The sequence below is a fragment of the Sinomicrobium oceani genome, assembly GCF_900119185.1.
Lineage (GTDB): Bacteria > Bacteroidota > Bacteroidia > Flavobacteriales > Flavobacteriaceae > Sinomicrobium > Sinomicrobium oceani.
In genome coordinates, this window is the sequence record NZ_FPJE01000014.1 from 1 (window position 1) to 171,995 (window position 171,995).

126 protein-coding genes, 2 tRNA genes, 1 other RNA gene and 1 pseudogene are annotated in these 171,995 nt (G+C 46.0%); 65 read left to right on the forward strand and 65 right to left on the reverse strand.

Translation table 11 applies throughout. The features are described from left to right. The 14 genes from BT112_RS13130 to BT112_RS13195 form a co-directional block, all read left to right on the forward strand. Positions 1–1,372 (forward strand): c-type cytochrome (locus tag BT112_RS13130; protein WP_139276190.1); only part of this gene is annotated, 1,372 nt, incomplete at its 5' end. Between the two features lie 108 nt (positions 1,373–1,480). Continuing rightward, positions 1,481–1,966, forward strand: a complete 486-nt coding sequence (locus BT112_RS13135; RefSeq protein ID WP_072317853.1) for a nuclear transport factor 2 family protein — start codon at positions 1,481–1,483, stop codon at positions 1,964–1,966. A gap of 4 nt (positions 1,967–1,970) precedes the next feature. Beyond that, complete coding sequence (locus BT112_RS13140) at positions 1,971–3,086, forward strand: bile acid:sodium symporter family protein (protein WP_072317854.1); 1,116 nt, start codon at positions 1,971–1,973, stop codon at positions 3,084–3,086. A 105-nt stretch (positions 3,087–3,191) separates the two neighbouring features. Next, positions 3,192–4,529 carry an MBL fold metallo-hydrolase gene (locus tag BT112_RS13145; protein ID WP_072317855.1) on the forward strand — a complete coding sequence of 446 codons (1,338 nt, stop codon included), beginning with the start codon at positions 3,192–3,194 and terminating at the stop codon, positions 4,527–4,529. Between the two features lie 153 nt (positions 4,530–4,682). Further along, positions 4,683–5,096, forward strand: coding sequence for a hypothetical protein (locus BT112_RS13150; RefSeq protein WP_072317856.1), 414 nt, complete (start codon positions 4,683–4,685; stop codon positions 5,094–5,096). Between the two features lie 110 nt (positions 5,097–5,206). After that, a complete protein-coding gene (locus tag BT112_RS13155) occupies positions 5,207–6,586 on the forward strand; it encodes a TolC family protein (protein ID WP_072317965.1) in 1,380 nt (459 codons plus the stop codon). A 9-nt stretch (positions 6,587–6,595) separates the two neighbouring features. Beyond that, complete coding sequence (locus BT112_RS13160) at positions 6,596–9,760, forward strand: efflux RND transporter permease subunit (RefSeq protein WP_072317857.1); 3,165 nt, start codon at positions 6,596–6,598, stop codon at positions 9,758–9,760. 12 nt (positions 9,761–9,772) lie between these two features. Next, positions 9,773–10,882 (forward strand): efflux RND transporter periplasmic adaptor subunit, encoded by a 1,110-nt coding sequence (locus tag BT112_RS13165; RefSeq protein ID WP_072317858.1) that lies wholly within the window; start codon positions 9,773–9,775, stop codon positions 10,880–10,882. A 39-nt stretch (positions 10,883–10,921) separates the two neighbouring features. Further along, the gene (locus BT112_RS13170; protein ID WP_072317859.1) at positions 10,922–11,440 is read left to right on the forward strand and encodes a TlpA family protein disulfide reductase; all 519 of its coding nucleotides are present in this window, start codon (positions 10,922–10,924) and stop codon (positions 11,438–11,440) included. Between the two features lie 182 nt (positions 11,441–11,622). Then, positions 11,623–13,041 (forward strand): cardiolipin synthase, encoded by a 1,419-nt coding sequence (cls, locus tag BT112_RS13175; RefSeq protein WP_072317860.1) that lies wholly within the window; start codon positions 11,623–11,625, stop codon positions 13,039–13,041. A gap of 97 nt (positions 13,042–13,138) precedes the next feature. Further along, positions 13,139–14,179: a zinc-dependent alcohol dehydrogenase family protein gene (locus BT112_RS13180; RefSeq protein WP_072317861.1), complete on the forward strand. Its 1,041-nt coding sequence runs from the start codon at positions 13,139–13,141 to the stop codon at positions 14,177–14,179. A gap of 301 nt (positions 14,180–14,480) precedes the next feature. Further along, the gene (locus tag BT112_RS13185) at positions 14,481–15,353 is read left to right on the forward strand and encodes a sugar phosphate isomerase/epimerase family protein (protein ID WP_072317862.1); all 873 of its coding nucleotides are present in this window, start codon (positions 14,481–14,483) and stop codon (positions 15,351–15,353) included. A 377-nt stretch (positions 15,354–15,730) separates the two neighbouring features. Continuing rightward, the gene (locus BT112_RS13190; protein ID WP_083564927.1) at positions 15,731–18,865 is read left to right on the forward strand and encodes a SusC/RagA family TonB-linked outer membrane protein; all 3,135 of its coding nucleotides are present in this window, start codon (positions 15,731–15,733) and stop codon (positions 18,863–18,865) included. Positions 18,866–18,933: 68 nt separating this feature from the next. Then, entirely contained in the window at positions 18,934–20,565 is a 1,632-nt protein-coding gene (locus BT112_RS13195; protein WP_072317863.1) for a RagB/SusD family nutrient uptake outer membrane protein, read from the forward strand. A 176-nt stretch (positions 20,566–20,741) separates the two neighbouring features. On the opposite strand, the gene BT112_RS13200 is transcribed toward BT112_RS13195, so the two are convergent. Continuing rightward, the gene (locus BT112_RS13200; protein ID WP_072317864.1) at positions 20,742–21,461 is read right to left on the reverse strand and encodes a FadR/GntR family transcriptional regulator; all 720 of its coding nucleotides are present in this window, start codon (positions 21,459–21,461) and stop codon (positions 20,742–20,744) included. A gap of 109 nt (positions 21,462–21,570) precedes the next feature. Between BT112_RS13200 and BT112_RS13205 the strand changes: the two genes are divergently transcribed. From BT112_RS13205 to BT112_RS13230, 6 genes are read left to right on the forward strand one after another with little or no spacing between them, the layout of a single operon-like run. Continuing rightward, positions 21,571–22,983, forward strand: coding sequence for a glycoside hydrolase family 28 protein (locus BT112_RS13205; RefSeq protein WP_083564928.1), 1,413 nt, complete (start codon positions 21,571–21,573; stop codon positions 22,981–22,983). Between the two features lie 6 nt (positions 22,984–22,989). Then, positions 22,990–25,149, forward strand: coding sequence for a sodium:solute symporter family protein (locus BT112_RS13210; protein ID WP_072317866.1), 2,160 nt, complete (start codon positions 22,990–22,992; stop codon positions 25,147–25,149). Positions 25,150–25,172: 23 nt separating this feature from the next. Continuing rightward, on the forward strand, positions 25,173–26,036 hold the full coding sequence (locus BT112_RS13215; protein WP_394333357.1) for an inositol oxygenase family protein: 864 nt from the start codon (positions 25,173–25,175) through the stop codon (positions 26,034–26,036). A 45-nt stretch (positions 26,037–26,081) separates the two neighbouring features. Beyond that, complete coding sequence (locus tag BT112_RS13220; protein WP_217652396.1) at positions 26,082–28,328, forward strand: alpha-N-acetylglucosaminidase; 2,247 nt, start codon at positions 26,082–26,084, stop codon at positions 28,326–28,328. A 15-nt stretch (positions 28,329–28,343) separates the two neighbouring features. Continuing rightward, positions 28,344–29,477 (forward strand): acyltransferase family protein, encoded by a 1,134-nt coding sequence (locus tag BT112_RS13225; RefSeq protein ID WP_072317868.1) that lies wholly within the window; start codon positions 28,344–28,346, stop codon positions 29,475–29,477. 43 nt (positions 29,478–29,520) lie between these two features. Further along, a complete protein-coding gene (locus BT112_RS13230; RefSeq protein WP_072317869.1) occupies positions 29,521–30,489 on the forward strand; it encodes a family 43 glycosylhydrolase in 969 nt (322 codons plus the stop codon). Positions 30,490–30,621: 132 nt separating this feature from the next. Here BT112_RS13230 and BT112_RS13235 read toward each other — a convergent pair whose 3' ends face one another. Then, positions 30,622–34,728, reverse strand: a complete 4,107-nt coding sequence (locus tag BT112_RS13235) for a hybrid sensor histidine kinase/response regulator transcription factor (protein WP_072317870.1) — start codon at positions 34,726–34,728, stop codon at positions 30,622–30,624. A 216-nt stretch (positions 34,729–34,944) separates the two neighbouring features. Here BT112_RS13235 and BT112_RS13240 point away from each other — a divergent pair, with 216 nt between their 5' ends. The 6 genes from BT112_RS13240 to BT112_RS13265 all read left to right on the forward strand — a co-directional run bounded on the left by BT112_RS13240 (position 34,945) and on the right by BT112_RS13265 (position 47,830). Continuing rightward, positions 34,945–38,103, forward strand: coding sequence for a SusC/RagA family TonB-linked outer membrane protein (locus BT112_RS13240; RefSeq protein WP_072317871.1), 3,159 nt, complete (start codon positions 34,945–34,947; stop codon positions 38,101–38,103). A 10-nt stretch (positions 38,104–38,113) separates the two neighbouring features. Then, positions 38,114–39,949, forward strand: coding sequence for a RagB/SusD family nutrient uptake outer membrane protein (locus BT112_RS13245; RefSeq protein ID WP_072317872.1), 1,836 nt, complete (start codon positions 38,114–38,116; stop codon positions 39,947–39,949). Positions 39,950–40,039: 90 nt separating this feature from the next. After that, a complete protein-coding gene (locus BT112_RS13250) occupies positions 40,040–40,717 on the forward strand; it encodes a DUF3823 domain-containing protein (protein ID WP_072317873.1) in 678 nt (225 codons plus the stop codon). 152 nt (positions 40,718–40,869) lie between these two features. Further along, the gene (locus tag BT112_RS13255; protein WP_072317874.1) at positions 40,870–42,450 is read left to right on the forward strand and encodes a glycoside hydrolase; all 1,581 of its coding nucleotides are present in this window, start codon (positions 40,870–40,872) and stop codon (positions 42,448–42,450) included. A gap of 7 nt (positions 42,451–42,457) precedes the next feature. Further along, positions 42,458–45,640, forward strand: a complete 3,183-nt coding sequence (locus BT112_RS13260) for a glycoside hydrolase family 2 TIM barrel-domain containing protein (protein ID WP_072317875.1) — start codon at positions 42,458–42,460, stop codon at positions 45,638–45,640. Between the two features lie 48 nt (positions 45,641–45,688). Then, positions 45,689–47,830: a glycoside hydrolase family 43 protein gene (locus BT112_RS13265; protein WP_072317876.1), complete on the forward strand. Its 2,142-nt coding sequence runs from the start codon at positions 45,689–45,691 to the stop codon at positions 47,828–47,830. Positions 47,831–48,015: 185 nt separating this feature from the next. Here the strand turns inward: BT112_RS13265 and BT112_RS13270 are convergent, their stop codons facing one another. The 9 genes from BT112_RS13270 to BT112_RS13310 all read right to left on the reverse strand — a co-directional run bounded on the left by BT112_RS13270 (position 48,016) and on the right by BT112_RS13310 (position 63,468). Next, positions 48,016–48,870, reverse strand: coding sequence for a mechanosensitive ion channel family protein (locus BT112_RS13270; RefSeq protein ID WP_072317877.1), 855 nt, complete (start codon positions 48,868–48,870; stop codon positions 48,016–48,018). 281 nt (positions 48,871–49,151) lie between these two features. Next, positions 49,152–50,642, reverse strand: a complete 1,491-nt coding sequence (locus BT112_RS13275) for a potassium/proton antiporter (RefSeq protein WP_072317878.1) — start codon at positions 50,640–50,642, stop codon at positions 49,152–49,154. A gap of 44 nt (positions 50,643–50,686) precedes the next feature. After that, positions 50,687–51,724, reverse strand: a complete 1,038-nt coding sequence (locus BT112_RS13280; protein ID WP_072317879.1) for a GMP reductase — start codon at positions 51,722–51,724, stop codon at positions 50,687–50,689. A gap of 143 nt (positions 51,725–51,867) precedes the next feature. Then, positions 51,868–54,276, reverse strand: coding sequence for an alpha-ketoacid dehydrogenase subunit alpha/beta (locus tag BT112_RS13285; protein WP_072317880.1), 2,409 nt, complete (start codon positions 54,274–54,276; stop codon positions 51,868–51,870). A 189-nt stretch (positions 54,277–54,465) separates the two neighbouring features. Beyond that, complete coding sequence (locus tag BT112_RS13290; protein WP_072317881.1) at positions 54,466–55,041, reverse strand: PhnA domain-containing protein; 576 nt, start codon at positions 55,039–55,041, stop codon at positions 54,466–54,468. A gap of 110 nt (positions 55,042–55,151) precedes the next feature. Next, complete coding sequence (locus tag BT112_RS13295; protein ID WP_245777041.1) at positions 55,152–58,043, reverse strand: gluzincin family metallopeptidase; 2,892 nt, start codon at positions 58,041–58,043, stop codon at positions 55,152–55,154. Between the two features lie 8 nt (positions 58,044–58,051). Continuing rightward, positions 58,052–58,741, reverse strand: coding sequence for an LOG family protein (locus tag BT112_RS13300; protein ID WP_072317882.1), 690 nt, complete (start codon positions 58,739–58,741; stop codon positions 58,052–58,054). Between the two features lie 254 nt (positions 58,742–58,995). Further along, positions 58,996–61,824 carry an excinuclease ABC subunit UvrA gene (gene uvrA / locus BT112_RS13305; RefSeq protein ID WP_072317883.1) on the reverse strand — a complete coding sequence of 943 codons (2,829 nt, stop codon included), beginning with the start codon at positions 61,822–61,824 and terminating at the stop codon, positions 58,996–58,998. Positions 61,825–61,911: 87 nt separating this feature from the next. After that, a complete protein-coding gene (locus tag BT112_RS13310) occupies positions 61,912–63,468 on the reverse strand; it encodes a hypothetical protein (RefSeq protein ID WP_072317884.1) in 1,557 nt (518 codons plus the stop codon). 233 nt (positions 63,469–63,701) lie between these two features. Here BT112_RS13310 and ychF point away from each other — a divergent pair, with 233 nt between their 5' ends. The 4 genes from ychF (at position 63,702) to mscL (ending at position 70,045) form a co-directional block, all read left to right on the forward strand. Next, entirely contained in the window at positions 63,702–64,793 is a 1,092-nt protein-coding gene (ychF, locus tag BT112_RS13315) for a redox-regulated ATPase YchF (protein ID WP_072317885.1), read from the forward strand. 199 nt (positions 64,794–64,992) lie between these two features. Beyond that, positions 64,993–66,849 (forward strand): DNA topoisomerase IV subunit B, encoded by a 1,857-nt coding sequence (locus BT112_RS13320; protein ID WP_072317886.1) that lies wholly within the window; start codon positions 64,993–64,995, stop codon positions 66,847–66,849. A gap of 86 nt (positions 66,850–66,935) precedes the next feature. Next, positions 66,936–69,545 (forward strand): DNA gyrase/topoisomerase IV subunit A, encoded by a 2,610-nt coding sequence (locus BT112_RS13325; protein ID WP_072317887.1) that lies wholly within the window; start codon positions 66,936–66,938, stop codon positions 69,543–69,545. A gap of 38 nt (positions 69,546–69,583) precedes the next feature. Then, positions 69,584–70,045: a large conductance mechanosensitive channel protein MscL gene (gene mscL, locus BT112_RS13330; protein WP_072317888.1), complete on the forward strand. Its 462-nt coding sequence runs from the start codon at positions 69,584–69,586 to the stop codon at positions 70,043–70,045. A gap of 27 nt (positions 70,046–70,072) precedes the next feature. On the opposite strand, the gene BT112_RS13335 is transcribed toward mscL, so the two are convergent. Further along, on the reverse strand, positions 70,073–70,393 hold the full coding sequence (locus tag BT112_RS13335) for a YegP family protein (RefSeq protein WP_072317889.1): 321 nt from the start codon (positions 70,391–70,393) through the stop codon (positions 70,073–70,075). A gap of 180 nt (positions 70,394–70,573) precedes the next feature. After that, the gene (locus BT112_RS13340) at positions 70,574–70,897 is read right to left on the reverse strand and encodes a YbaB/EbfC family nucleoid-associated protein (protein ID WP_072317890.1); all 324 of its coding nucleotides are present in this window, start codon (positions 70,895–70,897) and stop codon (positions 70,574–70,576) included. A gap of 80 nt (positions 70,898–70,977) precedes the next feature. Here BT112_RS13340 and BT112_RS13345 point away from each other — a divergent pair, with 80 nt between their 5' ends. The 4 genes from BT112_RS13345 to cmk all read left to right on the forward strand — a co-directional run bounded on the left by BT112_RS13345 (position 70,978) and on the right by cmk (position 76,662). Beyond that, a complete protein-coding gene (locus BT112_RS13345) occupies positions 70,978–73,110 on the forward strand; it encodes a S9 family peptidase (RefSeq protein ID WP_072317891.1) in 2,133 nt (710 codons plus the stop codon). A 75-nt stretch (positions 73,111–73,185) separates the two neighbouring features. Next, positions 73,186–74,238, forward strand: a complete 1,053-nt coding sequence (locus BT112_RS13350; protein WP_072317892.1) for a cysteate synthase — start codon at positions 73,186–73,188, stop codon at positions 74,236–74,238. Between the two features lie 157 nt (positions 74,239–74,395). Further along, the gene (locus tag BT112_RS13355) at positions 74,396–75,655 is read left to right on the forward strand and encodes a cysteate-C-fatty acyltransferase (RefSeq protein ID WP_072317893.1); all 1,260 of its coding nucleotides are present in this window, start codon (positions 74,396–74,398) and stop codon (positions 75,653–75,655) included. Positions 75,656–75,960: 305 nt separating this feature from the next. After that, a complete protein-coding gene (cmk, locus tag BT112_RS13360; protein ID WP_072317894.1) occupies positions 75,961–76,662 on the forward strand; it encodes a (d)CMP kinase in 702 nt (233 codons plus the stop codon). Between the two features lie 38 nt (positions 76,663–76,700). On the opposite strand, the gene BT112_RS13365 is transcribed toward cmk, so the two are convergent. Continuing rightward, positions 76,701–77,090, reverse strand: coding sequence for a LysM peptidoglycan-binding domain-containing protein (locus BT112_RS13365; RefSeq protein ID WP_072317895.1), 390 nt, complete (start codon positions 77,088–77,090; stop codon positions 76,701–76,703). 333 nt (positions 77,091–77,423) lie between these two features. On the opposite strand from BT112_RS13365, the gene BT112_RS13370 reads away from it, so the two are divergent. From BT112_RS13370 to BT112_RS13380, 3 genes are all read left to right on the forward strand, one after another. After that, positions 77,424–78,590, forward strand: coding sequence for a proline dehydrogenase family protein (locus BT112_RS13370; RefSeq protein WP_072317896.1), 1,167 nt, complete (start codon positions 77,424–77,426; stop codon positions 78,588–78,590). Between the two features lie 78 nt (positions 78,591–78,668). Then, positions 78,669–80,324, forward strand: coding sequence for a DNA repair protein RecN (recN, locus tag BT112_RS13375; protein ID WP_072317897.1), 1,656 nt, complete (start codon positions 78,669–78,671; stop codon positions 80,322–80,324). Positions 80,325–80,407: 83 nt separating this feature from the next. After that, positions 80,408–81,217, forward strand: coding sequence for an enoyl-ACP reductase FabI (locus tag BT112_RS13380; protein ID WP_072317898.1), 810 nt, complete (start codon positions 80,408–80,410; stop codon positions 81,215–81,217). 83 nt (positions 81,218–81,300) lie between these two features. On the opposite strand, the gene miaE is transcribed toward BT112_RS13380, so the two are convergent. The 10 genes from miaE to BT112_RS13425 form a co-directional block, all read right to left on the reverse strand. Beyond that, complete coding sequence (gene miaE, locus BT112_RS13385) at positions 81,301–81,882, reverse strand: MiaE family protein (protein WP_072317899.1); 582 nt, start codon at positions 81,880–81,882, stop codon at positions 81,301–81,303. Further along, a complete protein-coding gene (locus BT112_RS13390) occupies positions 81,876–82,430 on the reverse strand; it encodes a DUF1697 domain-containing protein (RefSeq protein ID WP_072317900.1) in 555 nt (184 codons plus the stop codon). The genes miaE and BT112_RS13390 overlap by 7 nt, the downstream gene beginning before the upstream one ends. Before the next feature lie 55 nt (positions 82,431–82,485). Then, positions 82,486–84,201: a sodium:solute symporter family protein gene (locus BT112_RS13395; protein ID WP_072317901.1), complete on the reverse strand. Its 1,716-nt coding sequence runs from the start codon at positions 84,199–84,201 to the stop codon at positions 82,486–82,488. A 3-nt stretch (positions 84,202–84,204) separates the two neighbouring features. After that, complete coding sequence (locus BT112_RS21880; protein ID WP_175545798.1) at positions 84,205–84,354, reverse strand: hypothetical protein; 150 nt, start codon at positions 84,352–84,354, stop codon at positions 84,205–84,207. Positions 84,355–84,388: 34 nt separating this feature from the next. After that, a complete protein-coding gene (locus tag BT112_RS13400; protein WP_072317902.1) occupies positions 84,389–86,890 on the reverse strand; it encodes a PIG-L family deacetylase in 2,502 nt (833 codons plus the stop codon). A 131-nt stretch (positions 86,891–87,021) separates the two neighbouring features. Continuing rightward, the gene (locus tag BT112_RS13405) at positions 87,022–87,558 is read right to left on the reverse strand and encodes a mechanosensitive ion channel domain-containing protein (protein WP_072317903.1); all 537 of its coding nucleotides are present in this window, start codon (positions 87,556–87,558) and stop codon (positions 87,022–87,024) included. A gap of 72 nt (positions 87,559–87,630) precedes the next feature. Then, positions 87,631–88,227 carry a Maf-like protein gene (locus BT112_RS13410; protein ID WP_072317904.1) on the reverse strand — a complete coding sequence of 199 codons (597 nt, stop codon included), beginning with the start codon at positions 88,225–88,227 and terminating at the stop codon, positions 87,631–87,633. Positions 88,228–88,257: 30 nt separating this feature from the next. Next, positions 88,258–89,355: an acyltransferase family protein gene (locus tag BT112_RS13415; protein ID WP_072317905.1), complete on the reverse strand. Its 1,098-nt coding sequence runs from the start codon at positions 89,353–89,355 to the stop codon at positions 88,258–88,260. 129 nt (positions 89,356–89,484) lie between these two features. Further along, positions 89,485–90,009 carry a KdsC family phosphatase gene (locus BT112_RS13420; protein ID WP_072317906.1) on the reverse strand — a complete coding sequence of 175 codons (525 nt, stop codon included), beginning with the start codon at positions 90,007–90,009 and terminating at the stop codon, positions 89,485–89,487. A gap of 64 nt (positions 90,010–90,073) precedes the next feature. Beyond that, positions 90,074–90,829 (reverse strand): Rossmann-like and DUF2520 domain-containing protein, encoded by a 756-nt coding sequence (locus BT112_RS13425; RefSeq protein WP_072317907.1) that lies wholly within the window; start codon positions 90,827–90,829, stop codon positions 90,074–90,076. A 231-nt stretch (positions 90,830–91,060) separates the two neighbouring features. On the opposite strand from BT112_RS13425, the gene ccsA reads away from it, so the two are divergent. Beyond that, positions 91,061–94,285: a cytochrome c biogenesis protein gene (ccsA, locus tag BT112_RS13430; RefSeq protein ID WP_072317908.1), complete on the forward strand. Its 3,225-nt coding sequence runs from the start codon at positions 91,061–91,063 to the stop codon at positions 94,283–94,285. Positions 94,286–94,388: 103 nt separating this feature from the next. On the opposite strand, the gene BT112_RS13435 is transcribed toward ccsA, so the two are convergent. Beyond that, the gene (locus tag BT112_RS13435) at positions 94,389–95,303 is read right to left on the reverse strand and encodes a bestrophin family protein (protein WP_072317909.1); all 915 of its coding nucleotides are present in this window, start codon (positions 95,301–95,303) and stop codon (positions 94,389–94,391) included. A 161-nt stretch (positions 95,304–95,464) separates the two neighbouring features. Further along, on the reverse strand, positions 95,465–96,616 hold the full coding sequence (locus BT112_RS13440) for an MFS transporter (protein ID WP_072317910.1): 1,152 nt from the start codon (positions 96,614–96,616) through the stop codon (positions 95,465–95,467). 314 nt (positions 96,617–96,930) lie between these two features. On the opposite strand from BT112_RS13440, the gene BT112_RS13445 reads away from it, so the two are divergent. Next, a complete protein-coding gene (locus BT112_RS13445; protein WP_072317911.1) occupies positions 96,931–98,340 on the forward strand; it encodes an MATE family efflux transporter in 1,410 nt (469 codons plus the stop codon). 220 nt (positions 98,341–98,560) lie between these two features. Beyond that, the gene (gene lpdA, locus BT112_RS13450; RefSeq protein ID WP_072317969.1) at positions 98,561–99,967 is read left to right on the forward strand and encodes a dihydrolipoyl dehydrogenase; all 1,407 of its coding nucleotides are present in this window, start codon (positions 98,561–98,563) and stop codon (positions 99,965–99,967) included. 187 nt (positions 99,968–100,154) lie between these two features. Here lpdA and BT112_RS13455 read toward each other — a convergent pair whose 3' ends face one another. Together BT112_RS13455 and BT112_RS13460 are read right to left on the reverse strand one after the other, a co-directional pair. Further along, positions 100,155–100,922 (reverse strand): DUF2189 domain-containing protein, encoded by a 768-nt coding sequence (locus BT112_RS13455; RefSeq protein ID WP_072317912.1) that lies wholly within the window; start codon positions 100,920–100,922, stop codon positions 100,155–100,157. A gap of 86 nt (positions 100,923–101,008) precedes the next feature. Next, entirely contained in the window at positions 101,009–102,145 is a 1,137-nt protein-coding gene (locus BT112_RS13460) for a heparan-alpha-glucosaminide N-acetyltransferase domain-containing protein (protein WP_072317913.1), read from the reverse strand. Between the two features lie 230 nt (positions 102,146–102,375). On the opposite strand from BT112_RS13460, the gene BT112_RS13465 reads away from it, so the two are divergent. After that, positions 102,376–102,912: an NADPH-dependent FMN reductase gene (locus tag BT112_RS13465; protein WP_072317914.1), complete on the forward strand. Its 537-nt coding sequence runs from the start codon at positions 102,376–102,378 to the stop codon at positions 102,910–102,912. Positions 102,913–103,110: 198 nt separating this feature from the next. Continuing rightward, complete coding sequence (locus BT112_RS13470; protein WP_072317915.1) at positions 103,111–103,527, forward strand: Dabb family protein; 417 nt, start codon at positions 103,111–103,113, stop codon at positions 103,525–103,527. Here the strand turns inward: BT112_RS13470 and BT112_RS22235 are convergent. Beyond that, positions 103,456–103,632: pseudogene (locus BT112_RS22235) on the reverse strand (hypothetical protein); the annotation flags it as partial. The gene BT112_RS13470 and the pseudogene BT112_RS22235 sit on opposite strands and share 72 nt — an antisense overlap. 95 nt (positions 103,633–103,727) lie before the next feature. Between BT112_RS22235 and BT112_RS13480 the strand changes: the two are divergent. Next, positions 103,728–105,335 (forward strand): Na+/H+ antiporter, encoded by a 1,608-nt coding sequence (locus tag BT112_RS13480; protein WP_072317916.1) that lies wholly within the window; start codon positions 103,728–103,730, stop codon positions 105,333–105,335. Between the two features lie 86 nt (positions 105,336–105,421). Continuing rightward, positions 105,422–106,444 carry an L-glyceraldehyde 3-phosphate reductase gene (gene mgrA / locus BT112_RS13485; protein WP_072317917.1) on the forward strand — a complete coding sequence of 341 codons (1,023 nt, stop codon included), beginning with the start codon at positions 105,422–105,424 and terminating at the stop codon, positions 106,442–106,444. Between the two features lie 220 nt (positions 106,445–106,664). On the opposite strand, the gene BT112_RS13490 is transcribed toward mgrA, so the two are convergent. The 15 genes from BT112_RS13490 to BT112_RS13560 all read right to left on the reverse strand — a co-directional run bounded on the left by BT112_RS13490 (position 106,665) and on the right by BT112_RS13560 (position 123,188). Beyond that, entirely contained in the window at positions 106,665–108,677 is a 2,013-nt protein-coding gene (locus BT112_RS13490) for a hypothetical protein (protein ID WP_139276192.1), read from the reverse strand. Between the two features lie 275 nt (positions 108,678–108,952). Continuing rightward, positions 108,953–110,464 carry an AsmA family protein gene (locus tag BT112_RS13495; RefSeq protein WP_072317919.1) on the reverse strand — a complete coding sequence of 504 codons (1,512 nt, stop codon included), beginning with the start codon at positions 110,462–110,464 and terminating at the stop codon, positions 108,953–108,955. Between the two features lie 66 nt (positions 110,465–110,530). Continuing rightward, positions 110,531–110,962 (reverse strand): PH domain-containing protein, encoded by a 432-nt coding sequence (locus BT112_RS13500; RefSeq protein ID WP_072317920.1) that lies wholly within the window; start codon positions 110,960–110,962, stop codon positions 110,531–110,533. Positions 110,963–111,075: 113 nt separating this feature from the next. Beyond that, positions 111,076–111,954, reverse strand: a complete 879-nt coding sequence (locus tag BT112_RS13505) for a DUF6438 domain-containing protein (RefSeq protein WP_072317921.1) — start codon at positions 111,952–111,954, stop codon at positions 111,076–111,078. 146 nt (positions 111,955–112,100) lie between these two features. Beyond that, positions 112,101–112,889 carry a M48 family metallopeptidase gene (locus tag BT112_RS13510; RefSeq protein ID WP_083564929.1) on the reverse strand — a complete coding sequence of 263 codons (789 nt, stop codon included), beginning with the start codon at positions 112,887–112,889 and terminating at the stop codon, positions 112,101–112,103. Positions 112,890–113,034: 145 nt separating this feature from the next. Beyond that, positions 113,035–114,315, reverse strand: coding sequence for an argininosuccinate lyase (gene argH, locus BT112_RS13515; protein ID WP_072317922.1), 1,281 nt, complete (start codon positions 114,313–114,315; stop codon positions 113,035–113,037). Between the two features lie 96 nt (positions 114,316–114,411). After that, on the reverse strand, positions 114,412–114,717 hold the full coding sequence (locus BT112_RS13520; protein ID WP_317039597.1) for a four helix bundle protein: 306 nt from the start codon (positions 114,715–114,717) through the stop codon (positions 114,412–114,414). A gap of 316 nt (positions 114,718–115,033) precedes the next feature. After that, positions 115,034–116,095 carry a M20 family metallo-hydrolase gene (locus BT112_RS13525; protein ID WP_072317923.1) on the reverse strand — a complete coding sequence of 354 codons (1,062 nt, stop codon included), beginning with the start codon at positions 116,093–116,095 and terminating at the stop codon, positions 115,034–115,036. Between the two features lie 103 nt (positions 116,096–116,198). After that, a complete protein-coding gene (argB, locus tag BT112_RS13530) occupies positions 116,199–116,978 on the reverse strand; it encodes an acetylglutamate kinase (RefSeq protein WP_072317924.1) in 780 nt (259 codons plus the stop codon). A gap of 88 nt (positions 116,979–117,066) precedes the next feature. Continuing rightward, positions 117,067–118,014, reverse strand: coding sequence for an N-acetylornithine carbamoyltransferase (locus BT112_RS13535; RefSeq protein WP_072317925.1), 948 nt, complete (start codon positions 118,012–118,014; stop codon positions 117,067–117,069). A 66-nt stretch (positions 118,015–118,080) separates the two neighbouring features. Beyond that, the gene (locus tag BT112_RS13540) at positions 118,081–119,214 is read right to left on the reverse strand and encodes an aspartate aminotransferase family protein (protein WP_072317926.1); all 1,134 of its coding nucleotides are present in this window, start codon (positions 119,212–119,214) and stop codon (positions 118,081–118,083) included. 81 nt (positions 119,215–119,295) lie between these two features. After that, positions 119,296–120,090, reverse strand: coding sequence for a pyrroline-5-carboxylate reductase (gene proC, locus BT112_RS13545; protein ID WP_072317927.1), 795 nt, complete (start codon positions 120,088–120,090; stop codon positions 119,296–119,298). 12 nt (positions 120,091–120,102) lie between these two features. Beyond that, the gene (gene argC / locus BT112_RS13550) at positions 120,103–121,080 is read right to left on the reverse strand and encodes an N-acetyl-gamma-glutamyl-phosphate reductase (protein ID WP_072317928.1); all 978 of its coding nucleotides are present in this window, start codon (positions 121,078–121,080) and stop codon (positions 120,103–120,105) included. 122 nt (positions 121,081–121,202) lie between these two features. Beyond that, a complete protein-coding gene (locus BT112_RS13555; protein WP_072317929.1) occupies positions 121,203–122,390 on the reverse strand; it encodes an argininosuccinate synthase in 1,188 nt (395 codons plus the stop codon). Positions 122,391–122,489: 99 nt separating this feature from the next. After that, positions 122,490–123,188 carry a GNAT family N-acetyltransferase gene (locus tag BT112_RS13560; RefSeq protein WP_083564930.1) on the reverse strand — a complete coding sequence of 233 codons (699 nt, stop codon included), beginning with the start codon at positions 123,186–123,188 and terminating at the stop codon, positions 122,490–122,492. Between the two features lie 352 nt (positions 123,189–123,540). On the opposite strand from BT112_RS13560, the gene BT112_RS13565 reads away from it, so the two are divergent. The 5 genes from BT112_RS13565 (at position 123,541) to BT112_RS13585 (ending at position 133,738) form a co-directional block, all read left to right on the forward strand. Further along, a complete protein-coding gene (locus BT112_RS13565; protein WP_072317930.1) occupies positions 123,541–124,839 on the forward strand; it encodes an anthranilate synthase component I family protein in 1,299 nt (432 codons plus the stop codon). 107 nt (positions 124,840–124,946) lie between these two features. Continuing rightward, the gene (tilS, locus tag BT112_RS13570) at positions 124,947–126,320 is read left to right on the forward strand and encodes a tRNA lysidine(34) synthetase TilS (protein WP_245777042.1); all 1,374 of its coding nucleotides are present in this window, start codon (positions 124,947–124,949) and stop codon (positions 126,318–126,320) included. Positions 126,321–126,382: 62 nt separating this feature from the next. Further along, entirely contained in the window at positions 126,383–128,341 is a 1,959-nt protein-coding gene (locus BT112_RS13575) for a protein-disulfide reductase DsbD family protein (RefSeq protein WP_072317931.1), read from the forward strand. 189 nt (positions 128,342–128,530) lie between these two features. Further along, entirely contained in the window at positions 128,531–130,375 is a 1,845-nt protein-coding gene (locus tag BT112_RS13580; RefSeq protein WP_072317932.1) for a CocE/NonD family hydrolase, read from the forward strand. Positions 130,376–130,477: 102 nt separating this feature from the next. After that, positions 130,478–133,738 (forward strand): S41 family peptidase, encoded by a 3,261-nt coding sequence (locus BT112_RS13585; RefSeq protein WP_072317933.1) that lies wholly within the window; start codon positions 130,478–130,480, stop codon positions 133,736–133,738. 72 nt (positions 133,739–133,810) lie between these two features. Here BT112_RS13585 and BT112_RS13590 read toward each other — a convergent pair whose 3' ends face one another. The 13 genes from BT112_RS13590 to BT112_RS13650 form a co-directional block, all read right to left on the reverse strand. Further along, on the reverse strand, positions 133,811–134,035 hold the full coding sequence (locus BT112_RS13590; RefSeq protein WP_245777043.1) for a DUF6095 family protein: 225 nt from the start codon (positions 134,033–134,035) through the stop codon (positions 133,811–133,813). 12 nt (positions 134,036–134,047) lie between these two features. Further along, positions 134,048–134,875 (reverse strand): N-acetylmuramic acid 6-phosphate etherase, encoded by an 828-nt coding sequence (murQ, locus tag BT112_RS13595; RefSeq protein ID WP_072317934.1) that lies wholly within the window; start codon positions 134,873–134,875, stop codon positions 134,048–134,050. A 30-nt stretch (positions 134,876–134,905) separates the two neighbouring features. Beyond that, the gene (locus BT112_RS13600) at positions 134,906–136,687 is read right to left on the reverse strand and encodes a DNA polymerase III subunit gamma/tau (RefSeq protein WP_072317935.1); all 1,782 of its coding nucleotides are present in this window, start codon (positions 136,685–136,687) and stop codon (positions 134,906–134,908) included. Between the two features lie 193 nt (positions 136,688–136,880). After that, positions 136,881–137,702 (reverse strand): prohibitin family protein, encoded by an 822-nt coding sequence (locus BT112_RS13605; protein ID WP_072317936.1) that lies wholly within the window; start codon positions 137,700–137,702, stop codon positions 136,881–136,883. A gap of 71 nt (positions 137,703–137,773) precedes the next feature. Further along, positions 137,774–139,795 (reverse strand): hypothetical protein, encoded by a 2,022-nt coding sequence (locus BT112_RS13610; protein WP_072317937.1) that lies wholly within the window; start codon positions 139,793–139,795, stop codon positions 137,774–137,776. Between the two features lie 52 nt (positions 139,796–139,847). Beyond that, positions 139,848–140,594, reverse strand: coding sequence for a 3-oxoacyl-[acyl-carrier-protein] reductase (gene fabG / locus BT112_RS13615; RefSeq protein WP_072317938.1), 747 nt, complete (start codon positions 140,592–140,594; stop codon positions 139,848–139,850). A 428-nt stretch (positions 140,595–141,022) separates the two neighbouring features. After that, on the reverse strand, positions 141,023–141,895 hold the full coding sequence (sucD, locus tag BT112_RS13620) for a succinate--CoA ligase subunit alpha (RefSeq protein ID WP_072317939.1): 873 nt from the start codon (positions 141,893–141,895) through the stop codon (positions 141,023–141,025). A 170-nt stretch (positions 141,896–142,065) separates the two neighbouring features. Then, positions 142,066–143,004 carry a UDP-3-O-(3-hydroxymyristoyl)glucosamine N-acyltransferase gene (locus tag BT112_RS13625; protein WP_072317940.1) on the reverse strand — a complete coding sequence of 313 codons (939 nt, stop codon included), beginning with the start codon at positions 143,002–143,004 and terminating at the stop codon, positions 142,066–142,068. Positions 143,005–143,021: 17 nt separating this feature from the next. After that, positions 143,022–143,588: an elongation factor P gene (gene efp / locus BT112_RS13630; RefSeq protein ID WP_072317941.1), complete on the reverse strand. Its 567-nt coding sequence runs from the start codon at positions 143,586–143,588 to the stop codon at positions 143,022–143,024. A gap of 58 nt (positions 143,589–143,646) precedes the next feature. Further along, a complete protein-coding gene (gene lpxA / locus BT112_RS13635) occupies positions 143,647–144,432 on the reverse strand; it encodes an acyl-ACP--UDP-N-acetylglucosamine O-acyltransferase (RefSeq protein WP_072317942.1) in 786 nt (261 codons plus the stop codon). 74 nt (positions 144,433–144,506) lie between these two features. Then, on the reverse strand, positions 144,507–145,916 hold the full coding sequence (locus tag BT112_RS13640; protein ID WP_072317943.1) for a bifunctional UDP-3-O-[3-hydroxymyristoyl] N-acetylglucosamine deacetylase/3-hydroxyacyl-ACP dehydratase: 1,410 nt from the start codon (positions 145,914–145,916) through the stop codon (positions 144,507–144,509). Then, on the reverse strand, positions 145,909–146,937 hold the full coding sequence (gene lpxD, locus BT112_RS13645) for a UDP-3-O-(3-hydroxymyristoyl)glucosamine N-acyltransferase (RefSeq protein WP_072317944.1): 1,029 nt from the start codon (positions 146,935–146,937) through the stop codon (positions 145,909–145,911). Before lpxD ends, BT112_RS13640 begins: the two co-directional genes overlap by 8 nt. A 184-nt stretch (positions 146,938–147,121) precedes the next feature. Beyond that, a complete protein-coding gene (locus tag BT112_RS13650) occupies positions 147,122–148,348 on the reverse strand; it encodes an HD domain-containing protein (RefSeq protein ID WP_072317945.1) in 1,227 nt (408 codons plus the stop codon). Between the two features lie 99 nt (positions 148,349–148,447). On the opposite strand from BT112_RS13650, the gene porX reads away from it, so the two are divergent. From porX to cysM, 3 genes are all read left to right on the forward strand, one after another. Further along, entirely contained in the window at positions 148,448–149,995 is a 1,548-nt protein-coding gene (porX, locus tag BT112_RS13655; RefSeq protein WP_072317946.1) for a T9SS response regulator signal transducer PorX, read from the forward strand. Between the two features lie 17 nt (positions 149,996–150,012). Beyond that, positions 150,013–150,438 carry a tRNA (adenosine(37)-N6)-threonylcarbamoyltransferase complex ATPase subunit type 1 TsaE gene (tsaE, locus tag BT112_RS13660; RefSeq protein ID WP_245777044.1) on the forward strand — a complete coding sequence of 142 codons (426 nt, stop codon included), beginning with the start codon at positions 150,013–150,015 and terminating at the stop codon, positions 150,436–150,438. A gap of 145 nt (positions 150,439–150,583) precedes the next feature. Continuing rightward, complete coding sequence (gene cysM, locus BT112_RS13665) at positions 150,584–151,468, forward strand: cysteine synthase CysM (RefSeq protein WP_072317947.1); 885 nt, start codon at positions 150,584–150,586, stop codon at positions 151,466–151,468. Positions 151,469–151,490: 22 nt separating this feature from the next. Here cysM and rnpB read toward each other — a convergent pair. From rnpB to BT112_RS13680, 3 genes are all read right to left on the reverse strand, one after another. Next, positions 151,491–151,837, reverse strand: an RNA gene (gene rnpB / locus BT112_RS13670) — RNase P RNA component class A. Between the two features lie 59 nt (positions 151,838–151,896). After that, positions 151,897–152,415, reverse strand: a complete 519-nt coding sequence (locus tag BT112_RS13675) for a DUF7935 family protein (RefSeq protein WP_072317948.1) — start codon at positions 152,413–152,415, stop codon at positions 151,897–151,899. A gap of 86 nt (positions 152,416–152,501) precedes the next feature. Continuing rightward, positions 152,502–153,305, reverse strand: coding sequence for a 5'-nucleotidase C-terminal domain-containing protein (locus tag BT112_RS13680; RefSeq protein WP_083564933.1), 804 nt, complete (start codon positions 153,303–153,305; stop codon positions 152,502–152,504). Between the two features lie 37 nt (positions 153,306–153,342). On the opposite strand from BT112_RS13680, the gene BT112_RS13685 reads away from it, so the two are divergent. From BT112_RS13685 to porD, 6 genes are all read left to right on the forward strand, one after another. Then, positions 153,343–153,867, forward strand: coding sequence for a DUF6913 domain-containing protein (locus tag BT112_RS13685; protein ID WP_072317949.1), 525 nt, complete (start codon positions 153,343–153,345; stop codon positions 153,865–153,867). A 1-nt stretch (position 153,868) separates the two neighbouring features. Next, positions 153,869–154,762, forward strand: a complete 894-nt coding sequence (gene dapA, locus BT112_RS13690) for a 4-hydroxy-tetrahydrodipicolinate synthase (protein ID WP_072317950.1) — start codon at positions 153,869–153,871, stop codon at positions 154,760–154,762. Between the two features lie 277 nt (positions 154,763–155,039). Continuing rightward, complete coding sequence (locus tag BT112_RS13700) at positions 155,040–155,834, forward strand: outer membrane protein assembly factor BamD (RefSeq protein ID WP_072317952.1); 795 nt, start codon at positions 155,040–155,042, stop codon at positions 155,832–155,834. A gap of 10 nt (positions 155,835–155,844) precedes the next feature. Continuing rightward, positions 155,845–156,171, forward strand: a complete 327-nt coding sequence (locus BT112_RS13705; RefSeq protein WP_072317953.1) for a DNA-directed RNA polymerase subunit omega — start codon at positions 155,845–155,847, stop codon at positions 156,169–156,171. Continuing rightward, positions 156,172–157,383 carry a bifunctional phosphopantothenoylcysteine decarboxylase/phosphopantothenate--cysteine ligase CoaBC gene (coaBC, locus tag BT112_RS13710; protein WP_072317954.1) on the forward strand — a complete coding sequence of 404 codons (1,212 nt, stop codon included), beginning with the start codon at positions 156,172–156,174 and terminating at the stop codon, positions 157,381–157,383. Between the two features lie 37 nt (positions 157,384–157,420). Continuing rightward, positions 157,421–158,317: a type IX secretion system protein PorD gene (porD, locus tag BT112_RS13715; RefSeq protein ID WP_072317955.1), complete on the forward strand. Its 897-nt coding sequence runs from the start codon at positions 157,421–157,423 to the stop codon at positions 158,315–158,317. Positions 158,318–158,341: 24 nt separating this feature from the next. Here porD and BT112_RS13720 read toward each other — a convergent pair whose 3' ends face one another. Next, positions 158,342–159,277, reverse strand: a complete 936-nt coding sequence (locus BT112_RS13720) for a lysophospholipid acyltransferase family protein (protein WP_317039596.1) — start codon at positions 159,275–159,277, stop codon at positions 158,342–158,344. A 22-nt stretch (positions 159,278–159,299) separates the two neighbouring features. Between BT112_RS13720 and BT112_RS13725 the strand changes: the two genes are divergently transcribed. Together BT112_RS13725 and BT112_RS13730 are read left to right on the forward strand one after the other, a co-directional pair. Continuing rightward, positions 159,300–159,950, forward strand: coding sequence for a rhomboid family intramembrane serine protease (locus tag BT112_RS13725; protein WP_072317957.1), 651 nt, complete (start codon positions 159,300–159,302; stop codon positions 159,948–159,950). A 178-nt stretch (positions 159,951–160,128) separates the two neighbouring features. Continuing rightward, complete coding sequence (locus BT112_RS13730; protein ID WP_072317958.1) at positions 160,129–160,824, forward strand: SIMPL domain-containing protein; 696 nt, start codon at positions 160,129–160,131, stop codon at positions 160,822–160,824. An 84-nt stretch (positions 160,825–160,908) separates the two neighbouring features. Here the strand turns inward: BT112_RS13730 and BT112_RS13735 are convergent, their stop codons facing one another. The 4 genes from BT112_RS13735 to BT112_RS13750 form a co-directional block, all read right to left on the reverse strand. Further along, positions 160,909–161,733 (reverse strand): DUF4249 domain-containing protein, encoded by an 825-nt coding sequence (locus BT112_RS13735; protein WP_072317959.1) that lies wholly within the window; start codon positions 161,731–161,733, stop codon positions 160,909–160,911. 4 nt (positions 161,734–161,737) lie between these two features. After that, entirely contained in the window at positions 161,738–164,119 is a 2,382-nt protein-coding gene (locus tag BT112_RS13740) for a TonB-dependent receptor (RefSeq protein ID WP_072317960.1), read from the reverse strand. A 213-nt stretch (positions 164,120–164,332) separates the two neighbouring features. Further along, a complete protein-coding gene (locus BT112_RS13745) occupies positions 164,333–165,901 on the reverse strand; it encodes an FMN-binding glutamate synthase family protein (protein ID WP_072317961.1) in 1,569 nt (522 codons plus the stop codon). 52 nt (positions 165,902–165,953) lie between these two features. Continuing rightward, positions 165,954–167,222: an amidohydrolase gene (locus tag BT112_RS13750; protein WP_072317962.1), complete on the reverse strand. Its 1,269-nt coding sequence runs from the start codon at positions 167,220–167,222 to the stop codon at positions 165,954–165,956. Positions 167,223–167,430: 208 nt separating this feature from the next. Here BT112_RS13750 and BT112_RS13755 point away from each other — a divergent pair, with 208 nt between their 5' ends. From BT112_RS13755 to BT112_RS13775, 5 genes are all read left to right on the forward strand, one after another. Beyond that, positions 167,431–169,455: an HD family phosphohydrolase gene (locus BT112_RS13755; RefSeq protein ID WP_072317963.1), complete on the forward strand. Its 2,025-nt coding sequence runs from the start codon at positions 167,431–167,433 to the stop codon at positions 169,453–169,455. Between the two features lie 140 nt (positions 169,456–169,595). After that, positions 169,596–169,679, forward strand: a tRNA-Ser gene (locus BT112_RS13760). A gap of 17 nt (positions 169,680–169,696) precedes the next feature. Further along, positions 169,697–169,771: transfer RNA gene (locus BT112_RS13765), tRNA-Pro, on the forward strand. Between the two features lie 247 nt (positions 169,772–170,018). Then, a complete protein-coding gene (locus tag BT112_RS13770; RefSeq protein WP_072317964.1) occupies positions 170,019–171,281 on the forward strand; it encodes a site-specific integrase in 1,263 nt (420 codons plus the stop codon). Positions 171,282–171,611: 330 nt separating this feature from the next. Continuing rightward, complete coding sequence (locus BT112_RS13775) at positions 171,612–171,944, forward strand: helix-turn-helix domain-containing protein (RefSeq protein WP_262507636.1); 333 nt, start codon at positions 171,612–171,614, stop codon at positions 171,942–171,944. Positions 171,945–171,995: the final 51 nt, after the last annotated feature.

A 171,995-nucleotide genomic window follows, 5' to 3' on the forward strand; every position in this document is an offset into this window, starting at 1 on the left:
CGATGAAAACCGGGGAACCGTATATTTCGGTACAGGCTCGCCTTCTTCCGATTTTTACGGGGGCAACCGGGAAGGAGAAAACCTGTATGCCAACTGTATCATGGCCCTTGATGCGGCTACCGGGACCCGGAAATGGCATTACCAGACCATTATGCACGACCTGTGGGACCGCGATATCTCCTGCCCGCCCAACCTCACCACGATCACTGTGGCAGGCAGGAAAACGGATGTGGTGGTACAGGCGACCAAGGACGGCCTGGTGTATGTACTGGACCGGGATACGGGCGAACCTGTATTTCCGGTAGAGGAGCGGCCTGTCCCCGTAAAAGGACTTCCCGGGGAACATCCCTGGCCGGTACAGAAATACCCGGTAAAACCTAAACCTTTTGTAAGACAAGTGATTACAGAGGAAGAGCTGACTGATATTTCTGAAAGTGCACACCAGGCCGTTAAGGCGGAGTTTGACACCCTGGAAAGTCGCCATAAGTTTTTACCTCCGAGTGAAAAAGGTACGCTATTAATAGGATATAGTGGCGGCGCGGAATGGGGAGGCAATGCCATAGATGACGAAGGTATTTTATATGTCAATGCCAACGAAGAGCCCTGGGTTGTAAAAATGATTGATGCTAACCGCTTTGATCATAAAAAGGGAATAAGCGAGGGCGAAAAACACTATCTGAAAAACTGTGCCATGTGTCATGGAGCAGACCGAAAGGGCGGAGCCCAGTTTCCGGAACTCTTGCAGCTAAAAGAGCGGATGAAGAAAGAACAGTTCTTGAAACTCGTGCGTAGCGGTTCCGGAAGAATGCCTGCTTTTCCTCATGTATCGGAAACGGAAGTCCGTCAACTTTTGGCATATATCTGGGGAGAAAAGGAAACTTTATCCGTGGAGGAAGCAGAGCATCTCGCACAGGATCGTCAGCAGCAGGATACGGTTTTCGGCTTTCGTCCGCGTTATCTGGTAGCCTCATGGAAGCAATTCAAAGACCCCGAAGGGTACCCGGGTATAAAACCACCCTGGGGGACGCTTACCGCCATCAATCTCCATACCGGGGATCATTTGTGGCAAGTGCCTTTGGGGACATATCCCGAGTTACGTGAGCGGAGTATAGCAACGACCGGAACAGATAATTACGGAGGTCCTGTAGTGACCGCAGGCGGCCTTGTTTTTATAGCTGCTACCAAAGACAGTAAAATAAGGGCTTTCGATAGTTCTGACGGAAAAATATTATGGGAATATGAACTTCCCGAGGCAGGTTTTGCAACACCTGTTACTTATACTGCAAAAGGAAAACAATATATGGTAATTGCAGCCGGAGGAGGGAGAAGAACACCATCGGGAGGGAAGTATATTGCTTTTTCTCTGGATTAAAATTTTAATTGGTTGTTAGGAGTGATACCGGGAGAAGACCATGAATATGCGATCCTTTTCCCGGTTTTCCGGAGAGCTATTAAAACAGAATAGATAACACAAAACAATATGAAAATACAACAGGTATTACCGCTGCTGATCATTTTTTCAATATGCACAACAGCTTGTACTACAACAGATAAAAAGAAGGGAGGAGATCATAATCTTTCGGATAGAGAACTCGTAATAAAAAACAGCAGCATGGCTGTTGAAGCTACGGTTAAACAATTTACCGTAGCCATGGAGAAGCGGGAGTCGTCAATTCTTGCCAAACTGACCTGTGAGGAACTGAGTTACGGACATTCGACCGGAAAAATACAGGACAAGGAACAATTTATAGAGGATCTCGTATATGGCCCCTTTGTGTTCAAGACAATAAAACTCGAAAAACAGACTATAACAGTAAAGGACAGTACGGCCATCGTAAGGCATGTTTTTGTGGCGGATGCCATGGATAATGATACACCGGTCAAAGTTCGTATAGGAAATATACTGGTACTGGTCCTTAGCAACGGGAAATGGATGTTACTGGCCAGACAGGCATATAAACTCTGATGATATGATAAAAACAAAAAAAATATACAATATAATACTGGTACTGTCCGGTTTATTCTTGTTGTCCTTTGTGGTGTGTCTTTTTACCGGGTATGTCGCAAAGGCAGGTCCTCTGCTGACTATTTTTTTTATACTTCTGGCTATAAGTTTTTATGGTTATATGCAGCTTCGCAGCTATGTCTATACCGTAATGATATTTGCTGCCGTTTCCCTGGCTATGTATTATCCGGAATATTTTCTTGAAGTGAATGGTTTCAAACTGACCGGATTGATCACTCCGCTCATACAGGTTATTATGTTTGGAATGGGAACATCTATGAGTGCCGGGGATTTTTTGGCTGTGGCCAAAGAACCTAAAGGGGTTTTTGTCGGAGTCACCGCACAATTTATTATTATGCCTTTATCGGGATATCTGCTGGCTCTGATAAGCGGATTTCCCGGAGAAATTGCGGCGGGAATAGTTCTTATAGGTTGTTCTCCGAGTGGCATGGCTTCTAATGTGATGGCATATCTTGCACGGGCAAATCTGGCATTATCACTGACCATAACCTCAATAGCTACGCTGGTGGCGCCTTTTCTGACACCTCTACTAATGAAGATGCTTGCAGGAGAATTTATAGCGATTGATGTATTAACTATGATGTGGGGTATCGTGAAAATGATTATTATCCCGATTGGCGCCGGACTTATTTTTAATAAGCTGATCCGGGGGAAGTCGACCTGGATAGATAAGGTGATGCCAATAGTTTCTATGGCAGGAATAGCGCTGATTATTGTTGTAATTACCGCAGCCGGAAGAGATAGTTTACTGGATATAGGACTCCTGCTTATATTGCTGGTACTTATTCACAACATTTTCGGGTATACCATGGGATATTGGTACGGTAGGTTTTTCCGTTTATCGGAAAAAGACTGTCGTACTATTGCCATAGAAGTAGGAATGCAGAATGGCGGGCTGGCTTCCGCGATTGCAAATAATCTCGGTAAAATTGCGACCATGGGGCTTGCCCCCGCAATTTTCGGACCGCTTATGAATGTTACCGGATCTGTCCTTGCTTCATTCTGGCATAAAAGGCCTATACCCGAAAAGAGCAGCGTTGAAGCACAAGGAAAAATATAGCGTATATCTTTACTACAGCTGGCAACCTCTTGCAATTAAACAATGTAACCTAAGTTACCCTGTACAAAATATTTATGCATTACTTTTATATTAAAATTAGAAGTGATGGAAATAAAACAATTTCAGGATAAACCCCTGGCTCATTATTCGTATGCCATTGTGAGCGATGGTAAGATGGCTCTGGTAGACCCCGCGCGCGATCCTAAGCCATACTACGAGTATGCCCGTGAGCGGGAGGCCAAAATAGTGGTAGTTTTCGAAACACATCCTCATGCCGATTTTATAAGCAGTCATTTGCAAATACATAAAGAGACCGGGGCTGCTATTTATACCAGCAAACTGGTGGGAGCCGGTTATCCGCATACGAATTTTGATGAGGGTGATACGCTTCAAATGGGAAAGATAAGATTCAGCGCGCTGAATACCCCCGGGCATTCCCCGGATAGTATCACTGTTATTGCAGAAGAAAGCGGGGAGTACGCTATGTTCTCCGGGGACACTTTGTTTATTGGAGATGTAGGACGTCCGGATCTGAGAGAACATGCGGGGAATATGAAGGCCAAGAGGGAAGCTTTGGCCAGAAATATGTATCATACCATACACGGTAAATTTAATGACCTTCCGGATGAAACCATCGTGTATCCTGCACACGGAGCCGGATCGTTATGTGGTAAAAACCTGAGTAGTGCGGCATCGAGTACACTGGGTAACGAAAGAATGGGAAACTGGGCTTTTAAAACAACGGAAGAAGATATTTTTGTAAAGACGATACTGAAAGATCAGCCCTTTATACCGGGATATTTCGGCTATGATGTGGAAATCAACAGGAACGGAGCAGATATTTCGGAAAGTGCTATTGCCGGTGTCCGCCGTTTCCTCGACCCCAGGATCACGGATGCTTTTACTTTTGTCGATGTACGGGATGAAAAAATATTCAAATCCGGGCATTTTCCCGGAAGTATCAATATTATGGCCCGAAACGGGGAAGATAAGTTCGAGACCTGGCTGGGGAGTATCATAAAACCCGGAGAACCCTTTTACCTTGTGCTTCCCGATGTAAACAGCCAGCAGCAGATTATGGAACGGGTTTCGAAAATAGGTTATGAGAAGCAAGTGGTCGCCGTCATCATCCCGGTGACCGAAAGCCTGCAGGCTTCCGGTAAGTTCGATTATGAAGCCTTCCGGGAAAATCCGTCGGACTATACCATAGTGGACATCCGGAACGTTTCGGAGTTCGAAGAGAACCGCTTCTTTTCACATGCCGTAAACATTCCGTTGCCCGAACTCCGCGGCCGCATCAAGGAAATTCCTGCCGGAAAGCCGGTAGTCGTACATTGTGCCGGAGGATACCGCAGTGCTGCCGGAAGCAGTATTGTCAACGAAAAAATGAAAGATACTCCGGTGTATGATCTGGGAGACCATATCGGGGATTTTAAAAAATAAAAAGGAAGAGGCGGTATTCCGGGAATTGGTATTCACGATTCCCGGAATTTGCTTTTACGATTTGTGATACCGATGATCATATACCGGGTTTTAACAAAGAGTTAAGTGTTACAGGGTTGTGATGAAAAATAAAAAGTATTACTATTGTAGACTATGAAAGCAAGACAACAACAGGATAAGTTAAATATGCGACAGTTCTTTTTTATTGCTGTGGCGTTGTGCTGTGTTGTCTTTTCTTCCTGCACGGTAAAATCCGGAATAAAAAATGTCCTGGGGTATGGTCATACTACGGAAAAAGTCAATATACCGGAAAGACCCAATAAGGTGTTTACCGGGGGTTTCACGGAAGCTTGTTCCCATCAGGCAGTCCCGGACTATTCGGTGACAGGGCAGGAGCAATCCGGACTTTCATTACATGCCGCAGCCGTATTTGTATGTTGCGCGTTGCTTACATTTCTTTTTGGAGAAAATCTTTTCGGGACACTTCAGGTACATCCCGGATATTCCACGCATCGTATAGCCGGTGCCACCCCCATCTTCATCAGGCACCGAAAACTGATCATATAGGATAATACAATTTCATTTTAGGCCTTTTCCTTCCGGGATAGGCGTTGTGTTATAGTATGTATAATCACGTACCGGATCTGTCGCTATCCGGTATCAATCCTGTTTTTAATATGATCAGATTACTTCTGTCGGTCGCGTATATTTCATGGCTGACACTGCTCGCACCGCAGCTTGGTGCACAATCCCGGCAACCAACGCTCGGGGAATTATGGTATGATGTGGAAAGGGGCTATTCCGGAATTGCCGCCAGTGAAGCTGCAATAACATCTGCATTATCAAATGAGCGTGCTGTAAAGAGTGAAGCCTTGCCGCAAGCCAGAATTCAGCTGCAAAATACTTTCAGTACTTACGATGGGCGCAACGGAGCCTTTTTTCCGCAGCCCGGGTTTTTTAACGTAAGTGGTAATATGCTGCATACCGGGGAAGCTTCGGTCATCGCAAATACATTTGCTTCTGCAACAATAGAATGGGAACTTTTTGCTTTTGGAAAACAACATAAGAGAAAACTGGCAGCTTCTGAAATGTCCGCCCGGTATAGCCTTGAAAAGGAAGCTTATGTACTCCGGTTAAAAAAAGAATTTTCTGTACGTTACATCAAATTATTATATACCGAATCAAAACGGATATGGGCAGCGAAAAATGCGCGGCGTCTTGGAGAGATCGGAGTTACTGCAGCAAGTCTTGCCCGCGCGGGAATAAAACCCGAAGCCGATAGTCTCCTTGCCCGTTCGTCTTATTTACAGGCCATGGCCGAACAGGATAAATGGCTTGGAAACCGTAACGCCTCACTGGAAAAATTTCGTGAATTTTATAGAAATGCCAAACCTGATTTGCTCTTTTCAGAACGTCGTTTTGCCCATCCTCCTCTGATGGAAAACGAAAGAGTGCGCATGGATAAAATGCATCCTTTCACCGAAGTATTACGCAAAAAGTCTTCTTACTATAAAATAAAAGGTACGGCGGAAACAAGGTCCGGACTGCCTTCCGTAAAATTTCTGGGAGGATTTGCATATCGCGGCTCGGGGATCGATGCGGATGGCAACGTATCCGGAAACTGGGCGGATGGTTTTTCCAATACTGCGGATAACTTCATAGTCGGTATAGGTATTACATGGGATCTTACCGGGATGCGAACCTACCGTGAGAAGGGCAGGATGTGGAATTACAAAGCCCGGGAACATCAAATGTTACAGCAACAGGCAGAGGAGGCCCTTCGTGCCGGATACGCCGCCACATTAAGTAAAAGAACCGAGCAGCAAAAGCAACTGCGGAAAACGGAACAGGCATTGAAAAATGCCGGACAGGCGTATGAAATGTATATGGCCCGGTACCGCAGCGGACTTATCAGCCTGACTGAGCTTTTACAGATCAGAATGCTTCTGGAACAGGCCGAAAACAGTCATATAGAAGCTGTACAGGAATACTGGATGCAGGTAGCGGAGCAAGCGGAACTCACCGCGGATTTTGATTTTTTGTTTAATTCCCTTTAAGTATCTGTTATGAATTTAATACGTTTTGCCCTGAGAAAACCTGTTGCGGTTATGGTGTTTGTAGCCGCTATCGGCTTTTTCTCCTATAACGCTATCCGGAATATTAATGTAGATATATTCCCGGAAGTTGAGTTGCCGGCCATATATATAGCCATGCCTTATGGGGGGCTTTCGCCTTCGCACATGGATGGCTTTATGGCCAACGAATTTCAGAAAGTCCTGCTGTTTGTCAGTGGAGTAAGAGATATAGATTTTAAAAGTGTACAGGGGCTTTCGCTCATGAAACTCACTTTCTATCCCGGTACGGATATGGCGCAGGCGGCGGGGGAAGTGTCTACCCAGGTTTCCCGGGCCATGGGTTTTTTACCACCCGGTGCCGTCCCTCCTATGGTAGTAAGGTTTGACGGTAGTTCGTTGCCTGTGGGACAGTTGGTCTTTGAAAGTCCGGAACGTTCCATAACCGAATTACAGAACCTGGCCGTAACAAGAGTCCGCCCGATGTTTGTCCGGATACCCGGTATAACTGCTCCTGCGCCTTTCGGAGGAAATGTCAGAACCATTGTCGTAAACATCGATCCGCACGCCATGCAGGCCAACGGGTTGAGCCCGGAAGAAATTACAAAGGCTGTAACGATGAACAGCTATCCTTCACCGGCCGGAAATATACGTATAGGAGAGGAAAACCTTATGGCTCCGGTAAATACGATAGCCAGAGATCCCGAAATGTTTTTGAACACGCCGGTAAAAACAAAAGACGGCCGGACCGTATATATAAGAGATGTAGCGCGTGTGGAAGATGCGGCCGATCAGACTGTCGGGTACGCGCTGGTCAACGGAAAGCGTTCGGTATATCTGCCTATCATCAAAAAAGCAGACGCCTCTACGCTGGAAGCCGTAAAGAACCTCAAGGCTTCCTTACCGATGCTGAAAGATCAACTGCCTGAAGATGTGGATATCCGTTACGAATTCGATCAATCAACCTACATCGAACGGTCGCTGTCCAACCTGGTGCATGAAGGGGGCCTTGGGGCTTTGTTTACAGGGATAATGATAGTGTTGTTTCTGGGAGATATTCGTGGCGCCCTGATAGTGGTGCTTACCATACCCATTGCCATACTGTCTGCCATATCTGTTTTGTATATGGCCGGATATACCATTAATATCATGACACTCAGTGGTCTTGCCCTTTCTATCGGAATCCTGGTCGATGAAGCTACGGTAACCATTGAGAACATCCATCAGCACATGGAAGAAGGGAAGAAAAAGCAAAGAGCCATACTCGATGCCCTGCTGGAAATATCCGTTCCGAAACTGCTTATCTTGTTGTGTATCCTTGCCGTACTTACTCCGGCTTTTATAATGACCGGAATTCCTAAGGATATGTTTCTGCCGTTATCCATGGCTGTGGCTTTTGCCATGGTAGCATCCTTTTTGGCATCCCAGACTTTTGTTCCTATTCTGGCCAACTGGCTGATGAAGCATAAATATGATCATGGACATAGAAAAAAGGAAAAAAAATCATTCGACAAATTCAGGATCAAATACAGATACCGTTTACGTCGCTGGTCGGGTAAGACAGTCCCGTTATTTGGCGTATATATTATTATTTCGGGAATTACGGTATTCATTCTTCTGCGGGTCGTAGGTACCGATGTCATGCCGGTTTCCAATAGCGGAGATTTTCAGATACGTATCGAAGCACCACAGGGCAGCAGACTGGAAAAAACAGAAAAGCTGGTAAAGGAGGTTATAAAAGATATCGCAGGCGAACTGCCTGAGCGGGCGATAACCATTACATCTGCTTTTGTAGGCATGCATCCGGCAGGGACGCCCATCAACCCTATATTCCTGTTTACCAATGCTTCACATGAAGCGGTATTGCAGGTTTCCGTAGATCAGGATATTTATGAGGGTAATATGGAAACATTAAAAGAAAGGGTCAGGGGAGTGGTTGCTACGCGTCATCCCGGGGTAAAGATCAACTTTGAGCCCATGGAACTTACCGAAAAAATTATGGGACAGGGAGCAATGACGCCTATTGAAGTAAAAGTAGGTGCCAAACAATTGAAAGTTGCCGAATCTCATGCAGCTAAAATAGCAGAGCATCTGAAAGATGTTGACTATCTGAGAGATATACGTATTGCAGAACCCCTGGATTATCCCACATTGCAGATCGATGTGGACCGGGACCTGGTGGCACAATTCGGGCTTACCATGAAAGATGTTACCGGAAGCCTGGTCACTGCAACTTCATCTACAAGATACACCGATAAAAACCTTTGGGTTGATCCCGGCTCGGGACTTGTTTTTCAGGTGCAGGTACAAATCCCCGAGAAGGTTATGACCACTGCGGAAATGTTGCGCTCTATTCCTCTGAAAAAAAACAGCCCGGTGCCCATACTTGAAGATGTGGCGTCAATACAACGTATAACCGCACCGGCGCAGGTGAACCGAAAAGGGCCCAACCGCTATGTGACCATAGTGGCAAATATTTATGACAAGGATCTGGGGACAGCATCGCGCGCCGTGAGTAAAGCTATCGAAGACGCCGGGGAACCTCCGAGAGGTACGGTCGTATGGACGGAAGGCACATTACAATTACTCGAAGAAACGTTGCATAGCCTCCTGGCCGGGTTGGCTGTAGCGGTCATGGCCATATTTCTAATGCTGTCTTCCTACTACCAGTCTTTTAAGGTGCCTCTGCTGATCCTATCGGTACTTCCGTCTGTTATTGCAGGGAGTCTCATCATCTTGTTCGTTTCCGGAAGTACGCTCAATTTACAGTCATATATGGGAATTATAATGTCTGTAGGGGTTTCTGTTTCCAATGCCGTATTGCTGGTTAACCAGGCGGAATATTACAGGAAAAAACTTCTGATTAAACCATGGCATGCAGCCGGAATGGCAGCTTCTTCCCGACTGAGGCCCGTATTGATGACGGCTGCAGCGATGCTGGCCGGAATGGCTCCTATGGCCGTAGGAATAGGGGACGGAGCAGAACAGGTAGCCCCGTTAGGGCAGGCAGTCATAGGGGGCTTACTGGCTTCCACATGTACAATATTAATACTGTTGCCCCACTTTTATGCTGCCGTGATGGCAAAGGCAACAACCGATAGCCCGTCTCTCGATCCTGATGACGAAGACAACAAACATTTTTCATTACATCATGTATAAATCAAAATAATCATGGTATTCAATTCAATATTAAGCCGTAAGGGCATAGGAAGTTTCTTGTTCGTAATCGTATTGGCAATTATTCTCGTCGCCTGTTCGTCTGAATCTCAGGTAAAAAAACCGGAAAAAAATTCCGGAAAAAGTGTTTTTTCCTATGAGACTACTCCTGTCCGGTTACTCAATCCGACATACACCTTAGCTGTTCCGGGAGCGTTAAGACCTTTTGAAGAAGTTGAAATATATGCAAGGGTACCGGGGTTCGTACAGAAAATAAATGTGGATCGCGGCACTTTTGTCGGGGAAAATCAGTTGATCGCTGTTCTTGAAGCCCCCGAAATGGAGCAACAGTATCTTTCAGACAGATCCGTACAGGATAAAATGTACAGCGATTTTCTGTTTGCACAGCAATCTTACGAAAGATTGAAAGAAGCAGCACAAACCGATGGAGCCGTAGCCCGTCTCGAACTGGACCGCGCAAAGAGTGCGATGCTTGGTGCCAGATCTGCATACGAATCGTCAAAAGCAGGCACGGCGGGAGCATCGCAGTTAAAAAAGTATCTCCGGATCAGGGCGCCTTTTGACGGGGTAGTGACGGCGAGGAACTTCTCACCCGGTGCATTGGTGGGGCCGGATAATGGGAAGCCGATGTTTACTATTGCTCAATACGACCGGTTACGGCTGACACTCTTTATACCCGAAAGTCATGCAGCATCCGTCAATGAGGATACAAAAGCTGCATTCACCGTGAGATCTTTACCGGGAAAAACATTTCATGCAGTGATGTCCCGCAATTCAGAGGTACTCAGTAACCAAAACAAATCTCTTGCCCTCGAATTTGATGTGGATAACAAAGACAGTATATTAAAGGCAGGAGCCTATGCCCGGGTACAACTATCGCTCCGAAGAAACTCTCCGTCTTTGTGGGTACCGGAGAAGAGTATTGTCAACGCCTCATCCGGAATGTTCGTTTTGAGGATGGCTGGCAAAAAAATAGAACGGGTGCCGGTAAGTCGGGGAACTCATCTGGACAGTATCGTTGAAGTTTTCGGGAATATTTCGGCGGAAGACATGATCTTGGCCCATCCGTCCGAGGAGATCCCGGAAGGAAAAATAAACGAGTAAACGATAATTAATTTTTAATGTTTTAAAAATATCAGGAATATGAAATCAGTAACGATTAAAAGAAACGCTGCAACAGGGGTATTTATAATAGCTGCAGTATTTGTAATAGCGGTGTTTTCCGTAAAAGGCAGAAATACGTACACCGAACAGGAAGAAGTAGCTTTTCTGGATGGAAACGGTACTAAAATCTTGCTGGATAACCTGAAAGGAAAGGTTGTTTTTATTAATTTCTGGGCTACCTGGTGCCCGCCCTGCAGGGAAGAAATGCCCTCAATCGATGAACTGAAACAGCAATTCGGAGGGGAGGATAGCATAGTGTTTTTAATGGTGGATGTAGACGGTAATTACGAAAGGGCCAAAGCTTTTATGGACAGCCATGAGTATAATCTTCCCGTATATATTCCCGATGGCAGATTGCCTTCCGGATTTATCCGTGGTGTGGTCCCCACTACGGTAATTCTTGACAAACAGGGAGAAATTGCCGGTCAGATCGAAGGAGGAATGGATTATGGAAATCCCGGTATGATCAACGCACTTAAAAAACTGATCGCGGAATAATTATACCTGATGAAGCCGGAATACTGAGCTTATCTGTGTCTTCAGGTTAGTTGAATATCCTCGTGATCATACCTGTCTAATGAAAAAGTATGGAAATATTCCTGTGGAGTTGATCTTTTTCCTTGACACAGGTTAAAAAAGAATTGTTAAATTGGTTATTCGAAACGAATTTCGGATAACCAATGACTACCATTTTATTTATCTTTTATATTCTTATAACACTGGCTTCCCTGGTAACCCTTATACTCTTCGGAACCAAGCCCTCCAAATCTTTTAGCTGGCTGCTGGTCATTGTAATGCTACCTTATATAGGGTGTATATTATATGCGCTTTTTGGGATCAACCGAAGGAAGATAAAATTTTTTAAGCTGAAGCGGATCGATGAAATGCGGGCTTACAACGTATTTCGCGGCAATGGTAACCACCATCCCGTAGTATTTTCGTCGGGAAAATCAGCAAAAATATCGGCATTGATCGAAGGAAGTATAGGGGTATTACCCAAAGGAGGAAACCGTGTTGCTATACTGAATAACGGGGTAAGGACCTTTACGTCTATTTTTGAAGCATTGGAAAAGGCCGAAAAATTCATTCATATACAGTTCTATATCTTTGAGGATGGCGAATTGATGGAAAAACTTTTCGAACTGTTCCGAAAGAAAATGGAAGAAGGGGTAGAAATCAGGGTAATTTATGATGCGATCGGTAGCTTTTCACTGCCCAAAAAGCATATCAGGCGTTTCAGAGCCATCGGGGTAAAGATCTTCTCCACAATGCCAATTCGGTTTGGTAGTATATTATTTACCATTAATTACAGGAACCACAGGAAGATCGTAGTAGTCGACGGAAATGTCGGTTTCACCGGGGGAGTCAATATTTCAGATAAATACATAAGACCTTCTAATTATCTTGGGATATGGGACGACATGCACCTTAGGCTCGAGGGGCCTGCCGTAAAGAGCCTGCACCGCGTTTTTGTAAAGGACTATTTTTTTGCCAGCGGGGGAGAAGACCTTTGGAAACCCGAATATTTTCCGGAAAATACGGAGACCGGGGATACTGTGGTACAAATCGTGTCCGGAGGACCCGATTCCGATTTTTCTTCGGTGATGTATCAGTATGCTTCGATGATCAACCAGGCGGAGCGATCGATCTGTATCGCCAATCCGTATTTTATTCCTAACGCTACCATTCTGGAAAGCCTGAAGATGGCCGCTTTGGGAGGAGTCCGGGTAAAATTGCTCGTGCCTAAGAAATCGGATACTTCAGTTGTTAAATACAGTATGCACTCGTATTTCGAAGAGTTACTTTCTGCAGGTATAGTGATCTACGAACACCCGGTGAAATTTTTGCACAGTAAGATTATTGTGATAGATGATGAGATGGTATCCGTAGGTTCCGGTAACTTTGACAACCGGAGTTTTGACCAGAATTTTGAAGTAAATGCCCTGGTCTTCGATGAAAGGGTGGCGCGGGATATCCGGGAGGGTTTTGATAGAGATTGCTCCGGAGCAGACCAACTCGATCTTGATACTTTTAAGAAAAGATCTTTTTTAAACAAAATTCTCGAAGGGATCGCCAGAATATTCAGTCCGTTGCTGTAACCCGTAATTTTTCGGTTAACATGATATATATCATATTCCTGTCCGGTATAAAGAGGTACTTTTAAATACTATTAATCATCTAAATACAGGTCAGAAAATGAAAGCTTTAGTATATCACGGAGAACACAGGATTGCCCTGGAGGATCGTCCGAAACCGGAGATACAAAAACCAACGGATGTTATTGTAAAGGTTTTGAAAACAACAATATGTGGTACCGACCTCGGAATCTACAAGGGCAAGAACCCCGAAGTGGAAGACGGTCGTATTCTCGGACATGAAGGAGTAGGTATCATCGAGGAAACGGGAAGTAGTGTTTCGCAATTCAAAAAAGGAGATAAAGTACTTATATCCTGCATCACATCCTGTGGGTCCTGCGAATACTGTAAGAAACAAATGTATGCACATTGCAAAGACGGCGGCTGGATACTCGGGTATCAGATCGATGGCGTACAAGCCGAATATGTACGGATACCGCATGCCGATAACAGTCTTCACCGGATACCGGATAGTATAGATGACGAAGTTGCCGTATTATTGAGTGATATACTGCCCACCGGTCATGAAATAGGAGTGCAGTACGGTAAGGTAAAACCCGGTGACGCCATCGCTATTGTCGGGGCCGGTCCGGTAGGGATGTCCGTATTGCTGACTTCCCGGTTTTATTCCCCTTCCATCATTATCGTCATCGATCTTGATGAAAACAGGTTGAAACTCGCCAAAGAGCTTGGCGCCACACATACCGTGAACTCGGGAAAGGAAAATCCGGAGGTCGCAGTAAAGCATATCGTGGGAGACGAAGGGGTGGATGTAGCCATAGAAGCCGTAGGGGTTCCGGCAACATGGGATATATGCCAGCGCATCGTAAAACCGGGAGGACACCTGGCTAACGTCGGTGTTCACGGCAAAAAAGTGGATTTCGAAATTCAGAAATTATGGATCAAAAACCTGACCATAACCACAGGCCTCGTCAATACCAATACCACACCGATGCTATTGAAAGCAGCCTCGACAAATCGCTTTGATCTGAAAAAAATGATAACTCATCATTTCACACTCGCAGAACTGGAACATGCCTATCAGGTATTTCTGAACGGGGCGGAAGAAAAAGCCCTGAAGATCATAATATCCAATGCATAAATTCATCGGGTGACAATCTGGTGGAAGGGAAAACCATGAGTTTACATAAATTCATGGTTTTTGTGTTTTTACATGCAGGAGACAGGAATTGAACTCGCGTATGATGTACGGAACAAAAAAGAGTAAATGTGTTTTTTCTTATGTTCTTCTAAAACGTTTTCGTTCGTTTGAAAAGAATGTGCTATGAAAACAAATTGATATTGATCCTCCCGAAAAGATGGAAAAAGTTGTATATTGGTGTGCATCTTGCTACAAAGATGATTTTTAAACACTTGATTTTCAAATACAATCTAAAAGTTCAATGAGACGACGAAACTTCATAAAGCAAACGGGGCTTCTCACTGCCGGAGCCTTTGCCTTAGGGCAGGGAGAGCTATGGGCAGACATGCTGAGAAAAAAATCTATAAATCCTTTCGGAGTACAATTATACAGCGTACGTGATGTTCTTCCCGAAGATCCCAAGGGGGTAATGACCAAGCTTGCCGGTATGGGATATAAACAGTTTGAAAGCTATGGGGGAAAGGACGGATTCCTTTGGGGAATGTCGCCGGGAGAAATGAAAACCTTCCTGGGAGATATAGGAGTGGATATGGTCAGCACCCATTTTAACTACATGGGAGTTATGAACAATCCGGACGAATTAAAGAAAAATATAGAAATGGCCGAAGGGGCCGGCCTCAAATATATGCTGTGTCCATATATAGGGGCACAAAAAAGCTGGGACGACTGGAAGAGAATTGCGGATACGCTGAATCGTACCGGTGAGGAAGTAAAGAAAGCGGGACTGAAATTCGGGTATCACAATCACGATTATACGTTTCGTCCCCTGGAGGGAAAACTTCCCCAGGAGTACCTGCTCGAAAATACCGATCCCGGGTATGTGACGTTCGAGTTGGATCTTTGCTGGATCGATGTTGCCGGGGTAGATACGGCCGCACATCTCGGTAAATACGGAAAGAGATATGAACTTTGCCATATCAAGGATTATAATATGGTAGACGGAAAACCTTTGCAATGCGATCTCGGAGAAGGAAGTGTGGATATGCAGGATACCCTGAAGGTGGTGGACAAAAGCGGAATTAAGTATTTTCTTGTGGAACAGGAACAGTATCCGGTATCTTCACTCGAAAGCTTAGCCCACGATGCCGTTTATATGAAGAACGTAAAGATTTAATGTAGGATAATTCATGTAAAACGTATCTTTTTTAAGAGTATAGAAGGACCTTTTCGGGTCCTTTTTTCATTTTTTACCAAAATTATTTCTTCCGGATATTTTTCGTATGTCTTCAAAGCCTTTGCGATAACAACAAAATCTCTATGTTTCAGGCTATATCTGTGATCAGACACTAATTTTTTAGGTCAAAAAAATAATTATGTCTCGTGTTTTATGCCTGTTGTTAACGTTTTTTTAATATCGATATCTGTCTGAAATAGGGGACTAATATGAAAAATCGGCAATAGTTTGTGTTGGTAATTATTTTTTTCATAATATTGTATTATGTAGTACATAATTACATAATGACAATTTTAACTAACTTTAAAATTCATCTTATGAAAAAAACCGTACCAATACGAAATCGGTTGTTTTTGCCCCTTAGTTTTTTAATTTGTGTTATTGCTTCGAATCCGTTATATGCCTGGGATAACGCTGATTCCGCAGAAGCATTGAACAATGTTCAGGCTGCTGTTACCGGAGTGGTTACAGATGAGGAAACCGGAGAGACCATGCCGGGTGTAAGTATCGTTGAAAAAGGTACGAACAACGGGGTTGTTTCCGATCTGGATGGTAAGTTCACCATAGAGGTGGAAACCGGGGCTACACTGGTTTTTACTTATATGGGCTATGCAGACAGAGAGGTCCGGGTACAGGATCAAAACACTCTCCGTGTAAGTTTAGCGCCGGACGTACAATCTCTTGATGAAGTGGTCGTAGTAGGTTACGGAGAAGTAAAAAGGTCCGAACTCACGGGTTCGGTATCTACGGTAAGTTCCAGGACTCTGGAACAGACCAACAAGGTAGATGCGGTCTCCTCTATACAGGGGCAGGTACCGGGGGTCATGGTACAGCGTACCGATAACAAACCGGGAGCCGGAGGCTTTAACATAAGAATTCGCGGATCCAATACCATTAATACCAATGAGACTATATCTAACGGTGGATATACCCCGGGACAAAACCCCCTGTTTATCGTAGATGGTATTTTTGTGGACGACATCTCTTTCCTGAACCCTTCCGATATCGAACGGATGGATGTGCTTAAAGATGCTTCGGCTACTGCGATATACGGGTCAAGAGGGACTAATGGTGTTGTTATTATCCAGACCAAAACAGGTCGGAGAGGAAAACTGTCCGTACGATACAACAATTATGTAGGCTTCAGAGAAGTATATAATCTTCCCTCGGTGTACAATACGACAAGTTATATTCCTTTTCTTAAGGATGTCGTGGTAGGAAACCAGTATGCATCGGAAACAGGTGGTAATTTTTCTCAATATGCTGCGGATAACGTGAATATTGCAGACTGGCTTAGTCCGGAAGAATTACAGAATATTGCCGATGGAGTGAGTACCAATTGGGTAGATCTTATAACCAGAAAAGGTTTTCAAACCAACCATACCCTCGATCTGAGTGGAGGGAGTGATAAAACGGTGTACTCTGCCGGTTTTGGTTATACGGAAGATCAGGGAACGGTATATGGAGAGGATTTTAAGCGTTATACCATAAAAGGAAGTTTGGAGAGCGACCTGACCGACTGGCTGAATCTGAGCTATAACAATTACGTGACGATAGCAGAACAAAACCAGGGAAGTAATGAAGCTTTCCGTAGTGCATACCGCTTAAAGCCTCTGGGGCGTGCGTATGATGAAAACGGAGAACTCAAGTTCTTACCTACAGCCAAGGAAACCCAGGTGAGTAATCCTGTTTTTGATACTAAAAATGAGAAGAGAGAGACCAAATATATCAATTATATAGGGAATATAGCTTTAAAGGTTAAGCTTACGGACGGACTTAGTGTAACGTCAAAGTTTGCACCCAACGTAAAGTATACGCGGTATGGCGAATACCGTGGACTCTACACGAAAAGTTCTATAGGTAACCAGAGCAGTACACGTGCTGAGGTTGTCAATTACCTCGATTATTCCTATACCTGGGATAATATCGTAGATTTTCAAAAAGAGTTCAACGAGAACAACCGTTTGGCCGCTACTTTTGTATACTCTCAGTATTTACAACAGAATGAGTCTTATCAGTTGCAGATCCGTAATTTCTCTTCAGATGATTTTCTTTTTTACAATCTCGGAGCAGGATCTAATGTAAACAGTTATTCCAGCGGTTATGTAAAACAAACTTTAGAATCTTATACCGCAAGGGTTAACTATAACCTTATGAATAAATACCTGTTTACACTTACGGGACGTTATGACGGAGCTTCTATCCTCTCTCAGGATAACAAGTGGGCCTTCTTCCCCTCAGCCGCTTTTGCTTACCGGGTGATCAATGAGGATTTTATGCGGTCTCAAAACTTGTTTTCCGATCTGAAACTGAGGTTGAGCTATGGAGAAACCGGGAATACCGGAGCCGGAGGAGGATTGAAGCCTTTGGCTACACAATCGCTGTTAGGAACGAGTTATACAAATCTTGGAGATCAGAGCAGACCTACATTGTACGTAACAGGACTGGCCAATAAAAACCTGAGTTGGGAACGTACATCGGAGATCAATGTTGGTTTGGATTTCGGACTTATACAAAACAGGTTGACCGGATCTATTGATCTGTACGACAGAACGACAAGGGATATTATCTTTTATCGTCCGCTGCCCCTGGCTTCCGGTTTCGGAGGCACTTTCGACAACATAGGAAAAGCCAGTAATAAAGGTATAGAAGCCGCATTGAATGCAACAGTTTTCAATACGGAAAACTTTAACTGGTCCGTCAATGTAAATTTTGCATCCAACAAAAATAAAGTATTGAAACTCGACGGAAATGACAGTGAAATTATTTTCGGGGCTCAGGGAGGTACTTTTATTCATAAAGAAGGAGAACCTATGGGATCGATCTATAGTTTTGAGTATGATGGGATCTGGCAACTTGACGAAGCTGAAGAAGCGGCACAATACGGGCAAAGACCAGGGCAGGTACGTGTAAAAGACCTGAATAATGATGGGAAAATTACCGAAGAAGGGGACCGTAAGATCATAGGGAACTCCATGCCTAAGTGGACCGGAGGTTTTACCAGTACGATGAACTACAAAAACTTTGACTTCTCCTTCTTTTTATATACCAGTCAGGGAGCTACCATGCTGAGCAATTTCCACGATTCGTTCGGATTCGCTTACGACGATGACCCCGCAAGGTTGTGGAACGGTTACCGAACAGATTACTGGACCCCGGACAACCCTACAAACAACTGGTTCCAGCCCGGTAATGGCGGACCTTACAGCAAAGCGATCAAGTATATGGACATTTCATATGTCAAAGTAGGGTATATAACACTGGGATATTCCTTACCCACCAATCTTACCGAGAAGATGGGGATAGGAAAGCTGAGATTCTATACCACGATTCAGAACCCGTTTATATTCAGTAGTTATGATGGTTGGGATCCCGAAAGTGCAGGAAGAAATACCTATGCGGCTTCGTTTGCATCAAGGACGTATATGCTGGGGGTAAACTTCAGTTTTTGACAACATCTGAAAAGAATATAATAAAATACCCTTTCAAAATAACCATTGAAAAACTAAAAAAATAACCGATGAAAATTCTAAATAAAAAACTCTTCATTGTAGGGCTGGGGCTCGCTACGGCATCGTTGAGTATTTCCTGTTCTGATTTTCTGGATGAGACCAACAGGGAAAGTCTTTCTATAGACGCAGCCAGGAAAAATGCGGAAACATTCGATCAGCTTCTCGCATATGTATATGAGGTATCGAGAAATAATACTACCAGATACGCATCGGACATGCTTTATGTCCTTGAAGACCTGGGGACGGATATCATAACCCGTGCCAGCCCGGTCACAGGTACGGATGCCTTAAATGATTATGTCGATCTCAATGCGTCTAACTATGCATTACAGGTATATTGGGGAAACCAGTACGCTAATATATCGGCCGTTAATACATTGTTGGACAATGCTGAATCCATAGCAGGAGTAGATGAAAATACGTTGAATACCGGCGTGGCAGAGGCTAAGTTTTTCAGAGCATGGGCTTATTTTAACCTGGTGGAAAACTTCGGGGATATTCCTTTGGTGCTTACGCAGGCAACAGAAGCCAAAACAGATTATGCCCGTGCTCCCCAGGAAGAAGTTTATGTACAAATCGTTGCCGATCTGGAAGACGCTCTCGCCGGTGTAGACGATCAGCCTTCCGAATACGGAAGAGTGTCCAAAGACGCTGTGAGGCATTTATTGTCTAAAGTGTTGCTGACAAGAGGATATAAAACTTTTGCAGTGTCGGGAGATTTCGAAAGAGCCGCAGATCTGGCGGAGACCGTGCTCGCAAACCATCCGTTGGTCTCCTCTTTCGAATCCCTGGTAGACATCGATAACCAGAGAAACCAGGAAGTCATATTTTCGTATCTGTTTGGCAGCGAAACGTCCAGTATAGGATGGGGAAATACCAAACACATGCTCTATAAATTCGAGTATTTCAACTACCCCGGCCTGGCCAGGGGAACCCTCTATCAGAATGGGATAGGTCGTATGCCTACACCTTTCTTCTTTGATATGTTCGAAGACGATGACGAAAGGGATGATGCTACCTTACGGTATGTGTTGTATGCAGATCAGGCGAGTTCGGACGGACAGATACAGATAGGCGATACTGCGATGTACTTTCCGAAAACCGCATGGAGTCAGAGCGATATAGATACCAAGCCCTATGTGGTTATTAACCCAGAAAAGTATCTGATAAACGACGGCGTTACCAATACGCATTATCCTATGTTTAAAAAATTCGATAATCCGGGTGCTCCCTTTGTATATGCAGATCAACCCGCTTTGGGAACAAGAGATATGGTGATGATGCGTGGAGGAGAAGCCTGTCTCATCGCTGCGGAAGCTTACCTTGGGATGGGTAACAATGACCAGGCAGCAACTTTACTGACAACATTGCGCGGACGTGCGGGCATACAAACACCCGTTGCGGCGTCTGATGTGAATATCGATTTTATTCTCGACGAAAGAGCGAGAGAATTGATCGGGGAAGTAAACCGATGGATGGATTTGAAACGTACCGGGAAACTGGTAGAGCGTACTCTGGCTCACAATCCTCATGCGGCTCTCAACCAGGCATTGAGTTCCAAACATTTGTTGAGACCCATACCGCAGTACGAAGTAGATGCTTCCGGGGGAAGCATTGAGCAGAATGAAGATTATAAATAGAAAGGATAAAATGAAATAAAGGATAATGTTCGTCAATTCGTGTCGCCGTCCGATCCACTATAATGCAGAAATTGCGTTTCCCTATACGGAGGTATACACGATTGACGAATACCCTTTATGTTTTGATCAGCTAAAAAAAAGAACGAACACACCTGTTGAGAATTAAAAAGATCATATCAGGATTTTTGCCGGATGAGTTTCTGATAATGCGGAGTGAGATGTTCACGCATGTTTTCCCTGAAGTCGCGGGGCGTTCCGTTTTTGATCGTATCTACGAGGTCCTGATGCGAGATACTGCCTTTTTTCGGCTTGAGTTCCAGCCGGGCTTCCTGTTCCATCATATAGTGAAAAACCGGGAGCAACATAGACTGGAAACGTTGCAGGGTATTATTGCGGGACATACGGTAGAGGTGAGAATGAAACTCGATCTCGTAGGCCAGCCTTACCTTGATATCGTCCGTACATTCCGGGTCCTGGGATTCCCTGGTTACAATGTCCTGTAAAATATCAATGTCTTTACTCTTTTTTCTTATGAACAAAATATCACTCATACCCACTTCCAGAACAAGACGCAATTCAAAAATATTCTGCATGGTTCCCTCCCCGAGAAAGTCCGGATCCAGCACACGTTCCACACCACTGAGAAGATCGGGTTCTGAGATCACCATACCTTTTCGTTTCTTGGATTCGATAATCCCCAGCATGCGCAGGCGGCTCAGTGCCTCCCGGGCTACATTACGGCTTACACCGAGATTTTGTGCAAGTTCTATTTCTTTAGGGAGCGCGTCTCCCGTCTTGAACTTATTTGCTTTTAAATACTGCATAATGTGGTCTTCGACCTGCTCCACCAAAGGCACGTTCTTAATGGGCTTTATGCTTTTACTATCTTTTTCCATAACATGTTAAGTTTTACCCCGCTTAAATAGAATATCAAATTATATAAACAATTAATCAGTAATACATATATTGCAAGGTATAAAATATGTAGTACATAATAAGCGCAAAATGAATATTTATAATATCACGGATTTTGGTGCTATTGGTGACGCAAAAACCGATAATGCTATGTACATTCAAAATGCTATAGACACCTGTAGCCAGTCCGGGGGAGGGATGGTTGTGATCCCTGCAGGGAATACCTTCATCACAGGCCCTTTCGATTTAAAATCAAATATAAAGTTTTACATAGAAAAAGGGGCGGTTTTAAAAGCGGTACCCGACGAATCCCGTTACACCAAAAGTGCATTTCGCGAAAACAAAGGGGAAGGTACTATTTGGATCGGGGGAGAAGGCCTGGAGAACATCACTATTTCCGGAGGAGGAACCATTGATGGAAACGGTATTTTCTTTATGGGGGAGGAGCTCAGCGATTCGTTCGAACTCAAACCTTTTGACCGGGTAGATCCCCGCCCTCATATCCTTACCCTGGTAGGTTGCCGCAACATCAAGATTACGGAAATCACGGTTATGAATGCCGCCTACTGGGCACTCCATTTTGCCGGGTGCTATGATGTGTCTATCCAGAATATATCAGTCTTTAATCATTTAAAGATCAGGAACAGCGATGGTATCGATATCGATCATTGCCAGAATGTTCGTATTTCGGATTGCCATATAGAGTCCGGAGATGACTGCATTTGCATCAAAAATCGCAGGGAATACGACGATATGGGGCCTTGCCAGGATATTGTAGTCAGTAATTGCACCCTGATCAGTACATCCTGCGCCATCAAAATAGGGTCGGAAAATATGGATGATATCAAAAGGATCATTTTTAACAATTGTGTCATCAAAGGAAGCTGTCGCGGGATAGGGATACAGAATAGGGACGAAGGAACCGTGTCGGATATCCTGTTCTCCAATATTATCATAGAATGCAGATTGTATTCCGAAGTATGGTGGGGGATGGCCGAACCTGTTTATATAACAGCTTATCCGAGAGCCGTACACAATCATAAAGATGCCGGGTGGAGACTCAAGGCGGGCTCCGATACCGCAGAGATAGGAAAAGTAAGTAATATCACATTCACCAATATCCGTTGCAAAAGTGAGAACGGTATTTTTATAGGAGCTTCTTCCGATGATCTTATCGATGACGTACAGTTTAATAACGTCGCTGTGGAGATCGATAAAACCACCGAACATCCGGGAGGATATTACGATTGTCGCCCCTGTGAAGGAGAAGGATTTATCGGAGGTGAAACTGCGGGTTTCTATATGGTAAATGCACGAAATATTACGCTGCATAATACTTCGGTTTCTTGGGGAAATAACCTTCCGGAATATTACGGAAGCGCTGTTTATGCCGAAAATATAAAGGAGCTTTCGACAGAAAACTTTAAAGGGAAAGCCGCATTTGCTCACAAGGAAGATTTTGTGAAAAAAGGAGATACTATCTGGCAACTAACAGAAAAATAAAAGATTATGATTTTTGGCCTGTCACATGTAGACATCATTGTTCTGATTATTTATTTTGCTATCATACTGTATATAGGTGTTCGTTCCAGTTTTGCAATCAAGAAAGAAGAAGATTATTTTCTGGGTGGCAGAAAATTCGGGAAATTGTTTTCCACTTTTGCCAGTTTCGGGCAGGCGACTTCCGCCGATGGCCCTGCTGGAGTGGCTACCACTACCTTCAAGAACGGGGCCAGTGGAATATGGAGTTCGCTCCTGATGCTGTTTGCCACACCCTTGTTCTGGATTACCGCTCCGTGGCTTCGCAGGTTGAGGGTAACTACCATGGGAGATTTCTACAACGACCGGTACGACTCCAGGAAACTGGCAGCGACCTATGCCCTGGTGGGAAGTATAGGTATGATGGGACTACTTTCCGTAGGCTACAAGGCAGTGACTACCACGGCAATGGCTATGACTGTCAAAACCGATACGGAACTCACGGCAGATGAAAAGATGCAGAAAGCTAAATCGGAAAGGTTGTTTATGCTGTCCAGTGAAAATTTCAATTACCTTTCCGCTGCCGAAAAAGAAGAACTGAAGACTTTGAGAAAAGAAGAGCCGCGTGCCCTTTTCAGTTATTTTTCCGAGAACATGCTGGTCTGGAGTATCTGTTTTGTCGTATTGATTTATACGGTGCTCGGCGGACTCGAAGCTGCTTTTTATACCGATCTGCTCCAGGGTATTTTTATTATTCTCTTATCTTTTATTCTTATTCCCTTTGCCTGGGAAGCGATCAATGATCTTTACGGCGGATCGGGAATGATGCAGGCGCTCGGGCATCTGCACGAAAGGTTACCGGAAAATTACTTTGAAATTTTCGGTTCGCCTGCTACTATAGATTTTACCTGGTATTATATTATTGCCGCAGCTGTGGTTTCAGGGATGACCGTAGTAGTACAACCGAATCAATTGGTTACCGCAGGGGCGGCGAGAAACGAAGATGCCGCAAGAACCGGGTTTGTGACCGGGACCTTTATGAAAAGGATTATTACCATCTTATGGGGAATGGTAGGACTCTGTGCCATTCTGCTGTACGGAGGAAAGATTGTCAACTCCGACCTCGTCTGGGGACATGCTACGCGAGACTTGCTTGCCCCATTGAATATGGGACTGGTAGGACTCATGCTTGCGAGCCTGATGGCTGCATTAATGTCTACCGCAGATTGCCTGATGATTACTGTATCCGGGCTTATCGTGAACAATCTGTACAAACCTTTTGTCTCCAAAAAAAGTGCAAAACACTATATATGGGCAGCAAGGATTTCGGGAGCCGCCTTTCTCATCGGAGCGGCGATTATCACCACCCAGTTCGACAATATTCTACAGATATTAAAATTTATATGGGAATTCTTCGTCATCTTCGTGGCCGCGTTCTGGCTTGGTCTCAAATGGCGTCGCGCCAACAGAAAAGCAGCTTGGGCTTCGGTATCCCTGACTTTTCTTAGTTTTTACCTGGTTCCTATGCTCATCCCGGCCTTCTTTCCGGGTATAAGGACTAATGAAGACCTGCTGAAAATGACGCAATCTAAAATAGTGACCCGCGATTACGAAGCTAAAATTCTCGATATAGAATCCCGGGATCATGAAATAGCGCAATGGGAGAATCTGCCTGTGGTAGAACAACAAAAAATTTCACGTCCCGAATCGCTACACAAGGGAGAAACGACCGCGGTATCCTACGCGATGCCTCAAAAATCGATCTTCTGGTCCAAAGGCGTAAAAACCGGTAAGGATGAAAAGATGTATGGCAGCGGTTATATTTTCCTGGAATTGTATGTACTGGATAAGCTGGGATGGGACCTTTCTCATAATCCCTATGCACTCAACGAAACGATAAGGCTCTCCATCCGTTTATTGTTCCCTTTCCTGGTCCTGATCCTGGTAGCGCTGTTTACCAAACCGGACAGTCCGGAAGTACTGAACAGGTTTTACAGCAAAATGCGGACGAGAGCGAATGACAATGAGAGTCTGCTCAACAAACCGACAACCGAAACATTACTGTTTCCCGGTTCGGCCTGGGAATTCTATAAGTGGAATAAAAAGGACAGTACCGGTTTTTTGCTGTCGTGTCTCATGGTTCTGCTGATCATAGGGTTGCTTTACCTCATGGTCGTACTCGGGAAATAACTAACATATTAAACATGGTAATGATGAAAAACACAAACAAAGAAAACGAACCCCTGAAGAGTCTGGAAGAATGGGAAGACGATGTGGTACGCCGTTATCCGGAGAAAGCACATAAAAATAAAGAAGAATACCGGAATTATGATGCCCCTGCCCGGGATACCGTAAAAGAATTTTACCGGATCAATCATAGCAACCAGACTTATGATTTTGTGCTGGATAAAGAAAAAGATTTTCTTCGGTTTAACCGCAAGGAGATGACCCTTTGGGACGCCGTAGAGTTTCTGAATACCCTGGTAGACGATTCCGATCCGGATATCGATCTCGATCAGACCCAGCATTTGTTGCAAACATCAGAAGCCATCCGTGCCGACGGTCATCCCGACTGGTTTGTGCTCACCGGATTTCTGCATGATCTCGGAAAAGTGCTTTGCCTTTTCGGGGAGCCCCAGTGGGCCGTGGTAGGAGATACCTTCCCGGTAGGGTGCAAACACTCCGATAAAATTGTATATCCGGAATTCTTTGCAAAGAATCCCGATGTTTACGATGAACGTTACAACACGAAATACGGCGTTTACGAACCGAACTGCGGTCTGGATAACGTACATATGTCCTGGGGGCACGATGAATACCTCTATCATATCATGAAAGATTACCTTCCCGAACCCGCATTGTATATGATACGGTATCATTCGTTCTATGCTCAGCACAGGGAGAAAGCATACGATCACCTTATGAACGATCACGACAGGGAGATGTTCAAATGGGTAGACAAGTTCAATCCTTACGATCTGTACTCCAAGGCTCCCGTGCCACCCGATGTTAAAAAGTTGCGACCGTATTACGAAGATCTGGCAGCCAAATTCCTGCCCGATACCCTCAGGTTCTGATAGTGAACGTATAAAATTAAATATATTAAATTCCGGATATTCAAGATGAAATATCAGTATATGAAATTGTATTACCTGTTGTGCATTGGGGGTATGCTATCCTTTGGGCTGTGGAGTTGTAAGGACCATGCAACAACCGAAAATGAAGAAGGACCTTATAAGGCCCTGATCGAAAGGGTTATCCCCGGCCATGCGGAACACTTTAAAACAGAACCACTCAAAGATGCCGGGGCACATGTTTTTGAGATCGAATCGGTATCCGGTAAAATTGTACTTCGCGGGAATAACGGTGTTGCGATAGCATCCGCTCTGTATTATTATCTCAGGGAATACACCGACAGCCAGATTACCTGGAACGGTACCCGGCTCGAATTGCCAGATACTCTGCCCGGAACGGGAAAGGTAATACGCAAAAATTCTCCTTACGATTACCGCTACTATCTCAACTACTGTACCTTCAACTATACGATGAGCTGGTGGGACTGGGATCGCTGGGAGAAAGAAATAGACTGGATGGTGCTGCACGGCATCAATATGCCTCTGGCTATTACCGGGGAAGAATATGTATGGGACGAAGTGTATAAGTCTTACGGCTTTACCGATGAGGACCTACAGGGATTTTTCAGTGGCCCGGCCTATTTTTCCTGGTTCTGGATGGGAAATCTGGACGGTTGGGGAGGACCGTTGCCGCAAAGCTGGAAAGAAAGTCATCGCGATCTGCAGAAAAAAATACTGGAGCGGGAAAGGGCATTGGGCATGAAACCCGTACTTCCTGCATTTACCGGTCATGTTCCGGCTTCCTTTAAGAAGTTCTTTCCGGAAGCCAATCTGAAGAAGACCAATTGGGGCAATGGTTTCGAAGATACCTATATCCTCGATGCCGAAGATCCGCTTTTTGAGGAGATCGGGAGAACGTTTCTCGAAAAGCAGGCCGAGATCTATGGAACGGATCATTTATACACGGCCGATACATTCAATGAGAACGAACCGCCTTCGGACGATCCGGAATACCTTGGCGAACTTAGTGCGCGGATCTTCGAAGGCATGAAAGCTGCTGATCCCGAAGCCGTATGGGTCATGCAGGGATGGTTGTTCTACAGCCACAGGGATTTCTGGAAAGCCCCGCAGATCAAAGGACTGTTGAGTACCGTTCCGGACGATCGTATGATCCTTCTCGATCTCGCTGCCGAGATCGAACCGGTCTGGAAACGTACCGAAGCCTTTTATGGCAAGCAGTGGATATGGAATATGCTACATAACTTCGGAGGAAATATAAGCCTTTTCGGACGGATAGAAACCGTGGCCGAACAACCCGCCGTGGCATTGAAAGACAGTACCTCCGGTAATCTCAAAGGAATAGGGCTGACTATGGAAGGGATAGAGCAGAACCCCTTGCTGTACGAACTGATGACCGATCATACCTGGAGAGATACTCCGATCGCACTGGATACCTGGCTGGAAGAATACAATGCCGATCGCTACGGAACAAAGGACGAGCGTTTGCTCAGGGCATGGGATATTTTGGTTCGTACCGTATATAACGGAAAGACGATACGGGATGGCGCCGAGACCATTATTTCCGCCAGACCTACTTTCGAAGGATATCGCCGATGGGCGAGAACCAAACTGAATTACAGGCAGGAAGACCTGCTCCCGGCTTGGGATCTTTTCATAGAAGCCGGTTCCGGTTTTAAAAACTCGGACGGTTTCGGATATGACCTCGTGGATATCACCCGGCAGGTATTGGCCAATTATGCCCTGCCTTTGCAGCAGCAGGTGGCCGAAGCCTATCGTAAAAATGATAAAAAAGCCTTTGAGCAGTATAGCTCAGAGTTTCTCGAGCTCATTTCCGATATGGACGAACTTCTGGCGACCCGGAAAGATTTTCTCCTGGGACCCTGGATCGACGATGCCCGGAAATGGGGTAATACACCCGAAGAAAAGGCCGTTTATGAACGTAATGCCAGAGATCTTATCACCCTGTGGGGAGGGCCCGACAACCCGTTGCACGAGTATTCATGCAGACAGTGGAGCGGCCTGTTCTCCGATTTTTACCTGCCCCGCTGGAAACAGTTTTTTACCGTTGTAAAAACGCAATGGCAGGATTTTGACCAGCAGGCTTTTGATGAGGACATAAAAACATGGGAGTGGGAATGGGTAAACAAAAGAGAAGACTACCCGCTGGAACCCCGTGGAGATGCTTACGAAATTGCAGAAGCACTGCATAAAAAATATCGGGACCGTATAGTTCCGATGGCAGACAAAATGCCATCCATAATCTATAATTACTAAAAAAATAAGAGCGGAATGACAGGAGTACTCAAAAATGAACGTTTCCTGTCCCTGGATGTTTTCCGGGGACTCACCATAGCCCTGATGATCCTGGTAAACACCCCGGGAACAGGAGCAAAGATGTATGCTTACCTGGTTCATGCCGATTGGTTTGGCTTTACCCTGGCCGACCTGATTTTTCCCTCTTTTCTGTTTGCTACGGGAAATGCGATGAGCTTTTCCATGAGAAAGTTCCGGGAAGCAGCAGCTGTAGATTTCTGGAAGAAAGTCGTTAAAAGGACACTCCTTATCTTTTTGCTCGGTTTTTTGATGTACTGGTACCCGTTCTTGAGGATTTCCGATGGTCATACGGAGTGGATACCGTTCGGGGAAACCCGGGTTATGGGCGTACTGCAGCGTATAGCCCTGTGTTATTTTTTCGGGGCCGTACTCGTGCGGTATTGCTCGGTAAAGACCATCGTGTGGATATGTGTAACCCTGTTACTGGGATATTGGGGGCTATTATATGCATTCGGCGATCCGGGGCATCAGTTGGAAATGGCGAGAAATGCCGCTACAAAGTTCGACTTGTCCGTATTGGGTATGGGGCACATCTATAAAAAAGACGCTATACCTTTTGATCCGGAGGGCATTCTGAGTACCCTGCCCAGTATTGTCAATGTGCTCGGAGGATATCTCGCAGGAGTTTTTATCCGTAAAAAGGGAAAAACTTTCGAAACCATAGCTATGCTGCTTATTGCAGGTTTCGGACTGTATTGCCTTGCCGAGTGGTGGGGTCTTGTTTTTCCGGTTTCCAAAAAATTGTGGACAAGCCCTTTCGCGCTTCTGACCGTAGGGCTTGATCTTTCTGTGCTCGCTGTACTGATTTTTGTAGTGGAACTTAAAAATATCCGTACCGGTACCCGGTTTTTCGATATCTTCGGAAAAAATCCGCTTGTGATCTACCTGTTTTCCGAGATATTTTTCATCACGTTGAGACTTATTCCGGTCAATGAACATCAGGATACCTTCGAATGGGTGAGTGAAAACGTTTTTCAGTTGCTGTTTCCGGGTTCTTTCGGGGCATTTATGACGGCACTGGTCTATATGCTGCTATGCTGGAGCCTCGGGTGGTGGATGGATAAAAAGAATATTTATATTAAAATATAAGGGCATCCCGGTGTCGCTTATCAAAATTAGTTGACCGTATATTATGAAAAAAACAGTATTGATCATTGCAGGTATTATAGGAGTTCTTTTGCTTTGTACGACCTCCTGTACAGAACGGAAACTGAACATTACGGGACGTAACCCGGTTATCGAGGGATATTATGCCGATCCTTCGGTGATCAAACATAACGGTACTTTTTACCTATACGCTACCATAGATCCCTGGGGTGGGGATAGCCTGGCCCTTTTCAAATCTACGGATTTCGAGAACTGGGAAAAAGTAGCGCTAAACTGGCCTACCAAAGCACAGTGTAAAAGCGAAGATTCCAATGACAGTATGGTATGGGCCCCTTCCGTGATAGAAGGAAAGGACGGCAAGTTTCACATGTTTGTTTCGGTAGGGAGTGAAGTATATGCGGGAATAAGCGACCACCCCGAAGGACCGTGGAAGAATGTCAATGCCGATCAGTCACCGTTTGTACGGACCCAGAAAGAAGATAATATCCATACTATAGATGCCGAAGCATTTCTGGACAGTGACGGAAAAGCCTATTTGTATTGGGGTTCCGGGTTCGACTGGAAAAATGGGCACTGCCTGGTGGCCGAAATGAATACCTCTATGACAAAACTGGTGTCCGAACCCCAGGATATTACTCCGGCAAATTATTTCGAGGCCCCCTATATGATAAAAAAAGACGGAGTGTATTACCTGATGTATTCCGATGGTAAATGCACGGACAGCACATACCAGGTACGATATGCGACTTCAGATAATCCGTACGGGCCCTTTAAAGAAGGAAAGAACAGCCCGGTACTGCATACGATTCCCGGTACGGATACCTATGGTCCGGGGCACCATTCTGTGCTGGAAGAAGGAGGTAAATATTATATCGTATATCACCGGATAGCCGATCCTTCCGCTAAAGAACTGCTTCGGGAAATTTGTGCGGATGAACTTTATTTTGGTAATGATAATGAAATACTGGAAGTACAACCCGCCAGGGGACAGTAAAAGCCAATGGCCAATGAGACCTAAGTACGGAAGTTATGTGCTTCCGGCTAAACATACAGCAGATAACAACAGGCAGCTCTTTTAAAGAACTGCCTGTCGTCATAGCTATATACGGTGTCCGACAGACGTGTATCAGGATCGGGGAGGTTGCGACCGATAATCTACCGGGGTCATCCCGTATTTTTCCTTGAAAATTTTACGGAAGTATTTCACACTGTTAAAACCTACTTCATAAGAAGCTTCATTGACGGAATAATTTTCATTGCGGATGAGGTCGGCTGCTTTTTTAAGCTTTACATCACGGATAAATTCGTTGATATTAAGTCCCGTCAGAGCCTTTAATTTTCTGTACAGCGAAGTTCTGCTCATACCGATTTCACTGATCAGGCTTACCGTATTCACTGCTTCTTTTTCCGATTGTTTTAAAATAAGTTCTTCCATCTTTAGCAGAAAATCCTTTTCCCGTCTTAATATTCCGGATTGATTTCCCGTTGCAGCCGGCACCTGGTCCTGTCCGGTTTGGTTCAGAAAAAAATTACGGAGTTTTATCCGGTTGGCCAACAGGTTCTTTATCCGTATTTTCAGGATAACGGGGTTAAAGGGTTTGGTCATGTAGGCGTCCGCGCCTTCTTCGAACCCGGTGTTCATACTTTCGGTATTACTTTTGGCCGTAAGCAGGATCACCGGAATGTGACTTGTAGCTATATGATTTTTCAGGGTACTGCAAAGGTCTATACCGTCTTTGACAGGCATCATGATATCCGAGATGATCAGGTTGGGAATATATTGGAGTGCCTTGACAATTCCTTCGTCGCCGTCGAAAGCATGGATGAGATCGAACTCAGATTTGAGCAGGCCGTCCAGGAATTTAAGGATCTCCGGATTATCATCGATCAGCAGGATCAGATCGCGGTCTTTGGACGAACGTATGATCTTTTCCCCTTTTGCGGGAGTCTCCGTATGCTCCGCGTAAACCTCTCCCATGGAGGGCTTTTGTGGGAGGGTATCCGCACGGAGTTCGGAATAATTTTCGAAATGCACGTCCGTTGGCAGGGAAAGTGTAAAACGGGTCATGCCGTCCTTTTTACTGTTTACGGAAATATGGCCGTGATGGAGTTCGGCAAACCTTTTGGAAAGTGCGAGTCCTATACCAGACCCGCTTTTACTGACACTGTTTCCGGCCCTGTAATACCAACTGAAGATATGATCGATTTCCTCCTCATTGATTCCGGATCCCGTATTGCTCACCTGTATGCAGAGCATATGGTTGTCGCGAAACATAGCAATGTTTACAATACCTTTACGTACGGCGTGTTTCAATGCATTAGACAAAAGGTTGTTGAAGATCACTTCGATCTTCTCTATATCACATCGGAGGAGTTCGTTTTTGTCGCTTACGGAAATGTACAGTCTGATGTTTTTATCTTTGGCCAGCAGCCGATAATTTTCGGTCCATTGAGCAATTTTTTCTCCCATGTCGTATTGACCTATGGTAAGCTGGCTCAATCCCTCTTCGGTCTTGCGAAATTCGAGAAGCCGGTTGATGGAATGATGGAGGGTTTGTGCATTTCGTTTTATAAAATGCAGATGGTCCAGCAGTTCTTTTTGTTTTACTTTTTCGATCAGTTGTTCTACCGGAGCCATGATCAGGGTGAGGGGTGTCTTTAGTTCGTGCGAAAAACCGGTGAAAAAGCGGAGCCTTTCCTCGTTGAGATCATTCTCCAGTTGCCGTTGTCTTTTTTCCAGTACAAGTGAGCTTTTCAGTTTCAGCCGTTCGGTATAATACCGTATGGATATCCATATCAGTAAACCGGCTATTACTATATATAAAAGATATGCAGGCCAGGTTTTCCAGAACGGGGGGACTATGGTGATATACAGTTTTTTGGCTTTCCTGCTCGTATACGGATGGTTAACCCTCACCTGTAATTCGTAATCGCCGGGGGCGACATCCGTAAAGTTGGCCGTGCCGAGTTCGCGGGTGTTAATCCAGAAATTGTTATAGTTTTTGAGTTTATACGAATAAGTAATGTTACTCGATACCGGGTATTTCAATGCCACGAAGTCTACAGAAAATGTATTTTGGTCGTAGTTTAGGGTAAGGTGATCCTGAAAAGTAAGAGACTGCCGGAGAATGGACTTTTTTTGATCTGTTACATTAACTTTTTTATTCAGTATCCGTAATTCCTCAAAAAACAACGGGTACTCCTGTTCCAACCCGGGAAATACTGAGGGGTTAAAATAATTAATACCGTTATTCCCGCCTACATAGATCGTACCTCCCGGAGAGCGTGTGATAGCTCCGACATTGAATCCGCCTTCATCGATATTGTCCAGCGCGGAGATATTCAACACTTCGTTGGTACGCAGATCATACCTGTTTATACCGTTGAATGTCGATAACCAGATATAATGGTTGTTTTCTCGGATTATAGCAGTTACCGAATTGTTACTCAATCCATCGGCTTCGGTGATATTTAGCAGCGATTTTGTTTTGGTATTAAGTCTCACCAGACCACCATATCGCGAACCCGCCAGTATTTCTTCCTCATTAAGGACGAGAATACAGAAAAAGATATTGCTGGGCAGGTTATCGACGTTTCCCGAATAGAAATATTCGGAAGTATCCGTATTGGGATCGTGAGCTATAATTCCCGAACCGAAGGTTGCCAGCCAAAGTCTTCCGGTATGATCTTCGGTTATATTGCGGATATCAATTCTGCGGAGGGATTCGATGTAACGGAAGTCGCGAAGCCTTTCGTCATACCGGAAAAGACCGCCCTGGTTGGTACCGGCCCAGATGGTATGATCACTGCTTTCGAAAAGAACCCGGACATCGCTGCCGTTTTCCGGTTTGCCCTGTAAAAAGTGTGTAAATCCATTACGTCCCGGGAGCATCAGATTGATTCCGCCCCTGTACGTTCCTGCCCAAACCCGTTTTTTGCTGTCCTGCAATACGGAAATGACATAATTGTTGCTGAGACTGGAAGCATGATCGTCCTGGTGCTTGTAATGGATATATTTCCGGGTCACCGGATCGAAGAGATCGAGGCCCCCTCCATCCGTACCTATCCATATATTTTCGGTGTCCGTACCGGCCAGTGCACCGATGCGATTGTGACTGACGCTCTCGGGGAGTGTTTCGTTTTGTCGGATAATATGTACAGGCTCCCCTTTCGGGTCCACATAATTTAACCCTGTAGGTGTACCGATCCACATTTTATAACTCCTGTCCATGAAGATGGAAGAAACCGTCCTGTTGTAGACACTGGTACCGTCGTTTTCGGGAAGGAACCAGGTGTTTTGTATCGGATGCTCCGGGGCTTTCAATACTTCCATATCCAGAATGTTCAATCCTCCGTTACGGGTGCCGATCCACATACGTTTATTGTTATCTTCCCTGAAGCACAGTACATCCTCATCGCTGAGCCCTTTTGTACTCAGGTTTGCTTTGCGCAGCACTATAGAATCTCCCGCAGCCGTAATGATGCCGATGCCATGCCGGGTACCGATCCATACATTATGGTCACTGTCTGTAAACAGGCTGTTTATGGCCGATGAGGGTAAAAAGCTGTTCTCCTTGTTCAGGGTGTTTGTAACTACCTTGTTCCGGAAGTCGATTTTATTGAGCCCGTAACCGAAGGTCCCCAACCATAAGACAGAATCTCCCTGCATACTGATCGAGGATATTTCATTAGAAGAAATATCACGGTTAATGAGGCTGCTTTTCTGGGCAAAATGCCCTGTGGCGTCCAGAAACTGTATCCCCCCGCGATAGGTTGTTGTAATTACCTGTTTTTTGTCGGTGAGATAAAGCCCGCTGATACTGTTGTCCAGAAGACCATCCGAATAATCGATAAGGGCCATCTTGTCATGTCGGAGATTATAAATGTTTAATCCGCCGTCCGTGCCTATGAGAAGCTCGTTTCCGTCCCGAAGCAGCAAAGACTGCACGAAGTTATTGGCAAGCCCTTCACCTTTTTTTTTTAGGTTTTTCTTAATGACTTTGAAATTAGTGCCGTCAAAACGGTTCATGCCATCTTCCGTACCGATCCAGAGATACCCGAGAGAATCCTGGGCAATAGCATTGATTACATTGTTAGATAATCCGGAGCTGACATTGATCAGGTGAAAATGCAGATCCTTATCAATAGTACCGCCTTGCCGGACGTCTTGGCCGGCGATGGAAAAACTTATCAGTGTAAAAAATACAATTATTTTGTTTTCAAGTATCCGCATATAAGATGTTCAAATTTAATGAAATCTTTAAAAAACACTAAATAAATGTCTTTTTTGTCAATACTGAACAATCTGTGCCCCATATTTTGACAAATAGTACCCGCTTCTATTAACACAATATTTAGAACATTGTAATACTGTTATGAAGAAACAACCTGTTTTTCTTCGGAAACGGATCAATCAATTTCAAAATTAATTAACCAAAACTACTAAAGTATGTATCAAAGATTACTAAGATCGGGAAGATTAAAATGGTTTTATGCTCTTTTTTTTCTGATGATCTGTGCTGTTGCTTTTGCTCAGGAAACTGAAATAAAGGGCCGGGTCATCGATAGCGAAGGAATGCCGCTTCCCGGAGCGTCTGTTGTAGAAAAAGGAACTGTCAATGGTACGATGACCAATATAGATGGAGAATTCGTGCTCAAGGTAACGGATCCGGATACTGCGGTTCTCGTACTTTCATTTGTAGGATTTAAAAAACAGGAGATTGCTTTGGACGGTAGTCTCGCTGCGGAAGTAACGATGCAGGAAGATCTGGAGTCTCTGGACGAAGTGGTCGTAGTAGGCTACGGAACACAGAAAATGGGAGAAGTTACCGGGGCGGTAAGTACTATCAAATCGGATAACCTGGTAAGATCATCCTCTACAACCACTGCAGGAGCGCTTGCCGGAAAAGTAGCCGGGATATCGGTGAGGGCAAAAGATGCCAGACCGGGCCGTGGAGCAGCGATTGAGATCCGAAATATGGGAAATCCTCTTTTTGTTATAGATGGGATTCCCTATGGTGGCCAAACAGGTAACGATTGGGTGCAATCTTCGAATGTATCCGGTAATGATATTTTTAATTCCCTGAACCTGGAGGATATCGAAAGTATTACCATCCTTAAGGATGCCTCGGCGGCCATTTACGGAATACGCGCATCGAGCGGGGTAGTCCTGGTCACCACTAAAAAAGGGAGGAAGAATGAAGATGTCCGTATCAATATCAATGGTTACTACGGGTGGCAGAATCTTACCCGTTTTCCCAAGCTGGCCAATGCGGCGCAATACACGAGAGGCAGGGTAGAGGCCGCGCAGAATGCCGGACAGGACCCTTATAGTGTCTATACTCCGGAAGAACTGGCCAAATGGCAGGCGGGAACCGAACCCGGATACCAGGGCTATGACTATTACGATCTGGTGATGCGTAAGAACGTTCCTCAGTATCACATTAACGCCAACGTCACCGGCGGATCGGAAAAAACGAATTACTATATCTCCGTGGCCAATACACAACAGGAAGCTCTGATGAAGGACTTTTCATATGACAGGACCAATATACAGGTGAATCTCGAATCCAATATCACGGAGAGATTCAGTGTAGGAACCCAGATCAGCGGAAGGGAGGAGAAAACCAAAGATGTCGGGCTGCCCGGAGGTGACGGATATTTTGCATCGATCCTCGGGATGCTCAGTAATATCCCTACCGTAGGCCCTTATGCCAACGATAACCCGGAGTATATAAACCATACGCGCGATTATTCCAGGAACCCCGCCTTGTTTCACAGGGATGTGGCAGGATATAAAGATAACCTGGGAAGAAACCTGAATATCAACATGTTCGCCAGTTATGATTTTGATTTCGGACTCAAAGCCAAAGGGACCGTTTCTTATAATTATACCAACAATAAATTCGATGGTTTCCAGTATACCTATGACGTATATACCTATAACGAAGCTGAAGATACCTATAATCGCACCGGAGGATCAGACAGCGGATGGCGATACCAGACCGAAAGGGAAGTAGTGTCCAGGTTTGCACAGTTTCAACTGGATTATTCCAGAACTTTCGGGGATCATTCACTCGCTGTAACAGCCGCATATGAGCGGTCGGATTACGAACGCGATTACCTGCAGCTGGGTACCAATCCTTCCAATAATTATTTGCCATTGCTCGAGTTTGATAAGCTCAATTCATTTTCGGATGGTTGGGATTACGAAGCCCGGGCCGGATACATAGGGAGAATAAATTATAATTACAAAAGTAAATATCTACTGGAATTACTGGGGCGTTATGACGGGTCTTATCTCTACCCTCCGGGACACCGGTGGGGCTTTTTTCCGGGAGTTTCCGTAGGATGGCGAATTTCGGAGGAATCGTTTTTCGAACCTTTAAAGAACGTTGTCAGCGATTTGAAATTACGGGCTTCTATGGGACAGACCGGTAAAGAAGAGGGTGTCGGAATGTTCGGATATTTGAGCGGATATACATGGAACGATGGTAATGCCGTACTGAATGGAAACTTTACGGCCGGATTAAGGCCGCGGGGATTACCGGTAACCAATTTATCCTGGGTAAAGAATACGACGTCCAATATCGGTATGGACCTGGCCATGTTCGACAGTAAACTGAAACTGACCACAGATATTTTCAGGATCAAGCGGACAGGAGTACCTGCGGCCCGTTATGATGTACTTCTGCCGAGTGAAGTGGGATATTCTCTTCCTAATGAGAACCTTAACGAAAACGGGTATTACGGTGCAGAAGGAATGATCAGCTATCAGAGTTCCATAGGGGAGCTCAACTATAACGTCAGCGGAAACTTTACGTATTCCCGTTACAAAAGCCTGAGCAGTTATAAACCCCGTTTTGGGAACTCCCTGGATGAATACCGCAATTCGGCGGAAGACCGCTGGGGAGGTGTCTGGTGGGGATACCAGGTCGTAGGACGGTTCCAGAACGAAGAAGAGATCAGGAATTACCCGGTGGATATGGACGGGCAGAACAACAGGACCCTGCTTCCCGGAGACTTCATATACAAGGATGTAAACGGAGATGGTGTTATCAACGGCATGGACGAACGGCCTATAGGATATCCTACAGGATGGGCTCCTATGGTATCGTTCGGAGGAAATATAGGATTGAACTGGAAAGGTATAGACCTGAATATAGACCTTGCAGGAGGCGCCATGCAATCCTGGTTTCAGGATTACGAATTGCGGAATGCTTTTCATGGCGGGGGTAATTCGCCGGCCTATCTGCTGGAGGACCGCTGGCATCGTGCCGATCCGTACGACCCGGACAGCGAGTGGATACCCGGACGCTATCCTGCGATCCGCGAGGGAAATTCCGGCCCAAATGCGAGAAACAGCGACTTTTGGCTGACCAATGTACGCTTCCTCAGGGTGCGAAACCTCGAACTGGGATATACATTACCAAGTGTAATTACCGAAAAAATAAATGTGCAAAAGGCACGGATCTATATCAACGGGTCTAACCTGATCTCTTTTGACAACGTAAAGAAATTCGGGATCGATCCGGAAATCGAAGCGAGAGCTGCCGTGGTTTATCCGCAGCAAAAGACCGTGTTGGTCGGTTTTAACTTTTCATTCTAAAACAGAAACGATGAGACATTTATTGATATACTCTATTATAATTTCATTTTTCCTTGCCGGCTGTAACAATGAAGACTGGCTGGAAAGAGATCCGAAAAATATTATTACAGACGAGCAGCTCTGGAACGACCCGCAACTTATCCAGTCTTTAATGGCTAATTATTACGATCGCCTGCCTTCTATGCACGGCGTGTTTAATACCGGGGGAATGAGCGAAATAGATGATGCCATGTGGTCCGGGCATTTCGACGAAAACTGGCGTAACGATTTCCAGTTCGGGGATGATTACGGACGCTATTGGGATTATGGATTTATCCGCGATATCAACCTGTCCCTGGAAAATATAGACGAATACAGTGTACAGCTCAGCGATGATCAGAAAAACCTGTACAAAGCCGAACTTCGGTTTATCCGTGCGTTTGTCTATTTCGAAATGGTAAAACGCATGGGAGGTGTTCCCCTGGTGACGACACAACTTATTTATGACTACAGTGGTGACCCTGCGTACCTGCGTGTTCCCAGGGCCAAAGAATATGAGATTTATGATTTTATCTACTCGGAACTGGAAACCATAAAATCCGACCTGGAAGCCAACAATGGAAGTCAGACCCGGGCCAATACCTATACGGCACTTGCCCTTGAGAGTCGCGCCATGCTTTATGCAGGTTCCCTGGCCAAATACAATAACCTGATGTCTTCCCCGATCATGTTACCCGGAGGGGAGGTGGGAATTCCCGCTGATAAGGCCGATGATTATTATCAGAAATCCCTTGTCGCATCGCGGACAATCCTAGGTAGCGGAAGCTATGCCTTGTATGATGAGAACCCCGACAAAGGAGCGAACTTTTACGAAATGCTGATGAATAAAGGAAGCCGGGAGGTGATCTTTGCCAAAGACTTTGAACTGAGCCTTAAAGTACACCGCTTCTCCTATGACAATATCGTGAGAAGCATTACCGAGGATAACGAAGGTTCTTCCATGCTGACCCCATCTCTGAACCTGGTGGAAAGTTTCGATTACCTGGATGGAAACGAAGGAACATTACATGATAAAAATGCGGACGGTAGCTATATACCCTACGAAAATATCACCGATATCTTTGAGAATAAGGACGGACGTCTTTACGGCTCGGTAGTTTATCCCGGAACCACATTCAAGAGTGTTCCTGTAAGCATGCAGGCAGGAGTTGCCGTATGGGAAGAAGGACAATATGAGTTCAGGGTAGCGCCCAATCTCGGAGGGCTATACGAAGATGCCGCACTGTGGACCGGTTTCGATGGTCCGCAGGATAATGCACAGTTTGTAACCAACACCGGGTTTTACATGCGCAAGTTTGTCAGTGAAGCCTCAGGAGCCAGTACCCGTGGTGTTTCCGCGCAAAACTGGTGGCCCTGGTTCCGGATGGGAGAGCTATACCTCAATGCGGCAGAAGCTGCTTTCGAAAGAGGACTGGAAGGGGAGGCCCGGGGCTACGTAAATGCGGTAAGAGCACGGGCAGGGTTTCCGGAAAACAGTATTACCACCTTGACCATGGATATCATCCGTAACGAAAGACGGGTGGAACTGGCCTTTGAAGACCATCGCTTTTTCGACCTGAAAAGATGGCGTATAGCTCACGAGATATGGGATGGTAGTGATAACAGCGAAGAAGCCGTGGTTAAAGGTTTATTCCCTTACCGTGTTGTTCGCCCGGGTCATGAAGATCACAACAAGTATATTTTCAACAGGATGAGGCCTACACGCTTCCGGAGGGCACGCTTTTTCCGGTTTGCCAATTATTATTCATCCATAGACCCGAATGTGCTGAACAATAACCCCACATTGGTCAGAAACCCTTTTCATTAATAGTTAGTGGTGAACAGGTATGTCCGGAACCGGAAAGGAATACGGAAAAGACATGCCTGTTTTTAAATGTTAAACATAAAAACAAACACAATGAAAAAATATATATCCCGATTACTATATCTTATGCTTACGGCATTTCTTGCCGGAAGTTGTGAGTACGACAATTATGACGAACCCAATGCCGTCCTGGAAGGAACAGTAAGTTATAGGGGGCAGTCCGTCGGAGTGAGAACCAATGGCCCCGAGTTTGAATTATGGCAGGATGGATATGATCTTAAAAAGAATATCCCCGTGTATATAGCGCATGACGGCACCTATTCGGTATCGTTGTTTGAAGGACAATACAAGCTGGTCGTTAAAGAAGGCGGGCCATGGGTGCCCATGCTCAGTGATACCCTGATTGTCGATGTAAAAGGTAAGACAACGTATGACGTAGAAGTAACACCGTATTTTACTATTGAAGATCCGGGTTTTACGGTTAATAGCTCGACACTGACAGCGAGTTTTACGGTAGACCGGATCGTCGGTACGGCCAGCATGCAATCGGTGAATGTGTATCTGGGAACAGGAATGCTTACCGATCAGAACAAAAACGAATATGTACGTAATATAGCCACAGACGATATCGTGCCCGGACAGCAAACCACAGTAAGTTTTGAGATCCCGGAAAATCTCGCAAACGAAGAATACCTCTTTGTGCGTATCGGGGTCCGGTCCGGACAGTCCAATGAGTATTATTATACACAATCCCAAAAAGTAGAACTGTGACCCGGTATGTTTGACGGTAAAAAACGCCGTTACCCCACTGTAGTTTCTTTATATCCTGATAAATAAGTGAGGTTTACATCCTGTTTTTGTTTTAATTGTTTAAAAAACACTTAAATCGGATGTAAACCTTTATATTGTAGTCTTTAAATACTATGAAACTGTCTTTTAATATACTATTCCCCTTCCTGGCGTTTGTCTTAATGTCAAGTGTTTTTTCTTCCTGTGGGGGCAAAACCGGGAACAATGCTCATACGCTCCCGCTTCCGGAAACCATATCGCCGGTACGCATTAACATCAATACCGGGGTTTCGTATCAGACCATAGACAATTTCGGCGCTTCCGATGCATGGTCCTGCCAGTTTACGGGCCAATGGGCGGTAGCAAAAAGAGAGCAAATGGCCGATCTGCTTTTTAGCAGGGAAACGGACGAAAGTGGCAATCCCAAAGGCATAGGGCTTTCGCTGTGGCGATTCAACCTGGGTGCGGGAAGTGCCGGGCAGGCAGAAAACAGCGGAATCAAGGACGAATGGCGCAGGGCCGAATCTTTTTTAAAGGCAGACGGAACATACGACTGGGATAGGCAGAAAGGGCAGCTGTGGTTTGCCCGAGCCGCAGAGGAACGCGGTGTGGAAAACCTGTTGTTGTTTGCCAACAGCCCACCCGTCTCCATGACGCGTAACGGAAAAGCATACAGCAATAGCGGAACGCAATCGAACCTTCCCGAACATCGTATCGGACAGTTTGCACGGTTTCTGGCGAATACTGCATCGGGATTAAGAAAAATGGGGTTAACCCCCACGATTATAAGTCCGGTCAACGAGCCGCAGTGGGACTGGACAGACGGTGGCCAGGAGGGAACTTGTTACACGAATTCGGAAATTGCAGGAATCGTGAGGGCTCTGGACATGGAACTTGATAAGAAAGGCTTGGACCTGAAGATTGATATCAGTGAAGCCGGGCAGATCAATTATTTATTCGAAACCGGAAACAAGGAAGGAAGAGGAAAACAGATCGCTGCTTTTTTCGGAGAAGGATCTCCCGATTATATCGGCAACCTCTCTCATGTGAGCCATACCATCTCCGGGCATAGCTATTTTACGACCTCTCCGGCCTCGACTCTGGTGAAACAAAGAGAAAAACTGGCAGGGGAACTTCAAAAGTATCCCGGGTTAAAATACTGGATGTCCGAATATTGTATTTTGGGTAATAATGACGGTGACATCAAGGGACATGGCCGGGATCTCGGTATGCCCCCCGCGCTGTATATGGCCCGGGTAATCCATCACGACCTTGTTATCGCCAATGCCTCTGCATGGCATTGGTGGCTGGCAATTTCTCCTTACGATTATAAAGACGGACTGATTTATGTAGATAAAAATAAAACAGACGGAAACATATACCCGGGTAAAATGCTCTGGACACTCGGAAACTACAGCAGGTTTATCCGCCCCGGATATAAACGCGTACACGTGGAAACCGGGCAGGACCATGAAGGATTACTGGTATCGGCCTATAGAGATCCGAAAAGCGGAAAATGTGTGGTCGTTATGGTAAACACCGAAGAACATGGTGTCTTGGCACAATTCAGCCTGGACGGACGCGGGTGGAATCCCGGATATGCTTATGTAACCTCGGAAGAAGAAAACCTGAATAAAACAACCGGGTTAGTGATGGGAGGTGGGAACGTAGAGATCCCGGGACAGTCGGTCGTAACATTTGTACATACTAACTGATTATATCATGAATAAGATTTTTTTATCCTTCTTGTTGATATTTGTTCTGACTGCTGCTCGCGGACAGAAACCCAATGAATGGGAAGATCCGACTGTTGTAGACCGTAACAAGATCGAAGGCCGCAGTGATTTTGTGTTGTTTACCTCCGCTGCCGAAGCGCTCAAAAAGGAGGCCGGGCAGTCGCCGCTGTATAAAAGTCTCAACGGGACGTGGAAATTCCATATCGTAAAGCACCCGAGTCAGCGCCCACAGGATTTCTATAAAACAGATTTCGATGACAGTGACTGGGATGCCATCCCCGTGCCTTCCAACTGGGAACTCGAAGGATTTGACATTCCCATCTACACCAATGTCACCTATCCTTTTCCGAAAAATCCGCCCTATATAGGCTACCCCGTACAGCCTTCCAACAGGGAACTGTCTTCGGGAAAGGGCATAAACCTGAAGTCTGCGGATCGGGAAGGCAATGAAGAAATATACAATCCGGTAGGGTCTTATCGCCGTACATTTACCATATCCGAAGATTGGCAGGATAAGGAGATTATCCTTCGATTCGGTTCGGTTTCCGGTTATGCGCGGGTATTTGTCAACGGTAAAGAAGCCGGGATGACCAAAGCATCCAAAACACCTGCTGAATTTGATATTACCCGACTTTTGAAAAAAGGAGAAAATCTCCTTGCCGTACAGGTTTTCAGGTGGCATGACGGAAGCTACCTCGAAGACCAGGATTTCTGGAGGTTGAGCGGTATAGAACGCGATGTGTGCCTGCAGGCGATGCCCAAAACAACCCTTTGGGACTATTTTCTGACCAGTGGGCTGACTCCTGATTATCGCGACGGAACCCTCAGCCTGAACGTAAGGTTGAAAGAGTTTGACGACGGAAGTATTAAGAACCCGAAGGTCAGGATGACCCTTTTCGATCCGGAGGGGAAAGAAGTCTGTACGGAAACCGTACCGACCGGGAAAAATAAAAAAGAGGTCCGGTTTAAAAGAGTTATCCCGGAGGTACGTAAATGGAGCGGCGAACATCCTGTGCTGTATCGTTATACCATTAGCCTGCTGGATGCGAATGATAAAGAAATTGCAGCACTCGCAGGAAAAGCGGGATTCCGTGAAGTAGAGATCAAGGAGGCACAACTCATGATTAACGGTAAGGCCATTACGGTTAAAGGCGTAAACCTGCACGAGCATCACCCTGTAAAAGGACATGTTCCGGACCGGGAGATGATGCGTAAGGATGTGGAGCTGATGAAGCAGAACAACATCAATAGCATCCGGATGAGCCATTACCCTCACGATACCTACATTTATGATCTGGCTGATGAGTATGGGATGTATGTCGTGGATGAAGCCAATATAGAGACCCACGGGATGGGAGCCGAATGGCAGGGAAGGTTCGACAAGACCGTTCACCCTGCATACCTCGAAGCCTGGGCAGACGCCCATCTCGACCGTATGAAGCGGATGGTGGAATTTCATAAAAACCATACTTCCGTCATTATCTGGTCTTTGGGAAATGAGAGTGGTAACGGCCCTGTCTTTTATGATGGATACGACTGGATAAAACAGCGGGATACCACACGTATGGTACAGTTTGAGCAAGCCGGAGAGAACAGGAATACCGATATTGTCTGTCCCATGTATCCCTCTTTGGAGCATATGAGGTCGTATGCCGAAGATTCCTCTAAAAAGCGGCCTTTTATCATGTGTGAGTATGCCCATGCCATGGGAAACAGCACGGGGAATTTTCAGGAATACTGGGATATTATAGATAGTAGCCCGCACATGCAGGGTGGTTTTATCTGGGACTGGGTAGACCAGGGACTGGAAGCCAGTACGGCAGACGGACGTAAATTCTGGGCCTACGGGGGAGACCTGGGAGGCCACGATCTGCAGAACGATAACAATTTTAATGCAAACGGACTCGTTACTGCAGATCGCCTGCCACATCCCGGCTTGATGGAAGTAAAAAAGGTATATCAGAACATCAGGTTCGGGAGAGAGAACAACAAGATTCTGGTTAAAAACGAATTCGATTTTACTGATCTGGACCGATACGATTTTCGTTGGGAAGTCATCGCAAACGGAGAGATTGTTGAAAAAGGAAAATTTGAGGTCGAAGCGGCCCCCGGAGTTAGCCGGGAGATCAGCCTCGATCTTCCGGAAGTTTCCGGAAAGGAATGTTTTCTCAATGTGTATGCCTATACCCGTACAGCCGATGCCATGATCCCGGCAGGTCATGAGATCGCAAGGGAACAGTTTTTTATAGGAGACACTTCTTTTTTTAATTTACCGGAAACAACGATAGCAGAAAAATTAAAAGTAAAAAGCAACGGGGAACAATTGTCATTTTCTTCCGGCGATATCGAGGGCGTATTTAATACCGCCCGGGGCGTATTCGAAAGCTATCATCGAAAAGGTTCCGAAAGCCCGGTCTCCGTTTTCCCTCAACCCTATTTCTGGAGGGCGCCCACCGATAATGACTTCGGGAACAGAATGCCGCATAAGCTGAAAGCCTGGAAAGAAGCTACGCAAAACGCCGTAGTGACACAGGTACAGGTCGGAAAAAAGAATAAGAAAGGTGTACCGGTCACAGTTCGCTATGAACTGCCAGGTGTAGCGGTGCCCTATACGATAAATTATCTTATACGTAATAACGGGGATATCCGGGTAACAGCAAGCCTGCATACCGATAAAGAGCTTCCGGAAATACCGAGATTCGGTATGCGAATGATACTCCCCGGAGCATACGATATGCTCGAATACTATGGAAGAGGGCCATGGGAAAATTATGAAGACAGAAATACGGCTGCTTTTATCGGGCTGTACGAAGACAATGTGGAAAACCAGTTTACATGGACGTATATCCGTCCGCAGGAATCAGGATATAAGACCGATGTGCGGTGGTTACAACTGGCCGACAAAAGAGGAGGGGGAATCCGGGTAACAGGAGACCAGCCTTTGGGTTTCAGTGCGCTGCATATCGCCACGGAAGATCTGGATGCCGGAGAACATAAGGCCCAGCGGCACCCTACCGACCTCAAGGTACAGGACAAGGTATTTCTTCATGTAGACTACAGGCAGCGTGGTCTGGGAGGAGATGACAGCTGGGGTAGATATCCCCACGAAAAGTACCGGCTCGAAGGTGGAAATTACAGTTACACATATACCATCAGTCTATTGCCGTAATCACAATAACAAATCAATATTATTACAAATAAAACCGATCTGAAGATCATGAAAATTACATCCTATCTCTTTTTATGTATCGCCCTTGTCACTTTCTCGTGTGATAAAGACAAAACCACAGAATTATCATCGCCCTCAGCCTATCTGTTTACCTATTTTACCGGAAACGGAGCCGGGGAGGAAGCGATTCGCTATGGCATAAGTCCGGATGGCTATAACTATTACGCCCTGAATAATAACGAACCCATTGTGGCTTCGGATGCTATCAGTACCACCGGGGGAGTTCGTGACCCGCATATCCTGAGACGGGAAGACAATAAAGGATTTTATATGGTGGTTACCGATTTGCTCACTAAAAACGGCTGGAGCAATACGGCCATGGTATTGATGAAATCCGATAACCTTGTCGACTGGTCTTCTACCGTCATTGATATTCCTTCTTTATACCCCGAATTTTCCGAAGTTCACCGGGTATGGGCTCCGCAGACAATCTATGATGAAAGGGAAAAGAAATACATGGTTTATTTTTCCATGCTGGAAACCGGAAGCTACGACAAGATTTATTACGCATATATAAATGACGATTTTACCGCTCTGGAGGGTGCCCCACAGCAATTGTTTTATAGCCCTGCCGAAAAGGCCTGTATCGATGGGGACATCGTTGAGAAAGGTGGTAAGTATTACCTGTTCTACAAAACCGAAGGAGAACGTGACAAGGGGATCAAGGTAGCTGTGTCGGACAGGCTCACATCGGGGTACAAACCCGAGCCCGGCAATGTCGATCAGACCGATAAGGCTGTGGAAGGTTCGGGGGTTTTTAAGCTTATCGGTTCCGATACCTACATCCTGATGTATGATGTGTATGTCGATGGAGAATACCAGTTTACCAAAAGTTCGGATCTGAAAGATTTTGAGGTTGTGGATGAAAAGGTCTCTATGAATTTTCATCCCCGTCACGGAACGATCATACAGATCACACAGGAAGAACTGGAGCGGTTGACCGAAGCTTTTCCTTCAAGAGATATTTCACCGGTACTGGCCGTTTCCGGACCCGGAGTAAAATCCGGAAATGTGGTTGTTGACAGTCGGGAAAAGACCATTTACGTCCCCCTTGAGCCTGGGCAGGACGTTTCGGCTTTCACTCCCGGTTTTACTACCCTTCCCGGTACAGCGGTGAAACCCGGAGGGCCGCAGGATTTCTCCAAAGGAAGTATCGGTTACCAGCTTTCCTTCGGAGGTAAAACGGAGACCTATGAGCTTACCGTAGCGGTAGACGGAAACCCTGTAGTACAAGGCTATTACGCCGATCCGGAGATTATATATTCTCATAAAGAAAAAAAATATTATCTGTATCCCACCAGTGACGGGTTTAACGGCTGGTCCGGAACCTATTTTAAAACATTTTCTTCCCCAGATCTGGTCCATTGGAAAGACGAAGGCGTGATCCTCGATCTGCTGAAGGATGTTTCCTGGGCCGACAGGAATGCCTGGGCCCCGACGATGATCGAAACCCGGGTTGACGGTGCATACAGATATTACTACTACTTTACCGCCGCACAGCAGATCGGTGTGGCCGTATCCGACAGTCCCTACGGCACATTCCGGGATTCCGGAAAACCATTGGTCTCCGAAAAGCCCGAAGGGGTAAAAGGAGGACAAAATATTGACCCGGATGTTTTTGCCGATCCCAAAAGCGGCAAACATTACCTCTATTGGGGTAACGGATTTATGGCCGTAGCAGAGCTCAACCCGGATATGACCTCCCTGAAAAAGGGAACCATAAAAGTAATAACCCCAGATGATACGTTCCGGGAAGGGGCAGAAGTGTTTTACAGAAATGGCAGGTATTATTTCCTGTGGTCTGAGGATGATACCCGAAGCCCCGATTACAAGGTTAGATACGCCACGTCCGGCAGCCCTGTGGGACCACTGCATATTCCGGAAAATAATATCGTGATCCGGAAAGATGAAAAAAACGGGATATTGGCTACCGGGCATAATGCTGTCATTCAGGTACCGGGAAAAGACGAATGGTATATTATTTATCATCGTTTTACAAGACCTAAAGGAGAGCACATGGGAAGTGCAGCCGGATTTCATCGTGAAGTCTGTATCGATCGTCTGACTTTTGACGCGCAGGGAAATATTGAGGAAGTGACCCCCACATTAAAGGGTATTGCCGTGGAGTGATCTCAGCGGACTAATGAAATATCTGTAACCTGATGAAAACAGTAACGGTCGTCCGCAATTTGAGGGGCGACCGTTTTTTGTATTAGGATGGAGTACGGTATCATTCCTGGTAGAATACGATTCAGCCACGAATATATGCGGTAGTTCCGGGATATCCGTGGCTGATGGTATCTGAGAGGTGTTTATCAGGATTGTTCCTGGTTCCTGATATGGATATCACGTTGCGGGAACGGAATTTCAATACCCGCCTCATCAAGAGCAGCCTTACAGTCGATAATGAGCTGTTCGTTCATGGTCCAGAAATTTTCATTGGAAGTAGTTACCCGTACGGATAAGTTTACCGAACTGTCTCCCAATTCCGTAACCATGATCTGCGGAGCGGGATCTTCAAAAGCATACTGATTATTCCTGGCGACGTTCAATAGTATTTCTTTGGCCTGTTTGAGATCTGCGTCATAAGATACGCCGATATTAAACCAGGTACGTCGTGTTCCGAGTTGGGTATAATTGGTGACGTTACTGTTGGATAGGTTTCCGTTAGGAACAACGACCAATTGATTTTGTGGTGTGTTTAACTTGGTGTTGAAAATATCGATTTCCCGTACTGTTCCCGATACCCCGGTGCTGGATTCGATAAAATCTCCTACACGAAAAGGCTTGAGGACAAGGATGAGGACCCCTCCGGCAAAATTGGCAAGTGAGCCCTGTAATGCCAGACCGATAGCCAAACCTGCGGCACCGATCATGGCGACGAGTGCGGAGGTCTGAACGCCCAGTTGGGTGACAACCAGGATAAACAGCAGAATGTTCAGTGCCCAGGAAATAAGGTTGTTGAGGAATCGTTGTAAAGATACGTCCAGATTCTGACGCTTGAAAGCTTTGGCCATGAGTCGTTTGGCAATCCTGATCAGCCACAGACCGATAACGTAAATCAGTACGGCCGAAATCAATGCTGAAATGACCTTCGGTGCCCATTCTATGGCGGTGGTGATAAATTCATCCCAGTACCCTTGAATTGTGTCTGTTCCCGTTTCTTGCATAGTTTTTCTTCTTTTTAATGATTTGGTATATGAATGTGTTACAAAATGCGACAATCCCAATTTAATGATATTATATAAAAAATCAAACATCTCCTGAGCGGGAATATTTATAAAAATCCGGTAACGGGTGCAAACTCATTCATAATCAGTAAATGACATTACTGATGTTTTTTCCGGAAAAAAATATTTTTCCGTTTCGGAGTGCATGGTTTCGGAAACTACCAGGAATGGAGGAGAAACATCGGCCGCAATTTCTCATCAAGGAGAATACGGTAGGTATATTATTCCATTTCGTATTCCTGTTCCGGGCGGGGCATTTGCAGCGAGTCGTAAACCTGCGCTATACCGTCTTTGTTTTCGGCCAGGACAACGAGAAAATCACCACTTTCCAATACGGTCATACCATTTGGGGTAATATACTTTCCGTCTCTTTTTATCATGGCTATGATCGCATTTTTAGGAAAGTGCAGGTCTACGATTTTTTTTCCGACAGAAGGGCTTTCGGGGTATAGGTAAATTTCTTCCAGGGCCGATTTGGCACTATCCGATAAGAAGATATCCATGGGAGTTTTGCGCTTTACCTTTTCCGGAAGCGACACGTGCAGCCATTTGGCTACCACGGAAAGTGTCGTGCCCTGCACGAGTACGGAAGTTACCGAGACGAAGAACACGATATTAAAAATAAGATCGGCTTTATCGATACCGGCCAGCAGCGGATAAGTGGCAAATACGATCGGTACGGCCCCGCGCAGTCCTACCCATGAAATATACCAGCGACGTCGTAGTTTCATCCGGAAAAAAGCAAGACTCAAAAATACACTTAGCGGCCGTGCAATAAAGATCAGGAAGACAGAGATGAGGATACCGATACCGAATATCGGAGGAATATGGCTGGGATAAACCAGTAAGCCGAGTGTGATAAACAGGGCGATCTGCATGAGCCATGCCAGTCCGTCAAACATGCGTACTATGGTCTTTTTGTGGATGATATCCTGGTTTCCGAGATATACCGCACAGAGATATACGGCCAGGAAGCCATTGCCTCCTACGAAGTCTGTCGCAGAAAATGTGAAGAACATGATCGCGATAGCCAGCACCGGGTACAATCCTTCGAAATCGATATTGATCTTATTAATGGCGTACTTTCCCGCTTTTCCGAAAAGAAATCCCAGTAATACACCCAGGGAAATCTGCTTCAGGAACATCGGGACGATTGTCCAGATACTTTCATCCTGATTGATAACCAGGCTCAGAAAGGCAATGGTGAGAAAGTAAGCCATAGGGTCGTTACTTCCGCTTTCGAGCTCCAGTGTAGGCCGTATGTTGGTTTTCAGAGCTATATTTTTAGACCTCAGTATAGAGAATACCGCGGCAGCATCGGTAGAAGAGACAATCGCACCGAGTAACAGACCTTCGTATATCGTAAAATCGGTTACCGCCCATACAAAGACACCCAGAGAGGTCGCAGTGAGCAAAACACCTATCGTAGACAGCGATATACCCTGCCAGAATATCGGCTTTATGGATTTCCAGTTGGTATCCATACCTCCGGAAAAAAGAATAAAATTCAGGGAGACAATACCGATAAACTGTGCGATTTTGGGATCGTTAAAATAAATTTTACCTATTCCTTCGGAGCCTGCGAGCATTCCGGTAGCGAGGAAAAGTATAAGCGTGGGAAGTCCGACACGGTACGATGTTTTTCCGGCAATAATACTGATAAAGAGTAAGGCGGAGCCTATGAGTAAAATGTTCTCAATAGTGATGTTCATAATGGTCTATAGTATATGTATAGGGGTACGGATGGTGTGTCCTGTTATTCAAAAACTTCGTTTTGCTGTTCCATAACACGTATAAAGGTGGTTCGTTTGGTTAATTCTTTCAGGCGTTGAGCACCTACATAGGTACAGGTAGACCGCAGGCTGCCGAGAATATCTTTTAGGGTATCTTCAACATCGCCTTTATACGGAATTTCGACGGTTTTTCCTTCGCTTGCCCGGTATTCTGCAACCCCGCCGGTATGTTTGTTCATGGCCGTTTCCGAACTCATTCCGTAAAAGAGCTTATATTTCCTGCCATCGTGTTCGGTGGTTTCTCCACCGCTTTCATTATGGCCCGCCAGCATGCCGCCGAGCATAACAAAGTCGGCGCCCCCGCCAAAGGCTTTGGCGATGTCGCCCGGTATCCTGCATCCTCCGTCTGAAATAATCTGGCCACCGAGGCCATGAGCTGCATCCGCACATTCTATAATTGCGGATAACTGCGGGTAACCCACACCGGTTTTTACCCTGGTGGTACACACACTGCCGGGGCCTATGCCGACCTTGACGATATCGGCTCCGGAAAGCAGAAGTTCCTCAACCATCTCGCCGGTAACAACGTTACCTGCAATGATGACCTTATCGGGGAATTGTTGTCTGGTTTCTTTTAAAAAGGACACGAAATGTTCGGAATATCCGTTTGCCACATCAATACAGATAAAGGGGATCTCGGGGAAATTGTTAATCAGTATCCGTAGCTTTTCAGCATCGGCTTTACCGGTTCCCGTACTTATGGCAATGTAATTTGTAATGTCTTTTCCGGACCGGGACATAAAATATTCCCATTGCGGCAGGTTGTAATGTTTGTGTACAGCCGTGATGAGCCTGTGTCGGGCCAGGACGGTAGCCATCTCAAAAGTGCCTACGGTATCCATATTGGCTGCGATTACGGGAATGCCCGTCCATCTTTTTCCAGTATGCATAAAGCTGAATTCCCGTTCCAGGGTAACTTCCGCCCTTGATTTGAGCGTTGATCGTTTGGGACGTATCATAACGTCTTTAAATCCCAGTTTTATATCGCTTTCGATCCGCATGGCCGTGTATTCCTTAATTTGGAATAAAGAAAAGCATTATGGGAAAAAAATCCTATGCGGGATATGTTTTTTTTATAATCCCACGGTTAATTTTTCATATATTTTTCCGGTTATCCCGGAAAGGGGAGAAAAAGAATATCGTTTTACCTGAGTTTCGGATATTTTTTGGGGTTACTTTCATGCATGATAGCATAGACCTTTTCAAAAATATCTTCGGCATTGGGTTTGGAAAAATAATCACCATCCGTTCCGTATGCCGGTCTGTGTGCCTGTGCGGAGAGGGTCTGCGGAGCGCTGTCGAGATACTGGTAACCTCCTTGTTTTTCCAGAACTTCCTGCATCAGGTATGCCGATGCACCACCGGGTACATCTTCATCGACAATAAGCAGGCGGTTTGTTTTTTTGACACTATCTACGGTTTCGTGATGAATATCAAAGGGCAGGAGTGTCTGGGCATCGATAAGCTCGGCATCAATACCTACCTCCAGGAGATCTTTGGCCACTTGCTCGACAATGCGGAAAGTAGAACCATAGGAAAGCAAGGTAATATCTTTTCCTTCTTTTACGACATCAATCTTGCCTATGGGTGTACGGAATTCACCGAGATTTTCGGGCAGACGTTCTTTCAATCGGTAACCGTTGAGGCTTTCTATGATCAGTGCAGGTTCGTCCGCTTCCATGAGGGTATTGTAGAATCCGGCTGCTTTGGTCATATTTCTCGGGGTGAGAATGTATATTCCACGAAGCAGATGGATAAGCCCTCCCATTTGAGACCCGGCATGCCATATGCCTTCGAGGCGGTGCCCTCTGGTGCGCACAATAACAGGAGCTTTTTGTTTTCCCATGGTCCGGTAATGAAGCGAAGCGAGGTCATCGCTCATCGTCTGCAGTGCATAGAGAATATAATCAAGATACTGGATTTCAGCAATGGGACGCAGTCCCCGGAGTGCCATTCCGATACCTTGTCCGAGTATGGTGGCTTCGCGGATACCGGTATCGGCTACGCGGATTTCCCCGAATTTTTTCTGTAATCCTTCCAGTCCCTGGTTAACATCCCCGATATTCCCGCTGTCTTCTCCGAAAACAAGAGCGTTGGAATACCTGGTAAAGAGTTTGTCGAAATTATCACGGATAACGATACGGCCGTCTACCAGTTCGGGATCGTCGGCATACTGCGGAGCTATCGCAGGAATAGCAGTGGCTTTCCCTGGTAATTCACTGTAAAGATGAGAGCTGTATTTGGGCTGCTCTTCGGCAAGGTAGCTGTCGACCCAGCTTATGAGCCTGTCTTTTTCTTCAAGCTGCTCATGCAATACATAACGCAGGGCGCGACGGGTAAGCGAAATGATATCTTTCTTTGCGGGTTCGTCTATGGATATCAGGTCGTTCTTCAGTTTATTGACAAAAGACTTGTTGGCACTTTTCCCGGCAAGACTGTCGAGCAGGGCTACGGCCTCCTTCTTTTTGCTTTTTATAGGAGAAATGAATTCTGACCAGGCTTCTTTTTTGGCTTCCCTGACTTCTCTTTTCACTTCCTTTTCGAGTGCGGCCAGCTCCTCATCGGTGGCAAAACCGTTTTCCAGGAGCCATTCCTTCATTTTCAGGTTACAATCGTATGATTTTTCCCATTGAAGCCGCTCCTTGTTCTTGTATCTTTCGTGAGAGCCTGAAGTTGAATGACCCTGTGGCTGCGTCAGTTCCAGCACGTGTATAAGTACGGGTACATGTTCTTCCCTGGCCAGTTTACCGGCACTTTCGTAAGCTTCCACCAGGGCCGGATAGTCCCATCCCTTGACACGGACGATTTCCAGTCCGGGTTGGTCATCACGCTGGAATCCTTTGAGGATCTCGGATATGTTTTCTTTGGTTGTCTGGTGTCTGGCATGTACCGAAATCCCGTACATATCATCCCATACACTGATGATCATAGGCACCTGTAAAACTCCGGCAGCATTTATGGTCTCGAAAAACAGTCCTTCACTGGTACTGGCGTTTCCTATGGTACCCCATGCGACTTCATTTCCGTTTTCCGAAAAATTACTGCTGTCCGTACTTTCGAGTTCTCTGTATATTTTGGAGGCCTGTGCAAGTCCGAGCAGGCGTGGCATCTGGGCGGCGGTAGGAGAGATATCGCTACTGCTGTTTTTCTGTGTGGTCAGGTTTTTCCAGCTCCCGTCTTCATTGAGGTTGTGGCTCAGGAAATGTCCGCCCATCTGGCGGCCTGCGCTCATGGGTTCCTTTTCGATATCCGTGTGTGCATAAAGGCCCGCAAAAAAATGTTTTGCAGTAAGGCCTCCTATAGCCATCATAAAGGTTTGGTCACGGTAATAACCGCTACGGAAATCCCCGTTCCTGAAGGCTCTGGCCATAGCGAGCTGCGGCACTTCTTTTCCATCACCGAATATACCGAATTTGGCTTTTCCCGTCAAGACTTCCCTGCGTCCGAGAAAACTGCATTCCCTGCTCATTACGGCGATTCTGTAATCGTGCAGGACCTGGGTTTTGAAATCGTTGAAGGTTATATCTTTCTGAGAATCTGTTTCGGTATGCATGTCATCGTTTTAAGGTTCACAAAATTAGTGAAAACATTCTTCTTTTGCAAGGGTCCGGGGTGTCCTGTTGATGGTGTATTGATAATTTAACCTGCGTTTTTTTGATAAAAAATCAATTAAATTTAAATATACATCATTTTATTGCGTTTCTTTTAAATGAAAATTCTAAAAATACCCCGTATCAGGAAATTATATTTTCTTGACAAATTTTGTCAGGATCACGATGTGCTGCCCTTCTACTTTACCTTCGATCTGCTCGGGGTTGTCGTGTACCAGGGAAATTCTCCTTACGGCGGTTCCGCGTTTGGCTGTCAGTGACGATCCTTTGACATTGAGGTCTTTGATGAGAACAACTGTGTCTCCGGCCTGGAGAAGTGCCCCGTTACTGTCTTTGTGTTGTGCAGACCCTTCTTCGGAAGTCTGCAGGCCGGCTTTGGCCCAGGTCATGGTATCGTCGTCCAGGTACATCATGTCCAGAAGGTCCTGGGGCCAGCCTTCGTGTTTCAGGGATTGGAGCATTCTCCAGGCTACGACCTGCACAGCCGGAACGGTACTCCACATACTGTCATTGAGACACCGCCAGTGGTTGGCGTCTGCGGTTTCCGGATCTTCTATCTGCCGAAGGCAGGTTTCGCTGATAAGGATACATCCGTCGGCACTATGGTCCGGAGCTCCGGGAACTTCATAAACTTTCAGGTTGTCGGTAGCCCCGCTCAGTTCGCATACGGAACCGCTTCTCTCGTGTAGTTGTTTTTCTATGGACATAGCTTTTTGTTATTACGCGACAAATATAGAAGAATTCGGAGAGGGGATGGGGGTGTCGGGAATTTAAAGTGCCTGTTTTTTTACTGGGTTTACAAAGCCATGCCCGGTTCTCAGAACCATTTTCGGGTAAACAACTTTACGAGCGTCTTCGGAGAAAGGGTGACGATAAAACGTATTTTTTCATTGTATTGAGGCTGTGCGATCTCCCAGCCGTTATTGGAGTACAACGGAAAATACAATTCGAAGTAATCGGTAACCAGGTTCAGGCGTACTCCCGAGTCGTAGACAAAACGTTCGGGTTCGAGTTTATTCTTTATCCAGCCTACATCTCCGTAAAGTTCTATCCATCGCCATACGTTAAAGCTGGCATTGGCAGTAACCATCCAGTTATTGGCATAAGGATCACGGAATTTGGATTTGAATCCTCCTTCGGCTATGATAATCTGCTGGCTCAGGATACCGGAGGTTTCGGACCTTCCGAGGTAACCGAAATCAAACAGGTAGTCGGTAGGGCGGTCGAGGGCAAAACTGAAATAGTCGGAACTGGTATCGTTGTATATAAATTTTCCGGCAAAAAACCTGAGATTGAGTTGTCTGTTGTTCTGATATAGTTTGCGGTATTCGATGTCAAAGGCTAACTTGGAAAAATTATTGGCGACCTGCAGGTCGGTAAACCAGGCGAAATAATTGATAATACCGTTGTTGGAGTACGAATATCTGGTGTTGAACACGCTGTAGTCCGGACTGGTGTTGTCCGCGGTGTGTACGGGATCTTTCTCCCGGATGACATTGACAAAACGAAAGGTGAGGGATTCGCGTATATTCGAGCGGAAATCATCGGTGCGGAAACCGAGACTTACAGCCGGTGTTATCGTGCTGTAACGAAGGTCGGGTGCGTAATGATAACTGGAACCGCTGATCGAGAACGTACTCAGGTAAAGATTGTCCTGATCGAGATAATTCCTGTAGGCGAAGAGTCCTGATCCGACCAGGGCATTTCCTTTCGTAGCCAGCGAAGGGACAATGTCGTAGAGGAAGGGTTGTGTGGTAAGCGTCTTGTTGTGAAGGCGCATACCCAAAACCACGCCGTCATAATAGTTGTACGAGGCAGTAGGAACGTAGAATACCTGGTTGTAATACGGGTTTTCCGCGTCCTTGAAAAATTGCAGTTTTATACGTCTGTTCTGAGAAAAGAAACCGCGCAGCGATTTCCAGTTGTCCCGCTGGTTGAATTCGGGGATGATCTTGTCGTAATTGAGAACCAGCCTTTTTTCCTGATTATATGGGATCCGAAAGGTTTCTTCTCCTGTAATGTTGTCAAACCAGTATTTGGAAAGTACGGTGTCGTTGCGCACGCCGTAAAGCGAGACAGGGACATTGGTACGCCTTTTGTTTTTGATAGTCACATAAATGGAGTCTTCCGTCTTTTTAACTTTCTTGATCGTAAAGTCTATTTTATGCCGCGTACTTACATATTCGTCAAAAAACCAGTCTATGTCTTTTGCCGAGTTTTCTTTGAGGGTCATTTCAAAATCTGTAGCGTCAACCGGCAGTAGTGTATAATCGTTGTAAAACTCCTTGATTTTTTCCGGTATACTACTGTCTCCAAGATAATCTTCGAGATACACGAGTCCCATACCAGCCTTGTACTTCCCCGCAATTTTCTCGTTGAATTTGATGAGTTCATCTTTCGGTGTTGCCAGCGATTGATCGAGATTTCTGCTTGCCATAAGCATAAAGAGCAGCGGATACTGGTCGTTGAAATTTTTCTGTGCAATATGAAAAGTACGCACCAGCCATAATTTGGAAAGTCCTCCCATAAGTTTCATGTCGGGATAGAATTCTTCCACGTACTTGATCATCAGGTAGGTTTGGATAGCATCGGTAACCCAACGATCTTTCCGGGAGTCGAGAAATAAGGTGTTTTCCAGATAATTGTTGAGTGTTGTTTTCAGTAATTTCAGTTCGTACTGGAACTCTTCAGGAAAAGGACGCAAAAAAGAGGGCAGCTGATTGAGGCCGTAAAGCGGGTTTTTCCGGTATTCGGTTTCGGTGACGAGTATCTTGGAGTGAGGATATGTGCCGAGATGGTCATAGATAAAATGAATGACCCGGTCTACGGATATATCGCGGATCTCCGGACTCAGGTCCTTGTACTCTATATTGGTTGTGAGTTTGAGCTTGCTGTTGGTATAGGTCTGGAACGAGTTCTGTTTTTCCAGGTAAAGTTTTACGTCGCTCCTGTCGTTTCCGGTGAGTACGACCTGTTGCAGATTGTCTATTTTCCGGATATCGGTAATGTGCAGGTCGCTGGTAAGAATGTAATTATCGGGATAGTTAAAGACAATCCTGTAATCTGTTTTGTCGCTATACAGGTCGTCCAGGTTTTTATTGCTGTACAGGATCCACTCTCCGTTGTATACTGCCGGAGTGATATACCAGTACCTCAGCGTGAAATTGCCGTTGCTCTCAAAACCGTATCGGGTGAACTCCGAGGAGGGAAGTTTTATGGCATACGAAAGTTTCATCAGGAAATCTTCTCCCGGGTAGACCGGGAAGTTCAGCTGTACCTTGATCAGGTCTTTGGAGTCCGTACGTTCCCACGCCACAGGGCGGTAATTTTTATCGACTATAGATATAACTTTAGTATTTCCGCGGACGCGTTCTTTAGCCAGGTGAAGGCTTTTGTCAAATTCTTCGCCGAAGCGTTTGGCCAATGCGGTATTTTTACCGGAATAGGCATTGTTCCAGTCGGTGAGATAGATCGTATTGAGCGTGTCCCGGGAATTGTTGTGAAATACGATCTCCTGCTGAATATTGATCGTATTGCTTTCCGGCAGAAGCCTGGCGACAATGGTTTGCCGGTTTTGTGCCGTCAGTTCCTGTAGCCCGGACACTAAAAAAACGAAAGCCGAAACACAACAAAACAGAAAATATCGCAGCGATGTATTGCAAATACACCTTGCTTTCGGATATTCGATGTTTTTATGCAGTTGCGGCATACGGGCTATCAGAAATTTGGACTGAGGTTTGATTCCTGGTAGAAGGCATCCAGAACTTCGAGGACTTCATCTTCCGTATCTACGATCTTTACGAGATCCATATCCTGAGGACTGATGTTACCGTGCTGTTCGAGAAGCGCGGTACGCACCCATTCGAAAAGCCCGCTCCAGAATTCGGAACCTACCAAAATGATGGGGAATTTACCTATTTTTTTTGTTTGTATCAATGTAATAGCTTCGAAAAGTTCATCGAGAGTGCCAAATCCGCCGGGCATTACGACAAATCCCTGGGCGTATTTGACGAACATGACCTTTCGCACGAAAAAATAGTCAAAATGCAGGTTTTTGTCACTGTCTATATACGGATTGTCATGTTGCTCAAAAGGGAGATCGATGTTCAGGCCTACGGAAGTTCCTCCTGCCAGATGTGCACCTTTGTTACCGGCTTCCATAATGCCGGGACCACCTCCCGTAATAACGCCGTAACCATGGTTGACGATCTTGTAAGCGACTTTTTGGGCAAGATCGTAATATTTCTCTCCCGGTTTGGTTCGGGCCGATCCGAATATGGATACGCAGGGGCCGATCTGGCTCATTTTTTCAAAACCTCCTACGAATTCCCCCATAATCTTAAAGATAGCCCACGAATCGTTAGCCTTTATTTCATTCCAACTTTTATGATGGTGTTTTTGACTCATGTTATATGATTTCCTTTGGTCTTTTTACGGTATTTTTCTACATTTTGTTTGCGGGCTACCATGATCCGATTCCCGTTTCAGGGTGTAAACATAGATAATTTTGTTTTTATCTATATTATAATACAATTAAAATTTCGGAGTCTGAAGGTGCTATGGGAAACCGGGGGATGTGGGGGTATTCCCTGTTACTGTGACTTTGCCATAAAGAGTTGCCCCGGGGGAAATACGGCTTTCTCCCGGAGCAAGCGACTGATTTATAATTCTTTTCTCAGAAATTCGGCGGTGTAGCTTTTGGGGTGTTCGCTCACTTCTTCGGGGGTGCCGGTGGTAACCAAACGGCCTCCTCCTTTACCACCTTCATAACCGATGTCGATAAGATAATCTGCCATTTTTATCACATCCATATTGTGTTCTATGATCAGCACGGTATTCCCTTTGTCTACCAGCCTGTTCAGCACGTCCATGAGTACACGGATATCTTCGAAATGAAGCCCCGTAGTGGGTTCGTCCAGGATATAGAAGGTATTCCCGGTATCTCTTTTGGAAAGTTCGGTAGCCAGTTTTATGCGCTGGGCTTCTCCTCCGGACAGTGTTGTGGATTGCTGCCCGAGCGTGATATAACCGAGCCCGACTTCCTGTATGGTTTTGAGTTTACGGTATATTTTAGGAATGTTCTCAAAGAAGGATACGGATTCGTTGATGGTCATGTCCAGCACATCCGAAATAGATTTTCCTTTGTAGCGTATTTCCAGGGTTTCACGATTAAAGCGTTTGCCCTGGCAGGTTTCGCATTCTACATACACATCGGGGAGGAAGTTCATTTCGATAACTTTTACTCCTGCACCCTGGCAGGTTTCGCATCGTCCGCCGGCTACATTAAAACTGAAGCGCCCCGGTTTGTATCCCCGTATCATGGCTTCCGGAGTTTTGGCGAAAAGGCTCCTGATCTCGCTGAATACGCCGGTGTATGTTGCCGGGTTGGACCTTGGGGTCCTGCCTATGGGCGACTGGTTGATATCAATGACCTTATCGATATGTTCGAGCCCTTCGATACTCTTATAGGGCATCGGCTTTTTTACCGCATTAAAAAAATGTGCGTTGAGTATAGGGTATAGCGTTTCGTTGACGAGTGTGGATTTGCCGCTGCCGGATACTCCCGTAACCCCTATCATTTTGCCCAGCGGAAATTCAACATCGACATTTTTCAGGTTGTTGCCCGTACATCCTTTAAGGGTGATGGTGTGCCCGTTGCCTTCCCGGCGCTGTGCAGGGACTTCTATGGCCTTGGTGCCATTGAGATAATCTGCGGTAAGCGTGTGGTGTTTCTTGAGTTCTTCGGGAGTACCCTGAGAGATGATCTCACCGCCATGTTTGCCGGCCCTTGGGCCGATGTCTATGACATGGTCGGCTCTTTCGATCATGTCTTTGTCGTGTTCTACCACGATAACGGAGTTCCCGATATCGCGGAGCGATTCCAGGGAATTGATCAGTCTTTCGTTGTCTCTCTGGTGCAATCCGATACTGGGTTCGTCAAGAATGTAAAGGACCCCGACCAGTTGTGAGCCGATCTGGGTGGCGAGACGTATACGTTGCGCCTCACCGCCCGAGAGTGATTTGGATCCCCTGTTGAGGGTGAGGTAATCGAGTCCGACGTCGAGAAGAAACTGTAATCGCGAACGGATCTCTTTCAGGATTTCTTCGGCGATCTTAAACTGTTTTTCCGACAGGTTTTCCGGAAGTTTCTCAAACCAGGAAGCCAGGTCAGAGATATCCATAGATGCCAGCTCGGCAATATTTTTTCCGTTTACCTTAAAATAGAGGGACTCTTTGCGCAATCTCGAACCACCGCATTCCGGGCAGGTTACCTTGTCCATGTATTCTTTGGCCCATCTTTTTACGGAAGCTGAAGGGTTTTCCTTGTACTGGTTTTGGATAAAGTTAACGATACCTTCGAAATCTATTTTATAATCGCGGGTGATGCCCAGTGTTTTGGAAGCTATGGAAAATTTTTCATTCCCGCCGTAAAGGATCATGTCGATAGCGGCTTCGGGAATATCTTTTATCGGATCGGTGATTTTAAAATCAAAACGTTCTGCGATAGTCTCCACCTGTTTGAAGATCCACGATTTTTTGTATTCACCGAGAGGTGCGATCCCACCTGATTTAATCGTGGTATTGCGGTTCGGGATAACCTTTTTGATATTGATCTCCCGTACGGTGCCCAGTCCGCTGCAATGCGGGCACATACCTTTCGGAGAGTTAAAAGAGAAGGTGTTGGGTTCCGGGTTAGGGTAGGAGATCCCTGTGGTGGGACACATCAGCGTACGGCTGAAGTACCGGGTTTGCTCCCCGCCATGTTCCATGACCATCAGTACATCTTCCCCGTGATACATGGCGGTATTGATGCTCTCCATGAGTCGTTTCTGGAAATCCTCATCCTGGTTGACCTGCAGGCGGTCGATGACAATTTCGATATCATGGGTTTTATAGCGATCTACCTTCATGCCCTTTTCCAGGTCTCTGATCTCGCCGTCGACCCTTACTTTTACAAAGCCCTGCTTGGCGATTTGTTCGAACAACTCCCTGTAGTGTCCTTTTCTCGATTTGATGACCGGAGCAAGGATATATACTTTTTTACCGGCAAAATCCTCCAGGATCAGGTCTTTGATCTGCTCGTCGCTGTAACTCACCATTTTCTCGTTGGTGTTGTAGCTATAGGCATCCGAGGCCCGGGCATAGAGCAACCGCAGAAAGTCGTATATTTCGGTAATTGTACCTACCGTGGAGCGTGGCGACCGGGAAGTGGTCTTTTGTTCTATGGCTATTACTGGAGACAGCCCGTCTATCTTGTCTACGTCCGGACGTTCCAGTCCGCCGAGGAATTGCCTGGCATAAGCAGAAAAAGTCTCGATATAGCGGCGTTGTCCTTCGGCGTAAATGGTGTCGAAAGCCAGCGAAGATTTTCCACTTCCGGATAGTCCCGTGATTACCACGAGTTTTTCCCTGGGAATGGTAACGTCTATGTCTTTCAGATTGTGAACCCTGGCCCCGAGGACCTCAATATTCTCTTCGAAATTCGTCATAAGGATTGCTTAAAAACAGCTTTTTGGACAAAGTGACGAAATTACGAATTTTCCTCTTATTAAAGGTGTCGGGGCGATCCGGATTTTCTAAGGCTCGAAAATAACCTTGATAAACCGCTGGTTTTTCAGGTTGTCTATATCCTGACCGAAGAGCAGTAATGTATTCTCGTCTATCCAGTTGGTCAGTGAAGGCCGAATGGTTATCCCCTCCATATCTTCCCCGGTAGCCAGTACGGTACGGAGGTAAGTGCCGTCGTCTCTTACTTTGGTGGCCATGAATGCCCTGCCGTTCGGGGCAAAAGCATTGGCCAGGCTGCCCTTACGGTGATCGAGATTGGAGCTATTGCCGTTATAGAGCAGGAAAATATCGTTAGCACGCTTTACCGGAAAAAAGGAAGAGTATATGCTTACATTGTTCTTGATGTTCTTTTTGCCGATCTTGTTGGTCCATACGATATCTCCCGAACCGTCCAGTTCTATCATGGCTATGTTTTCGTGGAAATACTGTATGACAAAATCGTGAGAGACGGAATGAATCTGTTCGGTAAGGAGAACAATGTGATCGTCCGGTTTTTTCAGGACTTTACGGAGGATGTAGTACGGGTCTTCGTATTTTTGTTTCTCCAGTTTTTTCAGTACCCTGTTGATCTTGTTTTCGTTGTCCAGCAGGGCCGTGTAAAAATCGTGGCCGAAAGGATGTTCTTTTGCCGAGATCACCGTTCCGTTTTCCGTATCTATCCGTGTATAGAAAACGCCGCTCATCGCATACATGTCCAGTTTGGAATACAGGCCGGTAAGCACGAGGTTTCCATCCGGTAGCCAGACGGGTTCGAGCATGCGAAGGTGCTTGTCGTTTACCGGAATATTCGCAATGTGGTGAAACTCCTGGTCCTGCAATTGGTAGAGGAGGTACTGGTAGCCCTTGTTCCTCTCTTCTTTCAGTATCCTGTCGCTGTTGTACTTTTTGGCCAGTACCATCAGTTCATCTTTGTTCGAAAAAAAGAGATCGTGAATATAGAAAGTGTCTTCGGGATACGGAAAATCGTACGATTCGTTTTTGATCTCTTTAAAGCTGTTGTCAAACACCTTCAGGTTGATCCTTGCGGTTTCTCCTTTTTTTGTCGGCATCCCGTAGAGCAGGTATATCCTGGATTTGTCTTGCGACATGATAAAATTGCTGTAGGTCCGGGTAATATCGGTCTCTTCGTTAGAAAATGCCGTAATCAGGGAACTGGACTGCAAAGAGAAATCGTCGAGGTCTATAAGCTGATAGAAAAGCTTTTTTTCGGTCTCGGTGAGTAGGGACCATACATGAACAATTTTATCGCCAGTCTGGGCAATTCCGATGGTCCGGGCTTCTCCTTCCTGGTCTTCGGGGATCAGGTCGATCTCTTCTCCCGAAGGTTCCAGTGAAGGTGTGAATTTTCGTATCGATTTGTTTTTTTTCTGCCCGAATCTGCCACCGGCGTAGAGTATATAATACCCGTTTTCATCGTGCCCGATGATATCTATGGGGATTTCTCGTTCGTCATTTTTAAACACATTTCCCTGTGTTATACGGATTTCCGGGGTGTTATCGGTACTGTCCTGTGCAAGTAGCGGGGTGGTGAACAGCAGTAGTAGGAAGAACAGATGTATTCTCATAGTCCAGATGGTTTGAACGGTAAAAATAAATAATTTCCGGAAGCGTTTTGTGTTAAAAACAGGTTTTGAAAAAGTATATTGAGGTGCCGGACATCGGGTTGTGGAGTTTTTCGGATCGGTTTTGTGTATTCCCGTTTTTGTAACTTATTGAGCGACTATGTGTAAGGGGATGGTGGAGAATGGCTAAATCCTCTTATATTTGCAGCGCAAAAAATTCAATTCAGTATATCAAGATGAAAGCAGGAATAGTAGGATTGCCCAATGTAGGAAAGTCAACCTTATTCAATTGTTTGTCCAATGCCAAAGCACAGAGCGCTAATTTTCCATTCTGTACTATCGAGCCGAACCTGGGTGTGGTGAATGTGCCCGATTCCAGGCTGGAAAAACTTGAAGATCTGGTGCAGCCCGAACGTGTATTGCCTGCTACGGTAGAAATTGTGGATATAGCAGGCCTGGTTAAAGGAGCCAGTAAAGGGGAAGGACTCGGAAACCAGTTTCTGGGAAATATCCGCGAATGTCACGCCATTATTCACGTATTGCGTTGTTTTGATAACGGTAACATCGTGCATGTAGATGGTAGTGTAGATCCTGTGAGGGACAAGGAAACCATAGATATCGAGTTGCAGCTCAAAGATCTTGAGACGGTAGACAAGCGTCTGGAGAAAGTAAACCGCGCTGCAAAAACAGGAGATAAAAACGCACAGAAGGAGCAGGCGGTACTGCAAAAATTCAAGAAAGCCCTGGAAAGTGGTATTTCGGCAAGAGCCGTGGAGATCAACGAGGAGGAGGAAGAGATCATGAAGGGGTTCCAGTTGCTTACGGCCAAGCCTATTTTATATGTTTGTAATGTCGATGAAGCTTCAGCCAAAGCGGGGAATGCATACGTAGACCAGGTGAACGAAGCCGTAAAAGATGAAAATGCCGAGATCATTGTGCTGGCTGTAGCTACGGAAGCCGATATCGCGGAGCTCGAAGACTACGAGGAACGGCAGATGTTCCTGCAGGATATCGGCCTCGAAGAACCCGGGGTTTCCCGTCTGATCCGTGCGGCTTACAAACTGCTTGAACTTCAGACCTATTTTACGGCAGGAGTCAAAGAAGTCCGTGCCTGGACTATTCCGGTCGGAGCTACGGCACCACAGGCTGCAGGAGTTATTCATACCGATTTCGAAAAAGGATTTATCCGTGCGGAGGTTATTGGATATGGTGACTATGTCACTTACGGAAGCGAATCAAAAGTAAAAGAAGCCGGGAAAATGCGTGTGGAAGGAAAAGAATACGTCGTTCAGGACGGTGATGTCATGCACTTCCGCTTTAACGTGTAATACACATCCTGAAAAATACAGAAAGAAGTGGTTTGTAAAGACAGACCGCTTCTCTTTTTTACGACTCGCAAATCCGTGCCTGTCCGGAGGCTTTGATCAACAATACTGTCACTCCTGTTGTTGATTATTTTAATTTTAACGTCTTTCATATTTTAGGCGGAGTTGCTATATTAGCATCAGAACCAAACTTCTTTTTAAAATGTCAGAAACATCTCAGTATACCGAAGATAATATACGTTCACTGGATTGGAAAGAGCATATACGAATGCGTCCCGGGATGTATATCGGTAAACTGGGAGACGGTTCCAGTGCGGACGACGGTATCTATATCCTTCTGAAAGAAGTGATGGATAACTGTATCGACGAATTTGTCATGGGAGCCGGGAAGACCATCGAGATCAGTATCCAGGGGAATAAAGTTACCGTTCGCGATTACGGAAGGGGAATCCCGCTCGGGAAAGTGGTCGATGTGGTCTCTAAAATGAATACCGGTGGAAAATATGATTCCCGAGCCTTTAAAAAGTCCGTAGGGCTCAACGGGGTAGGTACCAAGGCGGTCAATGCACTGTCTTCGTATTTCCGGGTAGAATCGACACGGGATAACAAATCGAAATCTGCCGAGTTCGAAACGGGAAACCTTATCAATGAGGAAGAGCTTACGGAAACCTCCCGGCGAAGAGGGACAAAAGTATCTTTTGTTCCGGACGAATCGATCTTCAAGAATTACAAGTTCAGGAATGAGTATATAGAGCGTATGCTCAAAAACTACGTGTACCTGAATCCGGGACTGACCATCGTATTCAACGGGGAAAAGTTCTATTCCGAGAACGGGCTCAAGGACCTGCTCGAGGACAATAATAATACGGAGGATATGCTGTATCCCATAATCCATCTCAAGGGAGCGGATATAGAGCTGGCCATGACGCATAGCAAAACCCAGTACAGTGAAGAGTACCACTCTTTTGTCAACGGCCAGAACACTACCCAGGGCGGTACGCATCTCTCGGCTTTCCGGGAGGCGGTAGTGAAGACGATCCGGGATTTCTACGGGAAAAACTATGAAGCTTCGGACATTCGTAAATCGATTATAGCAGCGGTTTCCCTCAAAGTGATGGAGCCTGTCTTCGAGAGCCAGACAAAGACCAAACTGGGGTCTACGGATATGGGGGACGGTTTACCTACGGTGCGTACCTATGTCAATGATTTTATCGGGACTCAGCTCGATAATTACCTGCATAAGAACCCGGAGACGGCAGAAAAACTTCAACGTAAAATTTTACAGGCCGAGAGAGAGCGTAAAGAGCTTTCCGGGATACGGAAACTGGCCAAAGAACGGGCCAAGAAAGCCAGTCTGCACAATAAAAAACTACGGGACTGTCGGGTGCACCTTACCGAAATGAAAAACGACCGCCGGCTGGAGTCTACTTTATTTATCACCGAGGGAGATTCGGCTTCCGGGTCCATTACCAAGTCCAGGGATGTCAATACACAGGCGGTATTCAGTCTTCGTGGAAAGCCGCTGAACTCCTACGGGATGAGCAAAAAAGTGGTGTACGAGAACGAGGAGTTCAACCTGCTACAGGCTGCCCTCAATATCGAGGAATCGTTCCAGGACCTGCGTTACAACAATATTGTGATTGCCACCGATGCCGATGTCGACGGGATGCACATACGCTTACTCCTCATTACGTTTTTCCTGCAATTCTTTCCCGAACTGATCAAGGAAAATCACTTGTATATCCTGCAAACCCCGCTGTTCCGGGTGCGGAACAAAAAGGAGACGATCTATTGCTACAGCGAGGAAGAAAAAAGAAATGCGATAAACAAGCTGAAAGGAAAGCCGGAAATTACCCGGTTCAAGGGGTTGGGAGAAATTTCACCCGATGAATTCAAATATTTTATCGGGGACGATATCCGCCTGGATCCTGTAATGCTGGATAAGGCGATGTCTATAGATAGCCTTCTGGAATTTTATATGGGAAAGAACACGCCGGACAGGCAGGAATTTATCATAAATAACCTGAAAGTGGAACTGGATCTTGTGGAGGAGAAATAATGCTGCCCGTTTTTCGGGGTATTTCCGCTTTTATGATCGAAAATAACAAACAACAACCTACAGCCTTAAAAAATTACGCTGCATAGATGGAGGAAAATAACGAGAATCAAGATCTGAATAACGAAGAAACAAATGCCGATTCCATAACCCGGATTACCGGGATGTATAAAGACTGGTTTCTGGACTATGCTTCTTATGTGATCCTGGAACGTGCCGTTCCTGCCATAGAAGACGGTTTTAAGCCTGTGCAGCGCCGTATACTGCACTCCATGAAGGAGCTCGATGACGGCCGGTACAATAAGGTGGCCAATATTGTAGGGCATACCATGCAATACCATCCTCACGGTGATGCCAGTATCGGCGATGCCATGGTACAGGTAGGGCAGAAAGATCTGCTTATAGACACCCAGGGGAACTGGGGAAATATACTCACCGGAGACGGTGCGGCGGCGCCGAGATATATAGAGGCCAGGTTGTCGAAGTTTGCGCTGGAGGTTGTGTACAGTCCTAAAATTACGGAATGGCAGCAGAGTTATGACGGACGGAAAAAAGAACCCGTAAATCTGCCGGTGAAATTTCCGCTATTGCTGGCTCAGGGCGCAGAAGGGATTGCTGTAGGACTCTCCACTAAGATTCTTCCGCACAACTTTCTCGAGCTTATAGATGCCTCCGTAAAGCACCTCAAAGGAAAATCGTTTACCCTGTATCCCGATTTCCCCACGGCGGGTATCATGGATGTGTCCAATTACAACGACGGTTGCCGCGGCGGAAAAATCAGGGTGCGGGCCAAGATATCCCAGCTGGACAAAAATACACTGGTGATCTCCCAGATACCTTTCGGTTCCAATACCTCTTCGCTTATCGACTCCATACTCAAAGCGAATGAGAAAGGGAAGATCAAGATCAAGAAAATAGAAGATAATACGGCGGCAGAGGTAGAAATCCTGGTGCACCTCCCTGCAGGGATCTCACCGGACAAGACTATAGATGCCTTGTATGCTTTTACTGCCTGTGAGACCTCCATATCTCCGCTCGGATGTGTCATAGAAGATAACAAACCACTGTTTATCGGAGTTTCCGAAATGCTGAGAAGATCTACGGATTTTACGGTAGCGCTGTTAAAGCGGGAACTGGAAATACAGTTGCAGGAGCTGGAGGAACAATGGCATTTTGCTTCCCTGGAACGTATTTTTATCGAGAACAGGATTTACCGCGATATCGAAGAAGAAGAAACCTGGGAAGGAGTTATTGCAGCCATCGATAAAGGCCTGCAACCCCATATCAAACATTTGAAACGCCCGGTGACCGAAGAAGATATCGTAAGGCTTACCGAAATACGGATCAAGAGGATATCCAAATTCGATATCGACAAGGCACAGGAGAAGATCGAAGCCCTCGAAGGAGAGATCGAAGAAGTAAAACACCACCTCGGCCATCTCGTGGCGTTTGCGATAGATTATTTTACACGTCTGAAAAAGACGTATGGAGAGGGCAGGGAACGAAAAACCGAGATCCGGGTGTTTGACGATATCGAAGCCACCAAAGTTGTTATCCGTAATACCAAGCTCTACGTGAACCGGGAGGAAGGTTTTGTAGGGACCTCACTCCGACGCGACGAATACGTGTGCGATTGCAGTGATATAGACGATATCATCGTATTTACGAAGGAAGGAAAAATGGTGGTGACCAAAGTGGAAGCCAAGACCTTTATCGGCAAAAATATCATTCACGTAGCCGTATTCAGGAAAAAAGATAAGCGCACGGTGTATAACCTGATCTATAAGGATGGTAAAGGTGGCGGAAGCTTTATCAAGAGGTTCCATGTCACGGGGATTACACGAGACAGGGAGTACGACCTGGCGCAGGGAAAAAAAGGATCGGAGATTCTTTATTTTTCAGCCAATCCCAACGGAGAGGCAGAGATGGTGACCATATATCTTCGCCAGGCCGGAAGCATTAAGAAATTAAAGTGGGATGTCGATTTTGCCGATATCCTCATCAAGGGAAGGCAATCCAAAGGGAATGTCGTGACCAAATACGCTATTAAGAAAATAGAATTAAAAGAAAAAGGAGTGTCTACCCTCAAACCGAGAAAGATTTGGTTTGACGATACGGTGCAGCGTCTTAATGTAGATGGTCGGGGAGAACTTCTCGGTGCTTTCCGGGGAGAAGATCGTTTGCTGGTCATTACACAGTCCGGTGTGGTGAAAACCATTCTGCCCGATCTGTCCACGCATTTCGACCAGAATATGATCGTGCTGGAAAAATGGAATCCCAAAAAACCGGTTTCGGCAATTTATTACGACGGGGAGAAAGAGCGGTATTATATCAAGCGCTTTCTCATAGAGAATGAAAATAAGGAAGAGCTGTTTATTACGGAACACCCTAAATCCCAGCTGGAGGTGGTGTCGACGGAATGGCGGCCCGTGGCGGAAGTGGAATTCGTGAAACCACGCGGTAAGGAGGCCAGGGAGAACCTGACGGTAGATCTGGAAGATTTTATAGCGATAAAGGGTATCAAAGCCCTGGGTAACCAGTTGACAACAGATAAGGTGAAACAGGTAAACCTGCTGGAACCTTTACCGTTTCAGGAAGAAGAACCATCGGAGGAAGAACACACGGATGCCGGTGAAGAGGAAGCAGAAGGAGGAACAGACGATTCGGATAAATCGCAGATCAGCTTCGAATTCGAATAGCGTATTTTCCGGAGAGGTCATAACCTAAAAAAGAGAAGATGCTAAAGGTATATAAGGAATTCAAGGAGTTTGCTATAAAGGGGAATATGATCGATATAGCCATAGGGGTTATTATCGGTGCTTCTTTTAATAAGGTTACGGATGTCCTGGTGAAAAAAGTGCTTATGCCGCCCGTTTCCTTACTGGTTTCCGATGTGAATTTCAAGGATAAGGAATGGGTGCTTCGCGAAGCAGTTATCGGAGAAGACGGGAAGACGATAGCCAATAAAGTGTCTATAGGTTATGGCGAATTTGCAGAAGCTTTTATGGATTTTGCTATTATAGCCTTTTGTATGTTTCTGGTAGTGAAAGGGATGAACCGACTGCGGAGTAAAGCTCAGAATCCTACGGATAAAAGTGAAAAAACCCCAAAAGATATAGAGTTGCTGTCCGGAATCAAGGAAACCATGTCCGAACAGCTGGCCCTGATGAGAGATTTTATGAAGAAAGAAGAAAATTAATCAGGTGACCCGATTCTCCGGTTGTCATCATTCTTCCCGTGTGTCGGCATGGAGAGCATTGTTTTTTACCGAATCTATACCGTTTTCCATTCCGGCTTCGGAAGCGTACATCTGGCTGGTACCTATGATCTGCCCGTTGCCTGCTTTCAGGTTAAAGTAGAATTTCCCGTTTTTAGCTGTTTTTCTTTCGAACCTGGTTTCATCGCGTGCATTTTTCTTCACCGATGCGATCCCGTTTTCTGCTGCACTTTTACTGCTGTACGCTTCACTGCTGAGGATAACCTGTCCGTTTTTGGCTTTTAAGGTAAAATGAAAGCCTCCCTTGGTGTTTTTCTTTAGTTCGAACATAAGATTAGGTCATGTTTTGGGTTGTTGATAGTAAATATACTAAAAAAAGGTGATATCCCGGAAAGGGATGTTGTATAAACGGCAGGGATTAAAGTTAAAAAAGCCTGTCACAGCGTTGCCTTGAAATGGATCACGGCGGTGACAGGCTTTTTTCATGGGGTTCTCTGTGGTGTGCAGCGGTTATTTGAACATGTCCATTCCCGGAATATTCGGCATGCCCTCTTTGGCCACCGAGGCGAGTTCGGTTTCATTGACCTGGGTAGCTCTCCCGATAGCCTTGTTTAAGGTGAGTACCAGGTAGTCTTCCAGCTGTTCGTTGTCTTCGAGTAAGGCAGGGTCGATGTCTATACTTTTTATTTGCCGGTTGGCCGTAATCGTTATTTTTAGCAAACCATCGCTTGAACTTTCATCGATTAAGACACTGTCTAAGCGTTTTTTAGTGTCTTCTATCTTTTTCTGGGTCTCTTTGAGTTTGCCCATCATTCCGGTTAAATCTCCAAACATTATTTCCTGATTTTAAAGAATTGTAAAAGCAAAATTATTAAATTGTACTGCTTTTTGGGCGAAAACATTATAAAATCGTTATGAAAAAAATAAGTGGCTGGCTTATTATAAGTGTTATTTTTGCAGTGTCTTGTAAAAATGAAAATACTTCCAAAGTGACCAAAAATATTACACCTCCAATAGCGGAAAAAAAACCTACTCCTTTAAAGAAACACGGCGATATCCGGATCGATGATTATTTCTGGATGAACGAAAGAGATAATCCCGAAGTTATCGATTATCTCGAACGGGAAAACGATTACAATGAGAAAATGACTGCACATACCAAGAAGTTGCAGGAAGATCTCTTTAAGGAAATGAAATCGAGAATAAAGGAAGATGACGAATCGGTTCCTTATTTCTTCAACGGATACTGGTATATTACCCGTTTCGAGACGGGAAAGGACTACCCGGTCTACACACGCAGAAAAGACTCACTTCAGGGAAAAGAAGAAATTCTTTTCGATTGCAATGAGATGGCCAAAGACCATTCTTATTTCCAGCTGAGCGGGATCAATATCAGCCCGGATAACAAACTTGCTGCATTCGGTGTGGATACGCTGAGCAGACGGATCTATACCATCCGGGTCAAAAACCTGGAAACCGGAGAGATCTACCCGGTGGAAATTAATAATACAACCGGGGGAAGTACCTGGGCTAATGATAACAAGACACTTTTTTACACGGTTAAAAATCCGCAGACCCTGAGGTCGGAGAAGATATACCGGCATGTTCTGGGATCGAACGGAAAGGATGAAAAAGTGTATGAGGAAAAGGACGATACGTTCAACGCCTATGTTTACAAAACCAAATCCAGAAAATATATCGTTGCCGGATCGCACAGTACCCTGACCACCGAGTACAGTATTATCGATGCTGACAAACCGGGTGAAGATTTCCGGGTATTCCAGCCGAGAGTTCGCGGACTGGAGTATGGCATCGCACACTATGAAGACTCCTTTTATATTGTGACCAATGCCGACGGGGCGACTAATTTCAAGCTGATGAAGACCCCGGAAAATGCGACGGAAAAGGCAAACTGGAAAGAAGTATTACCACACCGGGATGATGTGCTGCTCGAAGATATCGATATCTTTAAGAATTTTCTCGTGGTCAGTGAGCGTAGCGAGGGGCTGAACAAGATCCGGATTATGCGCTGGGACGGAAAAGAAGATTATTATCTGCCGTTTGATAACGAAACCTATACGGCTTATACCAGTACCAATATCGAATTTGATACGGATATACTGCGTTACCGCTACAATTCGCTCACAACGCCACTGTCGACCATAGATTTTAATATGGAGACCCGGGAGAAAGAAGTGAAAAAGGAGCAGGAAGTCCTCGGAGGTAAGTTCGATAAAGACAATTACGCTTCCGAAAGGGTCTGGGCTACGGCCCGGGACGGGAAAAAAGTGCCGATATCGCTCGTTTACCGAAAGGGAATGAAAAAGAACGGTAAAAATCCTCTTTTGTTATATGGTTACGGGTCTTATGGCAATACGATCGATCCTTATTTTTCTACGGTGAGACTGAGCCTGCTCGACCGCGGTTTCGTCTATGCGATAGCACATATCCGTGGCGGGGAATACCTGGGAAGGCCGTGGTATGAAGACGGAAAACTGCTCCGCAAGAAAAATACATTTACCGATTTTGTCGATTGTTCCAAATTCCTGATAGGAGAAAAATATACGTCCCCGGAACACCTGTACGCGATGGGGGGATCTGCAGGAGGACTGCTTATGGGGGGCGTAGTAAATATGGCTCCTGAACTTTACCACGGTATAGTGGCTGCGGTACCTTTTGTGGATGTGGTCACCACGATGCTCGATGAGTCGATCCCTTTGACAACCGGAGAGTATGACGAGTGGGGGAACCCGAACGATGTGGAGTATTACAATTATATAAAATCGTATTCTCCTTACGATAATGTAAAGGCTCAACCCTATCCGAATATGCTGGTTACGACAGGGTATCACGATTCTCAGGTGCAATACTGGGAGCCTGCAAAGTGGGTGGCAAGGCTTCGTGAATTAAAAACCGATAATAATTTATTACTTTTTCATACCAACATGGATGCGGGCCACAGTGGTGCCTCGGGCCGTTTTGAGGCTTTAAAAGAAGTTGCCGAAGAGTATGCTTTTTTGTTAGATTTGGAGGGAATTAAAGAGTAATAAAAAAAAATAACTAAATTTGCTCGGTTTTTGGTTTTTTTAAAAGAACCGACTTTGAAACCAAATACAAGTTATATGGAACAAAAGATTAAGGCTTACGATAACGTATTGGAACTAATCGGAAATACGCCAATTATAAAACTTAATGCGATAACCAATTCCTTAGAAGGAAATTTTTATGCTAAAGTTGAAGCTTTTAATCCCGGCCACTCCACAAAAGACAGAATTGCTCTTCATATTATAGAACAAGCGGAAAGGAGCGGAGTTCTCAAACCGGGAGATACCATCATCGAAACGACCTCCGGGAATACCGGTTTCAGTATAGCGATGGTGAGTATAGTAAAAGGCTACGATTGCGTCCTTGCCGTAAGCTCGAAATCCTCGAAAGACAAAATAGATATGCTGCGCTCCATGGGGGCCAAGGTATATGTATGCCCCGCCCACGTAAGTGCAGATGATCCACGCTCGTATTACCAGGTGGCAAGGCGTATGCACGAGGAAATAAAAGGATCGGTATATATCAATCAGTATTTCAACGAGCTTAATATCAATGCCCACTACAATACTACGGGGCCGGAGATATGGAAGCAGACCGGAGGGGCAATAACCCATCTTATAGCCTGTAGCGGAACAGGAGGTACTATTTCCGGAACTGCCCGTTACCTCAAGGAACAAGCCGAAAAAAACGGAACGGAAGTAAAGATCATAGGTGTGGATGCTTATGGCTCCGTCCTTAAAAAATATCACGAAACTGGGGAATTCGATGCCAAAGAAATCTACCCTTACCGAATAGAAGGCCTCGGAAAAAATCTGATCCCTACTGCAACGGATTTTGATGTTATCGATAAGTTTATCAAAGTAACCGACGAAGAAAGCGCCCATACGGCCCGTGAAATATCCAAAACGGAAGGATTGTTCGTAGGCTATACCAGCGGTGCTGTAATGCAGGCTGTAAAACAGCTTTCTGCAGAAGGTGAGTTTGATAAGAACAGTAACGTTATCATGATCTTCCCTGACCATGGTTCCAGGTATATGAGTAAAATATACAGTGACGAATGGATGCGGGAACAAGGGTTCTTCGATAGTAAGAACATCGAAGAAGAACAGAAAATAGAATACATAAAGTAAGAATTTACTGTTTACATCCGCTAAAATGCGGATGTTTGTTTACAAAAAGGGTACGGATAGTTCATATCTTTCCTGTGAATTTTTGTGAACGGATTCTTAAAATATGTAATTTAGCCTGTTTGTGCTAAAGAAATTATCTTAAAATTTTGAGATCTACATGAAGGATTTATTTGACAGGATCATTGAAAATAAGGGACCATTGGGAAAATGGGCTTCCCAGGCGGAAGGTTATTTTGTGTTTCCGAAACTGGAAGGGCCTATTTCCAATAGAATGAAGTTCAATGGCAAAGAGGTTATTACCTGGAGTATTAACGATTACCTGGGGCTTGCCAACCATCCGGAGGTGCTGAAAGCAGATGCAGAGGCCGCTGCAGAACACGGTTGTGCATACCCGATGGGAGCGAGGATGATGAGCGGACATACCGATGTCCATGAGCAGCTTCAGAATGAGCTTGCGGCTTTTGTAAACAAAGAAGCAGCCTATCTGCTCAATTTCGGTTACCAGGGAATGGTTTCTGCCATAGATGCACTGGTTACCAAAGACGATATTATCGTTTACGATGTGGATTCTCATGCCTGTATCATAGATGGGGTTCGCCTACACATGGGTAAGCGTTTTACATTTATGCACAACGATATTGAAAGCCTTGAAAAAAACCTGGAGCGGGCCACTAAAATGGCCGAGCAGACCGGTGGCGGTATCCTGGTGATATCCGAAGGGGTTTTCGGTATGCGTGGTGAGCAGGGAAAACTCAAAGAGATCGTAGCGCTTAAGAAAAAATTCAAATTCCGTCTTCTCGTAGACGATGCCCATGGGTTCGGAACACTCGGAGCCACAGGTGCCGGGGCTGGAGAAGAACAGGGAGTACAGGATGAGATCGACGTGTATTTTGCCACATTCGCCAAATCGATGGCCAGTATAGGAGCTTTCCTTGCCGGAAATAAAGAAATCATCGATTATCTGAAGTACAACCTGCGTTCGCAGATGTTTGCCAAATCACTTCCTATGGTATTCGTAAAAGGGGCGCTCAAACGCCTGGATATGTTACGTACAATGCCGGAACTGAAAGGTAAATTGTGGGAAAATGTCGATGCACTGCAAAACGGGCTTAAAGAACGCGGATTTAACATCGGGACAACAAATACCTGTGTAACCCCTGTGTATTTGAACGGAAGTATTCCGGAAGCGATGGCACTGGTTAAAGACCTTAGGGAAAATTATGGTATTTTTTGTTCTATTGTCGTTTACCCGGTAATTCCGAAAGGGTTGATCTTACTCCGTATGATCCCTACGGCGACACATACGATAGAAGATGTCAATGAAACGCTCGAAGCTTTCTCTGCTATAAGAGACCGTCTGGAAAACGGTACCTACAAAAGGCTTTCTGCTGCGGTTGCTGCAGCTATGGGAGAGTAATACGAGATAAAAAACGATCGGAAAGGTGTGGTCATGTTTATGATCACACCTTTTTTGTTATATTTTATGTACTACCCGTGTAGGGCACGGGTTGGATATCAGGAGTCCGGAATATGGCGTAGTCTAAAAAAATGCCGAGCTGATATATCTCATTTTTTGCCAAATACTTTTGATAAACGGTAGGAGGGAAATGTAGAAATGCTTAATTTGTGAGGGTAGAAAACAGGGAGCCCGCAGGGCAAACCACTGCACGGGACCATGTAGGAATCCTGTTTTCGCAACCGTACAATTAACAGGATTATTCGATGAAAAAAATTATTATTGCTATTGATGGATATTCTTCTACCGGTAAGAGTACCATTGCCAAACGGCTTGCCAAAGAGCTGGGTTATATTTACGTGGATACGGGAGCTATGTACAGGGCTGTTACCCTTTATGCCATGAATAACGATCTGTATACCGATGATCTGGATCGCGAAGGGTTGATAGAGAGACTTGATGACGTTAAGGTACGTTTTGTCTTTAACGATACCCTCGGTTACGGAGAAACATATCTCAATGATGTTAATGTTGAAGAAGCGATACGAAGTATGGATGTTTCCAATCGTGTAAGTGCGGTAGCTGCCATATCCGAGGTCAGGAAGAAGCTGGTAAAAGAACAGCGGGCCATGGGACAGGAAAAAGGCATTGTAATGGATGGCCGGGATGTAGGCACTGTTGTGTTTCCTGATGCCGAATTGAAACTGTTTATGACCGCATCTCCCGAAATAAGGGCAACACGAAGATATAAAGAGTTGTTGAATAAAGGGCAGGAAGTGACTTTCGAGGAGGTATTAAAGAATGTGACCGACAGAGACTATATAGACTCTCATCGTAAAGATTCTCCTCTGGTCAGGGCCAAGGATGCCATAGTGCTTGATAACTCGGATATGGGTAAGAACGAGCAGTTCGAGCGCATATATAATCACGCCATGCGGATGATCGAAAAACAGAGTGATGAAGCCTGAAAATAATAACCCCGGACGCGTGTCCGGGGTTTGTTTTTTTAGGATAATCTCGGAATAACGAGCTCCTGGTCGGGATGAATAACATCCGGATTTTTTAGTTGCCCCGTATTCGCCTTGAAAATGGTGTTGTATTTAGAAGAGTCCCCGTAATATTTTTGGGCAATTTTGCCCAGTGTTTCTCCTTTTTGTACCACATGTCTGTGGTAAACGGCAGGATCGGTTTCCTCGATCCGGATATCCGCTTTGATGTCCGAAGGTTCGTTACCTCCTATTTCTTTGATCTTGTCCCAAAGGATATTTTTTTCGTATTGTGACTTAGTCGTCCCCTTGATTTTCAGGACACCATCGCTCTCTTCAACCGTCCCGTTTTTTATTTTCAAGGCGGTGCCCAGATCAAGTACCGGCTGATATTTTGCTTTAACACTCATAGTTTTGTACATTTATTGATTAGAGTTGTATCAAATATACGCATTTCGTGAAGTATTTTTAGTACTTATGCTATCCAAAAAGCATTATAAAATGGATGAAATGTACAAAAAGGAAGGTAAAATGTAGAAGTCAATAATGGTGGACAGCTTTTCCTGGAAATTATGCAATTTTTTTTTCGTCGTTTTATAGTCGATTCTGAACAATTACATTTATTTTCGTCCCGGAAAACAGCATGCCGTTTTCTTAGGTAGTGAGAATACTACAGCATACGGTATGGAAAGGAGATCAGTTCTTTTTCCGGTATTCAATGACTTTTTAATGAGACACAGTAAATGGAGAAAATTTTTGAAGACACAAAAACTGCCTTCGCCCTAAAAACCGATGTAGAATTGGAAAGGGCGTATTTTTTATTTAAGCTGATCGCCAATCAGCCGCTTGTGCGAATAGGAACCGCCGTTACCAATTTCGCACTAAAAACCCATCTTCCGGTTGAAGGACTTATCCGCTCCACGGTATTCGACCAGTTTTGCGGAGGTATCAGTGAGGAAGACTGTATGCCGGTTATCGATAAAATTTATGAAAAAGGAGTTTCTTCCGTACTGGATTATTCCGTGGAAGGAAAAAACGAAGAGAATCCGCTCGACGAATCCTACCGTAGGGTTATCGATATACTCAATTTTGTCAAAGAAAAAGATTCGATACCTTTTGCGGTATTTAAGCCTTCCAGTTACGGGAGGTTATCACTTTTCCAGAAAGTCAACGACGGCGAAAAACTGACCGTACGTGAGCAGGACGAATGGGACCGTGTTGTTAACCGTTTCGACTCTTCATGCCGTAAGGCATATCAACTGGACGTGGCTTTGCTCATCGATGCAGAAGAATATTGGATACAGGATGCGGTAGATAACCTGATCACCGATATGATGCGCAAATACAATAAGGAGAAAGCCGTTGTCTACAATACCTTACAGATGTACAGGTGGGACCGGATGGACTATCTCAAAAAACTGTATAAGCAAGCCGAAGAAGAAGAATTCTACGTAGGTGTTAAGCTCGTTCGCGGAGCTTATATGGAAAAAGAGAATGAAAGGGCAGAGGAAAAAGGATATCCTACGCCTATATGTTCGTCCAAGGAAGCCACGGATAAGAACTATAACGAAGCTGTTCACTTTATGGCAGATCATCTTGACAGGATGGCTATTTTTGCAGGTACGCACAACGAAGACAGCTCTTATCTGCTGATGGAACTTATGGAGGAAAAAGGTATTGCCAAAGACGATCCGCGGGTGTGGTTCGGGCAATTGTACGGTATGAGCGATCATATTAGCTATAATCTTGGGGCACGCGGCTATAACGTGGCCAAATACCTGCCTTTCGGGCCGGTAAAGGACGTTATGCCCTACCTGATACGCCGCGCGGAAGAAAACACTTCGGTTGCCGGACAGACCAGTAGAGAACTTTCCCTGCTCAAAAAGGAAAAGAAGAGACGAAAACTGTAATTTCTACAGGTTGCATAAATGGGTATTACTGCATTCAAAAATGTTAGTATATTTGAAACGTAAAAAAACCATTGTGTATTGTTACTTTCTCTTTCCATAAAAAATTATGCGCTCATCGATGACCTCAGGGTTCGTTTCGAGAGGGGGCTCACTATTATTACCGGTGAAACCGGTGCGGGAAAGTCTATCCTGTTGGGTGGTTTGTCGCTTATACAGGGTAAAAGGGCAGACCTGAACAGCCTAAAGGACAAGGAAAAGAAATGTATCGTAGAAGCGGAGTTTGCCGTAGAGGATTATCATCTGCAATCGCTTTTTACAAAACTCGATCTTGACTACGAACCTCATACGATTATTCGCCGGGAGATTCTTCCCGGCGGGAAATCGCGTGCTTTCGTAAATGATTCTCCCGTCACACTCGACGTTCTTTCGTCATTGAGTATACGTCTTATCGATATACATTCCCAGCACCAGACCCTGCAACTGACGGATAACGATTTTCAGTTCCAGGTAATCGATGCTATTTCCGGGAACAAGACCAACATAGAACGTTACAAAGAAAAATTAAAGGAGTATCACCATACCAAGAAGGAGCTACAGCGGCTTATAGATTTCCAGCAGGAGGCCGATAAAGAACAGGACTATAATGCCTTTTTGCTCAAAGAGCTCCAGGATGCCCGTTTACAGCCCGGCATGCTCGAAGAGCTGGAAGAAGCTTTTGAAAAACTGAGCAATGTGGAAGAGATCAAAGAGAAACTGGCATATTCCTCGCAATTGCTGAGCGATGAACAAAGCGGTATTCTCGTTAACCTCAATGCTATGCGCAATGCGATAGGAAGGCTCTCGGGATACGGCACGAGATTTGAAGACCTTCAGACCAGGATCAATTCCGTTTTTATCGAACTCGATGACGCATTCAATGAAATCCAGAATATCGACGAGACCGTAGAGGCCGATCCGGAACAACTGGAGCAGACCAATACGCGGCTTCAACTCCTGTATGATCTTCAGAAAAAGCACAATGTTCTCGAAGTGGAAGAGTTGATCCGGATACAACAGGAACTGGAAGAGAAGGTCTCGGTAACCGAAAACCTGGAAAACGATATCAAAAACAAGCAGCTCCAGGTGCTGAAACTGGAGGAGGAACTCGATGAGGAAGCTTCGAAGATCCATGAAAAAAGGATTAAGGAAGCCCCGAAACTCAAAAAGTACCTGGAAAGCTCATTATTCAAATTAGGGATGCCCAATGCTACTTTCCGGATTGATATAATACCGACAACTTCATTCTTTGCCAATGGAAAGGACGAGTTGCACTTCCTGTTCTCTGCAAACAAAGGAACAGATTACGGACCGTTGAAAAAAGTAGCTTCGGGAGGAGAATTGTCCCGTATTATGCTGTCGATAAAAGCCATTCTGGCACGATATGAAAAACTCCACACTATTATGTTCGATGAGATCGATACCGGGGTTTCCGGGGAGGTTTCGGATAAAATGGGAGATATCATGAAAGAGATGGGGGAGCGGATGCAGGTTTTTGCCATTACCCATCTTCCGCAGATAGCTGCAAAGGGGGTAAAGCACTTCAAGGTGTACAAAGAAGACCAGGCCGGAGTCACGTCTACGCAGATGAAAGCGTTGTCTATGGATGACAGGATCGTGGAAATCGCCGAGATGCTGAGTGGCAAAAATATTTCCGAATCAGCCATATCACATGCGAGGGAATTATTATTATTGTAATTGAATAAAGGAACTTTACCTGAAATACCGGGTTTTGATAACTTTATGCGAATAACCATAAACGAGAAACTTAATAGAAAAAGATGTACAACTTATTAAAAGGAAAAAAGGGAATTATTTTCGGTGCATTGGATGAAAATTCAATTGCCTGGAAGACTGCAGAAAGAGTCCATGAAGAAGGAGGTACTTTTGTACTTACCAATGCTCCTATTGCGATGCGTATGGGACAGATAAAGGAGCTTGCCGAGAAGACAGGTTCCGAGATCATTCCGGCAGACGCTACCAATCTGGACGATCTGCAAACCCTGGTGGAAAAATCCATGGAAATCCTTGGAGGTAAAATCGATTTTGTATTGCATTCCATAGGGATGTCCGTCAACGTGCGTAAAGGAAGGCACTATACAGATCAGAACTATGATTTTACGACCAAAGGCTGGGATGTGTCCGCTGTTTCTTTTCATAAGGTATTGCAAACCCTGTATAAAAATGATGCGATGAGCGAATGGGGTAGTATCGTAGCACTGTCCTATATGGCTGCACAACGTTCGTTCCCGGATTACAACGATATGGCCGATAACAAAGCTTACCTGGAGTCCATAGCCAGAAGTTTCGGATATTTCTACGGGAAGGAAAAGAAAGTAAGAGTAAATACGATTTCCCAGTCCCCAACCCCTACTACGGCAGGGCAGGGTGTTAAAGGTTTTGACGGATTTATCGCTTATGCGGATATGATGTCTCCCCTGGGGAATGCAACAGCTTCGGAATGTGCAGACTACACACTGACACTGTTCTCAGACCTGACGAAGAAAGTAACCATGCAAAACCTCTATCACGATGGTGGTTTCTCCAATACCGGAGTGAGCAACGAGGTTATGGAAAAGTTTATAAAATAAACGAACAGATCGCACTATGAAAATCCCGCTTCCGGCGGGATTTTTTTATTCCCGTGATACGATAGAGAAACCGTATCGTCTTTCTACCCGTGCATGGTTTCCTGTTTACCCAGTGTTTTCATGAGATCTGCTTCATACTCCAGCAGATCCTGCCATTTTTTATCCACGTCCTCACGATTGCCGTATTGCCGGGCAAAAGACAGGAACATCGTATAATGATTGGCTTCGCTTGCCATGAGATTTCTGTAAAATTCCGCCAGTTCGCGATCCTGTATGTTCTCGGATAACAAGCGAAACCGTTCACAGCTTCTCGCCTCAATGAGTGCCGCATAGAGCAACCGGTGGACCAGTTGCGTTTCCCGGCTCCCGCCTTTCGGGAAAAAATTCATCAGTGCTATGACATACTGGTCTTTACGTTCTCTGCCCAGTATCCACCCGCGTGCTATAATATGGTCGTGTACCATCTTAAAATGGCTCATCTCTTCCTTCACCAGGGCAGTCATGGCCTGTACGAGTTCGGTGTGTTCGGGGAAAGTTACGATCAGCGATATGGCAGTACTTGCCGCTTTCTGCTCACAATAGGCATGGTCGGTGAGTATCTCCTCGATATTTTTTTCTACGATATTTACCCATCGGGGATCGGTGGGAAGTTTTAATCCTAACATAATTTCTCTGTATTATCAGCGATTTGTATAAGTTTTTGCAGGGTATTCCGGTTTCTGGTAGTAGCCCTGGTATTGAGTTTCTTTTCCAACAGGTTGTTGGATAATTTGGTGATCCCGTAACCCTTGGGGCAGCATAGGTATATACCGCGGTCTGAAATACAAATACGTTCGGACTCTTTTCTGAAGGCTTCGAGCACCGCCGTAAGACCGGCTCCGGGTTTTTGTTTGGTAAAGGTGAAATAAAGGATTTTGGTATCTGCATCCTTAAAAGGTAGTGCCTGCAGTACCTCCCGTAGTTCTTCTTTGGTGCTTAAAAATACCCCGATCTCCCGGTGGCCGAATGTCGTCTCTATATCCTTGCCGATCCTTTCTTCCCAGTCCTCAGCACTCAGGGTTGTGGTATCGTTAAATATAACATTTCCGCTCCGGATATAGGTAGAGATATCGGTGCCGCCTGCTTTTTTCAGCATGGTTTTTAATGCAGCCATGGATATGGTGTTCTTTCCGGAGACATTGATTCCCCGGAGCATACATATACGGGTTTTCATCTTCACTGCTTTTAGTGATGCAAATATATGAAAAACGCCTCCGTGCCGTTGTTTGTTAGGTATTGCGGACCCTTACGGACCGTTGCAGCATTTCGAAGATCATAGCAATAGCCATAACCAGCGAACAACCTATAAAGTTGAGCCAGAGATACCCGATACGCTCATCGGTATAGACAAAGCTGTAATAGATAAAGAAAATGATGATCTGTGTAATCACGGCCGCCCAGAATACGGCATTTCCCCGTACAAACCGGAAGAAAAAAGCCAGTAAAAATATGCCCAGTACGTTACCGTAAAAGACCGATCCGATGATGTTTACCAGTTGTATGAGATTGTCGAGCAGCGATCCGAAATTGGCAAACATAATAGCTATAAGCCCCCATAACAGGGTAAACCACTTGGAGGCGGACAGGTAATGGCTGTCTTCTTTTTCGCTGGCATGACTTCTTTTATACAGGTCTATGGTCGTGATCGTACCGAGTGCATTGAGTTCCGAAGCTGTAGAAGACATGGCCGCCGATAGTATAACGGCCAGCAGCAACCCGATAAAGCCTGTGGGAAGGTTATTGAGTATAAAATGGATAAAGACATAATCCTTGTCGTTGGTTTCGATATCCGGGTTTGCTTTTTCGATAATTTCCCTTGCTTTACTTCGGTTTTCCCGTTCCTGGTTATTGATGTGCTGTATTTTTCGTTTAGCCCCCATGGTGAGCTGATAATCCTTGATGTTGAGTACACCCGAATAATATTCCTGAGCCATTTTTTTCTCCGTTTCCAGGGCCTGGTGTTCCTTTTCGAGTTGGCGGTACTCATCGGCGTAAGACGAGTTCAGGACAGCTTCGGTAGCGGCAGGATTAAAATTAAGCGGGGAGGAGTGATACTGATAAAAAACGAAAACCATAACCCCTACAAGCAGAATAAAAAACTGCATAGGTACTTTGAGTAGACCGTTGAAGATAAGCCCTAACTGACTTTCCCTTACCGATTTCCCGGAGAGATAGCGCTGTACCTGGCTCTGATCTGTTCCGAAATATGAAAGCATCAGAAAAAAACCACCAGTAATTCCGCTCCAGAAGGTGTACCTGCTTTGTGTATCCAGAGAAAAATTGAGAATATTGAGCTTTTCATTGGCACCTGCTACTTTCATGGCCTTGCTGAACGTAAGGTCGTCCGGAAGATAGTGGAGAATGAGAAAGAAGGCTACGAACATACCGGACATAATCACAAACATCTGTTGTTTCTGTGTTACATTTACGGCTTTGGTACCGCCGATCACGGTATATACGATAACGAGCGAACCGATAATAATATTCAGTGTTTTAAGATCCCATCCCAGTACCGCGGAGAGGATAATGGAAGGGGCGTATATGGTAATCCCCGCTGCCAGGCCCCGCTGTACAAGGAATAGTATGGCCGTGAGACTTCTCGTTTTCAGGTCGAAACGCTGTTCGAGAAATTCATAGGCCGTATATACTTTAAGTTTGTCATAAACGGGAATAAATACAATACAGATTACGATAATCGCAAGCGGGAGCCCGAAATAGAACTGGACAAATCCCATGCCGTCGTGAAAGGCTTGCCCGGGTGTAGATAGAAAAGTTATGGCGCTGGCTTGTGTGGCCATAACCGATAAGCCTACGGTCCACCATTTAGCCTCTTTATTTCCCAGAATGTAATCCTTGACGGTCGTATTCCGCTTCGTTTTCCAGGTGCCGTAAACTACAATGAAAAGAAGGGTTGTATATAGTATTATCCAGTCTATAATTTCCATGTATCAGCAGTTTTCCAGCATTAATAAGTAGAAGAGAGCGATGTAGACGGCATTGGCGATAAGGACCAGCGTATAGCTGGTTTTCCAGTGCCATTTTTCCGGGCTGTTATTTTTTTCCGGTTGTTCTGTTAGCGTTGGTGTCTGTTCTTTCATGGTCGTGATAGTATTTCCGGTTAGGGATGGACATCTAATTTTTTTCCTGTTTTCCTACGGAAAGCATATTGGCAAACAGCTTAAAAGCCCCGGGAACTCCTGCCGGAAGTTCCCTGAAAAAACTCAGTCCCGTGTAAATATAATAACCTTTCCCGTAAGGAGCGACAAGCAGGCTGCCTTCTTTTGTACGTTCTCCTTTGTCGTGCATAGATAACAACGGGATGTATTCTTTGCTCCACTGATCCGGAAAGTAGAGCCCTCTCTCCTGTACCCAGCCTGAAAAATCGTTGGAGGTAATGGTGTTGGGATACCGAAGTACGGGATGACCGGGAGCCAGGATGGTTACCCGGGCATTTTCGTCTGTTACCCGGTCTCTCGACAAGCGTAACGGGTAAGGAGGTCTCACATCGAGCGTCCCGCCACGTCCTACGGTGTTGTACTGGACGATCAGCGTCCCGCCTTCCCTGACATAATCCAGGAGGGCTTTTTGCCGGGCAGGTAATATCTCCGATACGTTATAGGCCCGGATACCGATTACGACAGCATCATACCCGGCCAGTGAAGCAGCCGAAATACCCGCAGGATCAAGTATGCTGACCTGATAGCCGATTTGTCTCAGGCTTTCCGGGATTTTATCTCCGGCTCCGGGGATATATCCTACCGATTTTCCTGCTTTGCGGATATCCATTCGCACTACTTTGGCTTCGGAGGGCAGCAGTACGGACTGTGTAGGAATGTGATCGTAACGTATTTCCGTGAGTTCCATATCATATCGGTCACCATCCAGGGTTACCACGGGCCGTACAAAGCCCTCACTTTCTTTCTGAGGCGGAGTAACCCGGAACAGCACTGTTCTTTCTTCTCCTTTAAAGGTAGTTTTCAACGGATGGCTTTCGGGAGTGACTTTCCAGCCTTCGGGAACTTTAAGAGAAACCGTAGCATCGATACCGGACTTTACCGCCCGGACTTTTACGGGAATGTTTTTAGAGGTTGTATCATCAAAAATATTAACCTTATTGGTTATGGATGCGGTAACCGGCGGAAGTACTTCAAAGGGTTGATAGACTTCACCCTTGGCCGGATCGGTATGTTTATAAAGAATGTCCCCGGAAAACGAAAGGGGAGTGCCTGCAACAACCAGGTCGAATTCGGCCGTGAGTACGGCAGGAGTTTCCGGAAATCCTATCAATGCCGAAGGGGCATGGTACATACCCAGTGTTCCCTTTTGCAGGAGCCAGTAGGGCGGGGTATATTTTTTTTCGTCTGTTATTACCGTGCTGATATCGAAGCTGTAATCCCGGTTCGCTTCCAGTTTTACACCGGGTTTTAGTATGGTATTGCCGGGGTGTATGGCTATACGTTGGAGGGTAATGTCTAAAGGGCCGCGATTGATGATTTCCACGCGCAATCCGGTTTCACTGCCCGGTGTACTCTGCGATTCGGTAGCTACAGCTTCCATATACAATCCTGTACATGCCTTGATAATCTCTTTTATTTCGCGGGTTTTAACCGTTTTCCAGTACGGGTCGTCCAGTTTTTGTATAAGCGTGTAGGCCTTCACCAGTTCCGGGACGTGAACAAAAGGTTCCTGAAAGTTAAAATGATGTTCTATAGATTTCAGCAGCTTGGCAATTTCTTCGGTACCTTCGATGCGCGACCAGGTTGTATTGATACCGGAAAAGAGATTTTGGTTTTCGGGTTTGTCACCTTTGAGGAGTTCCAGGTATTCCGTTTCACTTCCGCGGGAAGCCGGGCTCCCGAACCCCTGGCTTCTGTGCTGGCTTCTGCTTATGGCTGCAATTTCACCATTACTCTTGCCGATCACCGGATAATATCCGCCGAGGTCCATGGTTATGAGGTTGTCTTTGGCCGCTTCTCGGAATTTTTCCTCACTGCCGTAAAACCACCAGGATGTGTTGAAAAACAATCTTTTAGGTTGCCAGGGTTTGAGGTGTTGCAACTGTCCGGGGTATACATTTTTGTTTCCGGCAAGATCAAAGGCTTCCACACTTAGCATGGCCGAGGTCGTATGATGCCCGTGTGTGGTTCCCGGGCTCCGGTGGTCAAAACGATTGATGATGATATCCGGCCGGAATTTTCGTATGGCCCGTACCACGTCGGCCAGGACACTGTCTTTATTCCAGATACGAAGCGTTTCGTCCGGGTGTTTGGAAAAACCGAAGTCGTTGGCCCTCGAAAACATCTGCTCTCCGCCGTCTACGCGCCTGGCAGCCAGTAATTCTTCGGTACGGATTACACCGAGCAGTTCCCGGAGTTCCGTTCCGATAAGATTTTGCCCCCCGTCGCCGCGGGTCAGGGACAGGTACGCTGTCCTGGCATGTACTTCGTTGGAAAGATAAGAGATCATCCTTGTGTTTTCATCGTCCGGGTGTGCAGCCAGGTACAGGGCCGATCCGAGAAAATTGAGTTTTTGTACGGCGTGATATATTTCGGAAGAGGAATAGGTTCGCGGTTGCTGGGCCTGAAGACGAGCGGAGATAAAAACAAGAATTAAAAGAAAGGTAATGTTGCGCATTTCAGTTGGTTTTAGGTTTTTGCTATGGCCAGGCAAAAAGATGTACCGGGAGTTTTACTTGCCGGTATCAGTCTTTCAAATATAAAAATTATAGGAATTATCCTCCCCGGTTTAGACTTTCTTTAACTATTTCAAAGGCTTTCACTGCCGTCGTCTTCAGCCGTGCTGGTAAAGACCTTGACGCCTTTTTGCAGGAGCAGGTTATTGGGGTAGGTGAGCAACTCTCCTTCCTCCGTACGAAGCAGCACATGAAAAGCCTTGATATCTTCGATTATGGCACGCATGGGAAAGTCCTTATCCTGTATCTCTATCTTATCACCGATCTTGAACGGGAAAGTGAAAAACAGGATCACCCCGGCGGTAATATTGCTGAGTATGGACCACTGTGCAAACAAGGCCACACCAATCACCGCAAAGATAGAAGAAAGCAGCAGTCCGAGATCTTCGAAGTTTACGTTCCAGATGATACTCAGGGCGGCAAGGCCCATGAGAAATATAAATATGTTGGCATATCTCAGAATCAGAAAAGTACGCGCATCGTGGTAATTACTCAAGATACCTACTTTGCGGATAATCTTGGACAGCAGAAATTTCAGTAACAACAGGAGAACAACGGCAATGGCCGTGTGTAATAACTGGTATTTATAGGGAATAAAAAAATCGTTCATCGCAAAACAAGACTATTCATGGTATGTAAAGATACATCAAGAAATACATTTTCCGGAAGTAACCCGCATTTTTCAGCGGTTCTCTCCTACAATACTCTTCAGGGCGCGATAGAGCAGGTGCACCGGGAGTCCGACGACATTAAAATAAGATCCTTCGATCCGGCGAATACCTATGAGTCCTATCCATTCCTGTATACCATAAGCTCCGGCTTTGTCGAAAGGTTTAAAGTGATCGATGTAGTAGCAGATCTCTTCGTCCGTAAGCGTATCAAAAAAGACCCTGGTTATCGCATGCACTGTCTGCTGGACGGTCGGGGTGGTCAGACAGACCGAGGTAATAACATCATGGCTGTTACCCGACAGTTTTTTCAGCATGGCGAAGGCTTCTTCCCGGTCTTTGGGTTTGCCCAGGGCTTTTTGGTCATGCCATACGATAGTGTCGGAAGTAATCAGTATATCCTTCGCCGCAAGGCTGTCTTTTTGCGGTTCGGCCTTGAGCTGGGCCAGGTAATCCGGAATGTCACTTCCCTTCAGGGTTTCCGGGTAGACCTCTTCGATATCTTTGATGCGGATTTCAAAATCGATACCGAGGTCACGGAAAAACTGCTGTCTTCTGGGGGATCCGGAAGCGAGTATGATGTGGTGATCTTTAAGGAGTTCTGTAAGCATAATACGTTTTTGCATGCAGGGTTAAGGAATTTAAACCTTAATGATCTTTCCTTTACGATACAGGGCGTATGCAAAAAGCCAGATAAAAAAGGTAAACGAAAGTGCAAACATAAGACTCCCTGCGTAATTGCCAAAAACCGGTTGGAAAATATACTGATAAACCCATCCCATCAGTGACGTCTCTCCGACGGGAATGAGATAGATGAATATTTTGGCTATGATTCCGGATAAGATATAACTGATCAGCGGATTTTGCCCGAAAACCCGGAACACAAAGGTCCAGCGACTTTGTTTTTGTAAATCGATAATCCAGATAAACAGGCCCCACATCGCGGTGACGATCCCCGAACTGAAAAATACATAAGAGCCGGTCCATAGCGGTTTGTTAATAGGGTAGATGAGATCCCACAGCAGACCGGAGGCCATAAGAACCAGAGAAAGTACGACCAGGTTCCGGAGTTGAACAGGGCCGGGAATGCCGTTTTTTAAGGTGGTTTTTCCGATAAGATATCCGAGGATAACCTGGCCTGCGGAAGATAGTGTGCCCAAAAGACCTTCGGGTTCAAAAGGGATACCGAAGCCCTTGTAAAGGTGCCGATCGCCAAACAGTGTTCTGTCGAGTACGTTACTGAAGTTTCCTTCAAGGCTGTAAGGGTCATCGCCCCCGGCAAAATAAAGTATGGCCCAGTGACCCAGCAACAATAAAGCAAAAGCGCCTAAAAGCAGCCTGGTTTTCCGAACGGAGGCAATTATGGCACCTCCGAGCAAGAAAGCGAGAGCGATACGTTGTAAGACACCGAAAATACGTAAGTCGGAAATATGTGTATGGTAAAAGGGAAACCAGTTGAGCAAAAGTCCGATCAGGAAGATCAGTACAGCACGTTTGAAGAGTTTTTGCAATACTTCGCCTGTCTGCATGGTAGGGAGCTTCCGAAAAGAAATGCTCATGGAGAGGCCTACGACAAACAGGAAACTGGGAAAAACGAGATCGGTGGGAGTGCACCCGTGCCATGCGGCATGCCGTAATGGTGCATATACATAGTTCCAGGATCCCGGTGTGTTGACCACGATCATAAAAAAAATGGTAAGGCCGCGAAGTACGTCTACGGAAAGTATTCTCGTTTTCATGGTTGGTTAGTTTAAAGAGAAGGCCAATTTAATGATTAAAACCGATATTTGTGATGGTATTTTAAAACGGTGAAAGAACAGGAACAAAAAAACCGGAAGCTGTTAAAAGTCCCGGTTTTTGATATGCTATTAATCGTATTTGGCGTTAAAACTGCTGTTCCATTTTCCCTGCACTTTCATGACCTGTTCTATAACATCTCTTACACACCCTTGTCCTCCGTTCTTGTGTGAAATGTACTTGGCTATTTCCTTGATCTCCGGTACGGCATCCTGCGGACAGGTGGGCAACCCTATCATTTTCATGGGAGGGAGATCGGGGAGATCATCGCCCATATAAAGCACATGCTCCGGTTTGATGTCGTAAATGTCGAAATATTCATCCAGCACCTCTATTTTGTGGTGAGCACCGAGGTAAATGTCTGTAACTCCGAGACCACGTAAACGCTCACGGACACCTTCGTTGGTTCCGCCGGAAATGATACAGACGTTATATCCTTTTTCTATAGCGGTCTTTATGGCATATCCGTCTTTGAGATTCATATTCCGGAGCATTTGCCCGTCTGTTGTAATGACAATGGTACCATCGGTAAGGACCCCGTCTACGTCAAAGACAAAAGTGGTGATATCCTCCAGGTATTCTTTAAAGTTTTTCATGCGGGGAATGTTGCTTTTGAAATTAAAAGATGCAAAGTTACGAAGTTTCCCTTTTCGAATGGTGTTATTCCTGTTCAGGATACATCTCTCGTATGTTTTTGCTGAGTAACCGGTATATTTCCTCATAGCCGGGATGCGGTTTCAAGAGGTCAAGATGTTTCCGTATCGTACTTTCGTCGTGACGCCTGGCCGGACCCGTCTGGGCTTCTTCGGGAGAAACGTCTTCTATTTTGGCTGCAGTTTCCCGGATGAGGGGACGAAGCAGGTCGAAAGGAAGTCGGTTTTCTTTGCATAGTTCATGGCCTATGGTGTACATGTAATTGGTAAAGTTGTTTACAAAAACGGCAGATAAATGCAGGGACCTGCGCTGATCCGAATCGACCGGGTGTACGTGGTCCGAAATGCTTCCGGCCACCGTTTTCAGGAATACCGTATCGCTTTCATCGGCAGCTTCGATACACAAGGGGATGTCAGCAAAGTTTACCGTTTTGTTCATGGAAAAACTCTGCAGCGGATAAAAAACACCTTTCCGGTTGCCGGAATGCAACTCTTCGAGGGCGACACTTCCCGAAGTATGGACGACCAGGCGTCCGGTAAAAGGCAATTGCTGCGACACTTCGGCAATAGCATCATCCGAAACTGCAATAATATAGAGGTCGGCAAGCCGCAGGAGAGCGTAGTCGTCTGTGACAGGGATAGTACCGATAGCCTTGTTTTTGCGGTTAAAGGTCTGAATAACGCGAACCCCGGTACTGTTGCGGAAGGCAGTGCAAAGGTGGGTGGCTACGTTGCCCGAGCCTATAATAACTACTGTGATCATATGGCGAAGTTACGAAGATATCGGATATGATAATGGTATGGTCTACGGAAGACCGCAGCAATGTATCTGAAATACCACAAAAACGGTAGGGTGCATCCGGGAAAATATTTAAGAACATATTAACACTCGTTCAGAGGGTCTTTCCGGCTTTATACCCTACGAATGTCATAAAAACAACCTATTTTTGCAGGCGGAATACCAAAGTGTAAAACTGCACATAAATAAGTTGTAATGACAGACTTCCTCAAGAAAACGCTCTTCTCTACCCGTTTAATGGCTATTTTGTTTGTAGTATTTGCGACAGCCCTGGCTTTCGGTACATTCATAGAAAGCTGGTACAGTACTACGACCGCCCGTATCTGGATTTATAATGCCTGGTGGTTTGAGGCTATTATGGTTGTATTTGTCATTAACTTTTGCGGTAATATTGTCCGCTATCGCTTGCACAAAAAAGAAAAATGGGCTGTGTTATTACTGCATATATCCTTTATACTTATACTATTGGGGGCTTTTGTAACCCGGTATATCAGTTACGAGGGAGTGATGCCTATAAGGGAAGGAGAAACTTCCAACACATTTCTTTCGGACAAAACCTATCTCACGGCATTTATAGATGGTGATATCGACGGGCAGCCGATGCGAAAATCCATGAAAGAGTCGCTTCTTGTATCTCCGGAAGGCATTCTTTCCAGGCTTCCGTGGCGATCCGATTTTAACGGACAACCTTTTACGGTATCCTATGCCGGGTATATCGACGGGGCGGAAGAAGGACTTGTTCCGGATGAAAACGGGGAAGAATATCTGCAGATTGTCGAAGCCGGGGGAGGTTCGCGTCATGACCACTATATCAAAAGTGGGGAGGTATCCAGTATACACAATGTCCTTTTTGCACTGAACAAGCCTACTCAGGGTGCCATAAATATCGATACCCGGGGCGATGAGTATACCATCAGTTCACCTTTCGAAGGAACTTTTATGCGAATGGCAGACCAGATGCAGGATAGTGTGGCAAAAGACAGCGTACAAAAACTGCAGTTGCGTTCGCTGTACAATATGGCAGGTATGCAGTTTGTTTTTCCGGAACCTTTGGTAAGAGGCCGGTACGATATCGTGGAAGCCAAGGAAAAAGGAAATGCTTCTCAGGATGCCATTATTCTGGATATCAGCACCAACGGAGAGACCCGCCAGGTTAAAGTACTGGGAGGAAAAGGGATGGTCAAGGAGCCGGTAACCACCACTATAGGCGGGCTGGATTTTCACCTTTCTTTTGGTTCTACGGAAATAAAATTACCTTTCAGTATAACACTCAACGATTTTATAGCAGAGAAATATCCGGGTACGGAAAGCGGGTATTCTTCTTTTATGAGTAAGGTTACCGTAAACGATGAGCGATCTTTTGATTACGATATCTATATGAACCATATTCTCGATCACGGCGGATACCGCTTTTTCCAGGCCCGGTTCGATCCGGATGAGAAAGGAACGGTATTGTCTGTAAACCATGACTTTTACGGAACGTGGATCACTTATATAGGGTATTTTCTGCTCTATACAGGGCTGATGGGGATACTCTTTTACGGTAAAACCCGGTTTAAGGATCTTGGCGTTATGCTGAAAAAGGTCAAAAAGGATAAAGCCAAACTGGCTACTGCTATAGTGTTTTTGTTCGGGCTGAATGCTTTTGCACAACAGGATCCGGCGCAGGTGTCCGATGCCCATCTCCCCACGGAAGAAAATCATACGCATACCAACGTATTACCCACAAAGTCACAGATCGATTCGATAATAAATGCTACCTCCGTCAGCCAGGAACATGCCGATATGTTCGGGAAACTGGTAATCCAGGACGATGGCGGACGTATGAAACCGGTAAATACCTTTGCATCGGAATTGCTGCGTAAGATCAGTAAAAGTGATTCTTATAACGGATTGGATGCCGACCAGGTGTTTTTGTCTATGCTGCAAAATCCTGCCGCATGGTATAATGCGGAGATCATTTATATGAAAAAGGCCAATGACAGTCTGCACAGGCTCATTGGCGTAAAAGAAGGTACCGAATTTGTCAGGGCCATAGATTTCTTCGATACGGACGGTAATTATAAACTGGCGCCGTACCTGCAGGAGGCTTATGCGACCAATGTGCCCAACAAGTTTCAGAAAGAGTTTAAGGAAGCGGATCAACGACTGGCATTGCTCAACAGGGCTCTCGGAGGGGAAATCCTCAAAATATTCCCACTGCCCGACGATGAAAACAACAAATGGATATCTTCGGTAGATTACCGCACCAGACAATATCCCGTACAGGATTCGCTGTATGCCAATTTTATACGAAATTCGGTAAGCCTGTACCTAATGTCCCTTCGGGAGGCGATTAAAACCGATAATTACGATCAGGCAGAAAAAATCCTGGAAGCTTTTGAGAAAAACCAGGAAAATTTCGGTGCGGAAGTATTGCCTTCCAGACAAAAGATAGAGGTAGAGGCCCTCTACAATAAGGTAAATATTTTCGAGAAGCTCCTTCTCGCTTATATGACCGTAGGGTTGGTGATGTTTGTGCTTATCGTATTGCGTATCTTCTATGAAACCAAAACGCTGAAAATACTGGTTGCCGGGGGGAAGGTCATTGTCGTACTGCTTTTTGTCCTGCATACGCTCGGGCTTATTGCGAGGTCCTATATCTCGGGCCATGCCCCCTGGAGTGATGCTTACGAAAGTATGATATACGTAGCCTGGGCGACCATGCTTTTTGGCCTGATTTTTGGTCGGAAATCCGATCTTACGCTGTCATCGACGGCATTTGTAACCTCTATTATTCTCTTCGGGGCTCATATGAACTGGCTCGACCCGGCTATTGCCAATTTGCAACCGGTGCTCAACAGTTACTGGCTCATGATCCATGTGTCTATTATCGTAGGAAGCTACGGCCCGTTTACCCTCGGAATGATACTGGGTGTAGTAGCCCTGTTGCTCATTATCCTTACCAACGATAAGAACAAGAAGAAAATGGCCCTTCATATCAGGGAAATAACGATTATTAATGAAATGGCGCTTACCGTAGGCCTTATTATGCTCACGATCGGGAATTTCCTCGGCGGACAATGGGCCAATGAGAGCTGGGGGCGTTACTGGGGCTGGGACCCTAAAGAGACCTGGGCCCTGATCAGTATTATGGTCTATGCATTTGTTATACACATGCGCCTTGTTCCGGGCTTAAGGGGAAGGTTTGCCTTTAATTATGCCAGTATCATAGCCTATGCCAGTATTATGATGACGTATTTCGGGGTGAATTTTTACCTGGTAGGACTGCATAGTTACGCCAGCGGAGATAAAGTAATTACCCCGGACTTCGTGTACTATTCTCTTGTGGTTATAGCACTGCTCGGCGCGGTAAGTTATTGGAAATATAAAATCTATTACAAAGAGAAAAAAAATAACGGTAAGAAAATCAAAGCTTAAGCTTTGATGGTTTTTTAGTTTGTAGTTGTTGGGTTATTAAGGTGTTAAAATCAGTCTAATCAACTCCGAACAAAATCAACGGCCAACCCCAATTCTAAGACGTTTACATCAGGTAGAACCCGGCAACGGGTTTTATATTTTCCGGAGTTTTTTCTTCGTTGAGCATTTGTTTCAGATTGATCTCAATAGTTCGGGCTATGGCGGTTACCGGGGTATCCGTGGGCATATTCTCAAAAGGGTCCTGGAGGTAAATGGCTGTTTTTTCAATGAGAAAAAAAGCAACCGCAACCGTGATGACCAGCGGTACCTGAACAAAACCGAGGCTGTCCACCAGCCCGAAAGGCAGCATAATGACAAAGAGATATATGGTGAGATGAACGATAAGACTATAGGTAGCAGGAAACACCGTGTTTTTTATCCGTTCCGATTTTCCCATGGAATCGCATAATCTGCGGATCGTCGTATCGATCTGTATTTGCTGAAAGTCACTGAGCCATCCCTTGCCGAACGCCTTTTTCAGGTCTGCCGAATGCAATTGCAGGAGCGCATTGGGAATATTGTTCTGTTTCCGGACCCATTGGAGTTCGTCTTCCGAAATGAAACCGGTCGTGTTTTCCAGGGGATCTGTTTTGCGGAGCGATTGTCCCAGGGCGTAATTCCATGCAATCTGGCGGTAGACCATTTTTTTTATGATATTTTGCCCTTCGGCGTTGTCTTGTCCTGCCGGTGATATAAATGTGAGTAATTGCCTGGTCAGTGTTCTGGAATCATTGACAATGGCACCCCAGATCATCCGTGCTTCCCACCAGCGGTTGTATGATTGTGCCGTACGAAAGGCCAGGATAAGCGAAATCGCTGTTCCGAGAATGGTGGGGATCACCAGGGGAATGGCAATACTGCCTTTGTGAAATATCATGTCCGACAGGCTGACGATGAGTGTGAGTACGGAAACAAAAATGATCTCCGTACCGGTTTTCCTGAAAAGATATTTCAGGGGAATTTTGTTGTTTAACAGCATAGAACCGGATTTGGTTACTGTGAACTTGTCTTGAGTTCAGTGATTAAAGTTAGCTTTAAGATAATCTTTTTCCCGAAATTATCCGAAAGCCGTACTGTTTTTTTGTTTCGGCTATGCTGTTATGCTGTCTCGCCAGGCTTTGGGTTTCACAGATAAAGCTGCTATACAGGTTTCCTGAGGATGTTTCTTCCGCTGTAGGAGAGAACGGCAATCATGGCGCCGACCACGGCAATAAGAAGGAATGACGCCCTGAGGTTCAGGTGTTCTGCGATAAATCCTATGATGGGCGGGCCGAATAGGAAACCGAAATACGCAATGGTAGAAACCAGGGCGAGCGATATTCCAGGGGGAAAGTTTTTGGATCTTCCGGCCATGGAAAATGATAACGGGATAACGGAGGATGTGCCTGCACCTACCAGTAAAAATCCTATCGTAGCAAAAATGACAGAGGGGAATACCACAGCCAGAACGAGCCCGGAAAAAATGAGCAGTCCACTGCATTGAAGCAGCATCACAGCACCGAAGCGCTGGGTAAAATGGTCCGCGACAAACCGCCCGGTAGCCATAGTGCTCATAAAGGCAATATAACCGAGGGTAACCAGCCCGGCATCGACATTGACTACTTTGTCGAAATATACCCCGCTCCAGTCGAACATACATCCTTCGCACATCATGCCGCAAAAGGCAATGGCACCGATACGGAGCAGAAGCTGATCGGGTTTTTTCAGGACCAGTCCGTTGCTGTCACCGGTATTGACATCTTCCGTAAGCATATTGCGGTAGGCAAAGAAAATGATGGCGAGACTTACAAAAGCCATAATCGAAAAGTGCAGGAAGGGGCTTACATCGAGATCTATCATTCCCGCCCCTACAGCACCTCCGACAAATCCGGCAAGGCTCCACAACCCGTGAAAAGACGCCATAATTGTTTTTCCATAGTGAAACTCTACCCCGACAGCCTGGGTATTGACCGAAATGTTGATGAGGTTTCCGACCAATCCGAAGAGGATAACGGCCCCGAGTAATTCCAGGGTTGTTTCTGCAAGTCCGAGCAGGGGGAGTACACATCCGTACAATATTGCAGAGATCACGGCTACTTTCCGGCTTCCGAAACGATGTACCAGCCAGCCCGCCAGGGGAAGGGCAATCAGCGATCCTGTAGGCATGCCCAGTAAAAGGCCGCCAAGTTCTCCTTCGGTAAGGTGAAGTTTGTTTTTGATGTCCGGAATACGGCTGGCCCAGCTGGCAAAACATATTCCGCTGAGGAAAAATACAGCACTTACTGCTACCCGTCTTTTGAGGTTAACATTCATAATCCTGTTGTTTTAGCGTTTGATCGGGAATTTCGGGATTGTTGACTGATTGTTTTCTGCCGTAAAAACTATCCGGCAAATTTCATAAAAAAAGCGTTGGTCCGGGTAGCGTAAAATGTTAAAACCCGAAAAACTCTCAATTGTATAAAAAAAAGTATTTAATATTGCAGCATTATGAGCACTCCGAGATTATCTTAATTAAAAAAGCAAAAACCGATAGCAGAATGTTGTCGGATGTTTTGTTGTGACAGTTGTGTTTTCTTCGTCTGTCACCTTTTTCTTCTTTATTTTTTAACGATTTAATTTTGGAGACTATGCGTTCCGAATCTGCTTACACTATAAAATATTTTTTCAGAGACCTGAAAAAAGCCCTTACCGGAAAAGATATCGATTTTACCAGCGGGAGTATCCGTAAGGCTATTTTTATGCTTGCCGTTCCGATGATCCTGGAGATGATGATGGAATCGGTCTTTGCCCTGGTAGACATTATATATTTATCGAGAGTAAGTGTCAATGCGGTAGCTACCGTGGGGCTCACCGAATCTGTGATTACCTTGTTGTATGCCGTTGCTATAGGATTGAGCATGGCCGCTACGGCATTGATTGCACGGAGAGTAGGAGAAAAAAATATAAAGGGAGCCCGCGAAACCGCGGTACAGGCTATTGTACTCGGGGTAATTATTTCGATCCTCGTGGGGTGTATCGGTATCCTGTATCCGAAGGAGATCCTGGAACTTATGGGGGGGGAACAGGAACTGATCGAGGAAGGTTTCGGCTATACCCGTATCCTGATAGGCGGAAACCTCACCATATTTTTATTGTTCCTGATCAATGCGATCTTCCGCGGAGCCGGAGATGCCTCTATTGCCATGTGGGCACTGGTACTGTCTAACGGACTGAATATTATTCTCGATCCGCTCTTTATCTTCGGTTGGGGGCCGGTACCGGCCTATGGCGTGGAAGGGGCAGCTATTGCGACGACCATAGGAAGGGGAGTGGCCGTACTCTTCCAGTTGTGGATATTGTTTTATGGCTGGAGCCGCATCAGGCTCCGGGTACCGGATCTCATCCTTCGGGCCGGGGTAATGTGGAATCTTGTAAAGGTCTCTCTGGGAGGCATAGGTCAGTTTCTCATCGGCACTTCCAGTTGGGTAGTCCTGATGCGGATTATATCCGAATTCGGTAGTGAAGTGCTTGCCGGTTATACCATTTCTATCCGGGTAATGATGTTTACCATGATGCCTTCCTGGGGGATGAGCAATGCCGCGGCAACCCTGGTAGGGCAAAACCTCGGTGCGGGACAGCCGGAAAGAGCGGAAAAATCGGTCTGGCAGGCCGGAAAGTACAATGCCGTTTTTATGCTGACGGTATCGCTGGTGTACCTGTTGTTTGCAAAGCACATCATTGGCTGGTTCGGTGCCGATGAAGAGGTGATCAGGTACGGTAGCCTGAGCCTGCAGGTCGTCGCTGCCGGATATATCTTTTATGCGTACGGGATGGTTGTAACACAGGCTTTCAACGGAGCAGGGGATACCCGGACACCGACGATTATCAATTTTTTCTGTTTCTGGCTTTTTCAGTTGCCTTTTGCCTACCTGGCTGCCATAGTATTGGAGTGGGGGCCGGTAGGAGTGTACGTCGGAATTACACTTGCGGAAACCTTGATCGCCGTGATCGCCCTGATCTGGTTTAAGAAAGGGTACTGGAAAACGGTACAGGTGTAAGTGTTACCGGGTCATGACCATGCCAGGATATTCGCATCCCGGTGATCATTACTATCGCGGAGATCTGTGCCGGTTATTCCGGGAGCCGTGAATTTAACGTATAAAATATCAACTTCCGTTTCTGTAACGAGAATACCTGTCTTACAGGGCCGGTGCTTCGCAAAACATTTGTATTTTTGTGTTCAGTAAGTTTAAAAAACACATTCTCAAAAAACATATTATGAGTTCATACGATGTAGCCGTTATAGGCTCAGGACCGGGCGGATATGTTGCAGCTATCCGCTGTGCACAGCTCGGGATGAAAACAGCGATTATTGAAAAATATGCAACCCTCGGCGGAACCTGTCTCAACGTAGGATGTATCCCGTCCAAAGCCCTGCTCGATTCCTCACATCACTACGACGATGCCGTAAGACATTTCGAAGAGCACGGTATAGAAATACCGGGAGAAGTAAAAGTTAACCTCGAAAAGATGATAGGGCGTAAGCAGTCGGTAGTCGACCAGACCTGTGCCGGGGTGAAATTCCTGATGGACAAGAATAAGATCGATGTGTATGAAGGTGTGGGAAGTTTTGAGGATAAGACACATATCATTGTCAAAAAAAGCGATGACAGCGAAGAAAAGATAGAAGCTAAATATACCATTATTGCTACCGGGTCCAAACCTGCTACGTTGCCTTTTATCGAGATCGATAAAGAACGGGTGATCACCTCTACCGAAGCCCTTAAGCTCAAGGAAGTACCGAAACACCTCGTCGTCATAGGCGGAGGAGTTATCGGGCTGGAACTCGGACAGGTGTACAGAAGACTTGGTGCCGAGGTTTCGGTGGTTGAGTTTATGGACAGGATCATTCCGGGAATGGACGGTGCGCTTTCCAAGGAACTGACTAAAGTGCTGAAAAAACAGGGCTTTAAGTTCTACACCGGGCACAAGGTGAAGGAAGTAACCCGTAAGGGCGATAAAATAACGGTCAAGGCCGATGACAAAAAAGGAAAAGAAGTGGTTCTCGACGGAGATTACTGCCTGGTTTCCGTAGGACGCCGCCCGTATACGGATGGACTTAATGCCGAGGCTGCCGGTGTAAAATTGAACGACAGGGGACAAGTAGAAGTAAACGACCACCTGCAGACCAGTGCCTCCAATATCTATGCGATAGGTGATGTTATCAAAGGTGCCATGCTTGCTCACAAAGCCGAGGAAGAAGGTGTTTTTGTAGCAGAAACCCTTGCGGGCCAAAAACCGCATATCGATTATAACCTGATCCCGGGGGTTGTTTATACCTGGCCGGAAGTAGCTGCGGTAGGAAAAACCGAAGAACAACTCAAGGAAGCCGGTGTGGATTATAAAGTAGGACAGTTCCCCATGCGTGCACTCGGAAGATCGAGAGCCAGTATGGATACCGATGGTTTTGTAAAGATCCTCGCAGATGCTACGACCGATGAAGTACTCGGTGTACACATGATAGGCGCCCGTATGGCCGATCTTATCGCCGAAGGCGTTACGGCTATGGAATACAGAGCCAGCGCCGAAGATATATCAAGAATGAGTCACGCACACCCCACGTATTCGGAAGCTGTTAAGGAAGCTGCACTTGCTGCTACCGATAACAGAGCACTGCACGTATAAGGGCTGTAGGATTCATATAAAAACAGCAAAAGACCGCCTGAATTTTTTTCGGGCGGTCTTTTTTTGCTGAATGGGGAAGTTTGTGGTTGGTTAGTTTTGTAGTTCGTAGTCCGGTAGGGAATAATTTTGGATGGCCCAATAAGGTAGTAACTCATCAACCCATGAACTCAATCCCTCTCCGACCAAACTAAAAATCAACCGGAGTTCCGATCTGCTCGATCTCATGTTCTTCTTTGGTGGGGAGTATAGTGTTGTATATCACGTAATACATCGAATAGATAAAAGGGATGGTAAAGAGGATCCCGATACAGAAGGCGATGAGCCCTATACAAACGGCAAGTACGCTGACGATGAGCAATCCGAGGAGTACCAGAGGTTGTTTGGCAACGAGTTGTACGCTGGCACGAATGGCATCTGCGGCTTTGAGGTCGGCAAATATGATCAGCGGGATAGTGAGAAATGTAAAAAAGGAAATAACATAGGTTGCAATTGTTCCTATAATCGGGAGGAGGGAGAGTATGGCTCCTGCAAGTCCCAGTAAAAATGCGGCGATCAACAGTTCTTTCAGGTATGGCGATTTGTAATAATCGAATGCCGTAGCCATAGAAAAGTCTTTGCCGTTGTCCGCAAGATGGGCCATTTTTATGATCCCGGCTGTGACCGGGGCAAATATGACGCCGATAACGACCACCGATACTACCTGGATCAGGATACTGATAAAAGAAGAGGCTACATTCACCTGCAGCAAACTCTCCGAAAAGTTATTCATGCCGTAGAAGACAGAGCCTATGGTCATACCAAAAACAGCAATGACGATACTGACGATCAGAAAAGCTGCCCCGGCAGGAAGTGCGATTTTTTTGTAATTCTCAAAGGCTTTTTCAAAAACCGGACTGAATTCGAGAGTATATCCGTTTCGGATAACCTCATTTAATTTTTCATGTGTAAAGTTCATCTCACAGTATTATAAATAATGTCGACAAGATACTATTTTTATGAGACCTCCGATCACCTGTACGGGAATTTTTAAATACATCGTAATTAACCCCGGAGTGCTCCCAGAGCGTTAAGCAGTTTTGCCTTGACTTTTACAAAAAATGTGGTACTATCCCTGTACAACTGCTGACCTACCGTGGCTATTTCTTTTTTCTGCACAGCGGCTTTCTCCCGGAGTATCGGTTTTACCCTATTGTACATGAAGGAAAGCCAGGTGACAATAAACATAAATAGCAGGGCACCCGGAATAGCAATGTAGGGAGACAACGAATGGTGAAACGGCTGATAAAGTCCCAGGCCGAAAAAGCTGGCGTAGAGTATGATATAGTGTATAACGTAAATGGAAAGCGTATTCTGCCCTATGCTGATGATGGTGGGAGCCATAAGGATATTTCTCAGCATCATAAAAACGGCAAAAAACAGCAATACGTTACCCAGCCTCGAAAAAAGCTCAAATTGATACGGAGGATATGCAAAAATTGCACTAAGTACTGTACCTGCAACCAGGCAGGAAGTAATAGCTATGGGATACAGTTTTTTCTTTTCCTTGAACATCCGGAACAGTACGGCGAGAAATGCTCCGAAAGAAGCGTAGCCGAACCATGGGAAAATGGTAAAGACCGAACCGTCTGCCTTGGTGAAAAAATTGGCTGCCAACCGGGGCAGGAAGCTAAAATCCCATGTTTTATACCAGGGGAATGCGCAGAAAATGAGCAGGGTACTTCCGGCGAGCAGGGCAGGCATAACAAACTTTTTCCGGCGACTGCTTAGCAGGTATATCCCTACCAGGAAGAGGAGAGACAACCCGATACAATGCAATACGTCTATTTTGTAGAAGTTATCATAGAGTTGTCCGTTAAAAAGAAATCCCTTAAAATCGAGTCGCAGTATATATCCAAGACCGATGAGCATCAGTCCTCTCCGTATTCCTTTCATGACTCTCGGATTGGCCCATCCCGTATTTTTATTGCCGATCAGGAGATACATAAAGATAAATCCGGCAACGGTAAAGAAGACCGGGGCCGTGATACCACGATTGTACTTCCATACGTTGAAAGCCATATTGGAAGTATCCCGAAACGCGGGGTCCAGCAGGCCGTCTATAAAATGTCCCTGTAACATCATCAATATCGCCCAGGCACGCATGGCGTCGATAAAATATAAGCGGGAACTGGTATTCATATCACGTATTTAATTAGTATATACTGTAAAAACCATGCTTTTGGATTTTCCGGCCGCAAAAATATACAAAAGAGTGCGTCGATGGTTGTTTAATATGCTGATAAATAAAAAAATATGATATTATTTTCCGGCTCTTCCGTTTTTTTAAAACGAATTGTCGGGATAAAATTTTATTTTTCGGGAAAACTTTTCCATTTTTAGTGTTCAGAAACGATCTTTAAAAAACATATATGGCTTCAATTCTCGCTTTTGCAGGGAGTAATTCTTCCACATCCATCAATTATGAACTCGTAAAATACACAGTCTCCTTGGTCAGGGACATACCTGTTCAGATGCTCAATATGGCCGATTGTCCTTTTCCCATGTTCAGTGTAGACCTCGAACGGGAGAAAGGTTTTTCCAATTCGCTTGTAGAACTGAGTAAGGATATCAAAAATGCGGATGGTCTTATCCTCTCTGTCAATGAGCATAACGGTAATCCGTCTGCCTATTTTAAAAACCTGATCGACTGGCTTTCGCGACTGGAATTAAAGTATATGGCCGGTACCAAGGTCTTATTGATGAGTACTTCTCCCGGCAGGGCCGGCGGGTCACATTCGTTAACTAAAATAGAAGGGACATTGCCGCGTTTCGGAGCGGAGATCGTATCTACATTTTCGTTGCCTTCTTTTAACCAGACTTTTTCCCTGGAGGAAAAACAGATTACCGATGCCGGATTGTGTGACGAACATCAGCAGGCACTCGATACTTTTCTGAAAACCCTGTAAAAGCATACGTGCTGAAGAGGAACATATACCGAAACAGGTTTTGAAATCGTGGAGAATACGCCTTTTTGCAGTGACCCGTACCAAAACCGGAAAAACAGGAACCTGTTTCCGTACCTTGCCGTTTCCCTGCAAGATTTGCAATGATTTTCATACCGGAGACACCCGGTATATGACCATATAACAGTAAAACCCAATCAGATGAAAAGAAGAAATTTTGTTAAGACAGCTACTGCTGCGGTTGCAGCCGGAACCGTAGTACCTGCATGGGCCGGAGGGCATCCGGAAAAAGAAAGTCCCGCAGCGGAGAGCGTTGTAAATCATTATGTGCTATTCTGGCTCCGGAAAGATCTCACCGAAGACCAGGTGGAAGAGTTTGCAGGCTTTTTCGAAATGCTCCGTACGGTACCGGGGATACATAAGTTTTACTACGGAAAGCCTGCCGGAAGCAAACCCCGCGACGTGGTAGACAATAGCTTTACCTATAATCTGATGATACAGTTTAAAACACTCGAAGAACTCGAAGTGTACGGCGTGCACCCTACGCACATGGAAGCCATAGCGCAATACAGTCATTTCTGGGAAAAGGTAGTGGTTCACGATTCCGTACTCAAATAACCTCTCTCCCGGTAAGACGATACCGTTATTGCCGGGATATTTTTCTTGTTTGGCCCTTTTCTGGTCGGTATCATGTGTCATACATGGAGAATGTCTGCATTTCATCCTGTAAAGGAGCGATAAGCGGTCACGCAAAATCCGGATAGGTAGAAAAAACTTATTTTGCAGTACTTTTATACCGTAAACCTGTATTCTGTATTATGATTCATCATAACCTGTTACTTATCATATCGCTTTTCTTTGCTATGGCGATATTGTTTGTGCTCAGTCAGCGTATTAAAATATCCTATCCTATCTTTCTGGTGATCGGTGGGCTGGCTATTTCTTTTATCCCTACCGTGCCCAATATCAGTATTGACCCGGAACTGGTATTTCTCATCTTTTTACCCCCCTTGCTTTTCGAGGCGGCCTGGCATACTTCGTGGAACCGGTTCCTGAAATGGAAACGCTCTATCTTCCTGATGGGTTTCGGACTGGTGTTTTTTACCTCGATGGGGATTGCTTATTTTTCGGTAAATATCATTCCCGGTTTTACCCTGGCGCTTGGTTTCCTGTTGGGAGGGATTATTTCCCCGCCGGATGCGGTTGCGGCTTCGTCCGTTCTCAAAGGGCTTAATATCCCGAAAAGGGTTGTTACCATACTCGAAGGAGAGAGTCTGGTCAATGACGCGGCTTCACTAACGGTATTCCGGTTTGCGCTGGCGGCTATACTCACCGGGCAGTTTGTTTTCCGGGAGGCTGCGGTAAACTTTATGGTACTTGCCGTTATGGGAGTTTTTGTAGGCCTTGTCATAGCACATATCCTTTACCTCGTATTGAAATACTGGGCAAAATCGTCCAGTATCACCACCCCGATTACACTGATAGCCCCTTATCTGATGTATATCATCGCGGAAGAGATGGAATGGTCCGGTGTTCTTGCCGTGGTCAGTGGCGGGTTGTTTCTTTCGTTCCGGTCCAAAGATTACCTGAATTACCAGACCAGGATGCAGGTTAAGGAAGTCTGGGAGACCGTAGGTTTCCTGCTGAACGGATTTGTATTTATCCTTATCGGACTCGAACTTCCCGTTATTATGAATGGCCTGGTCAACGATTATACCCCGGGTGACGGGATCAAATACGGATTGATCATCGCAGCAATGATCATCGTTTTGCGCATTGTACTCGTGTACCTGGTAGAGTACATCCCAAGGTGGCTGAGCCCGTCCATAAGACTTAAAGAGCGCAGTGCGGGCCCAAAACTTCCTTTTATTATCGGGTGGGCAGGAATGCGTGGAGTGGTCTCCCTGGCATCAGCCCTTGCTATTCCGCTAACTTTACAGGACGGGAGTGAATTTCCGCATCGTAACCTGATATTGTTTATTACTTTTGTCGTCATCCTGGTAACCCTGGTGTTTCAGGGGCTTACCCTGCCGTTTTTTATAAAACTGCTCAAAGTAGATGAAGTGGATGAATATGTGCCCGCCGAGGTGCAGCTGGAGGATATCCGCTATCGTATGGCCGCCAGGTCGGTGTCTTATCTCGATGAAAATTATGGAGATGAAATGAAACAGTACGAATCCATTTCACGGATCAAGGAGCAATACCAGCGAAGTATGGCGGCTACAGACCGCATGCGTAACAAGGAAGGAGAGGAGAAAGAACTGGTAGGACGCTCCCGTAAGCTCTATAAAAATATTATGCTCGACCTTATTGCGCAACGAAGGCTTTTTCTCAACGAACTCGAAGAAGAGAAGAAGTATGACGATTATGTCATTCATGATCTCGAAAACAATCTCGACCTCGAAGAAGCCCGTCTTAACAAATAATAGAAACCGATAGGAATAGTATATCCGCGAGTTTACGGAATAACCGTATCGGTTATAAAAATTTAATTTTGAGAAAATCATAAACCATGCATATTAACGATACCCATCCTTTAACCACCTATATAGCCAAAGAAGCGCGTTACGATACCATGAAGTACCGCCGTTGTGACAGAAGTGGTATTCAGTTGCCCTTACTTTCACTGGGCCTGTGGCACAATTTTGGTCATGCCGATGACCTGACCAAGGCAAGGCGTATATTACGGACAGCCTTTGACCTGGGCATTTGCCATTTTGACCTGGCCAATAACTACGGACCTCCCTATGGAGCAGCGGAGGAGAATTTCGGGCGTATTTTCAAAAAAGACTTCACTTCGTACCGCAATGAGTTGCTGATTTCCAGCAAAGCCGGATGGGATATGTGGCCGGGACCTTATGGCAATCACGGTTCGCGGAAATACCTAATAGCCAGTTGTGACCAGAGCTTAAAGAGAATGGGACTGGATTATGTCGATATCTTTTATCATCACCGTCCCGATCCGGAGACGCCTCTGGAGGAAACTATGGGAGCATTGGATCAACTGGTACGCCAGGGTAAGGCCCTGTATGTGGGAATCTCGCAATATAATGCGAAGGATACTGCCCGTGCTGCCGGAATACTGAGAGCACTCGGAACCCCCTTTCTCATACATCAGCCCCGTTATAATATGCTGGACCGATGGGTAGAAGATGACGGCTTGCTCGATACGCTCGAAGCTTCCGGTGTGGGAGCTATCGTGTTTTCTCCGCTGGCCCAGGGGATACTCACCGATAAATATCTCGGGGGAATTCCGGAAGATTCCAGGGCAAAAAAAGACGGAAGATACCTGCAAACCGGTCAGCTTACCGATGAGCTGCTGGCTAAAGTATCCGAACTGAATGCCATAGCCGGAAACCGGGGACAGTCGCTGGCACAAATGGCTATAGCCTGGCTGCTGAAAGATCAGCGCGTTTCGAGTGTACTGGTAGGCGTCAGCAAACCGGAACAACTCCACGATAATGCCGAAGCTCTTAAAAAACTCGATTTTACCACAGAAGAATTAGCGGCGATTGAGGCAGTGCTCCAGGATTGATAACGGGTTTTAGGAGTTGGTCGTCGATTGGTTCGTAGTTGATTAGGTAAGGAAGTTAATGGGTTACAGTGTTGGTAAGTTACTGATACCGCAGCTCAATAACCCATTAACTCAATAATTAATTTGTGGGAATTTAACAGGTTGCTATGTTAATAAGTTACTTAATGAGTAGCCCCAATAACTATGTACCTACGAACTAATCAACCCAATAACGCTACATTTAGTTATACACAACCTGTTTGGCTTCAATCAATTTCTTCTGGTCTTTTTTAATCTGTCTTTTTTCCTGTAAACGTTTATAATATTCGATAAACTGGATGTCAAACCCAACGTTTATAAACGGGTAGTCAAAAGAATCCTGGATACTCTTATCCGAAAAAATGGGAATCCCGACACTGATATTAAAATCGAGAGCATTGCTGAAGGTAACTCCCGTACCTATACCTGCCAGTGGCATATCAAATTCATTATTGGTTTTGGAGTTAACCAGATTATACAACAGGCCGGACCCATAGGCGAGCAGGTGCCAGTTGCTGATCAGGGGCTCTTTGGGAGGTCCGGTCTTTACATAGGCTATACCGTCTATAAGATAAGTTTCACCGGGGTTTCGGGGATAATAGAAAGCCCAGTCCTTTAATTTGAATTTTACACCTATTTTTTCACTTACATAAGACAGGTTGGTCAGGGTAGAGCCGTCTTTGAGTATAACCGCCTTATCAAAATAGGCATTGTTGAGACCGACTGTAAAGTGAAACTGCCACCTGCTGTGTTTGTAAGGTTTCAGGTTTTGCAGTTTCATGATAAAACTCTCTACGTTAAAATCCAAAACCTCATTTCCCCGATTATTCGTATTTATTACGGTGTAGTCCTTTATAAAAGACACCACGGTACTGAGTGAGTTTTTTATGTTTTCATCAGGAAATATATACCCGATATCTTCGATGAGTTTAAGGTATTCGGAAATGGTTGTAGCTTTGTCGAACTGGTATAATTTGGATGCCAGAAGAAAAAAGTTATTGACAAGGCCATCCTCGATCCTGATATTTTTATTTCCGAGCATAACCACGGCAAGTTGTGCACAGAACGTATCGAGTGTGGTAATGAGGTCGAGATATCTGACGCTGTTATAGCTTTGTTTTTTTAACAACGGAATGAATTCCTGGTAAAATGTATAGAGAATATCAGCTCCTACACTGGAGTCTTTGATGTTGGACTGTTGTTTGATGACCTTGTCCAGGTAGGTATAGATATTGGTAAGGTTTGTTATTTCGGCTTTCTTTTCTACAGGAGAGATAGCTTCGGACGAAATCGCTTCTTCGATCAGGGTCTTTACCGTAGTTCTGGAAGTGGTCAGCAGGCTTTCGAAACTTTCCCGGGCTTTTAATTTCGCCTTCTCGTCAAGCGCTTCCTGGCCGAATACGGCAAGCTTATCATTTCTGAAACTGAAATGTTCCACAATGTAGTTATATACCCCGATATAGTTGGTTACTTTGGTTAAGGCGTCCGACATTTCACGGTATACATGATCTGCATTTATTTTATATTTTTCAATATCAGTGGAGTCCGTGGGAATGTAATTAATTTTATTTTTATACCTGTTCATGTATTCGTAAGTAGAGGAATAGGAAATCTGCATTAAACCGAGTTGTTTTAGTTTTTTGTCGTGCCTTACGGTTTCGCTGGCCATATCCAGTAAGAAGGCGATAAAACTTACACCTTCTTTATCTTTATATGCCTTATTTTTAAATAATTCCTTTGGTTTCACCAGGGAAGCCAGGCTTATGCTATCTTTAAAACCCTCCGGATGATAACCGAAGTCAGCGGCCAGTTTCATAAAATGTTCTTTTTGTTGGCCCCCTAATTGCTGAAGATAATAATGGAGATAGGTGGTGACGAAAACAAGATTAACCGTATTTTCCAGTATTTTCTTCGTCCGTATGGCATCATCTTTTTCGGTAATGAGTTCTTTAACCACGTTATTGGTAAAGGAATATACGGTACCTCCGGCATTTTCTACTTTGGTCAGAAATACATTTTGTATGGCCTTGATTTTCAGTTCCTGTTGTTTTTCGGCTATAATTTCCATAATGAGTTGCGCATCGAGGGTGCCTTTACTGAAAGATAATCCATCCAGACCTACCTGTAGTGTAGGGGCTTCATGCTCCAGGTCGTTTTGGGAATACATGCAGGTAACTGCGAGGAACATGGAAAAACAGCATAGCATTTTTTTCATAATTTTTTGGTTTGGTCGGTTAATAAGGTTCAAATAAACAGGGAGTTGTCGTGCTGTTATGTGTTTAATAAACAGTGGTGTAGACAACTTTTTCTGATGGTGTTTATCAGTTGTAAGTTTAGTGATAAAGTACCGATAAAAGTTACGGATTTTCGTAAAACAAAATGATCTTTATGTTAAGAAAAAACAAGAGACAGCCCGTAGACGAACATTTTTCTCCAAATGAAGAAGGATGGGAGCGAAAAGTACATGTTGTTCGCCGGAAAAAAAACGGGTCAGATCATCGTTTTGGTGAGGCCTGCCTGGATACAGGACCAGAAATAGTTCCAGAACGATTTGGTCTTGTCCCGTTTTACTTCTTTGACATGTTTGGTCAGGCTTTCTCCTTTATTCCCTTTTTTAACGAAGATATTGGCTACCCAGCTGAGAAATCCTTTTTTCTCTTTACCGTTCTTTTTAAGAACCTGTACTTCGAAATTTTCGTGATCGATCTGAAAATCACCCGCAGCCATATCGTTGTTTCCTCCGAAATTAAAATAAAGTTCGTTAACGGTACCTTCGGTCTTTACATTAAAGGCCGGGATAAAAAAGGAATTGATAGATTCCTCGGGAATATCAGAACTCTTCCCACGGATGCGGAAGTTATCGCGCTTGTCATTGATGCGGAATTGCCATTCCACACTGATTGGCGATTTTCCCATAAAGAGAGATCGTATGTCGATCTGCGTTTCCGGAAAATCATTCCGTTCGAGATCCGTATTGGTGATGTTTGTTATGGTAGCTTGGAGCTCACTAAAATAAACCTCTCCCGGATCCCTGTCTTTTTTTATGCGCTCCTGGTAATTGATATTGGTGTTTTTGAGTACGATACTGTCAATATTGAGCTCAATATCGAGATCCCGGAGCATTTTACTGTACAGCGGTTTTTCCCGGAGATCGTCATTGACTGTCTTGTCCCGGTAGATATCAAAATCAATACCTTCGAATACTATTTTCGGGGCTTCGAACAACGGAAGTCGTCCCTGGATTTCCAATTGGTATTCCGGAATGCTCAGCGAATCGAGTTTCAGGCTCATCAGGTCTTTTTCGTAGGGAATGACGCGGATGTAGTCTTGCCGCGTATATTTGGGCAGAAGGTGCAGGTCGGTCACCCGGATCTCCTTATCGGTAATACGGAGGTCGGCAGCCTGTATTTCCTGCAATTCGTTCATATCGTACCATAGCCCGGACAATTTCAGGGAAAAATCCTCATAAGTGGCTGGAACTTTTTGTCGCAGGGTTTGCTGATCGATACGGATGTGATGTACGTCAAGGTCAAACAATGCCACTTTAAGGAGGTCTGCAGTATCTGCAGTATAAGTGAGCTGGCCTTCTTCTATAGCCAGGTGTTTTACACGGATCTCCTTGTCGAATGCAGACTCCTGTTTTTTATTTTGTTCGTTATGTTTAGGAGCATCCTTTTTTTTGTGCAGTCGGCCCAGCGGCCTGCGAATGACGATATGGTCTACGGAAATCCGGTTGCTTACCAGGAAATTCCAGTAGCTGAACCCCTTTATTCCTACCTGCTCGGCCTGTACCTGTTGGTGTTGCTTGTGATATTCTATGGTATTAACTGTAACATTCCCGCGCAACAGGGACAGGTTGAAATCCTGGTATTCAAGATGACCCCGGGCCACTTGTTCGTCCAGAAACTGTTCGATCTTGTTGTGGGCAATACTGTTTAAAATAAAATAGCCTCCTATGAGGATTGGGATGGCAACTGTGAGAATGATCAGTGTTTTTTTCAAGCAGAAGTACTTTTGTTTGTCACTAATTTAATATTCTTTTCGATATAACGGGCGGTAAGCCACAGGTTATTTGGCCGTAACCTTTATATTTTCGTTCTGTCGGAGTATTTCCCGAAGAAAAGTTTCGTTGGTTTTCGGAGAGATATAGAGTTCCTGGTACAGACCGTATTTGATGATAAGTCCATTTCTTGCCGTAGCGGGTTTCAACCCGTTCCATAAGGTCCGGTCCCTCACAATTTCCCGGATTTCCGGTAACGGGATATGTCCCCTTAAGGGGCCGCTTTTGTAAGCGAGGACATTTCCGGAAAGTTCATAACGCGTACCGATGTAGATCCACAATAAAAATCCCGAAGCCAGAAGCAGGAAAAAATCGATCCACACCCAGGCAAAAAGTGCGAGCCCTGTACGCAACCGGAACAGTACGGAAGTCACAAAGGAGCCGCTTACGGCAAACACAAGAATCTTGAAGAAGAGATCTTTTCTACTGTCAAATTTCATAGTAGTAAGGGGATTGTACAGCCTAAAATTCGTGTTTTTATTGCGATATGCGACGGCATTTGGCAGATTTTAACAATCGGTGTAGTCGGGATCGCCCCGATCAACGGGCCCTGTTACCTGCCCAATGCTGCCGGAGGTGTAGGAAATCCGCTTTGTTGAAATTCGGGATAGGCAAATTTATTTACGATGGTAGAATCCTGTTGTAAGCCAGCCGATTTATAGATTTCCATGAGATTGCGGAATAATATCCGTAAGGCTACGGGTTCTTTATCAAAACCGTATACATTGGTCTCGTACGTAGTGTCGGCAGTCTGTATCTTTATTCTACAGGCCTGGTCATCTGTCCACCGGGCTTTGTATTCCTTACTTAGTTTTTCCAGGTCGGTATTATGGATATTATCTTTGATCTTTTGCCATGCTGCAGTGGGAATCTTCCCGGAAAATAACCCTTTTTTGGTCGTATAGCGTATGCCGTCGAACAGCATGTTTCCGTCGCTGTCGATTTCCATGTACATCGAAGGACATGCCCCGAAACAGGGACCGCTATAGAAGCCTATTCTTTGAATGGCCAGGTCGTTTTTAGGAGTTATCTTTTTAAGAAGTATCGGGTCTGTTCCGTTTTCGGGGGTTCCGAAAGTCCCGATAGTATTTTCCCCGACAGGGATGAGAGTCAGGTTATTATGATCGAGCCTGAGTATGCGAAACCGGTAATTTTTTTCCGGGGCGGTGCTGTTGTGGTCCCGCACCGTATGGTGGAAGATGTCGAGAGTATCGTCATGTATGGTAAATGCAGACTGAATTCCGGAAGGATAAGCGAAAGAACACAATGAGTCCCGGAAAGAGAAAATATAAAACTGTTTGTTGGCATCGTTTTTCACGAAATCGGTCACCCAGTCACCCTGGATATCATTTTGATATTTTTCGTTTGCTTTACGCGGAGTACACGAAAGGAGTATCGCGCACAATATCAGGGGTGAAAGTACTATTTTCATGACGTGGATCAAGTGTTTAGCCTACTAAGATACCTCAAAATTTATGACAAGACAAGAAAAGGCCCCGTAATGAAGGGCCTTTCCGGATGCTATTGTCAGAAGCCGTAAGAAAGCACAGTGCTTCCGTATCGGTTGTTAATATCACATTATTCCGGACGTTTGAAACCGTCTTTTTCTGCTTTTTGGGCCGAAGCTTTTATTCTTTTTTCCGTATCGGGGTGTGAAGAAAAGAGTTGAGCCCCCTTTTTCTTTTCTGTGTTGTCGCCCGAGGTGGCCAGCAGTTTTTCAAAAGCCATAGCCATGTACCAGGGATTGACGTCATTATCTTTTAGGAACTTGTACCCGTACTCGTCCGCTTTGCTTTCCTGTTTTCTCGAAAATGCCGAGTTGGCCACTGCCTCACTGAGGTCTCCCAGTTGCGAATCGCTTAGAGTTGCCGCTGCACCTCCCTGCGAGGAAACACCGTCTTTGAGAGCCGATGTCAGTAGGGCAGTCCTGAACGCATCTTTGGAATCGGTATTTTTCACGTGTCCGATCTCATGTCCTATAACGCCCAGCACTTCTTCGTCGGACATGTTATCCATAAGGCCGGCACAAACACGTACACTACCATCGGCGCAGGCAAAGGCATTGATATCGCGGACCAGATATACCTTGAAGTTGAGATCGAGCCCGTCGTAGCTGTTCAGCCCGGCAGTGAGTTTTTCCAGACGTTGTGCCAAAACATCTTCGGGTGGAGCTACAGGGTTATTCTCGTCCATCCATTGTATGTATTCTTTGGTATAGGCTATGACTTCTGAATCGCTCAGTGTTACGGCTTTTACAGCTTTCGAGCCCGATTCCAGTGCTTTTTTATTCAGTTTGATCTGTGCTCCGGCATAAAAGAATGTCCCGAAGGCGAAGATCCCGGTAATTCCCAGACGTAATAATTTCATCGTTTTCTGTTTTTTGAAGTTACCCGACAAAATTAAGGTAGTAGGGGGATAGGGATTATCCCGAAAAACCGGGATTTTAACCTTTGAATAACTACCCGCTATCAACTACGAACTAACCAACCATTCCCCCCATAAATCAAGATAATCACCCCAATTTTTCCATCTTTTTCCGGATCTCATCGAGGCAGAGGTTGCCGAAGCTGCCTTCGTGGGTATGTTTTATATCTCTTTTCGGAGTAAAGGTTCCTGCGGCGATATCCATCCCCATTTTCTTATAGGCGTCGCGGAAAGGCATTCCGGATTGTACGAGTTCGTTGAGGGTATCTACACTAAAGAGGTAGTCGTATTTCGGATCTTCGAGAATTCCGTCATTGACCCGGATGTCTTTGAGGGTAAAGGCAGCCATTTCCAGGCAGGCTTTCAGGTCTTGTATAGCCGGGATGATAACTTCCTTAACCAGCTGGAGGTCCCTGTGATATCCGCTTGGCAGGTTATTGATGATCAGGGTGAGCTGATTGGGCACTGCCTGTATCTTATTACATTTTCCACGGATAAGCTCAAATACATCGGGGTTCTTTTTATGTGGCATAATACTGCTCCCGGTAGTGAGTTCGTCAGGGAAAGTGATAAAATCGAAATTCTGACTCATATACAGGCATACGTCCATGGCCATTTTGGATAGCGTCGCAGCTATGCCTGCCAATCCGAATGCGGTGCTTTTTTCTACTTTACCCCGTCCCATCTGTGCGGCAACCACGTTGTATTTCATAGTCTCGAACCCGAGTGCTTCTGTGGTGAAGGTGCGGTCTATGGGGAACGAACTTCCGTATCCTGCGGCGCTCCCGAGCGGATTCTGGTCGGCAACCTTATAGGCAGCATCGATAAAATACAGGTCGTCAATAAGACTTTCGGCATAAGCAGAAAACCAAAGTCCGAAAGATGAGGGCATGGCAATCTGTAAATGGGTGTATCCCGGCAGCAGGACCCCACGGTATTTTGCGGCCAGTTCCATCAAGAGATCAAAAAGCGCCCTGGTCTGTGTTTTTATTTCTCCAAGCTCATTTTTCAGGTAGAGATGCATGGCTACCAGCACCTGGTCGTTCCGTGAGCGGGCGGTATGGATCTTTTTACCCGTATCTCCGAGTTTCTGGATAAGCAGGTACTCTATTTTGGAGTGCATGTCCTCAAAGCCGTCTTCTATGGTAAAATTACCGGCTTCGATATCCATTCCTATACGGTCCAGTTCTTCTGTTAGTTGCACGGTTTCTTCGGGTGTCAGCAAACCGATCTTTCCCAGCATTTTCGCATGGGCGGTAGAGGCCATGACATCATATTTGGCCAGAACCAGGTCGAGTTCGCGGTCGTTACCTACGGTAAAATGATCTATTTTTTTATCAGTGCTAAAGCCTTTGTCCCAGAGTTTCATTGTTTGTTGGTTTATGAGTTTTTTAGTTCTGAGTTGATGAGTTCTGAGTTTTTTATATTTTACATTCTTTAACTTTGAGTCTCATCAAAATCTCAACTACTTCTGTTTTTTCTTTTTCAAATAGTTTTTATATGAAGTTATCATTTTACATAACTCCGTAACGTTTGCACGGTTTTGTTCATCTGTTTCCGGAGAAATATATCCGCGCCGTCTTGATTTGGTGCTGCACACCACACATTCATTAGCACTATCCCAAGCAATTTGTAAATAACGGTTAAAACTTGCTGCTGACCCGGATGATCCTTCTGCAATATTATTGGCAACCGAATCAGCAGCCCGGATAAACTGGGATGCTAATCGATATATTTCATATTTTGGGAAATTATTAATCTGCGCATTTATTTCATCTGCAAAGTTCCAAGCTTTTGATACATGGTCAGTTCTTCAAACTTAAAGTGGTATTTACTTTTCATAGTGTTGAGGGTTGTGTTAATTTATTTTAAAGCCTTAAAAATAACACATCCTCTGGTTTTTTATTTGATGAACTCTGAATTAATAGTTTTTGGTTTTGACTCACTAAGTGAGATTTATGCTCAGGTGCTTGTATCGGAAATGAATTGAAAGTCCATTTCCTTTGAAAGTCTCGTAAGCTTACCACGAGGTAACCGCCAAATTCCTCAACTCCGAACTCCTCAACTCCGAACTCCCCAACTCAAAACTATAACACTCCCTCCAACAACTCAACATACAACTTGACCCCCTCCTCAATCTCCCTCACATAAATAAACTCATCTGCGGAGTGTGACCTTGTCGAATCTCCCGGTCCCAGTTTGAGGGAAGGACAGGTGAGTACGGCCTGGTCCGAAAGGGTGGGGGAGCCGTATGTTTCCCTGCCCAGTGCAATTCCGGCCTGTACCAGGGGATGTGTTTTGGGGATAGAAGAGGAGTTCAGGCGCAGCGAGCGCGGTATAATCTCGTCGCAGGGCGACGAAGCCCGTAGCAGGTCTGTGATTTCCTGGTTGGTATAGCGGTCGTTGACCCGGACATCGATAACCAGGCTGGTCTCTGCAGGGACTACGTTGTGCTGTTTACCGGCATTGATCTGGGTTACGGTCATTTTTACCTCTCCCAGTACTTCCGATACTTTTTCGAAACGGTAGTCGCGGAACCATTCCAGTACACGGATCGTATTGTATATAGCATTGTTATCGTTGGGATGTGCGGCGTGGCTCGGTGTACCTTTTACCGTGGCATCGAATACGACCAGTCCTTTTTCGGCTATGGCCAGCTGCATCAGTGTAGGTTCACCCACAATGGCAACATCGATGTGCGGCAATACCGGGATCATGCTGTTGAGGCCTTTGTCTCCGGAGCTTTCTTCTTCTGCCGAAGCAACTATAATAAGGTTGTATTTGAGATCCGGCTTGTCGTAGAACCAGGCGAACGTGGCGAGGAGCGACACCAGACAGCCCCCGGCGTCATTGCTTCCCAGTCCATAGAGTTTTCCGTCTTCGATATGGGCATCGAAAGGATCTTTGGTATAGGCGCTGTTGGGCCTTACGGTGTCGTGATGCGAGTTGAGGAGCAGCGTGGGTTTATCTGCGTCGAAATATTTATTGAAGGCATATACGTTGTTATCCTTTCGTTTGAAGGGAATATGGTGTACTTGCAGCCAGTTTTCGATATGTGCAGCGGTTTTGTCTTCTTCCGAGGAGAAAGAAGGCGTGCCGATGAGTTGTTTTAACAGCGCTATGGCCGATGGTGTGAGTTGGTCCGTCATTGTATTTTTATTTTTACAGCGATTTTTAAATGTTGTCATCCGGGCAGGACGGAGACCTGTGATCCTGTTTTCCCGTATGGGGCCGTAGCCCGGTTTTATGATATTACAACGTCAGGGTTGTAAAGCGTTGTTCTTTTCCTGCAATCATGCCCGGAAGCCCTATACAAACTTTATGTACATGGCGTTGCAGGGCGTTAAAGCAGTTGTGCATTTTAGGCAGCATGCCGTCGGCTATGATATGCTCTTCGAGTAACTGTTCGTAAACGGTGGTATCGATATGGGTAATTACCGAATCGTCGTCTTCCACACTCCGCAGCACGCCTTTCTTTTCGAAGCAATAATACAGTGATGTCTCGAAATGTTCGCTCATGGCAATGGCGACTTCCGAGGCGATGGTATCGGCATTGGTGTTGAGCAACTGTCCTTTACCGTCGTGGGTTATAGCACAAAAAACGGGAGTCATATCACTTTCCAGAAGGGCTTTTACCGCAGCCGAATTTACCTGCCGGATATCCCCGGCATATCCGTAATCGATCTCTTTTACGGGACGTTTATCAGACAGGATAGTATTACCGTCGGCGCCGGATAGCCCTATGGCATTACAGCCGTAACGCTGCAGGTCGGATACTACATTTTTATTGGTCAGTCCGCCGTACACCATAACGATAACATCCAGTGTTTCGCGGGTGGTGATACGCCTTCCCCCGACCATTTTCGAAGGTATCCCGAGGTGTTCCGCAATGCGGGTGGCTGTTCTTCCCCCGCCATGTACAAGGACTTTATAGCCTTCCATGGCGGCAAAATCTTTCAGGAAATCCTGTAATGCCGATTCGTTTTCTATAATGTTACCGCCAATTTTAACTACGGATAATCTGGGTTTCATGTGTTTTGTTTTTGTGCTCCCCGATGTGGTGTCGCGAAAGCATTATAGATGTTACTGATATCTGTATACTATGCGATGAGGCCCGGCCTTATAAAGATTCCAGTATCTGTTTCAATACGACCTGGGCTGCAAATGTCCTGTTGTTGGCCTGTTGGATGACTACAGATTGCGGACTGTCGAGGACGGCATCGTCTACGATAACGTTTCTCCGTACAGGCAGGCAGTGCATAAACTTCCCGTTATTGGTCAGGGCCATTTTGTCCTGACTGATCCTCCAGGCCGGATCGGAATGCAGGACTTTACCGTAATCCTTGTACGAGCTCCAGTTTTTGACATAGACAAAATCGGCATCTTTGAGGGCTTCATCCTGGTCGTAAACGATCGGGGTATCGCCTGTGACTTCCGGGTTGAGTTCATAACCTACCGGGTGCGTAATAACAAATTCCACATCCATTTTCTGCATCATACTTGTAAACGAATTGGCTACGGCATGCGGTAATGCTTTGGGGTGCGGGGCCCAGGAAAGTACTACTTTCGGTTTTTTCCGTGTCTTGAGTTCGGTAATGGTAATCGCATCGGTCAGGGCCTGTAAGGGGTGTGCGGTAGCACTTTCCATATTTACGATCGGGACCGAGGCGTATTTCTGAAAGCTTTTCAGGACGTATTCTTCTTCGTCTTTATCCTTATCTGTCAGCGTAGGGAAAGCCCGGACAGCGATAATGTCGCAATACTGGGAGATCACCGCTGCCGCTTCCCTGATGTGCTCGGAAGTCGAACCGTTCATGACACTACCGTCTTCAAACTCAAGAGACCATGCTTCCCCGGAAAAATTCATAACCATAACCTGCATCCCCAGTTGCATGGCCGCTTTCTGCGTGCTCAGGCGGGTACGTAAACTGGAGTTAAAGAACAACATACCCAACGTTTTCCGTTTTCCGAGTTGTTCGGCCTGGTACGGGTCCTTTTTTAAGGCAATGGCTTCTTCTATGATTTTCGGGACACTGTCTATGTCGTCTGTGGTAAGATAGTGTTTCATTGTTTAATCTATTAGTTTGTTAGTTCGTAGTTCGTAATTTTTGCCGTATTTCCTTCACCTGCGGTTTCAGGCGTTTGTGATCACATCCTCCAGTGCGGCGAAAAAGGTGTCTATATGTTCTTTTTTGATCGTCAGGGGCGGGAGTATTCTGAGGAGCTTTTTATTGCTGCTTCCGCCGGTGAAAATGTGCTTGTCGTAGATCAGTTTCTTGCGGAGGTCACCGACCTCGAAGTCAAATTCCAGTCCGAGCATCAGCCCCCGGCCTTTAACCTGTCTGATCTGTGGTATGGCTTTGGCCTTTTCGAGAAAATACGTGGAGATCTCCGATACATTTTCCATGAGTTTTTCTTCTCCCAGTACATCCAGTACCGCAATGGCTGCCGCACAGGCGAGGTGGTTACCCCCGAATGTGGTGCCGAGCATGCCGTGCTTTGCGGTTATGGACGGGTGGATCAGAATACCCGCCACGGGGAAACCGTTCCCCATACCTTTGGCGATGGAGATGATATCGGGTGTAACATCGTATTTTGCAAACGCAAAGAAATCTCCGGTACGCCCGTATCCGCATTGTATTTCATCGGCGATAAGCAGTGTGCCGTGGGCTTTACAGAGGCGGTCTGTGGTTTCGTAAAAACCGGCAGTAGCTTCATCCAGTCCGCCGACACCTTGTATGAATTCGACGATAACCGCGCACACATCACCTTTCTGCAGTTCTTTTTCGAGCGTATCGGTATCACCGAGTTCGAGAAAGGTAACCTGGTGCTGTGCATTGATAGGGGCATTGATATTCCTGTTATCGGTAGCCGCTACCGTAGCGGATGTTCTTCCGTGGAATGCATTTTTAAAGGCGATGACCCTGGCTTTACCGGTCTGGAAAGAGGCCAGTTTCAGGGCGTTCTCGTTGGCTTCCGCCCCCGAATTGCACAGAAATAATTCGTAATCATCACATCCCGAGGCAGCGCCGAGTTTTTGGGCGAGCTGTACCTGTAAAGGGTTTTGTATGGCATTGGAATAAAATCCCAGCATCGATACCTGTTCGGATACGGCTTTAACATATTCCGGATGAGAGTGTCCGATAGAGATAACGGCATGGCCGCCGTACAGATCGAGATAGGTAGTGCCTTTGTCATCGGTGACATAAACATCATTGCCCTGTACCGGGGTGATGTCATATAAGGGGTAAACGTCAAATAGCTTCACTTTTTTATAGGTTTTAGAAGTGAGATTTTAGATTTTAAACGATTTTTTATATCTAAAATCCACAATCTCACATGGGGATAATTACAGATCGGCGATCTGGTTTATTTTATTAAAAGATGCCACAATACCTTTGATCAGCGACGAGCTGAGTCCGCTGTGTTCCATTTCGTTGAGCCCTTCTATGGTGCACCCGCGTGGTGTGGTTACCCTGTCGATCTCTTCTTCGGGATGGTTACCGGATTCCACCAGCAGGGTAGCGGCCCCCATACAGGTATGCATGGCAAGTTCCTGGGCTTCTTTGGCATCAAACCCGAGCTGAATGGCCCCCTGGGTCGTAGCGCGTATCAGGCGCATCCAGAATGCTATACCACTGGCACAGATCACGGTTGCAGCACGCATCTGGTCTTCCGGAATTTCTATGGAAGTTCCGAGTTTATTGAAAATAGCCCTGGCCAGTTCTACCCGTTGCTTTCCTTTTTCATTACTGCATACACAGGTCATGGATTTGCCAACCGAGATGGCCGTATTAGGCATACTGCGTATGATGTAATGATCCGTACCGATCACGGATTCGATCTTCCTGATCTTAAATCCGGTTATGGTGGAAATAAGCACGTGTTTCTCATTGAGAAGATCCTTTATTTCGTGCAGGATGGCTTCGAATTGTCCGGGTTGAACGGCAAAAATGAGGATATCCGAATGCCGGACGGCTTCGCGATTGTCTGCGGTGACCTTGACATTACCATACTCTTCCCAGCTTTTAATGGCTTGCGGATTTCTTTTGGTCAGGTAAAGTGTGGTTACCGAATTGCTGACAATAAGTCCTTTGGCAATGGAAAGCCCGAGGTTTCCGGTTCCTATGATGGCTATTTTCATGGTTTGATTATTTTAAAAATACGATGCTTTCAGTTCCAGCCCGAGGGTCTCTTCCAGTCCGAAGATCAGGTTCATATTGTGTATGGCCTGTCCCGATGCCCCTTTGGTGAGGTTATCTATAACAGATGTGATAAGCAGCTTGTTCCGATGTTTATGAAGGTGGATAAGACATTTGTTGGTGTTCACCACCTGTTTCAGATGCAGTTCTTTGTCACTTATCGTGGTAAAAGCCGCATGTTTATAGAATTCGCGATATAGTGTTTTGGCTTCTTCGAGGCTTTTGCCGAATGTGGTGTATGCCGTGGCAAAAATTCCCCTCGAAAAATTTCCGCGGTTCGGCATGAAAAGCACGTCGCTGTCATACGAGGGTTGCAATTGTTTCAGGCTTTGCCCGATTTCGCCGAGATGCTGGTGGGTAAACGGCTTGTAATAGGAAAAGTTGTTATCCCTCCACGGAAAATGCGAAGTCGGGGACATGGAGGTCCCTGCACCGGTAGCTCCTGTCACTGCATTTACATGAATATCTTCCTCGAGTAACCCGGCTTCGGCAAGCGGAAGCAGTGCCAGTTGTATGGCCGTGGCAAAACACCCGGGATTGGCGATATACTGTGCGTTTTCGATATCTTCTTTGTAGAGTTCGGGGAGCCCGTACACAAAGTGTTTTTCCTGGAAAACCGCATCCGGGGTGAGTCTGAAATCGTTACTGAGGTCAATGATCTTCGTATGTTCGGAAAAGGTGTTAGCCTCCAGAAATGCTTTGGAATTGCCGTGACCGAGGCACAGAAACAGTACGTCTACATCCGGAATGATCTCGTTTGTGAATTTCTGAGTGGTTTCTCCGAGAAGGTCCTGGTGTACATCACTGAGGGGATTTCCGGCATTGGAAGTGCTGTACACAAACCGGATAGCTGCAGCCGGGTGATGCAGTAGCAATCGTATTAATTCTCCTGCCGTGTATCCGGCGCCACCGATTATTCCTGCTTGTATCATTATTCTGAAAATTTTAGAAGTGAGTGGTTATCTGTTTCCGGAAAAAGGAGAGGTGCGGGGTAAGGAGCCTCCCCCTTTACGGGATATCCGGTGCAGCCCTAAAAGGCTGTTTCCGGAAAAGATTAACTCATTTTGTTTACGTGATAATAGATCTTGTTCTGGTTTGCGTTGATCTTGATAAATCCTTTGGCATCGTCTGCCGACCAGCCTTTATTCATTTCGCCGTAGCTTCCGAAAGAAGCATTCATCAGGTCGTGTGCAGACGCTATACCGTCTACGACAAAGCGATAAGGGTAAAGGGTGACAAAGACGTCCCCCGAAACATTTTTCTGGGTATCGGCGAGGAAAACCTCGATATTTCGCATTACCTCGTCGAGATACTGTCCTTCGTGGAGCAGCATACCGTACCAGTTGGCCAGGTATTCCTTGTGGTGTTGCTGCCATTTGGTGAGCACATGTTTTTCGAGGGTGTGGTGAGCTTTGATGATCAGCAGGGGCGCCGCGGCTTCAAAACCTACTCTTCCTTTGATCCCTATAATGGTGTCTCCTACGTGAATATCGCGTCCGATAGCATATTCGGAAGCCATACCGTTGAGGATCTCGATATTTTTTGCAGGGTGGTTTTCCTGATCGTCTATAGCAATCAGCTCGCCTTCCCTGAACGTGAGTTTTACTTTTTGTGCACCTTCTTTTTTCAGCTGGCTGGGATACGCTTCTTCCGGAAGGGAAAGGTTGGAGGTCAGGGTTTCGTCTCCACCTACACTGGTGCCCCACAATCCGCGGTTAATAGAATACCGGGCTTTTTCCCAGGACATCTCCACACCGTTCTTTTGCAGGTAGGCGATCTCTTCCTGTCTGGAAAGTTTTTCATCGCGTATGGGAGTGATGATCTCGATTTCGGGCGCCAGGATCTGAAAGATCATATCGAATCTCACCTGGTCGTTTCCGGCACCGGTACTGCCATGGGCTATATATTGAGCACCTATTTTCTTGGCGTAATTTACAATTTCAATGGCCTGAACAATCCTTTCGGCACTTACGGAAAGCGGGTAGGTGTTGTTTTTAAGTACGTTACCGAAGATCAGATATTTTACGACTTTGTCGTAGAAGGTGTCTACCGCTTCTATATTACTGTAGGTCGTTACCCCGAGTTTCAGGGCCTTTTCTTCGATATCCTTTTTCTCTTCGGGAGTAAATCCTCCGGTGTTTACGCTTACTGCGTGAACTTCATATCCTTGTTCCTGGGAGAGGTATTTTGCACAATAGGAAGTATCGAGTCCGCCGCTGTATGCCAAAACAAGCTTTTTCATTGTAATTTTTATTTAAATTAAGTGGCGCAATGTACTGGTTATGAGTTTGAAATGTGATGTATTGATCCAAGGTCTTTTACCGTTGTACAACGCTGTGTTTTATTTATTTCCTTTTAATTTGTCCATTACTTTTTTCAGGCTTATAAATCCTTCTTCTATGGGAATGATAGAATTTTTGGACGTTTTTTTCTTGTTGAGAAAGAGGGCCTGTTTTATATTTTTCAACCTTTGGAGCACTTTACTGTTGTAAGGATGCTTTTCTTCGTTGTTTTCCTTTTCCTTGGGGTCATACATCATCCCGGTACACAGGCACATCTTTTGTTGTGTCCTTTGCAGAATGTCGTAGTTCTTACAGGTCTGACAACCTTTCCAGAAGGTGGGATCGTCGGTAAGTTCGGAGAAGGTTACGGGCCGGTAACCCAGCTCGTAGTTTATTTTCATGACGGCAAGTCCCGTAGTGATACCGAATATTTTGGCATCCGGGTATTTCTTCCTGGAATGATCGAAAATGGCCTTTTTGATCTTCTTGGCCAGGCCGTGGTTCCTGTAATCCGGATGTACGATAAGTCCGGAGTTGGCCACGAACTTTTCGTGTCCCCAGGCTTCAATGTAGCAGAATCCCGCAAATTTATCGCCGTCCAAAGCAATGACCGCATTGCCGTGTTCTATTTTCGAAATAATATATTCCGGAGTTCTCTTGGCAATACCAGTGCCTCTTACCTTGGCCGATTCTTCGATCGTATCACAGATAAGGGAAGCGAATTTTATATGCGACTTGTCAGCAATAACAATGTCCATCTTTGCTTATACTTGGTTGAAAAAATAAAATATGATTTTCTTCGAAGGGGGAACCGGACTCACCTGGGTTCCAGAATTAGAAGTACACCCTTACGGGCGACGGGGAGTACGACGCACAACAGGACGGATCGCTGAAACCGGAAGTCTCAGGAAAACTGAAGTAAATATGTTGTGGGTGTTTTGCATTTTTCTATCAAAAAAATAATGAGGTTTATAAAAAAAAATCAATGCGTGATAACCTCAGTTACTTGTTTTTCACATTGCAATAGTACAAAATAAAATCCTTTCGGTGGCCAATCTTTCGTAAAGGATTTGTTAAATTTGTAACATTCTTATTTTCTAAAACTGAGGAATGCGGAGAACTGACGTGGTATTTTCCCTGGAAGACAGGGAAGGATTTAAGGAAAGGCTACTTTTATGGGCGCAGCAACACACCGAGATTATATGGCTGGACAGTAACAATTACCGGCATTTATACCCCACATTTGATGCGGTACTGGCAGTGGATGCCCTTACCGCGATAAAAACGGACTATCACCATGCTTTTGATGACCTGAAAGAATACCAGACCGTGACGGCCGACTGGATATTCGGTTACCTCTCTTACGACCTCAAGAACGATGTGGAGCGCCTTACTTCGTCTAATGCGGACCAGCTTGGGTTTCCGGACCTGTACTTTTTTCAGCCGAAAAAGCTCATTTTCATCCGGGGAGACCGGGTGGAGTTTTGTTACATGCCTATGGTAGATGACGAGATCGCAACAGATTTCGAAGATATAGCGAAGGTACAAAGTGCCCCGGCAGCCGTATCCGGGCAGCAAAAGGCGCTGATCAAAAGCAGGATATCCAAAGGAGAGTACATAGATAAGGTGGGACAGTTGTTGTTGCATATTCACAGAGGAGATATTTACGAAGCCAATTTTTGCCAGGAATTTTATGCAGAAGGCCAAGAGCTCGATCCGGTACAGACGTTTTTCCGGCTCAATGCGATCTCCCGTCCTCCTTTTGCCGCTTATCTACGTCTCGAAGACAAATACCTGTTGTCGGCTTCTCCGGAACGTTATCTCAAAAGAAGCGGAAACCGGGTGGTCTCACAACCCATCAAAGGTACGGCAAGACGTGCTGCTACCCCGGAAGAAGACCGCAGACTACGGGAAGAACTCGAAAACACGCCCAAGGAACGATCGGAAAATATTATGATCGTCGACCTGGTGCGTAACGATCTGTCGGTAACAGCCAAAAAAGGTAGTGTTGTGGTAGAAGAATTGTGCAGGGTGTACACCTTTGAGCAGGTTCACCAGTTGATATCTACCGTAGCGGCAGAGGTGGAAGACCACATAGCTTCGGTCGATATCTTGCGTTCCACATTTCCGATGGGAAGCATGACCGGGGCGCCCAAAATATCGGCTATGAAGATCATCGAGGAGCTGGAATCGTCCCGGAGAGGGTTGTACAGCGGTGCCGTTGGCTATTTTACGCCTTCGGGAGACTTCGATTTTAACGTGGTGATCCGTAGTATCCTGTACAATGAAACCGATCGTTATGTCTCTTTTACCGTAGGCGGGGCCATTACCGGCGGGTCGGACCCGGAACGGGAATACGAAGAGTGTATGCTCAAGGCGCGAGCCATGCGGCGCGTATTGGAGGAATGATGAAAAAATAGGGGCTGACGATTATTCCTGAGGTCTGAAAAAATATTTGGGACTTTTGGTATGCTGCGGTGTATTACTGGTGAGTGGTATGACCCCTGCCCGAAAATATGGAGGTATTTTTGGCTTTGGAGAAGAACTTTTATTTTAGCCGGATGTTAGCATCGTTTGAAGAACATATAGACAAACATTTTCCGTTTTTACGACAGGCACGGTTGCTGATCGCTATCAGTGGCGGGATAGACAGCGTGGTACTGGCACGGTTGTGTGATCAATCGGGCATGAAGATCGCGTTGGCGCATTGCAATTTCCACCTGCGCGGAGCGGACAGTGACGACGATGAAGAGTTTGTCCGGAAACTCGGGACAATCCTGAACGCACCGGTCTATACCCAACATTTCGATACGCGGAAATACGCTGCGGAAAAAGGTATGTCCATACAGCTTGCGGCCCGGGAACTCCGCTATGCCTGGTTCGGTCGGTTGCTGGGCGAAGGAAAAGGAGCTTATCTGCTTACGGCCCATCATGCCGATGACAGCCTGGAAACATTCCTGATCAACCTCTCGCGGGGTACGGGGATCGAAGGCCTTTCGGGAATCCCTGCAGTGAACGGTAAAATAATACGTCCGCTGCTGCCTTTTTCCAGAGAAACGCTCAAAGGTTACCTGCTGGAACAGCAATGGACATGGCGGGAAGACGTCAGTAATTCGGACACGAAATACCTGAGAAACAAGATCAGGCACCAGATGGTACCGGAACTGAAATCCCTGTCTCCCGATTTTCTTAAGCAATTCGGGCGTACGCAACAGCATCTTGCCGAATGCGGGCTCATTGTCGAAAATTATATCGAAGGGCTGCGAAAAGACCTCTTCAGGCAAGAGGGAGACCGCCGTATCGTTGCTGTAGACAAACTGGAACAACTGCATCCGCAGGAAACCTGTTTGTATTATCTCTTCAGGGAATTTTCCTTCCCGGTTGCGGAAATACAGAAACTGCTCAGGGCTATGTCCGGCAAAAAAATAACATCGGAAAAATTTATCATGGTGCGCGACAGGGAACACCTGCTCATAGAACCCATAGCACAGGAAGAGACCGGAGCATCTTATTTTTTTATCACCGATGATATCCGCGAAATCGGATATCCCGTTCGCCTGTTATTTTCGGAAGGGGATAATGATGTGATAAACCCGGGAAACGGGGTGACAATTGATAAAGATAAGTTAAACTATCCGTTAAAATTGAGAAAATGGGAAAAAGGCGATTATTTTTACCCTCTTGGGATGACTAACCGTAAGAAACTGAGCAAGTTTTTTAAAGATGAGAAAGTTCCGGTGCTCGACAAAAACAACACCTGGCTATTGTGTTCCGGCGATGCTATTGTCTGGGTTATAGGATATCGGCTCGACAACCGTTTCAAGGTGACCGCGGAAACCGTAAATACCCTGAAAATCTCTATACATAGCGAAGCGAAGAATGAAAACTGACATAACAAATAAAACCAATTGATCTGAAAATTAATACACACAAAAAAAATTACAACATAATAATGAAACACATCCTTCCTATATTCACCGGGTTATTATTTCTGATTTTTATACCGAGGGTTTCGGCACAGGCAGAACAGGTAAGCTGGGAGACCTCCGTAGAAAAAGTATCGGACACGGAATACGAACTCGTGATCCGGGCTTCCATTGTCGAAAACTGGCACCTTTATACGACGAATATTCCGGAAGGAGGGCCGATACCGACTTCTTTTACCTTTGAAGGGGAGGGGACGGACTTCGAACTCGAAGGCGATATCCTGGAGAGTGAAGCTCACATGGAGTACGACAATATTTTTGAGATGGAACTCTCGTATTTTGACGGGGAGGCTGTTTTTAAACAAAAAATTAAATTGCTCAGGCCGGACGTCACTTCCATACAGGGACTGGTGGAATACCAGGCCTGTGATGACAAGAGCTGTATTTTTTCTGATGCGGACCTCGCTTTTGCTCTCGACGGTGGAACGGCGGAAGTAAAACAACTGGAGGTCGATGAGAAGAGTACCCTGTTGTCTAAAAAACTGAAGCTCGATCTGCAAAACCCGGAACTGCTTCGCGGGGAAGATGACGGAGCGCAGGAGGGAAATAGTCTTGCGGGAATATTTATTCTTGGTTTTCTCGGCGGTTTGCTGGCATTGCTGACACCTTGTGTATTTCCGATGATCCCGCTGACCGTATCGTTCTTTACCAAGCAATCCGGAACGCGTAAAAAAGGCATCAGCAATGCCATTTTGTACGGGGCGTTTATCGTACTGATCTATGTATTGCTGAGTTTACCTTTTCATTTCCTGGATTCGCTTGATCCGGAAATACTCAATACGATCTCAACCAATGTCTGGCTCAATATAGCCTTCTTTGTCATTTTTGTATTCTTTGCTTTTTCCTTTTTCGGCTATTACGAACTGACCCTCCCGAGTTCGTGGGGGAATAAGATGGATTCGGCTTCGGGAACAGGGGGTGTTATCGGGATTTTCTTTATGGCGCTGACGCTGGCTATCGTGTCTTTTTCGTGTACCGGGCCCATTCTGGGATCATTACTCGTGGGGTCGCTCACGGCCGAAGGCGGGGCAATACAACTCACAGCGGGGATTACAGGCTTTGGTTTTGCCCTGGCACTGCCTTTTGCCTTGTTTGCCCTTTTTCCCAACTTGCTGAATTCCCTGCCGCGCTCCGGAGGATGGATGACCACGGTAAAAGTCGTGCTCGGGTTCCTGGAACTGGCACTGGCCTTTAAATTCCTTTCCAATGCCGATCTCGTACAACACTGGGGAATTCTTAAAAGAGAAATATTTATCGGGATATGGGTGGTGATCTTTGCCCTGATGGCATTGTACCTTTTCGGAAAAATCCGTTTCCCTCATGATGGTCCCCTGAAAAAACTGGGCTTTTTACGGTTGAGTACGGCCGTGCTGGTCTCTGCCTTTGTCATGTACCTGGTATCCGGATTGTTCGGAGGGCATCTCAAAATGCTCAGTGGTTTTCCACCCCCGGTATTTTACAGTGTCAAACAACAGGAAAGCGAGTGTCCCCTTGGACTGAACTGTTTTAAGGATTTTGATGAGGGACTGGAATACGCCAAAGCCCATAACAAACCTATCTTACTCGATTTTACAGGATGGGCCTGTGTGAATTGTCGAAAAATGGAGGAGAACGTATGGAGCGTGCCGAAGGTCTATGAACTGCTCCGTGACGATTATGTATTGATATCCCTTTATGTCGATGACCGTAAGGAACTCCCGGAAGACAAGCAGTTTAATTACCAGCTGGAATCAGGCCGGGTAAAAAAGATCCGTACCATAGGAGAGAAGTGGGCCACTTTTCAGGCGATAAATTTCCATACGGCATCACAACCTTATTACATTATCATGACTCCCGACATGGAGTTGCTGGGACCGCCGCAACAATATACCGATACGGATACGTATTTCAACTGGTTAAAGACCGGGACGGAAAGTGTTAAATAATAACGTCTTTTTATGACGAAATGTAAAAGTGCGGTACGCTCCGCACTTTTTTGTTTTATATTTGCCGGATCATCGAGACTGAAATATCCGGTGCGATCTCCCGACACTACAATGTTGCTTTTAACATGCTTCCCGGGAACGGATCGGGTAGTTTTCTTCGGTAATACATCACATACTAACAACACTGCAATGAAGAAATTCTCCTTATTACTGCTTACGCTGTTTCTTTCCGTATCCTGCCTGGCACAGGAATACGACGTCAAAGCACACTACGATAAGCAGGAAGTAGCCATTACGATGAGAGATGGTATTAAACTGCATACCACTATTTACAGCCCTAAAGACAAAACCCGCAAATATCCCGTAGTCATGCAGCGTACGCCGTATAGCTGTGCACCTTACGGAGAAGGACAGTACCGCTCCAAGATTGGGCCTAACGAGACGATGATGAAAGATGGATATATCATCGTGTACCAGGATGTTAGAGGCCGGTGGAACAGTGAAGGGGTTTTTGACAATATGAGGGCTTATATTCCCCGGAAGAAAAGAAGACAGACCGACGAAGCTTCCGATACCTACGATACGATAGACTGGCTCGTAAAAAACGTGGCCAATACTAACGGGCGCGTCGGTGTATGGGGTGGATCTTATCCGGGATTTTATTCCACATACAGCCTGCTCGATGCGCATCCTGCATTGAAAGCGGTTTCTCCGCAGGCGCCGATAGGCGATTTTTTCTTTGACGACTTTCATCACAACGGGGCGTATATGCTGAGCTACTGGAGGGTAACACCACTATTCGGGCATATGAAAAACAAGCCCGTCACCGAAGCCTGGTACGAACTTCCCGACCTGGGAACACAGGACCAGTACCAGTTTTTTCTCGATGCCGGTCCGCTGACCAACCTGGACCAGTACTTTAAAAAAGATAATGTGTTCTGGCAGCAGCTCAAGGACCATCCGAATTACGACGAGTTCTGGAAACCAAGAGGTATTATACAGCATCTCAACAATATAAAACCTGCCGTGATGGTCGTGGGCGGATGGTTTGATGCCGAAGACCTTTACGGGCCTTTATCGACCTATAAGGCGATGAAGCGCAGTGGAAATTACAATACTATTGTCATGGGGCCTTGGAGCCACGGAGACTGGACCCGGTTGCATAAGCGACAGGCAATAGGAAATGTGTATTTCGGGGATGATATTTCTGAATTTTACCAGAAAGAGATAGAAACCCGTTTTTTTGACCATTTTCTCAAAGGAAGCGGGGATAAAAACTCCGGTTTGCCGGAAGCTTATATGTTCGATACCGGAAAGCACGAATGGCAGAAGTTCGATACCTGGCCACCGGAAAATACGCGTAAGGAATCGTACGGTATGGGCAGGAACCAGGCATTGTCCCGGGTTATGACCATGGAATACTCGTACCAGGAGTTTGTCAGCGACCCTAAAAAACCGGTTCCGTATTCCGAAGATATCAAGGTTGTATTTACGCCCCGAAAGTACATGACCGATGACCAGCGTTTTGCGGCGAGAAGACCGGATGTCCTGGTCTTTGAAACACAGGTGCTGGACGAAGACATGACCCTGGCGGGAGATATTCTGGCAAAGCTCAAGGTGTCCACCACAGGTACGGATGCCGACTGGGTGGTGAAAGTCATAGATGTTTTTCCTCCGGATGCGGAGGATGACGAAGAAACCCAGGAGTATCTGAAGATGAGCAATTACCATATGATGGTGCGGAGCGAGGTGATGCGGGGAAGGTTCCGAAACAGTTTTGAGAAACCGGAACCTTTTGTTCCCGGTGAAGTTACCGATGTCCATGTGAAATTGCAGGATGTGTTCCACACCTTTAAAAAGGGACATAAAATACAGGTACAGGTGCAAAGTACCTGGTTTCCTCTTATCGACCTGAATCCGCAGACTTTTGTAGACAATATATTCTATGCCAAAGAAGAAGATTTTCAAAAACAGACCCACAGGGTGTATAACGCTTCGTCCATAGAGTTTACTGTCCTGGGGAAAGGCGACTAAGATTTTGCCCTATCATCGTTGTTCCTGGTATAGCTATGATTTCCGGGAACAAGGATCGTATTATACGTATTGTTCCATTAACACTGATTTTAACCGACCCTTATGAAAAAAAATACTTCTTTTATTGCTTCTGTACTGTGGTTATGCTGCGGGATATCCGCACTATACGGCACACCGGACCCCAAAGACACCCGGCTTTTATCGCAGCCGGCTCTGAGTGACACCCATATCGCATTTATTTATGCCGAAGACCTGTGGGTTGCAGGTAAAGATGGTTCCAACCCGATACGGCTTACCATCGACGAAGGAGTAGAGTCGAACCCGGTCTTTTCACCCGATGGCTCCATGATCGCATTTAATGCCGAATACGATGGTAACACTGATGTCTATATCGTACCCGTAACCGGCGGTGTTCCCCAAAGACTCACCTGGCACCCTTACGGTGATATGGTCAGGGGATTTACACCGGATGGAAAAAAAGTGCTCTTTGCTTCGCAGCGGAATACATTTACCAACAGGTACACCCAGTTGTTTACCGTAAGCGTGGAGGGCGGAAATGTTACCCGGCTGGAAATTCCCAATGCGTACTGGGCTGATTATTCCTCTGACGGGAAACATATGGCTTACACGCCTTTACGGGATGTTTTTTCGGAGTGGAAACACTATCGGGGCGGTACCATATCGCGTATATGGATCTATGACACGGGAGATCACTCCGTTGATGAGATCCCCAAACCCGAAGGCGGATGTAACGACACTAACCCGGCGTGGATGGGGGCCGACGTATATTTCCGCAGTGACCGGAACGGAGAGTTCAACCTCTTTTCCTATAATACGGAGACTAAAGAAATAAAACAACTTACCGATTACAAAGACTTCCCGGTGATCAGTTTGCAGGCGGGCAAAGGGGAGATCATCTATGAGCAGGCGGGATATCTGCACCTCTACGACGTGTCGTCCGGAGTGTCGGAACGCCTGAAGGTGGGGATAGCTACCGATTTACTGGAATTGCGCCAGCGTTTTGTGTCGGGATCCGATTATGTCCGGAGCGCGTCCGTTTCTCCGTCCGGGGCACGGGTAGCGTTAGATTTCAGGGGGGAGATCGTGACCGTACCTTCCAAAAAAGGAGATCCGATGAACATAACCCAGACACCAGGCGTACATGAACACAGTCCTCAATGGTCACCGGACGGAAAGTCTATCGCCTATTTTTCGGATGCCGGGGGAGCGTATGCCATACATATCAAAGACAAAGAAGGCAAAGGGGAAGCTAAAGTGATACCACCCGGAGGAACCGGTTTTTATGCGTATTTACACTGGGCTCCCGATAGTAAAAAATTGTGTTTTTCCGATAACGGAAGAAATCTTTATGTGGCTGATGTGGCTTCGGGAAAAGTGACCAGGATTGCTTCTGATGAACGCTATGTGCCCGGGGTTTTTCGTGAATTGTTCGGAGACTGGTCGGCAGATTCCAACTGGGTAGCTTATACAGTGATTACCGATACCCATTTCGAAAGGGCATACCTGTATGCCGTTAACGAGCAGAAATCGTATCCTGTTTCGGATGGTTTGTCCAGCGTATCCAGTCCGGTGTTCGATCCTTCGGGAAAATATCTTTATATGCTGGCATCGACCGATGCGGGTCCGGTACTGAACTGGTTCGACCAGTCTTCCATAGATATGAACATGACCAATGCGATCTACCTTGTAACGCTTCAGAAAGCGGTGAAATCGCCATTTGCACACGAGAATGACAGAGAAGAGACGGGAGGAGAAAAAGCGGATCAGGAGAAGAATAAAAAGAATACTAAAGATAAAGACAAAAAGCACCCCGGGCTGAACATAGACTGGGATGGCCTGGAGTACCGCATTGTCGATTTCCCGTTGTCTCCCGGTACATATGCCGATCTGGGCATAGCCAGGGAGGGCGAATTGTTCTATATCGTGCAGGCACCCTACGGGGGAACTTCCATGCTGCACAAATACGACCTCAAAGAAAGGAAGGACGAAGAGCTTATGCCGGCAGATGCTTTTGAGATTGCCGGTAAAGGTGAAAAAATGCTGTACCGGAGCAAGGGAAAATGGGGAGTGGCCGATACGGGGAAGAAACCTGATAACGGGGTGCTGAACACAGAAGCTATAAAGGTGAAAACGGATCCGGTAGCAGAGTGGGACAATATTTTTGAAGAAGCCTGGCGTGTAAACCGCGATTATTTTTACGATCCCGGCATGCACGGGGCCGACTGGAAAGCCATACGGGAGAAGTATCGTGTTTTTTTACCGGATCTGTCTTGTCACAGTGATCTCTATCGCGTGATGGAATGGATGTTCAGCGAACTGGCAGTGGGACATCACCGGTTTAACAGCACGGGTGATCGTCTGCATCGCCCGGAATATATCGGAGGCGGATTGCTGGGTGCGGATTATGTAACCGACGGTAACCGTTACCGTTTTAAAAAAATATACGGCGGGCTCAACTGGAACCCGGAGATGAGGTCCCCGCTTACGGAACCCGGCGTGGATGTAAGGGAAGGAGACTACCTCATTGCTGTAAACGGCCGGGAAGTCACCGCAGCAGACAATCTGTACAGTTTTTTTGAAAATACCGCGGGCCGGGAAGTTCGTCTTACCGTAAACAGCAGTCCCGGTAAGTCGGGGGCAAGAGAAGTGAAAGTAACACCGATAGCTACCGAGTGGGCCCTGAGAAACCGTGATTGGGTGGAGGGTAACATGAAAAAAGTACATGAAGCCACAGACGGGCAGGTAGCTTATGTCTATGTGCCCAATACGGCTAATGCCGGGCACGAATATTTTAAACGTTACTTTTTTCCTCAGGCCAACAAAAAGGCTATTATCGTGGACGAGCGTTTTAACGGGGGCGGATATCTTGCCGATTATTACATAGATATCCTGAAAAGGCCCGTACAGGCCTACTGGAATTTTCGTTATGGAGCCGATCTCAAATCACCCAGTGCTTCTATACAAGGGCCGAAAGTAATGCTGATCGACGAAACAGCAGGTTCGGGAGGTGATTTTCTGCCCTGGATGTTCCGTAAGTTCGGATTGGGCAAGATCATAGGAAAACGGACATGGGGCGGCCTGGTCGGCGTATTGGGGTATCCGCAGTTTATAGACGGAGGGTCGGTAACGGCACCGAATGTCGCCTTCTACAGCGAGGAGGGCTTCCGGGTAGAAAACGAAGGTGTAGCGCCGGATATCGAAGTGGAGCAATGGCCGGAAGCGGTCATCGAAGGCAAAGATCCGCAACTGGAAAGGGCTATAGAAGAAGTGATGAAGGAGTTAAAAGCCAATCCTCCGAAGACGATGAAACGTCCCGCACATCCTGTCCGGGTTAAGCGCTGAGCCCGGTGTGGTTATAGCCTATAAAATACAGGCCCTGTCGCTCTGCTTTTGCCGGTAGGGGGGCAGGGTTTTTTAATCTCCGAAAAATGATCGCATCATCACCCGGAGACTTATAAAGGCCATAACAATGGCTCCTATACCCATGATCAGCCCTATGATGAGCACCGGCCAGTAAAAAGGGTGTTCCTGATTCTTAAAAGCCTGGTAGATAACTATAGGGGCCCCGAACATCAGCATCAGGGTATATGCGAAATACTGCAGGCTTTTCATGAATAATTTCCGGTCTGTCCTTCTCAAAATACAGTAGTTTTATGATTTGTTGTCCAGAGCTCTGCCGGCTTGTATGGCATTACGGACGTTACGGTGTTTTTGCAGGAGTTCGGTGGCGGCGGCCCTCGAAATACCCAGTTCGTCCATCAGCATCCGTATTCCGCGGTCTACCAGTTTGTCATTGCTGAGTTGCATATCCACCATTTTGTTTCCCTTCACTCTTCCGAGTTGTATCATGGTCGTTGTCGAGATCATATTGAGTATGAGTTTCTGCGCGGTACCTGCCTTCATGCGGGAACTGCCGGTAACAAACTCCGGTCCGACTACAGCTACGATGGGATAGGCTGCCACTCTCGATAACGGGCTGCCTTCGTTGCAGGTAATACAACCGGTGATAATACCGTTTTTGTTACAGGCTTCCAGTCCGCCGATGACATAGGGCGTAGTTCCCGAAGCAGCGATCCCTACAACGACGTCCTGCGAAGAAATGCGGTACTCCGAAAGGTCTCTCCAGGCTTGTTCCCGGTCGTCTTCGGCGTTTTCCACGGCTTTACGGATAGCACGATCTCCCCCGGCAATAAGTCCCGTTACCAGTTCTTCCGGTACTCCGTAAGTAGGCGGGCATTCCGAGGCGTCGAGGATACCGAGGCGCCCGCTGGTTCCGGCTCCTATATAGAACAACCGCCCACCGCTTTTGAGTTTCTCCGCAATCTGCGAAACCAGCGCGTGAATCTGCGGAATGGCTCTTTCTACGGCAACCGGGACCGTCTGGTCTTCCTTGTTGATATGGATAAGAACCTCATTGATCGACATTTTTTCCAGGTCCTGGTGGGTAGATTCTTGCTCGGTGGTTTTTATAAAATCCATAATTTTGAGGTGCAGGGTGTTTATATAATGCTAAATATCGAGGTCAAACTCCTTTCGCAGGTTTTCCAGAAGCGGATTGGTCTCCACCAGTTTCATGTATTTTTCCTGTGGAGTAAATGCGTATTTCCGCTCCGTTTTTTCGTTGACCGTAACGTGAAGGCTTATAAAGTGGTTTTTTAATTCCGTTTTCAGGTATTCCATGAGCGGAAACTGGTCGCGTTCCACTTCTTTTTTCATGGTGTCGTTAGGAAGCTCGATCCAGATCGTATTATTGCTTTTCAGTTTGGGCCGGTCGGTAGCCAGGTTGGAAGCTATGATCTTTTTTCCCTTTTCGTTCATCATACCTACATAAGTGTCCCAGGCCTCCTGCATCTCCTCTTCCGTAAAGGGTTCGCGGGGAAGTTTGGATTCGTCGACATAGGTTTCCTTCTTGTTTTTCTCCAGTTCTTTTTTGGCCCGGATACTGGAAAGGGATAATCCGGAAACGTGTTTCCTCCGGATGTCTATATTTCCGGAAGCCGTATCCTGTTGAGTTGTTTCGGGTTCTGCTGCGGGTGTTTCTGTAGGAGTGCTATACGCCGGAGTGCTTTCTGCCACGGCTGTTTCCGAGGCTGCAGGAACGCGGACCGGATGTCCTTGCGATTTCCCTGCATGTACTGCGGTAGCTCCTGTCGTTTTTGCTGCCGGTGTTCCTGTTCCTCCCTGCCGGAAATGGGAAGGGGGAATTATGAAGTGTATGTCATTTTTTTTTTCTCCATCGTAAGTGATGGAGGCAAGCTGCATGAGACAGAGTTCGACGAGTAACCGTTGATTTTTACTCGTTTTGTAGTTCAGGTCACAGGTGTTAGCCAGTTCTATGCCCCTCATGAGGAAGTCGAGTGAAGCTTTCCGCGATTGTTCCTGGTATTTTTGTTTAGCTTCATTACCCACTTCGAGCAGGGGGATGGTAGCTTCGTTTTTACACACCATAAGGTCCCTGAAATGCGAGGCAAGTCCGGCGACAAAATGATGGCCGTCGAAACCACGTGCCAGGGTTTCGTTAAAATCTACCAGCAATTGCGGAATATTGTTTTCCAGGATAAGGTCTGTAGCCTTAAAATAGGTATCGTAATCGAGTACGTTGAGATTTTCCGTTACGGCCTGCCGTGTAAGGTGTTTCCCGGAGAAGCTTACGACCCGGTCAAAGATAGACAAGGCATCGCGCATGGCACCGTCGGCTTTCTGTGCAATGATATGCAAGGCATCGTCTTCGGCGTCTATTCCCTGGTTATCGGCGATGTATTTCAGGTATTCGGCCGCATCCCTGACGGTGATACGTTTGAAGTCGAATATCTGGCACCTGGAGAGGATGGTAGGGATGATCTTGTGTTTCTCGGTCGTGGCCAGTATAAAAATGGCGTGTTTCGGAGGTTCTTCCAGCGTCTTCAGGAATGCGTTAAAAGCTGCCTGGGAGAGCATGTGTACCTCATCGATGATATATACCTTGTATTTTCCGGATTGCGGGGGGATACGGACCTGGTCTATCAGGTTCCGGATGTCGTCTACCGAGTTGTTGGAAGCCGCATCCAGTTCGAAAATATTGAAAGCAAAGTCTTCTTCCGGATTTTCCACACCTTCCTGGTTGATTTTCTTGGCCAGGATACGGGCACAGGTCGTCTTACCGACACCCCGCGGACCGCAAAAAAGCAGTGCCTGTGCCAGGTGGTTATTTTCTATGGCGTTGAGCAGGGTATTTGTAATAGCCTGTTGCCCCACAACATCTTTAAAGGTCTGGGGACGGTATTTACGTGCAGAAACTACAAATTGCTCCATGGAAAAATCTTTACGTCACAAAGATAAAAATTGCGTTGGTATTTTGGGAGGGAACCTGTGAATTTTCCCCGGAGTTGTTAACAACATCGGTGCGGAAAAACGATGGGCCGGGTTCGGACCGATAAAAAGGAACGGGGAACAGTGTTTCCGTAACAGATTGCTGTTCCCCGTCGGTGAGTGTTGTGGAAAATATTTACTGGTTGCCAAGTATAAGCGGCATACCGTCTTTTCCGGAACCGATGACAATGACTTTGGCATTTTGTGACTTGGACAGCTCCAGGGTAGCCTGTATACCTTTTTCACGGATGATCTGGTCCGTGAGGGAGGCATTGAGGATACGGTTGGCATTGGCCTTACCTTCGGCCTCGATACGTTGGCGTTCTGCTTCCTTCTCCGCTTTTTCCAGGCGGAATTCGTATTCGAGCGATTCCTGTTCCTGTCTCAGTTTGGTCTCAATAGCCGTTTTTATGGTCTTCGGTAGAGTAATGTCCTTAACCAGGATTTCGTTGAGTTGTACGTATTGCTGATCGAGAATCTTTTTGGTTTCTTCCTGGATCTCGTTTTGTATGGCATCTCTTTTGGAAGAGTAAAGCTGTTCCGGCGTGTACCGGCCAACGACACTACGCACGGCCGAACGTATGGCCGGACGGATGACACGGTCTATATAATTCTCTCCCTTTTCCCGGTGCAGTGATCCGAGCTTGTTATAGGCCGGCTGGTGCCAGGCAGTGGCATCTACACCGATCTCGAGCCCGTTGGAAGACAGTACGAGCATTTTTTCGGACAGCTCCTGTTGCCGTACTTCATAGATAAAAACCTTGTTCCAGGGCAGTACAAAATGAAAGCCTTCGCCCATGGGAGGCTCATCTGTAACTACGCCGCCCCCGAAGGTTTTGTATAGCACGCCGGCTTCTCCGGAACCTATGGTGATTGTCGATTTGAACAGGAATATTAAAAGGATAACAATTCCTAAGATAAGTGGTAATCCGATTTTTGGTAGTCTGTTTACATCCATTATATATTGATTTTTGATTGTTTTTGGTAGTGAAAATGTAAGGGATGGGCGGCAGGATGGGCGGTGTCTGCTTAGATCAGCCCGCGGTATTTGCGCAGAAACCATTCTGCCGAAAGCAGGAGAATGATGATAAACAGCAGGATTCTCCAGTCCACCAGGGGAACTTTTTCTTCCTTGCTTTTTTGTACCGGTTTGAAAAGGTCGCTTCGGGTGAGTGTCAGGTACAGGCTGTCACTCACCTTCTGGTAACTGACCATGCCTCCGGAATGACCGGCCAGTTTGCGCAGCGCAACCGCATTGGCCCTTGTGTATTGTTGTTCCACATCAAATTCGAGAATACGGAATTGTCCGGAACGCTGTATGTTTTCACCGTCTACACGGACTCCAAAGGTATAGGCTCCTGCCTCCAGGTCGCTCAGGTCGGCTTCGTAGTAATTTCCCCGGAGCAGCATGGGATAGTTCCTGGATGTGCTTTTTTCCTTATCCGTAACCCGGATATGCAACGAGGCTTCCGGATTAAAGACATAATTGTTATCGAAGAACTGGGCAGAGATCACTACGGGAGAGGTTCCGTCATAGATGGTCTCATATGCTGTTTCGAGCCGGTTCCTCTTCTTGTTGGATGCGAGGTAGAAAACGAGTTTGCTCACAAATTTGTCGAACTGGTCGGCATTACCATTTTTAAGATGGTCCTGCATCCGCCATTTCCAGAGGTCTTCCCCGAGGAGAAGCGCGGTTTTTTTATGGTTATTCTCCGTGGTCAGCAGCAGGGGATTCAAGGTGGCAATACCTTCTGTCTGTTGAAAAAGAATGGTTTCGTACGGATGGTGTATCGCAACATCTCCGAACAGAACCCGTAGCGGGGGGAGTTGTGAAAAACCGATATCATCCAGGGCAAATACCGGGTAGCTGGCGTTGAAACTGCCCTGTGCTTCTTCGGTAAGGTTACCGGGGTCGCGGGTAAAATTGTGCTGCACCTTGTTCAGGAAATCCCAGTCGGTATGGATTCCGCTGATGATAAACGTATTTTTTCCTGTTTTTTCGATATGTTGCATCACTTTTTCAAACCGGGTATCGGGCTGATACAGAATAACGAGTTGATAATTGTCGATACGGCTGACCGGCAGCTCGGGTTTACTGATGGTGACATTACGTTCTTCGTTCGATTCGATACTCTTTTTGAGGGTGCCGATATCGGGGTGTGTCATTGCGGATACGACAAGGACTTCTGTTTTCTGATCGATGACCTCGATCCCGAATTCCTTGATATTGTTCCTGGTATTTTTTTCGTCGTCCAGCGGAACGAGCTCTGCATGAAAGGTGAGACTTCCTTTTGTAGCGGCGTCGAGATGTATTTCGATGATCTCGGATCTCTTTTCTTCCGAAAAATTAACCTTGCGGCTAAACACGGTGTTGTTTCCGGATCGTATGCGAAAAACGGACTGTACGTCGCTTTTGCCTTCGTAATTGAGGATAACCTCTACGGGGAATTTGTTCTTGTAATAGGCATAGCGATTGACGTTGAGCCTGCTTATCCGGAGATCTTCATGTATGGTCGTATCACCGAGAACTACAGGATAGACGGGAACAGGAAAATTCCGGGAGGTGTACGTATAGTCTTCTCCGTAGGTCTGGTTTCCGTCCGTAAGCATAATTACGGCTCCTTTTTTGTCGCGGTAGATATCGCGGAAAATCTTCAGGGCCTGGCTCAGGTCGGTATGCCTGTCTTTGAAATCGTTATTTCCGCCGTCGCGGAGTTGTGTTCCGAAGGTGTAGTCGTGTATGGAAAACTTTTCGGCAAGTTCTTTGTCCTGCCGAAGGGCAGTGAGTAGCTCACCGAGCTGTTGCTGTTGGTTCAGATAAGGGATAGAGGAGGAGTTATCGGCCACGATGGCCAGTTCGGGTTTTTCCTCGTAGACGGTTATTTTCCGGAATTCCGGGTTGATGAGCAGTAGCAGTATGGCATATACCGACAGGAAGCGCAAAAAAACAAAAAGCAAGTGTTGTGGTGACTTGCCTTTTGCTTTTCTGTATTGCCACAGGGCTGCGAGTAACGCAACTACCCCCGCTATGATAAGGTATATAACCGACATAGAATAATCTTGATGAATAAAGAAAACGTTCGTTCGGGAACGCAACAGCTTATCAGGTAAGCATACCGCCGTCTACATGAAGCACCTGCCCGGTAATATAAGCACTCATATCGGAGGCGAGGAAAACACAGGCGTTGGCTACATCTTCCGGAGAACCGCCGCGTTTGAGCGGGATGGAATTGCGCCATTCCTGTACGATCTTCTCGTCCAGTACCTCGGTCATTTCGGTTTCTATAAAACCGGGGGCAATGGCGTTACACCGAATGTTACGCGAACCGAGTTCGAGTGCTACGGATTTGGTAAAACCGAGAATACCGGCTTTGGAAGCGGCATAGTTGCTCTGGCCTGCATTACCTTTTACGCCTACTACCGAACTCATGTTGATGATGGAGCCTTTGCGTTGTTTCAACATGGTCCGTTGAACGGCTTTGGTCATATTAAAAACCGATTTGAGGTTGACTTCGATAACGTTGTCGAAATCTTCTTCGGAAATCCGCATCAGAAGGTTGTCTTTGGTAATCCCAGCATTGTTGATCAGGATGTCGATACTCCCGAATTCTGCGAGGACCTCTTCTGCCAGTTGCTGGGATTCGTCAAAACTTGCCGCGTTGCTTTTGTATCCTTTGGCTTTTACACCTGCTGCGGTAAGTTCTTTTTCCAGTGCTTTAGCAGCTTCGGCGGAAGCGCTGTATGTAAACGCAATATTGGCGCCTTCACGGGCAAAAACCTGTGCGATACCTCTTCCGATTCCCCTGCTTGCGCCGGTAATAATAGCTGTTTTTCCTTCTAAAAGTTTCATTCGATTTTGTTGTTCGTTTTTAATAAATCATGCGAAACGGGCAGGAGACATGACGGTTAAGGTTCCGGTGCCATGTCGCCGGACTATTTCTGAAAAAAATCTGTCTTCGGTAAAAGACGGAACGGAGCTATTAGCCGCAATTTCCGTCTTTTACCTGGTTAATTTTGACCAAATATAGCAAATTGATACAGCACAAAACAAAAATCGTTCCCGATTTAGCATTGATTTGTTATAAGAAGTTTAGTATGATGGTCTTACGCGTTCCGGTTTTTTGACGGGACGCCATACGAGGCTTTTTTATACCTGTTCTTTTACCGGTGGTCGCTGCCTGTGGTCAAACGATGACCGGGAAGTGTCTTTATAAAAAAAATCCACCAACCCGAAGGCTGATGGACGTTGTACCTCCGGGGAGGTTATGTCAGTAAGTGTTACCCGAGTACTTCGGCAACTTTTTTACCGATCTCCGCAGGTGAATCCACAACATGGATACCACATTCTTTCATGATTCGTTTTTTGGCTTCGGCGGTATCGTCGGCACCACCGACAATAGCTCCGGCATGTCCCATCGTCCGTCCTTTCGGAGCGGTTTCTCCGGCGATAAAACCTACAACAGGCTTCTTATTGCCGTTTTCTTTTACCCATCGTGCGGCATCTGCTTCGAGTTGTCCGCCGATCTCCCCGATCATAACGATACATTGGGTTTCGGGATCATTCATCAGCAATTCGACAGCTTCTTTGGTGGTGGTTCCGATGATGGGGTCTCCTCCGATACCGATCGCTGTGGTGATTCCGAGTCCCTGACGTACGACCTGGTCTGCGGCTTCATAGGTCAGTGTTCCTGATTTGGAAACAATACCTACATTTCCTTTTTTAAAGACAAAACCGGGCATAATTCCTACTTTGGCCTCTCCGGGGGTGATAACACCCGGACAGTTAGGTCCTATGAGCCTGCAATCTTTATCTTTGATGTAGTCGGAAGCAGTGATCATGTCTGCAACCGGAATACCTTCGGTAATGGTGATAATCACTTTAATACCGGCGTCTGCGGCTTCCATAATGGCGTCTGCGGCAAACGCAGGCGGAACAAAGATAATTGAGGTATCCGCCCCGGCCTGATCCACGGCATCTTTTACCGTGTTGAAAACCGGACGGCCCAGGTGCTCCTGACCTCCTTTTCCGGGAGTGACACCTCCTACCACGTTAGTTCCGTATTCTATCATCTGTTCGGCGTGGAAAGTACCTTCACTTCCGGTAAAACCTTGTACGATTATTTTTGAATCCTTGTTGACTAAAACACTCATTGTATTTGAATTTTTAATAGGCTATGCAAAAATAGGGTTTTATATGGATTATCCGTTACGCTTTGGCCTTTAATCTTGGCGGCAAACTGTTATTTTTTTGCTCGCCCCGCTTCCTGTTTCTTATTACGGAAACGGGATGTAGTCCCTTTCTGCGATAACGGTTTTCTGCCTTATTCCCTGTGGTCGAGCAATGCGATAATGGCGGGGATTTTCCTGATGGAAGCCAGCTCTTTATATTTTTTCCGGGCTTCTTCTGCCGGGTATCCGAAATAGGTAGTATGCCCTTCGAGAGACTTGCTTATTCCGGATTGTGCCAGGATAACGGCTTTGGTGCCGATGGTGATACCGCTGGTCATTCCTACCTGTCCCCAAATGGTGACTTCATCTTCGATAACGACACAGCCCGCAATACCTGTCTGTGAGGCGATGAGGCATTTTTTGCCGATAACGGTATCGTGTCCCACGTGGACCTGATTATCGAGCTTGCTGCCTTCCCCGATACGTGTGCTTCCGCTCACACCGCTGTCGATGGTGCAGGAAGCGCCGAGGTCTACATGATCTTCGATAACGACATTTCCCCCGGAACGGAGTTTGTCAAAACCTTCGGGTCTTTTTTTGTAATAAAAGGCATCTGCTCCCAGTACGGTGCCGGCATGGATCGTCACATGGTCTCCGATGACAGTATGGTCGTAAATGGTAACATTGGGGTGTATAACGCAATGATCTCCTATCGTAACGTGGTTGCCGATAAATACGTTGGGCTGGATGATCGTGTTTTTTCCGACGGAAGCCGTAGGAGCCACAGCAACACCGGCCCTTTCAAAGGGTCGGAAATGATCTGTGAGCTTGTTGAAATCGCGGAAAGGATCATCGGAGAGGAGGAGGGCTTTGCCTTCCGGACACTCTACTTTTTTATTGATGAGTATCACGGTAGCGGCAGACTGCAACGCCTTATCGTAATATTTCGGATGATCGACAAATACGATATCGCCCCGTTCGACAACGTGTATTTCGTTCATGCCCTCGACAGGAAAATCTTCCCGGCCCACGTATTCGCAGTCGAGGATGGCTGCAATTTGCCGTAGTGTGTGTACTTTAGAAAATTTCATAGGGTATAGTTTACAGACTATTCCTTAACCCGTTCTACATAAGACCCTTTTTCGGTCTCGATCTTGATTTTGTCTCCTTCGTTGATAAACAACGGAACGTTTACGGTAGCCCCGGTTTCCATGGTTGCGGGTTTGGTGGCATTGGTTGCCGTATTTCCTTTTACGCCCGGTTCGGTATGAGTGACTTCGAGAATAACGTGGGATGGCATTTCCACAGAAAGCGGCATCCCGTCTTCGGTATTGATGATAATGGTTACTACTTCACCTTCTTTGAGGAGATCGGGAGCATCCAGCGTATTTTTGGACAGGGAGATCTGGTTGAAATCTTCTGTATTCATAAAGTGGAAGGTATCTCCTTCCGGATACAGGTACTGGAAGCTGTGTGTTTCTACGCGGACATCTTCGATCTTGTGTCCTGCAGAAAAGGTGTTGTCTATAACCTTACCTGTGGTCACACTCCTGAGTTTTGTACGTACGAAAGCCGGTCCTTTTCCCGGTTTTACGTGCAGGAATTCGATAATTTTAAAGATGTCATGGTTATAGCGAATGCACAGTCCTTTACGGATATCTGACGTTGTTGCCATGTTTGTATGTTTTTAAATCTTAAACGTTCTTTTTTAAACCAAAAACGTCGGGCAGTGACTACCCGGCGTTAAAATATCCCTTCATAATACCCCGTTGGGAATCACGGATAAACTGGAGGATTTCGTCCCTTTCGGGTGTAGCTTCCATTTCGGCTTCGATAATTTCTATAGCCTGGGTGTTGTTGTAATTTCTCTGATAGAGAATACGGTAGATATTCTGAATCTCCCTGATCTTTTCGGCAGAGTATCCGCGGCGGCGAAGCCCTACGGAATTTATACCTACGTAAGACAGGGGTTCTCTTGCTCCTTTGACATAGGGAGGGACATCTTTCCTGACCAGCGATCCCCCGGTAACAAAGGCGTGGTTACCGATAGAGCAGAACTGGTGAACGGCGGTCATACCGGCCAGTACCACATAATCTCCTACGGTAATATGTCCGGCAAGGGTGCTGTTGTTAGAAAATATACAGTTATCTCCCACAATACAATCGTGAGCGATATGGCTGTACGCCATGATGAGGCAGTTTTTTCCGATAACGGTTTTCATGCGGTCTACCGTACCCCTGTTAATGGTTACGCATTCCCGGATGGTGGTGTTATCACCGATCTCGGCTATGGTTTCCTCTCCCTCGAATTTGAGGTCCTGGGGTGTGGCGGCAATGACTGCTCCGGGAAAAATATTACAGTTTTTTCCGATCCGGGCACCTTCCATGATAGTGACGTTAGAACCTATCCAGGTCCCTTCGCCGATAACCACATTGTTGTGGATGGTGGTGAAGGGTTCTATGACTACGTTCTTAGCTATCTTGGCACCGGGATGTACGTATGCTAAAGGCTGATTCATGTGTGTCGATTGATCGATGTTATAATACGGAATGTACCGGGAAAAAGATCGGGCTGGATAGCCGGACCGTTCTCCTAATCATTCTTTACTTTTACTATTTGGGCCATCATTTCTGCTTCTGTTGCCAGTTTGCCGTTGGCATAGGCATATCCCTGCATATGGCAGATTCCCCTTCGGATAGGGGTTACAAGCTCCAGTTTGAATATCAGGGTGTCCCCGGGGCCTACCTGCTGCTTGAATTTTACCTTGTCTATCTTCATAAAGAACGTCAGGTAATTTTCGGGGTCGGGTACGGTACTCAGCACGAGGATGCCTCCGGCCTGGGCCATGGCTTCTACCTGTAATACTCCCGGCATAACGGGCGCTCCCGGAAAGTGTCCTACGAAGAAAGGTTCGTTCATCGTGATGTTCTTGACACCTACAACGTGAGTGTCGGAAAGTTCGAGGATCTTGTCTACCAGCAGGAAAGGAGGTCGGTGTGGCAGCTTCTTCATAATTTCGGTGACATCCATCAAAGGCGTCTGGTTCAGATCGAATTGCGGAACCTTGTTTCTCTTTTCGATCTTGATGATCTTGGAGAGTTTTTTGGCAAACTGGGTATTGACGAAATGTCCGGGTTTGTTGGCAATGATCTTACCGCGTATGCGTGTACCGATCAGGGCCAGATCTCCGATCACATCCAGCAGTTTGTGCCTTGCCGCTTCGTTGGGATAGTGCAGGGTAAGGTTGTCGAGGATACCGTTGGGTTTCACGGAAATGGAATCTTTCTGGAAAGCTACCTTGAGTTTTTCCATGGTCTCCGGAGACAGTTCCTTATCTACATATACGATGGCGTTGTTGAGATCACCGCCCTTGATCAGCCCGTGCTCCAACAGGGTCTCTATTTCGTGCAGGAAACTGAAGGTCCTGGCATTGGAAATTTCTTTTTTGAACTGGGACAGGTTCTTAAGGGTAGCGTTTTGTGTTCCGAGCACTTTTGTGCCGAAGTCTACCATGGTGGTTACCTGGTATTCGTCGGAAGGAATGACGGTAATTTCACTTCCGGTTTCCTCATCGGTATAGGAGATGACATCTTTTACGATATACTCCTCCCGCTCGGCATCCTGCTCCACCAATCCGGCTTTTTCGAGGGCTTCTACAAAATACTTGGAAGATCCGTCCATTATAGGCGGTTCCGGGGCGTTCAGTTCTATGAGTACATTGTCGATTTCCAGACCTACCAACGCAGCCAGGACATGCTCTGAGGTATGTATACGGACCCCTTTTTTCTCCAGGTTGGTCCCCCGCTGTGTATTCACTACATAATTGGCATCCGCCTCAATAACCGGGCTTCCTTCGAGATCGACGCGCTTAAAGGCATAACCGTGATGTTCCGGTGCAGGTTTAAAAGTCATCGTTACTTCGTGTCCCGTGTGGAGACCTACTCCCTGTAGTGTAACTTCTTTTGCAATGGTACGTTGTTTCACAACTTTATCACTACTCATTATTGTTCCGTTTTTTATCGAATTGGTGAATGGTTTGCACTATTTTGGGCAGGTTTTTAAAATGTACATACGATTTGCTGAAATCGGGATGATGGAAAGCAGGAGATCCCTGAAGGGTCTCATCGTCCTGTACGTTTCTGATGATCCCGGATTGTGCCTGGACCCTGACGCGGTTACCGATGGTGAGATGCCCCACAATTCCTACCTGGCCGCCAATCATGCAATTCTTTCCTATTTTGGTAGATCCCGCAATACCGGTTTGTGCCGCTATTACGGTATTTTCTCCTATTTCTACGTTATGTGCTATCTGGATCTGGTTATCCAGCTTTACCCCTCTGCGGATAATTGTAGATCCGAGGGTTGCGCGGTCTATAGTAGTGGCAGCGCCTATGTCTACATAGTCTTCGAGAATAACATTACCGGTCTGGGGGACTTTGGTGTAATGTCCGTGTTCATCGGGGACAAACCCGAAACCGTCTGCACCCAGAACCGCACCGCTGTGAATAACACAATGATTGCCGATCACCGTCTCCGAGTAGATCTTGGCGCCTGCGAAGATCGTAACATTATCCCCTATACGCACATTATCACCGATGTAAACATTGGGATATATCTTGCAATTGTTCCCTATGCCTGCATGGTCTCCTATATAAGAGAAGGCCCCGAGATAGATGTTTTCACCGTAAACGGCAGATTCCGAAATAAAAGAGGGTTGCTCTATTCCGGTTTTGTTCATCTTTACCTGGTTGTAATATTCCAGTAGCCTGGAGAACGATTTATAGGCATCTTCCACCTTGATCAGTGTTGTGAAAAGCTCGGATTCTGCTTCAAAATCTTTGTTGACGATGGTGATCGAAGCTTTTGTGGTATAGATATAAGGCTTGTACTTGGGGTTGGCCAGAAAAGTAAGGTCTCCTTCAGAGCCTTCTTCGATCTTAGCCAGTTTGGAAACCTCCACGTCAGGGTTCCCTATGACATCCCCTTCCAGTATGCCTGCTATTTGACTTGCTGTAAATTTCATTCCTGCAAAAGTATAAAAAAAGTAAATATTAAGTTATCGCCTCGTTAACTTAATAGACGAAGTGCAGGAATGATATGTTACAAGTGGGGTGTGAAAGAAAGAGGTAAGTGTTTGAATTACCGTTTTTTGAAAAACGAAGGGCATCTGCCGAACGGGTGTTCTTTTTATTTTTAAGCATGGTTTTTCAGCTGTGTTTCGGGTAGCAGATATAGTACTTGGTCACCGGTTTGGACAAGGCTTTCAGGTTGAGCAGGTCCGAAGCTTTGACGACATCGGAGACTTTGCCTGTTTTCATAAGAATACGTATGTTCTCTTTGTCCATGCTGTATGCGAGGTTTTCTACCTTTCCCGTAAATACGAAGTAGCGGGCGGTTTCTTCCGGTACGTCATATTTTTCCATGAAACGGGCAATGTGTTTTTCGAGTTTTTCGTCCGTGACCTGTTTTTTACGGTATTTGATCTTGAGCAGGTCCCGGTTGAGTATCATCGCACAAAGCCTGGAGAGTACAAAATCGTCATGAAATTGCCATTCTTTCATGGCCGATATAATATCGTTATCGTCGAGGCGAGAGAAAATATCGAGGACATCCGCATTGAAATCCTGGATCTCTACTTTGTTTTTCAGGAAATATTCCAGAGCAGTACTGGCTTTGAGTACCGTTCCTTCGGATACGAGTTCCTTGGCCCGCTTGAGCACGCGGATCAGTAACTGTTCGGCAACCAAACCTGTTTTGTGCAGGTAGGCCTGCCAGTACATCAGCCTGCGGGCTACGAGGAATTTTTCGATGGAGTAGATCCCTTTTTCTTCAATGGCAAGTTCATTGTCGACAACGGTGAGCATCGTGATAAGCCTTTCGGAATTGATGTTTCCTTCGGCTACCCCGGTATAAAAACTGTCTCTTTTCAGATAATCCGTACGGTCTATATCGAACTGGCTGGATATGAGCTGATGCATGAATTTGCGGTGGTATTCGCCGCGAAACATCTGGATGGCAAGCGTTAAACTTCCGTTAAAAGTGCGGTTGAGCTCTTCCATAAAGAGCAGTGAGATCTGCTCATGACTTACCCCGCTTACAATACTGTGCTCCATAGCATGGGAGAAAGGTCCGTGACCTATATCGTGCAAAAGAATGGCAATAAGCAATGCTTCTTCCTCTTCTTCGGAGATCTCAACTTTCTTGAAACGAAGGGTTTGAACGGCTTTTTGCATGAGATGCATGCAGCCCAGCGCATGATGAAACCTCGTGTGATGGGCGCCGGGATAGACAAGGTACGAAAGGCCCATTTGGGATATACGACGGAGCCGTTGAAAATATTTATGTTCTATGAGATCGAAAATCAGGGTATTGGGAATGGTAATAAATCCGTAAATTGGATCGTTGAATATTTTTAGTTTATTAGTACGTTTCATATGTTTATTTTTGGTCCCGAAGCTGTCACTGCGGACCGATTATTTTTCCCGTGCTGCGTTTCACAAAGGAATTCAAAAGCAAAATACAAATATACGGATATGAGTAACATAAAAATATTGTGGGTAGATGATGAAATTGACTTGCTGAAGCCGCACATTCTTTTTCTCGAAAAAAAGAATTACACGATTTCCACATGTCAAAGCGGAGCCGATGCCCTCGAAGATGTAGATAAGAACAGCTATGATATTGTTTTTCTCGATGAGAATATGCCCGGCCTTACCGGCCTGGAGACCCTGACCGAGATCAAGGCCAAACGTCCGAACCTTCCGGTGGTGATGATCACCAAGAGCGAAGAGGAATACCTTATGGAAGAGGCCATCGGTTCGAAAATAGCGGATTATCTTATAAAACCGGTCAATCCGAACCAGATATTACTCTCCCTGAAGAAAAACCTCGATCACTCCCGGCTCGTGTCAGAGAAAACGACGGCCAATTACCAACAGGAGTTCAGAAAAATAGCGATGGATATGGCTATGGTGAATTCCTATGAAGAGTGGGTGAGCCTGTACAAAAGACTGTTATACTGGGAGCTGGAACTGGAGAATATAGAGGATGTAGGGATGGTAGAGATCCTGGAATCGCAGAAGACAGAAGCCAATACTCAGTTCGGGAAGTTTGTGGAGAAGAATTATACGGACTGGTTTTCCGATGATGATGCCCCGGTGATGTCGCACACCATGTTTCGCGAACTGGTGGTGCCGGAACTGCAAAAAAACAAGCCCACACTGCTCGTGGTGATAGATAACCTGAGGTACGATCAGTGGATGGCCATAGAAGATGCGGTTAATGTGCATTACAAGACCCGGGACGAAGTGCCGTATTGCAGTATTCTGCCCACGGCGACGCAATATGCGCGAAATGCTATTTTTGCCGGACTGATGCCCGCAGAGATGGAAAAGCTCTATCCGAAATACTGGAAGAACGATACCGATGAAGGGGGGAAGAACCTGCATGAAGCCGATTTCCTTCATGAGCAGATCCGTCGTCTCGGCCTGGATATCAAATGGGAATATCACAAAATATCGAGCCTGAAGGCAGGGCGGCAACTGGCCCAGAATTTCAGGTCACAAAAAGATAACGACCTGACGGTCGTAGTGTATAATTTCGTGGATATCCTCTCGCATTCCAAAACTGAGATGGAAGTAATAAAAGAACTGGCTTCCAACGATAAGGCCTACCGGTCGCTTACGAAGAGCTGGTTCCGGAATTCTCCCTTGCTGGAAATTATACAGCAATCGCAGCAATTAGGATTTAAATTATTACTGACTACGGATCACGGTACGATAAACGTCAAGAATCCGTCGAAAGTGATCGGGGATAAGGAAACGAGTCTTAACCTCCGCTACAAGACAGGAAGGAGCCTTTCTTATGAAGCCAAGGAAGTGTTTGCGGTAAAAAAGCCCGGAGATGTGCATTTACCTTCCATAAATATGAGCAGCTCCTTTATTTTTGCCAAGGATGACCTTTTCTTTGCGTATCCCAACAATTATAACCACTATGTGAGTTATTACCGGAATACCTACCAGCATGGCGGAATATCACTGGAAGAGATGATCATTCCGTTTGTAGTATTGGAGCCGAAATAAAATTTAATAGTACAAATTTGAAACCGATTAGTTATACACTGGAAGAGATTGATGAAGCAGCGCGAAGACTGCTCGATGAAGCCCCCGGAAAGATCTTGTTGTTTTACGGGGATATGGGGGTAGGCAAGACTACGCTGATCAAATCTCTGGCGCATCATCTTGGGGTAAAGGATGTAACGGGAAGTCCAACCTTCGGGCTGGTTAATGAGTACGAAGGCGCCGGCGGGGCAAGGATATACCACTTCGATTTTTACCGGATTAATAACGAAGAAGAGGTGCTGGATATCGGTTTTGAGGATTATCTCCATACCGGGACCTGGATTTTTATCGAGTGGCCCGGGAAGATCGAAGGCCTGATCCCGGATGATGCTGTGGCTGTTCGTCTGACAACCAACGCGGATGGCAGCAGGCAATTATCTGTCGGTGAAGCGGTATCTTCTTGAAGAAAAATGATATTTTTGTAGAAGGGAATCTGTATTATAGATTCCCTTTTTGTTTTAACCTGTTTAATCTATAGTCTGTTTGTGCCGGATAATCCCGTCCGGCAAAACGTACTAAAGCTCACCTGTGAGTAAAAAACTATCGGATATGACCAAAACTCTGCTTGATAACATCGGAAATACGCCTCTTGTGGCGGCCACAACCTTAATAAAAAACAAGGATATAAAACTGTTACTGAAACTCGAAGGGAATAATCCCGGGGGAAGTGTAAAGGACAGGGCGGCGTATAACATGATAAAAAGTGCCCTGGACCGGGGTACGATCACGCCCGAAACCAGGCTTATCGAAGCCACGAGCGGTAATACGGGAATAGCGCTGGCTATGATAGCCGGGTTGTTTAAGCTGAATATCGAGCTGGTAATGCCGGAAAACTCTACCCGCGAGCGCGTTCAGACCATGCGGGCCTACGGGGCAAAAGTTACGCTTACCCCGTCGGATTCGGGTATTGAAGGATCGCGGGATTATGCCGAAAAAAAGGTCAAGGAAGAAGAATATGTGTCTTTAAATCAGTTTGGTAACGATGATAACTGGAAAGCACATTATAAAACTACCGGTCCGGAAATATGGCGGGATACGGACGGACAGGTTACGCATTTCGTATCGGCCATGGGAACTACAGGAACCATTATGGGAACATCGGCTTTTTTAAAGGAAAAGGCATCTGAGGTTCGTATTGTCGGGGTACAGCCTGCTGATAATTCCAGTATTCCGGGGATACGGAAGTGGCCCGAAGCTTATCTGCCGGCTATATTTGATCCTTCGAGAATAGATGAGATCATCGAAGTCAGTGAAGAGGAAGCGGTGACGATGACGCGAAGGCTGGCCCGGGAAGAAGGTATTTTTGCCGGGATGAGTAGCGGGGGAGCCGTAAGTGCCGCCCTGAAACTGGCCGATACGCTCGAAAAAGGTGTGATTGTAGCTATTATATGCGACAGGGGCGACAGATACCTGTCTTCGGATTTGTTTGTCTGATATTTCGGGATTGCTGAAGTAGAAAAAAAGCAGGCCTGTAAGCCGGATTCTGTCGAGTCTTATCATTTATCTGGGATACCGGTTGCCCGGGATCTCTAACCGCCTACCCTCCGGCACCCGTCCGGAATATATCGGGACGGAACGGGCGCGCAACCCTTAGATACCGGTTTACATGGCGTTGCACCGCGTAGAGTTTACCTGATTTCACTACAGCATTACCTGTACATCCTTTCTGTTGCACTGGTCCTCTCCGCAACGGCGAACCGAAACGGATGACGGGTGTTACCCGCTACGCTGCGCTGTGGTGTCCGGACTTTCCTCTCCTCTTCCGGAGTTACCGGGATGAGGAGCGATAAGACGGCCTGCGGGGCAAAGTTACGAAGCTTTCGCGGAAGAACTGTTTTTTTTTATCGGTTTGCTGTGCGATTTCAGCTAAGAAAGTCGCTGACTTCTTTTTTGATATACGATAGGGCTGCAGCGGAAGGAGCGGTTTTGTCGAGCATTTCGCTGAGAATGTTTTCTCTTAATTTACCGGCATTCAAAGATTTATCGCTCATGCCGGTTTTGCGGATGAGTTGTATAGTAGCGTTTTTTGCGGTCCGGATGACACTCCAGCATTCTTCGCTTATATAGATCTGCTGGGAAATATTATGGTCGTATTCTTCTTCGATGTGACGGATAAGCAGGGCTTCATACGCTTCTTTACGGTCTTCGGCCGGGGCCACACGAAGCAACAGGCGGGAAGGGTCTATCCTCTCGAGAAAAAGAACCATTCTTTCGTAAGCCTGCAATCGTATAGGAACCAGATCTTTACTGTATTCGCGTTGGAGGAGGAAGCGTCGTCGTGCATTTTCGTTCCTGACGAACTGGTTAAAGAAGTAATAAGCGATAAGCCCTGTGATAACAGCAGGCAGGCAGTAGAAAAGTAATTCTGTGACCGGGATCATATAATACGTTTTATACGGTTTGACGATTAGTATCTTAAATAACGTCCGGTGCCGTTTATTGTTATGGAAAAAACGAAAAACCTGGCTTACTGACTTATAAAACGGTCGTCCCGGCGTGTGTGTATGGTGTCGGTTTCGGTAAAATAGTCGATCATGGCATTGCGGATACGATAGTCGAGAGGAACAGTACGTACCGGGTTGAGGAAAAAGTTCATGTGGTCTCCGCCGTTCATCAGGTAGTCTGAAGTAGCAATGTAATAATGTCTGTCCGGATCGATCGGTTTGTCGTTGATCAGGAATGACTTTTCCTCCCCGTCCTTGTCCAGGACCAGTTGTATGCCGCTGATGGGATGGGCTGTTCTGGCTTTGACGAGGTAGTCGGCAAGCTGACGGACTTTATCCCCGGTGAGTTCCAGGACTACGATGGCGTTTTCGAACGGCATAATTTCGTACGCCGTGCGTGCCGTGGTATTTCCGCGGGCCATGGTGGCCCGTATTCCGCCGAAATTAAGAAGGACCGCATCGATGTGTTTTCCTGTCCTTCTGTGAAAAACAGTTTCCGCTTTTTTTAATACGACATCCGCCATGAGATTCCCGATCGCGGTATTGAGTTCGCCGTCGGTTTTGCTGAGATCCGTGGGATTGTAGGCCAGCGGAGCACTGAGGTCCTGGTCTATGTGTTCCCGGAAAGGTTTTACAAAAGCTTCGATTTCCGGATCGCCGGAGATACTGTCGTTAATATTGATCTCTTTTCCTTCGATGCCAGAAATCTGAACGTCTGTAACAATATCCCCCCGTTTACACGATAAAAATAAGGTTAACGTTATAAAAATAACAAAATGTGTTATTCTTATGTGGTTATGATACGGACAATTTGTGTTTTTGTGCATGGTAATGTGTTACATTTGCAAAACAAAGCGAAGGTATATGTTTTTTGATAAATATAAGGAGAAATCGGCGCATAAAATTCTCAGAAAGGGCTCCCCGGCAGTCATGAGCAGAGCAGGTAACGGGAATTCGAAAGTGTCTTCTCTGGCCTGCGTAGTGAACCTTGACGAATTTGAAGATGTGGAGGTCTTTAATGCCCTGGCCGGAGACCTGGGGGTGAAGCAGGAGCATTTTACCATGATCGGGTACACCACACGTAGGGATGCCGACGCTTTTCGGGGCATACCCGTTTTTACCACAGAAGAACTGGGCTGGAAAGGGGAGATCCGTAACGATCACTACAGGCAGGTCTCGGAAAGACCGTATGATATGTTGCTGAGCTATTACAGTACTTCCGCAGTACTGCTGGGGTTGGCTACTCTCGGTATCCGTGCCGGTTTTAAAGTAGGTTTTGCCGGGATGTACGAACGAGAAAATGATTTGATCATAAATATGAGTCCGGAGCGTTTTCCGGAGTTCAGGGAAGAATTAATAAAGTATCTCACCATTTTAAATAAGATATAGGATGTCAAAATTCACAGGCACAGGTGTGGCTTTGGTTACACCGTTTAACAGGGATAATAGTGTGGACAGGGCAGCACTTGAAAAAATTGTAGCCTACTGCATCGAAGGAGGAGTGGAATATCTGGTGGTTTTGGGAACCACTGCGGAAAGCGCGACATTGACCAGAGAAGAGAAGGAGATCGTAATACAAACCGTCATAAAGGCCAATGCGGGAAGACTTCCCCTGGTGTTGGGCGTAGGGGGAAACAATACGGCCGAAGTGGTCAACGAACTGCAAACCACGGATCTTTCCGGTTTTGAAGCTATACTATCGGTATCTCCTTATTACAACAAGCCTACACAGGAAGGTATTTACCAGCATTTTAAGGCGGTTGCTGCGGCATCTCCGGTTCCGGTTATCCTTTATAACGTGCCGGGCAGAACGGCTTCAAACATGTTGCCTAAAACCGTATTGCGGCTGGCAAGAGAAGTCAGCAATATTATAGGAATAAAAGAAGCGGCAGGCGATATTGTACAGGCGATGCGTCTTATTAAAGATAAACCGGAAGATTTTCTCGTGATCTCGGGAGATGATATGGTAACATTGCCGATGGTACTGGCCGGTGGCGCAGGAGTGATCTCTGTCGTTGCCCAGGGGTTCCCCAGAGAGTTTACCGAGATGGTCCGGTTGGGGCTGGCAGGAAACGTTCGTGAAGCTTATGCGCTGCATTACAAGCTGGCCGATGTTATTGATATGGCTTTCGAACAGGGAAATCCCGCAGGGATCAAGTCGGTATTCCGTGCTCTCGGACTTTCAGAAGATATCGTAAGACTGCCTTTGGTGAAAGCAGACGAAGACCTGGAAGAGCGCATTGCCCGTTTCGTGGAAAAAAACGTCAGCGTAGGGGTGAAGTAAAAATATCTCTTAATATATGAAACCCTGCCTTTATAGTTGCTCGTGTCCTCAGCGGCATGGTTTAATAAAGAGACGGCAGGGCAGGAGGCCGGGGTGAATTCTAAAAATAAGGTTAAAATTCACCCCGGTCTGTTTTCAGGACGAGGTGTAAATTGTATCTTCGGCGATAATAAATTTTGTATTATCCAATTATTGGCTAATTTTGCCGTTAATTTTAGCGGTAAATACGATTGCTGCGATATTCGTGGCAAAACCACTTAAAATTACCATATAAAGCATGAAGAGATTTTTATACGTCGCTGTTGTTGTAGCCCTTATGAGTTCCTGTAGTCAGTTTCAGAAGGCACTGAAGAGCGAGGATGTTAAGCTGAAATACGACCTTGCGGAGAAGCTGTACAATGAGGGAGATTATAAGAAGGCGAATCGCCTGCTGGAGCAGATTGTGCCACAATATGCAGGGAAACCCCAGGGAGAAAGAGTAGTGTACTTTCATGCTAACGCTTACTACCAGACCAAAGAATATTACCTGGCCGCATATCAGTTTGATCGTTTTTCCAAGTCGTATCCGAAGAGTGATAAGGCCGAAGAAGCGGCATTCCTGGGTGCTAAAAGCTATTATATGTTGTCTCCCAAATACAGCCTGGATCAAAGGGAAACCAATACGGCGGTTGATAAATTACAATTATTTATCAATACCTACCCGGATTCGGAGTACCTCGACGAAGCCAATGAGCTCGTGCGGGAGTTGAGAACCAAACTGGAGAAAAAGGACTTTGAGATCGCCAGGCAATACAACCGTATCAGTGATTATAAGGCTGCGATAAAATCGTTCGACAATTTTCTGTCGAATTATCCGGGAACACCGTTCCGGGAAGATGCCATGTATTATAAAATGGTAGCATCCTATAACCTTGCCGTAAACAGTATTTACAGTAAGATGCAGGAGCGCCTGAGTCATACCAGGGAATCTTACAATACACTGAAGCGGTATTTTCCGGATACACAATATTCGGATGAAGCCGAAAAAATGATGACCGTAGTCAATAAGGAATTAGAACAATTTAGCAAATAAGAAGAGAGAGATGAGCAATTTGAGAAAAACAGAAGCCCCGGTTTCTACCGTTACCCTCGACAAAAATAAAATAGATGCTCCTACGGGGAATATCTATGAGGCGATATCTATCGTTGCCAAGAGGGCTACTCAGGTCAATTCGGAGATCAAGAAGGAATTGATAGAGAAACTGGAGGAGTTTGCCACGTATACCGACAGTCTCGAAGAGATCTTTGAGAACAAGGAGCAGATCGAGGTTTCCAAGTTTTACGAAAAACTTCCCAAGCCTCATGCTATTGCGGTCGAAGAGTGGTTAAACGATAAGATCTACTACAGGAACACCGAAAAAGAAGCATAAATGTCTGTTTTAAGCGGCAAGAATATCCTGTTAGGCGTTACCGGAGGTATTGCCGCTTACAAGACTGCTTTCCTGGTGCGTTTGTTTATCAAATCGGGTGCCTATGTGCGCGTTGTTATGACAGACAATGCCCGGGAGTTCGTAACACCGCTGACGCTTTCTACCTTATCCAAAAACCCGGTCCTTTCCTCGTTTACCGATGAGGAAGATGGCAATGCTGTGTGGAACAATCACGTAGAGGCGGGACTCTGGGCCGACCTTATGATCGTCGCCCCGGCCACAGCCAACAGCATGGCAAAAATGGCCAATGGCGTATCGGACAATTTTCTTCTGGCTACTTATCTTTCTGCAAAATGTCCTGTGTATATCGCTCCTGCTATGGATCTTGATATGTACAAACATCCTTCCACCAGGCATACCCTGGACACGTTAAAAGCTTTCGGAAATATCGTAATTCCCGCTGCGCATGGCGAATTGGCCAGTGGGCTTACCGGAGAAGGCCGTATGGCGGAGCCTGAGGATATCGTTACCTTTATAGAAAGCCATATCCGGAGCAATCTGCCGTTATACGGAAAGAAAGTACTCATTACCGCCGGTCCCACTTACGAAGCTATAGACCCCGTACGTTTTATCGGGAACCATTCTTCCGGAAGAATGGGTGTGGAGCTTGCCCGGAAAGCTGCAGCGCTCGGAGCGGAAGTGTCCCTGGTTATCGGCCCTACACACCTGGAAGCGGAAGGAGCAGGCATCAAGACCGTACACGTGGTCAGTGCAGAAGAAATGTACCAGGCTGTGCACAGGGAATTCGACGATACGGATATAGCCGTGCTGGCAGCCGCAGTTTCGGATTACAGGCCCGCGATCAGGGAAGATCGCAAGATCAAGAAGAAAGACACTTCACTAACCATTACCCTTGAGCCGACAAAAGATATTCTGGCCTCGCTGGGAGCTGCCAAAAAACATCAGTTCCTCGTAGGCTTTGCCCTGGAGACCAATGACGAAGAAGAACATGCCAGGGGAAAACTCCGAAGAAAGAACCTCGATGCCATAGTATTGAATTCCCTGAATGATGAAGGTGCAGGTTTTGGTAAATCCACAAATAAGATTACCTTTATAGACAGGGAGGAAAATATGGTTTCCTTTGCGCTGAAATCCAAGGCCGAAGTTGCCGGAGATATATTTGCGGAGATACAGCGCAGGTTGCCCCGATAAAATTTACCTTCTCCTATTGCATTCACTTTAGCCGAAAATGAAAAAACCTATCCGTATATTTTGCCTGTTAATGGCCGCGTGGTGTACATCACTCTCAGCGCAGGAACTTAATTGTAGAGTCATCGTGGATGCCGAACAGGTAAAGCAAACCAACCGGCAGATCTTCGAAACACTGCAAAAATCGCTTACGGACTTTGTCAATAAGACCAGGTGGACCAATCGTAACTATGCATTACAGGAACGGATAAACAGCAGTATGTATATTACGGTGTCCCAATACGATTCGGATCGGTTTTCGGCTTCCATACAGGTACAATCATCGAGACCGGTTTATAATTCTTCCTATGAATCGCCGGTCTTCAATTTCCAGGACAGGCAGTTCAATTTTCAGTACGTAGAGTTTCAGCCGCTTTTTTTTAACCCGAATACATTCGAGTCCAACCTGGTTTCGGTAATCACGTATTACGTCTATATTATGCTGGGCATGGATGCCGATACGTTTTCTCCGGAAGGAGGGACGGCGTATTACCAGCAGGCCCGCAATATTGTAAACCTGGCCCAGAGCAGTAATTATGCTGGCTGGAAACAGGCGGACGGTAACAAGAGCAGGTGGGGACTTGTAGATAACCTGTTGTCCAATCCTTTTAAAAGTTATCGTACCGCTTTGTACGAGTATCACAGAATGGGGCTCGACAGGATGGTTGAAGACCCGGCAGCAGGCAAGGAATCCATGGCGCGCTCGATGAAGTATCTGGAACGGGTAAACTCCGTAAGACCCAATTCGTTTTTGCTACAGGTGTTTTTCGATGCCAAGAAAGATGAGATCCTCAATGTTTTTTCCGACGGACCCAAAGTGGATATCGTGAGTCTGAAAAATTCACTGAACAAGGTGGCTCCCGTCTACGCGGGGTCATGGGAAAAGATCACGTATTAAAGATTGCCATCGAGGCAGGATACCTTATTTTTTCTTTTGTTCGGGTTGTCTGCCGCGGTGCTTCCAGCGTTTGTGCGTCCAGAAATAATATTCCGGTGTTTCCCTGATCTGTTTTTCCACTTCCCGCAAAAAGAGGTCGGTAATGTCGTAATCCGGGAATGATTCGGGGTTTTCGGCCAGGGGGAGGAAAGTTCCCTGATAATATCCTCTTTTTACTTTTTCGATACGCAGGTACATTACAGCCAGTCCTGTTCTTTTGGCCAGTATTTCCGCACCGACATGAACAGGGACATTGATCCCCATAAAATCTTCCCAATAGATGGCTTTGCTCATGAGGGGTGACTGATCGCTGAGAAATCCGTAAACAGCCTGTACATGGTCGCGCTGGTTCTTCCGGATCACCCGTATCGTTTCCCTGGTTTCTATCAGTGTAGTGCCGAACTTGCCTCGTATACGCTTTACCAGACGGTCGAAATAAGAGTTTTTAATACGCTTGTACACGGCATATCCCTTGGAAGAAACCTGCGGATCCAGGGAAGACGTCCATTCCCAGTTGGCATAATGCGGGAAGAGCAGGATAACACTTTTGTTCTTTTCCAGTTTTCGTATTTCCTCTACATTAGTGTATACAAATCTCTTCTCCATAGTCTCCGCGCTGATGGAAAGTGTTTTCACAATTTCGAGAAAGACGTCCGAAAGATGCCTGTAGAACTTTTTTTCGATCTGGAGCCTTTCCCGGTCGGATAGTCCGGGAAACACGAGTTGCAGGTTGTTCCTCACCGTCTTCTTACGATATCCTGCAAGCCTGTACAGGATGATATATACCATGTCGGAAAACAGGTAAAGAAGCCGGAACGGCAGTATGGATATCAGCCACAAAACGGGATAGGCCAGGATGAAGATGAGAAGCTGCATTAATGTCGTAGTATTTCCGGCAAATATAGCTATATTTGAACACATAAGGTTATAAATAAGGCATTCTATGAAAGGTCTGGATCTGGTTATGATAGCAGTAATAGCTGCTAATGTTTTGGTCTCCATCAGGGGATTTAATGATATTTCATTCTTCGAACGGTATAAATTTCAGATAGGAGCAATAAAAAGCGGGGAGAAGCTGAGAATGCTGACTTCTGGTTTTTTGCACGTGGATTTTACCCACCTGCTGTTTAATATGATCACCTTTTATTTTTTTGCACCGATTGTCATATTTCATTTCGGCGATGTGAAATTCCTGGCGATTTACCTGGCCAGTTTACTGGCAGGGAACCTGCTGTCCTTCCAGTTTCATAAAAATGAAAATTACTACAGTGCGGTAGGAGCCAGCGGTGCAGTGACCGGGATTATATATTCGGGTATACTGCTCAATCCGGGAATGAGTCTTTACTTTTTTTTTATTCCGATTCCCATCCCCGCATATATATTCGGTATCGGTTACCTGCTGTACTCCATTTACGGGATGAAGAACCGTGTGGGGAATATCGGGCATACCGCCCATTTTGGCGGTGCGATCGGCGGATTTATACTGACCCTGGCCTTCAGGCCCGGTCTCATTACACAGGACCCTTTAATGGTAGGCTTACTGGCCTTGCCCATTATTTTGCTGTATGTTCTGGGGAAAATGGGCAAAATATAATACTTTTCCTTCAAAAAAATATAACTTTGCAGTAGGTTGAGAATCTGCACCATACCGTTTTCCCGGAGTAAAAAGGGTGTTCGGTTCTGTTTTTTTGCTGTAAAATTGTGGTGAGTATACGGGTTTGGCACGGCAGTTGTATTTGGGAGAGCATATAAATCAAAAAGCAATATACATTATGAAAAAAATCATTTTAACTCTTGTATTGGGTTCGGCTATGGCTTTACATGCACAAACATCTCAGGTTATGATCAAAGACCCGGCGCGCACCATTTCGGTTTCCGGGGAAGGAACGGTAAAAGTGGTCCCGGACAACGTGGAACTCAAGGTTCGCGTGGAAAACGAGGGCAAATCTGCTGCAGCTGTGAAAAAACTGAACGACGCCCTTATCGACAAGGTGCTGAAATTCTGTAAGGAGATGAAAATCGATGCCAAGGATGTAAAGACCGAGTATCTGAATCTCAACAAAAACTACGATTACCAGACCAAAGAATACAAGTATGTGGCCAATCAGGCGCTGTCTATAAACCTGAAAGACCTGTCTAAATACGAAGCACTGAGCCAGGGGTTGCTGGATGCAGGTGTTAACCGTATTGACGGAGTTTCTTTCGATGCATCCAATATCGAAGAACTTCAGAGCCAGGCCCGTGTAAAGGCCGTGGAAAACGCCCGTAAGAAGGCGGAGGAATATGCCAAGGCCCTCGGTAAGTCGGTAGGTGAACCTGTTTACCTGTCCGAAAGCGGTCAGCCTGAGCCTATGCCATTACCCCGCATGAGCATGATGAAGGCCGATGCCGCCGGTAGCAATGAGTCTATAGCTGTGGGTGAAATGAGTATCAAGGCTACGGTGAATGTTGGATTTGAACTGAAATAAAACAATAAAAGGACATTTCCGGTTCGTATATGGCCGGAATAGCACAGACAAAAACGGGATGTTTCATACAGGCATCCCGTTTTGTTATTCTATGGTATAGACAACTTCATGAACTTCCGACAGACGGAAGTATCCGAACGGGAAGTTGTCTTCATCAGTAATATTTTTACAGTTACCTCTTACCGTTGCGGGTTGGGTCTGAAACGGATTTCCCTGGCCGGAGTTCTGGTCCAGCAATATACTCATAAAGTTGTAAAAACGTTGTGTCACCCCGTAAACCCTGATAGTTATCCGATCTCCCTGTTTCAGGTCTTCATCGGTATAATAGGCAAATATCCTGTTGCCTTGTATAAATTCGTCTTCAAAGACCTGTAAGGTAGGGATAAGATCGATATCGGGTACAAATTCGAAGAGATAATAATTGTCTTCATCTGCCGGGTCGGTAAAATAGGCTTTGATGTCATAGTCTTCTCCGCTAAAACCTCCTCCGGAGGATTGCAGGATATCTTCGATCTGCACTACGGTTTTCATGGTCTCCGTAGCCGTGTAGTGCTCGCCTTGGTAAACAATGTCGAGGGTATAGTCCTGTTCCGGTTCCGGTATCAGTCGGGAGTTGTAATAGATCCCGGTGTTTTGGTCTTCGGCAAAGGTATAGGTATTGCCCTGGCTGTCCGTAATACGCACCTCAGCGCCACTGGCTGCGGGGACTCCTCCGGCATAGTAAGGGGCGGAAGTGGTGAGCCTGATCTGTTGCGGTTGAGGGAGCCCTCTTTTCGGAACGTTTATCGAAGCTTCTATAACGAGCCTCGGTGCAGCTTCCGGCACATTGACTTCTACGGTATCTTCACAGCCGAAGAGCAGGATAGCCGGGAATGTCACTGATAGTATGCTTTTCAGGATTGCCTTCATCGGGTTAAAATTTAAAGTTATAGGATATGGAAGGAACGATCCCGAAAATGGACAGTCTTACTGCTTCGTTCCTGGCGGTTTCCCTGTCCTGCCGGAAAGTGATGGATGCGGCGTTCCTCCGGTTGTACAGGTTGTAAATACCAAACACCCATTCGCTTTGCCATCCTTTTGTTTTCTCGGGTTTCGGGGTGTACGTCAGTGACAGGTCGAGGCGATGATATGCCGGGAGATTCTCATCGTTTCTTCCGCTGAAATTCGGAAAATGTACACCCTGGTACTCGTAATATCCGTCCGGGTAAGTGACGGGCTGTCCGGATTGTACTATAACATTGAGCCCGAGCGTGAGTTTCGGGTTAAAGGTATAAGAACCGGTCAGCGATACATCGTGTGTTTTGTTGTATGGTGTATGGTACCATTGTCCGTTGTTTATACCGGTTTCTTCCGGTGTCCGGGGCGGTGTTCTCTGTTCGGATCGCGAAAGGGTATAGGACAGCCAGCCCTGCAGGCGTCCCTGCTTTTTTCGCAGTAAAAATTCGAGACCATAAGCCCTGGCTTCGCCGTTGAGGATAACCTGTTCGATAGCATTGTTGGCAATAAGGTCGGCGCCGTCTATATAATCGATCCGGTTTTTTATGGTTTTGTAAAAGCCTTCTGTTTCCAGGGTGTAGGTGCCGTTGCCAAAATCGCGGAAATAGCCCATGGCGTACTGATCGAGCAGTTGGGGTCTGATATACTTTCCGCTCGGTGCCCAGACGTCCAGCGGGGTAGGTGAACTGGTGTTGGATACCAGGTGCAGGTATTGGGCCATGCGGTTATAGCTGGCTTTGACCGAGCTGTTCTCATTGAGTTTGTAGGAGAGCGATGCCCGGGGCTCCGGGTTGGTAAACGTCTTTACAAAATCTTTGCGAGACCTGGTTTCGGTACCTGTCGGGATTGCTTTTTCATAAATACCGTAATCCCTGTTGAAAATAACCGGATTGTCGTTTTCATACAGGTTCATATTGGTTTGTCCGAGGCGGTAAAAACTGCTTAGGCGAAGTCCGTATTGCAGGCTCAACCTTTCGGATATCGAATGCTCCACATCAAAATAGATCGCTGTTTCCAGGGCGTATTTATCATCGAGTTTACGGTAATTGGCCCCGGAGTTCTCAGCGGTAGGCTTAACTTCACCGGGATTGAACCTGTAATAAGCGCCATTGACCCCGTAATATAGCTTCAGCCCCTGGCTGACATAATGTTTGAAATCGTATTTGATATTGTAATTCTGTATCCCCGAATCCCAGTTGAACTGCACAAAATCGAGGTTGAGACCGTAATAGTAATCGCTGTAGATCAGGGACAGGTTAGAGAATAGTTTGTCTGAGAATATATGATTCCAGCGGAAATTGAGGATGGAATTTCCGTAGGTATTTTTAAAGCTGTTCCGTATACTGATCACGTCCCTGCCGAAATATCCCGATATAAAGATACTGTTGTTGTCATTAAAACGGTAACTGATCTTGGTATTGAGGTCGTAAAAATATGCGGCATTGGGGTTGTCCGAGAGTTTCAGAAACAGGTGTGCATAAGAACTTCGTCCGGCGATGAGGAACGAGCCCTTGTCCCGGACTATAGGGCCTTCGGCAAGTAGCCGGCTGGAGAGCACCCCGATGCCCCCGTTCATGTGGAAATCTTTGCTGTTACCATCCTTCTGAAAAATATCGAGTACGGAAGAGACCCTGCCGCCGTAACGGGACGGAATTCCTCCTTTGTAGAGTTTGATGTCTTTGATAGCATCCGGATTGAATACGGAGAAAAAGCCATAGAGGTGGGAGGAGTTGTAAATCGTAGCTTCGTCGAGCAGGATGAGATTCTGGTCGGCCGCTCCGCCCCGCACGTTAAAACCGGAAGCTGCTTCTCCCGCATTGGTAACTCCGGGAAGCAGGAGAATAGATTTGAGAATGTCCGTCTCCCCCAGGACCACAGGCATTTTTTTAATCGTACTGATCGATAGTTCGTTGACGCTCATTTGGGGAGAACTTACGGTTTCGAGTCCCGAGTTTTCGGTGACGACCACTTCATCGAGCTGCTCGGAACTTTCTGTAAGCCCGATGTTCAGCCGTACGTCCGCATGCAGATCTACTTCTTTGGTTACGGTGTAAAATCCGAGATAACTGATCTGTATCGTGTGTTTACCTTCCGGAAGGGTTAACGAATAAAACCCGTATTCGTTGGTAGAAACTCCGGCGTTTGACAGCGGAACTATGATATTCACCCCGATAAGGCTTTCGTTACTGTTTTTGTCGGTTACGATACCGCTAAGGGTATATTTTTCCTGAGCAAAAGCGAAAGAACAACAGAGCCATAAAGCCAAAAAGATACTTTTTTTTGTATAGGTATAGGTCATGGGGCTTTTTTGATTATATATAAAAACTATCCGGGCTTTAAAATATTGTACGAAAATGCAAGGTTAACGTGTGAAATGATATTTTCCGGCTTTCGGGGGGCGTAAACAGAGGGATAATGGCATGTGCATCATGGTTTTTATCGGGAAAAGGGTAGAGGTGGTTATGTAAAAAGTCCCCGGACCTGATGGAAACGGGGACTTCTGATATTGTTTTTAGGCTTCATTTTTATTGCTACCGCCGAGATGGGGACATTCTTTCAGCTTTTCCATACTTTCAAACGGAACTTTAACCTTGTTGTACTTATAAGTTGCGGCCAGGGTTTGCGTCAGGTTGCGGTCCCCGACACTGATATCCACATCGTACATCGTGAACTGGCAGGGATGTTCGTAGCCACAGGCATGGGTAACTTCCAGGAATTCTTTACGGAACGTATCGAAATACTGGTGAAGCCGGTCCGATTTCAGCGGGATGTTGATACCGCTTTGCAACCATTTGTTCTGTGTGGCTACTCCGCTGGGGCATCTATTGGTGTGGCAGGACTGGGCCTGTATACAACCGATACTCATCATGGCCTCGCGGGCTACATTGATACAGTCTGCTCCCATGGCAAAAGCCATGGTGGCCTTTGCGGGAAAGCCGAGTTTACCACTGGCGACAAATACGATACGATCTGCGATATCCATCTCTTTGAAAATACGGTACACATCGCTAAAGCCGTACACCCAGGGCAGGGAAACGTGATCTGCAAAACTCGGCGGAGCAGCACCCGTACCACCCTCGCCTCCGTCTATGGTGATAAAGTCCGGGCCTTTTCCGGTTTCTTTCATCAGTGAAGCAAGTTCATGCCATTGATCGAGTTTACCGATAGCTGCTTTGATCCCTACGGGGAGCCCTGTTTCCCGGGCGATATCCTCTACGAAAGCGATAAGTTCTTTAATGGAGGAAAATGCGGTGTGATTGGCCGGTGAAAGGACATCTTTTCCCATGTCCACATGGCGGATATCTGCGATTTCCCTGGTGATTTTCTTTGCCGGGAGCACGCCGCCCTTACCGGGTTTTGCGCCCTGTGAAAGTTTTATTTCGATAGCGCGGACAAAGGGTTTTTCCTCGACCATCTTTTTGAGTTTTTTCATCGAGAAGTTCCCGTTTTTATCACGTACCCCGAAATAGCCCGTACCGACCTGAAAAACCACATCGGCTCCCATGGAGTGGTATGGAGACAACCCGCCCTCACCGGTGTTGTGATAAGCCCCGGCTTTTTTAGCCCCGAGGTTCATGGATTCTACGGCTTTTGCAGAAAGGGAACCGAAACTCATGGCTGAGATATTGATGACGGAACCCGGACGGAACGGTCGTTTTCGTTGCCGGTAAGCTCCCATGACCTTGGCGCAGGGTAAAAAATGCTTGTCTGTGGTGTTGGGATGTCCTGGCGGGACTTTAAAAGGGAGCATCGCATTGTTTACAAAAATATACTGGTGCGAATAGATATCCTGATCCGTACCGAAGCCTTCATAATTGTTTTCTTTTTTTGCCGAAGCGTAGATCCAGCCCCGCTCATTCCTGTTGAAAGGCAGTTCCTCCCTGTTGTTCGCCACGAGGTATTGGCGAAGTTCCGGACCGATGCTTTCGAGAAAGTACCGCAAATGACCGACAATAGGAAAGTTGTGGCTTATGGTGTGTGAACGCTGTACAAAAATATCGCGTATGGCTACAAGTGCCAGAACGATTAGTATCCATCCCCACCAGGGGATGTCGCCGAGAAACAATAACAATGTATGCATAACGAAATGTTCAGTGATTTACATGCCCGTGCATGTGTATTACGATATTAATTTATGTTCCCAAATAATCAAAAACGATCTGTGTAAAGGCTTTTACCCCGAGAATCATACCGCTTTCATCGATATAGAAATCGGGAGTGTGGTGTTGTGTAGGGGCTTTATCAACGGGTTTTCCGCCGAGGAAGAAATAAAATCCGGGGATCTTTTCCTGGAAAAAGGAAAAATCTTCGGCACCGGTAACCGCTTTGGTAAGGATGACGTGGTCTTCACCTGCGGCTTTATGCAGGGAGGGTAATGTTCTTGCTGTCAGGTCCGGATCGTTATAGGTAATAGGGATCCCTTTGGCAATATTTATTGTGGCCTCCGCTTTATATGCCTTAGCGATTGTCGTGACCATTTCCTCCATGCGCCGGTTGAGCAGTTTTTGCATGTCGTAATCGAGTGTACGGATGGTTCCGAGCATTTCCGCAGTTTCGGGAATAATGTTATGCCTTACGCCACTGGTGATTTTGCCTACGGTGATCACGGCAGCTTCATTGGTGAGTTCCATTTCCCGGCTGATGATAGATTGCAGCCCGTCTATGATCTTTGCAGAGACATAAATAGGGTCCACACCGGTCCAGGGTGCCGAACCGTGCGATTGTTTGCCCTGTACCTTGATTTCGAATTCCTGGGCCGCAGCCATAGTACCGCCAGGTTTGTAGGAGATATTGCCTACATCGATCATAGCACTGATATGAAGTCCGAATATGGCTTCCACATCCGGGTTTTTCAGGACGCCTTCTTTGATCATGAGGTCGGCTCCACCTTCTTCTCCGGGAGGCGGGCCCTCTTCGGCCGGCTGAAATATAAATTTTATGGTCCCTGCAAAATCATTGTTTTTGGAGAGTACCTCCGCAACTCCCATCATAATGGCGATATGGGTGTCATGGCCACAGGCGTGCATGACCCCTGTTTCGTTTCCGAGGTATTCGGAGCGGACCTCCGACTTAAACGGAACATCTACGCGCTCGGTAACGGGTAAAGCATCGATATCCGCGCGAAGTGCTATGACCTTTCCTTCTTTTTTTCCTTTCAGTAGGCCTACAACCCCGGTTTTGGCTATTCCGGTCTGTACTTCCATACCGAGCGATTTGAGGTGTTCTGCTATTTTTTCTGAAGTCTTGAATTCCCTGTTGGAGAGTTCGGGGTGCTCGTGAAAGTATCTGCGCCATTCGATGACTTTAGATGCTATCCCGGCAATGTCCTTATCCAGTTTTTGCTGCCCGAAACCCATAAGACAGCTCCAGACCAGAAGGAGGAAAGCGTAATTTTTCTTCATAATCAATGCTTGTAAGTTTAGTTGCATAAGAAGTTTAAAGATATGAATTTTGTGAGGAATTGTTCGCCTGTTTTCCCGGATTTAACCGGAATTGGCGTTAAAGTGATGACATGCTGCTGCCACGTATCGGTAAAACAACGGGTTATCGGTAAACGTAAAATTTGCAGTGCTACTTTTTTGTGTAAATTTGAAGTAAATATCCCTGTTGATGAAAGATGCTCTGCATAACATATATCGCAATCAGTCGCTGATCTATAAAACTTTTCTGTTTATATGTGCTACGGTCCTGATGGTTTATCTGTTTCCCAAGGCCGGCAAGTTCAAGTACGAATTCCAGAAAGGGAAACCCTGGCAGTACGATAACCTCTATGCGCCTTTCGATTTCCCGATCCTTAAGACCAAAGAGGAGGTGGAGCAGGAAAAGGAAGCTGCACGTTCCGATTTTGTTCCTTATTACACCTATAACGCCAATACGATTGCCGAGGTAATCGGTATGTACAAGAAAGAATATCCCGGTTTTTTTCAGAATAAAAACCTCCAAAGGGCCGGGCAGGAGTTTCTGACAAGAACCTATACCAATGGCCTTATCGCCGATGATGAACCGCTGCCGGAAAGCCGTTTTATCAACCTGGTTAAAGGTAACGAGGTGAGTACGCTCGACAAGGAAAAGCTCATCCGGATGGGGCAGCTTCAGAAATCGCTTTTCGATTATCTTGAAGAACGCGGTCTTTCGGCTTACGAGGACGATTTTTACCGCTTGTTCAAAAGTATTGTGGAGCCTAATGTAGCGTTGAACGAAAAGTTGTCGGAAAAGGCACTGAACGAGGAACTCAACAATATCTACACGACCAAAGGAACCATCGAAAAGGGAAAACGTATTATTCTCAACGGAGAAGTCGTCGAAGGGGAGAAGTACGAAGTACTGCGTTCCCTGGAACGCGAATACGAGTCGCATCTCTGGAAGGGAACCAATTACTATTACATCCTCTTCGGGTATATCATACTGATTACCCTTGCCTTTACCATGCTGTTCCTGTTTCTCTGGAAATACCGCCCCTATATTTTGCAGAACAATACGAAAGTGACCTTTATTTTTGTAAACATCATCGTTATGGTGTTTGCCACCACTATAGCGGTAAAATACGACGGTAGTTATGTCTACGTAGTGCCTTTGTGTATCCTGCCCATTATACTCAAGGCCTTTTTCGATCCGCGGCTGGGACTGTTCGTACACGTGCTGACGGTATTGTTATTAGGCTTTATCGTGCCCAATAGCTTTGAATATGTATTTTTACAGATCATAGCCGGGATGGTTACCATACTTACCGTATCCGAACTCTACCGCCGGGCCAATCTTTTTGTGTCCGTAGGGCAGATCACCCTGGTCTATATGATTACATATTTTGCTTTTACGGTTATACACGAAGGGAACCTGGAGAACTTTGTATGGCTCAATTTCGGTATGTTTGCCCTCAACGGTCTGGCAACGCTTTTTGCACAACCCCTCATCTATATTTATGAAAAACTTTTCGGACTGGTATCGGATGTGTCCCTGCTGGAACTGTCGGATACGAATTCGAAACTGCTCAAAGAACTTTCCGATAAGGCCCCGGGAACATTTCACCATTCGCTGCAGGTGGCCAACCTGGCCGAAGCAGCGGCCAATGAGATCGGAGCGAATGCCATGCTGGTCAGGGTAGGAGCGATGTACCACGATATCGGGAAAATGAACAATGCCATATATTTTACCGAAAACCAGACTACGGGGGTCAATCCGCACGACGAGATCAGTCCGGCCGAAAGTGCACAGATCATTATAAACCACGTTATCGATGGTATAGAAATGGCCCGGAAGAACAATCTTCCCGACCGGATCATAGATTTTATCCGGACGCACCACGGGACTTCGACCGTATATTACTTTTATAAAAAGCAGTTGCAGAACGATCCGGAAACCGACGAAGAAGAGTACAGGTATCCGGGGCCCGTGCCATTCTCTAAAGAGACCGCCATAGTAATGATGTCCGATGCGGTGGAAGCGGCCTCCAAGAGTCTTAAAAACCCGAATTACGGGGCGATCAATGACTTTGTGGAAAAGATCGTGAGCAAGCAGATAGCGGCGGGACAGTTTCTCAATGCCAACATTACGTTCAAGGAAATCGAGAGTGTTAAAAAGGTACTGAAACGAAAGCTGACCAATATTTATCACCTGCGGGTAGAATACCCGGAATAGTATGCACTTGATTCTGAAACGGGTAAATATTTTTTCCGGAATAAATAAAAAAAAGTCCCTGAAATAGTTGCGTTCTATAAGGTGAACCACTACATTTGCATCCGCAATTTAAGAATTGCACGTTCTGAAAACAAGTTAACGGAGAGGTGCCAGAGTGGTAATGGAGCAGATTGCTAATCTGTCGACGGGAAACTGTCGCCAGGGTTCGAATCCCTGTCTCTCCGCTTCTTTTTTAGTCCATCGGGGTGTAGCGTAGCCCGGTTATCGCGCCTGGTTTGGGACCAGGAGGTCGGAGGTTCGAATCCTCTCACCCCGACTTTTTAACATATCAGATGAATTCAAAACCCTGTTAATCGTATGATTTTCAGGGTTTTTGATTTTTTTTGATTTTTTTTGAAATCAATTAAAACGGGAATTAGCGTCAACAATTCGGATAACAAAATAATTTTAACATTTGTGTTGACCGATTTGTTAAAATTTTTTGACAGACGCGGTAAAGAACGTAACTTTAAAGGGATTTGACTTTCGTCCGGGAACTCATGTGTAACCTAAAGACGAAAGTAATGAAGACTTCTTCGACATTCAGTATCATGTTCTGGGCGAACATCCCCAGGGCAAAAGAAAACAAAGCGACTATTTATGTAAGGATCACCGTTAATGGCAAACGGGCCTCCATCAGCCTGAACCGCAAGATCGATCTCGCCATTTGGGACCCCCATAAGAACCGGGCCCTTGGGAACAGCCAAAAGGCCAGGATGCTCAACAGTTATCTGGATGAGACCTATAACCACATCTTCCAATGCTACCGAGACCTGAAAATGGATGGTAAACTCATCACCGCAAAGAGTGTCAAGGCAAGGTACCTGGGAGAGGATGATAAGAGCCGTACCCTATCCGATATTGTCGCTTACCACGGTGAGGATATGGTTGACCAGCTTAAATGGGGTACCCAGAAGAATTATTTTACCACGCAAAAGTACCTTACCAAGTTTTTAAAGGCCCGGTACAAGACTACAGATATGTACCTCAAGGAACTGGACTATGACTTCATCATCAAGTTTGAAAGGTTCCTCCGGAACCATAAGCCGACGGACCACCAAAAGCCCATGGGGAACAATACGGTGATGAAGCACATCGAGCGCTTCAGGAAATTGATCGGGCTGGCCATCAAGCTGGGTTGGCTCGACCGGGACCCCTTTGCTTATTTTAAGCCCAAATTCATCAAAAAGGAAAGGGACTTTTTGAACAGGGAAGAACTTGCCGAAATTGAGAAGAGGGAATTTGACATGCCGAGGTTACAACAGGTAAAGGATTTGTTCGTGTTCAGTTGCTACACCAGTTTGAGTTATATCGACGTGATCAATCTGAGCAAGGGCAACATCCATTTGGGAATAGATGGAGAGCAATGGATCGTCTATCAGAGGGAAAAGACGGCCAAGCCCATCCGTATTCCCATATTGCCCGTGGCCCTTGAGATCATTGAAAACTATAAGGACCACCCCAAGTCCAGGGCAAACGGAACGTTGTTCCCCAAAATATCGAACCAAAAACTCAACTCCTATTTAAAGGAGATTGCGGACCTGTGCGGTATCACCAAGAAGCTCACCTTCCATGTGGCCCGGCATACCTTTGCCACCACGGTAACCCTTTCCAACGGGGTTCCTATTGAGACGGTTTCCAAGCTTTTGGGGCACAGTAAGATTGCCACGACCCAAATTTATGCCCGGGTGATCGAGCGTAAGGTCAGTGAGGATATGCAAAAGCTGAAAAGTCAGTTTCTGGCCAACCTTACCAACGAAACTGACAAGAGTGTTGGAGCTGTATGAATTGAAGGGTTCATGCCAAATCCCAAAATTCAAGTAAGATTGGTAGATACAAATTGTGATAAGTTACAGAGCGGGTGAGCGTTGGAATGGAAGAGGGTTTGGATTATTCTTTATCTATAACGATGATTCAGTTGTTGATTTTTCTGGATTATTTTTAATAAAATGTTGGTAAAACCCATCATTAAGTTAATATATTGTGCTTAACGTATGGATATACCAACAATATAAATTTTGGTTTCGAAAATATTTTGTATTTTTGTTGGGAAAAACCAACGTAAATTCATTTAAATACGTATAATGATGGGAAATACTAGCATAAATTACACTCAAATGTCTGATGGAGCCATTGTGGCGCACATAGGGCGTTTTATTAAACATACACGAACAACACAAAACAAAACCCAGGAGCAATTGGCAAAAGCAGCTGGATTGAACCGTTGGACCATGAGCCAGATCGAAAATGGGGAGTCCATCAACCTTTCCAGTTTAATACAGATACTAAGAGCGCTGGATTGTCTGTATATCTTGGACGGGTTTGATTACTCAGAAGAAATAAGTCCGTTGGAATATGCCAAACTTAAAAAGCGACAGATCAAGGAACGGGTAAGGAACAAGACTTCCGATAAAAGTGATAAAAATGATCAAAATGATTTGGGATGGTAGATGCAGCTGAAGTAAAAATATGGGGTGAATTGGCCGGTGCAGTTCGTTGGG

What these genes read in the sequence shown, in the direction of transcription:
- BT112_RS13730 (WP_072317958.1), top strand. Translation starts at nt 160,129, where the DNA reads ATGAAAAAAATCATTTTAACTCTTGTATTGGGTTCGGCTATGGCTTTA.
- mscL (WP_072317888.1), top strand. Translation starts at nt 69,584, where the DNA reads ATGCTAAAGGTATATAAGGAATTCAAGGAGTTTGCTATAAAGGGGAAT.
- BT112_RS13425 (WP_072317907.1), bottom strand. Translation starts at nt 90,829, where the DNA reads ATGATCACAGTAGTTATTATAGGCTCGGGCAACGTAGCCACCCACCTT.
- dapA (WP_072317950.1), top strand. Translation starts at nt 153,869, where the DNA reads ATGTCAAAATTCACAGGCACAGGTGTGGCTTTGGTTACACCGTTTAAC.
- BT112_RS13500 (WP_072317920.1), bottom strand. Translation starts at nt 110,962, where the DNA reads ATGAAATTTGACAGTAGAAAAGATCTCTTCTTCAAGATTCTTGTGTTT.
- argH (WP_072317922.1), bottom strand. Translation starts at nt 114,315, where the DNA reads ATGAAACTCTGGGACAAAGGCTTTAGCACTGATAAAAAAATAGATCAT.
- BT112_RS13775 (WP_262507636.1), top strand. Translation starts at nt 171,612, where the DNA reads ATGTCTGATGGAGCCATTGTGGCGCACATAGGGCGTTTTATTAAACAT.
- BT112_RS13755 (WP_072317963.1), top strand. Translation starts at nt 167,431, where the DNA reads ATGAAAGATGCTCTGCATAACATATATCGCAATCAGTCGCTGATCTAT.
- BT112_RS13535 (WP_072317925.1), bottom strand. Translation starts at nt 118,014, where the DNA reads ATGAAACACTATCTTACCACAGACGACATAGACAGTGTCCCGAAAATC.
- BT112_RS13560 (WP_083564930.1), bottom strand. Translation starts at nt 123,188, where the DNA reads ATGGACATTGTTATTGCTGACAAGTCGCATATAAAATTCGCTTCCCTT.
- BT112_RS13160 (WP_072317857.1), top strand. Translation starts at nt 6,596, where the DNA reads ATGAATTTAATACGTTTTGCCCTGAGAAAACCTGTTGCGGTTATGGTG.
- fabG (WP_072317938.1), bottom strand. Translation starts at nt 140,594, where the DNA reads ATGAAACTTTTAGAAGGAAAAACAGCTATTATTACCGGCGCAAGCAGG.
- efp (WP_072317941.1), bottom strand. Translation starts at nt 143,588, where the DNA reads ATGGCAACAACGTCAGATATCCGTAAAGGACTGTGCATTCGCTATAAC.
- BT112_RS13675 (WP_072317948.1), bottom strand. Translation starts at nt 152,415, where the DNA reads ATGATCCCGGTCACAGAATTACTTTTCTACTGCCTGCCTGCTGTTATC.
- BT112_RS13400 (WP_072317902.1), bottom strand. Translation starts at nt 86,890, where the DNA reads ATGCGCAACATTACCTTTCTTTTAATTCTTGTTTTTATCTCCGCTCGT.
- BT112_RS13750 (WP_072317962.1), bottom strand. Translation starts at nt 167,222, where the DNA reads ATGAAGAAAAATTACGCTTTCCTCCTTCTGGTCTGGAGCTGTCTTATG.
- argC (WP_072317928.1), bottom strand. Translation starts at nt 121,080, where the DNA reads ATGATACAAGCAGGAATAATCGGTGGCGCCGGATACACGGCAGGAGAA.
- porD (WP_072317955.1), top strand. Translation starts at nt 157,421, where the DNA reads ATGAAAAAACCTATCCGTATATTTTGCCTGTTAATGGCCGCGTGGTGT.
- BT112_RS13435 (WP_072317909.1), bottom strand. Translation starts at nt 95,303, where the DNA reads ATGCTGTTAAACAACAAAATTCCCCTGAAATATCTTTTCAGGAAAACC.
- BT112_RS13705 (WP_072317953.1), top strand. Translation starts at nt 155,845, where the DNA reads ATGAGCAATTTGAGAAAAACAGAAGCCCCGGTTTCTACCGTTACCCTC.
- BT112_RS13505 (WP_072317921.1), bottom strand. Translation starts at nt 111,954, where the DNA reads ATGAAAATAGTACTTTCACCCCTGATATTGTGCGCGATACTCCTTTCG.
- BT112_RS13280 (WP_072317879.1), bottom strand. Translation starts at nt 51,724, where the DNA reads ATGCGGATCGAAAGCGATATAAAACTGGGATTTAAAGACGTTATGATA.
- BT112_RS13265 (WP_072317876.1), top strand. Translation starts at nt 45,689, where the DNA reads ATGAAAATTACATCCTATCTCTTTTTATGTATCGCCCTTGTCACTTTC.
- BT112_RS13320 (WP_072317886.1), top strand. Translation starts at nt 64,993, where the DNA reads ATGTCAGAAACATCTCAGTATACCGAAGATAATATACGTTCACTGGAT.
- uvrA (WP_072317883.1), bottom strand. Translation starts at nt 61,824, where the DNA reads ATGACGAATTTCGAAGAGAATATTGAGGTCCTCGGGGCCAGGGTTCAC.
- ccsA (WP_072317908.1), top strand. Translation starts at nt 91,061, where the DNA reads ATGACAGACTTCCTCAAGAAAACGCTCTTCTCTACCCGTTTAATGGCT.
- BT112_RS13365 (WP_072317895.1), bottom strand. Translation starts at nt 77,090, where the DNA reads ATGAGTGTTAAAGCAAAATATCAGCCGGTACTTGATCTGGGCACCGCC.
- BT112_RS13350 (WP_072317892.1), top strand. Translation starts at nt 73,186, where the DNA reads ATGGAACAAAAGATTAAGGCTTACGATAACGTATTGGAACTAATCGGA.
- BT112_RS13200 (WP_072317864.1), bottom strand. Translation starts at nt 21,461, where the DNA reads ATGGAAAAAGATAGTAAAAGCATAAAGCCCATTAAGAACGTGCCTTTG.
- BT112_RS13245 (WP_072317872.1), top strand. Translation starts at nt 38,114, where the DNA reads ATGAGACATTTATTGATATACTCTATTATAATTTCATTTTTCCTTGCC.
- BT112_RS13445 (WP_072317911.1), top strand. Translation starts at nt 96,931, where the DNA reads ATGCGTTCCGAATCTGCTTACACTATAAAATATTTTTTCAGAGACCTG.
- BT112_RS13680 (WP_083564933.1), bottom strand. Translation starts at nt 153,305, where the DNA reads ATGCACAAAAACACAAATTGTCCGTATCATAACCACATAAGAATAACA.
- BT112_RS13135 (WP_072317853.1), top strand. Translation starts at nt 1,481, where the DNA reads ATGAAAATACAACAGGTATTACCGCTGCTGATCATTTTTTCAATATGC.
- BT112_RS13720 (WP_317039596.1), bottom strand. Translation starts at nt 159,277, where the DNA reads ATGTGTTCAAATATAGCTATATTTGCCGGAAATACTACGACATTAATG.
- BT112_RS13380 (WP_072317898.1), top strand. Translation starts at nt 80,408, where the DNA reads ATGTACAACTTATTAAAAGGAAAAAAGGGAATTATTTTCGGTGCATTG.
- BT112_RS13225 (WP_072317868.1), top strand. Translation starts at nt 28,344, where the DNA reads ATGACAGGAGTACTCAAAAATGAACGTTTCCTGTCCCTGGATGTTTTC.
- BT112_RS13410 (WP_072317904.1), bottom strand. Translation starts at nt 88,227, where the DNA reads ATGCTTACAGAACTCCTTAAAGATCACCACATCATACTCGCTTCCGGA.
- BT112_RS13250 (WP_072317873.1), top strand. Translation starts at nt 40,040, where the DNA reads ATGAAAAAATATATATCCCGATTACTATATCTTATGCTTACGGCATTT.
- BT112_RS13555 (WP_072317929.1), bottom strand. Translation starts at nt 122,390, where the DNA reads ATGAAAAAGCTTGTTTTGGCATACAGCGGCGGACTCGATACTTCCTAT.
- BT112_RS13565 (WP_072317930.1), top strand. Translation starts at nt 123,541, where the DNA reads ATGCGGAGAACTGACGTGGTATTTTCCCTGGAAGACAGGGAAGGATTT.
- BT112_RS13260 (WP_072317875.1), top strand. Translation starts at nt 42,458, where the DNA reads ATGAATAAGATTTTTTTATCCTTCTTGTTGATATTTGTTCTGACTGCT.
- BT112_RS13170 (WP_072317859.1), top strand. Translation starts at nt 10,922, where the DNA reads ATGAAATCAGTAACGATTAAAAGAAACGCTGCAACAGGGGTATTTATA.
- lpxA (WP_072317942.1), bottom strand. Translation starts at nt 144,432, where the DNA reads ATGAATCAGCCTTTAGCATACGTACATCCCGGTGCCAAGATAGCTAAG.
- BT112_RS13735 (WP_072317959.1), bottom strand. Translation starts at nt 161,733, where the DNA reads ATGAAGGCAATCCTGAAAAGCATACTATCAGTGACATTCCCGGCTATC.
- BT112_RS13740 (WP_072317960.1), bottom strand. Translation starts at nt 164,119, where the DNA reads ATGACCTATACCTATACAAAAAAAAGTATCTTTTTGGCTTTATGGCTC.
- argB (WP_072317924.1), bottom strand. Translation starts at nt 116,978, where the DNA reads ATGAAACCCAGATTATCCGTAGTTAAAATTGGCGGTAACATTATAGAA.
- BT112_RS13215 (WP_394333357.1), top strand. Translation starts at nt 25,173, where the DNA reads ATGAAAAACACAAACAAAGAAAACGAACCCCTGAAGAGTCTGGAAGAA.
- cmk (WP_072317894.1), top strand. Translation starts at nt 75,961, where the DNA reads ATGAAAAAAATTATTATTGCTATTGATGGATATTCTTCTACCGGTAAG.
- porX (WP_072317946.1), top strand. Translation starts at nt 148,448, where the DNA reads ATGAGTAACATAAAAATATTGTGGGTAGATGATGAAATTGACTTGCTG.
- BT112_RS13370 (WP_072317896.1), top strand. Translation starts at nt 77,424, where the DNA reads ATGGAGAAAATTTTTGAAGACACAAAAACTGCCTTCGCCCTAAAAACC.
- BT112_RS13155 (WP_072317965.1), top strand. Translation starts at nt 5,207, where the DNA reads ATGATCAGATTACTTCTGTCGGTCGCGTATATTTCATGGCTGACACTG.
- cls (WP_072317860.1), top strand. Translation starts at nt 11,623, where the DNA reads ATGACTACCATTTTATTTATCTTTTATATTCTTATAACACTGGCTTCC.
- BT112_RS13405 (WP_072317903.1), bottom strand. Translation starts at nt 87,558, where the DNA reads ATGAACGATTTTTTTATTCCCTATAAATACCAGTTATTACACACGGCC.
- BT112_RS13210 (WP_072317866.1), top strand. Translation starts at nt 22,990, where the DNA reads ATGATTTTTGGCCTGTCACATGTAGACATCATTGTTCTGATTATTTAT.
- BT112_RS13640 (WP_072317943.1), bottom strand. Translation starts at nt 145,916, where the DNA reads ATGAGTAGTGATAAAGTTGTGAAACAACGTACCATTGCAAAAGAAGTT.
- BT112_RS13460 (WP_072317913.1), bottom strand. Translation starts at nt 102,145, where the DNA reads ATGAATACCAGTTCCCGCTTATATTTTATCGACGCCATGCGTGCCTGG.
- BT112_RS13295 (WP_245777041.1), bottom strand. Translation starts at nt 58,043, where the DNA reads ATGCCGCAACTGCATAAAAACATCGAATATCCGAAAGCAAGGTGTATT.
- lpdA (WP_072317969.1), top strand. Translation starts at nt 98,561, where the DNA reads ATGAGTTCATACGATGTAGCCGTTATAGGCTCAGGACCGGGCGGATAT.
- BT112_RS13725 (WP_072317957.1), top strand. Translation starts at nt 159,300, where the DNA reads ATGAAAGGTCTGGATCTGGTTATGATAGCAGTAATAGCTGCTAATGTT.
- BT112_RS13325 (WP_072317887.1), top strand. Translation starts at nt 66,936, where the DNA reads ATGGAGGAAAATAACGAGAATCAAGATCTGAATAACGAAGAAACAAAT.
- BT112_RS13190 (WP_083564927.1), top strand. Translation starts at nt 15,731, where the DNA reads ATGAAAAAAACCGTACCAATACGAAATCGGTTGTTTTTGCCCCTTAGT.
- BT112_RS13240 (WP_072317871.1), top strand. Translation starts at nt 34,945, where the DNA reads ATGTATCAAAGATTACTAAGATCGGGAAGATTAAAATGGTTTTATGCT.
- BT112_RS13195 (WP_072317863.1), top strand. Translation starts at nt 18,934, where the DNA reads ATGAAAATTCTAAATAAAAAACTCTTCATTGTAGGGCTGGGGCTCGCT.
- BT112_RS13585 (WP_072317933.1), top strand. Translation starts at nt 130,478, where the DNA reads ATGAAAAAAAATACTTCTTTTATTGCTTCTGTACTGTGGTTATGCTGC.
- BT112_RS13480 (WP_072317916.1), top strand. Translation starts at nt 103,728, where the DNA reads ATGATTCATCATAACCTGTTACTTATCATATCGCTTTTCTTTGCTATG.
- BT112_RS13335 (WP_072317889.1), bottom strand. Translation starts at nt 70,393, where the DNA reads ATGTTCGAACTAAAGAAAAACACCAAGGGAGGCTTTCATTTTACCTTA.
- BT112_RS13345 (WP_072317891.1), top strand. Translation starts at nt 70,978, where the DNA reads ATGAAAAAAATAAGTGGCTGGCTTATTATAAGTGTTATTTTTGCAGTG.
- BT112_RS13220 (WP_217652396.1), top strand. Translation starts at nt 26,082, where the DNA reads ATGAAATATCAGTATATGAAATTGTATTACCTGTTGTGCATTGGGGGT.
- BT112_RS13255 (WP_072317874.1), top strand. Translation starts at nt 40,870, where the DNA reads ATGAAACTGTCTTTTAATATACTATTCCCCTTCCTGGCGTTTGTCTTA.
- tilS (WP_245777042.1), top strand. Translation starts at nt 124,947, where the DNA reads ATGGAGGTATTTTTGGCTTTGGAGAAGAACTTTTATTTTAGCCGGATG.
- BT112_RS21880 (WP_175545798.1), bottom strand. Translation starts at nt 84,354, where the DNA reads ATGAAAGAACAGACACCAACGCTAACAGAACAACCGGAAAAAAATAAC.
- BT112_RS13440 (WP_072317910.1), bottom strand. Translation starts at nt 96,616, where the DNA reads ATGAATGTTAACCTCAAAAGACGGGTAGCAGTAAGTGCTGTATTTTTC.
- BT112_RS13395 (WP_072317901.1), bottom strand. Translation starts at nt 84,201, where the DNA reads ATGGAAATTATAGACTGGATAATACTATATACAACCCTTCTTTTCATT.
- BT112_RS13510 (WP_083564929.1), bottom strand. Translation starts at nt 112,889, where the DNA reads ATGAAATTATTACGTCTGGGAATTACCGGGATCTTCGCCTTCGGGACA.
- BT112_RS13625 (WP_072317940.1), bottom strand. Translation starts at nt 143,004, where the DNA reads ATGAAATTTTCTAAAGTACACACACTACGGCAAATTGCAGCCATCCTC.
- BT112_RS13610 (WP_072317937.1), bottom strand. Translation starts at nt 139,795, where the DNA reads ATGTCGGTTATATACCTTATCATAGCGGGGGTAGTTGCGTTACTCGCA.
- sucD (WP_072317939.1), bottom strand. Translation starts at nt 141,895, where the DNA reads ATGAGTGTTTTAGTCAACAAGGATTCAAAAATAATCGTACAAGGTTTT.
- BT112_RS13415 (WP_072317905.1), bottom strand. Translation starts at nt 89,355, where the DNA reads ATGAAAACGAGAATACTTTCCGTAGACGTACTTCGCGGCCTTACCATT.
- BT112_RS13390 (WP_072317900.1), bottom strand. Translation starts at nt 82,430, where the DNA reads ATGAAAACCCGTATATGTATGCTCCGGGGAATCAATGTCTCCGGAAAG.
- BT112_RS13465 (WP_072317914.1), top strand. Translation starts at nt 102,376, where the DNA reads ATGGCTTCAATTCTCGCTTTTGCAGGGAGTAATTCTTCCACATCCATC.
- BT112_RS13340 (WP_072317890.1), bottom strand. Translation starts at nt 70,897, where the DNA reads ATGTTTGGAGATTTAACCGGAATGATGGGCAAACTCAAAGAGACCCAG.
- BT112_RS13145 (WP_072317855.1), top strand. Translation starts at nt 3,192, where the DNA reads ATGGAAATAAAACAATTTCAGGATAAACCCCTGGCTCATTATTCGTAT.
- BT112_RS13525 (WP_072317923.1), bottom strand. Translation starts at nt 116,095, where the DNA reads ATGACGGACCAACTCACACCATCGGCCATAGCGCTGTTAAAACAACTC.
- murQ (WP_072317934.1), bottom strand. Translation starts at nt 134,875, where the DNA reads ATGGATTTTATAAAAACCACCGAGCAAGAATCTACCCACCAGGACCTG.
- BT112_RS13575 (WP_072317931.1), top strand. Translation starts at nt 126,383, where the DNA reads ATGAAACACATCCTTCCTATATTCACCGGGTTATTATTTCTGATTTTT.
- BT112_RS13605 (WP_072317936.1), bottom strand. Translation starts at nt 137,702, where the DNA reads ATGGATGTAAACAGACTACCAAAAATCGGATTACCACTTATCTTAGGA.
- BT112_RS13180 (WP_072317861.1), top strand. Translation starts at nt 13,139, where the DNA reads ATGAAAGCTTTAGTATATCACGGAGAACACAGGATTGCCCTGGAGGAT.
- BT112_RS13770 (WP_072317964.1), top strand. Translation starts at nt 170,019, where the DNA reads ATGAAGACTTCTTCGACATTCAGTATCATGTTCTGGGCGAACATCCCC.
- cysM (WP_072317947.1), top strand. Translation starts at nt 150,584, where the DNA reads ATGACCAAAACTCTGCTTGATAACATCGGAAATACGCCTCTTGTGGCG.
- BT112_RS13140 (WP_072317854.1), top strand. Translation starts at nt 1,971, where the DNA reads ATGATAAAAACAAAAAAAATATACAATATAATACTGGTACTGTCCGGT.
- BT112_RS13230 (WP_072317869.1), top strand. Translation starts at nt 29,521, where the DNA reads ATGAAAAAAACAGTATTGATCATTGCAGGTATTATAGGAGTTCTTTTG.
- coaBC (WP_072317954.1), top strand. Translation starts at nt 156,172, where the DNA reads ATGTCTGTTTTAAGCGGCAAGAATATCCTGTTAGGCGTTACCGGAGGT.
- BT112_RS13470 (WP_072317915.1), top strand. Translation starts at nt 103,111, where the DNA reads ATGAAAAGAAGAAATTTTGTTAAGACAGCTACTGCTGCGGTTGCAGCC.
- BT112_RS13600 (WP_072317935.1), bottom strand. Translation starts at nt 136,687, where the DNA reads ATGGAGCAATTTGTAGTTTCTGCACGTAAATACCGTCCCCAGACCTTT.
- BT112_RS13150 (WP_072317856.1), top strand. Translation starts at nt 4,683, where the DNA reads ATGAAAGCAAGACAACAACAGGATAAGTTAAATATGCGACAGTTCTTT.
- BT112_RS13310 (WP_072317884.1), bottom strand. Translation starts at nt 63,468, where the DNA reads ATGAGAATACATCTGTTCTTCCTACTACTGCTGTTCACCACCCCGCTA.
- BT112_RS13745 (WP_072317961.1), bottom strand. Translation starts at nt 165,901, where the DNA reads ATGCATACATTGTTATTGTTTCTCGGCGACATCCCCTGGTGGGGATGG.
- BT112_RS13355 (WP_072317893.1), top strand. Translation starts at nt 74,396, where the DNA reads ATGAAGGATTTATTTGACAGGATCATTGAAAATAAGGGACCATTGGGA.
- BT112_RS13650 (WP_072317945.1), bottom strand. Translation starts at nt 148,348, where the DNA reads ATGAAACGTACTAATAAACTAAAAATATTCAACGATCCAATTTACGGA.
- BT112_RS13205 (WP_083564928.1), top strand. Translation starts at nt 21,571, where the DNA reads ATGAATATTTATAATATCACGGATTTTGGTGCTATTGGTGACGCAAAA.
- BT112_RS13700 (WP_072317952.1), top strand. Translation starts at nt 155,040, where the DNA reads ATGAAGAGATTTTTATACGTCGCTGTTGTTGTAGCCCTTATGAGTTCC.
- BT112_RS13165 (WP_072317858.1), top strand. Translation starts at nt 9,773, where the DNA reads ATGGTATTCAATTCAATATTAAGCCGTAAGGGCATAGGAAGTTTCTTG.
- BT112_RS13285 (WP_072317880.1), bottom strand. Translation starts at nt 54,276, where the DNA reads ATGCATACCGAAACAGATTCTCAGAAAGATATAACCTTCAACGATTTC.
- mgrA (WP_072317917.1), top strand. Translation starts at nt 105,422, where the DNA reads ATGCATATTAACGATACCCATCCTTTAACCACCTATATAGCCAAAGAA.
- miaE (WP_072317899.1), bottom strand. Translation starts at nt 81,882, where the DNA reads ATGTTAGGATTAAAACTTCCCACCGATCCCCGATGGGTAAATATCGTA.
- BT112_RS13270 (WP_072317877.1), bottom strand. Translation starts at nt 48,870, where the DNA reads ATGCAAGAAACGGGAACAGACACAATTCAAGGGTACTGGGATGAATTT.
- BT112_RS13420 (WP_072317906.1), bottom strand. Translation starts at nt 90,009, where the DNA reads ATGAAAAACTTTAAAGAATACCTGGAGGATATCACCACTTTTGTCTTT.
- BT112_RS13185 (WP_072317862.1), top strand. Translation starts at nt 14,481, where the DNA reads ATGAGACGACGAAACTTCATAAAGCAAACGGGGCTTCTCACTGCCGGA.
- proC (WP_072317927.1), bottom strand. Translation starts at nt 120,090, where the DNA reads ATGAAAATAGCCATCATAGGAACCGGAAACCTCGGGCTTTCCATTGCC.
- BT112_RS13580 (WP_072317932.1), top strand. Translation starts at nt 128,531, where the DNA reads ATGAAGAAATTCTCCTTATTACTGCTTACGCTGTTTCTTTCCGTATCC.
- BT112_RS13685 (WP_072317949.1), top strand. Translation starts at nt 153,343, where the DNA reads ATGTTTTTTGATAAATATAAGGAGAAATCGGCGCATAAAATTCTCAGA.
- ychF (WP_072317885.1), top strand. Translation starts at nt 63,702, where the DNA reads ATGAAAGCAGGAATAGTAGGATTGCCCAATGTAGGAAAGTCAACCTTA.
- lpxD (WP_072317944.1), bottom strand. Translation starts at nt 146,937, where the DNA reads ATGAAATTTACAGCAAGTCAAATAGCAGGCATACTGGAAGGGGATGTC.
- BT112_RS13490 (WP_139276192.1), bottom strand. Translation starts at nt 108,677, where the DNA reads ATGAAAAAAATGCTATGCTGTTTTTCCATGTTCCTCGCAGTTACCTGC.
- BT112_RS13275 (WP_072317878.1), bottom strand. Translation starts at nt 50,642, where the DNA reads ATGAACATCACTATTGAGAACATTTTACTCATAGGCTCCGCCTTACTC.
- BT112_RS13235 (WP_072317870.1), bottom strand. Translation starts at nt 34,728, where the DNA reads ATGCGGATACTTGAAAACAAAATAATTGTATTTTTTACACTGATAAGT.
- BT112_RS13290 (WP_072317881.1), bottom strand. Translation starts at nt 55,041, where the DNA reads ATGTCCATAGAAAAACAACTACACGAGAGAAGCGGTTCCGTATGCGAA.
- BT112_RS13300 (WP_072317882.1), bottom strand. Translation starts at nt 58,741, where the DNA reads ATGAGTCAAAAACACCATCATAAAAGTTGGAATGAAATAAAGGCTAAC.
- BT112_RS13455 (WP_072317912.1), bottom strand. Translation starts at nt 100,922, where the DNA reads ATGAACTTTACACATGAAAAATTAAATGAGGTTATCCGAAACGGATAT.